Here is a 230,686-nt window from a genome sequence, read left to right on the forward strand (position 1 = left end):
ATTTTCACAAGTTGTGAAACGGTTTGCCCGCCTATGACAGCCAATATGACAAAACTTAAAAACATGTTGAAAGAAGAAGGAATCAAAGATGTAGAATTTGTTTCATTCAGTGTAGACCCTACTGTGGACAAGCCAGAAAAAATGAAAGAGTTTATGAAACGCTATGATACTGATATGTCTAATTGGCACTTTCTAACAAACTATACACAAGAAGAAATCACTACGTTTGCCAAGAATAGCTTTCAAGCATTTGTAGATAAACCAGCAAGTACAACACAAGTCATTCACGGAACAAAACTCTATCTTGTAGATAAAAACGGAACTGTTGTAAAGAGCTACTCAGCTCTTACCGATACACCGTATGAAGAGATTATTCAAGATATTAAAACGATTCGTTAATCGATAATGAAAAATAACTGAAGGAACGGAATATTATATATAGCATATCAAAAAAGGAATCATAACATTGATTCCTTTTTTGATAGTTTTATTGACGTTGATGTGTACGATTATAGTATATCATTAAAAAACGATATACTATAATTTCCCTATTTGATGTAGTATTCATTATTACAAGTTTAGAAATCTATACACTTCATGACTAAGCTATCCTTTTTCTGTATTTGCCTTAGTCATGCTTATGTTTATGTTTGTCTTTTTTATCTTTATCTTGACCTTTGCCTTTTTTCTCTTTATCTCCACCATGACCTGAGTTTTCATTATCATTTCCTTCATTATCATCCTGTTCCGGATTTTGAGCTTCCGGTGAAACAACTGCGGATGGCGCCACGGATGGTGCCGCTGCTGGTGGTGCCGCTGCTGGTGGCGCCGCTGCTGGTGGAACAGCGTCAGGACTAACCCCATTAATGTATAGCTCATTATTCTTTTGATATACGCTGCTCGGCTGCTGAAATCTGGACGTGTCTGTTCCAACTGCTTGAATCATTGCTTTAAAAATAAGCTGCGAGATTTTTGTTGTATCTCCAAGCATATAATTCCCTGGGCCATTCTTCGCATAGCCAGTCCAAACAGCCATCGTGTATTGTGGTGTATAACCGGCAAACCAACTATCATTTGTTGCTTTAGATGGATAGCCGAACTGACTGAGTGTCTTGTCGTCAAAGTTTGTTGTTCCCGTTTTTCCTGCAATATCAAGACCTGGTACATTAGCTGCTGTACCTGTTCCGTTAGAGGCATTCACTACACCACGAAGCATATCGGTAATCATATAAGCCGTATAGTCATGCATAACGCGTTTGCCTTTCGGCTTAAAACTTATTTCTTTACCGTCTGAGAAAACAACTTTTGTAACGAAATGCGGTTTTGTATACACACCATCGTTTGCAAATGCACCATATGCTCCTGCCATTTCAAGAGGAGACACAAGATTACTTCCAATTGCGTAAGACTCATAAACCTGATTACCAGAAAATGTAATTCCAAGTGATTGTGCAAACTCTTTTGCTTTATTCAAACCAACTTTCTGTAATGTCTTCAAAGCGGGAATATTCCGTGACTCTACTAAAGCGTTTCGCATAGACATAGGACCTTTATAATCCGTATAAGCGTTTCGAATGGGTTTTCCATTTGAGTAATGATACTGTTCGTCCACAAGTTGGTGGTACGTTGACCATTTTAAATTTTCAATCGCCGGACCATAATCAAAGATTGGTTTAAACGTCGAACCTGGTTGACGGTTTATATCAATAGCAAAATTATTTCCTCGAAATGTTGCTTTATATTCATTGCGACCACTTCCAATGGCACGCACTTCACCCGTTTTCGAATCCATAAACGTAAAAGCTGCCTGGAAACGGTCGTTCGGATAACTCACAATATCTTGCGTATTCATGATTTTATCGGCATACTGTTGCGCTTTCGGGTCAAGTGTCATATAAATTTGAAGACCATCCGTACCGATATTGACGTCTTTTAACTTGTCTTCAACTTCTTTTGTTGCAGCATCCAAAAACGCTTCATACGGCATACCTTCTTGATTGTTTTTCGGAACAATACCTTTCGTTACCGGAACCTTCATTGCATCCTGCATTTGTTGCTCTGTGATATATCCTTGTCTATGCATAGATTTTAAGACAAGGTTACGGCGCTTTGTCGCTGCTTCTTCGTTTTCCGGTTTAGACGGATCGTAGTTATTCGGACTTTGTGGTAGTCCTGCCAACATAGCAGCCTGCGGAAGGGTCAATTTCTCCAAATCATTCGCTTCAATACCGTAGTAATTTTTGGCTGCGGCAGCAACGCCGTAAGAGCGGTTTCCAAGATTAATTTTGTTCAAGTACATTGTTAAAATATCATGTTTGGAATATTTTTGCTCCAATTTATACGCCAAGTACCATTCCTGTACTTTTCGTTTTAACGTTTTTTCAGGAGACAAAAATGAGTTTTTAATAACTTGCTGTGTAATGGTACTTCCGCCCTGAGATCCGAAGTCCCCAGTCAAGTTTTCAAAAATTGCTTTACCCGTTCGTTTTATGTCTATACCATGGTGTTCATAAAAATGAGAATCTTCTGTAGCAATAAATGCTTGTTCCAACACTTTTGGAACTTGATCATATGTGATTTTTGTTCGTTTTTCCTTTCCATATTCATAGATAAATTTTCCGTCTTTATCATAAAACTTCGTCGATAGTGGGTCCTCCAATTTTGAGGCCTCTATTTTAGGAGCGTCCTTAATCATATAAAAGAAAATAACGACTCCTGCTCCTACTAAACTGATGCCAATCAGCAAGCAAACAAGTAAGATCTTTTTCAAAAATGATCCTTTTGGGGAGGACTTTCCACTTCCTTGTTGTTTTTTCTTTATTTGTTTTCGTTCCTCACGAGAACGATACGTTTCTGACATTATTCTTCTCTCCTACACTTCGTTTACTTATGAAAGTTGCAGACCATATTAAGTAAGCCCTTTTGTTAGCTTACTATCTACTAAATTATGAGTATTATATTTGGCCTAACACTTTCTCATCTATAACGCGTACATAACGTACTAAATAAGAATTTATTATATAAGCCCCTTCATCACTTTTCGCAACAAAAAACTTGTCGTGTTCTATCTTTTCTAAAACTTCTTGTATAACCTCTTCCTTTTTAACATCTAATCCTTTTATTATTTTTTCTCTCTTAATATCATTATCCAAAGTATAGCAAACAGTAAATTCCTTCAAGTTGAATCTCCCTTTCTAATACGGTTTCCAGTATTTTTAGTAGAAATGAATTTCTATTTATACAGACCCGTATATGCGTAAAATTTATATACTACATACGCACGTAGTTGTCGCTCAATTTTGTTTTTTCATAGACTTCACACATAAAATAAGCTTCCACCTATAATTATTTCGCAAGGAACATTATTTTTAAGGGGTCAAAAAAGTTTTTTCAAAAAAACTTTTATAAAGTGAAACTTCCATCAGTGGTTTTTTCCTCCCACACTGCTGATGGTTAGTTGAACCAATCGGGCTTTTACGGACAGTTATCCCCCACCTATCTCCTTCGCTTTTCTCTGAACCTTGAGGTGGGGGTCTTACTGTCCGTTAATGCGGGATAAATTTCCTAGTTAAGTCAGGAGTTCTTATTATAAAAGAATTCACACAATTAGGGGGAATTACATTACTAAAAAGCGAAGAAAATGGTGGAATCGTTGTCACTTTATTATCCGAGGATACTCTGCTTTCCAAAATAAAAAAGTATCCATAGAAAACACATACGATAAAAGTAGAAGGGCAAGAGCAAAAAACAGAACCCCTTCAAGGTGAAAAGTTGTTAGTGAAAATTGTAAAATAACATTGAGTTATTAGGTGAGTTAAAACATAACAAAGAAATTCTGTTGACCTTTAACATAAAAGATGCATCCATCAAGAAACCCATCACTGACCTTGAAACTTATTTAGGTACGATTGGGCAAGTTGTATTTTAAATGTATAGATAAAAAAAGCCCTTAAATTTTACAAATCTAAGGACTTTTAATGCAACAAAATACGTTTGTTTATATTACTACTAGATACATCATCTCCTATTCCTTTGCTAAATGCCACTTAATAATATGCCCAGCATGCGTAAGACCTCCCCCAAATCCATACAGTAAAAGAGTGTCTCCATTTTTCAGCTTTCCTTCGTTCATACCGATGTCCAATGCTAATGGAATGGAGACAGAAGAAGTATTTCCCATATATTCTACACTAGTTAAAGTTTTGTCCAGTGGGAAACCTGATCTTTCACATATAGATTCAATCATTCGTAAATTAGCACTATGTGGAACAAACCAATCCACTTCATCCAGTTGTAACTCTGCTTGATATAATAATTCTTTAATCCCAATTGGCAGCGTCCGTGCTGCCCACTTATATACTTCTCTTCCGTTTTGAACCATCTTCCCATGTGTTCTCAATGGATTTCCAAACATGGTGGTAGATAAATTCGTACGATATACATGCATGCCCCCTTCCCCATTTGTCCCAATATGGGTAGCTATAAAACTAGACAATTCTTCATCCTTCTCTACTAAAACAGCCGCAGCTGCATCTCCAAATAAGATACATGTAGTTCGATCGGTATAATCTGTTACTTTAGATAAGGTTTCTGTCGTTATAACTAAAATTTTGCGATGAAGACCAGATGTAATCAAACCATTCGCCAGATGTAATCCATATGTAAAACCAGCACAAGTTGCATTGAGATCAATAGCACCTGTATGTTGAATATTAAAATATTCTTGTATTTGGCAGGCTACACTAGGAAAAGCGTAGTCAGGCGTAGTTGTTGAAACCAGAATACAATCCACGTCAACAAGATTTTTATGATAACGTTCCACTAAATTTTCAATAGCTTTAAAAGCCAATGTAGAGGCATATTCGTTATCACCAGCAATTCTTCTTTCCTTCATTCCAGTTCTTTGTATAATCCATGCATCATTTGTATCTACTATTTTTTCTAAATCATCATTGGTTAGCTTTTTTCGGGTACATAAGTACCAATAGCTGTAATTCTTGCTTTTGATTGCATACATTTATTCCCCTTTACTATTTTTACACTAAGTATTATAATTAGATAATAGTACTAGGTACTAATTATTGTCAATATTCAAACATGTAATTTTAAGAAATTAACATAACTAAAATATCTAGCTACGGTATAAAGGAGAGAGATTCATGTTCAATACTCAACAAATTAAAGAAATTATTCCACATCGTTTCCCCCTTTTATTAATTGATCGTATTATTGAAATAGAAGAAGGAAAACGCGCAGTTGGAATCAAAAATGTTACAACTAATGAAGGATTTTTTACTGGTCACTTTCCTAACTATTCAGTTATGCCGGGTGTCCTGATTGTGGAAGCTTTAGCACAAGTAAGTGCAGTTATTATGCTTATGAAAGAAGAGAACCATGGAAAGCTCGGTCTTTTTGCTGGTATTGACAATTGTCGCTTCAAAAAACAAGTTCGTCCTGGTGATCAGCTACGTTTAGAAGTGGACATGACGCGTGTTCGTGGTTCAATTGCAAAGGCTCATGCTATTGCTACAGTAGATGGGGAAACCGCTTGTGAGGCAGAAGTTATATTTGCTCTTTACGATAAAAAATAAGAAAACCCTCTTGCAAGTGCAAGTAGGCTTTCTTATTTCGCTTAAAATGATTCACTATTTTTTGTACTCTACTTGTTGATATGACAAGGCAGCGTAGATGTAACTTTTGTTTCATTCGTTTTATTATGATCTATATACAAGCATATACACATTATCAATAAAACACTTACTACTGTATATGAAAAGATTTTCTTTTTCATATTATTCTCCTTACTCTATAAATAATCTAATCTATATTAATATTAGCTAAACCATTTTTTCAAAACCGGAACTCTCTTTATTACTAACCAATCAAGCCCCAGAGCCACAAGCAACGAAATGCCCACTAATGGGAACAAAATCCCTAGTATCAGAATAAGAACTACTACACCTTTCATTAATTTGAAGTTCTTCGGTAAAGAAGGCGCACCTAACGTACCAGACGGCTTACATTTCCACCACATCATGTAACCTGTTACAGTAATTCCGAGTAATGCAAGACAGATTACAAGATCTAATAACTGATTTGTTAATCCAAAGTAACGCCCTTCATGCAGCGCAATCCCGATAGAAATCGCCTTAGCCAATATTCCATAATCCGAAAAACGTAAATCTGCTAATATTTTGCCGCTGTACTGATCGATGTGCAGCGTTGCTTCCCCTTTCGGATTATCAGGCTTAACGGATACTGTATACACACCTTTTTCTCCCTTAGGGAATGTGATTGAATATCCATCCTCTAAATGATTTTTTCTGCTATTTTCATAATGTCTGCCACTGCAAGAGGGGCTGCCTTATTTCCCTTAGACTCCGGAACTGGTAATTTCTCTGCTGCCCAAGGTACATCCGCCACCGCTTTAGATGGAACAATCGACTGCGGCAAATTACCATCCCATAGTCCTGTTGGGTATCCCGTTTCTGTAGTCGTTGCGATTTTATTAATATAATCTCCCCATAATCCGGACCAAGGGAGTCCCGTCATTATGAATATAGAAATGAACAGCGAGAACCAGAAAGCTGGAACAGAGTGTAAATCTCGCAACATCGTCCGCTTTCCTTTAGAGAATCTTGGAATCAATGTACCAAAAATTGATTTTTTATTACGCGGCCACCATAAATATAAGCCAGTAATCAACAAAATCATCGCCCAGCAAGCAGCCATCTCTATAATACGATCCCCCGTCGTTCCAATCATAAGCTCGCCATGCATCCGTTCCACTTCGCTCATCAATTTCTCTTCGTTCTTTAATCCCCCTAAAATCTTACCATCATGTGGATTTACGAATACCGTCATCGGGACTCCCTTATCTATAATTCCTACTTCTGCTGAACGATCTGATGTAAAGGAGGGCTTGTACTTTGTGACGGAAGCATCTGGATACGCTTTTTTGACTATTTCTATTTGTTCTTCAGCAGCCAATTTTTCTTTTTCCGCCTGTACATAGTAATAATCTTTGTATATGATGTTTTCAATTTGTGGTTTAAATAAATAGATGATACCTGTAATTGTCAATAAGATTACAAAAGGTGCAAAGATGATACCGGCATAAAAATGCCAACGCCATACAGCTCGATACAAAGATTGCGCTTTTGAAACTTCCAACTGAGTTGCATACTTTTCTGCAGAATGATTTACCGTTTGTCGTTTTGCAAACATATTCTGTTTTCCCCTAAATGATACTCGCTCTTCCCTTTTCGTATAAACATGTAAGTTTATAATTCCGATTTTTAATATATCGAACATATGTGAACGTTTTGTGAGAATTTTTCAAATTTATTTCTAATTTTTTGTGAAACTTTGAATAGAGCGGGTTACAGGTACTCATCTTCTACCTATCTGCTTTGTTTTCTCTCAATCTTGAGACAAGGCGCTTACTACTGGTTAATTCTGAATAAATTTATATACTGTTCAAAGTAAAAAATAAGACACCTCTCACTATACAGAGAGGTGTCTCTATAATAAATCCATACATGTTACTTACTTTGTTAATCTTTTAAAATCTCTTCATAAGGAATATCGGCTTCACTCAGCATAAAAAAACTCGTAATCCTAACAATTCAAGAAGCCAATATAGAAAATGTAAACCAACTTAGTCGTCCTTAAAAAATACCATATCTTATAAGTTAGATTTCTGTTACTAGTTGCTGAAATTCGCCCATATCCAATAGTGGGAAAATCTTTGTTTCCACCATTCCTGGTAATTTTCCTGCTAAATCAATTTTCTTTACTGCTAATATGTCAGGTGCTTCAAAAGTGATGACCATATCATATTCACCTACAATGGCATAAGCAGTTAAAATACGTCCACCAAATCGTTCATAGTTCTTATGTAAATTTGAAAAACGTTCACTAATATTTTTTATATTTACATTTCCTTCACGATTAAACTTTGCTAGAAGTATATATTTTTTCATAAGAACCTCCTCTTATTTAATTAAGAATAAAAATAGATAATACCCTATATTCATTACTCGATAAAAATATTAAATTATCATTCTTCTTAGGTGAATTCCTTCTACTTTACATACTTCCCATTAAAGGCACTAGATGATGATGCATTTCTTCTTTGTTAATCATTTTAATTAGAAAGGGCATATAAACAAACATCAATCAAATTGACGAATACTCGGAACAGATAAAGCGGCCAGGATCACTACAATAGCCGCAATCGTTAAAATGATGATAGTCAAAATACCACCAATTATATTGGCCAACCATCCAACTAACAAATACCCTAACGGTAATAGCGCAAAGGATCCAAGCATATCGAGACTAACAACTCTACCAAACGCTTCTTCCGGCACAAGTTCTTGCAAACTCGTTTCCCAAATTAAACCGAAAATCATAATGCCAAACCCTTCAATAGCCATTAATCCAATTAATGCTGGTGCCCATGAGACAAAAGGCATTATTAAGAGCGCCAATCCACTAATTAAAACACCACCATAAGCCAATAAACCACGTTTATGCCACTTCTGTTTCCCTCCAAAAATAAGAGCAGCAACAACAGCACCCCCGCCAGAAAATGCCATTCCAAGACCGTAAACTAAAGGTTCAAAGTGATGATGAATATTAAATAACCAAGGAATTAATACGACTACGATACCCGCGTGACAAATATTAATAAACGAAAATGCTAAAATTGTAATCCATAACCACGGATGGCTTTTTAATACTACAATTCCTTCAATGAAATCTTTTTTTAGGTTCACTTTATTATCTGCCCTGTCTTGCGCTTTTTTTGCTGTCAAATCCCTCAAAAGTAGTAAACACATAAAAGAAAGCAAATAAGTCAATGCATCTAAACCAAAACCGATACCTGCTGATGCGATGGAGACAATAAGGCCCCCAAGTGCCGGACCAATTAAACGTACGCCTTGGCTGCTCATCTGGGTTAACGCGTTAGCCGCATTCCGAATTTCCGGCACAAACACTCTTGCTCGAACTGCTGAATAGGCAGGTTGAAATAACCCTTCCATCAAGCCATACAATGCTACCAATACATATAAAATACGAATAGTTAAAGTATCAGTAAACATGAGAATTGCTAACGTTGTCATTAATATCCCTCGAGCAATATCAGTAAATAACATTAATTTAACACGATTAACACGATCTACAATTAGTCCTGAAAATGGTAAAATAAGTACGTTTGGAAGCATATACATCGCCATTGTCATCCCCATAACGACTGTCGAGCCTGTTAATGTATATACAACCACCGGAAGAATAACCATTGTAATAGAACTTCCAAGAACTGAAAAGAGCTGCCCGATCCATAAAAAAGTAAAATGACGTGATTTTGTAATAGGTAATAATAAATTACTTATATAATTTGAATTTTTTTGTTCTTGTATCTCTATCTCTCCTTGCATATGTCCCCTCCTTACCTAAAATAAAACAATACTGCATTCCATTATAACATTTAAATGTAATCATTTTCTAAAAATTCAAATTTCGTTAATTTTTGTATTTTATATCGTATTATTTAGCAATAAAAAAACGATTGCTATTTTCGAGCAATCGTTTTTTCTATTTCATAATCAATCTCTAGAAACTTCACACCAAACATCCACATTTGATGATGTGCTGTTAACGTGATTTTATCCTTCTCTCTTATCACAAACGTTTCAGCTAACGGTAAGCGAATCGTAAAAAAGCGGCTATGTAAATAAATCCCCTCATCCCCTTTTGTACTGTTCCGTAACCGACTTGTAATGATAAGATTTTTCTTATCATTACGCAGTTTCAACATTCCAGTCATATTCGCATATGGTAATGGCAGCGCAATATTCATGTATGTTTCTCCAGTATGTTCATTCTGAGAGTAGAGCGCTACAAAGATTGTTTCATTCTGTTCGTTTTTCCGAATCCATGCTCTGACATCATTTCTACCGTCTTTTTCATCTTTTATAGAAACAATCTCTCCATGCATAACCTCTAACCGATTTCCCATTCCTAAATGAATTTGCTGCACGCGTCGACTTATTTTTTCATAAAGAAAGGCAAATGTTTGAAACCAACGTGACCAATAAATAGTTGCTTTTAATTCATAGTTTTTCGTATTCTCATAAAAATCAATAATGAGCGGTGATACACTTTTTGGATTAAACTGTTTACTATGAAAATCTATCATTTTATTTATAAGACCTGTATATTCGTTCTTCTCTATTAGCTTATTTTCCAATAAAACATTCTCTCCAATTTTCATCTTTCCTTTAATACGACTCATTGTTTTTCCATAATGAATGTATTTCGGATCATTCTTTTCGATCATCCACCCTATACAAGCAGGTAATGCCACGCCAATTCCGTTTACAACCCCATGAATCCAAACCATTTGTACAATCGAAATAGTCATCATTCCTCTGAAATTCCCGTATGAGTATAAAAGAGAGAAAATAATAGTCACCATAAGTGTACTAGACGAAATGATAAGAAGAACTTTCGCACTTATAGATGTAAATTTCGTTTTCCATACAAAAATGCCGTAAACATAGAGCGAAATAAGATAGAGTAGCACCGCAAAAAACTCGAATATTCTCGAATAGGTAATGCCAATGGCAACTGTCATCGGAGAGATGATGATAATAAACATAACAATCGTATATAATTTACTTTTCTTTTGTTGCTTTCTCCCTAGCAAACCCGCAGATAAAGGGAGTAGAAAAGCAGAGTAATGAAAATGAGCTGCTGTGAGTAAGACGATATCTGAACTAAACTGCATAATTGGTATGTTTGCTACAGAAACAAAGAACCAAAAGCCGCCTAAAAATAAATACATAAATCCACTATCAATCGCTGTTTCTTCTAGCGGTTTCCATCCTCTTTCTAATAATCTACATACACCAAATAATGCTACAATACCCGTATATATGAACCAAATTATCGCAAATAGAAAATGATTTGTTACAAAAGCAAGCATCGCACTTATCGCTGCAATTGGATAAACAAATGCTGCAAGTTTGTAACAGAATAATTCTTCTCCATCTCTTTTTCTCTTATCTACAATAGAAAACGCCATCGGAATAAATAGAAGAATTGACAATAATATAATCGATTCAACAGGATGTAACTTTGGCCGCTCTAATATGAGAAAAATGACATAACAGATGAGACCGATTATTATATTTCGCATATATTTACATCCCTTTCTCTAAACGTCCCCTTATAAGAGAAAAGCGGCCCTAATATCGGATTTTGCACTTGTACATAAATCCGATAACAATCTAATTCATCATCATAACTTTCTATAATCTTTGCCTCTCCATATAAAAACCTTGGCAATGGAATTTTCATTCCACATAAGTAGAACCATTGTTTTTTTGATGAAATATAAATCGCTCCTTTTGCATCAACATGAAACGCAAGCGTCGATACGAGCAAATGTGGTTCACCGAAATAATCGACAATTTCATCTTGTTTATCATTCAAATACATAACAGCATTAAAATAACGCTTTTTTCACCAAATAGAAACATCCGATTCCATCTTACAAATACCTCTCCTCTACTATCTTTCTCTGCAGTATTCTGAATGATAAATGGTACTTCTTCCCCTCTTTCTGAAAAGAACATCCGGAATCTTGCTGCTACTTTTAAAAACATTCTTACAGCAACTGAGCCTTCTGTAATTTCATCCATCCTTCCTTCTCCTACAAAACTATATTTTTCTGTAATTGCATAACGTTTCTGTAATTTTGGATGTAACTGATGATAGGATTCTCCTAATAATGTTTCGTAAATGGAAGACAAACTTTCACCCCTTTCTGCTTCTCTTACAATGTTTTGCTTGCGGTAAGTTATCACTATTTACATAACCGATTATTGAGAATCCAATTAGCATGATGTTTAAAGTAATTGGATTAAAAGGTTGTATAAAACTATCAATATTTGTGAATCCTGCTGCAGCTGTCAATGCCAATAGTATAATAATATGAATGAAAAACAATTTCTTCTTTTGGAAAGGTATCAACCATGCGATTCCAAACACGATTTCCAAAAAGCCAATCATTTTAATAATCCATGCAACATTATCAGTTGCACCAATAAGACTAGAAAGCATTCGTACCTCTTCCGGGTGAGTATATAAAACTTTCGGAATAAAGCCTTGATAAATCCACACAAAAGAAAGTAAAAAGCAAACAAGATAATACGTAACAACTCTTTTTAATAATAAACGTGGATGAAATCCTTTTTCTAACCACAATTTTAAAGCATCAAAACTCCATGCAGTTGCCCAACCTAATAACGGACGAAATATGTATGAATCTATAAGCCTTCCTATATTTCCAAACCTTGTTTCATAATCATACTGCGTTTCAAAGCAAATCTTGTTCCCATTCGGTGTATACTTCCAATAGCCTCTTCCTACCGTAATCAACGAAAGCTTACTGTCTGTCCAAAATTTCAGTGAAGAGATTCGTCCCCCATCTTCTTTTTGTAGTTCTCCTATTGATTCTCCTTCTCCAGCAATTTCAAGTCCAAAACCAATTTTTGTTTTATACAAAAAACGCTGCGGTTCGCCTTCTTTTCTATCTAGATACGATATTTCTGTAAACCGCGCATCCCATTCTGTATGTATCTTTGGATCTTGTGTATATTTCCAAAGTTCATTCATTGTTGTTTCTATTTCAGTTTGCACATAAATAGGTTTTTGTTTCCCCATTCACACCGCTCCATCCATATAATCTATATAAAGAATATTTTTGTAAAATATTGCTATAAATTCTTCTTTTAAACATATTTTATATCATTTTCATTTCACTTTCTAATAGATTTAATTTTCTGAATTATTTTATACCACTTGATTTCTCCCAACATTTTGATTACTATGGAACAAATGTTACCAACAACTTCATACAACCAATCACTCTCGCCGAACGACGTGAGATAGAGGTTGCAACTTTTATGAGTATTCTAAAGGAGACACAGAGATTGTCAGTGAGTTTAGAAGAAAGGAAAAGTTGCCGAAATTTATATGTTTCTCTGAACATGTAAATTGGGGCTGTTTTCGAATAGAAACAGAACTGTCATATATACAGCGGTGTATATATGAAGAGCTATCTACAAAAAAGAGAGATCATGTTTCTTTATGATCGTCTTCTTTTTTGGCGGTTTTTTATTAGCTCCGTTTTCTGTTTCCTTTTTCCTGTAACAGCACCATCCTCACCTATTTGAGATGGTGTTTTTTTATTTGCTTTCGGTAACTTACAGGAATGAAAGGGATCTATATTTCCCATCTTATGTTTAACAACATTCTTCCTAATTTATTAACCAATATTAAATTGAAAGTGGGCTCTCATGATGGAAATTATTGTTCAAAAATTTGGAGGTACATCCGTTGGAAGTATCGAACGTATTCAACATGTTGCGGATTTAGTCATTGAAGAATATGAAAGAGGACATGGAATTGTAGCGGTCGTTTCCGCGATGGGACATAATACAGATGAATTAGTATCTTTAGCTGCTGGCATCACAGATCAGCCTAACAAACGAGAAATGGACATGCTACTTACAACAGGTGAACAAATTTCAATTTCTTTATTAACAATGGCTCTGCAAGCGAAAGGTTATGCTGCAATTTCACTAACAGGCTGGCAAGCAGGTATTACAACCGAATCTGTTCACGGCAGCGCAAGAATTACCGATATTGATACAGAGCGTATTCAATCTCATTTACAAAAAGGAACAATTGTCGTTGTAGCCGGTTTCCAAGGATTAAGCGCAGAACAAGAAATTACGACGCTCGGCCGCGGCGGGTCTGATACAACTGCAGTCGCATTAGCTGCAGCATTAAAAGCAAAAAAATGTGATATTTATACGGATGTAACAGGTGTTTACACAACTGATCCACGAGTTGTAAAAGATGCTTACAAATTAGATGAAATTTCCTATGATGAAATGTTAGAACTCGCCAACCTTGGTGCTGGTGTACTGCATCCAAGAGCAGTAGAATTTGCGAAAAATCATAATGTTATTTTAGAAGTTCGCTCAAGTATGAAACAAGAAAACGGAACAATCGTAAAGGGAGAATGTGACATGGAACAACAATCAATCGTAAAAGGCATTGCATTTGAAGACAATATTACGCGCGTAACGATTAAAGGATTACAACAAGGAAAACTTTCTACAATCTTCTCTACATTAGCGAGTGCTCATATTAATGTAGATATTATTATTCAAAGTATTACAAATGAAGGAACTGTACATTTATCCTTCTCTATTCATTCGAATGACTTAAAAGAAACATTAGCCGTACTAGAAGAAAATCGTGAGGTTATGCACTATGAATCTGTAGAATATGAAAATCATTTGGCGAAAGTATCAATTGTTGGATCAGGTATGGTGTCTAATCCAGGTGTAGCTGCTCAAATGTTCTCAACATTACAAGAAGAAAATATTCATATTAAAATGGTAAGTACATCTGAAATTAAAGTCTCTGTAGTTATTGATCGTCTTAACTTAATAAAAGGTGTGGAAGCACTTCATGAATCGTTTATGGCAAAAATCGAGCCTCTCGTATCAGTAAATTAAATAAAACAAGGGATGGAGAAGTTATCAAGACCTAAATCACAAAACTCCCTAAATAAAGGAGAACACATATTAGTCATGTGTTCTCCTTTTTTCTTTTTCTCAAACTCAAGCCTCCTTTAATGAAGAAAGATTAGATGTATGTGCGGTTTTTAGCTGCATTTGTTGCAATGTTTACTTTATTACTTAAAGAAACGTTTTTTCATTAATTGTGAAGTAATAAAGTGAAACTTCCATCAGTGGAGAGTTTTTTCATCTCCCACTCATGGCTAGTTGAACCAATCGGGCTTTTACGGGCAGTTATCCCCTACCTATCTTCCTCGCTTCTCTCTCAATCTTGAGGTAGGGGTCTTACTGCCCGTTAATGCGGGATAAAAAAGGATCAGCCTTGATTTTTAGATAAGGTAAGAAAGCTTGTATAAGTTAATAGATGGCAATAGGTAAGTTTCCACTAATGGATTGATGCGTAGGTTAACTTTACCCATTGTCATTTATATCTTGATATAAATTATTAGACATCCAGGTTATAGCATAATTGGTATAACCATTACTTAGAAGCCACCCATACCCATTCCTGGGAAACCACCCATGCCCATTCCTGGAGGACCACCCATGCCCATTCCTGGGAAGCCACCCATACCCATTCCTGGAGGACCACCCATGCCCATTCCTGGAGGACCACCCATGCCCATTCCTGGGAAACCACCCATACCCATTCCTGGAGGACCACCCATGCCCATTCCTGGAGGACCACCCATGCCCATTCCTGGGAAACCACCCATGCCCATTCCTGGGAAGCCACCCATACCCATTCCTGGGAAGCCACCCATACCCATTCCTGGGAAGCCACCCATACCCATTCCTGGGAAACCACCCATGCCCATTCCTGGGAAGCCACCCATACCCATTCCTGGGAAACCACCCATACCCATTCCTGGGAAGCCACCCATGCCCATTCCTGGGAAGCCACCCATACCCATTCCTGGGAAGGCTATAATACGTTGAGAATCTAATGTCATGTTTCCACCTACTTTTTCATAAATATTTCATAGTCTTTTACATGCTATGCTTAAAAAAAATAAAGGAGCTTATTCTCCTTTAAAGTTAGGCAGACTAACTACCAATAACACGTTTTATGTCAATAAATTTTCACTTCCTGCACCTTGTTACGCCTCCCGCTGTGGCCTACGTCCCCTTCTTAACAAATGACCATTTGTTCCGTTATCGTTATATACATGTTAGACTACAGTTTCAACCTCTAGGTATGTAGTATGAGATGTATGAAAAAAGAGGATATATGCCATCATGTTGGGCATAGTATCCTCTTCTAATTATAGTATATTTATCAATTGCATCCCTTGTTTTCTTTTTAGAACAAGTGAATGTTTTGCTTTTTGCACTCTTCACGCATGTCATCTGGCCATACAGAAGTTTGAACTTCGCCAATATGTGCTTTGCGTAAGAAGTACATACACATTCTTGATTGTCCAATGCCACCGCCAAGTGTAAGTGGAAGTACGTCCTCTAAAATACCTTTATGGAAATCATATTCGCGTTTGAAATCTTCCCCTTTTATTGTTAATTGTTCATCAAGAGATTTGCTGTCAACACGAATGCCCATGGATGATAATTCAAATGAAGACTGGAGTACTGGATTCCAGAATAAGATATCTCCGTTTAATTTCCAATCATCGTAGTCAGATGCACGTCCATCATGTTTTTCACCAGAGCGCAGCGCCCCCCAATTTCGCTAATAAAGACTGCACCGTATTCTTTCGCAATCGCATGCTCACGATCTTTCGGTGTTAATTCTGGATATTTATCTTCAAGCTCTTGAGATGTGATAAATACGATATCTTCCGGTAAGTACTTACCAAGGAACGGGTATTTTTCAAATAAATGACCCTCTAATTCTTTGAATATTCCATAAATTGTTTGTACTGTTTCTTGTAAGTAATCTACTGTACGCCATTCTTTTTGAATAATTTTTTCCCAATCCCATTGATCAACGTAAATGGAATGCGTTGCATCAAGCTCTTCATCGCGGCGAATTGCGTTCATGTTTGTATATAAACCTTCACCAGCTTCATATCCATATTCATGCAGGGCAAATCTTTTCCATTTTGCTAGTGAATGTACAATTTCTAACTCTTCTCCTGAATGCAGCATATCAAATTCAATTGGACGCTCTACACCGTTTAAGTGATCGTTTAACCCTGATTTTTTCGTTACAAATAATGGCGCAGATACACGGAATAATCCAAGACGTTTTGATAATTGCTCTTCAAAAAATGTTTTAACTTCCTTAATTGCGATTTGTGTTTCTCTTACTGTCATTAATGTTTGGTACATGTTGTTTTCCTCCTAAAATGTTTTGATGTAGTGAGGAAAGAAACCAATAAAAAAAGCCCTTCTTTCCCAAAAAACTGGGACGAAAGGCTTTGGTTCCGCGGTACCACCCAAATTAGCAACAGAGGTTGCTCACTTATTCAGTACGGAGACTAGAGATATCTCGATACTGTTCTTCTTGTAACGGCGAAGTTCCCGGCTAAGTCTACTTTCCTAAAAAGGATTTCGGTTAGCGACTCCAGGAGGTTCTTCATAACAGGCTTCGTATCAGGCTCACACCACCCCTGACTCGCTTGGACTACGTCCTATTACTACTCTTCCTTTCACAGTCGTTTTACTGTCACATCTCTGAAACATTTTATTAATGTTTATTCTATACAAAAAAATAAGAAAGTCAACAAAAAGTTTTAAAATATTTTTCAATTCTTTATTTTACGCATTTTCGAATAGTATGTAATAAAAAATATTGGAACTTGGTTCCATAAATACAATGTGTCACACTAGGACTTATCATTACTTTCACGGGAATACTCTTGTTCTTGAAAGAGGATAACATGTATTTTCTCTCTATAAATACAATCATATTTGCAGCAGGAATTTCAATTGTATTACCTTCTATCATTTTTCATATTGGACAAATAAGCGAAGAAAGAAAAGGAGTTGCGATGGCACTTTATACATTTACTTTATTTTTTGGATCTAGTGTAGGTCCGTATATCGGGACAAAGATAATGTTTAAATATGTCGTATTTATTATTTTCTCTATCTTATTCTTATTTATCCTAATGTCATTTTCTTTACGAAAAAAGCAACATTATTTCTACGAAAAGATACAAATTAACCAAAATGATTAGTTTACATACAATACATTTTTTATTACAAATAAGAGTTGCTCTAACAGTCATCTCACAACTTTTAGAGCAACTCTATACTTTTAATGTATAGTAATGTGCTTAAGTTTATCAGGATTCACAACATAAAATATTCGCTCAATCTGATTCGTATTTTGCTTCCAAGCGAAACTGAAAACACCAACCACCTCTTCATCTTTTAATATGAGAGCGCCTAGCTGATTATTTACCATGATAGCTTGTGCTTCTTTTCCTTTGAAAAATTTTGTAGCAATTGCAGATAATAAGCCCAGAACACGTTTTTTACTAATAATTTGATTAATAGCTGTAGCGACATTCCCTCCCCCATCTGCAATAAGTATTACATCGCTAGTAAGAATTTCTGAGATTTCTTGAACATTACCTCGCGATAAGGCCGAAATAAACTTAGTGATTTGGTCTTGTTGAATTTCATATGGTGTATACTCCTCACCGAAAGATACATTCATTTTCTGCTTCGCACGGCTAAACACTTTACGGCAATTTATTTCCGTAATATTTAGTAAGTCAGCAATTTCATTATGTTTTAAATCTAATGCTTCTTTTAAGACATAAACGGCTCTCTCTGTAGCAGAGAGTTTTTCCATAAGAACAACAAATGTATAATATAGTTGGTCATCTTGAATGATTTTCTCTGAAGGGTCCCATTGCATGCCCTGTACAATAGGTTCTGGCAACCAAGTACCAACGTAAGTTTCTCTTTTTTCTGCTCGACTGTAATTCATTTACACAACGATTTACAACCATTTTGCTTACATACGACTTTATGTTTTTAATATCAGTTGGATGAATTTCTTTCATCTGCAGTTTTATAAATATATCATGGACAATATCTTCGGCATCGCTTAGAGATCCCAGCATTTTGTATGCTATAGAAATAAAATAAGATTTGTACAATATGTATAATTCACTTACATCCAAGTTATTTTGTTCCACGGTAGTCCCTCCCCAAAACCCTTTAATCCGTAAATCTATCATAATATAAAAAAAGAAATACCCCAGAAAAAATTTCCTAGGGTATACCTATGCAAATTTCGCTAAAAAAAATCTTACAAAAATGGCCTTCTTATGACAAAAATTATATTAAAAAAATTCTACAAATTATGTTGAAACCCATTAGACCAAGAAGGATGAATGGGTTCCCATCCATATTCCTTTCGAGCTTTTTTATTGGAAGCGCCGCGCTCATTACGATTACTACCAGCTTGACGAAGAGGCTGAGGCGCACCAATTGCAGAAGCATAAACAGGCAGCCAAACATTTCCTGGTGCAGGATGATCATCGACAATGTTAACAGGACCAGATGGCCAATCTAGAGCTAATAATGCAGCTCTTGCTGCATCGTCTACATGAAGAAAAGAAAATACACCATCAGTTGCTACAACTTCTTTCCGGCTTACCTGATCGGCAATCTTTCCATCTATCGCATACCAAGTTCCTGGACCATAAAGCGTTCCGTAACGAAGTATAACAAATTCCGGAATTTGAGAAACTTTTTCTTCTAACACCGTAATGCCTTCTATCGTCGTTTTTCGTGGAAACGGAGCAGCAATGTCCAACATTTCTTCTTCTATAGCAGGCGTGTCTCCAGGTTCATATGCCCATGAAATACTTTGTGCAATTATTCGTCTAACTCCCACCGCTTTTGAAGCATCTACAAGATTTTCTGTTCCCTTAATTCTTATTTTTGCATTATCAACCAAGCTTCCTGCACTTAACGATGTAAGTTGATGAATCACTACATCCGGCTGACTTTTTCCAGTGCTGTAAATACAGCATCTCGATTTAATGCATCTGCCACCACTGGCTTTGCACCCATTTTTGTCACTGCACTTCCATACGAGTCATCACGAATCATCCCAAATACTTCATGACCTTTTTTTACTAACAAAGGAATTAAAGAACGTCCGATTACACCTGTTGCACCAGCAAGAAAAACTCTCATTTCTATACCTCCATAATACATTTTTTAAAATTTAATAATTCGGTACCTTTAGAATGAAAAAATGACTATAAAATGTACTCTTTTTTTACGTTCATATTTAAGACAAATTGATCATGTAATGTGTGACATAACTATAAATATAATCACAAAATTTTTCATATCTCGGACTTTTTTTCTTTTTATGAAACGTAAAACTAAAAGATAACAATTCATATATATTTTTTGAAATATTACCAAAAATCTATTTTCTAAAAAAATATTGTATAATATTAATAAATTCAAGATTAAACACCTTTTACATAACACATTACTATCAACAAAAATTAAAAGAGTCCTAACTGTGAAGGACTCTTTTTTCTACTTTAAAAGATTTCTATTAGCGGGATAAACCTGAGGATTTTGCGCATTACTGTCCATGTTATGATATACTATTATATCCTGCTGTTCATTTTTATGAGCAACTGTCGGAAAGGAAAAAGTCATAAACCCAAATTTTATTTTAAAGATTTATTGACTACTGTGGAAACAGATTTGCTATACAATAATAACGGAGTGATTATATTATATGAGTAAAGCTAAAGGTAAAGGTGGAACAGGTAGAGGAACAGGCAGTAAGGGCTGGAACCGATGGAAAGCCAGTGCCAACAAAAAAAGAGTGCCAAACCTTATACAAGCAAAGGTGTTAAAAAAGCGGGTGGCGCAAAGACAAACAGTAATACAGGTGACAAATCCGAAAGATAGGGACTGCTATTTACGCTTGGTATCTTTCGTGTAAGTGTAAGATAGATGTTGTGTGGGTTTATTTTGCGGAGAAAAGCAAAGATTTAAAACAACAAAACAAGTGGTTACTCATTGTAAAAAGACAACTTTTAAAATTCATTAATACGATAATCTATATTATGAAAAAAGCTATTCTTTTAGTAAGTACTTATACAAAAGAATAGCTTTTTTATGATGTGGATACAATTTTCTATTTACTCGATGACGATATGACAGAACCACTTATAGAAATTTTCAAGTTATATTTAAAGCACAATATCGTAATCCTTTATTTTAATCGTTTCTATATTTCATGTTCATTTCTTTTCCTCTACACGAACTATATCATACAATTCCTATAAGTTTTTATTAATTCTAAGTTTATTTTATTGAATTTTCAGAAATATAAGTTTATACTTATGGACAAATAAACGGGAGGACGAAAAATGCAACCAAAACTAAAACTGTCCATTGTTCTTATTCTTATGCTTTCTATTATTTTATCAGCATGTAACCAAAACAAATCAGAAACAGCCACTACTCAAACGCAAGAAAAAAGAAAACCAGTTTTAAATATTGTAGAATCAGGCGAAATCTCAACTTTAGATTCTTCAATTGCCTCGGATGGCTTATCCTTTGGCGCTCTCAATAACGTCATGGAAGGCTTATACATGCCTGGCCTTGAGGGAAAACCTGTACCTGGAGCTGCAGAATCTCATACAGTGAGTAAAGATGGATTAACCTATACATTTAAATTGCGTGATACGAAATGGTCAAACGGCGATCCTGTAACAGCTCATGATTTTGTGTATGCATGGAAACGTGCAGTAAACCCTGAAACAGCTTCAGAATATGCACAAATTCTATTCGATATTAAAAATGCGAAAAAAATTAATAAAAAAGAACTTCCTTTAAATGAATTAGGTGTAAAAGCACTCGATAACAAAACATTAGAAGTTCAACTTGAACATCCTGTTCCATACTTCCTTGGATTAATGGGATTTGCCACATTTTATCCTTTAAATCAAAAGTTCGTAGAATCACAAGGGAAAAATTTCGGATTAGAAGCTAAAAATGCAATCTATAACGGACCATTCGTACTAAGTGAATGGAAACATGAACAAGAATATAAAATGACGAAAAATCCAAATTACTGGGATAATAAAAATGTAAAATTAGAAGAAATTAATGCTCATATCGTCAAAGATATTTCAACAGCTGTCAATCTATTTGAAGCAAAACAAGTAGATCGAGCAACTATTAACGCTGAATTCGTAGATAAATACAAAGATAGTGATAGCTTAAAAAAATTAGCACGACCAACAACAGTTTTCTTACGTTTCAATCAAAAAAATCAAGTTCTTGCAAATAAAAATGCGCGAAAAGCCATTAGCTTAGCTTTTGATAAAAAAGGCGTTGCTAATACAATTTTAAACAATGGTTCTATTCCAGCCAATGCACTCATTCCACAGGGATTTGTAAAAGGACCTGATAACAAAGATTTTCGCAGTACAAGTAATGTAAAACTAGAGACAAATGTTGCAGAAGCAAAAAAATTATGGGAACTTGCTAAAAAGGAATTAGGTACCCAAACTATAACACTAGAAATTTTAAGCACTGATGATTCGAATGATAAAAAGATTACCGAATTTTTAAAAGGCGAACTAGAAAAAAATTACCAGGATTAAGCATTACATTAACGCAACTTCCTGTTAAAGTATATTTAGAGCGTGAATCTAAAGAGGATTACGAAATTTCCCTTTCTGGATGGGGGGCTGATTATCCAGACCCAATGACATTCTTAGATATGTTTATAACAGGTAGCTCATTTAACCGAATGAACTATTCCAATCCAAAATACGACGAGCTTATCCATAATGCTGGTTCTTCCCTACTAACAGATTTACCTGCTCGCTGGAAGGCATTCCAAGATGCCGAAAAAATTCTCATAGAAGATGATACAGCTATTGCTCCTATTTATCAGGCTGGACTTGTGTATCTGGAACGACCATACGTAAAAGACGTTTGTATTCGACCTTTTGCTGGAGTGTATAGTTATAAATGGGCGTATATTAAACAGTAAGGGAAATTATCATTGTAACTAAATAATAAAGTTGTTTAAAAAATATTATCAAGACCTAATTCGTAAAAAGTCATAAAAAATAAAGGGTGATACATATTAGTCATATATAATATGTATCACCCTTTTACTTCTTGTTCAACAATCGTGCTCTTACATTTAATAACTAATAAGTTTTTTATTAGCTATTAAATGTAAGGGCTTTTTTATTATTTCTAATTTTAATTCAAGTAAAAAGCAGAGCTTCAGCAACTCGTGCCTGACCATTCGAACCTATTGTTCTAATTTAATGTTTTCTCTTGAATAATATTTAACTAGCATACTGAAGGTTCTTTTTTAAAATTCCAGGAAAACGACTAGTAGGCAGCTGGCCTTTTCTCTACAAGGATACTGAAAAGATATAAGACAGACATAGTGATTTTGGCCACTTAATTATCCTGCGTTTCAAATTATTTAATTGAATCCTGCTAATATCATTTTATAAGTATCTTTCTTTTAGCTCGGATTAAGGTACTTTTAGAAATTCCGGGCATTTCCTCTACATGTCTATAAGAGTAGGTTTCTAATAATCCTCCGACACATACTGTGAACCCCGATCAGATATGATCTCTTCACGAGCTGCCTGTCAGCTACGAGGCGACTAGGCCCTTACCTCGACCGGACTATACCAGCTAGTTGTGCCTGACTTGGCTAGACACGCAATAATAAAAAAGAACTAGCAAAAATACCGCTAACTCTCGTATTGATCAATAAATGGCCTAATTACAATCTTTGAATCAACCAATAAAATGCCAGCACAAAAATAAGGCAAGACGTTGAGATCGTCATTTTACGATACCAAGGGAACCTTCGCAGCCATATCAAGAGGGGCAGTACTAGGCATAAGATCAATAGTTGGCCTGTTTCCACACCTAAATTAAACATCAGGAGTGAGCCAATCAGATTTTCTTTTGGAAGTCCTGTTTCAGCTAAAGCCCCGGCGAAGCCCATACCGTGAATCAGGCCAAATATGGCTGTCAATATCCATCTCCATTTCGCCTTTTGAACAAACATATTTTCCACTGCCACATAACAGATCGTCAGGGCAATCAAGGCTTCGACCCAATGCGAACTGACCTGAATACGGTCGGTGGCCACCAAGAATAGTGTTATGCTGTGGGCGATTGTAAAAGCAGTAACAATTTTCAACGCATCCTTGAAGCGAGATGCGATTAATACTAAGGATAACAAAAACAACAAATGATCATAACCTGTCAAAATGTGTTCGATTCCAAGCTTAAAGTATTTCCACAAAACAGCGCCAATCTTAGGCTGGGGAACGTCGCTCAGATTATCACTTTTAGTGCTATCAATATGGGGAAGGTTGATCAGAATATCTCTATTAGTGCTATCAATCATATCCTGCTGAAAATATTCCCCTGCATGGACCATGAGTACACTCGTATGAGCAGGCGCATCGTCAAACACCAGATCGTAATGAAGATTAAATTGTTTGATTTCTTCATCGGCGATAAACTTTAGTTGAAATTCCACGCCTCTTGCGGCACCCTTTTGCGCCATGTTCATCGAAACCAATTCCATCGTTAAGGGCTTCGAATCTGCATCTATGCGAAGACCTTTCTGTAGATAGGATTCGATTTTTTGCGAGGCCAGTTCATCGTTCACCAGATTATCCAAGTCAGTACCGAATTGTGGAAACAAGTCTCTTTGTTCAATAAAAAGATCGTAGAGAATCTCGTTCCCTTCAATGTTTAAATCCGAGTAATTCATATTTATGGAATGCGCAAGTGAAGTTGTGGCAGTCCCAAAAAATAATAAGATCATGATGATGAACATGGACAGAAATGAACGCTGCTTCATAGTGGAACCCCTTTTCATGAAATGTTAGTAATACAACCTGCAATATAGTTTATCCGGTTACGAACGTTCAATCTGCAACTTGAACATGTTGCTCGACTTATTTCAAGCTGTCCAAGAGTGTTTTTACTTGTGGGTTAAGGGTCAATGCGTTCAGAACGATTGTAAGCGCCTCTGCGCGTGTGGAGTTGCCCTTCGGATCAAATAAGCCATTGCCCTTGACGCTGATGATTCCCGCTTTTTCCGCATCCTTGATTTGATTTGCTGCATAAGAGCTTGCGCTTGCTATATCCGCAAAGTTGCCTTTGGAAGCACCTTTGTCCACTTTACTTAAGTCTACAATACGGGATAGAATAATAACCATTTTTTCACGGTTAATCGTTTTGTTCGGCTTGAACGTCCCATCATCATATCCGGTAATCACTCCTGCGCTAGCAAGCTTCTCAATGGCGTCTTTACCCCCAGTGTCTGTCAATATCTTTCACAACAACCGACTGGACAACAATTAGGTCAATTTCTACACCGACGGCGCCAGCGACTGTCACATTACATATGAAATATGAGCCGGTATCCCGTTGCAGAGCGAGGAAATGCAGCTTTAGTACACCTTGGGTACCATTAATCGTCCAAATAATGAGGGGGAGAAAATTGATCTCCCCCGTTTCATTACCGATCCATCCTAAATGTCGCTAATGTGATGACACCTGCGTGAATTCAATACAATAAATTAGAAGCTAATTCTTTACAGTTTCTGTTTCAAGGACGCTAATTTCCGCAGCCGATGCCCAGCCGTTAACACCCGCCGTTGCTTCGAGCTTGATATATGATGCATCTGTCGGATCAAAAGTTGTTACTTTCTCCGCATTGTCGTTTGCCCAAGTTCCGCTTGCAATTTTAGTAAAAGTCACTCCATCTGTACTTACATAAACGTTATATCCTGTAATATTTCCGTTGCTGCCTGATGGCCTTGGTAAATACGCGACCTTATCGATTGGATAAGTTCCTCCAAGATTTAATGTGATTGATTGAGGAAGTACATCAGATTTATCCCACTTTGTATGCCAAAAAGTTTGTGAATTTCCGTCAATCGCCATGGATGCTGAATTATTTTCACCAACCGTTTCCTGACTTGTCGCCGTTGCCGTCATTTGAGACTGAGGAATCTTATTAACCGTTACTTTAATGCTTGTTGTCAAAGGCACGTTATTGGGATTTTTCACCCCAGTTGGCAAAGTTACAGTTCCATTGACAGTGAAGGTCTGTAAAGTCTTTACAGTGGGATCATAGTTTGAAGCATCTACATTCCATGTCACATCGGCATCCACCCTGTTTTCTAGATCGGAAACCAAGGATACTGTCTTTGGCAATCCAAGGGCGTCCGCTGTCTTCGCCGTTCCGATTGCCAACCCTGTTATGTTAGCAGGCGCAGTGATGCTGTTTAAATTAAAACTTTGAGCCTCAATGTCAATATCCTGCGACGAACGGTTATACATGGAATCGTCGGCGAATACCCTGAGTATATATGGAGTAGTCGGCGACAAATCTGTAAACTTATAATGTCTGTATTCATCGAATGGTTTGTCTAGCGGCAACGAAAGGCTGTTAAACGATTTGTCCACTTTCCCCGTGAGCTTGTTGATAAGCTGAATATTATATTCCAAAACGCGCACATTGTCATTTGCTTGCTTAATTGTAAAAGCAAGTTCGTTGTTTTTGTAGGAATCGACCGTAATACCCTCTTCAAACTGCGGAGCTATGAGTTCTCTTATATCGCTCCTGCTATAGGTAAAGGCCTCTTTGCCTTCACCAACGACTTTTACAGAAGGTGTGCCTACATATTCATCTGTACTTAAATTATACTGTTTGATGATAATTTTTGAACCGTAAACCTCTATGAAATTCGCGATGCGAGGTGTGGTTTTGTAATTGATATACGAGCCTTCTATATATCCGCCGTACGGACCGTTATCAATATAGCTGGAATATGAACTCGCACCGCTGTCGAGATACGTAGCCGCACCTTGATAGTGAGAACGTTCGTCGGTCGGGTCGTATTGCGTATGACCTGACATATATACCACCTGCGAAAAATTATTGTCGGCAATATATTTACCTACATTATTACTTGCCGCGCTGCTCCATGCCGATCCCCACACGGTTCCGCTTATAGGGTAGTGAGAAGATACAAATATGGGTTTGGTTGGATCGTAATCCGCTTCTTTTTTAATTTGGTCGAGGAAATTTTTGGTTTTTCCCACCGTATTGTCGTTGTTATAATTTCCGTCAAAACCCACAAAATTATATCCTTTTACCTTTACCCTATAAGCACTATTAAAGAAATTGTTATCGTATGAATTCGTTGAGGCGTTCCACGCGCCCGCCGAACCGACAGGTATAAATTGTTCGGCGCCGCCCATATCATGGTTGCCTCTTACCATATAAAGCTTCGTATTGTCAAACAGACCCTCACCTTTAAGTTTATTGTATATGTCTGTCAGATTTTTCATCCACACATATTCATTGGCGTTGTTACCGCCGGTAACGTCGCCAGGAATAAAGAGTACGTCGGCCTGTGGGAATAGTCTCAGTTCTGTTCTGTAATCTTTTTCAATACGCGCGATTGTTGCGGGATTAGCACTTACTTCCGGGTCGCTGTCCACAATCATATTTAAACCGGCGGGAGTTAATGTTTTATTGCTTTTTTGATAAATGAATATGGCGTTGTTTAGTTCACGTTCGTAATAATTGATGGTTTCCTGTGTATATAATTTTTCTTTTTGCGTTGTTGCAACCGTAGATGTCGTATTCAAGACCTTTTTCAAATGATCAAAATCGGTTTCGCTGAAGCCGTTGCCGAGACCGTCTGCTATTATTTTATTTGCTTCTGATATTTTGTCGTTAAGTGCGTTCATATCTACTTTATTTACAGCGTAACTATTATAATTAGCTTGAACTACATCACTGCTAAATGCACCTTTCCAAACATTCAGATCAGCTATATCGAATGAATTACCGCCATGTTTGCCTAATCCGTCGCTACCTATATTTAATGGGTTCGATGTATCTAGAGTTCCGATTCCCAGCGAAGTTTCAGTCATTTTGTAACCATCAATATACAACGATCCGAGCATTTTATCTCTGTCTACAACAAATGTCACGTAACGCCAATTGGAAGCATTAAACGTGTCGCGCCCAAATTTCACTGATGCGGTCGGGAATCCTAAATTCATATTGATCGAATTAGCTGATGTATAAATCGCCCATCCTTCGTTAGAGCTCTTAGTAAAATCCTTGTTTGATAATATTACCTGATTATTGCTAGTGTCACCCTTATACCAGAAGGATGTGGTAAAACTGTCATTACCAAAATTCAAGCTATGCTTCGTACCGACATAATTGCCGTCTCCGCTTTCTAAGTGCAGAGCTTTGGTCCCGGGTAATACACCGGCTACATAACTATAATTTCCTTTCCCTTCCAAGTTCTCTTGATTTGCATCGTCCTTTAAATTATTGTCGAATTTCATCGATGCAATAAGGGGTTGGCATTTAATACTGCGTTCGTGGGTAATGAAGTTTTTTTGTCACCATTTGATGGTAAACCAACTACAACGCGTAATTTTTTACCAATATCATTTAACGTTACGGTGTAGCTTTTGGATGTACCACCCGATTTGACATTAATATATTTATCGCTTATACGTGATTCCTGTACTTGCCATTGAAATGTGAGATTTTTACCATTTGACCCATGACCCATGATTGCACTGGCGGTGATCGTTTGACCGTAAACTGGCTGCATATTGTCGATTTTGACGAGTTTGTCGTCCGATTCGTTTGCAAGTGCGTCTGCGGTGGTCGATAACATAACGAATATCATCGTGAATACGAGGGAAATGGATAATATTCTTTTCATTACAGAAAACCTCCATATTTTAAGTATTTTAAGAGTCTGTTCAAAAAGCTTGTAAAATTGAGTGAAAAACAAAGCCGTAGTGAAACTTTGATGCGGAACTCATTGATTATATCGATCATGTCGACGACTCCGTTGTGCTGGAGAAGGTCGCTCCGCTTTACAAGGATGGCGGGCATCCTCCCATCGATCGGGATGAGAGGAGATTTTTCGTCACGTCAATCCCCCTTTCGGTTCCAATATTGGAACCTTGATTTTCTCCTTCTCCTACTCCTACTCTCATTAAACTGAAATGGTGCTTTTTGAATAGGCTCTTTTTGAATTGTAATGTAAAAATATTATATTTATATTTTCTCAGAGTTAATTTATTGTAAAGTATGAAAATTTAGATTTATATAAAATAATGGGATTATAGATAAAAGTATCTAGTATATTCAAGGAAAACTTAATAGTTCATCAACCAAATATTTTCTTTAAGGGGTACCGCCACATCGCTATCAAGCTAAGTTTATGCAAAGTCAATTATAGTGGAGGTCGTTTCTTTTTTCTAAAGGCTACGTGTAGGGAATTTAAAGACCCCCCAGGGATCAACGAATTCCTGAGGGGGTACCTGCGTAATATAACATATTTACAATTACGTTGCGTTTGGGTTTAAAATGCGTATCTTTTTCATTTACATTATAACCACTATATTTAAGTTTATAAGAGTTATGCTTTTTAGATAAAATTAATTACTTGTTTTATAAACTCGTAACCAAAATAACCACTAAATCCGAATAGTACTATTGCGGCAGATATAGATACCCATTTAATAAAGGTTGGATTTAGAAAACGTCTAGTAAAATGAACAAAGCCTAATAAGACCATATCATGCATAAAGATACCTAATAAAATACCTACAGCTATTAATATAAATGTAGATGTACTTGCATTACCTAATGAAGAAACTAGAACCGGACCAAAGACCCCTATCCAAAATACAATATTAGCCGGTGATATAGCAATCATAAAACCAGATAAATAAGCTGTTAATAAAGATTTATTAGGATCTTCTCCCTCTATGTTAACTTCTGACTTTGCTTCTTTAATACTTTCTATTCCAATAAACATTAAAAACCCAAAACCTAGTAGCCACATAACTGCCTCTACCCATGGATTGGTTAATACACTAGAGAACCCTAGATAAATCAGGACTATTAAAGATAAATCTACAGTCATTCCTCCTATACCTACAAACCAACCATGTACGAAACCATTTCTCATTCCTTGTTTAGTCATTTGGACAGTCATAGCACCTGCAGGTATTGATAAAGATAAACCTAACAAAATATATGTAAAAAGTGTTACAATCATAAAAATTCTCCTATTTTAGTCAATTACTATTCTTTTCATTAAATTGTGCATGAAAAGGACACTTACCTTTAATCGATTCATTATCATCTGTTATTACATATTGTTTCCATTCTCTTTTATCTGGAGCATCATATCCACCTAAATCAGGGTGGATTGGCATACCCTCAACTTTAGATTTGATTAATTCAATAGCTTTTTTTCCTTGTTTTATTTCATGTGAGATATCAGCAAAAATTCTTCGAGATTGAAAAATTAGAATTAAACATTTGCCCACGTTTCTAGTAATACGTTGTTTATAAAATGGAGCATTAGCAGAAATAAATATAGGCTCTTTATCAAACACAAACCCCCAATTAGATGACCACTCTTTTGGGCCATGTTCGTTAAGGTATTTTAAGATATTCCAAAAATAAGTATTGTAATAATCAAACCCTTCTCCTTTTTCCTCTGGTTCAACAAATAGAACTAGAGCATGGCGATTTTTCACATTACTTCTAGCAAGCTCCAAAAACTCACAAAGTACCCCTTTGTTGAAGATCAATGCCTAAAATCCCATAAGATCCTTTACATGTTTAGCGTTCTTTTTAGATGTTAGCTTTTCAAGTAATAAAAATGCAACATCAAACGCTGTACCTGGATTTGAAGATGTAATAATATTTCCATCTTGAACAATTAAATCATTTTGTACTATTGCACCGAAATTCTTTAACTGCTCTTTTCGTTTACTCGTTGGATGACTGTATGTGGTGGCTTTTTTATCTGTAAGAATTCCACTTTTACCAAGCGCTAATGATGCAACACAGATACTGGCAATAGGCTTCTGCTTGACATAAAAATGTTGAATAACATTTAAGAATTCTCTACTGTATGCATCCCGATAAAAACCAGCTTCTTCAAACCCTCCTGGAATAGCTAGTGCATCAAACTCATCTAATTGAATATCATCAATCGTTTTTTCGGGTATGACAGTAAAATTCCAAGTACAGGTTAATTTATTCCGAAGACCAACTGTTACGACCTCGGTTGATCCATCTCCCTCCCATTTATTCCAACCTAGTACATCTGTAAATACACTAGCTTCTACTGCTTCCAATCCGTCAGCTAATAATAATAAAATCTTTTTCATATCGCAAATCGCCTCCTAATATCCTTATTTTATACAAATATAGAAGGCTGATAAATAAGTTTAATAAGGATATTTGATCGTTTGGCTTTATTATATAAAGAATTTAGGTTATTCTATTTTATAAAAAAAGGTTGGATAATTTATGGATCAAATTGATAAAAAAATCGTGGGATTATTACAGTCAAATGCAAAAATTTCAATGAAGGATTTAGCAGAAGCCGTTCACTTATCTTCTCCGTCAGTAACTGAGCGAGTACGGAAGTTAGAGGAGCAACAAATTATTGAAGGTTACCATGCACATGTTTCTCTAAAAAAATAAACCGTCCAATTTCTGCACTTATATTGTTTAAATCAAAGGATTGTAAATCATTAGCTAACTTTTGCTATAATCATCCAGATGTACTTGAGTGTTACAGAGTAGCAGGGGAAATTAGCTATATTGTCAAATTAGCAACGTATTCTGTAGAAAGTTTAGAACAATTTATTGATGATTCAATGCAATATGGTACGCCATCAACGAATATCGTGTTATCTTCTTATGAAAAAAAATAATTGCTCCCTTTATTAGTGAAGAATAAAAATACTGGCATAATCAATTAACTATCGCTTACTCAATAATCCTTAATCCTTTAAAAATAGCCCTGATTTTTCTGACTTGTATAAAAGAATCAGGGTCTCTAATCATTTTTATCGTTTTGGGGAAGAATGTGTTTCTTAACTTGATAGCGATGTGGCGGGACCCCAGACACAAAAAAACGAATCATTTGATACGGTTAAAATAATCTATTTGGCAAAATAAAAAGTAGTTATCAAAAATGATAACTACTATGAAATCAAATATTATTTTATTGATTTTCTTATAAACCATTTCCTAAATAAATATACTAATCCAATTAAAGCTAAAACAGTAATAATAATTCCTGGAATCCCAAAACTATTTAACATATTGGTCCTCCTTTTTTAATATTAGCTTGGATTTATTGTAAAAGTACCACCTGAATGATTAACAGTAACCGTACACCATGTTGAAGCATAGGCTACAACCGCAGTATACTTCTTAGTTGCAGTTAACGTAGTATTTAGTCCAGAAGTAGAAATTGATCCAGAATATACTTTACCAACACCTCCACTTCCTACTAATCCATAAGCATCATGATAAACTACTGTTTTTACAGAAGATACTTTACTAGCACCTGCTGTTGTACTAGTTTTTAAGTTAGAAGCACCGAAACTTTGATTTATAAGATTTTGAATATCATCCTTAATTGTTCCACTTACTGTTACTGTAACACCATTAGCTGTTTTAGATCCATAAATAGATTTTGAAGCAAATAAAGATATCCCTGATGGAAGAGGTTGTTTAGCATACATTTCAACAAAAGCTTGATCTTTTAATGAAAACGCTTCTCCCATTTTGTATTCATTATGAATTCTTTCAAAATTAGAAACTACTTCTTCCTGAGATAAATTTGATAATTTCTCTTTATACGCTTGTTTTTGATTTTCTACAGTTTGATCATGTGAGAGGTTTGATTCAGCATTAGCCATATTACCAAACGTAAAACCCAAAGTTAAAACAAACGGTACAGTTAGAGCTAAAATTTTTTTAAACAAAACAAATTCCCCCTAAACTAGTAGATTATGTAACTTTCTATCATATTATAACAAATATACATATATTTGTTATAATGATATTATTTAATTTTTTGACAATTATATGTCTTAAAAGGAGGAGAGGAAGCAACCGTGACGTGAAGTGCAAAATTCCCATCTTCTATCAGTTAACAACTATTCATTTGTAATCAGTCCTTTAAAAATGATAGCAGTGCTTCATTAAATTCTTTGGCATGTGTTGCATTTAATCCATGTGGACCACCCTTTATTAAAGCTACCTTAGAATTAGGAATTGCTTCATGTGTTAGCTTCCCACTATATTCAAATGGAACAGTTGCATCTGAATCACCATGAATAACAAGGGTAGGTATATTAAACTTAGCTAAATCTTCTCTGAAGTCCGTTTTGCTGAAAGCAGCGATACAATCTAGCGTTCCTTTAGGCGATGCACCCGCTGCAATATCCCTATTGTAAAGTCGGAATGGTTCACTGACTAAGTCAGTTCGATCTCCAGCAGCAAAAAATCCTCTCGTAAACTCATCAAGAAATGCTAGGCGATCACTTTTTACTCCATTTTCAAATCCTTGAATTGCTGCATCATCTAATACTCCCTCAGGATGATCTGCTGACTTGTAAAGAAATGGTGGTACAGCTCCTGCAAATACAGCCTTCTCTACTCTATTTGTTCCATAGTTTCCAATATAGCGAGCTACTTCTCCACCACCCATTGAAAATCCGACCAGTGTGACATCTTGGAGATCCATATGCTCTAGTAACAGATGTAAATCAGTAGCAAACGTATCATAGTCATAACCGTTCCATGGCTGAGAAGATTTCCCGAACCCTCGACGGTCATAAGTTATGACTCTGTATCCAGCCTCAACGAGAGCAGGAACTTGGTATTCCCAAGACCGACCACTTAATGGCCAACCGTGAATTAATACTACTGGCTTCCCTGTACCATGATCCTCATAATATAGCTCAATGGGTGTTTGATTTTCGGTTCCTACAGTAATTTTTGCCATTCTTCTACCTCCAAAAAATATTCTAATATATATCCTTTTCTTCAATAATCCGGATGAATCTCGTAACCTGTTTATGCACGTTTATGTTGTGGACTCTAAGCATGAAACTCTATTGTTCCGATGAATTCATTTTCTGTTTTTGTAACAATTCCCCATCTAATACCTTTTTCATCATGAAATAATTGCTGAACATTCCTCATATTCAATTCTAATAACAAAAATAGGTGACTATCAATATTGTTCTATCTATAGAATGTATAGGTAAAACCAATCAATTTTATGGTAAAAATAACTATAGTTACCATCTATAGAAATTATAGATAATTTAGAATTGATTAATGAATTGGTTTTCAAATACTATAAATTTGTATAGCGCTTCATGTTCTGTGAATGCTGCTATAACTAATATAACGAAAGGAGGAATTTAAAATATTTCATGCCAATTCTCCATTTGTCATAGCTTGAAAAACTCGAGCCAATAATAAGAAAATTAATGAGAAATCCTTACGTCCTAGGCTTTTTGTAGTAAACACTTCATTAAATAGTCTAAAAATTAGGTATAAAGCTACCTCTCTTAATTTAGTATACTATGGCACAATTGGTTGATTTTATAAAAAAAGGAGGAAATATATGACTAAGACCATAGGCCTTATTTGTGGTAGTTTAAGAAAAAACTCTTATAATCGAATCATTGCTCAATCATTAACAGGGATGGATGATTCCCATCAATTTCGTTGGATCGAGATAAATGATCTACCTTTGTTCAATGAAGACTTAGAAATAAGTGTTCCAGAAACAGTGACATCATTTAAATCTGCTATTCAGGACGTTGACGGTATCATTATTGTAAGTCCAGAGTACAATTCTGGAATTCCAGGCGTATTAAAGAATGCATTGGACTGGGCATCAAGACCTCGGGAATCTGCTGTTCTTAGCAGAAAACCAGTTGGTTTAATTGGTGCAACTCCTGGGGGATTAGGTACTGTTTATGCTCAAATGCAAATCAGAGAAATACTAGAAGCCATGCAAGTTCATGTTCTTCCATTTCAAAAAGTACTGATTTCCCAAGTACATGAAAAGATTGATTCCGATCAGAAAGTACTTACTGACGAACAAACAAAACGTTATCTTCAGCGTTATTTACAACAATTTATAAATTGGATAGATAAAGCTCCTATTTTAGATTAATAAAAGGAGATCAAGCATTTAAAAAAATTAGTCTAACTATTTTTCTGATTTTTAAGAAAATTATTGACGTGTCATAAGCTTATAGATAAATTAATTTTAACGGTCAGTTTAGTTATAAACTAATCGTAAAAAACGAAGAAATTTATGATAATATTCCACTTTTAAAACTTTCTTCGATTACTTAATTTTTAGGAGGAATACATAATGTCTGATCTCTATTCTCGTATTAACAAAGATGATGCTGTCGTTCTTTTAGTAGATCATCAAACTGGTCTTATGTCCGGACTAGTACGTGACTATGGTGTTGATGAATTCAAGAACAATGTTTTAGCTCTTGCTCACACTGCTAAGTTTTTTGATTTACCAGTTATTTTAACAACAAGCTTTGAAAACGGACCTAACGGACCTTTAATGCAAGAATTGGTTGATCTCTTTCCTCACGCACCAAAAATAGCTCGACCTGGACAAATTAACGCATGGGATAATGATGATTTTGTAAAAGCAATCGAAGAAACTGGAAAAAAACAACTTATCATCGCGGGCGTAGTTACGGATGTTTGCGTTGCTTTCCCGGCACTTTCCGCTATAAAAGCTGGATATGAAGTATTTGCTGTTACTGATGCTTCAGGAACTTTCAGTAAACAAGTTGCAGATGCTGCCAATACGCGTATGGCACATAGTGGCGTGCAACTTATGAACTGGTTTAGCGTAGCGTGCGAATTACAACGCGATTGGCGCAACGATGTCGAAGGTTTTGGCAATTTGCTTGCTAGTAATCTTCCAGGTTATCAAAATATAATTGGAAGCTATATGGGAGCTCAGCGAGATCTCAGTAAACAAAATGCATAAATTTATTCCTAAGAAATAGCTATAAATCACTTTTTTAAAAGTGGATAGTATAAATTTAGCGCTGATTTAATCAGCGCTCCCTTTTAAATTAAGAAGTATAGTAAGCTTTTATTTTTACGATTACAGCTGAAATTAACAGAAAATATAATTGTTTCAAAAAACCTCATTTGAAACAATTCAAAAAAGGAGTGTTTTATTATGAGTAATTTAGAATTGTTAACCCCGGAGAACAGTGCATTAATTTTGATCGATTTTCAGCCTCAAATGACTTTTGGGGTTGCAAGCATTGACAGACAAACATTGATTAATAACGTTATGCTGCTTGCTAAATCAGCAAAAGCTTTTAACGTACCTACTATTCTTACTACAGTTGAAACACGCAGCTTTTCTGGTTATTTTTGGCCACAAATTCTTGACATATTACCAAACCATGAAATTATAGAACGTAGTTCAATGAACTCCTGGGAAGATTCAAAATTTGTTGAGGCAGTTAAAGCAACAGGTAGAAAGAAATTGATATTTGCAGCACTTTGGACTGAAGTTTGCCTTGCATTCCCTGTGCTTGAAGCAATTAAAGCTGGCTATGAAGTTTATGCAGTTGATGATGCTTCAGGTGGTACTAGTTTGACAGCACATAATGCTGCTATGCGTCGTGTAGAACAAGCTGGAGCAATTCCAGTGACAGCAATTCAAGTTTTACTTGAATACCAACGTGATTGGGCACGCAAAGACACTTATGATGCTGTTATGGAAATTGTAAAAGAACACACTGGCGCTTATGGTCAAGGCGTGGAATACGCATATACTATGGTACATGGGGCGCTTCCAAGCAGGAAAATATGAAACAAGAAAGAGTAACTGTCGGAGAAACTCATACAGGGAACACGATGGATGCTGGCGGTGCAGTAACAACGATTGTTACATGGGAAATTCAAGAAGGTAGAGAAAAACAGTTTGAAACATGGAGACATGAAATCGAAGCTGCCGCTACTAAATTTCCAGGGCATTTAGGCGTAAATCTAATAGTCCCCAATAACGGATCCAGGGAGTATACTGTTATTTTTCGCTTTGATACGTATGAGCATCTACGTGCTTGGCAAGAATCAGATATTCGTCGAGATTTGTTAAAAAAGGCAGAACAATTTCAAGCTACTAATCCAACTTACAAAACTGAAAGCAGTTTGGCTTATTGGTTTGTTACTCCGAAAACGCCAGTTCCACCGCCAAAATGGAAAATGTCTATTGTTACCCTTCTGGGTGTATGGCCTCTTAGCATGTTGGTTCCTAAAGTGATAGGACCTATTATAAAAAATATGAATCCTATTATGTCAGCTTTTTTTGTTTCTGTATGTATAGTGTCCTTACTATCATGGGTAGTCATGCCGATTCTCGGTAAAACATTTCATCCATGGTTACAGAATAATAGGAAGTAGATGAGGTGTGAACATGAATTTACCGGATATGATCTTATATAACGGAAAAATCACTACCCTTGACCCATCTCAACCTGAGGTATCGGCTATCGCCATAACTGATGGTTTAGTCACTGCAGTAGGTGGAGATGAGCTTCTTGATAGTGCCACAGAAAAAACCAAAAAAATAGACCTTAAAAGAAAGAGAGCTATTCCGGGCTTGAATGACTCTCATATACACGTTATTCGTGGAGGTCTTCATTATAATATGGAATTGCGCTGGGAAGGTGTGCCATCACTTGCTATTGCTCTGGAAATGCTCAGAGAGCAGGCAAGGCGTACACCTGCTCCTCAGTGGGTAAGAGTAGTTGGAGGTTGGTCTGAATTTCAATTTAAAGAGAGACGGATGCCAACTTTGGAAGAGATTAATGCTGTTTCTGAAGACACGCCTGTCTTTGTGCTACATCTTTACGATAGAGCACTTGTAAATCGTGCAGGGCTGCGTGCACTGGGATACACAAAAGATACCCCAGACCCTCCAGGCTGTTTAATTGAGCGGGATAAACGAGGTAATCCAACGGGGCTTTTAATTGCCAATCCTAACGCTTCTATTCTTTATTCAAGTTTGGGTAGAGCTCCAGTACTTAATTTTGACGACCAGATTAACTCAACTCGCCATTTTATGCGCGAATTAAATAGATTAGGTATTACAAGTGCCATTGACGCAGGTGGTGGGTTCCAAAATTATCCTGATGATTACAAAGTTGTTGAACATTTAGCCGAGAAGGAACAATTAACTTTGCGTATTGCGTATAATCTATTTACGCAAAATCCAAATCATGAATATGAAGACTTTGCTTCATGGGCAAAAATTGTTTCTCCGGGTCAAGGAAATGATAAGTATAAAATGAATGGTGCCGGAGAAATGTTAGTATTCTCGGCAGCCGATTTTGAAAAATTTCAAATGCCGCGGCCCGAACTAGCTACGGTGATGGAAGCTGACTTAAAGAAAGTAATTTCTCTATTGGTGGAAAACCGTTGGCCATTCCGTTTACATGCAACTTATGACGAGTCAATAACACGTTTCTTAAATGTTTTTGAGGAAGTCAACAGAGAAATTCCTTTTAATGGTCTACGCTGGTGGTTTGATCATGCAGAAACAATCTCAGATCGTAGTATGGAACGTGTTAAGGCTTTAAATGGCGGTATCGCCATCCAAGACCGCATGGCTTTCCAAGGTGAATACTTTGTTGATTTATACGGAAAAGAAGCTGCAAAGCGTACTCCTCCGATTTATCGTATGCTAGACCTGGGTATACCTGTTGGCGCCGGTAGTGATGCAACCAGGGTTTCCAGCTATAACCCTTGGGTTGCTCTTTACTGGATGGTTGCCGGAAAAACCATTGGTGGTCTTTCGATATACGATGAAAAAAATAAACTTGACAGAAAAGTAGCCCTGGAACTATATTCCAAAGGAAGTGCGTGGTTCTCTGGTGATGAAGGTAAAAAGGGAACCCTTGCAATAGGTCAGTTTGCTGATATTGCTGTATTGTCTGCTGACTACTTTACTGTGCCGGAAGAAGAAATCAAAGACCTTGAATCATTACTCACCATTATGGGTGGGCAGGTTGTTTATGGAAATGATGAATTTAAAAATTTGTCACCTGAATTGCCGCCAGCATCACCTGATTGGGCACCGACGGGAGTTTATGGTTATGGTGGTGCTAACCTAGCCCACAATATACTTTCTCACGATGCCCATGATCACAAGTTACATAGTTGCAGTAACCCTCTCCATCAACACACTCATACCGTAATAGGAAAAGATGGAACTAAATGGGGTATTGGTTGTACTTGCTTTGCTTTCTAAGTCAGAACCACCGGTCTAATGCCGGTGGTTTTCTTTCTACAATAAGGGTTTGGGGCCGAGGACGGACCCAAATAGTAATGGTATTAAGATCATAATGGTAATATGGGTTCTGGTGCAAATAATATGTAGATTCGAAATAGCGGTGTATTCCTAACGGAATCTATTACTATACGGCAAGACCGAAGAGTTGATTGATTAACTTGATTTGTTTTTGGACAGACTTCTCTCCTTGCAAAGTCTGTCCTTTTTATATCCGCTATCTTAATCGCCTATTTTATACCAAGGGATGCAAATAAGAAACCTGAAGGATTTGTTTTCTCTTGTTTTATTAAAATTGGAGTAATATTTAATAAAAAAGACTTACCTATTTGCTATATTATTTCAACAGTGCTCTTTATTTCACTAGTTGGCTATTATACAACCCTAGAACGTTATCTAAGTGGTCCTAATTTTGGATTAACCCACTGGCAAATACTATTGATTCGAGCTCAAATCACTGTCTACCATGACTCCTTTATGACGGACAGATACAGTTCCTTCTATTTTAATATAGATCTCATCCCAAGATTTATAGATTATTTTCAATTTTCCTGAAATTTTCGCACTAGAATCATTATTGTTTCTATTATACTGATACTTTTTCAGGATCATTTAACTTCTGCATAAAGATACGTGCTGCAAAACTTAAAAATTTATCATCAAAGTGAATAAGATTAATATCTTGACTTGGTGTTGGATCAACAATACGAACTATGCTCAAAGAATCATTATTAACAAAATCAACCAGTGAGAGTGGTATTATGGCAACCCCATGTCCATTGCATACAAGACTCAATAGAGAAATAGAAGATTTTGTTTCTATATTTGCTTCAGATAAAGATAACCCTAAATTTTCACAATATATCTTAATTGATTCACGACAACTGCTTGAAGCCATTATTCTACTCAGCCCTACTAATTCTCGAAAAGAAATAAATGATTTTTCATTCAAAGGATGATTTTTTGGAATCACAAGGACGAGCTCTTCGCTATACAAAAGAGTGCTTGTTAATGTGTCTGGAGTTTGAAAACTACGTGTGATCCCTATATCAATATTTTTTTCAACGATTTGATTTACAGCAACTTCTGATTCTATGATTTTTACTAAGATGTTGGGATACTGTTGTTGAAATTGCGTAATATAAGGTGTTAAATAGGTGAGGTCCTCTAATAATCCTCCTATAGTAATCACACCTCTTTTCACACCCTTTAATTCAAAGATCTCATTATGAACCTCATCAAATAGCTGCATGATAAATTTACCTTTATCAAATAGTAACTTACCTGCTTCTGTAATTTTGATACCTCTTCCAACTCGATGAAATAAAGGTGTATCAAGTTCACCTTCTAACACACGTATTTGTTGACTTAAAGTCGGCTGTGAAATACCTAGAACTTCCGCAGCTTTAGTAAAACTACCATTATTACAAACTTGAATAAAATACTCTAAATGACGTAGTTCCATTGTTGACACCCACCCTCAGCTTTTATTAAAGATTCACTCTTAAAAGAACACTTAGCCCCTGCACTATATAAGTAGAGCGGGATTCCTTTATGAATCTTAATTTTTAATTTCCTCACTAGTAAAATGATAATAACCGCAATCAATCCAACAATGTGAATAAGAACGCTGGCTTTATAGTTTCCTATAATTTCTGATAAGATGCCGTTTAATGGGATTATAAGTGCGATGAGAGCACCAATAAGTGCGGAAAGTAATTTATACATACCGCTTCTCCCTTGCATTTTTAAGGTTAATTTATCATGATTGGATTAACGAGTATTATGACATATGTCATAATCCAGAGGGGATTTTTTACTTTTATTTAATTTATATTTAAGTAGGATATTACTAATTCGAGATATATGTTCAAAAATTTATAGTTCTTGCGCATAATATCCTAATTTTTTCAACTGTTCGATTATCACTTTTTTCTCACCAGAGTCCAAACCACCAAATATTTGCCGAATCGACTCTTTATGCTGAGGGAAAATAGTATCCATCAATTCAATACCTTCTGAAGTAATTGACGCATACGTGACACGGCGGTCTTTAGGACATGGTTTTCGTATTAAGAACCTCTTCTTTTCCAACTTATCAACTACATACGTGATACTGCTACTTGCAAGTAATATTTTGTCTCCAATTTTTTGTATAGGCTGATCGCCTTTATTGTATAGTAACTCAAGAACTGCAAATTCAGTTGGATTAAGTCCATAACTTTTTATATCTTCTTCAATACGCTTTGTGATTGACTGTACTGCTCGTGATAATATAACAAATAACTTTAAAGATAAATTCTCATCATTATTAATCACACTCATAATCATCAATCCTTTGTAAAATATTTCTAATTCGAGATTAATTATATGGTCGTCAAAATATTATGTCAATAATTCATTTTAGTTTTATCAAACCACTTATAATTTATTTCTCAACATGAGACGTATGGAATCGTAATAAATCAATTGGTAATATATAGACATCTCAATTGCGTTATTTCTTTTAAAGAGAGCTTGTTTTCTGACACAAGCTCTTTTTTTATCATAGTCTGCATAGAATTCAGACATATTTTACATGGTGAGTTTTGTACCTTTACAGCGATAGAGACAAAAAATCTGGTTCTGGTGCAAAAACCTCAAAACAATTGCAATTAATCTCTAAAGCTTGGACATACCAAAACTTAAGCAGTCAGACGAATCCTGACTGCTTAAGTTTAATTAAAGAACTATTTCTCTGTGGCAAAATAAAGCAGTGCTATGATTGGAAAAGCGATTCCCATCCATAATGCTGCACCCCATCCACCTGAGGCGTATGCCCATCCTCCGATAGAGGATCCAACAGCACCACCCAAAAAGAAAATAGCCATGAATAATCCGTTTAATCGACTACGAATTTCTGGCTCCAAAGAGAAAATCAAACGTTGACTAAGCACAAGGTTTGCGGATACTCCCATGTCCAACAGAATAGCTGCAACTACTAAAACAGCTATTCCAACGGGCGAGCTACTCCGAATCATGAGTGGTAGTAATAAAGAAACGATAACAACAGCGAGAGCTATCCCAGTGGCAATCCGAGTCCATCCGCGATCAGCTAGACGGCCACCTACTGGCGCAGCTATCGCACCCGCAACTCCGACAAGCGCATACAGTGCTATATCTTTCTGAGAAAAATGAAAAGTAGGGCTAGACAATAATAACGGAACAGTAGTCCAGAATAAGCTGAAAGTCCCGAATACACACGCATGATAAATTGCACGACGGCGTAAGATCGGGGTAGTTCGCAGTAGTTTCCACATTGAACCAAGTAAGGCCGTATAGTTTGTGTTTGCCATTGGCCTCCTAGTAGGGAGTACTTTTGATAATATGATCGCTAAGAGAAGAATTACTGCCGCAGACAAGGCAAATATTGCATTCCATCCCCAAATGTCAGCTACTAGGCTTGATATCGGACGCGACAGCATGATACCAAGTAACAGACCACTCATGACATTACCAACAACGCGGCCGCGTGTAGCTTCTGATGCAAGGTATGACGCAAAAGGTACGAGGACTTGTGCTGCGACCGATCCCAATCCGATGAAGAATGAAGCTACTAGGAAAAGAATGCCGTGTTTCACAAATACTGTGGCAGTCAGGGCGACTGTACTTAGAAGTAAAGATATAACTACTAGCTTTCGGTTTTCAACAATATCTCCTAAAGGCACAAGAAATAGTAAGCCGACAACATATCCAATTTGAGTTAGCGTTACAATCAATCCAGCACTACTAGTAGAAAGCCCAATTGCAGAGCTAATTAACCCAACCAAGGGCTGTGCATAATAAAGATTAGCTACAATGATACCACATGCAGTTGCTAGAAGTATGGTTAACCCCGTTGAAATATCTTTATCAATTGTTTGATTTTTTAAATTAGACATAGTTAACTCCTCCTATACCATTATCCCGAAGTTCTTGGATCATCTTGGCAAATGCTGCCGCAGTGTCAGACGTCATTTTACTAAATTGAGTCTGAACTGCATCCAACTCTTCTTTCAAGACTTTCAATTGTGCCATCTCTCTCCTCTCCTTTCCCATGTATTATTGTAATAAGTTCTTGTGGAGTCTTAGGCTTAGTTGCATCAGTTAACATTGTAAGATTTTTTAACTTTTAAATACTAAACGTTTAGTTCATTAATTAAAACAAATAATATACTAAACGTTCAGTTTTGTAAATGGGTTATTTTATTTTTTATTCAAATTAAGTATACTAAACGTATAGTTTATATTTTTGGAAGGAATGATTAATGTGCAAAGTAAAAGAGGTCGGCCGCGTAATGTCGAAACGCATAAGTCTATCCTTTCCGCATCCTATGAGTTATTGTTGGAAACGGGCTTTAAAGCGGTCACGGTCGATAAAATTGCAGATCGTGCTAAGGTTAGCAAGGCCACGATTTATAAATGGTGGCCTAACAAGGCAGCCGTGGTAATGGATGGTTTTCTTTCTGCTACCGCTGCCAAGTTGCCTGTGCCTGATACGGGCTCGGCATTAAATGATATTCTAATTCACGCCACGAGTTTAGCCAGGTTTTTGACAAGTCGGGAAGGGATCATTATTACGGAGTTAGTAGGCGAAGGGCAGTTTGATTCAAAATTGGCTAAGGAATATCGTACCCGATATTTTCAGCCCCGGCGACTCCAAGCAAAGCATCTTCTGGAGAAGGGAATTCAGAGAGGAGAATTGAAAGAAACTCTCGATATTGAATTAAGCATCGATCTCATTTACGGGCCGATTTTCTATCGTTTGCTCGTAACTGGCGAAAAGTTGGATGATTCCTATGTACATCATTTGGTGATGAATGCGTTTGAAGGAATCCGATTGACCTGAATAACATTCGAACAAAAATTTATTTACCACGAAATTGCCGATTCTCCACTCTCTCGATATAAACCGTCATGACCTTTCATCACTTTAATATAGCTGAGCGATATCGACCACCGGAGAATCGAAGAGCACTTTTTGAATCTATACCTGACCGATAAACTGGGTTTCCAACCATATTAATGAATTGGATAGTGTGAATTTAGAGAGTATTGAGGAGCATTATATTATACGGATACAAATTTATCTTAAGTTGACGGGCATGGGGTACCGCCAACATTTCGGAAATTTTGTACGCTAAGCGAATTTTAACCTAAAAAAAGTCGAATTCCTGTACGCTAAGGAACCGACTTTTTTAGATTGGCTTGTTCAACTAAAGCATCCGTTAGTTCAAGAAAAGTGTACCTTTCAGCAAAAAGCCAAAGGGTACACTTTTGTGTGCAGTATTTTTCTTTTCTTAACTGGTAATGCGTAAGCCTGTTATACGATAGTTTGTTTATACTCTATGAATCATTTTTTTGTTCTTTCATTTTAAATTATTTGATTGAGTGTTACCTGCGATCCAAAAAGAGTTCGAATGAACGCAAAGTGAGACAATATCTTAAAGTTTGATTATTATTTTTTCTTATCCAATGACTTGTGTGAGCCGTCACAGTTGGGCTGTTTTTGAGATAGCCCACAAGTACAATCATTTAATCCCTTTCCATCGAGAATTTTCTGGATATATTTTTCAACCCTTGACTCTCGAGTTTTGGATTGTTTGGGTTGAGAAAAATAAAGAATGTATGCTCTTTGCCGTCCCGGTGTCAATGATTCAAAAGCAGTTTTAAAAGGAGGCATTTCATCGAATTTATTTTGAAGTTCTTCAGGAATTATGAATTCTTTATGCTCTTTCATTTTCACTTCTAAACCGGCTTTTTCAACTTCAATGGCTTCATAAATATAGGCTTTCAAGATGGTTTCCATTTCAACTATTTCTTGAACATTGGTGAACCGAATCTGGCGCGCCGCCTGTATATTCTCCGTTTGTTGGATTAGAATCCCATGGGCATCCTGTAACAAGGCACCTTTGTGAAACAGAAGCGCACAATATTCTTTAAATCCATGTATTAAAACTATGTTTTTTTCTCAAACGTGTAACAAGGGTGCATCCATTTAAATTCTTCGGTTAGCTCACAGTCAAGAACGATATTTCTCAACTTCTCATATTCTTCCCTCCACTTTTTGGCTGCATTTAAAAATTCATCAACCTTAGGATTCATTCTACTATTTGTCATCAAGGAACACCCCTCTGCAATTTTACAATCAGCTGACAATCAAGAATGATCATTCTCAATTCCCCCGATTCTTTCTGTAACTTTTTGGCTGCATTTAAAAATTCATCAATCTTGAATCATTTCAGTCATTCAAATTGTGACGATTGGGCAATTACATACCGGAAATTTTCAAAATACGTTTCTTTCAATTGCTCTACTCGTCGTAAATGGTCGTAGAAGCTATGGGAGAATTTAAATACATGACCATAATCCCAATCTTGCTTACTATAGTCCTTTTCCCAAAATTTAATCTCAGTCGGAAGTTCGACCGCTCGTTTTGCTGGCTGCAAAGGCAGGCGGTCGATAGGCGAAACCAACTTGATTGAATCCTCATATTTAACGTTCCTACTACTCCGGAGGACTTTAATCAACTTAAGGACAGGCAGTAATCCTCGCTTGAAAAACGAGGTATGCCCAAGGTCAAACAAAATGTTTAACGCATGTGAAAAAGTTAACATGTGGCCAATCAAATCATGATGCGATTCGGCTCGATAAATGATTGGGAACTGGGCTAATTCTTCCAGAACGAGTAAAGAAAGCTCATTCGGTTTTGATATGGGCGGAAATCCGTCCTTGTCTGTAATGGCCATCCTTTTTACTTGAGAAACAGAAAATCCGATCCATGATCTTCCCGGAATTGTCCTTTCAAACGATTGAATGAGATCGGTTATTCCAGCAATATCCTCAGCACTCCCCCAGCCTTCCAGTTCATTAATGGCCAACAAACTCGCTGCGGTGTATATTACATTATGACCAACCCAATGAAGATGATCGATCGTTTTATCGAGTGCTTCAAGTATAGCCCATACGGAACTTTTCTCATCGCAATAAGAACGGTTTCGTTCGCTGTTCCTCTCAATTACCTTATTAGACATCGCTCCGGCTTGAGTAAAGACAAGCTGAGCAAGTTCCTGACTTAGATTGTGATTATTTTTAACAAAAAAATAACTGCCGATAGATGCCGCGCCATAATGAGCCCGCCAAATGTCACCTGTTTGTTTTTTGCATAACGAGATGATCGCTAACCCATTTTCCAATATGGATGTATTTAACATATTATCCAGCCTTCCCATATCTCGCTTGTTCAATATTAAGAGAAATTGCTGCTACAATCCCTAAATAGCCCCTCCCCATTTAGAAAAATAATTTATCTGTTAAAATACTATAAGATTAATACCAAACATTGTTAAATATGACTATTTCAACAAACATAGGTTGAATTTCTTGTTCAACTATCCTGCTCCGTTAGTTTAAGTACATTCCTTCACAATATCATCCAATATATTAACATAAATATCCAGTTTTCTTTAAAGGTGTCGTTCAATTATATGTCCCGATTGTGGAAAAACAAGAGATTTTTTGTCCCACTAAATAAGATCTGCCTTATCAAACTAGAACTTTTTATAAACCTCTGCGTATGCAATTTTCAATTGCTCACGTAATTTTTTATTTTCTTCCTCTAACTTCTTATCCTTACGTTTAAGCGATTCAATAAGAGCCTCCTTTTATTATACAATAAACGCGAGAACATTCTGATTATTAACATTTATTCTATGTACTTTTAATTTAGTTCGTTTTATAGTTAAGTTAACTTAATTATTAAGCGAGGTGTTTTATATATGAAAAATGATCTTATTCAACAAATTAACAGTTTACAAAATCATTTAAACGTTCAATTAGCAAGTAGATTTGAGCATAAAATTGATAATCAACTTACAGCTAAGCAAGTTTTATTATTAGAGCTAATCCGGATAGGTATCACTTCAACGAAAGATTTAGCTACCCAATTGAATATTTCAACGAGTGCAGTTAGTCAGCTTCTTAATAAATTAGAAACAAAAGAATACATTACCCGCAATATTAATAAAGAAAATCGTCGTGAAATCATATTAAAATTGGCGATAAAAGGCGAGCGATATTTCGAAGAATTGCAAATGCTCGAAGATGAAATCAATCACAATGTTTATGGACAGCTACCCTTAGAAGACTTGAAACATTTGGTCCGTATACTTGAAAAATTAAATACGATTGTAAAAGAGGAATAATCTATGTATGTGATTAAAAGGGGAAAGTACATTTGGTTATTATTGCTTTTCGCTATTTTTTGTAGTAATTATATGCTCTATCACACGCAAATAGGAAATAATCTTCTCCCACCAGAAACAAATATGGTAGTATTAGGGTCATTATTAGACCTAATTATTATGTTGCCTTTATTCTTTATGTTGTATAGCAAGAAGTTTTCTGTAAAAACAGCGATTATTTTATCAGCGACAGGATGTATATTAGCTAGGTTTCTAATTCCAAATCATCTTTTAGAACCATTTGTAGCTATTACTTGGGCTGGAATTGTAGTAGAGGTTGCGTTAATCATCTTTGAAATTATATTAATTGTTACATTTGTTCGTTACATGCCAAAAATCGTGAGAAAGGTGAAAATGAGCAAATTACCGGTAGTTTTTTCTTTCCCACATGCAATTGATGAATATGTAAAGAAAAATTCAATTATCCATGTGATTTGTTCAGAGGTGATGATGTTTTATTATGCTTTCTTCAGTTGGAAAAAGGCGCCACCTACAGGTATAACACTGTATAAAAGTTCAAGTTACATAGCATTTCAAATGATGATGATTCATGCAATTGTTATTGAAACATTAGGTTTCCATTGGTGGCTTCATGATAACTCGATGGTTATTTCGATCATCTTATTAGTTCTTAATATTTATTCTGTGATTTTTTTCTTAGCGGATATTCAAGCTATTCGATTAAATCCAATTTATATAAACAACGAATCTATGTTCTCTCTCTTGGATTATTAAAGCGTACAGAAATTCAATTTGAAAATATTGAGTGTATTATCGAAGATCCAGCGATTCTAGAAAGTAAGTTATCGAAAGATACGATTGACTTTATTGTACGAGATTTTGAAAAAGTTTATCCAGACATGATTTTAAAAATGAAAAAACCTGTAAGAGCAACACTATTTATGGGAATTCAAAAAGAATATTCACAAATAGCTATTCGTTCTGATAACCCAACACAACTTAAAAAAATTGTTTTAAATAAAATGAAAAGTAACTAGTTCATTAAACTATCAATTTCATCTGTGAATCCTTCTTGAAGAAAACCAAAAGAGCCTTGCTACATAAAAAATTGTAGCAAGGCTCTTACTTTTTCAGCTGAAAATCAAACGACTTTATTATCTCTATATTATTATTGTATATACAAAGATGTTTGCTACAAACAAGCAAACATCTTTTTTCTCAGAACAATATTCATTTTAGTCTACTTCGGTCAACCGCTTTGCTTCAAAATATAATACTTGAATAAATTTCTTCGTATTAATTCTCGTATGTCCAGATGGGGCTGGTTCATCTTTTGTCAGTTCTGTCATACGTTTTCGTATAATTGTAAAATCAAAAAATTTCGGAGCATAGCTTTCAAACTTCGGATTTGAAAAATCTGTTAAACCGAGAGAAGCTAAATGATTTAACGATTGATAAATCGCTCGGCGTACTCGTTGTTCAGAAGCTTTTCTTTCTTTATCAATCTCCGCTTCCGAAGCCGTTTCTCCTAATTTTTTAACAGTAATATGGTGAAAAATATCTTTTAATGCTGGGAATCCATACTCAAAGGTTTCTTTCTTTTCTTGCCCAAATAAATGTTCTAACATACTCAGTAAATCTTTACTTCCGTTCTCTCCGGCAATTCCGAGTTCCGATAATAAATATTGACCCGAATCAATAATTTTTTTCTCTTCTAACTGTGGTTCACTTCGTAACCCAGGCTTCTCCCACTGAAATACATTATTCAATGATTTTTGAATATCTTGAATGGATCGTTCTAAACGAATACGTTCTATTACTTTTCGTACAACTGACACAACTTCAATTTTATTAAGAGGTTTTGTAATATAATACTCTACCCCAAGGGAGTAAGCTTCACCAATTAATTGCTTTGATTCTACTTGAGAGATCATAATCACTTTTCCAGCAAATGACGGGGCAATGTTTCGAACAGTTTCAATCCCATCTCGAAGGGGCATTAATAAGTCAATAAATAATATATCTACTTTTTTAAAATTCAACTGATCTCCTTCTATGAAAGCTCCATCTTCTGCTTCTCCTACTATTTCTCCAAGGTCTTCATCTTCAATGATTTGTGATAGCATAGAACGAAATACTTCGTCATCATCTACGATGTAATAAAACATCCCCTCACCCTTCCTTAGTCAGACTAGACTCCGGCAGTCTCACAATAAACTTGCAGCCTCTTTCATTGTCTCCGTCTTGTAGTATAACCTCTCCCCCGAGTTCCGTCACCATCTCTTTTATATAAGACAGTCCAATTCCTGTTGATGGTGTTCCTGTTTGATCATACTTCGAGGTAAAACCAGGCTTAAACACTAGCTCCTTATATTTCACTGGGATTCCCGGACCATTATCCATCACTTCAAATATGACGAACGCATCTCTCTTCTTTACCTGAATTGTAATGGCACCAGCGCTATCAACTGCTTCCACAGCATTGGCAACTAAATTATTTAAAATCGACAAAACAGTGTATACATGATACTGCGTATGCTCCCCTTCTAAACGTTTAGAAAATGATATTTTTTTTCTAATAACTGCGCATACTTCTCGTTAATTCTTATAATCATTTCTATTAGTTCATTTCCATTTATATATTCTGAAAGATTTTTGTCTAAAAGAAGTTTGGATAACCCCGCAAAAATTCTTTGATTATCTTTTTTTATTTCGTGTACTTCCCCTGCAATTTTCAGCGCCTTTTTACTATATGCTTCTATGTCATTTTCAGTATTTCCCACTTTTTTCTGTTGTAAATTCCGATATAATTGATACGCTTCTTGTGTGATCATTTCCGCATTTTGCAGCGTTTTCTTCAAATGAACAGATTCCACATATAAATTAGAAAGATGCACAAACATCTTTTCATTTTCTTTCCGAACCTGAGCCTCTTTCAATTTTGTTTCATATAAATTCATCATATTTAAAAAACCGAGAGCAAAAAAGCTTCGAAAAATAGCAATAATAATAATTTTATTAAATTCTGAAACTGTAATCATCGTACCAAGCACAAAAACGTGATAGAAAGCAAGTTCTGACATACTCGAGATAATTTCAATCGTTATCCCCAAACATCCAATGATAAATGGTTTTTGGTGAAATCTGTTTACTTTACATAGTGAAAAAAGACTTCCATAAACGAAATAGTAAAAAAAGACTGGATAACGCATAGAAAAGGAGTCTGAAAAATGAAAAGAACCTTGTAACATCCAGTCAAGAACAATACGAAATGTTACAACAGCTGCGCCAACAATTATACCTGCTAAAGCAGCTGGAATTTTCCTTAAAAATAATAATAAAAAGAAAAAAGCGGTGTTCCAAAGCTAACACGAAACGTATCATTAAATGGATGAAAATTCAGTTCTCCAGCGATCGGAACAATCAAAATTGCAAGGATTAAAATTGAAATATCTTTCTTCCATAATTGACGCCAGTTCAAATATGCCACTTCCTATTATTTAGTATTCTTATCTTGACTGGTAATATTGAAACATAATAAGGAAAGCCCGCTTATTATATAAACGGGCTTTATTTCTATAGTGTTACCTTTTCAACTGCTTTTATTTGACGATAAACAGGTTGCCACATTGCAGCTTGAACAGCCTTCCTGATATCGTTATCATTTAATTCCTCACGAGCAACACCTTCAGATACTGCCGCTTTTGCCACTGCAATTGCAACTATCTCTGAAATATTACGCAGTTCTTCTACTTCTGGAAGAATCGGTGCACCAGGCTGACTTGTATCTACCATACTCGCTACCGCTTCTGCCGCTGCTGCAAACATACCATCCGTCATCACACGAGCATGAACAACAATTGTACCAAGACCAAGACCCGGGAAGATAAGCGCATTGTTAGATTGTCCAATTACATAAGTAACACCATTATATGTAACTGGCTCAAATGGACTTCCCGTCGCAACAAGTGCTCGTCCTTCTGTCCAAGAAATTAAATCTGCCGGCTTCGCTTCTGCAAGAGGTGTCGGATTAGACATTGGTAAAATAATTGGTCGTTCCACATGAGCTGCCATCTCTTTTACGATTTCTTCTGTAAATGCCCCAGCAACTGTTGATGTACCGATTAAAATAGTCGGTTGTACATGTTTCACAACTTCAGCAAGACCAATCGTTTCAGCTTTCTTCCATTCTTTCACTTCTGATTCTTCACGCGCATACGGACGTTGGAAATCAAGAAGATCCTCCATGTTATCTGTAAGTAAACCATAACGGTCAATACACCAAAAACGGCGATTTGCTTCTTCCTCTGATAAACCTAAGCGAACCATCGCATCACGTACTTGATCTGCAATTCCAATTCCAGCAGTACCCGCACCGAAGACAACAACGCGATGTTCACAAAGCGGAATACCAGAAGATTTCACAGCTGATAACACTCCTGCAAGTGAAACAGCACCTGTTCCTTGTATATCATCATTAAATGTACATACATTATCGCGATATTTATCTAAAATTCTACGTGCATTTCGTGAGCTGAAATCTTCCCAATGTAGTAATGCATTCGGAAACTTGTTACATACAGCCTTTACAAATAAGTCAATAAATGAATCATACGCTTCTCCAGTTACACGCGGATGACGATTTCCAATATAAAACGGATTATTTAATAAATCTTCACGGTTCGTACCAACATCTAAAATAACAGGTAATACACGGCTTGGATCGATACCAACTGCCGCTGTATAAACAGCTAGCTTACCAATGGCAATATTAATACCACCTACGCCCCAGTCACCAATTCCTAAAATACCTTCACCGTCTGTTACAACAACTAAATCGATATTTTCTGCGGTTGCACCCATGTTATCAAATGCTTCTTCAATGCCGCTTGGATCATCAATTGATAAATATACACCACGTGGTTTACGATACTCATGACTATATCTTTGAATCGCCACACCAACAGTTGGCGTGTATACAATTGGAAGCATTTCTCGCAAATGATCTGTAAGCAAACGATAAAATAATACTTCATTACGATCATGCAATGCTGTTAAATATACGTTCTTTAACAAGTCATCAGGCTGTGAACAAAACTGCTCATACGCACGACGTGCTTGTTCGTCTAACGTTAACACAGCTGGTGGTAACAATCCTGTTAATCCTAGTTCTTCTCTTTCCTCTGCTGTGAAAGCGACACCCTTATTTAAAAGTGGTGTTGCTAATACTTCTACTCCTCGTAGTGTTGTTTCTAACGTTCCATCCGAGGAAACCATAAATTTACTCATACAATCCCTGCCTCTATTTATATATACCATTTCTATATTGTAAATAAAAAAAGGGGAAAATCCCCCTCTTTTAATTTTTCTTTAAAAGAGCTGCTCCCGCAATTCCTGGGTGCGTCATTTCATATGGATCTAAAATTAAGTCTAATTCTTCTTGTGATAATACACCGTTTTTCAAGCAAAGTTCTCGAACAGATTGACCAGTTGCAATTGCTTCTTTTGCTAAACGAGCTGCTGCTTCATATCCAATATGTGGATTTACAGCTGTAATAATACCAACGCTTTTCTCAACATACTCTTTTAAGCGTCCTTCATTTGCTTCAATTCCTTTTAGACAGTTATCTGTAAAAGCACGGAATCCATTATTCATAATGCTGATGGATTGAAGTAAGTTAAAGACAAGTACTGGTTCCATTACGTTTAGCTCTAATTGGCCCGCTTCTGAAGCAAGACAAATCGTATGATCATTCCCAATTACTTGGAACGCAATTTGGTTAATAACTTCTGGCATTACAGGATTTACTTTTCCTGGCATAATAGAAGAACCAGGTTGACGAGCTGGAAGCATAATTTCACCTAATCCAACGCGTGGACCTGATGCCATTAAGCGCAAGTCATTCGCAATTTTGGACATATTCATCATACATACTTTCAGTGCAGCTGATACTTCTGTATAAGCATCTGTATTTTGCGTTGCGTCAACTAAATCCTCAGCTCCAACAAGAGGAAGCTCGCTAATAGCAGCTAATTGTTTTACTACAGCCTCAATATACTGTGGATCTGCATTTAATCCTGTACCAACAGCTGTCGCTCCCATGTTTACTTCATATAAGTGTTGACGAGATTGCTCAATACGCTTCATGTCACGTCCAAGTACACGAGCATACGCTTTAAACTCTTGTCCAAGACGAATTGGTACAGCATCTTGCAAATGTGTGCGTCCCATTTTAATCACATGATCAAATTGTTCTGCTTTCAATTCAAAGATATCATGCATATAGCCCATTGTTTTCAATAATTCTTCTAACATATTTAACGTTGCAATATGAATTGCCGTTGGGAATGCATCATTTGTTGATTGTGCCATATTTACATGACTATTTGGGCTAATATAATGATAGTCTCCCTTTTCCATTTCTAATAATTCAAGGGCACGATTGGCAATGACTTCATTTGCGTTCATATTCATAGAAGTCCCTGCTCCTCCTTGAATCGGGTCAACGATGAAATGCTCATGCCATTTTCCTTCTAAAATCTCTTGTGCTGCTTGTGCAATTGCTGAACCTTTCTTTAACTCTAATCGTCCAACTTCTGTATTCGCAAGCGCAGCCGCTTTTTTCACGATTGCTAATGCTTTAATTAATCCTTCATGGATTTTATAACCTGTAATCGGAAAGTTTTCAACAGCACGCATCGTTTGAACACCATAATATGCATGCGTCGGTACTTCTTTCTCACCTAAAAAGTCTTTTTCAATTCGTACATCTTTTGTAGCTTCAGTTATTGTTGCCATGTTTGTTCACTCCTCAATTTATTTTGTCCCTCATTAACAAACAATCATTCCCATACCTCAAAAATTGTGCAAGAAATAAAAAATTGGGCAGGAGATATACTACTCGTAAAGATCCGATTCGTTCAACGAATAATCAGCGAGAGATAAAAATCCCTCACTGATTAAAATTTCGTTTTTTACGCTGCTTCTGTTGTGTTTACAGTTTCTAGATAATTCTTCGCTTTCTCTTGATCGAATTCACCTTCCCATTTCGACATGACAATCGCTGCTAATGCGTTTCCTAACACATTGACAGCCGTACGAATCATATCTAAAATGCGGTCAATACCAGCAATTAAAGCAATTCCTTCTACTGGAAGTCCCATAGAACCTAACGTTGCCAATACAACAACAAAGGAAGCACCAGGAACACCAGCCATTCCTTTAGATGTTAACATTAGAACAAATAACAATGTAATTTGTTCCGTCAATGACATGTGTACATTATACATTTGTGCTACAAATAGTGCTGCCAGCGCTTGATAAATAGCTGATCCAGTTAAGTTAAATGTATAACCAGTTGGTATAACGAAAGAGGCAACAGCCTTCGGACAGCCGAACTCTTCCATTTTCCGCATCAGATTTGGTAAAACCGCTTCTGAACTTGCTGTTGTAAAGGAAAGAATCAGTTCTTCTTTTAAAACTTTCATTAAGGTGAAGATATTTACTCCCACCATTTTTGCATTAATGCCTAATACAACAATAACAAATAAGATAACGGTTACATAAACGGCAAGCACTAATTTTCCTAGCGGAAGCAGTGTACCTACTCCAAATTTCGCAACCGTTACAGCAATAAGTGCAAATACGCCAACCGGAGCAAATTTCATAACTTGGTTTGTCACCCAAAACATCGCTTCTAATACACCTTCAAAGAAACTAAAGACTGGTTTGCCTTTTTCTCCAATTGCAGCAACCCCTAAGCCGAATAAAACTGAGAAGAAAATAATCGGCAATAAATCACCTTTTGCAATCGACTCAAATACGTTTGTTGGCACAATATGAGTAATTGTATCTGCAAAGCCTTTTTTCTCCGTTGCCTCAGCCGATGCTTGGTATGATGAAATATCACTATGCTGCAAATGGCTCATATCAACGCCCGTTCCCGGATGGAACACGTTTGCTGCAATTAAGCCCATTAAAATTGCAATCGTTGTAATAATTTCAAAATAGAGTATTGTCTTTCCGCCTAATTTGCCGAGCTTTTTCATATCTCCTACACCAGCTACTGCTACAACAAGTGCAGAAATAACAATTGGAACAACAATCATCTTAATTAAATGAATAAAGATATCTCCAAGCGGTTGAATATAGGAAATAGCTGTTTTATTACCAGAAAAGATTGCCCCTACTACAACCCCTAAAACAAGTGCTACAAAAATTTGTGTAGCTAATCCGAATTTTTTCATGTATTTTCATCCCCTTCATGCGAACGCTTTCAATTTGAATGTATAAAAGCTTTATTCACATGATATAGATAAACCTACAAAATCAGACAAAAATCTACAAGTTCGTCACAAAACTTTCAAAAATTTTTCTTAAAATGTTCATTGATGCGCATCTTCAGTATACAACCAAAAAATAGTATTGATAAAACATCTAATTATTTTGTATAATCTAAAAAATACGTCTATTTTAAAAATGAAACAAAAAGGAGTGGATGTTATGAAAAAACATACAATGACTTTCATTATATACCTTTCTTTTCTGTTTCATTTTCTCGTAAAGGAGCAAAGGCATTCGCCTTCGCTCCTTTTTTATTGTCATTATTAAAGGGGGAAGTAACAATGAAGCCGTATAAGCGAGTATTAATCAAACTAAGTGGAGGCGCTCTCGCCGATCAAGATGGAAACAGTTTTGGTTCCAAACACTTAGAACATATCGCAACTGAAATTTTATCTATTGTTGATTTAGGTATTGAAGTTTCTATTGTTGTGGGTGGAGGGAACATTTTTAAAGGGAATTTAGCTGAAACATGGGGTATTGATCGCGTAGAAGCAGATAATATAGGTACATTAGGCACAATTATTAATAGCCTAATGTTACGTGGTGTCTTAAAAAGTAAAACAAATAAAGAAGTTCGCGTCATGACATCTTTTCCCGTTACAGCTGTTGCCGAACCCTACATTCATTTACGAGCTGTTCATCATTTAGATAGAGGATATATTGTTATTTTGGGCGGTGGAAATGGCCAACCTTTTGTTACAACTGATTATCCAAGTGTACAACGAGCAATCGAAATGAATAGCGACGCCATTTTAGTCGCAAAACAAGGCGTAGATGGTGTTTTCACAAGTGACCCTAAACAAAATAAGTCAGCAAAAATGTATCGTCATTTAAATTATAATGATGTTGTTCAGAACAATATAAAAGTGATGGATCAATCAGCCTTATTACTTGCTCGTGACTATCATTTACCAGTCCATATCTTTAACTTTGATGAATCAGGAGTAATGAAAAAAATATGTTTAGGAGAACATATCGGCACCTTAATCAGTCATAAGTTAACAAAGCTTGAAGATGAAAACTAGCCTTTTCAAAAAATTCTACTGCCATTATGAAATAAGGTGCGAATTATACCGCACCTTATACTTTCTACAAGAGGGAGCGAGAACATAGAAATATTCAACTCCCATAGTTCATAACCCTACAATCACAAACCATTAAATACAACTACCGGTTCTTCTATATTATTATTAATCAAAACTACATCTGCACATTCCTTTGGCGCATGCTCTTCTATGTACATGTGACAAGCCGCATGATATCGCTGTAAAAACATTTCGCCTGCCTTCTCTTCACTTCCAAAAGCTTGCGCCTCTCGCTTGGAACCACGTTCTCTAGCAATATTAAAATCTGTTTCTACAAATATTCTATAATCAAACAACTGTTTTAGTTCTTGCTTAAATAAAAAGGTTCCATCTACTATAAATATCGTATCTTTTGAAGCCAATATTGGGTCTGAAGGAATATACATATCTGTCTCTAAATCATGTGATTTTATCTCATAACGCATCGTACCATTAGGCCCTAATGGCATTAATAACCGTTCAGAAATTGCTTTATAATCATGAGCATCTTCATAATACCCTTTCGCCGATTCCTTCCCTTGTAAATATCTAATTGCCCTCGGATGATGGAAATGATCTATACTTGTTCGAATTACTTTTCTTCCTTGACTTTGGATTTCTTTTGCCAATTCATTTGCAAATGTTGTTTTCCCTGAAGCTGTAATGCCGCTAACACCTACTCTTACAGGATGATTGAATTCAAGCATACATATATACTCTGCAACCTCACGAATAGCAGTTTGACGTTTCACAATAATTCCTCCTCATGGAATCTCACCACATATTTTCCCGTATTAATGGAAAATAATTGCTCCCTGCCATTTTAGTTTATCATCCCAAATATATGTTGTAAAAATATGTTTTCGTTTCTCGAAGGATTATTATAAAGTGAAGCTTCCATCAGTGGGGGTTTTCTTCCCTCCGACTGATGGTTAGTTGAACCAATCGGGCTTTTACGGGCAGTTATCCCCCACCTATCTTCTTCGCTTCTCTCTCATTCTTGAGGTGGGGGTTATACTGCCCGTTAATGGGGATAAACAAGAAAAATGCCACATTACGCCGCACTTTTTCTTATTTATATTACTACTTCTATAAATAATAATTAAACAACCCTGCTATCTTTTCTTTACACCGATCCCAAAAAGATAAATTATCAAAGAATGATATCGTCATTTCTTTTGAATCTTGAAAATCTTGTGCTAATACCTTATTTAATTGTTGAAGAATAGGACCACCCTTTATATAGAAATTCATCTCGTCATTAATACGAAAACTACGTGAAGTAAAATTTGTTGTTCCTGTAACGATTGTTTCATTATCAAATACCATAGCTTTTCCATGAAACATTCCTTTTTTATATCCGTATACGGAAATGCCATTCTCGATAGCTTGACGAATATAAGGATATGCAGCCTCTTTTATAAGAGGGATATCCGGTTTGAAAGACCAAAGTATTTTAATGGAAACACCACGCTGCCTCGCTTGAATTAAGGCATTCATAAGTTTTTCATCTTTTGGTATAAAATACGGTGTGGCAATAACGATAGATTGCTTTGCCTGCTTTATTAATTCGATGTACTTCTTTATCACATCATGACCATTATAACAAGACAATGTGTGTAATGTTTTTCCTGGGACAATCTGCTTAGAAGTACTTGTTATTCCTTCAGAAGTATCTCGTTTCCAGTCTAATACAAACTGTTCTTCTAAATCTTTCACTCCTTCTCCCTGTATTCGTACATGATAATCTCGCCAATATCCAAAACGCTTGTCTTTTCCTAAGTACTCATCGCCTATATTGAAACCACCGCTATACCCTATTTTCCCATCAATTGTTGTAATACGGCGGTGATTCCGATGATGTAGTGAATAAAAAAAGAATGGAAATTCAGGTTTTCTACTATATGTAAAATGAACACCGCTCGCTTGTAATTCATTTTTCATTTTTCTTTCGAAAGACAAATCATTAATCCAATCTACTGATAAGTATACTTGTACACCTTCTTCTGCTTTTTCTTTTAACAAATTCAAAAAAGAATGACTGCTTTTATCATCTGAAATAATGAAGAAATAAGTGAAGATGGAATGTTTCGCCTCTTTTATATCAGAAAATAACTGCTCATATAAGGATTTCCCCTCAGCATATAATTGGAAATCACTATAGTGCAGCTCATATTCTTTAGATTGATTTTTTTCGCTTCTATTTTTCTCCCTAGTGTTACATCAATATGCATCCAAATAATGAGAAAAGCTAATATGGCAATAATAATAGAAATAATCCGAAATATCTTTTTCACCATTTTGTTTTCCTTCCGCACAAAATAATTGTCTCTACATAGTATTTCAAAAGTTGCTTGCTTTAATGCTTAACGTCATTACGAATAGTATTTTTCTTTTAGAAGGAGACTGTATAGAACTCTATAAAAGCATATCAATATTACATAAGCTGCTTTAGTTAGCCAAGATACAAAAAGGGATGCAGTATCAAACTGCATCCCTTTTGTATATTGAATTAAATAAAATTCCTCGCATCGTTATTACGCCCAAACTTATAAATTGCGATTAGGAAAAAGGCAATGGCAAAGGCAAATAAGATTAAAATGTTTAAATATAAATCTGCGAAATGTGTTCCTTGCTGTAATTTCGTGATTGTGTCTAATAGCCAACGCTGCGGAAGAAATTCAGCAACTTTTTGCACAGATGCTGGCATAATTTCAAATGGAAAGAAGCATCCGGCAAGCAAGCATGTTGGTGTAATAATAATATTTTGCATTGCATTCGCAGAAGTTGAGTTTTTCGCAAAAGATACAATCGCTAACGATAAACCAATTGCGACTAAGCCAAATAGCATCAGTACTCCAATCATAACAATTAAAGGCATATTTATATCAATATGAAACACATTGGTCATAAATAATACTGTTATAACAATTTGCACGATCAAAATAAGCATATTAACAGCAACATTAGATAAAATATATTTCTTCCCATCTATCGGTGTTGATAATAACCTGAAATATGTTCGGTTCTCTTTTTCTTTCAAAATTAATTCTGAGAAATTCACTGCTGAAAAAAGCATAAACATAATGAGATAGCCAACTGTTTGATTCGTCATATCTTTATTTTTCGAAGTATCCTTAAGCGTCTCGGCTGTTAACTTAAATGAATTTTTTTGATAACTTGCATACATCTTCTCAAACTTACTTTGATCATCTTGTGCTACTTTACTAATTGCCGTTATATTATCAATATAATTATACAAATACGATTTTATAAACCCTGTTACTTGAGCACCTTTAATTGAAGAAATTTGAATGTGACTCGGTTTACCATTTCGAACACTTTCTGAAAAACCTGAATCTAACGTAATCACTGCATCAAGTTTTTTCGAGGCAAGCTTCTCTTCGACTTCTGATTCTTTAATTTTACTCACTTTCACATGATTTAATCCTTCTATAAATTTCACGGTATCATTTGCTATATAATGATTTTCATTATTTACAACCCCGATGTTTAATGTCCCTTGCCCTGTATTTCCATACATCAGAAAAGAAATTAGTGCTCCCGCTATCGGTAAGCCGATAATAATAAGTAACCCTTTTTTATTTTTCAAAAGTACCGATAATGTTTTTTGTATGAGCCATAAAATATCTTTCATATTATAGCCCCTCCCGTCTGCGTAATACGATAATCGCAATCAATAAAAACAATGCTGAAATTCCAATATTCAAAGAAATTACCGGAAGTGCTGCCCCTAAATCATTCGCATAAATAATTTTCATAATTGCTGTATTTGCCCATGTTAATGGCGACATATTTGTAAGCACATTTTCTTCGACTACAAAATATGCTCCACCAAAAATAGAAGCCAATTGTACAACAACCATAATCACCGCTTTAGCTGCCTCACCCGTTTTCGTAATATATCCAATCCCTAATCCGAAGCTAATTGCAAGGAATACTTCTGTTAGTAAAATCAGAAAGACTACTCCAAGATGGTCCCCCCAATTTGCGCCATAAACAAATTTACTAAAGACAACGACAAGAAGAAGACAAAGTGCATTTACTACAAGACTACCGAGTATTTTCCCAACGAAGATTTCCGCCTTACTAACAGGCGCGGCAATTAAACGATCTCCCGTTCTTCGTAATCGCTCTCCGCGAATGAGATAACTCGCTCCCATCGCTCCATACAAGGCAATCATCGTCGTCATCACAACCGCATAATAATCCATAGAGCTTGGTTTTTTAGCAGCTTGTAAAGATGTCTCTTTTATATAATCATCATGATTTCCACTTGAAATAACTGTGCTAACTTTCCCTGGATCTACTTTCGCAACTTCTACCGCTACGTTGTACTTATCAACAAATGTAGTAAGCATCCCCTCAACAATACTTCCTTCAATACTATTTCTATCACTCTCATATAACTTCACGCCATCTTGATTCATTTCTACATAGCCAGCATATTTATTTTGTTTCACTTCTTCTTTTCCATCTACATCAGTGGAAGCTTTTTTAAAGTGAATTCCCGATTTACCTGTTTCTTTTATAAATGCTTCAAAGGACTGCGAAAACTGACTATTAGCTTCATCTTTATATAATACCTGTATATTTTCAATAGAAAGACTGTCACTATTAAATGCATTTGTTAAAGCTGTTCCCAAGACTAGCATAAGAACAATTGGGAATGCTAACATAAAAACTAATGTTCTTATATCTCGAAAATCTCTTTTAATTTGCACGATAGCAATATTGAAGATGTTCAAGCGATGAACCTCCTTTTTCTATTTACTATTAATCTTGTTAATCTCGTAATTTTCTCCCCGTTAACGTCAGAAACACTGTTTCTAAGTTGGGTGCCTGTTCTTCTACCGATCGTATTTCTATATCATGACTAATAAAATATTGAATAATTTTATTTAAATTGTTCACTCCTGTATCGGAATTCACTTTAATTACGTTTTCTTCTATTTGAACAGCTTTAACCCCGCTAATTTCTTTTAGTTGATCCATATCCATATCTTCAATTGCTTTTACTTCAATCCAAATATCTTTCGTATCAGTAATGATTGCTTTTAACTGTTCTTTCGTTCCTTCTGCAATAATCTTTCCGTGATCAACAATCGCGATTTTTGTACAGATCTCCTCCACTTCCTCCATATAGTGACTTGTGTAAATGATTGTGCTACCCATTTCGTTTAATTTTCGTACAGACTGGAGGATGTAGTTTCTTGACTGTGGATCAATCCCTACTGTCGGCTCATCCATAATAATTAACTTCGGACGATGTGCAAGCGCACAAGCAATGTTAAGTCTTCGCTTCATTCCACCAGAGAAGTTTTTCGGATAGCTTTTATGTTTATCACTGAGCCCTACAAACTGGAGCGCTTCTTCTACTCTCTCTTTCAATTCAGTTCCTCGCAATCCATATAATCCTGCAAAGAATTTTACATTTTCATAGGCGGTTAACTCCTCGTAAATCGCTATGTCTTGCGGCACAATACCAATGTTCATTTTTGCAAATCGGCTATACTTCTTACTATTTTTTCCTAATATGTTAATCTCACCTTCATTACTTCTTAGCAATCCAGCAATCATATTAATTGTTGTACTTTTACCAGCACCATTTGAACCTAAAAATCCAAATATTTCTCCTTGTGCGATAGATAAAGACATATTATCAACTGCGATGAAATCACCAAACTTTTTCGTTAAGTTTTTTATCTCTAATGCGTTCATCATTTCACCCCTATTTCGGTTTCTCTGCTGTTATTATAAACAAAAAGAATGAACCTGATCAGTGCATAAGTTCATTCTTTTCACATGAGAATATTCACTTTTTTCCCGTGAGATCATTCATCTTATCTATTCCTTTACTGTATCGGCAATAACATTGTTACTGAAAAACCATTTGTACCATCTACAATAATCGTCCCGTTAATAGAAGCAGTACGTTCTTCCATGCCGATAATGCCCAGTCCTTTTTTCACTTGAAGTACACCCTTTCCATTGTCTTTCACTTGCACCTTCACAACAGTGTTAAGCACATGAATATCAATTGAAATAGCCGTTGCCTCCGCATATTTCATAGCATTCGTTAACGCTTCCGTTACATTTTCTCCAATGATTTTCCATTGTATTGGAGAAATAATATCCAAATTCCCTTTGTATAAGAACGAAATTTTCATATCATGTTTAGCCGCAAATTCATCTATGAATAATTTCATACGATGAATACCAATTTGTTCAGTTGGTGGTTTCATATTCTTTAACGTTATTCTAATGCTTTCAATTCCATCTTTAGAAATATAAATGGCATTTTGAAGCAACTCTGCCGCTTTCTCCTTATCGGTATCCATCAATCTTTTTGCTGCTTCCATTTGAATTAACGCACCTGTCATAGAATGACCAATTTTATCATGAATCTCTTGGGATAAGCGATTTCGTTCTTCTAGTTTAAATGTGTATTCAGATTGTCTGATGTATGCTTTATTTTCATTCAGATTTTTTGTGAGCCTTTGCATATCTTTTTCGCATCATGTCATTTTGTGTTTCAAATTTTAATAACCTTTTCCGTATATAGCTTTGCCATTGTGAAAATAACAAAACTAAATGTAGCGATTAAACCGTATGTCATACGTATATTTTCCTCAACAAACACAACCGGGAGAAGCATAATAAAAAACATCAGCCATTTTTCATATATGTAATAAGAAGTAAATTCATATAAGTTCAGAGGTAAAAATAAAAGTAATAACGGATGAATCTGTCCATACGAAACAATTGTCATGACAATCGATACAAATATCATCACTTTCTTCGCTGCATCTTTTTTCAAAATATAAATCGCAACATTTATACAAAGATACAGAAGTAAAACAAATACAATCCATGGTAGATTTGTAACGTTGGAATGGACATAACTAAACACGATATATAGGAAAACTATGAGTTTACTAATAATGAGCCAAAATTCCATATTTCTAATCCACTGTTCCCGTTAAATAGTAAATTGCGATTTGCGTACGATGCTCAAACCCCGTTTTACTAAGAATTGACGTGATATAGTTCGCAATCGTCCCTTCTGATATAAAAAGCTGTTTTGAAATCTCTTTATTTGAAAAACCTTTTGCAATAAGAGCAATAATACTAAGTTCTCTTTCTGTAAAAAGACTCTTATCTATTTTCAGCTCTTCTTCTTTATTTTCTTGTAAGTTTGATTTAATTTTATCGAGGACTACATCTTGCATCACAGTATGTCCGTGATAAACACTTTTTATCGCATCTCGGATTCGCTCTGGATCATTATTTTTTAATAAATAACCTTTTGCTCCATTTTTCACTGCATCTAAAATGTATTCGTCATCATCAAATGTCGTTAAAATGATCGGCTTTGTTTTTGTTTGTTCACAAATTAATTTCGTTGCTTCCACGCCGTTCATATTCGGCATACGTACATCTAAAAGAGCAATATCCACATCATATTTTTTGCAATAATCTAGAGCTTCTTGACCATCATTTACCGTTACTAACACTTCAAATTCCGCGTATGTGCTTAAAATGATCTTCATTCCTTCTCTAATAAAAGAATTATCATCAGCTATTATCACTTTTATTTTCATAGTTGTTAGTATAGGTGTTACCTTACTAACATTCACATCCTTTCAATATACAAATTTCACCATTTCATAAATAACATTTTTCATTTTCTTTCCTACTCTTCAGTTACAGAAAAGGTTTCTTCCTTATCCTATTAAATTCACTTTTGCGGTACCCTTATTACTGAAATATTAATAGGTCATTTAGAATTACACAGTTTTATAAAGTGAAACTTCCATCAATGGGGGTTTTCTTCATCCCACATTGATGGTTAGTTGAACCAATCGGGCTTTTACGGGCGGTTCCCCCTCCTACCTTCTTCGCTTTTCTCTGAATATTGAGATGGGGGTATTACTGCCCGTTAATGCGGGATAAACAAATTAACTGTCCGATCTGATTACATTCTTCTGCAAACCATATTGCTCCATCTGGCCCTAGTACAATCCCATGCGGTTCAGAGTTTTCCGTAGGAATTTGATATTCCGTAATTTCTCCATTCACCGTAATTCGTCCAATCTGATTGCTTGCCCACTCCGTAAACCAAAGTACTCCATCCCTCCCTGCAACAATCGCATGTGGTCGGGCATTTACAGTTGGGATAGGATACTCGCTAATTTTTCCCGCTGTAGTAACTCTTCCTATTTTATTTCCGTTTATTTCTACAAACCATAGCGCTCCATCAGGTCCATTTGTAATGCCTACTGGAGCAGAATTCATTGTAGGTATAGAGTACTCAATAATTTGACCAGATGTAGTAATTTTTCCTATTTTATTACTTTTGTTCTCCGTAAACCAAAGTGCCCCGTCTGGTCCTGATACGATAAATGACGGATAAGATTCCGAATTAGGTAATGTATACTCGGTAATCTCACCTAACAATGAAATTCTTCCTATCTTATTACCTGTTAGTTCCGTAAACCATATTGCTCCATCAGGTCCTTCTGTTATTCCATACGGGGCTGATTTTGTAGTAGGTAGTATATATTCAGTAACCTCACCTTGCGTTGTAATCTTTCCAATCTTATCCGTCTTGTATTCTGTAAACCATAGATCCCCATTCGCCCCAGATACTATACATGAAAGCCCAGCATCTGATGTAGGAACGAAGAATTCCTGTATTTCACCGGTTACAGTCATTCTTCCTATTCTATTTCCCTTATGTTCCGTAAACCAAAGAGCTCTATCAACACCGACTGTAATTCCATATGGACCTGATTCAGCCATAGGAAGACGATATTCATTAAATCTTACTTGCATTGTACTAAAACCTCCTTTTTGTTGATGCATGTACTTATCATATGAAACAAATATTGTAAGTATTTCCGTGACTATAATTCATATACCTTCATTACTTAGAAGAAAAAACTACAAAAAAATTGCACTCAATAAAACATTGAAGGAAAACCAAAAAAACCTTTCACTGCTACATTTAAAGCCGTGCAAGGTTTTAATTTTTATCTTTTATCAGTATGAAGAGGATATATAGATTTTTCCGCATCACTATTCAAGTTGTTTTTCATTATATAACCGCTTTTAAGCTTTCTAGAACCAATCCAATCATAAATCCACAAACGGCACCATTTACACGAATCCACTGCAAATCTTTTCCTACGTTATTTTCAATCATCTCAATAAGTGTTTTATCATCTAATTTATCTAAATTTTCCTGTACAAGTTTTCCGATTTTAGAATGATTGCTTTCAACGACGTTTACAATTTGTTTTTGTAGCCAATCTTCCATACGTTGAACTGTTGCTGCATCTTCTTTTATTTTATTCATTTGTGTTGTCATAAACGGTAGAAGATATTTGTCCGCAAATTCATCTTTTTGAATAAAATCTACAAATTTTTGCTTTGTTTGCTCAAGAAATTCTGTTATCTTCTCAGCTGCCTCCCAATTCACAATCCAATTTTCTTTCCAATTCTCTAGTTCTTTTAATACCGATTCATTTTCCTTCATATGTAGGATTTCGTGGCGAATTTTCATCAATAGAGCTTGTCTCGTGCTATTATCAACGTTTTGCAAACTACTAATATTATTAATAATAAACTTTTGCAGAATGCTACCAACTTTTTCTTCATCGACAATACTCATAAAGGATTTAAGCGTAAACTGTAAGAAACCATCTACTTTTATATTTTCTAGCGCCTTCATACCTAAACTACCAAGTTGATATCGAGCTGCATCTTGTGCTGTCCATTCTTTCGCTTTGACTAATAAACAATCTAACGTCTTTTCATCATATTCTTGTGTAACTATTTGATCAACAAGTACTTGAAGAATATTACCTACGTTAATTGTATGTAAGTACGTTTTTAATTCTTTTTCCAAAACAATAGCTAACCGTTTTGTGTTCATTTGCAGAATCGCCTTTTCAGCAATTGTAACAATCCCTTTCTTTAACGCATCAGAATGCAGCTCTCTTTCCGCAATATGTAATACCGTTGCAGCCAACTTCATTTCTTTTATTTTATCGGTAATACTTTCTTTCGTAAGCCAATCATTTTCCAGCGTGGAAACAAGTCCTTTCGTAACCCGTTTCCGATTTTTGGGCAATAGAGCTGTATGCGGGATCGGTATCCCCATCGGGTGACGAAACAGTGCTGTAACTGCAAACCAATCCGCGAGTCCCCCTACTAAACCAGCTTCAAATCCACCTTGTATAATATTCCCTGCTATCGTTCCTTGAAACGGGATTGTTGCAACAAAACCAACCCCCATTATTCCAAGTGAAATTCCTGCTAAATATTTTGACTGTAATGACATTGCATTTCCACATCCTCTTATTATGTAAAGTAAACCTTTGTAAATTCATTGAATCATTTAGACCTTCGTGTATAGATTCCAAATTTTCTTCAACAAAAGCATATATATATACTATAATAAACCACATTAAAAATAACAAAGAAATTCATACAAAAAAACAAGAGGCTTATACGCCTCTTGTTTTACAATTTCATGATATTGTTAACAATTCGGCAACCCCTTATTGATGAAAGGTTTCCTTCCGGATACTAACGACTATAAATCGCCACTACAAAAGAAAGTGCAATAAACAAACAAAGCGGACTGTATAACCACGTATCATACACTGAAAATTTTGTTCCCTTTACCCTTTTAAAGATCCCAATATACTTCCTATCACCAACTGCACGTAACAAGAAAATTCCAGCTAAAGCCATACATCCCCATTTTGTATAACGACTCGGATTCCAGAAAGACAAGTATCCACTCTGTGCTAATAGAATCACAGCAAAACATAAAATTGCAAGTGCCACTAAAAAAGTCCCTATTTTCCGCGGAACAAAAGCATATTCTTCGCTATCTTTTTTCATCGGAAGAACAACCTTACTTCCCCAAGTTCCACCACATGCCCAATACATATGAATAAGGCTGATGAATGCAAGGATACCAGCGCATACAATGATTAAAAATGATGTCATTATATATTCCCCCTACTTACACCATTCTTTCTCCTCCATAATTTCTCTAGCTTCTAGTAACTTACCTCTTATTTCTTTTGTTCAATGTGTACAAGTGTAAAATTTATCCCGCACCAACGGGCAGTAAGAGCCCGATTGGTGAGAGCTTTCCATCAGTGGGGAATGAAGAAAATCCCCACTGATGGAAGTTTCACTTTATTTTTGCACCCTTTAATCAGTAGCATATGTACCAAAAAAAGGAAACATAACTTTACGTAAATTGAAGGTTTATGTTTCCTTCTTTATTATGAAATGTAATCTTTAAAATTTGTATTTTTATTGGGCGTTTTTGGGTTTAATGCATAGTAGAGATAATAAAGCTCCTACAAATGCTAAAAAAATTGACAGATAAAATATATAATTATCCGGCCCTTTCATTAATACAGCAAATAACGGAGGGCCTGCGGCTACTCCTACAAATCGCATTGAGCTATAAAGAGATGTAATCGACCCTCTCTGTTCCTTCTCGATTCCTTCTGTTATTAGAGCGTCTAAGCTAGGAAGAGCAACACCAATTCCAATTCCACTAATCACAAGACTCATTATAATGATGTAAATATTTTTGAAGAATATTGGAGTTATTAATGTTATTCCTAGTAAGAAAAAACCAATACATATACACCACTTCATCATTGTTTTCTTATCTCCAATCTTTTTTCCTGTTATATAAGAAGTAAGAGAAAGTGAAGCTAATGGAATAGCTAATACAAAGCCTTTCCAAACGCCATCTAAATGATATTTCTTTTCTAAAATGGAAGATAAATAAAAAAGGACACCAAACAGAATGAACATAATAATGCCTCCAAGTATAAAAATTGGAAAAAGCCAACGACCTTTCTCGCATAAAATCAACTTTACATTTTGAAGAAAGGTACGTAATGGAGGAGCTTCTTGTTTTTGTTTAGGCGGCTTCACAAAAAAGAGAATTAAAATGATGGATATTATACACAAAATCGGGATGAACCAAAAAGGAAGAAACCAAACAAACGAAGCTAGTAAAGAACCTAAAATCGGGCTTAAAACCTTACCTAATGTATTCGATGTTTCAACTAGACCTAGGCCACTGCTCACTTGTTTTTCATCTTGAAACATATCACCTACACAAGGAATAACAACAGGCATCGCTCCAGCTGAGCCAATTCCTTGAATCATTCTTCCTATTAAAATCCATGTATAAGGATTTTCAACCTTCCATGATACCCAACCTGTAATAGCTCCCCCTATAGCTGCTATAAATAAACTAGGTATAATTACTTTCTTTCTTCCCCACTTATCAGATAAATAACCCGCTATAGGAATTAAAATAATAGCGACAATAGAATAAACGGTAATGATAAGAGAAACTTGAAAATCATTAATATTTAATTTCTTTTCAATTAATGGAAGGACAGGGATTAACATGGAGTTTCCAAGCGTCATAACTAAAGGAACAGATGAAAGTGCCCATAAGCTCCATTTTTCTTTTTTATCCATATGTGTAATATCTTCACTCCTTAAGAGCTGCATTTCAAAAATATAATCTTACTTTTTAATAATAAAGTTACTATTCCCCATGCCTGTATTTATGTTGCATGAAAACATAAAAATCCCCTCCAGATAAGTAATCTAGAAAGGATCTTTTGTTCACATAATTATTTTTGTATCTTATTTCTATTAGCGCCCATTTGTTTAACAAGAAAAATGATACCAAACCTTTAGCTAATAAGACGCGTAATTCGCTTCTTCTTCCACGACAATCGATAGTATCCATATTGTAGAAGTAAACTCACAATAAATGCAGCTGGATATCCAACCCATATTCCTTTTATCCCAAGGCTCGTATGATACGACAGGTAATAGGCCACTGGAACTTCCACACCCCAAATCGATATAACCGCAAAAATAGTCGGCCACAATACAGTTCCACTCGCACGCATTGTCGCACCAATAATTTGCGCATGACCGAAAATTAAGTAACTCCATAATGTAATCATAATGAGACTATGTGCAATATCAATCGTACTCTGACTCGTTAAAAAGAGCGCTAAAATTTCTTTTGAGAACAAATAAATAAAAGAAATTAATATTCCTCCAATTACATAGTTCATAACAAGTCCGGCTCGGATTACTTTTTGCAGACGATCAAGTTGATTAGCTCCAATGGACTGAGCTGCAAATATAGAAACGGTAATCCCAAGACTCACAGCTGGCATCTGTACATAACTTGCCACTTGGTTCACTACTCCGTATGCCGCAGTTGCATCTGATCCAAAGCGATTTACAAAGGAAATAACGGCAATCTCCGATAATGAAACTAGTATCATATTAATACTTGCTGGGATGCCAAGACGTAATAATAATTTTAACAAATCCCAATCCATGCGAAGATACTTTCGAACTGTTGCATCAAATTGCAACGGATGTTTCGTTTTTCTTAAATAAACTAACAGAGCAATAAATGTAACAATTGTTGATATAACAGAAGCATATGCTGCGCCGTACACACCAAGTTTCGGCAGGCCTAACCAACCAAAAATAAGAATAGGTAATAATGCCATATTTAGTCCTGTACTAACAATTAAAAAATAAAATGGTGTTTTAGAGTCACCTGTACCACGCATAAAAGTCGTATAAGCAAAATATAAAAACAGAATTGGCATAGAAATAAATAAAATTCGTGCATAATGAACACTCATGTTGATTATGTTTTCTGGCGTACCAACAAGACGCATAATATCCATTGCAAACATACTACCCACTACCGCTAAAATCGCTCCAAGTACAAACGTAAATGTCAACGTTGTACCAACAATGGCCTTTAAGCGATCTTCATTACGAGCTCCAAAAGCCTGACCGATTAAAATCGAGCTACCAGAACCTATACCAATTACAAATGAAATAAGTAGAAAAAACAACGGGAAGAAGGCCGAAATAGCAGCTAAGTCATTAATGCCAAGCCAACGTCCCACCACTACCATACCAAACAATTGTCCAAGCGACTGCAATACATTACTTAACAGTAAAGGAATGAGAAACATAGACATAGAACGCCATATCGGTTTATTTTCTGTTCCTTCTTCAATTGTTTTCAAATTTCATAACCCCTTTTATCGAGATGTTTCGCGGTTATATCCACGCTCTCCATATGGCTGTAAATTCTCTAACCATTTCTCTTCTAGTTTCTTCAATTCTTCTTTTGCGTTAAAATATCCAGTATCTTTCTTTTTCAACACTTCTAATATTTCAAACTCAAAAGCATCTGCTCCGTATTCCTTCCAATCATCTTGCAATGCCTTATTCGTATGAGAACCCATATTAAGTAAAAGTCGTCTTCCACTCATCGTTTTTAAATTCCTCGTACTCTCTACATACACTTTTCCGTTTTTCATATTCTTAATACAGTAAATCCCAGATTCTATTTCTGTTTCTTTATACAGTTGTTTTAATTCTTCTCTTCTATTCAATTTCCTTTCTCCTTTCACTTTTTCCATATTCTTCTCTATAATTTCACCCAGTACTGACTTCCATCAGTTGTTCTGTCGAGAAAACCATATTCAATTAAGTATCTTCTTAACGTGACATAATCAGGATATACATTTTCTAAAATCTCATTAACTTCTTTTTCTGTATATTTTTGATTGCTCTCAAACTTTTTCACTAAGTGTTTCAAAATAATTAATTTTCGCTTTTGTTTCTTCGGAAATTTAGAAAGCTGTCCGTCTAATCCTTCTGTAAAATGTAATTTTAAAACTTCTTCATTCTCCGCCTCTGTAATGTTATACCGTTGGTCGACCATCGTAGCTGTACGGTGAATAGGAAGCAATTTAGATTGATTCGTCGCCTTTTCTTCTGACAACTCCATAAGTGCAAGAAACACCTTTGCTTGTTTCATCTTCTCCCTTAATGTAAAACGATGATTCCGAATTGTTGATGTGCTTCCACCGTCCATTTCCTTCACAATTTCTTTATCGTTTAAGCCCATATGAAAGAACTGTATCATCTTCTTCTGCAAGTCCGTTAAACCTGTTAACTTCTTATCTAACCCTAATAAATAGTCGAACATAGAAGTATGTTCATTTGCGATATGAAGCTGTGCAAACTTCTCTGCTTCATAAAAAACGTTTTGCTCTTGATAAATAATACCTTTCATAAATTTTTCTCCGCAAGCTAAACAAACGTATTCTTCAGTGTCCTTCTCAAATACATATCCTTTTTTTAATTCCTCAACCGTGGCATTCCAAAACCATTCTGAAATATCATTCATGCTAAACAATCCCTTAAAAAGTTTATTTTAAAAACAAACAAATTATGATTTGGTTTATTTTTATTTATAATATCACAACAAAAATAAACGTTTCAATATATCGTTTACCCATTTTCAAACAAAAATAAATAATGTTTGCTATTTTATCAAACATCATTATTATCAGTTGCAGAGTAAATTTATTTTTTAAGTATGTAAATACAAGACAAAGAAGTGTAACAGATATGATAATTATTATTCACATCTCTTAGTCCACATACTATAACGTTTGTGATTCATAAACGTTACATGTATTCCCAAATAAAGTGAAACTTCCATCAGTGGAGGTTTTCTTCATCCCCCACCTATCTTCTTCGATTATCTCTCAATCTTGAGGTGGGATCTTACTGCCCGCGAATAGAGGGATAAACGAATGCCAATTTTGCTTACGTATACATACAAAAAAACAACAAATAGGATTCTCAAGTGAGAATCCTATTTGTTATAAAACATTTCATTTATTCCATTGGCTCAATCATTTTCTTTGGATCTACAATTTCATCGAATTGTTCCTCTGTTAATAATCCTGATTGTAATGCCGCTTCCTTTAATGTTAACCCTTCTTTATGTGCATGCTTTGCAATTTTTGCTGCATTTTCATAACCAATATGCGGATTTAAAGCCGTTACGAGCATTAATGAACGATTTACGTTTTGGTTAATGATTTCTTCATTTGCCTCAATACCCGCTGCACAATTATCATTAAATGAAACAGTCGCATCTGCTAATAATCTAGCTGACTGCAAAAAGTTATACGCAATAACCGGCTTAAAGACATTTAATTCGAAGTTTCCTTGACTTGCCGCAAATCCAATTGTTGCATCATTTCCCATTACTTGCGCTGCAACCATCGTTAAAGCTTCACTTTGCGTTGGATTTACTTTCCCTGGCATAATCGAACTTCCTGGCTCGTTTGCTGGAATAATAATTTCGCCAAGACCACTGCGCGGACCACTTGCAAGCCAGCGTACATCGTTTGCAATTTTCATTAAATCAGCAGCTAACGCTTTTAAGGCACCGTGCGTATAGACAACTTCATCATGACTTGTTAGCGCATGAAATTTATTTGGTGCTGATACAAATTGTTTTCCTGTAAAGTTACTAATTTCTTCCGCAACCATGTCACCGAATTTTGGATGGGCATTAATTCCTGTTCCAACCGCAGTACCACCGATTGCGAGTTCTTTCATATATGTACTGCTTTCTATTATCATACGCTCTGTCTTTTCAAGCATACGATGCCAGCCGCTCACTTCTTGTCCTAACGTTAATGGTGTTGCATCCTGCAAATGAGTACGACCAATTTTAATAATATGCGAAAATGCAGTTACTTTTTCTTTTAACGTTTCCTTTAATTTAACTATTGCTGGTAATACTTGTTCTTCTACTGCAATAACACACGCAACATGAAGTGCTGTGGGGAACGTATCATTTGAACTTTGAGACATGTTTACATCGTCGTTTGGATGAATATGTACATCCAGCCCTTTTTCTTTTAAAATTTGATTCCCGCGGTTTGCGATCACTTCATTCACATTCATGTTAGACTGTGTACCACTTCCTGTCTGCCAAACAACAAGCGGAAAATGTTCGTCCCATTTTCCAGATAAAATTTCATCAACCGCCTCTACAATTACAGCTGCTTTTTCGTCTGCTAGTTTTCCTAACTTCTGATTACTAATCGCTGCACTCTTCTTTAAAATCGCAAATGCTCGAACAATTTCAAGCGGCATATGCTCTGTACCAATCGGAAAGTTTTCTTTACTACGCTGCGTTTGTGCTGCCCATAATTTATCAGCTGGAACTTTTATTTCTCCTAATGTATCTCTTTCAATTCTATATTCCATTTTTTCATCCCCTTAAAGTAAAGTACCATATCAAAGATTATCAACAGTTTTTTACCCAACAATTCTTTCTTCCTGCTTTTCTTTTTCTCTGAAAGTAAAGCATACGGCGTACACATATACGTCATGGCAACTGGATCATATACAACGCATGCTTTCACACCAAACACTGTTTCAAACAATCCATCATTTAAAACATCCTTTGGTGCACCTTCCATTACTTTATTCCCCTCTTTAATCGCAACAATGTGATGCGCATATTTGGCCGCGTGATTTAAATCGTGTACAACCATCACAACAGTTCGGTTTTCTTCTTCATTTAATTTTTTCAATAGCTCTAGTATTTCTAACTGATGGGCCATATCTAAATATGTTGTCGGTTCATCTAATAGCAATAACTCTGTATCTTGCGCAAGTGCCATCGCAATCCAAACACGCTGACGGAAGTTTCACTTTATAAGATAAGCGCTTTTTGCAGTACATCATCATAGACATATTCTTTTCGTACAAGTGGAGAAACCATACCGCTTTGCAATGCACTATACGCCGGAACGAATGTCATTTTATCTCCTATGCTATACGGTGTACTATCAGTTATATCAACAATTAAATGGTCACTACTTCCACCAAGAATTTCAACATTCCTATCGGAAGGTCGTAAACCACTAATATCAAGATCCTGCCTGCCTATTGCAACAATCGCTCGTAGTCGCTCCCCTTTATCTTCAAAATACGGAACTTGACCAAATGCATCTTTTCCGATAACGCCTTTTGGCATAGACGGCTTTCTTTTAATTTCAATGATTTCTGCTTCAATTGAAAATACATCTTGGTACATGAAAGAAATATTTTTTCCATACGCTGTTTCTTTCCCAAGAAAAATAGCTTCTCCAATCCGTAAAGAGTTAACACGTCCAATCTGTTTTCTTTGCATGATAAGTGGTAACGAACTTGAGTTACCACCCGAGATAAACCGAAGCTGTTTTCCAATTTCCTTCTCTACTACTTTTGCTAATTGCGTTAATTCTTGTAAAGAATGTTCAGTTGGAATAACACCGCTAAAGCAAGTAAAGTTTGCTCCAATACCATCGAGTATAATTCCAGGTATATTCGATACTCTCTGCGCTGATTCCACTACTTCATATGGCATCATTCCTTCTCGTAGATCACCTAAATCAACCATTAGAATCACACGATGCGTTGTTCCGTATCTTCTCGCTGCTCTTCCTAATGCCTCTATGATACATAGTTCAGAGTTCAAACTAATATTTGCCCAAAGAACCGTTTCTTCTACTTCTGATAAAGCTGGTGCACGAATTAATAAGAGCTCAGCTTCTTTTCCAACAATAGAACGAAGTTTATAAAGATGCTGTAATCTAGAATCAGCAAATTTTGTATACCCTGCCTCTTGAAGCGTTTCAATCACTTCTTCTGCAGCGCCGACCCCTTTTGTTACAGGAAAACATACAATATTTGAACGCTCGCATAATCGTTTCATTATCATGGCATTATACTTCAATTTTGAAAGGTTTACTTTCATGATAGGCAGCATATTCATTCCTCCTATTACATACAAATCGGATTATGAAAACTTGTATATAAATAAGATTTTGCTTGATCTTGTATTCTCATTGAGAACAATGCTTTCGTTTCAATTTGCTTTGCAAATATAGCTGCCTTTTGCTCTTCAGTTGCATCTACCATGTATTCTTCAACAATAGCAGCAACAATTCTCCATAACTCTTTTTCCTGTACGTCATCTATTGAGCGAGCCAACGTAAATAATACATCCCCAAAATGGTTTTGCAGTACCGAATGAATAAACTTGTTATAAACCTCATTCATATCATCTGTAAATACGACTGCTTCTTTAACCTCAGAAATGTCTACTACCTCCGCTAATGTCTTCTTATGAATTCTCACTCCTCCTAAATCACGTACAAAAATACGTTGGACCTCCCCGCCTTTTGTAACAATAATAGAGTTTTGCATATGTCCTTCTAAAGCAATTCCATATTGTAAAACAAGTTGCAGTAAAGGAATCATGACTTTCTCAGTGTAATGAGCAACATAGTGAAACACCTCTTTTTTACCAATTGTTTCTGTTTCAAAATATGTACGCATCATATCTACAATAATAGGCTCTCCTTCTTTTAAAGGATTGCTTGCTGTTAAACTAGCTCCAACCCATAATAATTCTCCCTCTTGCTTATATGCATTTGGGCTTTCACGTAAAATAAATGCTAAATTCCTTCCTAAATGAAAATCATTATGTTTTGTAAAAGTAGCTCCAACTCGTTCACGAACGACAACTACTGACTGTGCTAACTCTTTCTCATTCGCATAAATCGTATCAAACAGCGAAGAAAGAATTGGCCCATTTACTGTTATTTCTGGTGATACCGTTCTAACTGCGCTTGTTGCTTGTGCACGTACGGGAAGCTTCACATGATACGGTAACTTTAATAGATTCATTGTTCGAAATGAAAGCGTCGCTCTGGACGAAAGTTGATATGGGATCGGAATAATACGTCCTTCCTCTAACTCTTCCCCATACTCCTCTGTTAGTACATGCTCATATTGCCATGGATGAACAAGAAATGGATAAAAGTCTTCTATTCTGTCCCCTCTGCTTACTAATATTTGAGAAGCAGTTTCATATAAATCTGGTAAATTTTCATATAATACAGGTTTTTCAAAACTATCTCCTGTAACTGCTGTTACATCTTTATGAACAAGCAATACATATAACGGAACAACTTGCTCAAATTCAGGAGCATAACGTTTTACTTCTTCTTTTGATAAACCAAGTTTTGTTTTTGTTGAAGGATGAAGTGGATGCCCTTCGATTACTAATGACTCTGTATATAATAATTCGTCAAACGATATACATTGTTTTAATTCTTCAAGGAATTGGCATAGATTATTTGGTTTATATTTTGCAAAAAACTTCACGTTCGTTTCAAGCTGTTGCTTTACCCATTCTTGTTTTTGTTCCCATGCTTCATAAGCTAATTCTAAGTTCTCTACACTGTTCTGTAATTCTTTCTGCAAGGAATCTGAAACATGAAGCTGAAAGAATGGTGCTACTTCCTCAAAAAACATTTGTAATGAATCAATCCATCTAACATGCCCTCTTACTTTAAACCGAAGTGGAAAAGCAAATTCGTATCGTTCAAATGCCCCTTCTTGTTGCACTTCTAATAATAATTCTGCTTCATTCATACAATCTATAATTTCAATACCATAATCATGCTTTAGCACCGCACAACTTTCTAATAATTTTTTTCACGAATTAATGCATTACAAAAACGATTTAAAATACGATATTCCGCTTGTACTCGATTTGATTGTTTACTTTGAATGGACAAAATTCTTCACCTTCCCTTTTTGTTGTTTCACTTTTATATACTGAAATGCAAATGGGATTATACATAAAGTACCCATCATTACAAATGTTTCAGAAATACCCACATATTCAATGGCATAACTTACTACAATTGAACCGAGTGGAATCATTCCTCGATCCATTAATACAACACTAAGCATAAGTCCTCGTTCCTCTTCACAGACATTGTTTTGAAAATAAACACGATTACTGGAACGTAACAACTGTCCAAAAAGGCCGATAGAGAATAGTAATATAAAAAATACAAATGTATTACTAATAATAAGGAGCGCTATACTAATGGAAAACAAAACTAAACTAATATAATAAACCCTAATTTCTGAGATGTACTCTAACACTTTAGGAAGAATAATAGTTGCTATAATAGCACCGATTGCCGCCGAAGACATCGCAATGCCAAATACTTCTGCTTTTCCCGTAAATTGATGCGAAACAAGTACAGGTAATACAGACGTATACGAAAAACCAAAAGCCATTGTAATCATTGATGTGATAAAAATGTTTCTTCCCATATGATCATGAGAGAAATATTGAACAATTTGTTCCCAGCTTGCCTTTTTCTTTTCTTTTCGTTTTTTCATCGTTTGATCTTTCATTGGTAAGACAAGAATGAATGCAATCAGTGAACAGACTGCCTGCATTGTAAATGTAAGTTCAATATGTCCCCCTGCAATTAGAAATCCAGCTACAGCCGGCCCTGTCGAGCGACAAACATTCATCACAAACGAATTCATAGATATCAGTTTACTAATTTGATTGTTCGTATCAATATCCGAAAGAAGTGTATTTCGATTTGGTGTTTCTAATGCACTAATTACTCCTCTCACAAATGAGAAAAGAAGGAAAATAAAAAAGGACGGAGTAATAAACACAACATAAATAGCAAGTAACGTTGTAACTACTAGCCCCCCAAATGAATACGACTTCATTAACTTAATACGCGGATGCAGATCACAAAGCTTCCCTGCATATACACTAAACAATGCAATTGGAATGAGCCGTACAAAGTTTATCCATCCTAAATATGTAGCACTATGATACAGATCATAGACGTACCAATTGATTGCAGTCATTCCAAGCCAGTTCCCCATAAATAAGAAAAATGAACTACTAAAGAAGAGTTTGCGAATATGAACCACCTCAAATTTTTTGTTGCATTTTTAAATGCTTCTTTTATAATTGAAATTGATTATCAATATCACTGTAAAAACAATATAAAATATTCCCACTTCTTTGTAAAGACTAAAAAATTGAGAAAGGTGGTTCCTATGAACCTTAATAAAATTCAAACGTTAGCAGTAGAGGAACAAAACTTACTTTCTTTTTTACAACAACATCATGCTCCACTACATGAAACCTATCAACAAATGATTCGAAAGGGACGAACTGGTATACTCGAACGACTACTATCGTCCTTCATACGTGAAAATATATGTAACATGACAACAACTGGAATCATATTTAGAAAACACGAAGGGGTGTTTGTATCATTTTCAGATCATCGTTGCCCAGACTATTTACTAGATTATATAAACACTCATATTCATCAATTTGACGAGTTTTCAATGATACAAGGACTATATTTTAAACAACAAAATACATATCTACTTATACCGATTCAACACATATATGCCTTTGAACGTCCTGTTGTAAAGGGACCGTACATTCTCGTCTCACCGTCTAGTCAAACAGAAATTATACATCCAAATGAAGTATTGTCATTGTTACTACATGAAGATTGGCAAGGACCACTTTCCTATTTTCATATGTTTGAAGAGGATCTCGCAAATAGCGCTGCCAATTTAGCTCTTGCTTATACATTTCATGAACAAACTGAGAATGTTTCAACGCTACAGGCTGCTTCTCGAGCGCAAGATCCATATGCCTTTTTTGAACAGCTCGTTATAGAAGGTCACCCTTGTCACCCCGGTGCCAAAATGAGAAAAGGTTTAAGTCCAGAAGAAACCCTTGCCTATTCAGCTGAGTTTAAACATACAATTCCATTGCGCTTTGTAGCTGTACATCAAGATTATGTAAGCCCTGCTTTTATGGAAGAACAAAATTGGAATGCATTATTGTTTTCTTTTGAACCTGTACTCCAAGTAGAAGCTGAAATAAGACTTGGCGATAAAACAGATGACTACATTTTAATACCGATTCATCCATGGCAAGCTACTCATACGTTACGTGAAATTTACAGTGATGAACTCGAAAAACAAATCATCATTTTATTCGATTATGAAGCGAATTATTTAGCAGGCATGTCATTTCGTACAATCTTTCCTGCACAATATGAAACGATTAGACCGCATTATAAACTGACAACAAATATACATTTAACAGGAGAAGTGCGGACGTTATCCGAACAAACCATTCATAATGGACCACTTATGAGCAATATTTTAAAACAAGTTGTTACGCAAGATACGATGATTGACGAAACTCAATTTGTTCCAATACTGGAACGAGCTGGCGCTCATTTTCTTCATCCAAATGACATAGACGAAGAAACACAAACATTACGAAGTGAAAATCTCGCTTGTGTCATTCGTGACAACATTCATGCTTATGTAAAACATGATGAATGGGCTATTGTCGGTTCTGCCCTTGTTTCTTCTGTGCACGGTGCAAATAAACCAGTCATAGCAGAACTAATTGAGTTGTACAAAGATAGCCATGACTTACCATTACACGATGCAATTGTTATGTTTATCGAAAAATATGTAACAAATGCTCTTACTGGCTTTATTCCACTCATGGTTAAGTATGGCATTGGATTAGAAGGTCACCTGCAAAACACAGTACCTGTATTTAAAAAAGATGGTACACCGGATCGACTACTTGTACGCGACTGGGAAGGTATTCGAGTTCATCGTGGTCGTTTACAAAATGCGGGATTTGATGTAAACGTATTTCATCATAAATCAAGAATTCTAGTAGATGATGAAAAAAGTATGCGTAATAAAGTATTTTACTCTGTTATGCAAAATCATTTTGGCGAATTATTTTTGCATATCAGTCAGTTCTATCGACTAGATGAACAACTGCTGTGGAATGTTGTAAAACAAGTCTTGAAGAATATTTTCATAGATTTGCAAGAAGACCCTAGCTACAAAAAATCTGCAACATCTGACTATGCTGTCTTTTTTGCGGATAAAGTAGATTATAAAGCTTTAACTCTTATGCGTATGATGGGAGAAGCACATGCCTATTTTTATGTGAAGGTTAAAAATCCAGTATGTGATTGAAATAAACTGTGAAGTTAATTGTGAAGAACCTTTACTCTGATATACAAATTAATATGAGCTCAGTTACGGGCTCATCTTTTTGTTTACGGTATTAATTGCTCGTATACATACGGTTGCTTCGGAGCTTCTATTTTTTCTACTTTATTTGCTTTTACAAGTGGAAATAAAGCTCCTCTATAGGTTGTCTCATCTAATGTTCCTGTAATTGTAACCCACTTTTCATTTTGTAATTCGATAATTCCTTCGCCAGAAACAATCATTCCATAAACGGTAGCATCTGCTACGCAACGCGTAATACCATAACGTGCAACTACAACTTTATTTCCTTCCACTTCTTTATCACGGTATACAAACCCAGAAAAGGTAATTTCTTTCCCTTTAAATCCAATAACATCGCGACTAATTATATCCATAGCAGCCATATAGTTTGCATCATTTATTTGTATACTTTTCTTTTCTAACAAGTTCTTTTCTAGATCTTCAGATGGGGCTTGAGAACTTTGTACATTAGCAGTTTGCTGTTCCTCTCCATCTACTAATAACCTCTTCCAATCTTCATTTTCCTTTTGTGGCTTCGTTTGTGTACTTTGATTCATTCCACGCTTGGCGGCAACACTTCCGTCAATTGATACACTTGAAAATAAAAAAGCACTGATAATAGGTATAAGAAATAATCCATAAAAGAAGCAAGTTCCTATTTTCGTTTTTGGGAGAACGTGTTCCTCGCAGCAATGACATGCCTTTGACTTTTCATTTCCACTTCGCCACACTTGTAAACAGCCAAGTAGTAAAGACACAATTGTTGCTACATAAACAAGTTTCACCATACGCGGTGCAATAAAGTTATTAATATGCCCCGTAATAAGCAGTTTGAATAATAGCATCGCAAATCCAATCAATATAATGCCACGAATATAAATATGAAATCCTTTTTTCTCCTGCTCTTCCACCTTCTCCGCCTCCTATTTCATGGTAAGTTGAACGATAACATATACGCTAATCGTCACAATCGCCATAAACAGAAACACAAACTTCTTTTGAAAATATGCAAATAACATAATTGTATTTTTCAAATCTAACATTGGTCCAAACACTAAAAAAGCGAGAAGAGCTTTTGCTGAAAAAATATGACCAAATGATGCTGCAATAAATGCATCTGCTGCAGAACAAAGAGATAAAACATAACCAAGGGCCATCATAACAAGTGGAGAAATAAGATTGCTGCTCGCTAATTCGGCAAGAAAGTGACGATCTAAAAATGTTTGAAATAAGCTAGCTAAAAATGCACCGATTAACAAATATTTTCCGGTACTAAAAAACTCATCTGCTGCATGCGAAGCAACCTCCTGCCAGCTTCTCTTCGAATGTTTATGTTCACTTATCATACTGTTTTCTTTCAATACATTCTTGTCACGATATAAGTAATAAACGATACCTCCAATACATATAGCAACAAGAAAAGCGAGTCCAAAGCGAGCGTATATAATTGTGGGGTTCATCCGAAACGCATAGTATGTTGACAAAAATACAACCGGATTTAATATAGGGGCGGTAACAAGAATCACCATTCCTACATGAAGTGGCAATCCTTTTTGAATCAGTCTTCTTATAATTGGAATAATTACACACTCACACATTGGAAATAATACACCAACAAATGCTGCTGGAAACATGGCAACAATAGGATGTTTAGGCAACACTTTCTTTATCACGTCTTCTGTCACAAATACTTGAATAACCGCTGAAATTAATACACCAATTAATATGAATGGAATTGCTTCAAAAAAGATACTTAAAAAAATTGTATTTACATTCATCCACTTTTTAGGAATCAGTGCTTGCAACGATGATACATTTGTAAAATCAACAAAAAATAATAAAAATAGAAATAGTCCAATTAGCATCATACCAAGAATTTCTCTAGATATCCGTGCAAGTGTCATTCTAATCTCCTCCCTTATATTGTTATCTCATGCTACCTAGCAATATAGTGAAACTTCCATCAGTGGGTGCCTTTTCCCACTGATGGTTAGTTGAACCAATCGGGCTCTTATGGGCAGTTAACTTCCATCTAACTTCTTTGCTTTCTCAGAATCTTGAGATTAAGATTTTACTGCCCGTTAGAGCGGGATAAAATCCTTTCCGATAGTAGCTCCACTCTATTGTAAACATATGCTTGTCCTCTTTTTCTATGACATGTTTCATCAGCAGCATACTTACTATATCTTATTCGCAAATCGTAATCATTATGATTTACTGTTGCAATTTTCTTTTTCATCTTTTAAGATATAACAAGAAACAAAACGTAATGATTACGATTTAAAAAGGAGAGTCTTTATATGAAAAAAATTCCCGTTACAGTATTAAGCGGCTATTTAGGATCTGGAAAAACAACATTACTAAATCATATACTTACAAATCGCGACGGAATGAAAGTAGCTGTCATTGTTAATGACATGAGCGAAATTAACATTGATGCTGCACTTGTCAAACAAGGTGGTTTTTCTAGAACAGAGGAAAAACTCGTCGAAATTCAAAATGGATGTATTTGTTGTACATTACGTGAAGATTTAATTATAGAAGTGAATCGTCTCGTTGAATCTGGAGATATTGATTATATTGTCATCGAATCTTCAGGTATTAGTGAGCCTATTCCAGTTGCACAAACATTTACATATATGGACGAAGAATTAGCAATCAACTTATCAAATACATGTCGTTTAGATACGATGGTTACTGTCGTAGATGCAAATCGCTTCTGGGATGATTATGCTTCCGGTGAAAGTTTATTAGATCGCCAAGAAGCAATTGATGAGACAGATACACGCGAAGTGATTGATTTACTCATTGATCAAATTGAATTTGCAAATGTAATTATTTTAAACAAAACCGATATGCTAGAGCAGAATGATATTACAGAACTTCACAAACTATTACAAAGGTTAAATCCAGAAGCTCGTATTATTGAAGCAGCTTATTCACAAGTACCGTTATACACAATCTTAAATACGAATCTATTTGACTATGAAAAAGCAAGTCAAGCAGCTGGATGGATCAAAGAATTAAATAGCGAACACACACCTGAGACAGACGAGTATAACATTTCATCATTTGTATACCGCCGTAAGCGCCCGTTCCAACCTGAAAGATTTATGAAATGGCTTGAAAACTGGCCACTTGACGTCGTAAGAGCGAAAGGCTTCTTCTGGCTTGCTTCTCGCAACAATATCATTGGACTTCTCTCTCAAGCCGGTTCATCTATTATGATTCAAGGAGCCGGTGAGTGGGTTGCATCTACTTCAAAAGAAGAACAGCAACAAATTATTGCAGAAGACCCAGACATTTTAAACCGTTGGGATGACGTATACGGAGACCGAATTACAGAATTAGTCTTTATCGGTATTGATATGAACAGAGAAGAAATAGAACAATCTTTGGACCACTGCTTATTAACTGAACAAGAAATGTATGAAAACTGGGATACGTTTCATGACCCTATCCCTTCATTTACGACTGCATTCTCTTAATATGTATCCTACTTTTCCTACTAAAAAGCCTAATTTCTCAATTTATTGTAGAGAAATTAGGCTTTTTTCATCACTCCATTAAAGCGCCCTATAGTTTAATGACTTGATTTACTGATTATATCTTCAATCATTCACTTTGAACTATATAGATATAGTTTTTGTTGCAACTGTTTGTTGAAATGCCTTATCATGCTCAACAATAACCATTGTGGGATTAAATTGTTGAATAAGCTCTTCAATCTGCATACGCGAATAAATATCGATAAAATTTAATGGTTCATCCCATATATATAAATGAGCTTTTTCACATAAACTTTTAGCGATAAGCAGCTTTTTCTTTTGTCCACCAGAATAATGAGATATATCTTTCTCAAATTGAATTCGGTCAAAATCCATCTTACGTAGGATGGATTTAAATAACGTCTCATCAATCTCGTGCTCTTCAATAAAGTCCGATAACGATCCCTTCAAATGAGAAGTATCTTGTTGGACATAGGAAATGATGAGTCCTGAACCTAAATTAACTGCGCCTGTATGCTGTATTGGATGTCCTAGAATTAGTTTTAGGATACTACTTTTCCCGCTTCCATTCTTTCCATCAAGTACAATTCGATCCCCTTGTTCAACTATGAAGCGAATTGGTTCATTTACTATTTGGTCATCATACTTAACAGACACATCAGCCAAAACAACCAATTCATTTGACTGAAATTTCAATTGTTCTAATTTTAACGACTCAGTTTTCTCCACATTTTTTAGTAATTTTGACTTTTCTTCAATAGCTTTTTGTTGCCTTGATTCAAGGTTCTTCGCTCTCTTCATCATCTTGGCCGCTTTATGTCCTACAAAACCCTTATCTAACTTAGATCCTGAATTCCTTGTTCCATTTTTGGAAGCTTCCACTTGATGAGACCAATCTGTTGAACGCTTTGAAGACTGTTTTAATCTCCCTATGTCTTTTTGTAGACGCTCATTTGTAGCCTCTTCGTGTTCCTGCTGTCTATCAAAATTTAACTTCCAAGAAGAATAGTTACCACTTTGAACTTCAATATTTGCTCTATTTATAGATAAGATATGGTCAACGCATCCATCTAAAAAGATTCTGTCATGTGAAATCAAAATAAACCCTTTTTTCTTCCTTAGATAATCAGAGACCATCTTTCGTGCATCAGTGTCTAGATGATTTGTTGGCTCATCAATTAATAGAAATTGACCCTCATTCAAAAACAGTGCAGCAAGCAACACCTTTGTTTGTTCTCCATTTGATAATGTTTTAAATGGTCGATACATGGCCTCGGCATCAACATTTAAATAGGATATTTCACGCAGAAATTCCCAATCTTCTGCTTGGGGACAAATTTCTTCAAGGATTTCATGAGTGAACTTGTTCTTATCTGAAACTGGGTAAGGGAAATAATTAAATTCCACCGAAGAAGTGATTTTCCCACTATACTCATAATTACCTAATAATAAATTAAAGAATGTCGTTTTACCTCGTCCGTTTCTACCAATAAACCCTAGTCTCCAATCCGTATCTATTTGAAAGTTTACACCTTCAAAAATATTATCAAAGCTACTTGGGTATGAAAAAGTTAAGTCTTGAACTTTTATCATTGACATAATAATTCCTCCTTTATATATCAACACTTTTCATATAAAGTCGGAATATCCATCAATTTTTTAATTTCTCCATATAAGTTTGATGGATATTAACGACTTATATAGAGCATTACATGTGTAACAATAGTGTCTGAATTACTCATTTTTCTCTCTCCTTTATTTGTTAGGTTACAGTTACGGATTAATAAATAGCAACTTACCTATAAGAGAATAAAAAAATCCTCCCAATTTGTAATCGGAAGGATTAGTATTTCACTTATACTTAGTAAGTTCTTATTAATCATTGGAATCATGACAAATAAAGTATGAACTGATTAATAAAAATGGATAGACTAACCCTATATTTTGTAGTTTGAAGTTATTAATTTCAAATTTAAATATAGATTAGTTAATCATTATTCGTCCATCAGTCCTCTCATAATTCTTATTTTTAGAGTAACATTCTTTTTTATGGAATGCAATATCACAATCATCTTCACCTGAAATTACTGCTAACTACTTCTTTAGAATCAACAATGTATATTCCTTCTTTCTTTATACTTCCCTCCATAAACATCTTAATCCTAAATTGTGTGGCATTAAAACAAAGTTTGATCAAAAAGTGAAAACAAAATTTTATTCAAAATCACAATCCATTTAAAGAAAACTAACTGTACAATAAGCAAAAGAATCCATTCAAAAAGAACATTAATCAAAATGGATTCTTTTCTTTTTGAATGGACAATTCATGTAATAAAAAATCCAAATTCATTTAAAATTCTTCGATCAAAGAGATAAAGCATCGCAACTTTGTTCAAAGCTTCGCGTCATTCTTACAAACATCGTGACTTTATTTCAAACCCACAATGGTAGGCGAGATGTTCAGGATGTTCGGAAAAGACAATACTCTTCAACTCCTTGAATATTTACAAATTGGTTCTTTATAATATACTCAATTAAATATAAGTGAACAGTACTCTTGTCCATGTTTAAGGTAAATAAGGGTTAAAATAGGGGTGCAGTGGAAATAAACTTGCCTAGTCTAGAGGAATAACACAAAAACTTCCTTGGTAATGAGGGAGAATTTTTCCATACAACATTGTGAAGGTTTACACTTAAACTATCGGGTGCTTTTGTTTAATACTAGATAAAAGGAGAACACATATTATATATGACTAATATGTGTTCTCCTTTATTTTTAAAGCTTTTTATAATCTAGGTCTTGATAATACCTACTATGAAAGGGATTTTTATAAAGTGAAACCTCCATCAGTGGAGGGTTTTTTCATCCCCCACTGATGGTTAACCATACCTATCACCTGGAATTCTTCTGAACTTTAAGGTAATAAACTACGCACGTACATCTTCATATTTTAAGATATCATTATATTCTTTTTCTAATTCATCTAGTGATAATTCATATAATTGTTTATTTAATACTTTGTATACACCTACATCAATTAACTTCTCAATCAATTGCTTTTTCCTTTGTTCTACAGCATAACGGAGCCCATAACTCATTCTTTCTTCAAAACTCCTTTCGGCAATTTCCCTATAATAACCTTTACCTGCTTTAAAATAGATTTTTAGGAAGTGAGATTATACTACCGCTTTGTGGCCACATTATACATATATATGCACAAAAAAAGATCTCATGACACTTTTTGAGATCTTTTTTATTGAACATTCTACTTCTTATATCCGGAATGATTACATCAAATATTAACATTCCATCCAACCTTCTAAACTCTTTCTTTAATAGTGCTTCTTTAAAATAAAACATACCGCATAGAAAAATGTATTTCTGTGCGGTATGTTTTACATATTACTTCTATTTTTTATCATATCTGCTTTCATCACCCTCACAGGTCCAATCTATATTTTCTATATCAACGGACCAACCTATAATTGTGACACTTTTTGCTTCTTTCCAAGAATCTACCTTGTCAAGTATTTGTCCAATATGAAGGGCATCTTCCGCATGTAACGATTGATATAATAGATGATCGTCTTCAAATATCCGTTCACCACATTCAACAATCCCATCTGTTGCCATCACAAGGTGATTGGTTCCTTCTTGTAATTCACGAACCCCCGACGTAAAACAAGGTGTTGCTGCTGAAAAAATATTCTTTCTACCAATCCTCTCATAACATTGCCGTTTATTCAAACGCCCCTGGTCACATTGTAATAGTCTTGGATGAAATAAGTAGACAAAACATTCCCCTACTGACAACCAATACACAAACTTTCCTTTCCGAAGACAAATAAGGCATGATGTTTGTCCTTGTATTCGTTCACTTTCTTCAATAAATTTTTCATCCGTAAAGAGCGATAATAAATACATATGCGTATGATGAAAAACTAAATGAGAAGGATAAGTGAAAAGCTGTAATAACTTCTCTTTTCTTTTACAAATTATATCTATAATATGCTTTGCTCTTTCAATAGTACTTTGTGCATCAAAAATCATAACAAATTCCCATGTTCCTTGTGGATCACACCAAGCAAGCACAGCTTCTTCATTTTTGCTTGCACCAGCTTCTGTATTTCCACCATATAATCCGATAGAAAGAGGATCTAGCGTTTCTACATGAATCTCATTTAAATATGCTTTTTCATCACCAGTCCATTTAAAGGTATGTACGGCTTCCATCCTCATCCCTCGTTTCATTGTGATTTTAAGATAAGATTATATTATCTACTAAAAAAAGATACTTTTTCACAGAAAAATTTAATAAATAAAGTGAAACTTCCATCAGTGGGGTTCTCTTCATCCCCCACTGATGGAAAGCTCTCACCAATTGGGCGTATACCAGCGGTTATCCTCCACCTATCTTCTTCGAGTTCCTCACAATCTTGAGGTGGGGGCTTACTGCCCGTTAATGCGGGATAAAAACTTTTATTTCTTTACAAACGATTATATCGTATTATACGATATAAAAAAGGAGTTGTAATCATGCTAACATTAAATAAACATTGGGAAACAATTTATTTTTATCTCCGTCACGAATATGAAGAAAATTTATCTCACCAAGCCATTCGTATTTTACAAATGATCTCTCGAAAAGAAGCACAAACCATTAGTCATATCGCCGCAGAACTACATCTCTCTCATAACACAGCTTCTGAACATATTAAACGGTTAATTCAGAAAGGATTTGTAATAAAAGAGCGCAGTAAACAAGATGAACGAGTTGTAATTGTAATGCTAACAGAAAAAGGTCAACAAGCATTAGCTACACACACACTGCTCGATGAGGCGAAACTAAAACAAATAGGAGAGAAGTTATCTAAAGACGAAAAACAACTAATTCAATCTGCATTTGAATTATTAGCAAAGGAGGCACACGATGGCTTTTCTCGTTAAAGTTATTGTCTCTGCACTTATTATTGGAGGGGTTACAGAGGTTGCCAAGCACTATAGTACACTTGGCGGCTTCATTGCGGCACTTCCATTAATCAGTTTGCTCAGTCTATTTTGGATTTCTGTTGAAGGAGGCTCCCGGGAAGAATTAAGCCGTTTTGCACTAGGAGTTTTGTATGGTTTTCCAGCATCAGCCTTACTATTATTTATTGTATATTTAGGCCTTCGCAACTCATTTTCACTTAGCATTTCTATTCTATTTGGTATAGGAGTATGGAGTATTTTATTAATATGTCAAAGGTTTTTTCAAACTTAAGGAGGCTTTATTTTGATTACACATGTAGATGTCTTCGGGAAAAAGTTGAAATACTGATAACGGGACAAGGAAAGCAAACTGTTGTGATTCAAACGGGTATGTTTTGTTCCCTTTACAATTGGATAGGAATCGCAACTGAACTGTCTGCATACTACAAGGTTGTTTTGTTTCATCGACCTGGTTACGGAACAAGTGAGTTAAATGAGGAAGACCGTACAACCGTACAAACCACATACGAATTAAGAGAATTGCTACATGTTTTACACATTCAAGAACCGATTATTTTAGTTGGACATTCTTATGGCGGTTTATGTGCACAACACTTTACTATCCTCTATCCCGAAAAAGTTTCTGCACTTGTTCTTGTAGATTCAACATCTATGAATTTACACCGCTTAGATGAACTAGACTTACCTACATTAGATGAAACAGATTCAGATAAAAAATGGATAAAGAAATGTTTATGCTATGCCAATATGGACACTGTCCAATTACAACAAGAGGTATCCCCAAACCTAACAGCTATGCAAACTACATTACCTATTGAAATACAAAAACTATTATTAGCTTTTACAATCTCTCCATCTCTTTATAAAGCTGTTGCATCAGAAATCATGCTTTGGAAAGATTGTGCCAAAAAAATGAAAGACTTAAATCAATTCCCTGATATACCATTAATAATTATTAGCAGAGATGCTCATCATTCTATACAACAAGCAATTCAAGATGGTATTCCTTATGAAGAAGCAAAAGCATTAGAAAATGTATGGCAAGAACTCATTCATGAACAAACTACACTTTCAAAACAAAGCTAACTTGTTGTTGCTACTAAATCAGGACACTCCATTGAAATAGATCGGCCCGATATTATAATTGAAGCAATAAAACAAATCAAAAATATACAGAACTTATAGAAAGAGGAAAGCAGTGTCTATACTGCTTTCCCCTTCTTCTTATTCAAAGTCTTCTTCTAACTCTTCTACATCATAAAACAAGTTTCCATTGTTTACATGAATAGGGCCGTTTGCAACATCAACGCGTAACACCCATGCCCATGGCACAGATAAACGCTCATGCAGTGCCCGCCAGAAAGCCATCGATTTTCTCTCATATTCTTCGAACTCTTCTAACATCTCTTTATAGGAGGCACCGTCTAATCGAATATTTGCTTCCATTAAACGTGAAAAAGCGTAATGCTTTAGTTCTAGTTCTGCAGCAATTTCCATTTCCTCAGGTGTTGCCATACCAATAATCGTTCCGTCAGGTGGTAAAATTTCATACACATTGTGAACTTCTACAACTTCTCCTGGCATGGATGAAAATCTATTGTTTTTCTCGAACATATGAACAGCCTCCTTTTATTAAAAAACTTTTTCACTCCAGCCATTGATTTCTATAACTGTTACATAATCTCCTGCCCTTTTCGTCAATCTTCACACATTTTTTACAATGTCTTCTTTCCAAAGTCGATTTACTTGAATAAGCTGATCTTCTGTAAATGTCAGCTTATATATGTCAGGCATATGAAGCCCTTTCCAAAATGAAAAATCATATTTGGAATCGAAATAATTCATAATAAGGACCATAATATTCCCATGTGTTCCTATTACAATATTTTTCCCTCTATATTTCTGCAAGATTTTCATCATGCAAGAAACTCCGCGCTGCTGGGCAATAGTGTTAGATTCTCCACCTTCAAGCTGAAAAGAAGGATTCTCCCATACTCTCGTAATGGATTTCTCGAAATCTTCGACAGGCTCTAAACTTAATAAACGTTCTCTTAAATCTTCCTCTAACTCAATCGATAAGTCGAAATGTTCAGCAATCCCTTCTACTGTTTGAATAGCCCTTTTATATGGACTAGCAATCACAACATCTATCGATTCATTTTGTAATACTTCTATTACACTCTCTGCTGCTTGCCATCCTTTCTCAGACAATGGTCTTTCTCTCTCATCTGGCATATATGTAGAATGTGCGTGACGTACAAAGTAAATATTAGTCATTCCCCTATCCCCTTTGCATTTTTCATAATTATATAATAACTACTACAACTATAGCGGAAGGGATTATCCAAATTTATATAAATTTGGTAATATAGCAATAAAATACATTACATAAAAAAAGGTGATGCTTGTATTTCTAAAATACTCCGCACCACGCTTCCTGTTTACATAATAAAATTATGAATTTTTAATTATTCTAAAAAACATCCCATTAACAGTAGATTTTGTAAAGGTAATGTTTTATCCCAAATTAACGGACAGTAAGACCCCCACCTCAAGATTCTGAGAAAAGAGAAGAAGATAGGTGAATGATAACTGTCCGTAAAAGCCCGATTGGTGAGAGCTTACCATCAGTGGGAAAAGACGCCCACTGATGGAAGTTTCACTTTATCCCGCTCTAACGGGCAGTAAAATCTCAATCTCAAGATTCTGAGAAAGCAAAAAAATTAAATGAAAGTTAACTGCCCATAAGAGCCCGATTGGTGAGAGCTTACCATCAGTGGGAAAAGGCGTCCACTGATGGAAGTTTCACTTTATTTCCCGTGATGTAACATGAAATCACTTGCTTCTTCTTCAATATGATTTAACTTTACAACCCCTTCTTTCCACTTATGAATGTAACGCGTTACACCTACCATAAAAGAAACAAAAATAGAAGAAAGAATAACTCCATATACAACACCAACAGTACTCATAACGACACTTCCTTATCATAGGATAATAATATTAGTATACTCCTTTTTTATCCAAATGCAGGAAGTTCATCTTTTTGTAACAATGACTGCTTATTCTTTAAGATATAGACACTTCCTCCTGCTTTTGTACATTCTTCCATTGCTTCGTGCCCAAAAAAACAACAGCAAACAATCCAAACGTAGATATAAGCATAACAGTAGATGCTGGTATATAGTCCAAAAGTACACCATACAAAAGTGTTCCAAGAGGGACAATTGCTGTTGCAATTGTTTCAATTAATCCGAATACACGCCCTAAATATTCTGGTGCTGTCGTTTTTTGAACAAAGACTTGTAATGGAACATTAATCGTGATGATATTCACCCCAAAAAGGATCATAAGTGTAATGTAATATATGAAAACCATTGTTTTAGATAACGGAAGAAACATTGGTACTACAATGCACAACAATAATCCAGACAGTATGAAAAGGTTCCTACGAATCGTCCGAAACTTATTTGTTGTTTCTGCTCGAACAGATAAAACAATAGAAGCGATTAACATCCCAACAGCAAACATTCCTTCAATTACTCCAAATTGCTGAGAGGAGAGTGATAATTTTTGAACGATAATATATGGAAGTGAGACCGTAACTGCACAAAAAAGAAATTAAGCCAAAGTGAAAGTTTCAGCATCGAAAATATGTCACTTTGCTCTTTCACATATACAAAACCTTCTTTTATGCTCGTTAAAAAATGATCCTTATCTTCTTTTTTGTCTGCTTTATACAAATCAAATACCATAAATACTTCTATTATCGCTGCAAAAGCAAATGTAATACCATTCAGTAAAAAAAGAATTTCATAGAAAATAAACCGTATACAAGACCACCGATAATCGGTCCTAAAATTGTTGCAAGCGATGTAGCTGATTGATTTAATGAATTCGCTTTTTGAATACGTGTAGCATCAACTAAAGATGGAATAGAAGATGTTAAAGTAATAGAGAAAAAACTTGCACATATGGATAACAGTGCTGCGGAGACATAGATGAAGATCAATGAAAGTCCAAATGAAGTTGAAAGTAAAAACATGGTGAACATAATAAGAGCACTTAATATATCTGCTCCAACAGCAAGCAATTTCCGGCTAATTCGATCTGCTGCTGCTCCGGCGATTGGTCCGCAGATCATACGTGGTACAGAACCACAAACAAGTGTAATAGCAAATCCCATGCCAGATCCTGTCGTTTTTAAAACGTACAACCCCATTGCAAACGTGTAAATATTTGCCCCAAGCATTGATGATAATTTCCCAATCATCATCAAAACAATATTTCGCGTCGCAATTTTTAATCGTGCATCATTTTGCTTTTCTAATACACCTTCCACATCATCACTCTCCCTTTAAAAGTTAAATTGTGTTAAACTTATTATATAATTAATTTTCTGAATTTGACAACAAAAAGTTTAATTGTATTTAACTTTTTTGAAAAAAGGAGGAGTTCCATGGCCACTCTCGGAGAAAAAATACGGACATTACGAAAAGAAAAAAACTTACCCAATCTGAACTTGCTGGGACAGAACTAACAAAAAGTATGCTCAGTCAAATTGAAAATGGTAAGGCAACTCCTTCCATGAAAACGTTGCATTATCTTGCTGATAAACTCGGCTGTGATGCAAGCTTTTTATTAGAAGAAGAAGCGAATGAATTTACTACTCTTGTGCAAGAAATGGAGCAACATATACAAGATATGCGTTTTAAAGATGTATACGAAATTCTTCATCCTATTGTGCATGATGCGCTACCATCTACACTAGATGCTGCACGCTTATATAAACAATACGCTAGAGCAGCACTTCATATGAAAGATTATCATGTCCATGAATATATTGAAAAAGCAACATTAATTTTCGAAAAATATGCTTTATATCGCGAAAGTACAGAAACAAAACTTATCTTCTTTCGATTATTGTTTCTCAATAAAAAATACCATGAATGTTTGCAATTAATTAATTCCATTCGTGATGAATATAAAGAAAAACATTTAGAAATGGATTTAATTATGCAAATTGAACTTTTTTAGACGAGGCAATCGTTTTATTAGCAATTGGAGATTATGACGCCTGCAAAGATATTATTTTACAAGCAATTACTTTTTCTAAAAAAATCAAGTGTACTATAAAACAGATGAATTTTATCGTGTTTTGTCCTATCAAGCCACATTTGCTAAAGATACAGAAGGTTACTTATACTATTTAAAGAAAGCAGAGCAATTCGCTCTATTTACAGAAAACGCCGTATCAACAACTCTTCTTCATATATTACAAGCTTATTTTCATAATATGCTAACAAAAAAATATGAAGTTGCACTTATGCACATTGAAGCATACGGGGAACAGTCTATAAAGGTACTAGGTCCAAAAAAAGATGGCTTTTATTATCTTGAAAAAGGCAAAGCCTTATATGGTCTAGAACGTTATCATGAAGCATTACAAGCTCTACAACAAGTAACAATCCCTGATTATACGCATCATCCAATAGACAAAGCGTTACTGGCTACAGCTGGCTCTTTTCGTGCTTTATGCTATATACACCTGCAGGATAAAGAGCAAGCTCTGTATGAAGCAAAGCAAGCACATCATGCCATTCAAGATTATCATGCTCCGATGTTTTCTTCTTTCACTGAAGAAACATTACAAATGATTCAAAAACTTTAAACTCTCTATCAATTGGTATATTATTCCTTACTATGAGCCAAAATAGTAGTACAGCGTAACTTCCATCAGTGGAAGCTCTCTTGATGGTTAACCAATCGGACACAGAGAGGAGTTTAAAAATGAACATTCAAAGAGCAAAAGAAATTTCAAAATCAACGGAACAAACAAATGTAACTTTTCAAGGTATGCCTGTTACGATTCAACATGTCGACGAAAAAAATGAAACAGCACACATATACGAGGCAACAAATCCAAATCGTGAACTCACTGTTCCAGTTAACAGCTTAGAGGAAATATAAGAAATCCCACTTCATTTTATTTTGAAGTGGGATTTCTTATATTTCTCGTACGTACAGGCAGTTCACCCCTTGCGTAGATGTCTTACTGCTTATTTAATGAGACTATTCTTGGTTTTTCATGAATTTTTTCATATTAAATCCAATACGGTAAATGAAATTAAAATACACATTAAATGACACACTATTCAGATTCCATGTTAAACTAAAAAGAAAAAATTTATAGTAAGGAGAAAACAAAATGAACAAAGCACCATACTACGCGGTTATTTTCACTTCTCAACTCTCAACTGAAACAGATGATTACGAAATCGTTGCAGATGAAATGGTAAAATTAGCAGAGCAGCAACCCGGATTTGTCGATGTTGAAAGCGTACGTGATGAAACTGGATTTGGGATTACCATTTCGTACTGGGAATCACTTGAAGCTATTCAGCAATGGAAAGAACATGCAGCTCATACGATTGCTAGAAAAAGAGGCCGAGAACAATGGTATGAACAATTTCATACAAGAATTTGCCTTGTTGAAAGAGAGTACCGTGCTACAAAAGGAGAATAGTAAATGATAAAACCGAAAACTGCTCTTCTACTTCTGCACGAAATATATGGAATCAACCAACATATGAAGCATGTCATTCACACATTTTCCTCTTCGACTATAGATGTTATTTGTCCAAATTTATTACATCGCTCCTCTCCTTTTCATTACAATGAGGAAACAGAGGCATATTCACATTTTCTCAAGAACGTTGGATTTCAACAGGGGATAGAACATATTGAGGATATGCTCGCTGAACTACGAAATAACTATATGCATGTGGGAATTCTCGGGTTTAGCGTCGGTGCAACGCTTGCCTGGTTATGTAGTGAAGATCATAAAATTGATTTTGTTATCGGATGCTATGGCTCACGTATTCGTGATTACACAAACATTGTACCAACATGTCCTACGTTATTATTATTCCCAGCAAACGAACATAGCTTTTCCGTTTCTACTTTAATTAATAGTTTGCAAAGTAAAGGCCATCCACTACTAAACATAAAACAACTTAACGGAGAACATGGATTTCTTGATCCATGTTCTGCAAAATACAACGAGGAAGCTGCGGATCAAGGGTATCAGATGATACATTCTTTTCTTCAAAACATAACAGAGAAGTAGCCCCTACTCCTCTGCTATGTTTATTTTTCGTTTATCCCCGTGTTTTCTCAAGCACATATATCTTCCATTTATAATTCATAAGTGTGTAATATTCTTGAATTACAACATATTCCTTCGTATCTGTTTTGACAATATAAGTATTATCTCCTTTATATGTAACACTCTGTACGTTTTTATCTTCAAATTCTTCTTTTATTCCTTGTTCATGCAAAATTCCTTCTGCATGAACATGTTTCAAATAATTGTAAGGTGAAAAAATAGAGATTCCTAGCACGATAAAAATTGTTATAATAGCAGTAATATTAGCTACCTTCGACTTCTTCATTTCTTTTCCCCTTCAACTAAAATTACTTTTTATCTATCTTTATCCTTACTCTCATCCGCACTTTCTTCCCTATCTTCCTGCTCTTCATGAAACTCTACAGGTGATTGTGCAGTAATTGATTCAAACGGTGTGTAGTAAATTTGAGGCGTCACTTTTTGAACAAACATTGTATATGTTGTTAGCCCAATAATAAAAAATAAAAACATTGTAAACATAACAACACCAATTGTTAAAATAAACATGGCACCACCCCTTTTGTAATCGTTATATTACAAAGTTCGATGCAATATGAGATAATCCTTGTTACAAAAAATGAAACTTTCATCAGTGAGGATTTTCTTTAATCAAGCCCTACCAATCGTTTTCTTAGCCCCCATTAAAATGGGAGAAATAAACGTAATAAAAACATTACAATAACTCCCGTTAGTACTGCACCTAATAAGCTCCGTGTAAAAATTGCAACAAGAAACGTCGGAATAGCCGCTAATAAATAATCCACTTGCACGGTTTCGTTCATAAATAATGTTTGTGCTAACAATGCAGCCAATATTGCAATTGGAATATAATTTAGCCATCTTAACCCCCATTCTGGAATTTCTACTTTACTTAATACAAGCAGTGGCACTACTCTCGGAAGCAATGTGACGATTGCAGATCCAAGTACAACAAGTAATACATCCCATCTTACTTCCATTTTTCAATCACCATCCCAATTGTCGCTGCTGCAAGTGTTGCAACAATAACAGCAACACTATTTGATACAAAGAAATGAGCAAAAAATGCAATCATAATCGATGCAATGGCAACGCAAAGATGAACAAATAACTTTGGACGGCTGCTCACAAGTTGTAAAACAAACAACCCGATAAACATCGCTGGAAGTGCATAATCCATCCCGTATGTATGTGGGTCTGGTATCCAATCTCCCAAAATGCCTCCAATGATATTTGCTATTACCCAATTTACATAACCTGTCACATTTAAACCGAGCATCCATTTTTCACTTACATATTGTTTTCCTGTTACATGCTGGGCTGCAACGCCAAATGTTTCATCAGTAATTTGCGAGCCAATCACTATATTTTTCCAAATTGATACTTTTTTTAAGTATGGAGCTAATGCTGCACTCATTAAAAAATGTCTTAGATTTACAAAGAAAACGGTAAAAATAATAGTAGAAGCTGGTGCACCCGCTACAAACATTCCAGCCATAATAAACTGTGCCGAGCCAGCATAAATCAGTAATGAAATAAGTGCAATTTCTGTTATTGAAAATCCAGCTGTTTTCTCAATAACACCTGATGCAACGCCAATGCTTAAATAACCGAGAACTGTTGGTAAACAATCTTTCACACCCTGCATAAACGTTTCATCTTGAGACTCTAATACCGCTGCTCGTTCCACCCTAACTCCCCCTTCTCCCTCATGTAAGAAAACAGCTTACCTAATAAAGTGAAACTTCCATCAGTGGGGGTTTTTCTTCATCCCCACTGATGGTTAGTTGAACCAATCTGGCTCTTACGGGCAGTTATCTTCCACCTATCTTCTTTGTTTTCTCAGAATCTTGAGGTGGGAGTCTTACTGCCTGTTAGTACGAGATAAACCGATATAAGCGTTGCATTCATATTGAGAAAAACCAAACTTTTACAACTCTTTCACAATATTATTCATTCGCTTTAATGAATCGTAACACTTCTATGAAATCTCCATGTAAATCAATTTTTTCAATTTACAATACAACACGTACGTAAAAACATGTTAACGTTTAAATGATGGGTAGTTGACTGATACCATTTACTTCTGTCACAATCTCATTTCCCTTTAGTAGTTATGATTATACCTACTAATATAAAAAGAAAATTCAATCGAGTCAATAATATTCTGAATTTTAAATTAAAAAAGACAACTTTAAAAGTCGTCTTTTTTAATACTTATCTTACAGACCTTCTTAATCTGCAGCCCTTTTTCATATAAATCTTTCTGATCAAATTGGTATGCAATTTCACAGGCTGTTACGTCGCCGCCCTTTTCATTTGCGACTGCAGTAAATGAACAAGCCCCCGCTGGGCAATCTAATATTTTCTCATTTTGTATGTCCTCATCACGCAATTGGAGCATATCACAATACTCATCAAACTTTGTAAATATAAAGCCATAAATTGACACATTTCATTTTCGTATTAAGATTAACATATATGGAGGAGGATTTATATGGAATATAATATTTTAAAGATCATTGCACTAGCAGAAAAACTCAAATATGAAATGCGGCACAGTTGGCTTTCTAACGGCCGTCAAGAGAGTGTGGCAGAGCATACATGGCGTATGTCACTTATGGCTATCCTCGTTCAGCCTTATTTAGATAAAGAAGTGAACATAGAAAAGTTACTTAAAATGGTGATTATTCACGATTTGGTCGAAGCTGAAGCTGGTGATATTCCTGCGTTTGATACAATGAATAGTGAAGAATTAAAGCGAAAAAAACAAGAAAACGAACAACAAGCAATCCTGAATATTAAACATACACTATCAGGTCCACTTGGAGAAGAATTATATGACCTATGGATGGAGTTTGAAGAAAAAGAAACATATGAAGCAAAAGTAGCGAACGCTCTAGATAAACTAGAAGTAAAAATCCAGCATAATGAGGCAGACATTGATACATGGCTTCCAATTGAACATAAAATGACATTCCAAGTTGCACAGCATACAGATTTTGATTCGTTCTTATCAAAATTACAAAAGATTATTGAACAAGAAGGGGAAAAGAAATTAATTGCTGCTGGGATTGATGTAGAGACTTGTAAACAGTAGAAAGGTTACAAAATACGTTAAAAAAAGCGGCATATGTAGTAGCCGCTTTTTCTACATTATTTTTTATTAAATCCTTTTTTAACTAAAAACTCTTTCATATGCAATCGCTTCTCCTGCGACATGAACGCACTCATTGAACCAGTCCATGTCACATCCTTTTGATTTGTCAATCTTTCCTTATAATACTGGTTTGTCGTATGATCATATTCATCTAATAATTCATTATATTTTTCCTCATCATATACATCTTCATGTAAAATAGCTCCAACTGGTAAACGAGGTTTCACTCCATGAGTTTCATCTGGTACACCAATCGTCATTCCAAATACTGGATATACTTTCTCAGGTAAATGTAACAATTCACTTACTTGCTCTGGGTTATTACGAATTCCGCCAATATAACAAATACCGTATCCAAGGGATTCAGCAGCAAGCGCTAAATTTTGAGCAAAGAGGGAAGCATCTACCGTTGCCACAATAAAATTTTCTGTTGTATCAGATTTAATTTCTGTTCCATGCTTCTCGCATGCGATTTCTAATCGCTTTAAATCTGCGCAGCAAACAAAGAATGCCGCGCAGCTTTTCACGTGACGATTTCCAGATAACTCTGCTAGTTGCTCTTTCAATGCTTCATCTGTTACATATACAACTGAATATGCTTGCACAAAATGTGATGATGCCGCATGCTGTGCTGCTCCAATCATTCTTTCGATTATATTCTTTGGAATTAGCTCTTTCTTATATTTTCGGACTGATACGTGTTGTTCCATTTTATGTATAATTTCATTCATAACATCCCGCCTCCTGTAGTCTGAATACTCAATAATTAACATATTTTTCGCATACAGACAAACGATATGCTTAAATAATACATAAAAAGGATCAATCTTATTTGATTGATCCTTTCATACATAATTAAGCTGCTTTCAACACCTTGACACCTTTGACAATATTCCAAACACAGTAATAAATTCCTACAACCGCAAAGATGACATACGTTACAATCATACCAACACCAATACTTGCAGCTTCTCCCATCCCAATACCAACTGCCCCCGAAAGAGCAAGGCCTCCAAATAAGATAATGAATGGAATTATGTGCGTCCATAGTGCTTTTTTCGCATGATATTTCACGTCACCTTCGGCAATAAAGAAGACGATAATTGGAAATAAGAACGGTGCAAAGAAAATACTAAAATAACATAATGAAGATAAAATATTATTGCTTTTCATACGATTCACCTCTAAAGTTTTGTTGTTTTTGTTACTTTTATTATGCCATTCCAAAACTTTAGAAACTATCGTTTTACCTTTCAGCTAAATTACAGTTTTGTAAGATTTCTCGTTATATTTGATCCATGAGCCAATACTTTGTAATTGCCAAATATTCTCGAACATTAGATTGAATGATAATAGGCTTTGGTGTTCTTGCAGACAATCCCTCTAACTGCAATCCTTGTTTTTCAGCAATCTTTTTTGCACGATACATATGAAAATCGTTCGTTACGATAATTCCTTTTTTCTTATTTGCTGGAATAAGAGATTTTGAGAATTTTATGTTTTCATCTGTATTTGTAGAACGATCTTCCATTATAATTCGTTCTTCTTGAATCCCCTGTTTTATTAATCCTCGTTTCATAGCCAAAGCTTCAGAAATATCCTCTCCTTTTCCTTTACCACCAGATACAATTACAATTGTTTGTTGATGTGTTTTTAAATATTCCGCGGCTTTATCAATACGATATTGCAGAGAATAAGAAGGTTCTGTTCCTTTCACACGCGCACCAAGTACAATCATATAATCTGCATCATTTGGCGCTTCCATATGTCCATGCTTGTAAATTATATATTGTAAAGTACTCATATAACCAACTACAATCATCAAAAGAATCATGCCATACGTTATCCACTTTTTTCTTTTTAGCATTTCTACAAATACTCCCCTCTCTTTATTTTTTCATCTTAATATTCTTCCAACCACTTGTGTAGTCTTTTTTCCAATTCGGCCCAATTCATCCTTTAAAAGTAATATTCCTACTCCAAATAGGAATATAGAATCACGTATACAATACATTTTTTTACATAGAGCATACTGAGATTTCTATTAGTGATGCTTAGAATTTTGAAGTAGAAATTCTGTTTATGAATAACAAAAAATCCCCTTAACACATTAAGGAGATTTCATCATTATACATGTCTCTCTGCCAACACTCGTATAGAAACTGGATGTGAAAAACGATTCATCGCAAATACAGCACACGCTGTTAATAATTCCGCCACAGGCATTACAAGCCATATTCCATTTACACCAAACAATTTCGGCATAATCCACAGAAGAGGTATGATAAGCAGCAACCCACGGCTCAATATAATAAAAACAGATTTTGTTGTTTGTCTTACGGATTGAAAATACTCTCCATATACAATGTTATAACCTAAAAATACGTATTGCGTGAAGAATAAACTGATTCCTATTAGAGTCATATTTAATAATTCTTCAGATTGAACGTCAAATAAACCGATAAGATATTTCCCAAAGAATAAACCGATAATTGTTGCGATAGCACCGAGTACAACAGCTGTTTTTACCGCAAGCTGTAGCCCTTCTTTCAACCTTTCCGATAAATTTGCACCATAATGGAAGCTCGCGATAGATTGTAGTGCTGCCCCAACTCCAAAGAATAAAAGTAACGTTATGGCATGAATACTGTTTACCATAGCAAATGATGCAACGCCCTGCTCTCCAGCGTATTGAATAAAAGTAACGTTAAAACCTATTGTTACAATCGCCGCTGTTATTTCTGTTGTAAAGCTAGGAAAGCCAATCACGAGAATTTCTTTTATTGTTTGCCACTCTAATTTTAGTTTCGTCCATTTTAAAATGCTGTTTTTTCTAAAGAAATGACTCAATAGTACAAGAAAGCCAATTGCTGCAGATAAAATTGTAGCAGATGCTGATCCTGTCACACCCCAGCCAAGAATGAAGATAAAAATATAATTAAATACAATGTTTAATACCGCTGTGATAATTAAACCTGCCATAGCTAAATTCGGATTTCCATCATTTCGTATAAATGTACTCAAAACATTTTCTAAAACATATACCATTCCAAATGTAAATAATACATGGAGATAATCTAATGAATACGGTAAAATTACATCATTTGCTCCAAATAAGTAAGCTATATCTTCTATTTTCCATAAGCAAATAATCATTAACACACCAACAATAGCAACGGCTACCGTCATAGATTGCGTGAAAATAGAACGCGCTCGCTCTACTTTATTTTCTCCTAAAGCGATAGAATACATTGTTGCTCCGCCCATTCCAATCCATAATGAAATCGAGAAAAAGATGGAAAATGCGGGAACGGCAACATTCACTCCTGCCAAACCATTCGCACCCACACCTCGGCTAACCATAACTGCATCTATCATAATATTCACCGACATCAGTACCATTCCAAGTACAGCCGGAACTAAATACGAAATAAATAAACTTTTAATCGGTTTTTCTCTTAAATTCTCAGTTGCTTCCATAACAAAACTCTCCTTTACGACTCTCTGTTCACATTTTAAACCTTCAAGTTACTTAAAGGTCAAGAGAGAAGTAAAACATATATTTTGTTATTCAGGATGCCTTACTTAATTTATCCTGCTATTTGCGGGCAGTTATCCCCCACTAATGGAAGTTTCACTTTATCTTTTTTCATCACAGGGATTTGGATTTCTGTCACTTGCTCCATTGGATTACTTGTTACAGACCAATCAATTAACCCTAATTCAATTGCATCACCGCATATTTCATAATCATCTTTTTCAATAGCTTGTAACAACCTCTTATAGGTCTTACCTGTTTCTTCGTATGGTCCATGATGATACGCACACGCATATATTCCCTCTTCAATTACATTAGAAGTAGCAATTTCAAATGGCATATAATCAAGAAGAATAAATACGCTATTGTATGCTTGAAAATCATGCTTCAATAGTGCCTCTTTTGCTATAGTAACGCCTAGATCCCCTGAAAATAAGCTATCATCTACTTGCTTCATATTTTTTTGAAGTGAATGAATATAATATTCAAACATATCATCCGTTATATTTTTGGTAATAGGAAGAGCCGTAATTTTTCGCGTTGGTAGTTCTGTAAAAAAGACAGTGTGAGCATCTGTTTGTATAGCTTCTTTCATTAAATGAATTTTATGTTTTATTTTTGCTAACGTATATTCAATTTCCCTTTGTTTTTTTAATAACATCTCTTCCTGCTTTTCTAATAAATTCAATGCAAATGATGGTGTTCTTTCATCTATATATCGTTTAATTTCTTTTAGCGGTATGTTTAACTGACGTAAAAACTTAATCGTATCTAGCATTGAAAATTGATCAATTGTATAGTATCGATAATTCGTTTGTGAATCAACAATTGCTGGATGAAAGATACCTTTTTCATCATAATATCGCAAAGTCGATTCAGGGATATTATGCATTTTCGCCATTTCTCCGATTGTAAAACGTTGATTTAATAACATATCTATTTCTCCGTTCATTTCAAATTCATTAACCTAATCACACTTTTTATATTAGCCCTTTCCCCCGTTAATAACAGTTTCACTTTATTCCCACTCTCTATAAAATAGCAAGTATATTATACATGTATGTACTCTTTTCAATAAACAACAAACCGAAAAGCGAGCCTTGTCCTTCTGGCTCGCTTTTCACTCCCGCTATTTGTGGGCAGTAAGCCCCCACCTCAAGATTCAATGAAAAACAAGGAAGATATGTGAGGGATAACTGCCCATAAAAGCCCGATTGGGCGGGCTTTCCATCAGGGGAGCATGAAAAAAACTCCACTGATGGAAGTTTCACTTTATCAAATACGTTCCATCGCCGCCTTCACTGTTTCTACAACAAACGTAATTTCTTCGCTAGAAATTACAAGCGGCGGTGCTAATGCTAAAATATTATTATAACCAGCTGTCGTCATACCGTTGCGACCAATAAGTAATCCTTTTTCTTTACAAGCATTCATCACCGTTGCAATTTTGTCCCCATCAATTGGCTCTTTCGTCGCTTTATCATTTACAAGTTCAATTCCAACGAGTAACCCCTTTCCGCGAATATCTCCTACATATGGATGGTCACCAATCGCTTCTTTTAATTGTTCTAATAGAAGAGTTCCCATCTGAGCAGAACGATCAACCAATCCTTCGTTCTCCATAATTTCTAAATTTTTAAGTGCTAATGCACAAGCTGCTGGATTTCCGCCAAATGTATTAATATGACGGAAAAACTCATATTCTCCCGCCCCTTGAAACGCCTCATAAATTTCTTTTTCACTGCCGTTACGGACAATGGTAAATATCCACTTGTAATTCCTTTTGCCGTCGTAATAATATCTGGCTTTACATCATAATGCATGAATCCAAATGGTTTTCCTGTACGTCCAAAACCACAAATGACCTCATCGCTAATAAGAAGTGCCCCATGCTTTTTGCATGTTTCATGAACAGCCTTCATATAATTTTGCGGCGGCATTAAAATACCTCCGCCTGTGATAATTGGTTCCATAATAAATGCTGCTATCGTTTCACTCAATTCCCATGTCATCACGCGATCAATTTCTTTTACACATTCCACATCATAAATATCCTCTGCATCAATTCCTGGCATGCGGTAACAGTCTGGCGGTGTGACATGTAAGAACCCTGCAGCTAACGGCTCATACTGATATTTCCGCTGTGCTTGTCCTGTTGCTGCCATTGCTGCCATTGTATTTCCATGATAACCGCGGTAGCGTGCCATAACTTTAAAACGATGCGGTTCTCCTTTATACGCATAATATTGACGAGCAATTTTAAATGCTGTCTCATTTGCCTCTGATCCACTATTAGAAAAGAAAATAACGTATTCCCCACCAAGCCACTCATTTAATTTTTCTGCTAATTGAATTGCCGGCTCATGTGATTGTGACATTGGAAAATAGGAAAGCTTTTGTAACTGTTCATACGCAGCATCAGCTAGTTCTTTTCTTCCATAACCACTATTCACACACCAAAGACCGCTCATTCCATCTAGATAGCGTTTTCCTTCACTATCCTCCACCCAGCAGCCCTCTGCCTTTGTTCCAATCATTGTACTGCTTGGACTATACGGACGCATTCCATGCCATACGTATTTTTCATCTTTTGCTAATAATTCTCCAGATTGCTTCGTTTTCACCATACATTCCACCTTCCATTACAACTTTTTATATCTAAAGCTGTTCGGTGCCTCATGATGATTTAAATTTTTCTCTTCCTAAACTTTCATTCCACAAAAATGCTGTAAATCCTACCGGCTAATAAAAAAATTCAAAAGAGAAAATTAGTAAATGTTATTTAGTAAAATAAAAAACAAAAGTGCTTTCCTTTAGCCAGAAAGCACTCTGTTTCTTAATGCGCCGATACGTCACTAATGCCATGTCCTGTATTCGACTTTACTAATATTTCATCAAATTTCGCGGCATCTTCTTTCTTACTAGATAAAATCGTCCCTAAATAGGCAGCTAAAAATCCAAGTGGAATGGAGATTATGCCTGGTGTTGTATATGGAAATAACGGCTCCCCAACAAAAATTGCTTTTCCAGCCACCGGATTCCATACATTCGGACTCAGCGCAACGAGGACAATAGCAGAAGTTAAGCCAACAAGCATACCACAAATTGCACCGGTCGTATTAAAACGCTTCCAATATATCGTGAATAAAATAACTGGTAAATTTGCACTCGCCGCAACAGCAAACGCAAGCGATACAAGGAACGCTACATTTAATGTTTGCGCAAATAACGCTAAAATAATAGAAAATACTGCAACTCCAACTGAAGCATAGCGCGCCATTTTCACTTGTTCTTTTTCCGTCGCTTTTCCGCGGCGTAAAATTTCATTATAGAAATCATGAGCAAACGCTGATGCTGCTGTTAACACGAGCCCCGCTACTACAGCTAAAATTGTCGCAAATGCTACCGCCGAAACGAAAGCAAACAAAAGATTTCCACCCAACGCTTGTGCTAACATTGGCGCTGCCATATTTCCAGCAGCATTCGCTTTTACAATCGCGCTATTCCCAACAAACGCTGCTGCTCCAAAACCTAAGAAGATTGTCATAATGTAAAAGGCTCCGATTAACCACGTTGCATATACAACAGATTGACGAGCTGTTTTGGCATCACGAACCGTAAAGAAACGAACAAGAATATGCGGCAATCCCGCTGTACCAAGAACAAGTCCCAGATTCAAAGAAATGGTATCTAAACCAATTTTATACTTCACACCTGGATTTAAAAATGCTTCTTTCAACGGTGTTGCTGTCTTCATTTGTGCAAACATTTCTGTAATACTAAAATTAAACTTGGCAAACACAATAATAGAAATAATAAATGTACCCGCCATTAATAATACTGCTTTAACAATTTGAACCCAGCTCGTTGCTGTCATTCCGCCAAAAATAACATATACAGTCATCAATATCCCAACAATCAATACAGCTGTTGTGTATTCAATTCCTAATAATAATTTAATAAGTGCTCCCGCTCCGACTAACTGTGCAATCATATAAAAAATCGAAATTGTCACCGTATTAAGCGCTGCTACTCCGCGTACTTTTCTTGCATCAAAACGTGCTGCAATCATATCTGCTAACGTAAATTTCCCAAGATTTCGAAGCGGCTCTGCAACAAGATATAATACAACTAAATAGGCTACAAGAAAACCAATACTATAAAAGAACCCATCAAATCCTGTTAATGCTATGGCTCCAGCAATCCCAAGAAAAGAAGCAGCGGACATGTAATCACCCGCAATCGCCAAACCATTTTGCCACCCTGTTAACCCACCGCCTGCTGTATAAAAATCGCTTGCATTTTTTGTTTTTTTCGATGCGTAGTACGTAATGACGAGCGTTCCAAGAACAATTACTAAAAACAATGTAAAAGCTGTTGTATTCAATATTTATCCCCTCTCTTTATCTACATTTTCAAGAATTTGATTCGATAGCCGATCAAATGATTCCGCTTTTTTGCTATAGATCATACACAATGCCCACGTCATAACGAACTGAGCAAATGCAAACACCCACGCCCATGTAATATCACCAAATACCGGTGTATTGAGCACTTTTGAATACGATGTTAAAATAGGCAGGGCAATAAAAAAACTAAAAAAGAAAATACTCATCGGTACAATAAATTTTTTCTTTGCTTGTAATAAATTTTGAAATTCAGCAGATTGTACTACTTCTGTGTAATTGATTTCACTATTTAATTTACGAGCAGATGATTCTTGTTTCACTTCATATCATCCCCTTTCTTCTCAATACGAATAGTAAAAAATCCCCTCCCTTGAACATCACATTTACTAAATTTTATAAATATTCAGAAACTTATTCTCATTGTAGACAATCTATTTTTATAAGCAAAGATTTTTCGATAGACAAATTACGTCATTTTTTACCATTTTTTAACTTAATATTTATTTCAATAAAAAAAAGCAGTGCTTATTGCACTACTTTCTCACCTTCCAAATTACGAGCTGTTTCACTCGTTTCGACATCTTTTCCTTCTTTATATGTCTTGAACATAAAATCGTAAAACGGATTCGATACCCCAAACCAGTAGTTCTCATTTTTATAATGATGTAGTATATGCTGCTTCTTTAGCCATCTTCCATATGGAGTCATTGGACGAATTGGTCGATGGGCAATGTAATGTTTCCATTCATATACTAAAAGCATGAAGATCATTCCAATTCCAAATGATAATGTCACCGTAATGCTAGAAGTAATACCGTATACAATACATAAATATATCGTAAATCCAGGAAGACTATACCACACGGGTAAAAATAATAACTTTAAATCATTCGGATATACGTGATGATCATAATGAAGACGTTTTAACATTTTTAATAAAAACTGATTCTTTGGCGGCTTTAAATGAAATAAAAAACGATGTGTTACATATTCATTAATTGTATAAAAAATAATGCCTGCAATGACAGCAATAGCTGCAGTTCCTGTAAACAAATTCATTTTCAAAATAACAATAAAACCAATTAAAATTCCAATCATAATGGCAATATCATGCTGAAAGAAAAACTCTTTTATAACTCTCTTCATCCCTATATTCCTCTCCTTAGAAAGCGGCCGTAACGTATTGTTATGGCCGCTTTCTTTATCTCTATTCTATTCCCATTATAAACTTACTTGCTTCTCCATTTTGATAGAAAAAATTACTTGAGCCAAATATATTCTGTTTCGGAATAATATGTTCCACTGCAAAAACTGTTACTTCTCCTCTTTGTACTTCTCCAATAATTAGCCCTAATATTTCATGATTTACAGCAAATGTCGGTTGTTTTGTTTGAAGTAATCGTTCAGCAGTTTGAAGAACAGCCTCGTATAATGGATTTCTGTCTGTTACTTCCTTTCGAATTTTCGGCGCTAATGTAATAATAATTTCTTTTTCATTTACTATGGTTCGATACATAAAAATCTCCCCTTCAATTTATATAAACAATTGTAAAGCTGTATACACAAAATGAATGTAACAAACGACTAATATAATCCTTGCTCCCCTGTAATATACCCGAATGCTTTGTGTAGAAGCAATGTTCTTTCAAAATGAGCAGAAAAAGCATTATTTAATGTATTTCTGAAAGAAATTCTCCTGCCTCTTCCTGTTTATATTCCATATTTTATTGTAAAATTCCTTGTTTTACACTTGAAAATCCAAGATAAAACAATAAGAAGTCCTATATAGCATATGAATGCTTGTATAATATGTGTATATAAACATAAAGATATTCCAAAATTGCAAAGTAACGCTAGATTTAATACAACATTAGAAGAGCTTTCAATTACTGTAAATATCCAAGTTGGTATATCGTCCTTTTCTCATCCCCCACTGATGGTTAACCAATCAGGCTTTTACGGGCAGCAAGACCGATGCATTCTCTCACCTCTTTATGTACAGCCTTTATTTAAAGTTATTAAAATTAGCATTTGTCCTATACATGATTTATAAAGCTAGTGTAAAAAATTATTTAAAAATACAAAAAGATAAAACCGCTTACTTGACTAAAATCTCCCATTTCATGTATATTTAAGTTATTATTTAGCAGAATATTCAAGAATATAACAATTTCAATTTTATGAATTTGTGAATGTTTTCTGTATTATTCACTAAATGAGAAAGTGATCATATTTAGGAGGCATCATAACATGCAAGGTAAAGTAAAATGGTTTAACAGCGAAAAAGGTTTTGGATTTATCGAAGTTGAGGGTGCAGACGATGTATTCGTACACTTCAGTGCAATTCAAGGAGAAGGCTACAAATCTCTAGAAGAAGGTCATGAAGTTTCTTTCGAAATCGTTGAAGGAAACCGCGGACCTCAAGCTGCTAACGTAGTAAAACTTTAATTCAACATATGACAGGAGGTTACCCATCGGTAACCTCCTTTGTTTATTCCTCTGTATATTTCTTTTTCTCAGAGCGAAAACTATGTGAAATGAGAAAATAAAGGAGGAGAAAACAATGGGTTTACCTGTAAACGATTTTGAAGAAGTAAAATTCCGCGTAGAAACTGCTCAAAAAATGGTTGGCTCCGCGACGGTCACAATGGATCCTGAATCATTGCAGCATGCTACAAATGCGGTTGAATCAGCTCGCCTTCAGCTGGAAACAATGAAAGAAGTAGCAACAGATTTAGATACACCATTTTTATTAGATCAAGAAGAAAAATTAGAGAAATGCGAGAATCAATTACAAGAAGCAAAGCATTAAAAAACATCCAGGGGGTTCTCTGGATGTTTTTATTATGTACGTAACGAACTATAAAGTGAAACTTCCATCAGTGTTTTTTCATCCCCCACTTATCTTCCTCGTTTCTCTCTAAATCTTGAGGTGGGGGTCTTACTGCCCCAAAATAGCAGGATAAAAACTACTGTAAGTTTTCTACATATAATCGTATAAAATTCCCTATCTCAACAAAGTAAATAGGGAATCGTTCAAGATAATCGGTTTCCATACTCCTTTAGCTTTGCTCCTATTGTGCATTGCCGAATGCAAAAGGAGTGGGCATAATATTTACTATGTTCTTTTCGAAAATGCTGCTGTAAAAAGCAGCCATCGCAATATGTTTCTAATAAATCATTCACTTCCGTAATGAGCTGCTTACGATCCACTCCTTCACACCCCTACTCTGTTATTTCTTTATGACTATCAATATCCGTTCCTTCAAGTGCTTGCGTTGCCAATTGATGAGCTTCTTTATTCTGTTTTCTAGAAACAGGTTCACATATCAGTTTTATTCTCATCTGTTTTGCTTTTTGTTCGACTTGATCTAAATAATGGATTAAATGTTCCTCATAACATGGCCATTCACCTGCTAATTGCTGGAGCACCACTTGAGAATCACCGCGAAGTATAACGGATTCATACTTAACTCCTAGCTCTTCTAGCACATTCATTCCGTATAATAACGCAGCATATTCCGCTTCATTATTATCATCAATTCCTTCTATGTAAGCATTGCGACGAATTCGATACGTTTTTCCCTGCTTCTTATAATAAATACTCACTCCCACGCCCGCTTCTTTCTTCTCAATATCGTACCCTCCATCGAAATACAATAAGAGATCTTGCGGCTCTTCTTCAACTTGTTTACTCAATTTCTTAACTTCTTTTAACGTCCACTCTGTCCCCATTTCATCATAAAACAACAGTTCTTTCGCTCTCCCTGTTTTTTCAAAGTCTGCTGCAAACTGCATCGTCTCTTCTAAACGAAGGTAATCTGTTTCAAGTTTGGTCTCTAAACCATGCTTTGTTCGATATAGCCAAGTTATTTTATATTTCATTTTGCTCCCCCTTTTACATACAAAATCAATACACTACCAAATATTACATGTTCATTTTATAATATTTTGTCTATGAGCACAGTATTCTATTCCGAATACATCACATCTCCGCACGATAAAGTGAAACTTCCATCAGTGGGTTTTTTCATCCCCCGCTGATGGTTAGTTGAACCAATCGGGCGCATGCCAGCAATTATCCCCCACCTATCTTCTTCGCTTCTCTCTGAGTCTTGAGGTGAGGGTCTTACTGCTCCAAAATAGCGGGATAAAATGAAACTCCTGCAAATATAAATTGAGGAAAAGAAATAAGAGTTGTCACTATTAAGTGAACAACTCTCTTATCCATCTTACACAAACTTTTCAAACTGCACTCGTTTATTAATAAAATACATAACAGGTGCTCCAATAGCCATTACAATAAATTCACCAATTGCACATGTTAGCCATGTAAACAAAAATGGTAAGTCGAATGCAAGATGTAGTTCAATCGCAATAAGGAACATTGTAACCGTAAAGACAACAGTATTAAAAATCATACGCGCCCATATCCCTTTTATAAAGCGCATAGAAACAATTGTACAAAGTAAGGCAATAATAGATTGCCCCACCCCAAATACAAGATCATATGCAATCATTGGTGAGAAAAAGAGGTTTGTTAAAAATACGCCTAACACAATCCCATAAATATATTTTTTATTGAACACAACAAGATGATTGAACATTTCCGAAATACGAAATTGAATATTCGTAAAACCAAAAGGCTGAATAAGCATGGAAACGGCAATATATAAAGCTGCTAAAATCCCGTTACCAACAAGTGTCTTAATTTTCATTGTATGATCTCCTTAGTTTTTTTACGTGGGATGGTTACGAACCACTTGAATATGCAAATGAACAAAATTACATTATATTTATAATTTGAATTCAAGTCAATATGGCAGAAGATGTATCAAATGACCTGAATTACAAAGGGATAGTCATAAAGTGAAACTTTAATCAGTGGGGGTTTTCTTCATCCCCCACTGATTATTAGTTGAACCAATCGGGTTTTTACGGGCAGTTTATCTCCCACCTAACTTCTTTAGAAAAGCGGAAGCGGCTCGTTCAGAATCGCAGGACGTTGGAGCCCCCGACAGAGAGGCGCTTTTTGCCTCGTCCGAGGGGGCGAAACGACCGGAGATTCTAGCCGCTAGAGCTGGACAATGCTTTCACCGAATTTTGAGGTGGGAGTATTACTGCCCGTTAATGCGGGATAAACTATCCTTTTCTTTTTATAGGACGTATAATAAAAAACATGAAAGATTTTGGAGGGATTATTCATGACAGCAACGATTCAAAACGAAAAAGTGATCGTTTCTATTTCTGAAAAAGGTGCAGAATTGCAAAGCATTCGCTTAAAAGAAGATCGTACAGAATATATGTGGCAAGGGGATTCAAAGTATTGGGGACGACGTGCTCCCATTTTATTCCCAATCGTCGGAAGATTAGTAGATAATACATATTATGTTGATGGAAAATCTTATTCGTTAACACAGCATGGATTTGCTCGCGATCTAACATTTACAATAAAAGAACAAAGTGAATCAAAAATTACATACGTAGTAACGAGTAATGAAGAAACATTACAAAACTATCCGTTTGCATTTGAATTACTCGTTTCTTATGAATTACATGAAACATCTGTATACGTAACATATGAAGTAATCAATCCAAACACAAAAGAAATGTATTTTTCAATTGGAGGACACCCTGGTTTTAATTGTCCTTTACTATCAAATGAATCTTTCACAGATTACTACTTATCTTTCAGCACTCTAGAGCACTTAGAAACAAGCGTATTAGAAGGACCGTTTCTTTCTAAAAATAAACTCATAGTAGCAGAAGAAACAACCGAACTTCCACTTACATACGATTTATTTAAAAACGATGCGCTTATTTTTGAAAACATGAACAAAAACGAAATTGCCATCCGCTCTCACAAACATAATAAATTTATTAAAGTAGCATCTGAAGGATTTCCATTTGTGGGTGTGTGGACACCTGGAGACGGCGCACCGTTTCTATGTATTGAACCTTGGTATGGCATTGCTGATGAAGTAGAGCCCGTAAAAGACTTTACAGAAAAAAAGGAATTCAAATGTTAAAAGCGAATGAAACATTTACATGCCGCTATGGCATTACAATCGGTTAATCGGAGGTTTTCAATTTGATTGAAGTGTACATTGATGGTGCATCAAAAGGAAACCCTGGTCCTTCTGGCGCCGGGGTTTTTATCAAAGGTATTCAACCGCCTGTGCAGCTTTCTGTTCCACTTGGAGTTATGAGCAATCATGAAGCTGAGTATCACGCATTACTTGCTGCATTAAAATATTGCACCGAACATAATTATAAAATTGTATCGTTTCGAACAGATTCTCAGCTTGTAGAACAAGCTGTTGAAAAACAATATGCGAAGAATCCCTTATATGCACCACTTTTAGAAGAAGCATTGCAAATGACCCAGCAATTTGATCTCTTTTTTATGAAGTGGATTCCAAGCAGTCAAAATAAAGTAGCAGATGAATTAGCGCGAAAAGCAATTTTAAAAAATGAACGGGGGTAGTGTATTGAAAAAAGAGTGGATTGCTCCTCTCGCATTGTTGTTCGTTGCCTTTATTTGGGGAGCTACGTTTGTTGTGGTTCAAAATGCTATGTCATTTGTCGGTCCATTTTCTTTTAATGCTGTACGTTTCTTATTAGCTGGACTTATTTTACTGGTTATTCAGCTCATTTCTATAAAAAAAATACCTATTAAACGTGCAAGGTATAGTAGCTTCGCTGGTATCATAGTAGGATTCTTTTTATTTATTGGTTACTTGTTACAAACATTCGGCTTATTATATACAACTTCTTCTAAAGCAGGATTTTTAACAGGGCTTAGTATTGTCATGGTACCTGTTTTATCGTTTATCTTTTTAAAGCAAAAAGCGAATATATTTATTGTACTCGGAATTACAGTAGCTACAATTGGATTGTTCTTATTAACAGCTGGAGATTCTTTTCAATTGAATATAGGAGACCTTCTGATCTTAGGTTGCGCTGTAGCATTTGCTGCTCACATACTTGTAAATGGATTCTTTTCAAAAAAGGTGTCTCCGCTATTATTAAGTACAACACAAATATTAGCAGTTGGACTCTTCTCTTCTATTTGTGCGTTTTTGTTTGAAGATTGGGAGAAATTATTTTCGCTATCATTATGGACGAATCGCTCATTTTTGTTTGCATTATTGCTAACATCGCTATTTGCTACTTCTCTTGCATTCTTTATTCAGACAACAGCACAAAAGTACACGTCACCGACCCGCGTTGCCATTATTTTCGCAATGGAGCCAGTCTTTGCTGCAATCACAGGTGTTCTTGTTGCGAATGAACAATTGTCAGTATCAGCTATCATCGGATGCATTTGCATTTTCTTAGGAATGATCTTTGTGGAACTCCCAAATAAACAAAAAAAGAAGCGCAGGCTGCATGAAGTTATGTTTGTAACTTCCGCATAAAAGCCACCGCGCTTTTTTTATCGGTAATTTTCTCTTCATTTAATCGTTCTAACAAAGCAATAAAGTAACTACCATCAAACTGTAATTGATGCTTAATCGTCGCTTCAATCGCCACATTCACAATTCTATCAGATGAACCTGTATATCCTTGACCAAACATAATAAATCCTTGTGCTTCCTCTGATAATTTAAATCCTTTTGTATGTAAGAATGAAAGGTAATCTTGAACTGTTTGCATGATGTCCCCACCTAATTTGAAAAATTCTCCACTCTCTATCATACATGTTTTCGAGCGTTATGAGAATGAATTTTCTTTGAAAACTGCTGTAGAATCTCCTGTTTTTCTGAAAAATAAAGTGAAACTTCTATTAGCGGTTTCCCCCACCAATGGTTAGTTGAACCAATCAAGTAGCTATCTTCTTCTGATCCCTCATAACCTTAAGGCGAGGGTATGACCACCCGCGAATAGCAGGATAAAAAATAAAATTCGTTAATTATTCATTTCATTTAGTTTAATGTTGAACTGTTTAAAAACGAACTAAATACATAGGAAGAAGGATTAGCAATGGCGAATAACGATTTACATACAACCACAAAAATCATGCAATCATTTTTAGAGATTCAAAAAACAATTGTTTCATTCACCCAACAAAATGCTGCTAGCTTAGGATTGACGGTATCTCAAATGGGGATTTTAAACACTATTTATACAAAACCAGACCTTACTTTAAAAGCAGTAGCAGAAATGCTTTCTTTACCTAAAAGTACAGTAAGTGTAAGTGTAGAGGGACTCTTTCAGCTCGGATTGGTAGAAAGAGCACAATCTCAAGAAGATCGAAGAGAACTCAAATTAAACGTCACTTCTGAAGGAAAAGAAATCACAAAAAAATCTATCGAAAATTCATCCTCTTATCGTGCAATGATGATTGCATTAGAAAAAATGCCACAAGAAGATATTCAAACTTTGTTACGTATTCATAGTCGTTTACTCACTCATTTACAAGAAATCGTTTACAAATAAAATTTTTTTAACATTCTTTCCAATAATAAGCTAGATAAACAAAGTCCTTTCAGGTTATCACTGAAAGGACTTTCGAATTAGCGGCACCTTAAGTGGCACTGTTTTAATTAAATGTATATTCAAGATTTATAGATTATCCCCTTATTATGTGGATTTTCCTACTCAAAAACTTTTTTCTCAGTTACTCACCGCTCCATATGATACATGTCGTTTTTCAATTTTTTCTTCAATTTCTCTTATATTCTCCTTATCATTCAATAATAATTGTTTATTTTCTATTAGTAATTGTTTAAAGGATTTTCTTATTTTTTTTCGCATACTTAATTTCCTCCTTGATTGATATGAAAGATTTCATTTATATAAAAGATAATTAATTATCTTTATTGTGTAATAATAAAAGATTTGTGTGAAATCCATTTGAATTTTAAATGAAAACTATGTATATTTTTTCATGAGTCAATATGTGTATAGCTTTGCGATTAAAACATAACTCTTCCAACAGTTTGTTTACTACCTTTACAATCAATCTAAAAAAACTAGATATGGTAGAAACCATATCTAGTTGAAATGTTTTAAATATAAATAATAACGCCCAATCAAATGTATAGTTTGATTGGGCGTTATCTATATTCTAAAATAAATCCTTTTCAAGAATCTCTTTTTATCCCGCATTAACGGGCAGTAAGACCCCCGCTGATGGAAGTTTCACTTTATAACATATTTACAAACATTTCAGGTCTGCCCCAATTCATTTGCTCACAAACGAATCGTATTTTCTCTATATCAATTGTGTGAAGAGCTTCTTCTAATTCACAAGAAATTGGCACTTCACAATGAATTTGTGCAAGTTGTAATGACATATGCAAATTGTCTAAGTCATTTTCAATTTTTGTACGCTGTGTTTTCGTTAATAGTGTAATGTTTTCTAAAACAGCTGTAACTGTTCCGTGCTCTTGAATGAGCTTATATGCTGTCTTTTCACCAATGCCCTTTACTCCTGGATAATTGTCACTTGAATCACCCATAAATGCCTTCGCGTGAACAATCTGCCACGGCTGTACACCTTTTTCTTCGATAATTTTTTCAGGCGTGTAATATTCATAGTTTCCAATTCCTTTGCGAAGGAGCATAACTGTAATATTTGTATCAACAAGCTGCAGCAAATCTGTATCACCCGTTAAAATAAACACTTCTGCTTCATTTTGATACGCTTTTGCTAATGTTCCAAGACAGTCATCAGCTTCATATCCTTTCATACCAATGACTGGAATAGATAAATGCGCAGTCATTTCTTGCACTAAATCGAATTGTGGAATTAATTCTTCTGGCGGTGCCCCGCGATTCGCCTTATAGTTTGAAAACGCTTCTGTTCGAAAAGTTGTACTCCCCATATCCCAGCACGTTACAATATGAGTCGGCTCAATTGTCCCAGACGCTGTTAATAAATGCTTCATATAACCATGAATCCCGTTTGTCGGAGTACCATCTTGTCTTTTCATAAATTGTCCGTAGACACTTGTTGCATAAAAAGCACGAAATAATAGTGCCATACCATCTACTAATAATACTTTTTTCATAATTCCTCTCCTAATGACAAAAATAAAAACCTCACGTCATGACGCAAGGTTGTAAATAATCAATGATGATTGTACTTTTTATTATACAATGATTTACTCCATTTAGCATCTATAAAGATTACTTACAATATTGATTTAATAGTTCCACATACGTATTATTTCCAGTTGAAACAACAACTGCCTTTGCTGTTCCATTAACAATATGGGTGCTTTTGTAGCATAAATTCTCAAGATAAAGTGGATTGTAATCTTTTATGCGTTTTAACGGCATAAATCGCTTTTTTCGATATGATAACAACTTTCATATTTTTCTACAAGCATTTCTTTTCCTGTTAAAGGAGATTCATCTAATAATAAATCTTTCGCGTAAATAATGCGGGCATCAGCTGGCACAGTATCACCTGCGGAAAGACAAATTACATCACCTGGAACCAATTCTTCTACAGGAATATTCATCATTTCAGAATCTGTATCTACTCCATTTGCTTTATCATTTACTAATCTTAAAACAGCAACTGTTTTTGATGTTGTTGCACTCGTTTGATTCGTATCCTTTTCAAACAGACTTACTTTTTCAATCAACTTCATCATGATATAAGCCAGCATGATTTTTTTATTTGCATATCGTTCATTTTTCCCATATTGCGCGATACGTTTTTTTGCTTCTTTCACGGAAAGACCATTTCTTGTTGTTTTAAAATAAGCATATACCGATTTCACATCTCGAATCGCAACTTCCACTAACATTTCATTGTTTTTCTGTAAAATTTCTTTCCCTTTGTGAGTTACGTTGTCTATCATTCCATCTCGTTTATTTACATATAACATCGTCCGTCTCCTCCTTGGCGTACGCAGGAAGAAACTTATTGTTTCTCGACTTATCTATTTACAGATATAGAGGGAGGAACAATTCGCTTCCTACCTACATGACGCATTCTTTTTTGAAATATATGGGTAACGGAACCGAGTCCGAGGCTGACATTGCTCCTCACCTCCTCATAAATTTATTTTTAGTTATGTATATTTGTACAACATACAGCCTTACTAAAAAGACCTTTACCCGGAAACGAGTAAAGGTCTGAACATACACAAATAAGCGAAGTTTAATGAAGCTGCGCTTTATAGCAGCTTATATTAAAAAAATCGCACCTCTCCCTCGCCGAGCTTTAGCACTGTATAGCATAGGTTCTTCACCAGCTACATTAAGAAAGACCTTAATTCGATCATTCCTGTTGACCCATTGGCGTCTCTCGACATTTTTGGGCAGTAGCATCTCTCTATACAGGAGCCTCACCTAACAGAGACATATTTAATTATATAGAAAATGTTACTCTTATTTAAAATAGATGTCAATACTTTGAATTCAAACTTTTCCTTATTATAATAAGTATTTCCTAGAAAGTGATTTAGGCCAGGAACACTCTTATTCTAATACTAATTGTTTAAGATTTTGTATGCTCTTTTTCTCAAGGTGACAAGCCTGAAGAAGATACACTTCAACATCTCCATGCTTTTCTACAACGTGTTTTTCAATATGTTAAACACCCAGCAATCACGATTCCGATGGAAATTGATAAAAACATCAGGAAAAGTCCGACGGCCTGGTTATCTTCTTCAATGCTTTGATTGATATTAAAACGCGGTGTGCACCATTCGGCTAAATAAAATACAACAATCTGCGCTAAAATCCCAATCGCTCCCCATAAAACCATATCCATAAGTGAAATAGAATGGGCAGCAGTCGAATACAAGACGATGGCAAGACCAAGAAATCTCCCTCCAAGTGCATAGCTTGCTGCTCTATTCCCTTTAGCCATTAACGAAAATTCCTTCACTTTTGTTGTCAATTCCATAAGAAAAAGACCAATACATAAAAGGCCGAGTGAAACCACTAAATAAAGTAAAAAGTTCATCATTTATAATCCCCCTTTTTTATCCCTACAGGTAAATAATAAGATTCATTCCCCGTAATTTTTCCACCGGCCCGTATACCAATACTACTTGGTTTTCCAGCAATTAAAAACGATCCAAACACATACGACAGCTCCTCGTTCCCTTTTTCAGTCTCAAGAGAAACAACTGGAAGCTTTATATACTTTTGAAATACAGGAAGTTCTTTTTTATACGTTTGATATGAATTTTGAATCACAATATTCGTGTCTTTGTCACGAATTGTAACCGTGTCACCCTCTCTACCGAACGAAGGTTTTTGAACAAAAGAACTTTTTCCTAAAAATAGATCTGGTTCTAAGTAAGTAGGAAGCATATATTCCTTAATCCATTGTCGTTCCTCATTTGTATAAAAAGCGCCTATCTCAGCTAATCCCCAAATCAGGCATTGAATCGATTTCGGCTGAAGAAGAAAGGATGAAACAGGATTTATAATAAAGAGCTTTCCTTCCTTTACAAGTTGCAATAACTCAATCCCTACAAAATCCCCGGTGTTAGGATCCTGATCCTCAACCAAATCTTCAATAGGATATGTTTGGCGATACAAAATATCAATTGGCACGCCATCTCCGTCGACTAAAGCATCGTCAGTAATTCTGAGTGCTGACATTGACACCATTTTGTTTTTAACCTGACATAGCTGACTCAAATACCTAGTAGTATTCCAATCTTCTATATGTTCATGATGGGCTGTGAAGACAACGTTTGGCATTTCTATTCCTTTAGCAGCCTCCATTACAGCTTTTGTAATACCAGAAGAAAGAAGACGTTCCTGATTCTCGTTTGGGTCATGATAGTCTAATTCTTTGCATACCTTTCCATTCATTTGAAAGCATTCCATAATAAAAGTTGGGGTATCACTATTAAACTCAAGCATTTTGATGCCACCATTCGTCAAAGCAAAATCAAACCGCGAAATAATAGATTCAGGAAATAGAGATTTCATTCTGATAAAAGGCAGACTTGAAGATGGAAAACCAAGTTCAAGAAGCTGATCATCCGACAAGGTCCGAAGAAGGCTAGCAGTCTTAAAAAATACTTTTCCCATTCGTTCTGTTGCTAATTGCAAATCCCTTATAGTTTGTTCTGTTATTTCAAAAACATGAAAAAGGCTGTACTCACTCCCGTATAAGTCAGACCAAAAGTGAGGGAACCTTGAATAAAATTGACTTCGTTCCTTTATGTAAAACGACATGACTTAACCTCCGAATCCGCCCTTTGAACCGCTTCCAATTCCTCCTTTAAAATTAGACGAAGCTTGATAGGACTTAAATTCAGATGAATTTTTGAAAGTTGATTTATTTTGATAATATTTACCACCGTAATAATAATGCCCATGATGACTTGAATGATTGTCATCACATCGCCACACGCCAAGTTCATCATCCCAATCCCAATCGGAACAGCTCTTATCATTTGGCTTTGGAGGAAGATCTTTACAGCCAGATAAAGTGCCCGCCATTAAAGAAGTAAGAATACCTGTTACTAACCATTTGGTTTTTGTCACCTTCCCACGTCCCTTTATATATTATATTTTTATTATAAAAGAATTCATGATAAATTAGAAGAAAAAGGAAGAGGGATTACGATTGCAGTTAGAATATCGACTCAATGATGAAGCTAAACAATATCCTGCCTTATGGAACTATGTGGATATTCCTATCTCTGAAACCATCGCAAGAATGACTTGTGAGTATTTCATTAAAGAAGGGGATACGTATGTCGTAACAGCGACCGCGATGGACCCTGACGGAACAGCAGTATTATATGTCAAAAAAGAAAAGTTCTTCGATGATTCTTCAGAACCCACATATTCCCATATAGGTTTTGAGATTAGAGAACTACAAGGAGCAAATTCGATTTTGATAGAAAGTAAAGATGTATGGAATCATGAGGAAATCTTAACGTATCTCCATTCAGATATTTTGTACGTTCAAAAGGATGGAATATTGATAGAATTCACCTTAGACTCAAGAGAGATTGATGAAGACCGAAAGTGCTATGTTTATTATGGAGAATTTACAGGTGAATGCAGATAACATTGCACTCCCCACCTACCGCTTCGCGCTTGAGGTGGGGGATGAATCGCCAGATATGATAAAGTAAAGCTCTCATCAGTAGGAGTTTCATTTTATTTCTAATATTTTTTATTGTTTCCACACAACGAAACTTAAATGATTTCCAGCGTGCTGACAAAAAGGCTTCTCAAAACAAAAAAACTTACGTATAAAACGTAAGTTTTTTATATAGTCCCACATATGCCGTTCTCTTCTAGATGTCCATAAACCCGCTCTCGCAGGTGGATGCTCTCAAAAATGCTTTCATCTTCCTTCTTAAAAAGATGGCATGATGGCTACATTTAAATATTGAACTTCCGTATTACTCTCATTGGTTTAAGACATACACAAGCTACGTACATCGTAGGCATTTATTATTAATCATAAGGATAAATAGAACCCCCGCACGTGCCGTCCCTCGTAAATGTCCAAAAACCCGCTACTCGCAGGTGGATGTTCTCACAGTTACCGTTCATCTTCCTTCTCAAAGAAAGGCTTGATGTTGGCCTCTAAATATCGAACTTCCGTAAAACTAACATCGGTTTTAGACATAAATAAGTTACGCACACCGCAGGATGTTTTATTTATTTGTCGTTATCTTATCACATTGTTCGCAATGTGTAAAATATATTGTTATTAAAGTATTTCTTGCTTGTGATCCTATTGTAATACAAAACTTTTTGAGGTGCAATAGGCTACTGTTTTTCTTTCGCAATTGGATTTTCAGGATAAGAAATCCAATCACTCCAGCTGCCCGCATATAATTTTACATTTGTAAAACCAGCCATTTTTAACGCTAATACGTTCGGGCATGCCGTTACACCTGATCCGCAATATACAATTGTTTCTTTCTTTTTATCAAGATCGATAAAACGCTCTTCTTGTGCGTCCTGTCCCTTAAAAGCACCAAAATCAGTTACGCCGTCTTTCCAAAAATAATTTTGCGCAGTTGGAATGTGACCGGCCACTTTATCAACCGGTTCTTCTAATCCTGCGTAGCGCTTTGGTTCTCGCGAATCAATAAGTGTTATATTTGCTTGTTTATTAATTTTCTCTTCTAATTCTTCCATTGTTACGACAATATCATGCTGTAGAGTTGGAACAAACGTCTTAGGTGCAAAAACTGGTATATCATTCGTTACTTCGACCTTTTGCTCCTTCCATTCTGGGAAGCCACCATTTAACACATATACTTTGTCATGTCCAAGGTACGTTAAGAGCCACCAGAGACGAGAGGCCATTGCTCCTCCTTGACTATCATATGCCACAACTGTTGTATGTTCATCAATCCCAGCTTGTGAAAGTTTTTGTACAAACGCTTCTATATTTGGAAGCGGGTGACGTCCGCCATGTTGTGTAACCGGACTTGATAAATCTTTATCTAAATCAAAATAGAGTGCACCTGAAATATGTGCCTCATTATATTGCTCTCTTCCCCAATTCGGATTTGCTAAGTCAAAACGACAATCGATAATACGAACATGCTCATCTTGTATATGTTCATGTAACCATTCGACTGTAACGATCATACTTAACGACCTTCTTTCTCTTGTAAACGTTCTACGTACTCCATCACCATTTCTTCTGTCACAATCTTACGTTGCGGTGCAATACCGTTTTTTGCAAGCCCATTAATTTGTTTTGTTACCATATTAATTACATCAACAGAGAAAGGTTTCCCATTTGATGCAAGTGATACTGCTGCTTCAATTGCTGCTTCACGTTGCGCCTCTAATTGTAGAAATGCTTTCACCACTTCATTTTGTTTACGAGAATGTGCTGTAATTGCTGCATGTACTTCCATGTTCGCTTCCCCTAGTATAAGTCCATCGTAAGCCGAATCATATCCCGGTATACAATGCCATTTTCTATAATCTCTTCTTCATAATGCTTCGAAAAGTAATCAAAATCAATAGAAAAAATACGAAATCCACATTTTTGATATAAAGTAAGCTGCGAAACGCTCGAATTACCTGTCCCTATTTCAAGATTCCGCATGCCGTGTTCTTTTGCAGTTGTAATCGCATGCTGTAATAACTGCTTCCCGATGCCTTTATCCTGTTCTTGTTCACAAACTGCAATATTCATAATCTCCATCGTATTAGGGCGTGTTTCCTATAATATGTATGACCCTATCACATGTTCATCACGTTTAGCAACGTAAATCATTCCTCGTTGAAGATATGACTGTAACTGCCTTTCGCTCGGATCAGCAAGTAATAATAATGATATCGGTGCCTTATCTTCAGAAATACGCTCAACAATTAATTGTTCCATAAAAATTCTCTCATCTCCACCTGTTCTAAATACCCCTTGTCTTCCATAAGTAATACAAAGGAGGTCATCACTATGGACAACAATGAAAAGAAGTGCAATATAATCTCCATTGATGAGAAGAAAAAGAAAAATGGCACGTACTCCTATCCAAAGTTAGTGATAGAAGGAAAACCATATGAATTCACTTCTTTCGTCTTATGCGGCGAAACGCCAGATGGAAAACGTCTCGTCTTAACTCATATGGTTTCCTCAGATGAATTTGCAGGATTTGTAAAATCATTAGATGCTGTTCTACAAAAACGCATTGAACGTATCTTTTTCTCTTAATACTTATAGAACTTCTACTTCATGTTTTATTTTCATTAATTGTTTTTCCAATTCTTCTTTTCTCTTTTCGTATGCAGAAACATCAATTGTTTCCAATAACGCAAATAATAAACTTTCATAGTATTGCGCTGCGTCTTGCATCATGACTGTTTTCACAAGTTGCCATCCATGAAGCCATTCTTGTTTATAGTGATTAACAAATAGGTGCTGTTCTTCCATTACGTAATCTGCCACAAATGGTTCTAACGTTTGCTTCATTTCTTCTTGCATCAATGCTTTATCATTTTTTTCAAAGAAGCTTTTCTCACTTTTAAAATGGGATAATGCTTTTTTAAATTGTTTTGCTTCCATATTTGGAAATGGATTTTCATGCATAAGAACGCGATAGTCATATGTTGTATCTGTACGGATGACGAGCTGTTCATTCTTTGTAGCACATTGCACCGTTACTTCTTCTTGCACATGTTTCATCGTTTCATTCATCCATTTTTCAAGACGCAGCGACGTTGCACGCATTTCTTGCAATAAATCATGTTGTAAGAAGGCAATTAACTCCATCATGCACTCTTGTAATTTTTCTTTCACATTCCCTTGTGTTCGTAAAGAAGCTGGATTAATAAATTCTGTAAACACATCATTGTATCGTAAAAATAAGCGCTGTTTTACATAATATAGAAGCTCTTTCACTTCATTTTCCAATGCCATTTCTTCTGTTACAACACTATGCGAAGAGATCATATGAAGCAGTTCTTCACGTTCCGCTTCATATTTTTTTCGTTTTTGTTCTTTTTCTTCATTTCCTTGTGTTGCACTTTCAATCATATTTGTAAGAAGTTTATAACCGTTTTGAAGTGCTCCATTTAAAGAATGAACCGATACAAGCATTAAATCTCTCATGATAAACGAAGTGAACGCTTGTTCAAACGGTGCAAGACCAGAATGTTTTAAAATACCATACGTTTCTTTTGAAATATCTTTTCCTTGTTTTTCTTCTAATGCAAATAAGCTAGAAATCGCAAACAGACGTGGATTCCGAATCCCGTACTGCAACAATTGATCACTAATATACCCTTTTACTGTGTGTAATTCCTCTTCTGACTGTGCTAAATCCGCAGCATTAATTAAGAAGAACATTTTATCAAGTGCAAACGTATCTTTTACACGTCCAAGCTGAATTAAAAATTCTCGATCTGCTCGTGAAAACACGTGATTATAATACGTTACAAATAAAATTGCGTCTGCATTTTTTATATATTGGAATGCTACGTCTGTATGGCGTGCGTTAACAGAGTCTGCTCCCGGCGTATCAACAAGTGCAATGCCTTGTCTCGTTAATTCACAATCATAATAAAGCTCCATATATTCTACAAAGCATGACTTTTCTTCATTGGCCACATAATCAGCAAATTCAGCTAATGTTACGCGAGATTGCTCTCCTAAACGATGCCCTACTTCCGCATACCCATGCTGCACCGCTCGTAAAAAACTAAACGTTGTTTTTTGTCTGCCACTTGGCGCTGGATATTGTAGTACATCATCAATTTGTAAGAGTGCTTCTTCCAAAGATGTAATATCACGGTGAAATAACTTATAAACAGCCTTTAAGTCCTCAAAGAGCGCCGTTTCCGATTTGAACTGTACCACTACCGTACCATGCGGCTTCTCATCTGTTACCGGCAAAATTTGATTAATAGTTGCTGTTGTAGGATTCGGTGATACTGGTAATACTTTTTCTCCTAATAAGGCATTGGCAAAGGACGATTTCCCTGCACTAAATGCTCCAAATAATGCCACTGTAAATTGTTTCGTTTCAATGCGTGTTCTCTTTTCAACAATTTCGTCGTATACGTGCGTCAAAGCCGGAAGCTGTTTTAGAACAAATTCTGTTTCCTTTACATGTTCTAATACGCGCTGAATATTAACATTTCCTGTGCTTGCAACTTGATTTTCCGTATACGTAGATACAGCTTCTTGTTCTTGCAATTGAAATTTAGCATTTGTCACTCGTTGTGTTCGTTGTAAAATATCTTCTATTTCCATCGTTTCAGGCACAGAAACACAATCGTTCCATACATCATGCAAATATGTTTCATACTGATCGTACTGTTCCATATATTGACGTTTCATGTCATTCGCATGTTGCACCGCTTCGTATTGCTTTCGTTCTTTATCAATGCTTAGCAGCTCAGCTTTTCCTCTTTCTTGTAATATCGGTAAAGCTTTCGCAAATATAGATTGTGCCGCATTGTAATATCGTTTCTTTAATTCATTTGCAACATCTGCTGTATAATGTAATAAATAATCTCCTGTAAACCCTGCTCCTTGCTTAATTATTTCCTCTAAAAGCGACGATCCAAAGGAAATATTCAAATCGTATACTGCTTTTCCTAATTCTTCTGTAAATATCTCTTCTTGTTTTGTAAAAGAAACAATATATTCTTTTACATGAAAGTCTAATTGTGCTTCTACCGTCTTTTGCAGGGACTCATAAAACGCTTGTAAACGACGCTGTTTTTCTTGATCAGTTTTCGCCTTTGCAAATAATAAACCAACTTTAAATTTCGTCAATTTTGTTTCTAAGTATTGATTTGCTAAATCACGCATTTCAAATGGCATTAAATATGCATTATCTAATATATTATGCAGTCCTATGATAAATCTATTTTTTACTTCATCTTCTTTTGCATAAAATTCTTTTTCTTTTTCAGCAAGTTCTTCTAAAATCGACGTAACTTCTTCATACGATAATAGCGATGCCAATTCTTCACGAAACGGCTCCAGCTGTTTCTCATACTGTGTTAACAAATAAGAAAGATGTTCTTGTTGTAAATAAGAAACTTCCTTTTCCATTCCACCTTTTACATAAGAACCGCGTTCTTTCATAATAGAAACAAGCAGATCCTCTAGCTTTTCCAATTCATTGTACGAATGTTGTTGCAATCGTAAAGACGTATAAAATATACCATCAACGTCAACATTCCAATTTGCAAATGACTGCATTACACTTTGCTGATACGCAGAAAAAGACAATTCATGTTCTTTATGCTTATCAATCTGGTTCACAACAAGATAAACCGTTTTATTACGTTGCTTTAATTCTTTGACAAACTGTAAATTCACTTCCGATTGCACATGATTATAATCCATCATATAAAAAATAATGTCGGCAAGATGCAGCGTAGATTCAGTCGCAAGTTGATGTGCATCATCAGTTGAATCAATACCAGGCGTATCAACAAGAACAACGCCTTCTGGGAGCGGTGCATCGCTCCGATAAATATGGATTCCAATCACTTCATCGCCATTTTTACAAAGCTGTTTTAATTCTTCTGCTGTATACATACCGTCATACTCGTATTTCTGTCCTGATTTTAATGTAACAACGACGCGAGCATGTCCTTTTTCTATCTTTACCACATTCGCACTCGTTGGAATCGGACTTGTTGGCAACAATTGATCTTTATATAAATAGTTCATCATTGTTGATTTTCCAGCAGAGAAATGTCCACAAAATGCAATCATAAGCTGCTCTTCTTTATATTTCTGTATAACTTCAAGCAACTTTTCACTATGTTCCATATCACCTTTTTTCTGCCACTCTTCATAAAAACAAACAAGCTTTTGTAAACTGTTTGTTTGCACTGTTTTTGTCATCCCCTCATGCCCCTTTGTTCCAAGATGTATCCACCTATTATATTACTAAATTTTCAGCATCTTCACAGTAAAAAAATAAAAAATCCCTTTCATTCTTTTTGAAAACGAAAGGGATTTCTATGTAATATAGTTCATTATTTAGTTGCTCCTACTCGATTTAACACATGTTTTGTTACAACTGCATATAAAACAACTGTTCCTGCTAAAAATGCATATACCATACAATCACACCTAACTTTCTTGATAATGATTATCAATTTTAAACACATTGTACCATTAGAGAGAATGATTATCAATATATATTTTAAAAATAAAAGCTCCTTTTCAAATAAAGGAGCTTTCATACTGCCTGTTCTAAAGGAGTAGTAGGATTGTTGTGCATTTTTATTATAACCCACAGGCGAATTGTTAACAGTTGAAAAATTTTGGAAATATATATACCTTGCAATTCATATTCTGTAATATACTTAAAGAAATATCGATAAGGAGATGAAATATGAACAACATTTCACAAAACGAAAGAATTCATTCTATTGATATTATACGAGGGATTGCCATCTTTGGTATTTTCCTTGTAAATTGGCCTATATTAGCTGGAGTCGACTCTCGAGATTTAACAACTGTTTACGAAGGATTTGATCGTTACATTCGATTATTTTATGATCTGTTTGTTCAAACAAAATTTTACACAATTTTTTCCTTTTTGTTTGGTCTTGGTTTTTATATTTTTATGAAGCGCGCAGAAGAAAAGACACCTCATCCAAAATTATTATTTATACGGAGACTCCTTATTTTATTCTTATTCGGATTTTTACATTATGTACTACTTTGGTATGGTGACATTTTACATAGTTATGCAATAGCTGGCTTCGTACTACTTTTCTTTTATAAAAGAAAACCAAAAACTTTATTAATCTGGTCTCTTATTTTATTAAGTATTTGGGAACTTCTTGTGTTGCTTATGAATTTAGCAATTCTGTTCACTCCCCCTGAGACACTTGACGCTTTTTCTGATCCTGTCATTCCCTTGTTAAATTGGGGCTTTCAAGTTCAAGATCGCTTTACTGCTTTTTACTCAGAAGAAATTAGTGCTTCTCTTATCATGCTACCAGAAACAGTCGGTCTCTTTTTACTCGGTCTATACGCGGGAAAAAAAGAAATGTTTCGCCGCGTAAACGAGATAGATCCAAAGCTAAAGAAATGGCAAATCATTACCTTCTTCGCTACTTTGCCAACATGGGGGATTATTGTTACCTACTTTGCTATGAACGATCTATACGTACCATTTTCAATGATTGCCCTTATTACGCTAAGCGGAAAGACACTATTCATTTTTTATATTTTTACACTTATGCGTCTCTTGCAGCATGCAAAATGGCAAAAAGTATTCCGACCCTTTCAATATGTTGGTCGCATGGCATTAACAAATTATATTTCACAAACTATTGTAACTTTATTGGTATTCGGTTTATTATTTCAAGCAAATATCGTATTCCCACTATGGGGCGGCACACTCTTCTGTATCGGCTTCTACATTATTCAAATTTTTGTTAGCCGCTGGTGGCTATCTCGTTATCAGTATGGACCACTTGAATATATTTGGCGTCTTGGTACCTATGGAAAAAACATGCCGATGAAAAAACAAAGCAGTATCTCATCGTGAGATACTGCTTTGTTTTACGCTTTAGAAACAGCACTTTGCATTGCAACTTGCTCTTCTTTTACTTTCGTTTGTTTTTGCGGAATCATATTAAACACAATATTTAAAAGTACTGCTGATGCACTTCCTAATACAATTCCGTTATCTGTTAAAATACGAACGCTCTCTGGAAGCTGCGAGAATAGTGTTGGCACAACTGTTACACCAAGACCAATTCCAACAGAGCACGCAACAATTAATAAGTTTTCCTGTTTTGCAAAGTTAACAGCGCTTAACATTTTAATACCATATGCCATAACCATTCCGAACATAGCAAGCATTGCACCGCCAAGCACCGGCGTTGGAATAATCGTTGTTAGCGCGGCAATCTTTGGAATAAATCCAAGTACAATTAGCATACCGCCGCATGTGTAAATGACAACACGATTGCGCACACCTGTCAGTTGAACAAGACCTACATTTTGTGAATATGTCGTATACGGAAATGCGTTAAAAATGCCACCTAACATCATTGCAATACCTTCTGCACGATATCCTTTTGCCAATTCTTTTTCACCAATTTTTTTGTTACAAATATCCGATAGTGCAAAATAAACTCCTGTTGCTTCGACAATTCCTACACAAGCAACTAGAATCATTGTAATGATAGGTGTTAATTCGAATGTTGGTGTACCGAAGTAAAATGGCTGTACACCATGAAACCAATCAGCTTCCGATACAGCTTGTAAACTTACCTTCCCCATTAATGCTGCAATTGCTGTACCAAATAATAATCCTAATAAGATAGAAATAGAGCGAATGAAACCATCAAAAAAACGGTACATGATGATGATAAATAACAATACTCCGAATGCTAATGCTAAATTGGGTAAACTACCAAAATCTTTGCTTCCTACACCACCAGCCATGTCATTAATCGCGACTGGAACTAATGTAACTCCAATAACTGTTACAACTGATCCAGTAACAACTGGTGGAAACAGTTTTACAAGCTTTCCAAACACACTAGAAAATAAAACAACAAATAGTCCTGCTGCAATAATAGAACCATACACAGCGGATACTCCATATTGCTTACCAATAGCAATCATCGGTCCAACTGCTGTAAAAGTGCAACCTAACACTACTGGAAGTCCAATACCGAAGAAACGATTCGTTAATGCTTGTAAAATTGTTGCAATACCGCACATTAATAAGTCAATTGACACTAAATACGTAAGTTCACGCTGATTTAATCCAAGTCCGCCTCCAACAATGAGCGGAACGATAACTGCCCCGGCATACATTGCCAACATATGTTGAATACCGAGAGATGCAATCTTAAGAGGGTGTTGCTTCATCTTACTTCACCTCCGCTGCCGCATGTTCGACAAAACGAACTGTACCATTATCAAGCGATGCGATTTCTGCCAACGATTCTACGTGAACGCCGCTCTCACGTAATTTACTTCCTCCATCTTGAAATGCTTTTTCAATCACGATTCCGATACCCGCCACTGTTGCTCCTGCTTGCTGTACTAAGTTCATTAAACCAAGTGCTGCCTGACCGTTCGCTAAAAAGTCATCAATAATAAGGACGCGGTCGTCTTCATGTATATATTGTTTCGATATAGAGATTTCGTTCGTTTCTTGTTTTGTATAGGAATATACTTTTGCAATATACATATTATCTTGTAACGTTAACGATTTACGTTTTCTTGCAAAAACAACTGTTACACCAAATTCTAATGCAGCCATTACAGCTGGAGCGATTCCTGAAGACTCAATCGTCACGATTTTTGTAATTTTCTCGTCTTTAAAACGCTTTGCAAATTCTTTTCCGATTTCTTGCATAAGCACTGGATCAATTTGATGATTTAAAAATGCATCCACTTTTAACACATCATCTGACAATACTTTTCCTTCTCGCATAATTTTCTCTTGTAATAATTTCATGGTTTGTTCCCCCTCTTATGCAAATAAAAAACTCCAAAAGCAGCCTTCACCCAATACAAGTGAGGGACGTGCTTTTGGAGCTTTGCAAAAAAAGAATGCAACTATAGCAATATATTCGTCCTCACTCATAGTCGAAGCATTTACGGTACTTCGGTAGAAACTTGCAGGCCATATCCCTGCGATTATATGAGTGTTGCTAACTTATTTAATTTAATAAAAGGATTATAACGCACTTTTTTTACTTTGAAAAGCTTTTTACGAAAAAACACGTACAAATTTAAAAAATATACAATTTTCGTTCGACTTTTTGAAACCTCTTTCATTTTGAAATCATACCTATTTTTTAAGAACTCCAAAACTACTTAGGTTGCTAGCATTGTGAACGAACCATCTACTTCACATTTTTTTCACAATTCCTCATTACAAAATCTGTAATACATCACGATTTATCAACTTTTCATCATAAGCATAGTTTTAATTGTATCAATGAACACTTTTTGAAAGCACCGCTGACAATGTAGAAATTATCAAAATATTTCGTATGATAAAAATGTAAGATTCACTTTCTCGGGGAGGGAGAAAAATGGGAGAACGTAAACTACAGCCAGTCGAAAACAAACAACAAAAGAAAAGTTCACTAAAAGGAACATTAATTTCTGTTTTTTTGCTCGGCTTCTTTTTAATCTTCACATGGTTTAGTGTATACCAAATTTTTTTAAATCGATTGTAATGTTATTGGTAAACAAAGGGGAGATGGGATATGCACTTGCATAAGTACGAAAAAATTTGGCTCATTTTCGGTATCGGTTCATTATTTGTATTTTTAGCTATAATTGGAGTAAGCGCGTTTTATATGGGAAACCAGCCGCCTAGCTGCTTAACGACAATCGACCCAGAAAAAGTAAATGCGACTGCTCCCTTTGATCATCCTGGTGTAAAACAAGTTGGTAAAGATCATTATCAAGTAACAATTGTCTCACAAGCATTTTCCTTTACACCAAATGTCATTAAGGTACCAAAAGGAGCCAAAGTTGACTTTGTTGTCGCAACGAAAGATGTTGTACATGGCTTTGAAATTGCAGGGACAAATGTGAATATGATGGTTGAGCCCGGCTATGTGAGCACAGCTTCTCAAGTGTTTCAAAAGGCTGGTGAGTATTTAATCGTATGTAATGAATATTGCGGGACAGGCCATCATATGATGAGCGCGAAAGTAGAGGTGACTGACAAATGATACATGTTCAGGATAAAATATACAAAAAAGATGCCAAACTTGCGATGGCTCATATACATGTTGCATTTATCGCTCTATTCTTAGGAGGATTATGTGGGCTACTGCAAGTACTTGTCCGATCCGGAAAATTTAATCTTCCAGCTGGAATTGGTTATTATCAAGTACTAACAACACATGGCGTGTTACTTGGCCTCGTATTAACAACATTTTTTATTATCGGCTTTTTGTTTGCCTGTATGAGCAAAACTGCTGGGACTCTTTCAAAAGGAGTACGAACAACAGGCTGGATTGGTTTTTGGCTTATGACGATTGGAACAACCATCACTGCTATTTTTATACTATTAAATAAAGCTACTGTTCTCTATACATTTTATGCTCCGTTAAAAGCTCACCCTGGATTTTACATCGGTCTTACCCTCGTTGTTGTCGGCAGTTGGTTTAGCGGCTTTGCAATGTTTGCTCATTATCGCACATGGAAAAAGCAAAATAAAGGAAAAGCTGGTCCATTACTTAGCTTCATGGCTGTTATTACAATGCTACTTTGGCTCGTTGCCACTCTTGGCGTCGCTGCAACAGTACTCGTACAATTTATTCCTTGGAGCTTAGGCATCGTTGATAAAATTGATGTTCTTGTTAGCCGAACATTATTTTGGTACTTCGGTCATCCACTCGTATATTTCTGGCTTCTCCCTGCCTACATGGCATGGTATGTCATTATTCCAAAGATTATTGGCGGAAAAATTTTTAGTGATTCTCTCGCTCGTTTATCATTTATTTTATTCTTATTATTTTCCGTGCCGGTTGGATTTCACCATCAATTAACAGAACCAGGTATTGATCCTGGATGGAAATTTTTACAGGTAACCTTAACGTTCATGGTTATCATCCCATCATTAATGACAGCATTCTCTCTATTTGCATCATTTGAGCAATACGGCCGCTCAAAAGGAGCAACTGGACTATTTGGCTGGCTGCGTATGCTTCCATGGGCGGATGCTAGATTCTTTGCACCGTTCGTTGGAATGCTTATGTTCATTCCAGCCGGAGCAGGAGGACTTGTAAATGCAAGCCATCAATTAAATCAAGTTGTCCATAATACAATCTGGATAACAGGACACTTTCACTTAACATTAGCCACATCTGTTGTACTAACATTTTTCGGCATTGGCTATTGGCTTATCCCCCACTTAACAGGACGTGTTATGACAAAAGAAATGAATCGCCTTGCGATGATTCAAACTTGTGTATGGGCACTTGGAATGTTCTTCATGTCTGCTGGGATGCACTTTGCTGGACTATTAGGAGCTCCGCGCCGCTCTTCTTTTTCCACATATGGAAATGCACCGCAAGCTATTGAGTGGATACCGTATCAGATTGCACAAGCAGTCGGAGGAACAATCTTATTTGTCGGCATTATATTAGCAATCATTATCTTTTTAGATCTTGCTTTCTTTGCACCAAAAGGGCACACTGAATTTCCGGTTGGAGAAGTATCTGATGCGTCTGATCAACCACCAATTGTCTTTGAAAATTGGAAACTATGGCTTGGAATTACAGCACTACTTATTTTATTCGCATATACCATTCCATTTATGGATATGATTCAAAATGCGCCGCCAGGTTCGAAAGGTTTTAAATTCTGGTAATATAGCAAGCAGAGGTGCTTTTTTAGCTCCTCTGCTTTTTCATTCAATAATAGTACACGGTGAAGGAATTCTCATTATTTGCTGCGAATGTACTCTATAATATACGTGTTTGGTGGAAGTCCAATGAGAAATAAGTATACAAGTTATTCCAAATTGAAACTTACATATCAATACAAATTTATCGATATCGACCTAGTAAATAAACTATTTATTATAGATATTATTGATGTGAAATTATACTGACACTCTCTATTGATTTAAGCAAAGATACAATTGAAATAGAGGGAAAACTTGAAGATTTCCCTCATAATATCGAGGAAACTATATTTTCTTTAAAATCTACGGCTAACGATTGCTTTAAAAATAATATTTCCAATCCCGATCAACTCTAAAAAGAAAACGAGCTACAATAAATAGCTCGTTTTCTCTCTTATAATTCGTAAATTCCTTTATATTTTCCTTCCAAATAATCCGCTAAATAGTTCGCATTTAATCCTTCACCCGTTACATCTTGCAAAATTTCTAAAGGCTTTTTCATTTTTCCATATTGGTGAATATTATTTGTTAACCATTCACGAATTGGTGCAACATTTCCTTCTTCTAATAGTTCATCAAAATTTGGAATATCTTCTAGCATCTTATGCTTGAACTGAGCTGCGTACATGTAACCAAGCGCATATGATGGGAAGTATCCGAAATCTCCACCAGCCCAGTGTACATCTTGCAGTACACCTTGTGCGTCATTTTCCGGACGGATTCCTAGGTAGTTCTCCATTTTTTCGTTCCAAACAGATGGTAAGTCTTTTACTTCTAATGTTCCATCAAATAATTCTTTTTCAATTTCATAACGAACCATCACATGAAGTGGGTACGTTAATTCATCCGCTTCGATACGAATGAAAGATGGTTTCGATTCATTAATTGCATCGTAAAATTCATCTACAGATAAACTATTAAATTGACCGTCTGTATATTGTTTTAATAGATCATAATTCTTTTTCCAGAACGACTTATTGCGACCAATAAAGTTCTCAAAGAATAAAGATTGTGATTCATGAATACCCATAGATGTGCCATCACAGAGCGGTGTACCTTCTAACTCTTTTGAAATATTTTGCTCATACACTGCATGACCGCATTCATGAACTGTTCCAAATACTGCCATACGGAAATCATTTTCATCATAGCGTGTTGTAATGCGGACATCACCACGATTTAATGTAATTGCAAATGGGTGTACTGTTTCGTCTAAGCGTCCTGCATCAAAATTATAGTCCAATTGCTTTAATAGTTGTAAGCTAAATTGTTTTTGCTGCTCTTTGGAAAAATGTTTACTTAAAGCTTCCGTTTGCAACGTTTTATTTGCGTTAGCAATTTCTCCAACAAGCGGAACAATGCGCTCGCGTAATTGTCCAAATACGCGGTCTAATACTTCTACTGTTACACCAGGTTCGTACATATCTAATAATGTATTATACTTGTATGTTTCATAACCCCAATATGTAATAAACTTCTTTTTAAATTCAACAATTTTTTCTAAGTATGGACGAAACATCTCAAAATCAGATTTTTCGCGTGCTTCTTCCCACACGCTTTCTGCTTTTGCCTGTATTTTTACAAATTCTTCATATTCATTCTTTGGAATTTTCTTATTTCGATCATATTCTTTTCGGCACTCTTCTACAGTTTTTCTTGTCACATCTGAAAGTTTTCCTTCTGCAATTAACTCTTCAAACCCTATTAAATAGGCCTCCATCTCTTTAGAAGTTGACATATCGAACACTTCTGCCGAAAGCATACCAATTACTTCAGAACGTTGATCTACACCGTTTTTGGGCGCACCTGTGCGTAAATCCCAAAATATAAGGTTCAGCGCTTCCTCATAATTCATCATTTTCTTTATAAAAGCTAGAAACTCTTTTTCAATTTCATATGTAACTGACGTCATATTCAAGACCCTCCTTTTCCTACTTCACTTTAATTCAACACAAATACGCAAATTCCTCTTATATATAAATAAGCTTGGCATACGCCAAGCTTATTGTAACATTTCCCCTTCTACTGGGAGAACTCGTTTAACAGCTTCTACTACTTTCTCATTCTCACCTTCTGATAAGAATAACGAAATATATCCTTTATCTTCGCTCGTACGAATTAAACGTCCAATTCCTTGACGAAGACGTAAAATCATATATGGAACGTCAACATCCCAAAACGGATCATTTACATGCTTGCGCTTCGCTTCAAATACAGGATCATTTGGAGGGAATGGAAGCGACCAAATAATAACGTGAGATAACGAAGAACCTGGAATATCTAAACCTTCCCATAAATGAACTGCACATAATACCGTTTCCTCTTCATTTTGGAAACGAGAAACAAGCTGACTAATCTCTTGATCTCCTTCATATAAAAACGGTACTGACATTTGTTCTTTCCCTACATATTCTTTAAATGCTATTAATTCTTGTTTTGTACGGAATAGAATCAATGTACGTCCATTTGTTTTTTGAATTTCTTCTAATGCGTACTGACATTTTCTTTCCCATTCGTTCGCTTTTGCATATGTCGGTAAGTACACTTTCATCTGCTCTTCATATTCAAACGGAGAAGCAACTGAGAATGATAAATAATCTTTTACCCCTAAACTATTTGCAGTAAATGCAAATGAATTGTTTTCTGATAATGTCGCAGATGAGAAGATGTACGGAATTTTTTGGAGAATACTTTTTCTTGCAGCACTTCTTCTACAGCACGCGGCATAATAACAAGCGTAAAGGCACCATCACCTTCTTCTCCCCACGTAATTACATTTTTCTCATGCATAAACAATCGTAATGAATGCTCTAATACATCTAAATGTTCGTCAACAATATTTAAATCATACGTGTTTACTGTGTACATTTCACTTTCAAAAACAAGCGCATCGCCAACTTCAGAAATTTTTGCATATAATCGCTTTGCTTCTGTCGTTACTTTTTCTGTTAATTGAATTTCTAGACGATCAGAACCAGCAATTTCTTTCTTACTTTCTTTTAGCGCTTCAAAGAACTGTTCCGTTTGCCAAATAGTTTCTTCTACTAAATGAGCGAACTCTTCGCGAATATCATTTTGCAGTAATCTTGTTAAAAGTTGCTCCATCATTGTTTGTTTTAAACGATACGTAAGTGCTTTTTGCGCTGCATATTCTACAAGATGCCCTTCATCAAAAACAACGCAGCTACTTTCCGGTAACAACGGCATTTGTCCTTCACGTTTACGTGCATCATACGTCCAAATATGGTCCATATAGAAATCTTGCGAACAAATAATTAAATCTGCTGCTTTACGATAATGTTCACGAGATAATGTTTGTCCACAGCGATGACGAGACTCACACGTGAAACAATCCTGGAAATAGTCCCAAGATATTTTAGACCATTCTTCATCGTTTAATAACGGAAATTCTTTTCGATCGCCGTAATGAGTAAAGTTTTGCATTGTTCCATGATCAAATACGAATTGAGGCAATTCATAATATAAATCTTCAATCACTTCCGGAGCTCGTCCACTCATTACATCTTCAAGCTTACGTAAACATAGGTAATTCTCCATTGATTTTGCCAAACGTACATCGACAGATAGTCCTAATGCTTCTGATAATTTAGCAATGTCCCCTTCTTCTTTCACGAGCTGCTCAATCAACGTTTCATCCGCACAAGCAATAATAGCTGGCTTCCCTGTATAACGTGCATAACAAATCGCATAAAGAAGGTATACAATCGTCTTTCCTGTCCCAACACCCGCTTCAGCAAACATTACTTTCTTCTCTTGAAATGCTCGTTCTAATTGGAACGCCATAAAAATTTGCTCATCACGCTCTTCAAATCCCTTTTCTGGTAAAATGTCGTAAAATACGTCTCCAATCCACTCATTTAACTTGTCGAAAAAATTATCTTGTTTCCCCACTTCAAATGGCAGCTTTTGCTTCGTAAACATCGTATTCCTCCAACTACATAATTTCTATATAAAAGACAGAGCAACCACTCATAAAAAGAGCAGTTGCTGTTTTCTTGTTGCTTACATAACAAACGAGCGAAAAAAGTTTTCCTAATTGCAGGAAAACTTTTCTACTCTATCAATGATTTTAAATACTGTTTATCAATTAATGTTTCATGTGATAAAGCTGATAAATATTCTTCACGTGCTCTTTGTAATTCATGATCCGCTACGCCGTGAAGGTTTACCTCTTTTTCTAATTCATCATACGTTCGATGAATAGCTTTTTGAATCATAGAAAATTGCAAACCATCCATTAGCGCTTCCTCCTTTAGATTATCGCATAATAGCAAGTATATGCGTTCTAAAGAAGTTTTATACTAATCACGCGGCGGGCGTTTGCCAAAATACTGATAGTAATCAGTGCGAATAAATCCATTAAATAATTTTCGTTTCTTTGATGCATCTTTGCCGTACCATTTCTCAAACTCTGGATGGCTTGTTAATATATATAAAGACCAAGTATCCAGCGGTCGGAATGCTTGTCCCATCTCTGCATACATTTTTTCAACAAGAGGCTTTTCACTTAAACGCTCTCCGTATGGAGGATTCGTCACAACATAACCATATTCCTCTTTTGTTGTAAAATCTTTTACTTGCATTTGCTTAAATGTAATAAGATCACCAAGCCCTACTTCATCAGCATTATCCTGGGCAACTTGTACCATGCGATGATCAATATCTGATCCGATAATTTGAAGAGGTTGATCATAATTCGCTAAGTCTTCCACTTCTTGACGAGCTTCATCCCAATTTTGTTTACCAATCCAACCCCATCCATCAGAAGCAAAATCACGGTTAAAGCCTGGAGCAATATTTTGACCAATTAATGCGGCTTCAAGTGGAATCGTTCCAGAACCGCAAAAAGGATCTACAAACGGGCGATCTGGCTTCCAGTTGGTTAACATAATTAATGAAGCTGCCAATGTTTCTTTTAACGGTGCATCCCCTTGTCCAACGCGGTATCCACGCTTATGAAGCCCAACACCACTTGCATCAATTGTCAACGTTGCTACATCTTTTAATAGCGCAACTTCGATACGAAATAGCGGGCCATTCTCTTCAAACCATGTTGTGCGTCTATATGTACTTTTTAATTTTTCAACGACTGCTTTTTTTACGATACTTTGACAATCAGGTACACTAAATAGTGTAGATTTAATCGATTTACCGATAACAGGGAATTCTCCATTTTCCGGAATATAATCCCCCCAATTTAGCGCCTTTGTTTTTTCAAATAATTCATCAAATGTTGTTGCCTTAAATTCACCAACTTTAATTTTCACACGATCCGCTGTACGGAGCCATAAATTACTGCGACAAATAGCTTTTGCGTCCGCTTCAAACGTTACTTTCCCATTATCTACCTGGCATTCATAACCGAGATTGCGAACTTCTCTTGCAACAAGTGCTTCAATTCCCATTGCAGCAGTTGCAATTAAAGTAACTTTTCCCATTTCCATTCTCCTTATATATATAATCCAACACTCATTGGCAGTAACTGTTCTCTGCTAATCAGTTAAAATCATAACATTTTATTTCACTTCAATTGTATTAAATTTGTAAAACTTTCTTTACCATTTTAACTCACATTCCAAAAATTCATACAAATAAAAAGCCCTCCTCTTACAAAGGAGAGCTGAACAAACTCATGATTGGTTCATAACGTTCTGTAAGCCATGTTCTGTACCTTTGTACTGCAAACGGCCCACGCCTCGTACTCCGGTGGCAATCATCTATCTACAGAGCAATTGCATCTGTCTTTTCCCATCGTTCATTTCCTTAGGAAAAGTTCCCCTACCAATATTTGGGTTTCTCGCTCGTGGGGTTTACCTCGTTCCACTCCCATCATTTCTTCTGGGACTTCGTCACTGTGGCACTTTAAAGGTAGTCAAACCATATCCAATGGACTTAGGTTTTTTCCTGCCGTTAATCCAGCTTTACGCCAGAATACCCTAGCTTATGACTTCGCTAGGCACGAACACTACGACCATCTCAGGTCGTGCGAGCATGGACTTTCCTCTACAACAAAGCGTTGCAGCGATTACCCAAACGTTATGACATGAATTAGTATAGTGGAAACATAAATATTTTGCAACGTTTTTTGCATGTAAATTGCTACAAGTTTATTTAGATGCTTCCATTATTCGTACAATTTACTTCCAAACACAGCTTTTTCCAAATTCGACAGACGTTTTAAAATATCTGTATTCGTATTATTGTAAACTGGTTGCGGAGTAGGAACAGGAGCTGGAGTTGGCGCTGGCTGAGATTGTACTTGTTGTGCCATTGCTTTTTGTTGCTCCAATTCTTGCTTTAAACGTGAATTTTGTTGCTGTAATTGTTCAATTTCTTTATGGAATGCTTCATAATCCTTAATAATCATGTCTAAAAATTTATCTACTTCTTCTTGTTGATAGCCTCGCATTCCCGTTTTAAACTCTTTTTCTAAAATATCTTTCGCTGTTAACTTAATTTTATCAGAAATCATTTAGGTCACCTCAAGTCTTTACCAAAACTTTCATTAAGTAAATTTTTTCAGAAACAGTCCGTTTTGTCAATCATATATCCTTATTCCACTGTTCTTCTTCTATTATATCTTGTAAATCAGAAAAAAGTATAAAATAACATTGATAATTTTGGGCTTCTTCCTTTTTTTCGCTGCTTCTACGATGTATTTAGGACTTCCTGGTTTCTCTTCATCATACATAGCAAGTAATGCATCACTTTTTTCAATGAAAAATTGATTTTTTAGCCGGAATTGTTCTGGGCTTTCATATTTCCGCTTCGTTATACTATCAACGTGATCTGCTTGTGAGAGAATACATTCATAATACTCCCGATTGTTTTCCTTCCAATTTTCTTCCTGATCTAAAAAAGGGGTAAATACAGCTAATTTCAAATCTGGATATTCCAATTGCAAATCAAATACAACTTCGGCTGTCCATAGTTCTACCCCTAATTGTCCACTAATTATAACCCATTCTAATCCTTCTTCTAACATAGGAAGCAGCCTTTGATGTATCGCTTTTTTTATGTAAGAAATTCCAGGATGGTCATTTGAAAAAATCCCTAATTCAAATGGCTTATATCCTGTAGCAGCTACAACTTTCATATGAAACGCCCCTTCTCTTTTCAAAAAAAGAACTAGCAATTTGCTAGTTCTAGCATAACACTTACTTTTTAAACATGCCACCAACATTTGGGCTTGGCGGTAACATTGCTGGACTTACACTTGGGCCAACATTTGGGCCTGGCGGTAACATTGCTGGACTTACATTTGGACCAACATTCGGGCCAAGTGGCGATACTTGAGGACCACCTGGGCCAAACCCACCAAATCCACCAACATACACTGGATCAGCAGGGGATATAACATTTGCAGCAGAGTGTGTTTGTGGGAAATAATGCTGAGATTGCACTACCTGATGATGAACGTGTTTTATATGTGTTGGGTGAATATGAGGGACCACCGTTTTTGAGCATGTGTGTGTTACACAACATTTTGTCGGATGCACAATAGGAGGTGTTGTTGTAATTGGTGCAACTGCTCCCCCGAAAGGTGCAACTGCTCCTCCGAAAGGTGCTGCTCCCCCGAAAGGTGCTGCTCCCCCGAAAGGTGCAACTGCTCCCCCGAAAGGTGCTGCTCCCCCGAAAGGTGCAACTGCTCCCCCGAAAGGTGCTGCTCCCCCTAAGCAAGGATGACAATGATACATAGTTTTCTCTCCTCTCACAGTTTGAAAATGAGCTTACACTTTACAATATGAGAAAAGAGTAAAAGCCGTTTGTTACAAATACCTATTTCTATATCGGAAATTTGTCTATAAAAATTGTTTAAAGTTTGTAAAAATAAAAACAATTAATGTAATCATGACAAAAAACAAAAGTAAAATAACCTTGTTCACATTCGTCCTCTCCATACATCATATTTTAACGCTACCGTCATTGTAAAATGGATAGGAGGTCCGAACAACTCTTTTTTATGACATTTCGCATGTAAAATTTGGGTTTTTATTGAGCCACATATATCATCAATACCTTAGAAAATCCTTCTTCAATTCTTTACACATATTGCCCTATATAAAAGATAAAAAAACTACCCTTATGAGCCCGACTCGTTCAACTAACCTTTCATGGGAAAAGCACCCGTGAAAGGTTAGTTTCACTTTATAAAAAAGCCTCCTACTTGTTTGACAATACCAGTAATTTGATTCATTGCATTCATCATTTGACCTGCAGTACCCATCATTTTATTAATGTCATAATTTCCATCGGCTGTTTTAAATTGCGATATTAAACCAGAAAATTGACTTGGCTGTTGCTTTGCATAATTTTGTTTATTCATCATCGGATATGGCGTATGTGGATGAAAAGAAGATTGAATAGGTTGTTTCGGTGGATAAAACATTGGTTGATTCATTGGCTGATTCATTGGTTGATTCATTGGTTGATTCATTGGCGGAAGTTGAAAAGGTTGAAAATAATTTGTTTGATTCATATAGTAAGGCGTAAAAGGATACATATTATAACGTAAGTATGGATCTTGTTCAATCTGATACATGCTGGAATGTTGAAACATACATTCTCCCTCCTCTAACAGTTTTCTATATAGTTAGAATATGAAATCATAAAAAAAATGTGTAATCATCCTATAAGTTGAAAATTCCTGCGTTGACTAACTTTTTCATTGGCCATTACTAGTCGATCCCCATTTTTCCAAATCATTACCATGAAAGGTAAAAGACAACCGATAGTTGATAAAGTAATACAAATTATACCTTGCGCAAAATTTAAATTTTCAAAAAAATAAAAAAGTAAGCGTTTGTATGCTACCATTATATAGAAAAGATTCTTATGGGGGAGGAATCAGCATGGTATTAGGGGATTTAAAACAAGATTTTTTGAAAAAAAGGGATATGAACCTGAGGATTTGAATGAGTTACTTGATTTTGCAAGACATTCTTATCTACAAGGAAAAATTTGCTTATCACAGTATAGAAGTGTAACACGTGAACTAGAAACAATTGGAGCTACAAAACCAGCTTACGAAACAGAAAAGAATATCGTGACAGAAGTATAAAGTGAAACTTCCATCAGTGGGGGTTTTCTTCATCCTCCACTGATGGTTAGTTGAACCAACCGAGCTTTTACGGGCAGTTGTCCCCCCACATATCTTCTTCGTTTCTCTCTGCATCTTGAAGTGGGGCCTTACTGCCCGCAAATAGCGGGATAAAAAATAAGAGGGGATTCTCCCCTCTTATCACTTACATTGTTCTAAAATATTTTGTAATGTATAATGAATCGCCTGATGTGTTTCATAAAAACGCTTCCCATTCATTTTCTGTGCAAAACACTGTAAAGAATTGCTTTGTAAATTTGTACATACTTGTTCAATTTGCTGTACATGTATATATTTAGGCTTTACTCGATACAACCACTCAAGCGCAAGTTGCTTCCATTCTTCTAATCCTTTGTCTACTAAAGACACGAATGGCTTTATATCATGATAAAAGTCAAACTCAAGTTCTTCACTTTCTCTTTTTTTATAATTGTTTCATCGTTATATTCAATTATTTTTTTGGTCATTTCAATCAATGTTACATATTCCACTATTTCCACCTACTTATATACTAACTGCCACTATTTGAAACGTTTGTACCCAACTACCTTTCTCTTCATGCTGCAATAATTTTGCTTCCATATGCTTTATATGCATTTCCATTATCTCTTCTTTATTAACTACAAATTCTCTTTTTTCCTTAAGCGCATGATTAACTCTAAGTGCCATGTTCATTTCAAGCAAATCAAGAGTATTTAACATCTGATCCATTTTTTTCATTACATCCTCTTTCTGAACCATTTTCATCTTTAAAACGCCTCCCTCTTTGCCTTCCGTTTGTCATGTTAATTCGACAGCTCCTTTTCCGCTCCTGCATGCTTGACAAAACTAGTTTTAATTCGGCAAAGAAAGTGATTTTTTGTATGAAGTTTATGAAAGTGGCAACAATACGAAAGGGAGGTGTTGACAATGGCTAAAAGCAAAAATGAAAACAAGAAAAAACAAACTCAAAGCAAACAAAATAAACCAGAAACAGGAAATCCAAAATTGGATGGACCAAATTTCCCTGCTACATAAAGTGAAACTTCCATCAATGGGCGCTTTTCCCATTGATGGTTAGTTGAACCAATCGGGCTCTTACGGTTGGTTTGACTTCCTCCCCGCTCTCACTTCTTACCAACCGTTTGAGCGGGGTAAAGTGAAACTTCTTTTCATGGAAACGATTCTCTTCCATGAAAAGTTAGTTGAATCAATCGGGCTCTTACAGCTTGTTTAACTTTCTTCCCGCTTTTCATGAAGCGGGATTTTTTTATTATATCATGAATAATGACTTCTGTTAAAAAAGGTCATTGAGTGAAGCAAACAAGTGTAATTGCTTCTGTTTGTGTAAAAACCATTCTGTAATATCAATGTCTATTTTCGGTTCTTCAAACAAAAACAATTCCTCTATATTCATTCCTGAATGAAACCAATCTTTCTCCGCATCACGATGATGGGAGATGACAGAAAATACATCGCGAAGCTGAGGAGTATCTTGTTCCTTAAAAGTAGGGAAGTATTGTTCATAATCTAACCTCGCCCCCGTATGAACTGTTTGAGAAGAAAATGTATAAAACGAATCCTTATAAGTTGGATGAAATAATAACCACGCTAATCGTTTCCCTAACTCAATTCTCTTTATCAGTGTTTCAAACTGACGTACGGAGAAACCATATAATTTCCCATTTACTGTTGGAAATATCACTGCACTAAAATGAAACAATTCCTGAAATTTGAATAATAATGTTTGGAATACATGCTTTTGATAAAAAGGATGCTCAATTACCGGCTTTTGGATGATATGTTGTTCATTAATAATGAGAGTCGTCATAAGTCGATCCTCATTTTTTGATTCCAAAAATAATTCCATTCTACTTCCATAAATATCGACACAGAAAATATTTGCAACAAATGAAACAGAGGTTTTTGCATTTGTTTACTATATCCATACAATAGCAGCTGAGGATATGCATCTAAAAAAATAAGCCAATTTGCACGTTCATATGTAAGAAATAACTGTTTACGTATCTCTTTGGATAAAACTTTTGGATAATATTTTCCTTCTAAATCTGTCATATTCCAGCCTGCATTTCGAGATACCATACTGGCTAAAAATGACCAACGAATTTCTTTATTGCGTTCATAATATTCTTTATAAGCATGCGTGCGCGAAATATTATCAACATTAGCAAGGAGAGTTTGTTGTACAATACGATGCACGAGCTCTTGCTCTTCCTTTGTATAGGAAGTAATCTTCCTTTTTTGTCTTATTTTTTCATATTCGCTTTGTGCAAACATAATGTTCTCACCTCTTCTCTGTATTCAAAAAAATCGCCTATTTTTCATTTTTTTTGATATAATCACCTTTGTAAGTGATTCTATGCAAGTTGGAGTGGACAAACCATGACCATTCGTTACCCAAACGGAAGAAAGTATAATGAAACGCAGCAAACTCATACTGTGCCTACAAGTAAACATACTTATAGTAATAGAGGTATGTCACTTGAAGAGGAACTAAACGAAACAAATCAGTACTATTTAACGCACAATATTGCTTGCGTTCATAAAAAGCCCACCCCTCTTCAAATTGTAAAAGTCGATTATCCGAAGCGAAGTGCTGCTGTGATTAAAGAAGCGTACTTTAAGCAACCTTCTACAACCGACTACAACGGTGTATACAAAGGTAAGTACATTGACTTTGAAGCGAAAGAAACTAAAAATAAAACAAGTTTTCCCTTACAAAACTTCCATCTTCACCAAATTAAACATATGAAGCAAGTATTAGCTCATGGTGGTATTGCATTTGTTATTATTAAATTTACGCTTTTCGATGAATTTTATTTACTAGAAGCAAAACAAATCATTACATTTTGGAATCGACAAGAAGCTGGTGGACGTAAATCAATTACAAAACAAGAAGTGGAAGAGCTTGGGTACTTATTACCGTGCGGTTATCACCCCCGCATTGATTATATTCATATACTAGACACACTTTATTTTTCGTGATAGAGTCAACAATAAGGCTCATTTTTCGACTTTTGGGGAGGAAATGAAAGGTAGGAGAAAGTATAATGTCAGAAAATTATCGTTCTCGTGAAGAACGAAAACACGCTAAAAAACAGAAACAAGAACAGCCTAAAAAAGCGAAACCAAAGAAAAAAGGTTCTTTTCTACGTAAATTTCTAATCACTTGCTTAATAGTCGGCATTGTGGCACTAATAGCTGGGGTTTCTGCTTTCTTTATTATAATAAAGGATGCTCCAAAATTAGATAAAGCGAAACTTGAAGTTCCATTATCAACAAAATTTTATGATAAAGACGGAAATTTCGTATATGAATATGGCGCTGAAAAGCGAACAAAGGTCACATATGATCAAATTCCAAAAGTAGTAGAAAATGCCTTCCTAGCTACAGAAGATTCACGTTTTTATGAGCACCATGGAATTGATTTTAGGCGTACGGCAAAAGCGATTTTCTCAAACTTGACTAGTGACTCCGGTACTCAAGGTGGTAGTACAATTACACAGCAAGTTATTAAAAACTATTACCTAACACCGGAACAAACAATAAAACGTAAAGTACAAGAATGGTATTTAGCTTACAAGTTAGAGCAGCAATATTCAAAACATGAAATTCTAGAAATGTACTTAAACAAAATTAACTTAGGTAACCGTTCTTACGGTATTGCAACAGCTGCAAAAAATTATTATGGAAAAGAATTAAAAGATTTAACATTACCTGAGGCAGCGATGCTTGCAGGATTACCACAAGGTCCTAGTATTTATGATCCGACAAAACCAGAAAACGTCAAGGCTGCAACAGAACGACGCGATACAGTCTTATATTTAATGAACAGACATGGCTATATTACGAAGAAAGAAATGGAAGATGCGAAGAAAGTTCCAGTAACGGAAGGTCTTCAGCCATCTCAAGAAGCAACACAAATGCCTTATCAAGGATTCTTAGATGCCGCTGTAAAAGAAATCGAATCGCAAATTAAAGATGTCAACATTGGTTCTGATGGTCTTTCAATTTATACAACATTAGATCCAAAAGCACAGGACTATGCAGATAAAATGATGAACACAGAAGAAATCATTAACTATCCGGATGAAAAATTCCAGGGTGCATTCGTATTCATGGATACGAACTCAGGTGAAGTTCGTGCAATTGGTAGCGGACGCGGTGAAAATAAAGCAACATTTAAAGGACATAACATAGCTATTGACTCAGAACGCCAAGTAGGTTCTACAATGAAGCCAGTTTTTGATTACGGCCCTGCTATTGAATATAAGCAATGGTCAACATATCATCAAGTTGACGATTCGCCGTATAAATATTCAACAGGACAAGAGGTTCGAAATTTTGATAACGGCCACAAAGGTCCAATGTCAATGCGCGATGCATTAGCACAGTCCCGTAACGTGCCTGCTGTGAAAACTGCTAAAGAGGTTGGTATAGGTAAAGCACAAACTTTCGCTGAAGGACTTGGTTTTACATTTGGAGCAGATGGTGCCCAAGAATCAACAGCAATCGGTAGTAATGCCGCTTCTCCTCTTACAGTTGCAGGAGCATATGCATCATTCGGAGACGGTGGTGTATATCATAAACCACACTTTGTAACAAAAGTTGTGTATCCGGATGGTAAAGAAGTGAACTTTACACCAAAAGGAAAACGAGTAATGAAAGATTACACAGCATATATGACTACAGATATGCTTCGTACTGTTGTAGATTCTGGTACTGGTACAAAAGCAAATGTTAGTTCACTAGATGTTGCTGGTAAAACAGGGACAACAAACTATGATTCAAAAGAACTAAGAGCTACTGGTTTCCCTGCTTCTGGAAGTCCTGATAGTTGGTTTGCAGGCTATACACCACAATATACGATGGCTGTATGGACTGGGTATAATAAACGAACTGAAGGCTATGTTGACAAAAATTCATCAGCGATCGCACAACGTATGTTTAAAGCGATGATGAGTGAATTTGGAACTGATACATCTCGTTTTGAAATGCCAAGCAGTGTAGAACGCGTAAATGATGAACTTTATGTGAAAGGTGCTAAAAAAGATAATATTAAAAAGATTGACGTAAGTGCCCCAGGTGGTTTACAGGCTGCATATGATCAATCTTCTAATAGCATCCAACTAAAATGGGCTGGTTCATCTGATACAGATGTATCCTACTCTGTAAGCTACAAAGGCAGTGATGGTTCCAGCGGAAGTCCAGACATAAGTGGTACAAGCGCAACAATTAGCGGCGTACAACCTGGTGCTACCTATACCATTTCTCTCGTTGCGACAAAAGGTAATAGCTCTAGTGCTCCGGTAACAGCGACGGTAGTAGTACCTGGTGATGATGCTAAGAAAAAAGCTGAGGATGATGCTGCTAAGAAAAAGGCTGAAGAAGATGCCGCTAAGAAAGCTGAACAAGATAAGCAAAATCAAAACAACGGAAATACCACACCAGGTGGCGGAAATACCACACCAGGTGGCGGAAATACCACACCGGGTGACGGAAATACCACACCAGGTGGCGGAAATACCACACCGGGTGGTGGAAATACCACACCAGGTGGTGGAAATACCACACCGGGTGACGGAAATACCACACCAGGTGGCGGAAATACCACACCGGGTGACGGAAATCATCCGAATCCACCAGCAGAAGGTGGAAATCCAAATAAACCGACTCAATAATAACGATAACAAGCTACACACTAATAAAAAAGAAGCCATCTTCTCTACCGAGAAGATGGCTTCTTTTGCATAATGAGTACTTTTACATATAACTTTTCCAATTCTTCATATAACTGTGTCAGCTGAATAAAAGAATGATAATGATCTGGCTGTTTCATAATAAATAAAAAACGTTCCATAAAGTTAACTGGTTTTTTTCTAATCTTTCTATTTGTTCATTCATATCCTGTAAACTGACAACAGGTGTTCTATTCATCCAGTGTAAAATAGATAAAAGATGTCCTGCAAATCGTACCATCGGATCTTTTGCTTCTTTTTTGTTTCGATTTCGAAATAATATAGAAATCTCTTCTTTTTGTTCTTTCCATAAGTTTAATACAGTAGAAATACTCATTTCTATCTCATTCCATGGCTTATATCGCTGCTCGATATCAAAGAGAAAGCACGTCTCTTTTAAAAGCTCTCCAAATGATTTTTCTACATTGTATTCAATGACAGTCTCTTCCTCAAAGAAAGGACTACACCGAAAATCATTTGGTATTTCAAGTACTTGCTTCATTTCTTCTCCTTCTCTCTCATGCGTTTCTTACCTTCACGACATAGCTCTAACAGCCTGCATTCTTCGCACTGGGGACGCTGCGCCTTGCAGTGATAACGCCCAAAAAAGATCATACGATGATGTGTTACGCCCCACTCTTCCATCGGTACTTTCTTCATTAATGTCTTTTCTACTTCTAATACAGAATCTTTCCATTTGCAAAAGGCAAGTCGTTTACTAACGCGCTCTACATGCGTATCAACGGCAATGGCCGGAATACCAAATGCAACGGAGACAACAACATTTGCAGTTTTTCGTCCTACACCTGGTAACTTCGTTAACTCGTCTCTATCTTGCGGCACCTCTCCACCATACTCATCAATAAGCATACGGCATAGCTTTTGAATATTTTTCGCCTTATTCCGATACAAACCAATAGAACGAATATCCTGCTGCAATTCTTCTAAAGACACGCTTAAATAATCCTCTGGTGTTTTATATTTTTGAAATAGATTTTTTGTTACTTTATTTACAAGAACATCTGTACACTGCGCAGATAGCGCTACCGCAATAACAAGTTCAAATGCGTTGTCATGATTAAGTTCACAATGCGCTTCTGGGTACATCTCTCCCATTACATCAAGGCAATGTCTAATTTGTGTTTTATTTAGCATTTTTTCCTCCTACCATTATTGCTCTAGCCAATTATAAAACGGCACTTTTCCTGTATACTTCGTTTCTTGTCGTGATACTTGCTGATTTCGTTGCTGATTTTCTCTAAATTTCCGTCCTTGGTTCTGTGCTTGATCAACCGTTTTAATTCCATTCTTCTTCCATTCAAACAATATGCGATCGATATAACGAAAGTTCAATTTTCCACTCATAACAGCTTCGCGAAGAGCAGTTTGGATTAAAAGTGGATCGTGATGATCCTGATCTTGCCACATTGCTAACGTCTCGCACTCAAATGGAGATAATGGCCTTCCAAATTCATGCTCAAACACTGTATATAAATTGATTTGTAATTGTTTTTGTTCTCGCTCTTCCTCTTCAATATTTTCACTCATTAAAAAATGTAATATCTTTTCCCAAAGAGGCTGTAACGAGTAGCTTTCGCAAATCATTGCTGCGGATTTACGTCCTCCTTCTAGCGCTAAAAAGCCTTTTTGAATTAACGCTTGAATAATCTCCATACACTTTGTTTGTGTAATGGTCATCCGCTCTGCAATTTCTCCTGGTGTTGGGAAAGAGTTTCCCGACTCTAAAAATGTATGGACATGCAACAGTACCATGAACTCTACTTCATTTAAACCGAGTTTTTTATAGTGCATCATTAATAATTTTGGAATCACAATGCTGCCTTGTTCAAACCACTCTAACATGATTTTTTCTTCATAATCAAACACCTCACTTTCTAGTATAACATACCTCTTCTCATTTCTTTTTGACATAATTCGTCAAAAAAACCTCCCTATACGAAAGGGAGGTATCATTTGAACTGTCTAAGACAATTGGCAAAGATAGAAATGAAAGAGCTACGCTTAGCCTTTCATTTTGTTTTTCATAAATGTATCAATACGTTCTAACGCTTTCTCTAATTGTTCAAGTGAAGTTGCGTATGATAAACGAACGTTATTTGGTGCTCCGAATCCTGTTCCTGGAATGAGGGCAACTTTCTCTTCTTCTAATAATGCTTTTGCCCATTCATCAACTGATTCATAACCAGCTAATGCTACTGCTTCTTTCACATTCGGGAACAGATAGAACGCTCCTTGCGGTTTAATGCAAGAGAACCCAGGAATTTGAATCAGTTTCTCATAAACGATATTTAAGCGCTCTTCAAATGCGCTGCGCATCATTTCTACAGGTTGTTGATCTCCAGCATAAGCAGCAATCGCTCCGTACTGTGCAATTGAAGTAGGGTTTGATGTACTGTGACTCGCTAAGTTCGTCATCGCTTTAATAAGTTCTTTATTACCTGCTGCATAACCAATGCGCCAGCCTGTCATTGAGTGCGATTTTGACACACCGTTAATAATAAGAGTCTGTTCTTTTAATTCATTAGAAAGCTGAGCAATTGATGTATACTCTGCATCGCCATAAATTAATTTCTCATAAATTTCATCAGAAACAATTAAAATGTTATGCTCTAAGCATACTTGCCCAAGCTGCTGCAACTCTTCTTTGCTATAAATCATCCCTGTTGGGTTGCTAGGTGAGTTAATAATTACGGCTTTCGTTTTCTCTGTAATTACTTGACGCAATTGCTCTGGTGTGATTTTGTAATTATTTTCTTCTAATCCATCTACATATACTGGCTCACCACCTGCAAGTTTTACTTGCTCTGGGTAACTTACCCAATACGGAGTTGGAATAATAACTTCATCACCTTCATCAAGTAATACTTGAAAAAGCGTATATAAAGCATGCTTTGCACCGTTACACACAATAATTTGAGATGGTTCATAAGATATACCTTGGTCACGCTCAAACTTTTTGATAATTTCTTGTTTCAGCGTAGCTAATCCACCTGTTGGTGTATATTTCGTATGACCTTCTAACATTGCTTTATGAGCAGCATCCATAATATGTTCTGGCGTATTAAAGTCAGGCTCTCCTGCTCCTAATGCAATTACATCATGTCCCTCTGCTTTTAATGCTTGTGCCTTTGCTGTAATTTCTAACGTTGTAGATGGTGTTAGAGCAGCTACTCGCTTTGCTAATTTCATCCTGAGTTCCCCCTGCACTTATTTTTCAATGCTATATCGTTTTAAAAACTTACCATCTTCGAATGCAAGATAATAGTAAGTGTAACGATTTTCATCATCAATATATGTAACTTCCCATAATGGAACATTGTTTTCAGCGCCTAATTTCGCTTTCACAAATTGCTTCGGCTTTCGCTCTTTGGCAACAATTTGCAAAGCATCTTTTTCAGAAATACCTTCACTTGCTTTTCGCACCAGAATATCTCCTTTTTTCTCAGGCACCCAAACGATATATTGTTCTCCTTTTTCATTCACACCTTGTACAACTTCATATGGAGCTTGACCGTTATAATAATCGACTTTTGTTACTTTAGTAAGTTTTGCTTTTTCTTTTGCAATCTCAACTGTTTTCGATTCTTTCGGAATTTTTTCTCCATCGTTGTATTATAGATGTGTACCCCATATAAAACAACAGCAACGATTACAATAAAAATTGTCAAAATCCACTTTTTCATTGTATCACTACGTTCTGTAAATCGTAAATATTGCTGTCTCTTTTTCTTTTTCATCTAACGCTAATCCGAACATCAGATCTTTTTCTTTTAATGTTCGATTTAAACTATCAACAATCTTGTATAAATCAGACGTGTATCCAAGACGCGTCGTTGATAGTACTTCAATTTTCTTCTCCATAAAAACTCCTCCGTTACACAAAATTTCTAATTATAGAAGAACGCATTGCGGTTACAATAAGAGTACATTCTTTATAAACCCTGCTTCATCACCCATCTATTATAGCAGGACATGTTCTTCAAAAAAGGTTTGAAGTCGAAAACCATCGTATTTCTATACTTAATGTAAGAAAAAATAAAATTTCCTCCTACCCACAGGTAACGCCTGAAGCAAATTTGCTTTAGGCGTTAATTTTTATCATGCTATTCGCAAGCAGTAAGCCCCCTCAACATTCCAAAAACCAAGAAAAATAGATGAAGAATAACTGCTAATCCATGAGTGAGGGATGGAGAATCCCTTCACTCATAGGGGATTATCCTTATTATTCCATTTTTTCTATTAAATCCTCTAACGGTCCTTCGTACAATGGAATGCTCGGGATAGATTGAACAAATCGTTTCCCATAAAAAGATGAGGTGAGACGACGATCTAACACAAATACTGTTCCTGTATCCGTCGTTGTACGAATAAGGCGTCCAAAACCTTGTTTAAAACGAAGGATTGCTTGTGGCAAAGCAATCTTTGTAAATGCATCTTCTCCTTTTTCTTTTAGCCGTTCCCTTTTCGCTTGCATCATTGGCTGATCTGGTGACGTGAACGGGAGACGAACAATTACAAGACAGCTTAACGCCTCTCCTGGTATGTCAATTCCTTCCCAAAAACTGCTTGTTCCTAATAAAATGGATTTTTCAAACTCCTGAAACTTTCGAATCATTCGGGTGCGGCTACGATTATGAACACTCTGTGTCAATAAAAGAAATTCTTCCAGTACCTCTTCTTTTTTCAATACTTCATATGTCTGCTTTAACATTTCGTATGATGTAAATAAAACAAGCATTCGACCATTTGTAGCTTTAGCAATTTTCATAATATGTTCAGACACTGCTCTTACATACTCTTCTTCACTTACATGTTTAATATGTGGAACATCTGTTGAAACCATTAATTTTACTTGCTCTTCATAATGAAATGGTGATGGAATTGTTAATGTATTCGGTGTAAAATCCGCTAATCCAAGCTCTTCTTCTATATAATCAAACGTATCATTTACGGTTAAAGTGGCTGAAGTAAAAATAACGCTCCGTTTACGTGTTAAAAATTGATCTGCAAATAAATCGCTTATATCAACTGGCTGTGCATATAGGATAGTCGAATGAATTGTTCCTTTCGTTTCTGTTTCCATCCATGTCACATGATTCGTATTTTCTAAAATAAGTTTCCGTAAAGAATGGGTCATCTTAGAAAGTACCTCTATAAGATGTACAAACTCCCCCGTAATCATATTCATTTCCCATTCATTTTGCCTTTGCAACATCTCACCTTGTTTTTCTAATAACGTCAACAATATGCCTAGCTGATGCACAAAACGGTCCGTTAATTCGACAATACTGCGCCAAAGCTTTCCTCTTTCTTTATTTACATCATAACGGTACATAAGCGGCATATTTCCAGGTGCATGTTCTTGCCTTGTTTTTTGGAATATAAATGTACGTAGCATTTGGAACAGCTCGTCTGCGTCAAACTTAATTTCTTTCAACGTACGACTAATCATTTGAAACGTAGAACGAACAGCAATTTGCGACTGCTTCATCATATCGTACACTTTAGCTAACACATCAGATGTTTCTAACGTGCCAAAACGCGATAAAATAAGTTGAAAATACATACAAGAAAATTGCTCTCCTAACGCTCTACTTGCCGTTTCTTCCAGATGATGAGCTTCATCAAAAATAATATGTTCACATGATGCAAGTAATGATTCTTCACTTACGAAATCTTGGAACAATAAAGTATGATTTGTGATTACAACATCAGCAAATAATGATTTATTTTTTGCACGCTGATAAAAACAACGGCTAAACCACGCACTTTTCATGCTATTTGGACTATGAGCATCACTACAAATACGCTCCCATAATAACTTTCCTCCAGCCGGAATGTTTAACTCATCTCGATCTCCTGATTCTGTATCGAGAAGCCATACTAAAATTTTCGCTTTCGTTAATGCATCATCGTAATGATTGTCTACTTCGCCCAATGCATGCTCAAATTTATGTAAACACAAATAATGTTTCCTTCCTTTTAACATCGCTACTTCAAACGGGAACGGAAGTATTTTTTTCAACAATGGAATTTCTTTTGCTAAAATTTGTTGTTGCAACTGCACAGTTTGTGTACTAATGACTACCGGCTGTTCTTTTTCTTTCGCATAAAAAATACTAGGCAGCAAATACGCTAGTGTTTTCCCTGTACCTGTTCCCGCTTCAATTAACGAAAATCGAGAGTCTCTAAGCGCTTCGTAAACTTCATTTATCATCAGCTGCTGCCCGTCTCTTTTTTCAAAAAACGGCATTACTTCAGCTAAACGCTGCATCGCTTCCGTTAAAAAAGAAGAAAAATCAGTAATTTTCTCCTCGCCAATTTGCAATGCATAATTGCGTTTGCAAAGAGCAATATTTCGGTGTATATCATATTTTTCCGCATCGTCTGTTCCATGTATCATCTTATTCAAAATACATGCAGACATAATGTCTCCAATGTTACTTTGGAACATATCGCTTAATTCATATAACGATTGCAATGTAACGAGTGGTAAACTTTCCATTTTAGAAAGCAATTGTAAAAATATCTCTGCTGTCACCATTGCATCACTATCAGCACGATGAGGCTGATCATGGTCAAAGCCATATCTTTTTGCTAAATCACGTAATTTATAACTATCAGCTGTCGGCAATAAAATATGTGCCAGTTCAACTGTATCAATTTTTTGGCATGTTACTTCTAGGAATCCCGCTTGCCGTAATTCTTCTTGTAAAAAATTCCAATCAAAATGAACATTATGTGCAACAAAGTACGCACCTTGTAATAGTTCAATAATCATCGGCGCTATATCTCGGAATAACGGAGCTTTCTTCACAAGTGTTTCATCAATTCCCGTTAATTCTGTAATAAATGGCGGAATGTCCCGTTCAGGGTTTACAAAAGAAGAGAAAATTTCAAGGATTTCTCCATCTTCTACCACAACTGCTGCAATTTGAGTAATTTTATCTTTCCCATCTTTCCAGGCATTCCCTGTCGTTTCTAAATCGACTACGACATAACGCTTACTCATCTATGACACCTCAATTTCTTACCTTTCAAACAACAAAATTTCTATAGTGTTACTATACCACGTTTTTACTCATCTTAATGGAAAGATACGAAAAATGAAATGATTTTACTTTCGCATAAGAAAAGCTATCCCTTTCACAGAGATAGCTTTTCTTATATATTATAAAATTGTGCCTGCTTTTTCCGCTCCAAGCATTTCCACAATTTGATTATTGTCATCTAAAACAGCAATTTTCGGAACATGTGTTAGTACTTTTTCTTCTGAAACTAGTCCGTAGCAAATGATAATAACTTTATCGCCTGGCTGAACGAGTCGAGCAGCTGCACCGTTTAAACAGATTACCCCTGTGCCGCGTTCTCCTTTTATAACATATGTTTCTAAACGAGCACCGTTATTATTGTTTACAATTTGCACTTTCTCATTTTCAACAATACCAACTGCATCCATTAAATCCTCATCAATTGTAATACTTCCTACATAATTTAAATTTGCTTCCGTTACTGTAGCTCGGTGTAACTTCGCTCTCATCATTGTGCGAAACATAGTTGCTCCTCCTTATTCAACCGTAAGTGTAATATTATCAATTAATCGTGCATTTTCAAACTTTACAGCTATTGCAATAATCATACGCCCGCTTATTTTCTCAACCTCAGTTAAATTCGGATACGCATATAGATCAGCATAATCGACAACACCATGTGTGTTCGTTTCAATATATTCTTTAATGAAGCTCGTAATATTTTTTGGATTACGCTCTCCTTTAACAATTCGTTCTTTCGCCATACATAAGCTTTTATATAAATGTGGCGCTTCTTGGCGTTCTCTCTCTGATAAATAAATGTTGCGAGAACTACGTGCTAAGCCATCTTCTTCGCGTACAATCTCAACTGGCACAATTGTAACAGGAATATTATAATCATCCACAAATCCTTCAATAACTGCTACTTGCTGTGCATCTTTCATACCAAAATACGCACGATTTGGCATTGTAATATTGAAAAGCTTCATCAATACTGTTACAACTCCAGCAAAATGACCTGGTCGCTGCTTTCCGCACAAAACATCCGTACGCTTCACAACTTCAACATTCGTCGTCCGATCTGTTGGATACATTTCTTCGACACTTGGATAAAATAAATAATCCACTTCTACTTCACGCGCTAAGCGCTCATCACGCTCAATATCACGCGGATAGCGATCTAAATCTTCATTCGGTCCAAACTGCAATGGATTTACAAATATACTTAACATAACAATATCATTTTCTTTTTTCGCTTGTCTCAGTAACGTTAAATGTCCTTCATGCAAATAGCCCATCGTTGGAACGAACCCAACTTTTTGCCCACTTGCACGAAGCTCCCCCGCGATTTGCTGCATCTCTTGCACTGTCGTAATAATATGCATTACTGTTTCCCTCCGTATAACGCTAAGCATTCTTCTTCTTTCATCGTAAACGAATGTTCTTTCTCTGGAAATTGTCTTACCTTTACTTCATGAACATATTGTCCAATACTTCTTACTATTTCTTCTTGCACAGATGTATACTGCTTCACAAATTTCGGAACACGTTGTACACCATACGTAATAAGATCGTGATAGACAAGAACTTGACCATCCGTTCCATTACCAGCGCCAATACCGATGGTTGGAATGGATAATTGTTTTGTTACAAGTTCCGCTAATTGCATCGGTACACACTCTAATACAAGCGCAATTGCTCCCGCTTCTTCGCATTTTTTAGCGTCTTCTAACAACTTCTTCGCGCTTTCTGCATCTTTTCCTTGCACTTTATAGCCACCTAGCACACCGACAGATTGCGGTGTTAATCCAAGATGGGCTACAACCGGAATGCCTGCATTCGTAAGGAAACGAATGATTGATACAACTTCATCTGCTCCTTCGACTTTTACTGCATGTGCACCGCTTTCTTGTACAATACGGCGTGCGTTATGCATTGTTTCTTGCAGTGAAACGTGATAAGACATAAATGGCATATCTGTTACAACAAATGTATTTTTCGCGCCGCGGCGCACTGCTTTCGTATGATGAATCATATCATCAACTGTTACTGGAATTGTTGAGTCATAGCCAAGCACAACCATGCCAAGCGAGTCACCAACTAAAATCATGTCAACTTCTGCTTCTTCAGCAAACTTTGCTGATGGATAGTCATATGCAGTTACCATCGCAATCGGCTCACTTTGTTCTTTCATCTTCAAAAAATCCGTTACAGTTTTCAAAAACTTCTCCTCCTTTACCTGGAGAGAGGAGATGGCCGGATGAAAAAACATATAAAAAACCCTTCTAACCACAAAAGGCAGAAGGGTAGTATCATTCGGCAAAATTCATCCCTCTGTCCCAGTCCTATTTTGGATCAAGGCAGAATCCACATTTTTATTTTGATTTTCCTAAACAGCGGTGCAGTTCACATTGATACTGCCCATATTCGACCTTATTATAACAAATAGCAAAACATAATTGCTATACTTTTCTAAAAAAGAAAATCATTTTTCACATACAATAGCCCTTCGCTTCTTTTTAAGCAAAGGGCTATATATTGATGCTAATCTAATGAGCAATGATACTTCGTTTTTCATAAGCAGCAAAGAAAAGAAGTGCAAACTAGCTGCTAAACGTTTTACTTTACTTCAATATCAGCGGAATGAATATGATGTACGATTCCTTCATGATCTTCAAGTATAAGGACACCATCAGCCGTAATTCCTTTTGCAATTCCCGTAATTGTATTTGTCATCGTACGCGCTGTAATTTCTTTTCCAATACTCACAGCGTAACTTTCCCACAGAAGCTTAATAACTGAAAAACCACGATCTAAATACTCTTTATATAGCTTTTCCATCTGTAAGAAGATTTGCTGCATAAGTTCAGCTCGTACAATAGTTTTTTCGGCTTCGAGTGCTAAGGAAGTAGCAATATGCTGGATATCTTCCGCAAAATGCTCTTGTTTTTGATTGACATTAATACCAATTCCAATAATAACAGCATTAATTTTATCAGGATCTGCTTGCATTTCTGTTAAAATGCCAACTACTTTCTTCCCATTAATTAAAATATCATTCGGCCATTTAATGCCAACGGAAAGACTTGTGCATTTTTCAATTGCCTGCGCTACGCTAACAGCAGCTAACAATGTTAATTGCGGTGCTTGATGAATCGGAACTGTTGGGCGTAAAATAATGCTCATCCAAATCCCTGTCCCTTTTGGTGAGTACCACTTTCTGCTTAATCGGCCACGACCTGCTGTTTGCTCCTCTGCAACAACAACGGTTCCTTCAGCCGCTCCTTCATAAGCAAGACGAGCTGCAATTTGCTGTGTAGATGTTACCGACTCTTCAAAGTATACCGTTCTGCCTAAAAACTCTGTTTGTAAACCAAGCTGAATTTCATTTGCCGTTACTTTGTCCGGTTTACTTGCAATGCGATAACCTAAGCGTCGTACAGCTTCTAGCTCATATCCTTCTTCCCTAAGGAATTCCATATGTTTCCATACAGCTGTTCTTGAGCATCCAAGCTTCTCGCTAATCGTTTGTCCTGATAGAAATTCACCATTAGCTTCAGAAAAGATTTGCAATAACTGTTTTCTTATAGCAGATTGCATCTATGCAGCCACTCCTTTATACACTCTTTCTCATTTTTTAATCTTCCGTATACGACTTCTTCTTCAATTTTTTGCAATGCCTTAGCAACCCACGGTCCTGCCTGTTCCTTTGACCATGATAATAAATCGTTGCCACTGACTTGCAATTGCTGACGATTATGAATTGGTAAATCTTCATATACCTTTTCTATACTCTCAACATTCAAATTTGAATATGTATTCATGACGGCTTCGTATACACGCTCTGCCATAAGAGCAATATCTTTCCCTGCTTTATATAATAAAAATACATTCCACCCTTGTTTTTCTCGTGCTCTCACATATAATAAAACGGATACAATATCTTTTATTTTTTTATTCGAGAATTTCCATTGTCGTAAAAAAACAGATGGATGTTCTTCTCTAATGCAATATAAAAAGAACGCCCACGCCTCAGTGTCATTTTTGAAAAAGCTCCAATCATACTCTGCCGATTTTGAAATAAAATCTCCGCACATTTGTAAATAAGGTAAATGCTCATATAATTTCGTTTCTACCAACAGCTGAAGTGCTTTTGCGCAATATGTACCGACAAGTAATTTTTCAAATTCGACTGTAATTCTCTCAATTGCTATATGTTCAAGTAAATGTCCATACTTTATAATGGCTTGTTTTGTTCCTGCTTCTAATGTAAATCCAAGTGTACTAACAAAGCGAATACCGCGCATCATACGAAGAGCATCTTCTTGAAAACGATCTGCTGCATTTCCTACAGTTGCAATTTCCTTTTTAGCAATGGCTTGTTGTCCGCCAAATAAATCAACTATTTCTCCGGTCTCCGTCATAGCAATTGCATTCATTGTAAAATCACGACGCTGCAAATCTTCGTCTAACGAACGAACAAATTGAACACTGCTCGGGCGACGAAAATCTTCGTAGTCTCCCTCTGTTCGAAATGTCGTTACTTCATATGGAACATCTTCTTGTACAACAATGACCGTACCGTGTTCAATTCCAACAGGCACGTGGCGCGGGAATAGACGCATTACATCTTTGGGCAAAGCTGATGTTGCAATATCGATATCACCAATTGGTCTTCCAATTATATAATCGCGCACGCTCCCACCTACAAAATACGCTTCAAAGCCATTTTGCGTTAACGTATTAATAATTGGAACCGCTCGTTTAAATCGTTTCATGTTTGTCATCCCTTAATATGTCATAATAAATTGCCTCATATTGTGAAACAACCTTTTCTGAGCCAAATTGTTCATACGCCACTTGCATGGAACGTTTGGCCATTTTAGCATGTAATGTATCATCTTGAAGAAGCTGTATTGCTTGCTGCGCAGCGCCCTCTACATCTCCTAATTCACATATATATCCCGTTTCTCCATGTTGAATGACTTCAGGAATACCACCAACACGCGTACCGATACAAGGGACACCGCACGCCATTGCTTCAAGCAATACAAGTCCAAAGCTTTCTTTCTCTGATAGCAGCAGCATTACATCACTCATCGCCAGAAGCTCAGCTACATTATCTTGTTTTCCTAAAAATAGGACACGATCTTCAATTCCTAAATTTTTCACGAGCTGCACAATCGTACAAAATTCAGGACCATCACCAACAAGCAATAGTTTTACTTTTGCTTGTTTTACAATGAGAGCGAATGATTGTACCACATCCTGAACACGCTTTACTTTTCGAAAATTCGAAATATGAATTAATACTTTTTCTTCTTTTTGTATGCCATATTCTTTTCTTAACTGGGACATATCTCTTTGAAAGTACACGCGTTCATCAATAAAATTATAAACCGTTTTAATTTCTTTTTGCGTGTTTACTAATTCATATGTTTCTTCAATAAGTGAATGGGATACAGCCGTCACAACATCTGATTGTTCAATTCCAAACCGAATTAGATTATTTAAGGAAGGATCCGACCCTAATACAGTAATGTCTGTTCCATGTAATGTTGTTACAATTTTAATGTTTTCTCCAATCATTTGCTTTGCCAAATATGCGCAAATCGCATGTGGAATTGCATAATGTACATGCAATACATCTAACTTTTCTCTATGCGCTACTTCTGCCATTTTACTTGCTAATGCCAAGTCATACGGCGGGTATTGAAAAACAGAGTATTGATTAACTGTTACTTCATGAAAATAAATATTTGGATATACTTTATTTAAACGAAATGGCAATCCTGATGTAATAAAATGAATTTCATGTCCGCGCTCTGCTAACAACTTTCCTAATTCCGTTCCAACCACTCCAGAACCACCAACAGAAGGATAACAAGTAATCCCTATTTTTAATTTCATTTTACTCCTCCTATTAAATCTTCATCTAATAGAAGTGGCCTTTTGCTCATAAATCCTTCTGCATATGTCACGCCAACTTCTTTTCCAAACATTTTTTCACGCGCTACAACCGTTTCTACATACCCTTCTGTCAACGAGGTTTTTACACCGTTTGTTCCTTTTGTAAATTGACTTTCATATGCTTCTAGCGCAGCAATCTTATCAGAAATATATGAGCTAATATCAATACAAAAATCCGGTTTATGAAAGCCATTAATCATGTAAAAATAGAGTGATTGAACGCGATGCGGCGGAAAATCCGGCATATATTTACGAATTCCCGCTGAAAAGATCGCTTCTTCTACAAGTTTTGCACAGTTTGCATGATCTGGATGACGATCTTCATAAAATGGTACGAAGACAAGCTTCGGTTTATATGTACGGATAATTTTCACAATCTCTTGAATATACTCTTCTTTCATATACAGACCGCGGTCTGGCATCGCTAGATTCATACGCTTCTGTACACCAAGTTTGCTAGCTGCTTCTAACGCTTCCTGTTTTCTCAGTTCTACCGTTCCATTAGAAGAAAGATCCGCCTCTGTTAAATCACAAATTCCAACTTCATACCCTTGTTTTGTATATTTCACGATCGTACCCGCCATGCCGATTTCAACGTCATCGGCATGGGCACCAAAAGCTAATATATGTAATCCGTTCATGTCGTTCCCCTCATTTTCGTAGCTTTCGATAATCTAAATCGCCCCGCTCTACTGCATGCATTAAAAGCTCTGCACTTGCCATATTGGTTGCAAGTGGAATTGAGTATACATCACATAAGCGAAGAAGCGCATTCACATCCGGTTCATGTGGCTGCGATGTCAATGGATCACGGAAGAAGATCACCATATCCAAGTCATTTTTTGCAATCATTGCACCAATTTCTTGATCGCCCCCAAGCGGACCAGATTGATATCTTGTCACAGACATACCTGTCGCCTCCATAATTCGAAGACCTGTTGTACCTGTTGCAAATAACATATGTTTTTCTAAAATAGGTTGGTATGCATACGCAAACGAGACCATATCATTTTTCTTTTTATCATGGGCAATTAAGGCAATCTTCATCTTCATTTTCCCCTTTAGTCAATAATATTTTCTAAACCATATACGAGATGGTCTAATTGCATTACTGTTTCAATAGAAAGTTTTACTCCTGACATAAATGATGCACGGTTAAAGGAGTCGTGACGAATCGTTAACATTTGTCCATCCCCGCCAAATAGTACTTCCTGGTGTGCAATCAATCCTGGTAACCGTACGCTATGAATATGAATACCATCAACATTTGCCCCGCGTGCACCTTCTAGTTGCTCTGTTTCATTTGGATGCCCTTGTTGTTTCGGTTCACGATTTTGGCGAATTAAATCTACTGTTTTCACAGCTGTACCAGACGGAGCATCTAATTTTTGATCATGATGCAATTCAATGATTTCAACATCTTGGAAATATTTCGCTGCCATTTGAGAGAACTTCATCATTAAAACAGCTCCAACTGCAAAGTTTGGCGCAATAATTGTACCAACTTGTTTCTCTTTTGTTGTTTCTATCAATTTTTGCAGCTCTTCTTCTGTAAAACCTGTTGTTCCGATAACAGAACGGATACCTCGCTCTACCGCAAGTGTTACGTGTTTCTTTCCGATTTCTGGTGTTGTTAAATCAAGCAAAACATCTGCTTCCACTTCATCTAAACAAGTATGTAAATCCGCATAAATCGGAGCATCTATATTAGGTAATCCAGCAATGTCAGAAATTTTCTTGCCACCGTGTTTGTAATCAATAGCAGCAACTAAATTGAAATGTGGTGTTCTCTCCATAAGAAGTACTGCTTCTTGCCCCATACGTCCTCGTGGCCCTGCAATAATTACTTTAATCTCATTCATTCCATCTTCTCTCCCTCTTCAATACGTGTCCAGCGATCTTTATCACGTGTATTAAATTTTTCCATAACTATATTATGAGCTGTTTCTAAATCAATGTTTAAGCTATTTGCCATACAGATTATAACAAATAACACATCGCCAAGCTCTTCTTCAATTGTGCGTTCTTTTTCTGTGCTTTTCTTTGGCTTTTCACCATAATAATGATTAACTTCCCTCGCAAGCTCTCCCATCTCTTCTGTTAAACGAGCTAGCATAGCAAGTGGACTAAAATATCCTTCTTTAAATTGACTAATATATGCATCTACTTCCTTTTGCATATCTTTCATTGTTTTTTGTTCCATGTTATTCACCTCTAATCCTTCATTTATCATGTTAGCCAATTCATAACGATTTGACAAATATTATCGCATGTTATCACTTATTTGCTACGTTTTTGAGGATACACTATGAAAACTCCCGTTCCCCTTTGGATCTTGAAGCAGGAGTTTCCTATGTGTCACCTTTAATAGATGGTTAACATGAGTGGAGTTTTCTTGCCAACTTTTCAATAAATTACGTATACTATCCATAAGAACAAGATAAGGTGATGACTACATACTAGGGGGATTTGCATGAAATTAAACTTAAAAATTCAAAACATTCTTTTCATTCTAATTGGTTCTGCTATTTTCTCATTTGGCATCGTTAATATTAATATTGAAAATCATTTAGCAGAAGGTGGTTTTACCGGAATTACACTACTTCTTTATTTCCTATTTTCACTAGACCCGTCTTATACAAACTTAATCTTAAATATACCTATCTTTATTATAGGTTGGAAAATGCTCGGTCGTACGACATTTTTATATACATTAATAGGGACATTTAGTGTTTCGTTATTTCTCTGGATTTTTCAGCGTTATGATATATTTAATTTACATTTAAACTTACAAAATGATATGATGTTAGCCGCTTTGTTTGCTGGCCTATTTATTGGTGTTGGGTTAGGAATTATTTTCAAGTATGGCGGCACAACAGGTGGAGTCGATATTATTGCACGGCTAGCTCATAAATATATCGGCTGGAGCATGGGGAAAACTATGTTTATGTTTGATGCCGTTGTCATTATCTTATCAATCCTTACATATTTATCATACCAACAAGGAATGTATACATTAGTTGCCGTTTTTATCGGAGCAAAGGTTATTGATTTTATGCAAGAAGGTGCATACGCTGCCAAAGGAGCAACAATTATATCTGAGAAAAATGATGAAATTGCCGCACAAATTTTATCAGAAATGGATCGCGGGGCAACTTTCTTAAAAGGAATTGGTACATACACAAAAATGGAACGAAATGTTTTATATTGCGTTGTTGCTAAAAATGAAATTGTAAAACTTAAAAGTATTATTACATCTGTTGATCCACACGCTTTCGTTGCTGTAAGTGATGTGCATGATGTTGTTGGCGAAGGGTTTACGCTTGATGAAAATAAGAATCCGTTACACAATTAACTATACATGTTCTTAAAAACAACTTAAAAACCCCTTTCTTTTTAGGGGAGGACGAGAGTCTCTGGCCGTGCATAGAAGCGGTCAGGGCTTTTTTCTGCCACATACGAGGTTTTAAAACAAAGAGAGAAAGCGAGTGCAGGTCCTGTTGTATTCTGCATAGCAGCGACTTAGATGTCGAAACATTAAACTAAATATACTCCCTCAACTTTTCTAAATCCTCATGAATCAAATCCAATAAACTGCGATTATAAAAAATTGAAGCAGGATGAAATGTCGGAAAAATTGTATAGACTTGCTCTGTCCAAGTATACGTTGCGTCATTAAAATCTGCTAGTCGCCGAACAGGTTGCGTAAACACTTGACCGTGTATCTCTGACACTTTTTTGTCTGAACCAACTAAACGTTTGAGCGCAATATTTCCTAGTGTAACAATAATAGGTGCATGAATATGCTCAATTTCATAATCCAAAATTGGAGCGTGGGCAAGTATTTCCTGTTGATTCGGCGTACGATTATATTTACGTTTCACTATTTCTCCGCTTCGCTCTCGTTTCTCCCCCATTTATATGGACGGCTACGTACTGCACTAGTAATGTATACTTCTTCTCTTGTCACACCAACCCTCTTTAGAAAATCCATGAGCTGATTACCAGCTCTTCCGCTAAAAGGTATCCCATTATGAATTTCTGTTTCGCCCGGTGCTTCTCCTACAAGCATCATCTTGGGATTTTGTGGTCCTTGTCCATATACAAAACCTTCAACAGGATAGGGGGCCATTCTCTCTTTCGCTTGCTTCACCAATAACTCTGGAAATTCCATGTTTATCACCTCTGCTTGTTACACTTTTATCCGATTATTCTTGGAATAAACAGCTAACTCTTCATTTATTCTTACACAAACTTCTCAAATTACATACGGTTATTAATAAAAGACATAACAGGAAATTCGATAATTATGACAACAAAAAAGACTATCAAAACTGATAGTCTTTAATCATCGTTACGCTGCATACCTGTATAAATTAATAAAAGACGAAGCAGTTCAAACACTGCAACTGCCGCTGCTGCGACATACGTAAGAGCTGCTGCATTTAATACTTTACGAGCTTGGCCATATTCGTCCGTTGATACAATGCTAAGCGCTTCAATTTGCTTCATTGCACGTTTTGATGCATCAAATTCAACTGGCAATGTAATAAGTTGGAATAACACACCCGCTGCCATTAGGATAATTCCTAATAATAGTAAATTTGACATACGTGCAAACATACCGATCATAATGAAAATCCACGACATATTTGAACCAAAATTTGCAACAGGAACAAGCGAATGACGGAAACGCATAAAGCTATAATCTTTTGCATCTTGAATCGCATGCCCAACTTCGTGTGCAGCTACCGCTGTCCCAGCAACAGAATGTCCATAATAATTGTCTGTTGATAAACGAACTGTTTTCGATCTTGGATCGTAGTGGTCAGATAAATGCCCTGGCGTTTCTTCTACCGCTACATTGTACAAACCATTCTCATCTAAAATTCTACGAGCCACTTCCGCACCTGTCATACCAGAAGTTGAATACACTTGTGAGTATTTACTATATGCGTTGCGTACTCGAGACTGTGCATACAACGGTATGATCATGATGATAGCAAAGTAAATTAAGTAAAAACCCATCATGAACCTCCAATAAAGTTATGTCATATAGTAATACCCATTCTATTTTCTTCCCGTAACATTGTCAACAAAGAAACCTTACAACAGAGGTTCAATATTTCACTTTGTTTGAAAAACAATCTTATCTATTCTTCGAATGCATTGCACTTTTTTGTTTTTCTTTTTCCCCTTTATATTTTCTCCAACCAACATACGTTAATGTAAAAATGATAATACCTCCTGTTACAGTCATAAACCATATAAGCGAAGAATCTACCTCGTCCTTTTTCGCCATGCGAAAAATTTTATTTAAATCATCTTTTATAATTCCCACTTGTGTTTGACCACTCTTATTTTGGATCATCATATAACGAAATTCATCTAAATATGACAAATGAGAATTCACACGTTGCAATTGTTTTTCCGGCAAGGCAATCATTAGACTTGGATAAATAATATCAAATTCATGCAAAAATACATTTAACGATTGTTGAAAACGATCATGTTCTCCTTTTGCATTGCGTTTTCGATTTGTCCAAATGCACTCATTACATTTTCTTCCCGCTCCATCCAAAGCGGCTGATATTTCGATACTTCTGCATCTAACACGAGACGAAGTGCTAGCACATTATCTATCTTTATTTGTTTACTTATTTCTTGTCCTTCTAAAGATTTCAATGCTTTCTCATAAGCAAGCGAAATAACACGAATATGCTCAGGTTCTATTTTCTTTGTTTGATTGACCGTTAAAAACTGCTGTGAAAAATGTGTCAATATTTGCGTGGCTTTGTCGTATTCCTCTTGTTTTACAAACTGCAACGAGTCATCTAATAATCCATTTAGCTCATTCCAATTAGCTGCATATATACGAACAGGAAACAATATAAACATAAACGCTATGATTCCAGCTAATACTCTTTTCATTCTTGTCCCCCCTATAGCTTCTAATACAAAATATGTAGAATGGGACAAGAATAGAACAGAGAGATTCATTTACTACAGTGAAAACTGAAGACGACGCTCCCGCATGCAAAGGTAGTATGTAATTCCTAAAGCTATTATACTGAGCCAAAATGTGAAATAACCAATTGGTTGATAGTACTTATCTAACACACCATACTGCGGCATTTGTCTAAATACATAATCAATGATGTCATTATGCAGCGTCCAAATAGCTGCAACCACAAAATGCCAACGCTTTATGCGGTAAAACGGAGCATACAGTAAACCTTGGATAGCCATTGCACCATGAGACACAATCAGCATATATCCTGACCACCCAATATCTCCTTGTACAATAAGCAACAATATGTTCATTCCAACAGCCCATACACCGTATTTAAATAAAGTTACAATTGCCAGAGCCTCCATCAATCCCCAGTTTTTCCTTTGAAGAAAAGCGATTAATACAAATACAAAAACAAACTAGCTGTTGGACTATCTGGAACAAATGGCAAAAATATAAGAGGCGTTTCAATTAACTGATATTGATACCATATGTATCCATATATCGTTCCAAAAATGTTTACAATGAGTAAAAGCCATAAAAAGGTGCGTTCTCTCAATATCGAATATAAAAATGTCACGTTTTGATCCCTCAACTTTCTTAACATACAGTTATATTATAGCAAATTTCTCTATATACAGTGCAATTTCTATAGGTGGATATCTTACAGCCTGTGAATAGCAGGATACATCAGTGGCATCCCTCACTGATGGTTAGTTTAACCAATCGGGCTTTTACGGACAGTTATCCCCCTCCTATCTTCCTCGCTTCTCTCTCAATCTTGAGGTGGGGGTCTTACTTCACGTTAATGCGGGATAAACTAGAAAAACTGACTGCAAAATTGCAGTCAGCATCCGTTTACTTTTTATTATATTTCTCGATAAATTCTGTTACTTTCTTCAACTCTTCATCTGTGCCTTTAAAGACACCTTTTGGCATTGCACCTTTTCCCTCTTTTGCGATTTTCGCAATTTCATCCGGCTTTAATGTCAAGTTTTGCAGTGCAGGTGCAGCTGCTCCCCCTTGTAAGTTATCACCGTGACATGTTAAACATGTATTTTTTTGCATAATTTTATAACCGTCATCATTTTTATCAACTTGTACCGTTTTTACAATCGCACCTTGTCTTTTCGCAGCTGCCCAGTCATGTGTTGCAACAGATTGCCACGTTAAGAAAACGATGGATGCTAATGCTAAAAGCATAAAACCTGTTGCGGCCGGGCGTTTAAATGGACCGCGTTCCGGTCCTCGATCAAGAAACGGAGCAAGTAATAACGCGCCAAATGCGATACCTGGCATAATAAATGCTCCAATGACAGTATATGGACCAGATGCATAAGAATACTTTAACAATTGATACAGAAATAAGAAGTACCAGTCTGGAAGTGGGATATACCCTGTATCTGTAGGATCTGCAATTCTTTCAAGTGGTGATGGATGTGCCACTGTCAAACAAAGATAGCCAATTAAAAAGACTGCACCAACCATCCACTCTTTTAATAAAAAGTTTGGCCAAAATGCTTCTGTTTTCCCTGGATATTCGGAGTAATCTTTCGGAATATTCGGTTTTCTAACAGCAGGTACTCGCGAATCTCCGACAAACTTCATCCCTTTGCCACGATGCATAATCTCCCTCCTTTAATTATGTTCTTCCCTTATAATCTAGTAACATCTTATAGCGGACCGGAAATACCTTGTTTGCGAATCATGATGAAGTGAACTGCCATTAATCCGAGAAGTGCGGCTGGCAAGAAGAATACGTGAATAGCAAAGAAGCGAGTTAGTGTTTGGGCACCGACAATTTCGGAGTGGCCGGCAAGCAACGTTTTTAAATAAGATCCAATAAGCGGTGTTTGCTCCGCGATTTGAAGCCCTACTTTTGTTGCAAATAATGCTTTCATATCCCATGGTAATAAATATCCTGTAAAACCTAATCCTAGCATAACAAAGAAAATAAGTACTCCAACAATCCAGTTTAATTCACGAGGCTTTTTATAAGCACCTTGGAAGAAAACTCGAAGTGTATGTAAAAACATCATAACGATAACAAGACTTGCACCCCAGTGATGCATACCGCGAACAATTTGTCCATATGCCACTTCATTTTGTAAGTAATAGACAGATTCCCACGCATTTTTAATATCTGGTACATAGTACATTGTTAAAAACATACCTGACAAAATTTGAATAACTGTAACAAAAAACGTAAGTCCTCCAAAACAGTACACGAAAGCTGAAAAGTGATGCGCTGGATTTACATGTTCCGGTACTTCATGATCGGCAATATCGCGCCATAAAGGGGTAATATCTAACCGTTCATCTACCCAATCGTAAATTTTATTTAACATCTATTTCGCACCCCCTCTTGGCTTCGCTTTACCTAAATAAAGCGTTCCATCTTTCACCTGTGATTGAAACACATCAAGCGGAGCAAGAGGCGGTGTTCCTTTTACATTTATACCATCTTTTGTATAACGTCCTCCATGGCACGGACAATAGAATTGATTTGGATGTGACTTGTCCGAATTCCAGTTCACCGTACACCCTAAATGTTTACAAATTGGAGAGAATGCTACAATTTCTCCGCTTTCATCTTTGTGAACCCACGCTGACTTTGGTTCTTCTGATTTATACCAGCCGTCAACTTGTTTTACTTTAAAGTCGAAACGCTTCGGTTCAGTCGTAATATCCTTTACCTGTGCGACTGCAACCATCTCTCCCCCTGCTTCTTTCCTTAAAACTGGATCAAGCGCAAAACGCGTCATTGGCATTAGAATACCAGCTGCCATAAATCCCCCTACACCTGTAAGAGTGTAGTTTAAAAACTGTCTTCTTGACACCTTGTGTTCTTTCTCACTCACGAAAATTTCCCCCTCTATCAGAAATTGTCCCCCGTGAAAAACTAATATAAAAGATAAAAAACTAGGACACTATCATGATATAATACCCTACTACATTGGTCAATATCATACTAATCACAATTTTCAAAACTATCAATTTATTATTTATTTTCCCACTTTTCAGTTAATTTTTCCATAATATTTTTTATTTGCGCTTGAATTATTTCTCTTTTCGCTTGATCACTAAGCTGTTCTAGCGGTAGTGCTGGTAAACAAAATAGTTTTTCTGTCAATTCATGTTCAATTTCTTTCCAAGAAAAATCACTTGTGATCAACGCAATATGCTGCAAACCTTGTTCTTTCAAATAGTTCGTCCATTCTTGTAGACGATGCTTCTCACTTACATATGCCCCTTCTACATATGTAAATGCGGGTAATAAAAATACTCTACCTTTATACTCCCTCTCTAACTCTCTTGTTAAAGCAGAAATAAATTCTCCTTCTACAGCAGCCTCCTTCATCCCCTTTTCAAGCGAAATTGAAAGAAGTGGTATAATTCCTGTATCAATATATTCTCTAGCTTGTTCGTATTGCAATACATCTGCTACAGCCCATTTCACACTTAATAGCCCCCTTTTCCCCTTATTCCCACTCTAATGGACAGTATGACCTCCCCCTATACTACTTACCCATAAGAGTTTAATTAATTTAAATTATTTCTGAAAGAAGTCTCCATCTTCAAGCGCGTCAAGGGCAATAGCCCAGCGGTAAGATGAGGATGAAATTCGGTTAGGCACAGCCTAAAGTAATTCTTGGCAAATACACGCATGTTTTGCCCATCCATATAAGGATGTAGTTTCCCTTCGCCAATGTTTGTAGGTGTTGGCAGCTTCTTATGAAAGAGGGCTTGTAGTTGACCGTACCTTCCCAATCAGAACTGTTACAGAGCCACCATAGAGCCAAGAACTAGGGAATCATTCTTGGGTATGCAGCCTATGAACGGAGTCCACATAGGACTAAGGCTAGACAACCAAAGCTTTTTACAATCCCTCACTTCAAAACGTATTAACATTTAAGTAGTCGGTAGTTGACCAAATCATAAAGAAAGTTTCACTCTATTTCTATTAAACCATACAGATAAAGGTAAAAAAAGAAAAACCATCTATAAAAGATGGTTTTTCTTCGTAATAGTCTAAAAATTTTCATAATTACTTTTCACAGATAAGTTTATAAGCATTTTAACTCGTCTGTTAACTTGCGGAACGTTTCTTCATCATGAGTATCAAGCGCTTCGTCAATTAATTTCAAAAGTCGTTCTTTTCGAAACGAATATACGCTTTCTTCTAAAAATCGCTCTGCTAATAAACGATCTTTTTCATTTACTTCGATATTCTTCGGTAAATATGGATTTTCTTCTAGCACTGCCACATAATTCGCATTTTGGAAAGATGATTTAAAATTGAGCTGAATATAAATATCTTCATCTCTGTTTAAGCGAATATCATGAAATGATTTTTCCGCATCAGTCGTCATTACATTTTGTTTATAAAAATGAAACGGTAAATCTTTCACGCAATTCGCTGACATTACCAACCCACGCGGACAATATTTCGCATGCTCTACAAAATGCACCTTATCCATTAATTGATCATGACTCATTAAATAATTTAAAATCCAAACACATTCTCGCTGTTTCAGTTGATAATTATTTAAAAACCATTTTACAAAATCTTTCTTTTCATTCACAGAAACAGGGGTATTCATAGCGCTTGATCCCTCCTCTGTCCTTCTTTTTTCTTTTTACATTCAAGAAGCAGTATTCAGTTTCCTTCCAACTTATGAAAAATCCTCTAAATTATATAATAATTCTTCAATATGAGTTTGTGTCGGATCTAGCTGTAATAAACGTGTAAATACTTCTTTCGCCTCTTTTCGCAATCCCTCTTCTAACAAGAAGTAACCGTACTCCTCCAAGAAATCTGGATGATTCTTAAAAGAAGTATATGCGCTTTGGTAATGTTTTAATGCTTCCGAATACAATTCTAATTGTTTTTTCGCATGTGCAATATCCCAAAGTAATTGCGTGTCCGTTTCCCCATTATCAATGGCTTTTTCTACAACAGCAATCACCTCTTCATACCGTTCTTCTTCCTTTAAGATGTATGAATACTTTAAGGTAGCCCCTAAATGCGACGGATCAAGCTCTAATGCTTTCTTAAGCGAATCTTCTGCTTCATTTCTTTCCCCTAGCTTCGCTGCAACATTAGCAAGCTCTACATAAAATGGTATCGATAGTTCGTCAATTTTTATTCCTTCTTGAAGCGTTTCATAACTTTCTTGAAGCATACCTTCTTTTTCGTAGCATTTCGCCAAATACATATATAAAGATGCATATTCTGGATCTAACTCTTTTAATTCTTCCCATACACTGATTGCTCTTTGGTACTGTTCTCCTTGATACAACGTAAACGCAAATCCAAATAAAGAATGAATATCCTTCTGCTCCTCTAAACCTTCCTCATAATAAGAAATTGCTTCAGTCCATTGCCCAAGTGCGCTTAAATTTTCAGCCAATCGAAGCGGAACAACAACACCGCCCATCACTTTATGTTCTGGAAGTAATGATTCATAATATGGAATTGCTTTACTATCTTCTCCTTTACTGCTATACAATTCCCCAAGTCCGAAAGCAATTACCGGCTCATCTGGCATCATCGCTTTCGCTTTTAATAATTTTTGCTCTGCTACTTCATCAAACCCTTGCATTTGATATAAATCAGACGCAAGGAGAAGAGATTGAACGTATAATTCATCATCCTCTTGAATATCGTGAAGTACTTCAATTGCTTCATCTTCTTTGTCTACATCAATATATAACTCTGCTAAAAATAACGTGAATTCACTTTCTTCTGGGTATAGCAACCGTAAATCTTCTACTATTTCTAGCGCTTGATCTACAAACCCTAGTGTATAATAATAACGAGCAATTTCATACTTTTCTTCATCCGTACCTTGTTTTACTTGCTCTGCTAATAGTTGTAATCCTTTCTCTGTTTCTCCGCTTTCAATATATGTAACAGCTTGTTCAAACTTTTGCATAACTAGCTCCTTTATATAAATACTTATGTAAATTCCATAATAAACAACTGTTTCCGTGTAAGCAACAGTGTGAAGAAGAAAAGAACCTTCTCAAAAGGAAAAGATTCTTTTAGTTTTGCAGCATATGTAACTGTTCAAAGAAGTTCGGATATGACACAGCTACTGCCTCGCTATTTTCAATCGTAACTTCTCCATCTGCTATACACGATGCAATACCTAGCATCATACCGATACGATGATCACCGTGGCTATTTACCACGTTTCCATGTAATTGCGTTTTACCATGCACAATCATACCATCTTCTGTTGCTTCAATATGTGCTCCTAACTTTTTTAACTCATTTACAACTGTATCAATACGATTCGTTTCTTTTACTTTTAATTCTTCCGCATCTTTAATCACAGTTGTCCCTTCTGCTTGGGTTGCTAGCAGCGCTAAAATTGGAATTTCATCAATTAATTTAGGAATAAGCGCACCGCTAACTTCTATTCCTCTTAATTGTGAGGTTTCAATTGTAATATCACCGCATGGTTCAAACTCTTCATTACGAATATTATCTATTGACAAATTCGCCCCCATTTGTGATAACACATCAAGAATTCCAGTTCTTGTCGGATTCAACCCAACGTTTTTTAATACCACTTTACTATTTGGTACAATTGCACCTGCAACTAAGAAAAAGGCAGCTGAAGAGATATCTCCTGGCACCTCAATATTCGCCGCAGAAAGCTTTTGTCCACCTTCTAATGAGACAGTTAATCCATCAACAGTAACACAGCCCCCAAATGCACGTAACATACGCTCTGTATGATCACGAGACTGTAATGGTTCTGTCACAGTTGTCACGCCTTCTCCTTGTAGCCCTGCAAGTAAAACAGCTGATTTCACCTGTGCACTTGCCACGGGAGAACGATAATGTATGCCTTTTATATTTCCCCCTCGAATAGAAAGAGGCGTATATTGTCCATCTTCTCTTCCATCAATTTTAGCACCCATTTGACGAAGAGGTTCTGTAACACGTTTCATCGGACGCTTTCCAATTGAAGAATCTCCGATAACTGTACAATGAAACGATGCATTTGCTAGTATACCAAGCATTAACCGAATTGTCGTTCCTGAGTTTCCAACATCTAATACTTCCGTCGGTTCTACTAGTCTTTGTAATCCTTTTCCATATACAGTGACATCGTTACCCTTTTGCTCAATCTTAATTCCTAACTTTTGAAAACAAGCAATCGTACTTAAACAATCTTCACCCTGAAGAAAATTTGTAATCTTCGTTGTTCCTTCTGCAATTGCCCCAAACATAACTGCGCGGTGCGAAATAGACTTATCTCCAGGAACAAAAATCGTTCCGTTTAATCCATTCTTAAGCTTTGTTAATCGGTTCACCTCTATCACCTCTATTAATGTTCACGTATGTATTCTTTCTTTATCTCGCTATTTTTGGACAGTAAGAGCCTGATTGGTAAAATTCCCCCATTAGTGAGAGTTGAAAAAATTCAATGACGGTAGTTTCACTTTATTGTACTTCTTTCCTTCTTCTTTACGCAAATAGGATGAAAAGAAACGACTCCTAATAATGGAGCCGTTTCTTTTCTTATAAATATGTCTCTTCTTTTTTCAAATTCTCTTCTACAAGTTCAGTAAGCACCGCAATAATCTCCGCGTTCTCTTCTTTCGTTCCAACCGTAATCCGAATACCGTTCGGTAAACCAAGTGGACCACCGGAACGAACGATGTATCCTTTTTGTAGTAGCCTTTCAAATACTTCATCTCCTGGAAGACCAAGCTCTAAAAAGATAAAATTCGCCTGTGATGGATAATAAAACACTTGATACTTCTCACAAAAATCATAATATTGCTGTAATCCTTTATTATTCACTTTCACACACTCTTGTAAAAACGCTTGATCTTCTACCGCGGCTTGCGCAACTACTTGTGCAATTGATGATGTATTAAATGGTAATCTTGCTACCTCTAACGAACACATTAAGCTTTCATTTCCTACCGCATAACCAATACGAAATGATGCTAATCCGTATGCTTTTGAAAATGTACGTAATACCATAAGATTTTCATACTTCTCTAGAAGTGGTAATGTTTGCGGATAATCTTTAGCCCCAGCATACTCATAATATGCTTCATCCATAATAACAAGTGTTGTTTTCGGAACTGCCTCTAAGAATGAAAGTAACCGCTCCATTGAAACGTACGTTCCTGTTGGATTATTAGGGTTACAAATCCATACGATACGTGTATGCTCATCAACTTGTGCAAGCATTGCCTCTAAATCATGTGTACCCTCTTTTAAAGGTACTTCACGTACTTCTGCTTTTTCAATTACTGCATGATGACGATATTGTGAAAATGTCGGCTTTGCCATGACAACATTTGTTCCTTCTTGTAACAGAGAACGGCTAATCATTTGAATCACTTCATCTAAGCCGCTACCAAATAAAATTTGTTCCTTTTTTACATGAAGGTGATCTGCTAATTTTTCACGAAGAGCATACGCTGCACCGTCTGGATAGAGCGCATATTGCCCATCTAACGATGCCAAAGCTTCAGCTACACGTTTTGAACATCCAAATGGATTTTCATTTGATGCTAGCTTTACAATTTTAGATAACCCATATTGTCTCTTTACTTCTTCAATATTTCTACCTGGCACATACGCTTTTAACGACAATAATTGCTCTTTTACTTTCACTGGAATTCCCCCTATTATTTTTGTAAATCGAGCCTTAGCTGCACCGCTTTTTCTAAATAGATATGATGAATTTCATGCTGTAGTTTATTGGTCATAACCGTCATCATAACGCGAATACATTTCTCAAGAGCATTTGGCACTTCTATTTCTTGCATGCACATGACCGGTACATAAGACCAACCCTCAATACGCCTTAATGCAGCTGCCGGAAAACATGCATTTATATCTGCTGTTGTGGAAATTAATACAGATACAATATCAACAGGAGAAACGCTATTATTGCTTGCCATTTCTTTCACTAAACGCTCTGTTGCAGTCAATATTTCCTCTATTTCATTACAATTGACTGTAGTTGCGCCGCGAATCGCGCGAATCAAATAGACTCCTCCTCTCTTTGAAATGCTTCTAAAGCCGTTCGGACGGTCTCATCTGAAATAGATACGACATCCACTACCCCAATCTCCTGCATAACGACCATACGAATTGTTCCACCATTCGCTTTTTTATCTTGTTTCATCACTTGAACGAGACGATTTACATCAAGTTTACTTGGCATGCTCGGATAGCCATATGCAGTAAACCACCGTTTAATCTCCTTATATTGAAGGTCTTTTTCATATATTTGTTCACTTAAAAAGATGGCAAATAACATGCCGATTGCAACACCATCACCATGTGTTATGTTTCCATATCCCATCTCTTTTTCCAGAGCATGTCCAAGTGTATGCCCAAAATTTAAGTAAGCACGAACACCTTTTTCGGTTTCATCCTCTGCAACAATTTTTGCTTTTACTGGAATCGCGCACTGCAGTGTATAAATTAACTTATCATCTCTTAAATCAGTCAATGTTTTCACTTCTTCACGCAGCCAATGATATAATTTTACATCCCCAATAAACGAATGTTTAATTACTTCTGCAAAACCAGAGCGCCATTCTTTTTCTGGAAGAGAATTTAAAAACGGAGTATGATAAATCACTGCCTCTGGCTGATGAAATGCACCAATCATATTTTTCCCAAGTGGATGATTGATTGCAACCTTACCTCCAACTGCACTATCATGGGCAAGTAACGTTGTTGGTACCTGTACAAATCGAATACCTCTCATAAACGTCGCTGCAACAAATCCCGCTAAATCTCCAATCATTCCACCGCCAAGTGCAATAATAAGTGAGTGACGATCTAAGCCTTTTTCAAGCGCAAACGTTTGAACCGCATAATAATTTTCAAACGATTTTTCCTTTTCACCACTCGGAATCACAAATGAAAATACATCTTTTTCTAATTGCAAAGTATCTTTCACTTCATCTAGATGAAATGAAGCTACCGTTTCATCAGAAATCAGTAGAATACTTGAAACGGCTGGTTTCATATTTTCTATAATCTTTGATAATTGTAACAATGCCTGGGCTCCAACATACACATTATATTGTTTGGAACCTGTTTGAATTTGTATTGTCCTCATCAAAATTCCCTCGCATATTCGTTATATTTCTCAATATTTTCACGAATTAAATCAATGCGATCCGTCCCAAATTGTTCAATCACGGCTGTAGCCAGTTCCCAAGCTACAACAGCTTCCGCTACAACACTTGCTGCTGGTACAGCACAGCTATCAGAACGCTCAATACTTGCTTGAAACGCTTCTTTCGTATCAATATCAATACTTTGCAGCGGTTTATATAAAGTTGGAATTGGTTTCATGACTCCGCGAACAACAACTGGCATACCTGTCGTCATACCGCCCTCTAATCCACCTGCATTGTTTGTACGTCTCGTATATCCATTATCTTTATCCCATAAAATCTCGTCATGAACAAGACTTCCTGGCTTACGAGCTGCCTCAAAACCAATCCCAATTTCCACACCTTTAAATGCATTAATACTCATAATTGCAGCTGCAAGTTTTGCGTCTAATTTACGATCATAATGCACATAACTTCCAACACCAACTGGCATACCCTCTACAACAACTTCGACGATCCCTCCGATAGAATCTCCGTTTGTTTTTGCATCATCAATTGCTTGCATCATTTTCTGCGCTGCTTCTTCATCTAAACAACGAACAGGAGATGCCTCTGTAATCGTTTGTAACTCTTCAATAGAGTTATACGACTGCTTCTCCGCTTTCACTCCTCCAATTTCAATTACATGCCCTGCTACTTTTATACCCAGTTCTTCTAAAATGCGCTTTGCAACAGCTCCAGCAGCTACACGAACCGTTGTTTCTCTAGCTGAAGAACGCTCTAATACATTGCGCATATCGCGATGACCATATTTAATCGCACCATTTAAATCTGCATGTCCTGGACGAGGTCGTGTAATTTGTCGTTTCATCTCTTTTGATTCTTCCTCTGTTAACGGCTCTGCTCCCATAATTTTTGTCCAATGTGTAAAATCACGATTTTCGACAACGAGCGTAATTGGTGCACCAATTGTATATCCATGACGCACACCACTTAAAATTTGAACTTGATCTTTTTCAATTTGCATGCGGCGTCCACGGCCATGCCCTTTTTGTCTTCTTGCTAATTCTGTATTAATATCATCCGCTACTAAAGGTAAACCTGCCGGAATCCCCTCTAATATTGTCGTTAGTTGTGGTCCGTGAGATTCACCAGCTGTTATATATCGCATCGGTTACTCCCCTTTACTTCAGTATTTATGTAACACTATATCATAACCTCTATTGATTCGTAACTAATATGAAACAAAAAAGCGCAAGAAGGAATTCAGACATCCTTTCTTGCGCTTTTTCACTATAATCATTATTTTTAAAGCGTTTACAAATTATTTCGAAATAATTAGTAAATCCACTCATTCATTGATCTAGAATACTCAACTAGCTCTTCTTTGTTAAAGAAAATACCAATTTCACGTTCTGCACTTTCAAGAGAATCTGAACCGTGAATAATGTTTTTTGCAACAGTTAGTCCGAAGTCACCGCGAATTGTACCAAGTGCAGCTTCATTTGGTCTTGTTTTCCCCATCATGTTACGAGCTGTCTCAACAACACCTTCACCTTGCCATACCATTGCAAAAACAGGTCCAGATGTAATGAAATCTACTAATTCACCGAAGAAAGGTCTCTCTTTATGTTCAGCATAATGCTGTCCAGCAATCTCTGGTGTTACTTGCATAAGCTTAGCACCAACTAATTGAAAACCCTTTCTTTCAAATCTAGCAACAATCTCCCCAATGACTGCACGCTGTACACCATCTGGTTTTACCATTAAAAACGTTTTTTCCATAATAAATCTCTCCACTTCATATTATGTATGTAATTGTGTATCCCCAAACACATAGTATCACCGTTATCAAAATTGTGCAACAGTTTTGAAATGGAGAGATTATTATTTTCCTCGAAAAACATTTAAAATTTACGTTTCCCTATATATTTTGCAACATTTTGCAACGCCAGTTTCGCCTGTCCACGAGGCAACGGCTTAATAACTTCTAATGCTTTATGTAAATATCTTTCACTAAATGCAAAGGCTTGATCAATTGCATTACTATTTTTGACCGCTTCAATAATTTCTTTCATTTCATTTGAAGGCGTATTTTCATTAACTTGAACAATTCTCTCGCGAAGTTTAGGATCTTCCATCGCATATAAAGCAGGAAGTGTAATATTACCTTGTAATAAATCTCCGCCCGCAGGTTTTCCAAGCTTTTCTTCTGTTGACACAAAATCTAAAATATCATCAATAATTTGATATGACATACCAACAAAGTAACCATACCAAAACAAACGATTGACTGTATCACGACATGCACCAGATGCAATTGCCCCTAATTGACAACTCGCAGCAATTAAAAGTGCTGTTTTTCGTTTAATACGGCGTAAATATGTTCGTAAATTTTGTCCAAAATCATACTTATCTTTAATTTGTTCAATTTCTCCTTTGCACACTTCAAGAATTGTATATGATAATGCTTTATGCACTTCTGGACTTTCTAAATTTGTAATGCATTCTAGAGACTTTGCAAATAAATAATCACCTGTATACATTGCAATACGATCACCCCAGTTTGCATTTACAGTCGCACTCCCTCTTCTCAAAAGAGCAGCATCAATTACATCATCATGCACAAGAGAAGCCATATGAATAAGCTCTAATGCAACGGCAACATGTTTAATTACATCGAGCTTATAATCTCCAAATTTCCCCGCAAGCAGAACGAAAACAGGTCGGATTCGTTTTCCACCGGCCTCAATCAGTTGCAACGCAGCTTCTTCAAGCAATTGTTGCTCAGAAGCAACAACTACTTTTAGTTGTTTCTCAATTTTATCAATATCCGATCGTAAAAAAGAATACATAAGTTGTAACTTCATATCGTTCACCTTAACCTAAAACTTCTTTTCTATTTTTATCCCGCTTTAACGGGAAGTAAGACTCCTACCTCAAGATTATGAGGAAACAAAAAATAGAGATAGGCAGGAGAGAACCGCCTGTTAGAGCCCGATTGGCGATACCTTTCCATTAACAGTTCCTACTAATGATAATTTCACTTTATTCCGGCTTATAACCTAAGTGCATTGCTGCTACTCCAAAAGTAAACGGCTTTACTCTTACTTGTTCTAGTCCAGCTTTTTCAAACATACGAGCCAATTCTTTCATTCCTGGAAATGTGCTTGCTGATTCTTGTAACCACGAATATTCTTTAAAACTTTTAGCAAATAGCTTTCCGAATAAAGGCATAATGTATTTAAAATATAAAAGATAACCTTGTCGAATTCCAAACATTGTCGGCTGCGATGTTTCTAAGCAAATAACCTTCCCACCCGGTTTTACAACACGAGTCATCTCTTTTAACACCTGCATATAATCCGGAACATTTCGGAGTCCAAATCCAATTGTGACATAATCAAACGTATTATCCTCAAAAGGTAGTTCCATGGCATTACCATGAATTAATTCTACTTGATCCAATTGTAAAGCTTCCACTTTCTCTTTTCCAACCGAAAGCATATTTTTACTAAAATCTAATCCATATACTTTTCCATTTGAACCGACCGCATCAGCAAGCGCAATTGTCCAGTCAGCCGTTCCACAACATACATCAAGCGCTGTGCTGTTAGGTTGAACATCCATAATTTGCATCGTTTCTTTGCGCCATGCTTTATGTCTTTGAAAGCTAATAACTGAATTCATTACATCGTATTTATTGTATATCTTCTCAAATACGTCATGTACTCTTTCTTCTTTTGATTGTTGCATGCCTTTACCCTTCTTCCAACTGTAAAATTCAAAATACTCAAGTCGCCTCTTTTAATGTGGAAAAAAATGTTTCAATCCCTGTATCATCTTGCATCAAAGTATCAATTTGACTTCGTATCTTTTTTATCGATTCGTTGTATACGTTTTCCACTTTCGTTTTATCATCAGAAGATAAAATCTTTTGAAATGCCGTAAATACTGGCGACGATTCTTTCTTCAAGAATATTTGATACTCAGTTTGCAAACGAGCTATTGCAAATATATTGTTAATTGTTGACTTTACATGTTTCACTTGAAAATGATCACACGTTTTTTGTAAAAGAGCCGATTCAATTATTCCTACACTGCTTAACATTTCTTCTATCGTTTCATATGTTTGCTGATATAACATAATTTTGTGTTCATTAATCTCTTTAATACCTTCTGCCAACGCACGAATCAATACGATATCATGATTCATTGAAAGTAAATAATAATATAGCCCACTATAATAATCCCCTGCTAATACTGTTAGTTGGCGCCGCTTATGAGACCCATCCGTCTCCTCTTTATTTGATACTTTCTCATGTGTATCTAAAGCAATTTGTACAAGCATAATGGTTACTACGTAATGTTCAATTTGCTCTCTATGTAAGTTTGCACTTTTTAAAATGGAATATAAGAACGCTAATTTTTTTCATCAACAACTGGTTCTTCAATGTATTTTATAAAATAAGGATGGCGTAGTTTTTTATATAGCTGCTCCTTTATATCCGTAAACCCTCCGTAGATGTTACCCACAAAAATCACCCTTGTTTTCTAATTCATAAAACTTATTATAACACATTCATTCATTTTTCTATAAAGAAAACTTGACGAAACGAAACAAAGTAAGAATTGATCTTTATTTACCCTTATCCTGGCCGTTAGATTGGCATAAAGTGAAACTTCCATCAGTAGTTTTTTTCATCCCCAACTGATGGTTAGTTGAACCAATCGGGCACATGCCAGCAGTTATCCTCCACCTATCTTCCTCGCTTCTCTCTGAATCTTGAGATGAGGAGTCTTACTGCCCACGAATAGCAGGATAAAAAAAGAAAAGCAGTTTCCTGCTTTCCTACTAATTCGTCTTAATAAAAGATAGAATCTCCGCACGTGCTGGTGCGTCTGTTTCTAACACACCACGCACTGCAGTTGTTACAGTTTTTGCACCAGGTTTTTTCACACCGCGCATTGTCATGCACATATGCTCTGCTTCTACAACAACCATTACACCATGCGGCTCCAACACTTCCATAATAGAATCTGCTACTGTTGATGTAATTCGTTCTTGTAATTGTGGTCGACGCGCAACTGTATCTACTGTACGTGCCAATTTACTTAACCCTGTTACTTTTCCACCTCGTGGAATATATGCAACATGAGCAACGCCATAAAACGGAACGAGATGATGCTCACACATAGAAAAGAACGGAATATCTTTTACCAATACAAGTTCTTCATGATCTTCACCAAACACTTTATGTAAATGTTCTTTTGGATCTTCATGCATACCAGAAAATACTTCTGCATACATCTTCGCAACACGTTTTGGTGTATCTAATACTCCCTCACGATTTGGATCGTCCCCAATTGCTTCTAAAATAAGACGTACTGCATGTTCGATCTGTTCTAAGTTTACATTTGCCATCCGCTTGCCCTCCCGAATAAAACCTAAAAATACTACGAACACATTCTAGCATATATATGTTTTTAAAAGCAAAAAGAAGAGTTTCCGATAAGGAAACTCTTCTTCCCCGTAATATGTAAGGATTATTTAACCGCATCTTTTAGCGCTTTACCAGGTTTGAATGCAGGTACTTTGCTTGCCGCGATTTCAATTTCCTCACCAGTTTGTGGGTTGCGTCCTTTACGAGCCGCACGCTCACGAACTTCGAAGTTACCAAATCCGATAAGTTGTACTTTATCACCTTGCTTTAAAGCTTCTAAGATGGAATCAAAAACAGCGTCAACTGCTTTTGTTGCGTCCTTTTTAGAAAGGGAACTTGCTTCTGCAACAGCATTGATTAAATCTGTCTTGTTCATGCCATTCACCTCCTCCCAAAGATACGACTGTATAATGATCATAAAATGAGTCTTACCTTCATTTGTAGGCAATTTTCACAAATTCTATACTACAAAGATGTAGATAAAATCATTATCAAGGCCTATATTATACGATTCTCCTTTATAATTCAATATTTTTAAAGAAAATGTTGCCACGAAAATGTGAAAAACTGATGAAACTTGACAATCAACTATAAAGTATTAGATAATGACATTTTGTTTTTCTATGAAAAACAAAAAAAGACTCCCCAATAAGGAGTCTTTCAATTATAAAATAATTGCTATTAAGCCGCCAGATCCTTCATTTATAATTCGTTCTAGCGTTTCTTTTAATTTATAACGAGCATTTTCTGGCATTAATGATAATTTTGCCTGAATCCCTTCTCGAACGATAGAGCTAAGTGATCGCCCAAAAATGTCCGAATTCCAAATTGAAAGTGGGTCATCTTCAAAATCTTGCATTAAATAACGAACAAGCTCTTCACTTTGCTTTTCTGTTCCAATAATTGGTTCAAATGTTGATTCCACATCAACCTTAATCATATGAATAGATGGGGCAACAGCTTTTAATTTCACACCAAAGCGCGATCCATGTCGAATAATTTCCGGCTCATCTAAGCTCATATCTGCTAGTGCCGGTGCTGCAACACCGTATCCTGTTTGTTTTACCATTTTTAGTGCATCTGCAACTTGATCATATTCCGTTTTCGCATGAGCAAAATCAAGCATTAACTTTAATAAATGATCTCTACCACGAATTTCAACGCCTACCACTTCTTTTAAAATTTGATCGTACAATTCATCTGGTGCATATAAGTCTATCTCAGCAACACCTTGCCCCATATCAATTCCTGCAAGACTTGCACGATCAATAAATTCATATTGACTAAATTGCCATACAACGCGGTCAACATCACGAAGACGCTTAATATCTTTTACTGTTTCTTGGACAGCCTCTTGATAGCTTTGACGAAGCCAGTGGTTGTCATTTAACACCATTACCCAACTCGGAAGATTTACATTCACTTCTAAAACCGGGAACTCGTATAGTGCCTCGCGCAGTACATTATATACATCCCCTTCTCTTAACCCTTCTACGCTCATTGCTAACACTGGAATATCATATTCTTCTACTAAACTTTGACGAAGTTGTTCTGTATCAGGATGATATGGCTGTACTGTATTAATAATCATAATGAAAGGTTTTCCTACTTCTTTTAATTCATTTACGACCCGGCCTTCCGCTTCAATGTAATCACGGCGGGGATTTCTCCAATTGTTCCATCGGTTGTAATAACTACACCGATTGTAGAATGTTCTTGAATTACTTTCCGTGTCCCAATTTCCGCTGCTTCATGAAATGGAATCGGTTCTTCATACCATGGTGTATTAATCATACGTGGTCCATTTTCGTCTTCATATCCTTTCGCTCCTGGGACAGTATAACCTACACAATCTACTAAGCGGATATTCACATCGAGTCCATCATCAACATGGATAGAAACCGCTTGGTTTGGAACAAATTTGGGCTCTGTTGTCATTATTGTACGTCCTGCTGCACTTTGCGGCAATTCGTCTTGTGCGCGCTGACGATCCGAATCGTTTTCAATATTAGGAATAACGACTAGCTCCATAAACTTCTTAATAAAAGTAGATTTTCCCGTTCGAACAGCTCCTACAACCCCTAGATAAATATCACCGCCTGTACGCTCAGCGATATCTTTAAAAATATCAACCTTTTCCAAGTGATTCCCTCCCTCAACATTTTTGGGAATAAATCATGATTATTCTTGTAGTTTGGACTGTACAGCATATGATTTTGTCCCAATTTCATATGACTATTTAAAAAGAACTTTTTGTATACGATGCAAATGTTTCAAGAAGTAAAAAAACCTTCTTCTAGAACTTATTCGTTAGAAGAAAGGTTCATGACTTATCACTTAAAAAAATTGGTTCTTTGTTCTTTACTGTATACGGTAAGGAATACACCGGTACAAATGGAGTATGTTTCACAAGCAACTGGCGAATATCTTCTCCTTCTTTCACTTCATCACCATATTTTTGTAGCATGTCGTATAAGTCAACGCGATAATCAATATATACTTCACCTTTCTCATCAATAACAAAAGGTAGGTTTTTACCAGAATATGGACTTTCCACTTGAGGAATTTCTTTATATCCCATTTTTTTATAATCAAGCTCATACACACCATCTGTAATTATTTTTTTAAACGGTGGATATTTATGCTCATCACGATAGATTTGTAGTTTCAACTTTAAATTTTGAATCTGTTCAGCCGTTCGAACATCAATTAATTTCACAGTTGGATTTGTTTCTACATCAACTAATACATACTGATAAATGCCTCCGCTTTCAAAAGCATTTCCAGGTGGTTCTTGCATAAGCCCAGGCGTAATCTTTTGAAAATCAATTGGATATTTTTGATAGATTGGTGTATTCATATCGCGTGTTTTAATAGGCAATATATTACCATTTTGTTCTCTATATGTATTAACTGCTGTTTGCACCGCTTGTAATTGATCTTCATATGGTACTACATTTTGTTGTACCTTTTCTTTCGGATATAGACACCCAGATAGCATGCTGGTGCAACACAATACGAAAATTATTAGTGTTTTCTTCATCAGAACTCCGTCCTTTAGTTTCTATTGTTCAATTGGCCCACTAAATACAACAAGAAAAATAATAAGTCCAGATACAATCATACATGCATATGCAAACAAAGCTGTAAACCCTTTCAAAAACGTATTCTTTATTTTATGGCGACTTAACAAAATGAAAATAACAGCAATAAACATGAGAGCCATCGCTCCCAAAGAAAACCACATCTTTATAAGTCCAACAGACATATATACACCCCTTTATTTTAGTATATTTTCCTACTATTTTAACAAATTATAACTTTTAAACAAATAGAAACAATCTATTTATTCCATTCAAACTGAAAATAAGACGAAACTTCACTACTGAAGGACTAACGGTATACATTCACATATAATGAAACCAATAAAAAACCGAAGCGAACGAGACTTCTTCGCTTCGGTTGACCAAATACTCCCACAAACAGCTCATATTCATTCCTTCATCATATCGTATGCAATATATATAACAATGGTTTCTCGTACTTTATTTTTTAAACATTTTACTTAATGAGCTAAAATCGGTTGGCATGTTATTATTAATAATCGCATTTACAATTTGATCTTCTTTCTCTTTTGATACATCTCTTCCTGCCATCGTTGCAACTTGATGAATTAACTGACGTAACACTTGCTCATCTCGCAAATTTGCATTTTGGACAGAAGAAGCTAATTTAAAAATATCATCTTTATTTACTTTCGATTGCTTTTCAATATTGTTGAATAAATTATTATCCACCTTGTTCACCCTCTCTTGTAATCTACACTTCATCGTATGCAGAAAAAAAGAATGGTGAAAAGACCCAAAATAAGAAAAAGCTGTACAAATGTATCTTTACACTTGTACAGCTTTTCTTACAACAAATCTGGAATTTCTTCTACTTCGTGTTTACGCACACGCCCCATCAGCGTTCCTACAGCATCTTTTACATTTTTCTCATTAAATAATACATCATATAAGACAGCTGTAATTGGCATTTCTACATTCATTTTTTTTGCCATCTCATGTGCAGCTTTTGTTGTCCGCACACCTTCAACAACCATCCCCATATTATCTAACACTTCGTTTAACGAGCAACCTTTACCAAGCAAGTTACCAGCACGCCAATTTCGGCTATGGACACTCGTACACGTTACAATTAAATCTCCCATACCTGTCAAGCCAGCAAACGTTAAGGGATTACCACCCATTTTACGACCCAAACGAGCAATTTCTGTTAAACCACGCGTCATAAGTGCCGCCTTTGCATTATCACCTAAACCAAGTCCATCAGTAATACCAGCAGCAAGGGCAATAATATTTTTTAACGCTCCGCCAAGTTCAACTCCAACAATATCTGGGTTTGTATATACACGAAAATAACTATTCATAAATAAGTCCTGAACTTCTTCTGCTGCTTCCATACGCTTTGCAGCTGTTGTAACTGTTGTAGCTTGACGCAATCCAACTTCTTCTGCATGACTCGGTCCCGATAAGACAACAACATCTCGAATGAGATGTGCCGGAATTTCTTCTTCAATCACTTCCGAAATACGCTTTGAAGTTCCTGGTTCAATTCCTTTACTCGCATGAATCCATGTAATTGGCTGCGAAACAAGTTCTTTCATATTTTGCAATACTTCTCTGTATGCTTTTGTAGGTACAACGAGAAGTACTGTATCTACCCCTGCTAATGCTTCTTCTAAGGAAGAATAGGCAACGATACTGGCTGGCAATGTAATCCCCGGTAGATAACGACTATTTTCATGTTTTTCATTAATTTCATTCATGAGTTCTACTCGGTTTCCCCAAAGACGTACATCATGGCCGTTGTCAGCTAATACCATTGCTAACGCCGTTCCCCAGCTACCTGCTCCTACTACTGTGATTTTTTTCATAAAATCACACCCTCTCCATTAGTCTCGTGCTCTTGCAATAACTTTAATCGGCGTTCCTACGAAACCAAACGCATCACGCAGACGATTTTTCAAGAAACGCTCATATGAGAAGTGCAGTAACTCTGGATCATTTACGAATACAACAAATGTCGGTGGTTTCACCGCGACTTGTGTTGCGTAGAAGATTTTCAAACGTTGTCCATTATGTGTTGGTGTTGGATTCATTGCAACAGCATCCATAATTACGTCGTTTAATACGTTTGTTTGTACACGAATACTATGACTTGCATTTACCTCATTAATAACAGGAAGCAATGTATGTGTACGTTTTCTCGTTTTTGCAGATAAAAATACGATTGGTGCATAATCTAAAAATTGGAAGTGAGCACGAATATTCTCTTCGAATTCCTTCATCGTTTTCTCATCTTTTTCAACCGCATCCCATTTATTTACAACGATAATAACAGCACGACCTGAATCATGCGCATATCCAGCGATTTTTTTATCTTGTTCAATAATTCCTTCTTCACCATCTAAAACAACTAAAACAACGTCAGAGCGTTCAATTGCTCGAAGCGCGCGAAGTACACTATATTTTTCAGTACTTTCATATACTTTTCCTTTTTTACGCATTCCTGCAGTATCAATGATAACGTAATCTTGTCCATCTTTACTGTACGGAGTATCAACTGCATCACGAGTTGTACCTGCTACATTACTAACGATTACACGCTCTTGACCAAGCAATGCATTTACCATTGATGATTTCCCAACATTCGGACGACCAATTAAACAGAATTTAATTGTTTCATCATCGTATGCTTCTTCTTCAATTTTCGGGAAATGTTTTGCGGCTTCATCTAATAAGTCCCCTAGCCCTAAACCATGTGTACCAGAAATCGGAAATGGCTCTCCAAATCCTAACGCATAAAAATCATAAATATCGCTGCGCATCTCTGGGTTATCTATTTTGTTGACCGCTAATACAACCGGCTTTTTAGAACGATATAAAATCTTTGCAACCTCTTCATCCGCAGCTGTTACACCGTCGCGACCATTCGTCATAAAAATAATAACATCAGCTTCATCAATCGCAACTTCTGCTTGTTGACGAATTTGTGTCAAAAATGGCTCGTCTCCAATATCAATTCCACCTGTATCAATAACGTTAAACTCATGATTTAACCATTCTCCTGCACTATAAATACGATCTCGTGTTACACCAGGAATATCTTCTACAATCGACACTCTTTCCCCAACAATTCTATTGAAAATAGTAGATTTTCCAACGTTTGGGCGTCCTACTATTGCCACTACCGGTTTTGGCATATACTTTCATCCTTTCTATTTGCTTCTGTTATTATGTAAAAAACCCTTCTTTGTGCAAGAAGGGATTTGCATTCCAGAATATTTCTCTTTATATCAAAACATCTCATATTATAGCACATTTCAAGAATGTTTCACAATAATATATAGGTTCTCTTGTAAGCGGTGTGCAATTCCATCTAAAATCGCCTCTAAATTATTAGCAACAAATTCCATTTCTTCCACTGTCTCACATACAAATAATGGAGCACCGCCAGCGAATTTTTCTGGAATTGTTGTAATGACAGCAAGAATACATTTTTCTAATATCACCCTTTATCTCCCCTTCCGTTAGGAGCCTCAGAAGCCATATGAACAGCACTTTCTAACGTCGGAACATTTCCAATGACTTGAATAGCTTTCTTCACATCTTGATCTTGCGGCAAAACAAACACGCCTATTCTTCCATCATTTAAATCTCGTTTTGCAAGCGGTACAAGTGCTGGTGTTCCAGAATCTCGATAAACACCAAGCGAAACAGACACTTCATGTAAAATGGCTTGTCTTTGACCTAAATTCGCTAATGTTATTCGTGCATCAATAGACTTCGGTTTCAAAATAAACCCCATGCCATACTTCATAATTTCTTTTTGTCTCGCTGGTAAACCAATATTCATAATATAAATATTATCTATATAAAGACCAGCGCCTTCAAAATGTGGTGGCACATGTTCAATTTCAACAAGATCACGCAGTCGTTTACCGGACATTAACATTTTCGAAACAAAGAAACTTATTATTCCAGCAAAAATACCGGCATACCAAGATTTAAACCCTAAATACGCAAAGCTGGTTACAAAAGATGTTAACATCGCTAAATAGTTACGGCTCTCAAACACAAGTGCAATTCCTTCAATATATGTATTCCCCCGCGGGACAAGCTCATATCCGTCTAATTGCTGCAATGTATTACGCTCCATATTACGCACATCACGAAACTGCGATGCCGCTAATGTGAGAAATGTAATAGCGGAAAAATCTTTCTTCAAAATTGATGGAATCGCAACCGCCCCAAGAGCAGACGCAGTAATTCCCATTGCAATATGAATAATCTTGCCATGCAAGCGAGTTGGATACTGCCTTGTATCAGTTTGAAGCATTAAAATTCGTGTAACTGTCCCAACAATTACTCCAAGTAAAATGGCCGATGTATATGAGTTCATAAACTACCCTTGCCCCTCCTTCACTTGTTTTTGCTTAAATTGCCCTGTGTATGTCATTATTTTCCCAACGCTATATAGAAGACTAAAGAACATTGTGGACACAGCAATCATATTAAAAAACTGCAAGCTTCCCAGTTGATACGGAAAATTGAAGCTCTTTAAGACAAAAGCTACAAACAACTCACCTTGCAAAGCCCCTACATATAATCCCCATATACGTAATAGACGGTCTCGATGCAATAAAATAGATGTATAAACGAGAATACCACTCAGCATCCATGTACGATTTATGACAATCCAAATCGGATCGTATAATTCTATTAAAGAAAAACTTGTATATAGCATTGCGATTATAAGCGCACAAAGTAAAGTATAGATTTTTTTCCATACTGCATATACTGCAATTCCAACAAATGAAATTCCACCCAGCAAAAGAGCATTTACTGAGATTGTGAGAGAAGAAATTGAAATCACTGTTTGCGAACAACTAATAAATAATAAAATGGCAGCACTAATACAAAGTCTAAACATATCTTTTTTCAAAAAAAATGTTGCAACAATCCATCCCATCCACGCTAAAAAATAAAAATAACTTCCTTCCACGTTATCACCTCCTATTATTTCCATTATGGGGATTTTTCATGAAAAATAATCCTGTTCTACAGCTGCATATTTTTAAAAATAACAGCAACACTTTGTACTAAGGAGGTGGGGACACTATGGGTAAAGATCGTCAAGAAAAAAATTGAAACAATCGCGACGTGTGGAATCTGATCGCAGTCAGTCACTACAATATCCAGGCGCAACAGGATTCGATACACCGGAGCAAGCGCGAAAACAAAATCAACATTAAAACAAAAAACAGCCAACGTATCGTTGGCTGTTCCTTTGTTACTCGGTATTAATGAGCAGTAAGATTTCTGCCTCGAAATTCCAAGATGTATCTTATTAAACAAAAAAACAACCAAACGGTTGATTTTTTCCTTGCTCTATCAAACAATAAAGTGAAACTCCCATCAGTGGAGGTTTTCTTCATCCCCCACTGTTGGAAAGCCCGCTCAATCGGGCTTTTATGGACAGTAAGACCCCCACGCCTCAAAGATAGGTGGGGGTCTTACTATCCGTTAATGCAGGATAAAAAACCAATTAACAGAGCTGACTACCAGTGCAGAATGCAAAAAATACAGCGTTAAGGATTCACTTTATTTTTACTTCGCCAAAAACCCCTAGATAGAGTTCGTTCAGCGCTTGCTATATATTGTTGTATCAATCCCACGCTGGATAAGCCAATGGTATGTATCACCATTAATAACAATCGGCACTCGTTGAAGCTCAGCGATTGTTCGCGCCCCCAGCGCTGTCATTATAAACTGCAAATCTCTATGTAGTAATTCTATTTCTTCCATTAATTTCTCAATACCTTCATTTATCAGTATTCGTAAAAAATGGCCAGCAAACGCCGCAGCCGATGCTCCTAATGCTAATGCTTTCGCTACATCAAGTGCTGTTTGAATACCACCCGATGCAATAATAGAGAGGTTTTTTTGTATAGAGGATGCTTCAATTAAAGACGAAACAGTCGGAATGCCCCACTCATTGAAATAAGGAAGCACTCTCTGCCTTCTTTCATTTTCAACCGCAGCAAAGTTTGTGCCGCCATAACCGCCAATATCTATAATAGAAACACCAACATTGGCTAAATTCTCTACCGTTTCTTTACTCATACCAAAACCAACTTCTTTTACTATAACAGGAACAGAAGAATATTTTACAATTTGTTCAATTCTCTCTAGTGTACCTGTAAAATCTCTATCGCCTTCTGGCATTGTCAACTCTTGAATGACGTTCAAATGAATTTGCAATGCGTTTGCTTCAAGCATATCAACAGCTCGCTGTGCTTGTTCTACTGTTGCTTCACTTCCTAAGTTTGCAATAACAATTCCATTCGGATTCGTTTTTCTCACAATTTTATAAGATGCAGCTTCTTGAGGATCTTTTAACGCTGCCATTTGCGAACCGACAGCCATCGCAAGCTGATGCTGATGCGCTGCCCAGGCTAGTTGTTCGTTAATATGTAGTGTGTGCTCTCCGCCCCCACCAGTCATCGCATTGATAAAAATCGGCGAACTTAAAGAAAGTTCGCCGATTCCTGTTTGAAATGATATACTTTCATAACTTATATTTGGTAAGCTTTGATGAACAAAGACAATGTCACGAAAGCCATGTGTACGAGACTGTCCGGTAGAAAGAGCATACTCAATATGTTCTAATTTACGCTTTGCTCTTACCACACATATCCCTCATTATTTCTTTAATTTTTTTAGCTGTTCTCCAATAATATCACTTAATTGGAATGTTGCAGAATCAGAAGATGGTTCATATTTACTGTAATCTTCTGTTACATTATTTTCTTCAAGCGCTTCTTTTATACTTAAGGAAATACGTTTTTCTTCTGAATGAACTTCTAACACCTTTACTTTTACGTCTTGTCCGATTTCTAATACTTCATTCGGATTTTTCACATGACGATTTGCAATTTGCGAAACATGTACAAGCCCTTCTACACCAGGAAGAATCTCAACGAACGCTCCAAAAGTAACAAGGCGTTTTACTTTCCCATCTAATATATCGCCCGCTTTTACTTGATTTGCAACATTTCCCCAAGGTCCTGGCTGTGCTGCTTTAATAGATAAAGATATACGCTGTGTATCAGCATCAACAGATAAAACTTTTACTTTTACAGTTTCTCCCTGTGATAATACATCAGATGGTTGTTCTACACGATCGTGAGAGATTTGTGAAATATGAACTAAACCATCCACACCACCAACATTTACAAATGCTCCAAAATCAGTTAAACGCTGTACTGTTCCTTCTACAATATCACCTTCTTTTAAAGAAGAAACAGCTGCTTTTTTCTTCGTTTCCAACTCTTGTTCTACAACTGCCTTATGAGAAAGAATAACACGATTTTTCTCACGGTCTAATTCTACAATTTTTACTGCTAATGTTTTCCCTTTATAATCAGTAAAATCTTCGACGTAATGCACTTCTACAAGTGAAGCAGGAATAAAACCACGCACACCAAGGTCAACAACTAGACCTCCGTTAACGATATCTTTGATTGTTACATCAAATACTTCACCTGATGTAAATTTCCCTTGTAATACTTCCCATGCTTTTTCTGCATCTACAGCACGTTTAGATAACACTAGATCATCATCTTCTAATTTAATTACTTTTAATTCAAGAGTTTGTTCTACTTCTACAACATCGCCCGCTTTTTCAATATGGACATTCGCCAATTCACTAATTGGAATGACACCATCAGTTTTGTACCCAACATTCACAAATACTTGCTTTTCTTCGACTTTTGTTACTGTACCTGTAACAATGTCACCTACTTGTAATGCCTTTGTGTCGACAACTTCTTCATTCATTTTTTCTACCATGGAAATACCTCCCTACTGAAATGGCAAAGCATCTTTATGTATATACGAAATGGAAACAATAGCTTCCATTTGCATGTATGTAAAATATTTAGAAAATACCCTCTTTTACTAACTTCTAACAAATCGACGGATTTGTCAAGGAAATTGTCTCATTAATTAACAGAAAGAATTGTATGTTTCAAGAAACAAAAATAAGGAAAGAGGTTAACCTCTTTCCTTATTTTGCGAACGTTACCGATACAATATCCATAATCTTTTGAACTACTTCTTCAATAGAAAAAGATGTTGTATCTAATTCAATTGCATCCTCGGCTTTCTTTAACGGAGACACTTCACGTTCGGAATCTAATTTATCACGGCGCGCAATTTCTTCTTTTAGTTGTTCTAAATTAGAAGAAAATCCTTTTTGTGTATTTTCTAAATGTCTTCTTTCTGCTCGTTCCTCAACAGAAGCTAACATAAAAATTTTCACTTCCGCATTCGGCAATACATGCGTTCCAATATCGCGGCCATCCATAACAACGCCGCCTTTTTCTGCTAACACTTGCTGACGACGAACCATTTCTTCGCGAACAAGGCGATGTCTTGCCACAATTGATACACGATTTGTTACTTCAGGTGTACGAATCAAATCTGACACATCTTGTCCATTTAAAAAGACAAGTTGTACATTTTCTCTATGTTGAAATTGAATATCTATATTTTTTATGACTTCCATTAACTTTTCTTCATTTTCAATATCGACACCTTGCTGCAGCGCCGCATGCGTTACTGCGCGATACATTGCACCCGTATCAATATAAACATAAGAAAGTTTTTTAGCAACAATTTTGGCAACCGTACTTTTTCCTGCAGCTGCAGGGCCATCAATTGCAATCGAAATTCGTTTATCCATTGTAACACCCCATTTTTCACTTATAAAAACAGAAGGAAAAGCAGGTACGTCCCCCTGCTTCTCTCATGATTGTTTCACTTTGCATTAACAGGCAGTAAGAGCCTGATTAATTAAATTACGATCGACGTGGAGAAAAATTCTCCTACTAATAATCGTTTCACTTTATTCCGTTTCAAGTCCTCAACTATTGTAGCATAATCCTTCTTAGAAGCAAATGAAAAAGCTATTGATTAACCTCTAAAATATTCGTCATAACCCCTTTTGTTACTCCTTCATAATATACAACTTTTGATACATATTTCGCTATATGCTCTTGGGTTAAAAGTAATTGGACAATACATAGACAAAGACATTGTCCAATAAGTAAACGAATTAAAATCTTCTCTATTTTCTTCAAACTCCACATCTCCTTTTACTTATTACCTCGCTACTTTTTGTCAGTAAAACTCCCGCTTCAAGATTCTGAGGAAACAAAGCAGATAGATTGTAAATAACTGCTGACATACGTCCGATTGGTTCAACTAACCAACAGTGAGGATGAAACCCCCACTGTTGGAAGTTTCACTTTATTTTCATTGTGATAATCTCTTATAAGTTTTATACTTTTCCATTGTCGAATCCAGTCAAATCATGTTATGTTCTTAATGTATTTTCATTGATTGGAGAGGGGTAAAGGCATTGAAAAAAATTCTTGTTTTACACACAGGTGGAACAATTGCGATGGAAGAAGATAAAGAAACTGGGGTTGTTCAACCTGGCGCGCAAAATCCACTTTTAAAATTCATTCCAAATTTAGAAGAAGATATCGATTTAATTGTTGAAGATGTCTTTCATCTTCCATCTCCTCACATGACACCAAATGAAATGCTGCAATTGCAAGTCATGATTGATGAGAAGGTTAAGAACGATAACGTGCAAGGAATTGTTATTACACACGGAACAGACACGTTGGAAGAAACAGCTTATTTCCTTGACTTAACTGTACAAGCTGATGTACCAATTGTTGTGACAGGAGCAATGCGCTCAAGTAATGAGTTAGGTGCTGATGGTTTATATAACTTTTTGTCAGCTGTTAAAGTTGCTAGTAGTGAAGAAGCAAAAGGAAAAGGTGTCCTTGTCGTATTAAATGATGAAATTCACTGTGCAACGAATGTAACAAAAACACATACAAGTAACGTAGCAACATTCCAAAGTCCGCAATATGGTCCAGTTGGAATGGTAACGAAGCGCGGCGTTGTCTTTCACCAAGCATTAGTGCATCACGAAAAATATGCCGTTACACAAATTACAAAAAATGTTGTCGTATTAAAGGCATATGCAGGTATGGACGATACATTATTAGCTGCAATTGAACAGCTACCGGTTGATGGAATTATCATCGAAGCACTTGGACAAGGCAACTTACCGCCACGCACACTTCCTGCACTGCAACGTTTAATAGATAAAGATATTCCAGTTGTTCTTGTTTCTCGCTGCTTCAACGGTATTGTCCAAGATGTATATTCTTATGAGGGCGGCGGCAAACAATTGAAAAACATGGGCGTTATCTTCACATATGGTTTAAATGCTCAAAAAGCACGTATTAAGCTGCTTGTTGGGCTAGAAGTAACAAAAGAACAAATAGAGATTCAAGCTATGTTTAAACATTAATATACGATTGTAACAAAAAAACACCTCCTTAATTCGCATTCCTAAAGCTACGAATTAGACGGAGGTGTTTTTCATTTGTCACCATTCATTAATAAATTTTTACTGTTCTCGCTCTGCAATGATTTTCGCAATCGCGTCTCCATGAAATCTACCATTTTCTATAAAAATTTCATTCGCATTATTACCAGCAGCAATTACACCAGCAATAAAAATTCCTTCCACATTCGTTTCCATCGTGTCCTCTTTATACAGTGGTCTTCCTGTTTCAGAATCAATTTCTACGCCCATTTTCGTTAAAAAACCATGATCTGGATGATAGCCTGTCATGGCAAAGACATAATCATTTGAAATTGTATACTCTTCGTTTCCTACTGTATACGTGGCTGTATTTTCTGTAATTTCTTTTACATGTGCACCAAATTCCATTTTTATCGTACCTTGACGAACTAACGCTTCAAATTCTGGCAAAATCCATGGTTTAATACTTGGAGAATATACTTGTCCTCGATATAAAACCGTCACACGCGCTCCGCATTTTACAAGTTCTAATGCCGCATCTACACTTGAGTTCTTTCCTCCGATTACCACAACATCACGATCAAAATACGGATGCCCTTCTTTGAAATAATGCGCAACCTTTTCTAACTCTTCTCCCGGAACATTCATATAATTAGGGTTATCATAATACCCAGTTGCAATAATAACGTATTTTGCTTTATATTTCTCTTGTTTGCCGTCATTCTTTACTGTTTGAACAAGAAAAAAATCCTCTTCTTTCTGTACTTTTTCCACTCGTTCAAAAGCGTTTACACGTACATGCTTCCGTTTCACTACTTCTCGATAATATGCTAATGCTTGATTCCGAACAGGCTTACGGTTTTCTGTAATAAAAGCAACTCCACCAATCTCTAGTTTTTCACTAGAAGAAAAAAATGTTTGGTGTGTTGGATAATTATAAATTGCATTAACAATATTTCCTTTTTCAATGACAAGTGGATTAATCCCGACATTTTGCATTGCAATCGCTGCTGCTAATCCGCATGGTCCGCCTCCGATAATAATCGCTGTTTCTTTTTGCATGTAAAACTCATCTCCTAGTCTTCTGCTCTCTATTCAAATAAAAAAATTACAAAACAAGAAAAAACCTACTTTCAGCAGTAGGCACCTATCTTTATTGTATTCATTTTTCATATATTTGTCATCTATACGATACGTACATGCGATAGACGTCCGCTAAAAATTGTCGAAAAGGTATACCTTGATTATTTAATACATGTTCCGGATCAATTTTACGAGCAGGATCAAGCTTTTTATGCGAGACAATAGCTTTCTTTGGATTTAAACCAAAATTGTGACACAAATACGCATGATACCAAGTAAAACGTGTATATGCATCCCAAAAATTTATATTCCCACCGTAGCAAAGTTCAACACCGATCGCTGCGCTATTAGCATTGTAACCAAATATTTCATTATCTGTCGGAACGTTGTACCGAACATGGTAGGCTACCTCATTGATTGGAATAATCTCTAATATAGTTTTATCATCAATAAATGTATGAGCTGAAGCTTTTGGTTGCACTTCATTAAAATAATCTCGATTCCCAACCGCATTGCTGCCGGGATTTCCAGTATCATGACTGACAATAAAACGAACTTTTGAAAGTCGAATTCCAGATCGAGAGCCTCCGTGTTTAATATAATTTCGCTGTATAGGAAACTTCGCCATTCACATCATCTCCGCTCTTATAAAATTACCTTCCTAATCTTATATGTATTCAGATGATGTGTCTCTAACGCAAACATTATTATGAAAGCAGAAAATCCATCATATTCGAAGCAAATATCATAAACAATAGCACACTTACTGCCACCGTATAAAAACCATAAAACCAAATTTCATCTTGCTTCGTTTCTAACCCAAAAAAACAATTCACTGTATGTAGGAAGGAAGAGCGTTTCACATGCTTTTTGCGTAAATTTTCAACTCGTTCCATTACATGTGTTGGCATCATAAAACGTTGTTCTGCAGTCGTTTTCATTAGAATCTCTCCTTTATAATTAGTGAATACTTTCCATCAGTGAGTACTGAACAAACTCCTTATCAATGGAATTTTCACTTTATTTCCGTTTTTCTATCTAAGGAGAGTATAGCACAAATGTTCTGTTAGAACAAGTGTTCTTTTTGTTTTTTACTAATTCATATAACTCATAAGCCATACAACTAATGCCCATGCAACTGCAATAACCGACCCAACAATATTATTACAACAAAAAAACCGCAACTCCCTTTACAGGAAATTGCGGTTTGCATAATCAATAAGCGGTTTATACCCAACCTCTGAAGCGGCTTGCTTCTGCCATTTTACGAACACCAACCATATAAGCTGCTAAACGCATATTCACTTTGCGAACTTGCGCCGTTTCGTAAATAGAATTAAATGAGCTTACCATTACTTTTTCTAAACGAGCTTCTACTTCTTCTTCTGTCCAATAGTAACCTTGGTTATTTTGTACCCATTCAAAGTAAGAAACTGTTACGCCACCAGCACTCGCTAATACGTCTGGAACAAGTAAAATACCACGTTCTGTTAAAATTTTTGTTGCTTCTAATGTTGTAGGGCCATTCGCTGCCTCTACAACAATTTTCGCTTTAATATCCGCTGCATTTTCTTCTGTAATTTGATTTTCAATTGCAGCTGGTACTAGAATATCACATTCTAGTTCTAATAATTCTTTATTTGAAATTGTATTATTAAACAATTTCGTTACTGTACCAAAGCTATCGCGACGGTCTAATAAGTAATCAATATCTAAGCCGTTTGGATCATGAAGTGCACCGTAAGCATCGGAAATCGCAATTACTTTTGCTCCCGCATCGTGCATAAACTTCGCTAAGAAACTACCTGCATTTCCGAAGCCTTGTACAACAACTCGTGCACCTTTAATGTCAATACCACGTTTTTTCGCCGCTTCACCAATACAGATTGTTACGCCTTTTGCAGTTGCTGTCTCACGGCCATGAGACCCACCTAATACAAGCGGCTTACCTGTAATAAATCCAGGTGAGTTAAATTCGTCAATACGGCTATATTCATCCATCATCCATGCCATAATTTGTGAATTTGTAAATACATCTGGAGCTGGAATATCTTTCGTTGGACCTACGATTTGGCTAATTGCTCTTACATAGCCACGGCTTAATCTTTCTAGCTCACGGAAAGACATTTCACGTGGGTCACAAATGATACCACCTTTACCTCCACCATACGGCAGATCAACAATACCACATTTTAAACTCATCCAAATCGAAAGTGCCTTTACTTCGTTTTCCGTTACATTTGGATGGAAGCGGATACCGCCTTTTGTTGGACCAACAGCATCATTATGCTGAGCACGATATCCTGTAAATATTTTAACAGTTCCATCATCCATACGAACTGGAATCTTTACTGTCATCATACGAATCGGTTCTTTAAGTAACTCATATACCTCGTTTGGATAACCCAATTTCTCTAGGGCTTCTTTAATAACAATTTGTGTCGAATTCAACAGTTCGAAGTGTTGTTCTCTTTGTTGTGTTTGTGTTTGTGTTTGAGCTCCCTTTTCGGCTACCATAGTAAGTAAACCCCCTGTAATTTCACTTGTTTAGTAAACCTTCATTGCCTAGTATACACTCTTAAAATAGGAATGCAAGAGAAAACGCTAACAAATATATACAAACCTTTTTATTTTTTGCAAACGTTTTCAATATCATTATAGTCTTTTTATTCTTTTTAGAAAAGCGAAATACGTTAAAAACTAATATTTTTTTATATAATGATTAAATATTTCACATAAAGAAAAACCTCAACTGTATCACTTAGCTGAGGTTTTCTTTTGTGATAAAATACTTATATATTTGCTCAATTGCTTCATTCGCCATAAGTTCTTTTCCATATTCCATCATTCGATAAATTGTAATTGTAGAAGAGTTTCCAAACTCTGCTAAAATGGCAATCATATCTTCTTTCAATAACATAGTAGAATCTTCTTCTAACCATAGATAAAAACGATTTTGCCACGCATAAAGCTTTCCACCGGTTACTCCAAGATTATATAAACGACCCGCTAATGCAATTACATCCTCCAATGAAGCAAATTCGTATAGTATATGTTCGCTCTCATCAAGAGTAACTTGCATTTCAATATATTCATCTTGAAATTCTTCTTCCGTATCTGACTCTTGATTTTCTTTCGTAACAATAACAACCATACCTTGTGCTTGCAACGAAAACACCTCTACCGCAATTGGACCATCCGCTTCAAAGCCGAGCTCTTTATTCGCTTCTTGCATCATATCTCGAAACAGTTGTTGTACTTTCGGCGCATTTTTCCATAAATCTTCCTTTGTAAGTCCACGTTCTGACAAATCGTCGAACGTCAGAAAGATTTTAATTTTATTGTAATTTAAACGTTCCAACCTCATCCCGTAACCTCCTTACGCAACCGTTGCATCTAATTTTTATTATATGAAACAGAAAATAGATGGTTCTTTCCGAACAACTATTCTGACATTTTTAACCATTCATCCCATTCTTCTTTCGTATCCCCAACAAACCAGTTACGAGTCTCTTCGTTTTCTTCATCAGAAGTAAACTCAAAGGCAAAACCGCTAAGCCCAACACAAAGGTTTGCATATTGTTCATGTAATCTCTTTGCAAGTTGAACACTTGTCATTACATTTTCTTTTATTGTACAAGAAATAAACAAGATTTTAGGATTTACTTGTTTGATTACATCATCAATATCAGCTTCTTCTATGCCTGTCCCAATATAGATTACTGGATAACCTTTTCGACGCAAATATGTTGTAAAAATAAATAATCCAAGTTCACATAATTCCCCTGGAGCGCATATAGAAAGCACCTTTGGTAGTCCTGTATTAATGTGCATACTATGATGCATCATTCCGATACGCGAGCGTAAAAACGAAGTCGCATACCGGTCTTCTGCACTTGTTATTTTTTCATTCAAGCGCATATCTTTTAACCTTACAAGCAATTTTATTAACACATCTGCAATTACTTTATCTATAGAAAAAATACTAAAAGCTTCATCCAGTAACTCGAGAGCTTGCATTTCATCAAATTTTAACAAAGAATAAAGGATATCGTCTACTAAAAGTTCTACTTTATTATATTCTATTTCTGATAAATTGTGATTTTGTAATTGATTATTTTCTAATAAACTAACCGCTTGTCCAATGGTAAACCCTTGATTCACTTTGTTAATTAGCCACTTTAATATTTGAACATGTTCTTCTGTATATAATCTGTGTCCAGCATTATTACGCTTCGGTGCAATGATTTGATACCGTCTTTCCCAAGCTCGCAATGTTCCTGGATGTATGCCGAGCATATTTGACACCACTTTAATATTATATTTACCTATTGAACTTGGCATATCTCTTCCCACCTTAAAAAAACAACGTCAATCTTTTCTTTGTAATGTAATCAAATGTGTTTGTGCAGGAGCACGAAATCGCAATGGTACAAGTGTTGTTCCATAACCATTACTTACAAACAAAGTCGTATGTGGATATTCATAAATTCCACCTTTCAAAAAACGTGTAAAATGAAATAACCGAATTTGTCCACCATGCGTGTGACCACTTAATACACAGGAGATATTTTCCGTTCCATTTAATTTATATACGATATCAGGATTATGACTCACAAGGATACGAAATCCCTCTTCTTCACAATCTGCTAATGCTAAATCTAAACGATCACGTTTCAAACTTACATCGTCAACACCTAGTAACCATATCTTTTCTCCAAACTCTGATTCAAATAAGATCCCTGTATTGTCTAAAATTTTCACTCCATTTTGAAGAAGCAACGCGTCTAATTCGTGAAAATCAATTTCATAGTCATTATTCCCCCAAACAAAATACACTTGTCCCATTTCATTTAACCGTTTAATATTATCAACTACTCGTGTTAGCGGTACCCCTTGTTCAGCTAAATCTCCACCTATAATAACGAGATCTACTTTCCCTTTCACTTGCTGTATTAAAGTTTGAGAAATCGTTCTTCTGTGAATATCCGAAATAAAAAAATTCGTACTTCTCCAAAACTAATTGGAAACTCCGCAAACGATACGGTGTGTTCTAACAATGTATCACGCATCGCTTCTCTATACATCATAACAAAGCAAACAATCACAACGCATAATATGAAACAACCTAGTAATCCCCATGTCATACACTTTCCTCATCTTTCCTCTTACCAAAATCTAACCACATAATAACACATCACCCCAGCAAGTGAAGAAAAACCCTCTACTTCTGTAGAAGGTTTTTCTTCATCTCGTCATTCGCGGGCAGTAAGGTCTCCCGCTGACGGAAGGTTCACTTTATTTTTTCGGTTCTGGTTCTGACTTCTTCGGAATTTTTAACACTTGCCCTGGTTCTAAGTCTTCTGCTACTTCATTATATTTCTTTATAATCGCTATCCCATCTTCATTCGGAAAATATTTCTTTGCAATATCTTCGAGCGTTTCTCCCTCTTGCACTGTATGAAACTGAAATGTCTCTGATGGTGATGACTTTGATTCATTATCGGTTTTCTTTTTTGAATCAAAAAAATAACTTCAAATGCACTTTTTTCAGAATTGGCACTCGATTCCGCCGCTTGCTTCCCCTCCATGTAACGCTCTGTATACCATAAAATACTTATTGGAAGAAGAATAAATAATAATGTTAAAATCCGAACAAAAAAGTGCTTTATTTTAAATTTTGATTTTTTCTTGTCTTTATGGACTTCACTACGAGGCGGTAAACCCTCTCCTTCTTTTTCCGTTGACTCTTTCATGTTCTCTTCAAACTCTGTTGTCTGCTTCGCCATATCGGTCACCACCATCTTCCGTTTGCTTTCTTAATTGCAATCCCATTATGAAATCGACTAAAAAATGCGCAAAAATCGTGATCAGTAAATTACCAGTCCATTGAAATACAAAACCAAATACACTACTAATCATCAATACAAAACAAAATAAAAACGGCTTAGTAATATAACGAATATGTAAAACTGCAAATACAACACTCGCAAAAATTAAGCCAAAATACGTTTGTATCACGCCACGAAATAAAAACTCTTCTGCTATTCCAATTAAAAGGGTAACAGCGAACACGCGGAAAACAGACATTCCTTGAAACATACGATCATTAATCCCGCCATCATCAAACCACGATTCAGGAAAAAAATGCATCGCAATATAATCAAATAAAACAATCACACAAGCTACTCCGCCACCTATTAGAAAAATAGATGAAAAATCCCATTTCCACAAAGCTAGAAATGCGTCCATACTCGGAAATAATATATACGCTAACAAGATTCCAATACATATAATGATCGCTTGCGTAATATATAAATTAAGTCGGATTTCTTTTAGACTCATGTCTTCAATACTTGTCCTGCGTATATCCATCATTCCTCCATTCTGAATCCGAAGAGCAATTGTAACTCTGTTTCCCAATTATAGTCGAAAACAGGTTGCCTTGCTTGTCTTTTTTTATAATCTTCTATATGAATCCCGCAATAGTCACAGCAATTTTCCGGCTGCGTTTCCTTTACATATCCAAACTGGGAAAGAATTGCTTCTCTTTTACAATCCGTTCGTCGCATCCATTCTTTCATCGTTTCTAGTTGACCGTATTTATTATAAAGCCGAGTTTTCACTTCTGCAATTAACTTCCGCTCCGCTTCATCTGACAAGGATTCAATCATCAATTCTCTACGTTGTATGATTTTCATCTTTTCAAAATGATACCGAATAAATCGCCAATGTTGTTCACTCAATCCTGCTGTATTGTAGCAAATTTCTTCTACACCTTCTAACGGTAATACTTGGGCTTGAAACATTGTTTCTCGTAATAAAGAAAATAAAAAGCGTATTTGTTGTTCATTTGGTAATTCTTCTTCAATAATGGAGATTGGCAACTCATGATCAAGGGGACTACATAACAAAATGGCAATGCTTGGCTCTCCATCTCTACCTGCCCGTCCAATCTCTTGCAAATAAGACTCTATATTTGTCGGATAATGAAAATGAATAATATAGCGTGTGTTTTGCTTATTTACTCCCATACCAAATGCACTTGTACACACAACGAGCTGGAGTTGATCATTCATAAATTGTTGCTGAATTAACATCCGTTCTTCATGTTCCATTCCACCATGATAATGCGCAACATCTTCAATCCCTTCACTTCTTAAATACGCTGCAAGACGTTCAGTCCAAGCTCTACTCGAACAATAAATAATGCCAGGACTTTGTAAATATTTCACATGAGATAACAGCACTTCTTTTTCTCTTGAATGGTTTGTACAAATTCTACTTTCATAGCAATATTAGGGCGATCAATTGAATATAAATGCTGCCTCACATCTTTCAAATTTAAACTTTCAATAATATCTTGTAATACTTCTTTCGTAGCAGTAGCTGTTAAAGCAAGAACCTTAGGATAGCCCATCGATGCAATAACTTGATCTAGCTTTTTATAATCTGTTCGAAAATCATATCCCCATTGAGAAATACAATGTGCTTCGTCCACAACAAATAAAGAGATATGAATTTTCCTTAATTCTTTTAGCAACACATCTGATTGCAGCATTTCAGGAGACACGAATACAAATTTATAGGAATGCAACCGCCGCATAGCTTCTTTTTTCTCTGCCATTGTTCGAAAGCTGTTAAAAGCAATAACTTGATTTTTCACAATGTATTTTAACTGTGTAACTTGATCTTCCATTAATGACAATAGCGGTGAAACAATGAGTACCGTTCCATCTTGTATAAATCCTGGAAGCTGATAACAGAGCGATTTCCCCCTCCAGTTGGCAGCATCGCTACAACAGAATTTCCATTTAATAAGTCTGCAATAACTTCCTTTTGTCCTGGCCGAAATGTCCGGTACCCAAACCACTGATATAAAATATCTTCAAGCTTCATGTAATCCCCCTACTCGCGCTAATACAAGACGAATTTCAAAATAGGAAACATGCTCTCCAGCAGCTTGTTTCAAGACTCGCAGCTTCCGCGTTTGTAACTTCTCAATCATTTTCTGTATTTGTTTCATTTTTTCTTTTTCTACAAATTGCTCCACCTGAAATTCTTTTTCACGCAATGCAATTTCTACAATATGGTCCTCAATTGTCGCCACTTTTAATTTTCTTATCCTAGCAATTTCCTCCATAGTTCGTCCTTGCTTCCATAGTTGATATGTTTTTTGTGTTGATATACTAAATAAATCTGCTTTTTCATTCGGATACGCAATAATTTGTGCCAATAACGGAAAATTCTGCTGATGACTTTGTACATGTTGAATGATGAAATGAGTCGTTCCCCAAAATAAAAGATATACTCGAAACGCATCTTGTTTCATCATATTTCCAAGTTGATCTGTTGTATAACCAATACGATGGTATCCTGTTAGACGATATACGAAAATGGTTGCTTCTAGAGAGGTAACATACATTAATATTGAATTTATTTCTTTATATAACTGTTCCGCTAATTGTCCTCTTGAAACAGGAGAGTTCATAATAAATTGTTTTACCCACATCGTGATTTCTGTATCTTGCTGAATTGGAAGGAATTTCACATATTTTTGTTTCAAATTAGATACAGTTTGCACACTTAAGGATAACCTTTTCCAAAAGCGCTCTCCAAGTTCGCCGTATTGCAAACCGTGTAAATATTTCGGGAAAGAAAAGAATTTTTCCCATTCGTTTACTTGTTTCTCTCCCATTTCCGATAAAATGTAAGTATTTTCATGCACACATGTAATAAGTTGCTTGTTTAATAATGCTTCAATCTGTTTATCATAATCATGACGTCTTAAAGATTTATATACACTAAACAAAAAGGAAAGATGAAACATATTCCCATCTTGCAATGTTTGTGAAGAACGTTTCCCTTTTAAAAGGTGATAAATAGAAGAAACCGTTCGTTCACCTTTTAATTGTTTCAAACAGTATAGTACGGTATATTGTAGCTGCAACGCTTCTTCCACCCTTTCAGTCTACTTCTACTTTCATTGTAACAAAATGCATCTTATTTAGATATTTTTAAAATTTTATGTACAACTATAGAAATTAGTTGACACACTCAATTGATAAGAATTATCATTATAATTTTATATTGAAAAGTTTCACAAACCGTTTTACAATAAGGTTATAATTTTTCATCAGTGTTCTTATATACATATACATATTATTTAGGGGGTATACAAAAATGGCAAAATATACAATCGTTGACAAAGATACTTGCATTGCATGCGGAGCTTGCGGAGCAGCTGCACCGGATATTTATGATTACGATGATGAAGGCATTGCATTCGTAACACTTGACGATAACCAAGGTATCGTTGAAATTCCAGATGTATTAATCGATGATATGATGGATGCATTCGAAGGTTGCCCAACTGACTCTATTAAAGTGGCAGATGAAGCATTCGATGGTGACGCATTAAAATTTGAATAGTCTTATTGTTGACTTCAAAAAATACCCCTCAAATAATGAGGGGTATTTTTTTTGCACTTTATTTTCTTCTATGAAGCACAACTTTCACTAGTCACTCATCCTAAATTTAGTGGTCAGCCCCATCAAACAGACTCTTACTACTCCTTACGCGAGATAAAGTGAAACTTCCATCAGTGGTTTTTTCATCCCCCCACCTATCTCCTTCGAGTTCCTCACAATCTTGAAGCGGAGGGCTTACTGCCCGTTAATGCGGGATAAAAAAACATCAGTAGAAAAACTTCCACTGATGCAAAACCTTCTATATTATGCATTTTTCATTTTCGCAAATACCCATACTTTTAATCGAGAAAATAAAGGAACAAAAATAATTGTTACTATAATTCCTTTAATTATATTAAAAGGTAAAATTCCCGCTACAATTATTTGACGCATTGCATCGTTAGACATAGCAGGTTGACCTAAGAACCAAGTGTAAGCTGGAAAAATGATGAAATAATTTAATACACTCATAATTACTGTCATCATAATTGTTCCGAACATTAATCCTGTTGTTAAACTTTTTACTGTGCGATGTTTACGGAATAAAAGAGATGCCGGAAGAATAAAGAGACATCCAGCAACAAAATTCGCCACTTCTCCTACAGGTACGCCCGTTAAATCGCCTTGAATACCATAATACAGGACGTTTTTTATCCCTTCTACAATTACACCTGAAATTGGCCCAAAAGTAATGGCTGCAATTAATGCTGGGACATCACTAAAATCAATTTGCAAAAACGGCGGCAGCCCTGGAAGTGGAAAATCCAGCATCATTAATAAATACGCAATGCTGCTTAGCATCGCAACGCTCATCATTTGTACTACACTCTTCTGTTGTTTCATGTTTCTCTCTCCTTTTCCATCGATCATCTCATGGAAAGTGGAAAGGCTCTGCTATGCCTAAATATATTCCTGCATGAAAAAACCCTTCGCGTCCGAAACGCAAAGGGAGAAATTTTAGGCACATCAAACAAACGTTCAAACATTTATCTTTTTTGAACGCTCGAACCTCCATCTTCTCCCATCCAGACTGTACTGTCGGCTTTGGAATCGCACCAAATCCTGCCTTAACGGCTCGCGGGCTTAGAACAAAAATACACGTTCATCACCGCCGGTCGGGATTTTCACCCTGCCCCGAAGATAGACCGATATTCTATTTTCCTCATCATTATACAACAATTTTAAAACAATGTGAATGAAAATGCTTCTTTTTCACTCACATTGCGCAACACCTTCTTATACTTAGCAGTCCCCCACCTCAAGATGCAGAGAAAAGCGAAGAAGATAGGCCGGGGATAAAGAAAACTTCCACTGAGGGAAATTTTCTTTATCCAGTCACATCCTCATAATTGCATGCTATTCTAACAATAAGTAAATAATACGACAAAAAGGAACAAATTTTCGTGTTTGTTCTTTTTTGTCCACAATTCTCTAGCCATTTATACGTGAAAGTGATAAGATATGATATTGTTAAGAAAAACAGCATTTTCTTACAATGGAGGAAATGTCATGAGTAAAGAAAAGAAACAGCCTATTCGAGAAATTATGAAAAAAAATCTTCGCAAAGAATACTTTTATTTAAAAAAGGAATTGCTGTTCTATTGTCCTCTTGACTCAGGTAACTTTTCAAGAGATACATATTATGCTGCTTTTGATGAAGATGGCATTAGTGTATATCAATATGATAAAAATTCAGACAGTAAACTAAAACTTTGCGAACGACATCCATGGAAAAGCTGGAGAAAAGTCAAAATTGATCATTATTTAACAAAAACTCATTTTGTCTTTCAAGGAGAACGAAATTGGATTCTTTCTCTTTTTCATCAAGGAAAAAAGGCAGAAAAAATCATTCAAACTTATACATCCTTAGAAACAGAAATTGTTTCCAGATCATTTTTAAAAAAACTGCCTGGTTATCGATCTAATACAACATTGAATATGTATATTGGGAGTATTTGCTATACTGTACTTATTGCATTTTTATTAAAATTGATTCTCCCATCTCAAATTCAAATTGCTTTGTATTCGCTGTCTCTCGGCTGTATGCTGCTCGGTCTTCTTTGTTTCGCTATCGGTCTTATTGAACCTACTCTTGTCTTATTTAGAACAACAGAAAAAACACGAGCTAAAGTGTTTTATTATTATAGCTATTTAATAATCGCTGGATTTGCATGTATCTTTATTTTTTGGTAACAAACGAAAGAGCTAGTCTTCCTAGCTCTTTTTCAATTAATATGTAATTTTTGCGACGGATAAATAGTGTCTTTTTGCAAATAATTTTTCACTTTTAATTCTTCAACAGTTGTACCGAACTTCCTAGCAATACTGATCAATGTATCACCTTTTTGCACGACATATACAGAAGCGGATGCTACCGTATTAGGCTTTTCTTGAATCATTCGCAGCGGATTCACTGCATTTGTTTTCGCTATCGTCCAAGCCCCTTTATGAACTTCTAAATGTAAGTGAGCACCATTCGATTGTCCTGTATTCCCTACTTGACCAATTTTTTGCCCTTGTAAAACTACATCTCCTTCTTTCACAAGTCGTTTATTCATATGGGCATATACAGCTTCATAATCTTCATGTTTAATAAACACAACATGCCCGTAGCTATCAGAAAAATAAGATCTTGTTACAACACCATCTTGCATAGCTGCTATTGAAGTGCCGATCGGTGCAGCAATATCAATCCCAAAATGTTTTCCATTTCTCGTTCCAAAATAATCACTAATTCTCCCCTCTACCGGCCATGCCCACCGCTTTTCTTCAGCAGCACCTTCTGTTTGTGCTATAAAAAAGACACAAAAGAAAAGCAAAATGATTTTTAAAGCTTTCATTATAAATCCTCCGTTTTCTAAATAACAATCACACTTTCTCTATTTTGGTTGATTATAGCAAAAAGTATACAAAAAAAGAAAGAGCCTATTTCTCTTTCTTCTCCTCCTTATCTCGAAATACAATCGCGCTTCTTTCATATTCTATATCTTTCACATTCGAACGAGCATTCACAACTCTTGCAACTGCAAATAAATAATCCGATAAGCGATTTACATATTGCAAAACATATTCATTAATCTCATCTTGTTTCTTTAAAGCAACAATACAACGTTCTGCTCTTCGTGTAATAGTACGAGCAATGTGAATAATAGCCGCCCCTTGACTTCCTCCTGGTAAAATAAAGCGCTCAAGCGGCGGTGCTTCTTGTATATATACATCAATCCTTTCCTCTAGAAAAGTAATGATGTCTTCTGTTACTTTATACGGAATTTTCCTCTTCACAATCGCTAAATCCCCGCCACAATCAAACAACTCATGCTGAATTTTTTCAAGTTCTTGATAAATATCTTGAAACAATTCCCCCTCTAGCAATGTCATCGCATGTCCAATAAACGAATTCGCCTCATCAATTGTTCCATATGCCTCTACACGCAAATTGTCTTTATCTACGCGTCCTCCAATAAGACTTGTTTCTCCCTTATCTCCTGTTTTTGTATATAGCTTCATGTTTTCCCTCCTTATTTCTCTTTTTCATTCTTCTCTTATACTAACATTCCTTTTCTTTTTCAAAAAAAAGCTTATCAAAAAGATAAGCTTAAAAATTCGCATATAATTTCATCATACTTATGTTGGCAAATATACAGAGAATGTCGTCCCCTTATCTACTACACTCGACACTGTAATCTTACCATCATGTCCTCGCACAATATTTTTTGCAATCGCAAGTCCTAACCCTGTACCACCTGTTTTCCCGCGTGTACGAGCCTTATCCGCTTTATAAAAACGTTCAAATAAGAATGGAATATCATCTTCTGGAATACCAATCCCAGAATCTTCAACTTCGAATACAATTCCATTATTTTTCTCATCGATAATAAGTGATACTTTACCACCCGCATTTGTATGTCTTAAAGCATTATCAATTAAATTTGTTAACACTTGTTCCATACGATCCGGATCAAAAGAATGCTGCTCTATGGAAGTGCGAAAATCAACTGCTAGCTGCACTTCTTTTTCCTTTGCTATCCCTTGGAATTTTCGTGCAATCTTTTCAACAAATGGAACAATATCTACTTCTGATATATGTAATTCTACGTGACCGCTCTCCATTCGAGCTAAATCTAACAATTCATTCACAAGACGACCTAAGCGTACAGATTCATCATAGATAATTTGCACAAATTCATGCACTTCTTCTTTCGTTTGAACAATGTCATCTAAAATTGCTTCACTATATCCTTGCAGCATAACCATTGGTGTACGTAATTCATGCGATACGTTTGCAATAAAATCTTTACGCATTTTTTCAAGACGGCGTTCTTCCGTCATATCACGAAGTACCGCAACAGCACCGCGAATCTTCGTCTGATTGTACAGCGGTGTCATCAGTACAACATAATTACCTTTTTCTAAATTAACTTCTATAACTTGTTGCTGTTCACTTTCTACAACGAGATGAAACAGTTCAACAAGCTCCGATAGCAAACTCACACTTAACTCTATCTCTTTTTCTTCATACCATACTTGTAAGAAACGTTCTGCTGGCGGATTAATTACAACAACTTCTCCTTCTTGATTTAACGTAATAACACCATCAGCCATACTACTTAAAATACTAGAAAGCTGTTCTTTCTCTTGTTGCAGCGCATTAATATTAAACTTCAATTGTTTTCCCATTTGATTTAAAGCTGTTGCAAGTTCACCAATCTCATCTTGCGAAACCGCTGGTACCTTCGCATCAAATTTCCCGCGTGCTACTTCAAAAGCTACTTCGCGCATTTTACGAAGTGGGGCTGTAATTCGAGTTGATAAGAAAAAGGCAAAGAACGTTGTTAAAATAATCGCAATCCCCGCAGATAAAAAGATAAAATCCGTCGATTTTTCTATTCCTTGTTTTGGTACTTGTAACGATTGATATACAAAGACCGCACCATCTTTTGACGACTTTAACGGAACACCGACAATCATAATATCATTGTCAGGATTTTTCTTATTGTTTTCATCTGGGACGGTCTTAATTTTTTGTACCTTTTTACGTTCTGTAAATACCGCTTGTAACTCTTTGTCATTTTTCAAATCAGTTAGTGTTAGCGTTGCCAATCCTTGTTGTGCCGGAGAAGCAGATATTTCATTATTATCTTTCACAATAATAATACGCGAAAGGGGTCAGCGAATTTATATGCGATATGTTCTATCGTCTGCTCATCCGTCCCCTCTTCTATTAATTCAGAAACACTCGTTGCAACATTCGTAAGCCTTGTTTCTCCCATTGTTACATAATAATTATCAAAAAACTGCGAAAGTAAAATGGCAACAAAACCAAGCACGAAGGAAACAAGGAGCAGAATCGTCATCCATAATTTCCCTACTACACTTTTCCAAAGCATTAATCGTTCACAACCTCAAACTTGTAACCAACACCCCATACAGTTACAATCATTTTCGCTGCATCTGCTGACTTTTTACTTAACTTCTCACGCAGGCGCTTTACATGTGTATCAACTGTGCGTAAATCACCGAAAAATTCATACTGCCATACTTCTTTTAATAACTGCTCTCGGTCAAATACTTTATCAGGTGCCTTCGCTAAAAATAGTAATAATTCATATTCTTTTGGTGTTAAATTCACTTCTTCTCCATCAGCTGTAACACGATGTGCGTCATTATCAATTGTGAGATGAGGAAATACAATAACATCTTTTGTTGTCGTATCTTGCGTAAAGAATGTCGTTGTAACTGAGCGACGTAAAACAGCTTTTACACGTAGCACAACCTCGCGTGGGCTAAACGGTTTTACAATATAATCATCTGTACCAACTTCAAATCCTTGTACGCGATTCACTTCTTCTCCCTTTGCCGTTAGCATAATAATCGGTGTGGCTTTTTTCTCACGAATACCTTTACACACTTCAATGCCATCTTTTCCAGGCATCATAATATCTAAAAGAATTAGATCATAATCATTTTGCAACGCTTTTTCTAACGCCGTCTCACCGTTGTCAGCCTCATCAATAATGTACTGCTCTCTCTCTAAATACATTTTTAACAAACGACGAATACGATCTTCATCATCTACAATTAAAATCTTTAATTCATTTTCCATCGCAACCCGCTGTACATGTAAATGTCACAACGGTTCACACCTACCTTTCTCCAATAAAGTGAAACTTTCCTCAAATTTGGTTTCCACTGAGGGTTCGTTGAACTAATCAAGTGCATATTAGTAGTTATCTCCCACTTGCCTTCTATTCCTCTGAATCTAGTGAGGGGGATATCCTAATTACTAATTAGAACAGAATAGAGCCCTAAACTTACCCTTATCTCATTTTCATAGACAAAACCTTTCATGATTGAAAGTTCACCTTTGCATTATGTTTCACAAAAATAATAAAATTTGTTCATAGTTTTTCCAAAAATATGTATGTTTCCTAAACAATATAATTTGTCCTCGACATCATTTTACAAAATTCTCTTATACTTTGTCATGTTTTTCTCAAAAAAGAAAAGAAATTGACAAAAATAAAATAGGAAAGTGACGGTTACCTTCCTATTTTATCCCGCATTAACGGGCAGTAAGCCCTCCACCTCAAGATTGTGAAGAATCCGAAGAAGATAGGTGGGGGATAACTGCCCGTAAAAGCCCGATTGGTGAGAGCTTTCCATCAGTGGGAGATGAAAAAACTCTCCACTGATGGAAGTTTCACTTTATCCTGCAATAATGAATCGTACGACTTGACTCGTTGAACTTCAATTATTGTTATGCATATGAATGCAGGCCTGCAATTACTAAGTTTACCACAACAAAGTTAAACATAATAATTGCAAATCCGATTACTGCAAGCCATGCTGATTTTTCACCGTGCCACCCTTTAGACAAGCGTAAATGTAAAAAGGCTGCATAAAAGAGCCAGGTAATGAGTGCCCAAACCTCTTTTGGATCCCATCCCCAAAAACGTGTCCATGCAATTTGCGCCCAAATCATCGCAAAGATTAATGCGCCTAACGTAAAGACTGGGAATCCAATTGCAACAGAGCGATATCCAATTTCATCAAGTAAATCACTATCCACTTTTTGTACTACTGGTTGAATCGCCGCTGCTACTCGCTTACGTAAAATCAATCTTAATAGGATGTACAATCCGCTTCCTATAAATATCGACCAAATCACTGTGTTTAATTTTTTCGCATTAATAATAGCAGGTGTTTCTATTGCAGGCTCAAGTTTGTCGGTTGTGACTAACTTTCCTTCATGAGGTCCTACTAAAGCAGGTAGATTGTACACCATTTCTGCTTGCTGCTCATTTTTATCAATCCATTGGAATTTCGCTTCGTATTTTATACTTGAAAAAGCAGTTGTCACTGCTATAAATCCAATTACACAAACAAGTGAAAAAATAACTGCTTCCAGCCAAAATGTTTGCTTGCTTTTTTTGACTGATCCACATTTTTCAGTAAATATATAACCCCCGCAATAAAACTAATTGCTAAAATAGCTTGGCCAGCAGCTGCTGTTGTTACATGAATCTGTAGCCAGTAACTTTTTAATGAAGGGATAAGCGGTGTAATTTCCCTCGGAAACATACTTGCATAGGCAATGAGTAAAATAGCAACTGGAAGTGCAAATAAACCAAGGATGCTTGTCTTATATATAAAATACATAATAATAAATGCACCAACCATCATCATGCCGAAAAATGTCCCAAATTCAAAAAAATTACTAACTGGTGCATGTCCTGATGCAATCCATCTCGTAACAAAGTATACCGATTGCGCAGCAAAACCTAGAATAGTAATACTTATCCCAATGTTTGCCCACTTCCGCCCTTTTTCTTTAATCGCACCTCCAAAAAACAACGTTGCAATTAAATACAATACGAAAGCAGCAAATAAGAAATTACTACTTATTTCTACCATACTCTCTCCCCACCTTAACTAATTTTCTTCTCATTGACTTTATCATTTGGCTGTGGAATGCTTGTCCCTTCTAAGACTTTTTCTATCTCTTTTCGCAAACCATACCAATTTTTATTTGTATGCCCAGCAATCCACCATTCATTGTTAACACGTTGTATCCAAATACGTCGATGATTCCAATACATACCTTGAATAACACCGACCATGAAAATAAAGCCTCCCAGAGCTATAATCCAAAGTGTCAAATCTTTTCGTACAGTAAGCGCTGTAACGTTACGCGTTTCTACACCTGCAAAAGACATTTTGTATAAATTGTTTCCTTCTGGCTCTATATTTTGTCGAATTCCAACAAAGCTCACTTCTCCATTTGGTGTTTCGGGTGTAAACATTTTAAAAACAAACGCTGGATTATTAGGTAGCTTCGTTTTTGTATTCGGTTTTCCACTTTCATCAAAGTAAAAATCCGGAAAATAACTTAACAACTGCAGAGAGTATCCATTTCCTAAATCGTATGTTTCTTTTGGATTTGCTAGATCAACTGTAATTGGGCCCCATTTTTGGCCACTTTCTTTCTTTTGTAAAGCAAAAGACATTTTACTAAATTCGCCCTCTTTAAAATCTACTTGATAAAGAGCATAATGATCAAATTTAAGAGGTTCATTCACTCGAATGCTATACTCTTTCACTTTCTCAAGCTTTGGCTTTTGACCAGCAATATTTTTTCCAACTGCTTTATATAATACGGCATTTGTTTGATAGTTTTTCGGAATTATCTTATTCCCAACTCGATCAATCGCATTATCAAAGACCTCATTTTCTTTTCCTTTATCATAGACTTCTTTAATGAATTTTTCATTCTTCAAATAATACTTTCCGTCTGTTCCTGGGATTTCTTTCGTTTCACCTTCACGAAGCCAAAGCGATTCATCTACATACATACCAGGGACAAAACGCAGCATCGTTCCAAATAAGAAAATAATAAGACCAATATGATTTACATATGGACCCCAACGAGAAAAACGTCCTTTTTCTGCTAGAATGTTATCATTTTCCACTCGTACATTGTATTTTTCTTTTTCAAGTTTTCCTTAACACATTCAATTTCTTCTTTTGTTGCTAGTGCTACTCCGTATAACCGCTGCCTCTTTAAAAAACTCGGATGCCTTGTTACGCCTTGTTTTTTCAACGCTTTATACAAAGGAACAACTCGGTCTAAACTACATATAACGAGAGAAATCCCGATAGATGCAATTAACATCATATACCACCAAGAGCTATATAGATTGTCAAATCCTAATTGGTAATACAATTTTCCAAGAAAACCATACTGCTGTTCATAGTATTCCCCCGGCGTGACATTTGGTGGGAGATACATTTCTTGTGGAAAAATCGTCCCCACTCCAGATGCAATAAGTGTAATAACAATGAGCCATACTCCAACTTTTACGGAAGAGAAAAAACTCCAAATTTTATCCACAACTGTTTTTGTATGTGTAATAGACCGCCGTGCACTTCCTTCATATCGCATATCTAATAATTTTGTATCTTTCTCATCTTCAAAAGGCTTTCCGCAAGCTTCGCAAAAGATTGTACCAATTGGGTTTACATGACCGCAAACACACTTTATTTGTTCCAAATCCCTCACCGCCGTTTCTTTTCTCTATGTATCTATGTTTCATAACACTTTCACTGAATAATCAGAATTTTATTGTTAGGTACTGAAATTACAAACAGCACCTCAATTGACCAATACTACCTGTACAAATATATTTTCTATACATTTCTCATTTATGGAGTAATTTTCTTTAAATATTCTTCCATTTGTTCTTTAGATTGTGTACCTGTAATTTTTTCGACAATCTTTCCGTCCTTATCAATTAAAAACGTTGTTGGTAACGGTCCTACATCATATGTATTTAAAATTTCTTGTCCTTTATCAATCGCTACTGGAAATTTCAGTCCATATTGATTCACAAAGTTTTTCACAGCAAGTTCTGTTTCATCTGCATCTAATGCTACTATTTCGACACCTTTTTCTTTATATTTCGGATATAATTCATTCATATATGGCATTTCTTTCTCACAAGGTCCACACCATGTTCCCCAGAAATTTAAGAAAACACCTTTTCCTTTTAAATCTTTTAACGTAATTTTGTTACCTTCTAAATCAGTAGCAACAAAGTTTGGCGCTTCCTTTCCAACTTGCGCTTTCTCCTTATCAACAAAAAAGTTTTGATATAACGTAAACCCTACTGCCCCTCCTAATATGAGCAAAATGATTACACGAAATAACAGCCTATTTTTCTTCACGGTGTCTCTCCTCTCTTAACGAAATAAATAAGTTTAGCACATACTAAACTTTTCTATGTATTCACTTCTATCAGTAAAGATTTCTTTACTGATAGAAGCTTTTATTCCTGTTACTAAATACTATCTTGGTTTCGTTGAAGCAAGAGCACGAAGTTGTTTTACTTCATGAGGAGATAATTCTCTTGCATCTCCTGGGCGTAAATTACCTAACTCTAAAAAGGCATACCGCTCACGCTTTAATTTCATCACTTTACATCCAACTGCTTCAAACATTCTACGCACTTGGCGATTTCTTCCTTCATGAATTGTCAATTGTACAATTGCAACCTCTTTACGTTTATCCCAAGAAAGGATTTTCACATGCGCAGGCGCTGTTTTCCCTTCTTCAAGCATAACACCTTTTTCTAACATGCGGATTTTTTCACCAGTTAACGGACCTTTTACCTTTGCCACATATGTTTTTTCAACCTTATACTTTGGATGCATTAAAATGTTCGCAAAGTCTCCGTCATTTGTCATCAATATTAAACCAGATGTATCATAATCTAAGCGACCAATTGGAAAAAGGCGCTGTGGAATTTCTGGAAAGAAATCTGTGACCACTTTTCTTCCTTTATCATCTGTTACACTCGAAATAACACCAGTTGGTTTATATAATAAAAAGTAAGCAGGTGTTTCTTTTTCAAGAGGAATGTTGTTTACTTCAACTTTATCTTGCGCACTCACTTTCGTTCCTAGTTCGGTCACGACTTTTCCGTTAACCTTAACTTTCCCTTGTTGAATAAGTTCCTCTGCTTTTCTTCTTGATGCGATACCTGCTTGTGCTATTACCTTTTGTAATCGTTCCATTTCGTTTCTTCACCTCAAATTCATCTTACCTTCATTAGAAGGACTTGGCAACTGTCTAACCTAGTAGACAATGCCCATTACTTACCATAAACAACATTGCCAACTTTGTAAGCTAATAAAGGAATGCGGTATGATTCTCTTCTTTATTATGGTCCACATCCTTCCATTTGCTTACGGCAAATGTTCACGTTTTTGTCAAAAACAATCCATAAAAAAGCCACTATTAAGCGCATTCTTAATAGTGGCTGTATTCGTATTATAGTCCAATTTGAATGAAAAATGAATCATTATTACTGAAACATAAGTGAAACAAATACAATTGAACACACGATACCAATTAAATCAGCAAATAAACCAACTTTTAATGCATCACCCATTTTCCGAATCCCAACCGCCCCAAAATAAACTGTTAAAATATAAAAAGTCGTATCTGTACTTCCCTGCATTGTGGAAGCAAGTCTCCCAATAAACGAATCCGGCCCATATGTGGCAATTAAATCCGTTGTAATGCTTAGTCCTGCTGATCCAGAAATCGGACGAATAAGTGCAAGCGGAACAATTTCTGCTGGCACATGAATCATATCTAGCATTGGTTTCATTACATGAATCATTGCATCTAGCGCTCCTGAAGCTCGAAAAATGGCAATAGAAACGAGCATACCAACCATAAATGGTAAAATGGATACAGCAATTTGAATCCCTTCTTTTCCCCCTTCTACAAACGACTCATATGTCGGTACTTTTTTACCGTCCCATATAATAGAATAAATCCAATCACGCATGGAATCACCCATAGAGAAATCATATTGACAATACTCATTTTTTCTTCCCCTTTCTACTTCTTCTTCGGTAAAAATAACGATCAATCCAAATGGCACCAATCATAGATAGCACTTGAGCGATAAAGGTTACCCCTACAATTTCAGTAGGGTTTGCAGAATGATATGTCATCCGAATTGAAATAACCGTAGTGGGAATAAGCGTGATAGCCGATGTATTTAAGGCAAGAAATGTTATCATAGAACGACTCGCAAAGTCTTTTCCCCCATTTAACTCTTTTAAATGTTCCATTGCTTTAATCCCAAGTGGTGTAGCTGCATTTCCTAAACCGAAAAAGTTTGCCCACATATTGGATAAAATAAAACCCATCGCTGGATGATCCTTCGGAACTTCTGGAAACAATTTTTTTACAAGAGGCATACACAATGCAACAAGCTTCTTTAATAGTCCCGCTTCTTCTGCAATTTTCATTAAACCAAGCCAAAAAACAAGAACACTAATCAGTCCAATACAAATAGTTACAGCACTTTTTGAACCTTCAAAAACCGCTTTATTCACTTCTTCCATCGTTCCATTAAACATTGCATACACAATACCAATTAACGCCATCGCAGCCCAGACAAGATTAACCATCTGTTTTCACACCTAACATTTGTGAAAATACTTCTTTAAAATCGCTCCAAAACAAACCTGTTGTCGCAATAAGCTTTCGTTTACTATAAAATAAATTACGCTCCCCAATTTCTTCTCCATTTAGATAAGCAATAGCGCGACCTACTTTCTCTTCATCTGTTACCTTGGCTGTTTTATCAAATTCAATTTGTAATGTGACCTTTTTTAACTCCTCTTTTGTTAGCGGCACTAACAAATCATTTTTCGTATATACATGATTTTTATACTTTTTGTCTTGAATTTCAGAAAGTACTCCCTTTTTTAGTACTGTAGTTGATATATACTGTTTAAAACCTTCATTAAATAAATACATATGATCGTCCCAATCACTCGAAGCCTGCAATGTTACAACAATCAAATCTAGCCCATCTTTTGATGCAGTTGTTACAAGTGTTCGTCCTGCCTTTTTCGTAAAGCCAGTTTTTCCTCCTGTTGCATACTCGTACATAGATGTAACAAGCTTATGTTTATTTTTCCATGGATAATCCCACGCTTGCGACTGATACGTTTTCGTTCCAAAAATTTCACGAAATGTCTCATTGTTCATGGCGTACCGTGTTAACTGTGCCATATCATATGCTGAAGAATAATGTGTCCCATCCCCATCTAAACCGTGCGGGTTAGAAAAATGTGTATCCTTCATTCCAATTTGTGCGGCCTTTTCATTCATTAAATAGACAAACCCATCCGTACTTCCACCAATATATTCTGCAATTGCCTGAGCTGCATCATTTCCAGAACGTAACATTAAACCGTATACTAAATCCTCTAACGTTACTTTCTGCCCTGGCTTTAAATAAATAGCCGATCCTTCCACACGAACAGCCGTATTGCTAATTGATACCTTTTCTTTCATTTTCCCTGATTCAACTGCCAAAAGCGCGGTCATAATTTTTGTAATACTTGCAATTTTTTCGGATTCATGCTCTAACTTTCCATATAGTACACGCCCCGAATGCTGCTCCATCAACACGGCATTACGAGCACTAACATTATTCATTTGTGCATATGTATCATTGGGTAACATACTTACACATATCATAATAAGTGCTATCACAATCCATCTTCCTCGCATATATTCACGTCCTTTTCGGCACTTTTTGTACAAGTGTATGCTTGGACCTTTAAAATATGAATGGAAGTTGAGGTAGAGGACTTACTGCCAGCAAATAGCGGGATAAAGTGAAGCCTCCATCAGTGGGATTTTTTTATCCCCCACTTATCTTCCTCGCTTCTCTCTAAATCTTGAGGTGGGGGTTTTACTACCCACAAAAAAGACGCATCACGATGCGTCTAATATGGTATCCACTGAAGTTCTTTTACACTTTCAAATCTTTTCTCTACATCACCCCAGTTGACAATATTCCACCAATTCTTAATATATTCTTCCTTTCGGTTTTGATATTGTAAATAGTATGCATGCTCCCATACATCAAGTACTAATAGAGGGATCGTATCCCATTGCGTAAATAATTGATGAAGTGTACTTTGTAAAATTTCTAATCGCCCGGAACGAGGTGCCCAAACGAGAATCGCCCATCCAGAACCTTCCACCTTTGCTCCTGCTTCTGTAAAATGTTTTTGAAAACGTAAAAAGCTCCCGAAATCTTTTTCAATTTGCCTCGACAAGTCTCCATGTGGGCTACCACCACCATCTTTTTTCATATTGTTCCAAAAAATAGTGTGTAAGTAATGTCCGGAACCATGGAAAGCAGCTTCTCTCTCCCAATGCTTTATTAAATCAAATTGATTTGTTTTTCGTGCTTCTGCCATCATTTTCTCTGCTTTATTCAATCCTTCTACATAACTACGATGATGCTTATCATGATGAAGCATCATAATTTCCCTTGAAATATACGGTTCAAGTGCATTATACGGATATGGAAGTGGCGGAAGAGTATGTCCCCCAATCGGTACAGCAGTTTCTACATAATTTCTTTCGTATAATACATATTGTTCTGAATCAGACATTAACGCCTCTTGTAAGTAGTGTTGAATATGTTCAACATCATCACTAATTTCATAAACAAACTCCGCATCATAATCATATTCATTTTCTTTAATACGATCTAATAACATTTGAATTTTATATGCAAGCATATGGACATCATACACTTCCGTTGCCCGGTTATCTAATACGTGGAGAACACTTTCGCACCAACTTTCAACTTCATGAAAGTAATCGGTAAACACTTCTTGCTGACTCATATGTCACCTCCATCAATGCTATCCTTTTTAAATGTATTCGAAAGTATGAGCGTATATGACGTTTCAAAAAGCAAAAGAAGCTAGGCATCACCTAGCTTCTTACAGAGTTAATATTTTTGTATCATTTTCGTTTGATAGTCTGTCTCATAATATTCTAATTCTTCGCGCAACATTTGAAATTTCCCTTCTAACTCTTGCATCATTCGTTCAATAGAAAAAGGAGGTTGTTTTTGAAAGGCAATTGAATTCTTCCCTGTATAAGCTGATCGGCTATTTTCATACCAATAATCATTTTTCGGTGAAAAAAACTCTGCAATCACTTGATGATAGATTTTATATAACGTTCTTTGCGCTGCATTTTTTCGAAACGGCTCATTATTCATTACTACGCAGCAAGCATCTAACCCTTCTTCACAAAATACAAGTAAACGTCGAATTGAAGCTAACAATCCAGCAAAATACTGTTCATCGCCTTCAGGTGTTTCTTCTAATAATAAAGGTAATGTGTGATTATTTACATATTTTGTGATCACTTCAATTACTTCTTCCAAAAAAACAGTTACTTGCCGCGTTTGATTTTCAACCATTAAATTCGACATGCTAGTTTCTCCCCTCACCATTTTAACGGATTTTCGAAAATTGCTTCTGCTGCTATTATTGTTTCTTCATCAAAATATACGCGATATTCTTCTATCGTATTAATATGAAAACGCTCTAGCTGTTTCTATTTTTATCACATAAGCTAGCGCAACATATATGTTTTGATTTTCGATTTTAAAAAGCAGATTTCCTTCAAAAGGAGTAAATTCTTGCAAAATTTCTTCAAAATAAAGTGAAACTTCCATCAGTGGGGGTCTTACTGCCCGTTAATGCGGGATAAAACATGAAGCGCCTTTTCTGTTCTATCTTATATATTAATGCTTAAATGTATAAAAATTTTGTAATATGCTAAATTACATTTTTTAGTTTATAGCTTTTGTAACTGAATTTTCCTTTTTATTTTCACTGAAGTTTGTCATAATAAAAATATTGCCTCAGTTTTCTTATATAAGGAGAGTTGTCTTTATGTCGTTTTCATGGAAACGTATGCTACAAATCGGAAAATTTATTTTCCCCTTTGTCATACTAACAATTGTGTTTTTTCAAGCACGAAAAGAACTATCAGGTATCTCATTTCGAGAAGCAGTTGAAACGATTAAAAACATTCCATCTGGTGGTTTTTCTTAGCCGTTACACTTGGCGCATTGGCTATTGCTACAATGTTCTTTTATGACTTTGTAATGCTGCGGCATTTGCAAGCTGATATACCAGTTAAAAAGATTTTCCGCATTTCTTGGATTGCTAATACATTAAATGGATTTATAGGATTTGGTGGTCTTATGGGGGCAGGTATACGTACAATGTTATATCGTCCTTATGTACAGGAGAACGGTAAACTTCTTAAAAGTATCGCTTGGATGACAACGGCTTTTATTAATGGGTTAGCATTACTATCCTTTCTTGGCCTCATCGGCGTATTAGATACAAGATTTATTTTACAAGAAAAACCTTGGCTATGGCCAGTTCTCATCTTTTTTGCCCTTTTTGTCCCATTATACATAGGTGTTTCAAAAATAAAAAATCGCAAGCGAAAAACAGAAGAAACAGAACAAGTAGAACAAAATCCAACTGTCCTCTATTCACTTGTTTCATTAATAGAATGGGTATCGGCAAGTATTGTTATGTATGTCATCTTACTTCTATTTGGGATTGAAGTAGATTTCCGTCAATTTCTCGGTGTATATGTCATTGCAGCCCTGGCTGGCGTTGTTAGCCTTGTACCAGGAGGACTTGGCTCCTTTGACCTTGTTTTCTTAACAGGACTAGAACAGTATGGATTTGATACAAGCGTATTGCTTCCTGCTATGTTATTATATCGCTTTGTATATTATATTTTACCATTTGGACTCGGATTGGTTTTTGCAGCGATTGAAATGACAGGAGCTGCTCTAAAGAAATTTGAAGATAAACCATTTATTGCACCTGCCCTCGAAACAACTGGAGTCCTTTGGACGTTACAACGTGATTTTCTAAGAAAGCTCGGTTCTTGGGCATCTGCTGCGTTAACAAGCTTTGCAGGAATCATGGTGATTTTCTCCACTATCTTTCCAACAAGTATTGAACGCGCCCATGTACTTCATATTTTAGTCCCTAAATACCTAGTACAGATTTCTTTTAGTTTATCGCTAACATTTGGTATTTTGCTCGTTATTTTATCAAGCGGCATTTATCATGGAACGAAGCGATCCTACTATATGACGATTGCAACCCTAATCGGAGCCGCGATTTTTAATACATTAAAAGGAATTGATTTAGAAGAAACCTTTATCTTACTCATTGTACTCGCTGTACTATATATGATTCGTAAACGATTTATACGTGAAAAAGTGGAGGTTTTATTCTCAGATGTAGTAAAAGTATTCCTTTTTTTACTTATTACATTGTATCTATACAAAAACTTAGGGGTACTATTTGCGGAAGCAAAGGAAGTGTTTAAACCTGATTTTGTTGTTCGTAATATTAAACAAGTACAACGAAGTGCATTTGCCGCAGCCTTTTTTGTACCAAGCTTTTTACTAATTGGTTCCATTATCGCAAATCGCTATCGAAGTAAATTTCCCGGGCAACCTTTCAATCCGAAACGGCTGCAACTTTTTTAGATGAACATGGTGGGAACGTGTTAAGCCATCTTGGCTTTTTAGGAGATAAGCAGTTCTTTTTCAGTAGCGATGGCAAAGCGATGATTCAGTTTTCTCCTACAGGTAAACGTCTTATTGTACTCGGGGATCCAATCGGACAGCAATCTTCTTTTCGTAAAGTATTAGAAGAATTTCTAACAGAAGCGGATCGTTTCGGATATATTTGCGTATTTTATCAAATTGAAAGTAAATGGATGAGTTTATATCATGATTTCGGTTACAACTTCTTCAAACTGGGTGAAGAAGCGGTTGTCGATTTAAACACTTTTACAATATCCGGAAAAAAGAGCTGGATTGCGTGCAACTTTTAATCGTTTCGAACGAGACGGTTATACCTTTGCGATTCACGAACCACCATTTGCAGATGAATTGTATGATGAACTCAAAAAAGTATCGGATGCATGGCTTGGTGGAAAAAAGGAAAAAGGCTTCTCTCTTGGCTATTTAGATCGTGATTATGTGAACCGTGCGCCGGTTGCAACACTTTCTGATGCTGATGGTCAAATCATTGCCTTCACAACATTGATGCCTGTATATCAAGATGGTGAGTTATCTGTTGATTTAATGCGTTATTACCCTAATGCACCAGGTGGAATTATGGATGCTATTTTCATTCATTTATTCCAATGGGCAAAAGAAAATGGCTATCACTGCTTTAATATCGGAATGGCTCCCCTTTCTAACGTTGGGTTATCGGCACAATCATTTTGGTCAGAGCGCGTCGCAGCAGCCATTTTCAACAATGTTCGCTATACATATAGCTTTAGCGGCCTGAGACATTTCAAAGAGAAATATAAACCCGCATGGAGCGGGAAGTATTTAGCATTTCGGAAAAATCATTCATTGCCAATTACGATGCTCGCTGTAACAAAATTAATCGGAAAACGAAAAGACAGCTAAACTTCTTAGCTGTCTTTTCGTTTCTGAACTTGTAATACAAACTGCTCCTCATATTTCTCTCCGTTTATATAAAAAGTACCCCATATTTTATAAATCCCTTCACTCGGAAACGTAACGCGAAATTGCAATTGTCCTTCATCATTAACAGGAACAACGTACAAGAAATGTTGTTTTTTTCATCTACTATGCACAGTGCAGCACGTTCTCCTGTATTTGAGCGAAATTTTAGTTTTTGCCCTTTTTCTATTTGAAATTGAAACGTTAATGTTTCCTCTTCATTCGGATGTAACGTACGAAATAAAAGCGATGCTTTGTAAGTACCAATATTTTTTGTTAATACACTATCTACAGCAATTGGCTTTTGTTTTTTTCTTCTTTATTGCCTACTATAATATTTTTTTCAGCAAACTGTTTTGTTGTCTCTCCTATTTCTTCATATAAGAAAATTGTATATTCCCCTGCTTTTTTAAATTGATACGCGGCTTTATATGAACCATTACCAGCAAACGTTGGTCTCACCTGATACGACTGCGCTAACTGCTTGTCCACAATAAATAACCGAATGTGGTCGTTTACACCATGAATCTCATTCCCTTTTTTATCTTGTAATTGAAATGTAATATGTGCAGTTTTATTTACATCGATATCATCAAGTTGCCACTTCACTTGTTGTACTTGTCCCGTTGTTTCTTCGCTGCTTTTGTATTTTTTCATATAAAATCCGCCAAGAACAATAAGAAGCAAAGCGATAATTCCTATTATAAGATTTTTCACGAAATCACCTATCTACTTTTTGGTAAATTGTAACATAATTCAGACTATTTTATATATAAAAACATCTAATCTATATTCTTTTTTGTGCAATTATTTTATCTTACACTCTCTCCACCTACCTTCCTTGTCTTTTCATAATCTTGTGGTGGGGTTTTACCGCTCATAAATAGCAATATTAATAGAAATACACGTTTGAAAACACACTATTGAAAACGCTCTACTTCGTGTATACTACAAAGAGAAAACTGCTTAATCGATATTATAATCACTATATAATATCGATTGCTACATAACGAGGAGGATATATATGAGCGTTCATATCGGAGCCAAAGAAGGCGAAATTGCTGAATCTATTTTATTACCCGGAGACCCTTTACGTGCAAAGTATATTGCAGAAAATTTTTAGAAGATGTAACATGCTACAACAATGTACGAGGTATGCTAGGATTTACAGGAACATATAAAGGCAAACGTGTCTCTGTTCAAGGAACAGGTATGGGCGTTCCTTCTATTTCTATTTATGTAAACGAATTGATTCAAAGTTATGGTGTAAAAAACTTGATTCGTGTGGGAACATGCGGTGCGATTCAAAAAGACGTAAAAGTACGTGATGTTATTATTGCAATGACTGCTTGTACCGATTCTAACATAAATCGTTTAACATTCCCTGGATTTGATTTTGCGCCGTGTGCAGACTTTGAGTTATTAAAGAAAGCATATGATGCTGGTGTAGAAAAAGGTTTACATATTCGCGTTGGTAACATACTAACAGCTGATGTATTTTACCGTGAAAGTATGGACATGGTGAAAAAACTTGGCGATTACGGTGTTTTAGCTATTGAAATGGAAACAACTGCACTGTATACATTAGCAGCAAAATACGGTGTAAATGCATTATCTGTTTTAACAGTAAGTGACCATATCTTTACCGGTGAAGAAACTACAGCTGAAGAGCGTCAAACGACATTTAATGAGATGATTGAAATTGCATTAGATGCAGCAATTCAATCGTAATTTTCACAAGAACTTGTCATACGTCTGGCGAGTTCTTTTTTATCCCGCATTAACGGGCAGTAATACTCACACCTTAAAATTCGGTGAAAGCAAAGAAGTTAGGCAGGAGATAAACTGCCCGTTAATGCTCGATTGGTTCAACTAACTATCAGTAGGGGATGAAAAAATCCCCACTGATGGAAGTTTCACTTTATATGACTTTTTGAAAAAAACTATCTCAACAAGCGACAGATTTCCTCTCCTACTCTCTTTATTCGTTTGTTATAATAAGAAGACTACTATGGAATTTACAATTTATGAGGTGAAGATGTGAAAAAAGAAGCATTGTATTTAAGCTTTTTCTATTAACATCAGCATTGTTTACTGCTACATTTTTACTCTTTTTCCTTGGACAATCACTGTTTTTAGAAAAGTTTTATATAAAGAAAAAAATTCAGACGGTCCAAACATCTTTCGAAAAATTTGTAAGTAAATATGAAAAAAGTGATCAGTCAGTTGAAGAACTTTCAAAGTTAAAACAAGAGTTTTATGAAAAAACAAATGCTGAACTCGTCTTACTAGATCGTAATGGCATTATTCAGGATGACAAAAATTATCACATTGAACTTGTTGATACGTCTAATAAAACATTTTTTATTCCACTCAATAACATTTTCACAAACGATGAATATTCTTCGTTTATAAAATTAGGATTAAACATTAATGATCCAATCCGTGTACAAGGGATCTTAAAACAAGATATGATTATTCCTATTACAATTACTACTGCCGACAACAGGATATGGCAAAATGATAATATCATTTCAGACTTGAAGCAATTTGGTATACAACTTCAAGACGTGAAAAAACTTTATATACAAAGGATTTCGGTGTTGGTGTTAGCACATTTGACGGTACTATTTCAAAACTGCACATTCCTTCCTCAAGTGATATTCGTCTTGCAAATAAAGATACATTAATCCAGGGTATTCAGCACTGGGAGCTTTCTGTCGCATTAGGAAAAACAAATACAAATGAAATGACGACGTATACAATGGGCGGAGAAAATGAAGTGAAATATCAGATTTTTGTTAAACCCGTTGTTAAAAATGGTGAAATAAAAGAATTTGCATTTGCAATGACATCACTGCAGCCCGTTGATGAAGCTATGCTTGTTTTGAAAGATTATTATGTTTATGCATTAATTATCGTCTTTATTGTCATTATTTTATTGTCATTCTATTACTCAAAAATCATTGCAAAGCCGCTTATTAAAATGAACCGTGTTACAAAGAAAATGGCGAACTTTGATTTTTCTGAAAAACTCCCAATATCAACAGACGATGAAATTGGAAGCTTATCAGGTAGTATTAACAGCCTTTCTGTAAATTTAAAAGATCGAATTGACAAATTGCATGTAGCAAATACAAAACTACAGCAAGATATTGAAAAAGAGAGACAGCTAGAGAAAACAAGAAAAGAATTTATCTCTGGCGTATCCCATGAATTAAAAACACCGCTAAGTGTAATCCGTAGTTTCGCTGAAGGCATTAAAGATGGTGTAAGTAAAGATACTACGTATTATACCGACGTTATTTTAGAAGAAACTGATAATATGAACCGCCTTATTGTCGAAATGCTAGAACTTGCAAAACTTGAATCTGGCACATATAAATTAGAAATTAAAGCTTTTTCAATTGGAGAATTAATCCAACAAGTTTATACAAAGCTATTATTTAGTATCGAAGAAAAAATTTACACGTAGAGCTTGCATTAGATCCAACTATTTATGTACAAGCAAATCGCAATCGCATTGAACAAGTTGTCGTCAATCTATTAAGTAATGCAATTCGTTACACACCAAATGGGAAACAAGTAAAGCTATCTGTCATTGAGTATGAAGAAACGGTAAAAGTAGAAATTGAAAATAACGGTACGCCGATTCCTGAAGAAAGCTTAGATAAAATATGGGACCGTTTCTATCGATTAGACGCATCCCGTAGCCGTCATACAGGCGGAACAGGTCTAGGCTTATCCATTGTAAAAAATATTTTAGAACTTCATCATGCCGATTACGGTGTGTATAATAAAGAAAATGGTGTTGCCTTTTATTTCGACTTACAAAAAGCAAAAGAAGTCAAATAATTTGTTCTAATTTCACGAGGAGTTCACATGAAATTCACATACTCCCTTTATAGTAATAACTAGTTAATCCTTTCCTTTACACATATAAAAGAGGAGAGTGCGTGAAATGAAACAAGTAGGACAACCAATTCAAAATGAAAAACAATTAGAAAAAATCAAAGATATACTATTACACTCATCGAAGCGTGATGCTTTATTATTCGTGTTAGCTGTGAATTCAGGATTAAAAGTAAGCGAGATTTTACAATTAAAAGTTGGCGATGTTATTGATGAAAATGAACATGTTCGTCATTCTATTTTGTTCTATAATGACAAAATGAAAAAACATAAATGGTTCGCTGTAAATGAAGAATTGCAACATACTATCGAACAATACATGAAAGAGCGAAAAGTATGGAAACGAAATGAACCATTATTAAAATCTCAAAAGGGAACAAAGTCTATTACAAGACAACACGCTTGGTACATTTTAAATAAAGCGGCAAAAGAAGTTGGTTTAGAAGGGATTAGCTCACATACACTTCGCAAGACATGGGGATATTGTGCTTACAAATCTGGTGTAGATATTGCATTTTTACAACACTTTTTTGATCATAACACCCCATCCAAAACTTTAAAATACATCGGTATTGCTTAGTCATAATTACTGTAAATAGATTTTAAAAAAGGTAACTATTTTGTAAATAGTTACCTTTTTTAATCCAATAAACTCTATTACTTTCTTTACCATCTTAATATATCTTTCTCTTTTCTTGTTTCTCCTATCTTCTAGTGATACTCTAGTAGTAGGGGGAGAAATATGAACACATTAACAATTGAATTACCTAAAGAAACATTGGAAAAACTGCAATTATTACAACAAGCTCACAAACAGAAAACAGGTGCTGTCGTTACCGAAAGCACACTCATTCAATCTCTTATATCAAGAGAATTTATTC

Annotated in this window: 191 protein-coding genes, 3 other RNA genes, 47 pseudogenes, 5 riboswitches and 1 other annotated feature (2 of these 247 cut by a window edge); of the genes and pseudogenes, 51 read left to right on the forward strand and 190 right to left on the reverse strand. The window is 36.0% G+C overall.

Annotated features, from left to right (window positions below):
- Positions 1-399: the 3' portion of an SCO family protein gene (locus ACEWFJ_RS16165; protein ID WP_473689226.1), read on the forward strand. Its footprint begins 186 nt before the window's first position; the window shows 399 of its 585 coding nt (coding positions 187-585); the start codon falls outside the window, past its left edge; the stop codon is at positions 397-399.
- 229 nt (positions 400-628) lie between these two features.
- On the opposite strand, the gene ACEWFJ_RS16170 is transcribed toward ACEWFJ_RS16165, so the two are convergent.
- From ACEWFJ_RS16170 to ACEWFJ_RS16180, 3 genes and pseudogenes are all read right to left on the reverse strand, one after another.
- Positions 629-2,860, reverse strand: a complete 2,232-nt coding sequence (locus ACEWFJ_RS16170) for a transglycosylase domain-containing protein (protein ID WP_473689227.1) — start codon at positions 2,858-2,860, stop codon at positions 629-631.
- A gap of 94 nt (positions 2,861-2,954) precedes the next feature.
- Positions 2,955-3,179, reverse strand: coding sequence for a hypothetical protein (locus ACEWFJ_RS16175; protein ID WP_098310539.1), 225 nt, complete (start codon positions 3,177-3,179; stop codon positions 2,955-2,957).
- Between the two features lie 845 nt (positions 3,180-4,024).
- A pseudogene (locus tag ACEWFJ_RS16180) lies at positions 4,025-5,013 on the reverse strand (beta-ketoacyl-ACP synthase 3).
- A gap of 146 nt (positions 5,014-5,159) precedes the next feature.
- Between ACEWFJ_RS16180 and fabZ the strand changes: the two are divergent.
- Positions 5,160-5,591, forward strand: coding sequence for a 3-hydroxyacyl-ACP dehydratase FabZ (fabZ, locus tag ACEWFJ_RS16185; RefSeq protein WP_473689228.1), 432 nt, complete (start codon positions 5,160-5,162; stop codon positions 5,589-5,591).
- A gap of 242 nt (positions 5,592-5,833) precedes the next feature.
- On the opposite strand, the gene ACEWFJ_RS16190 is transcribed toward fabZ, so the two are convergent.
- The 7 genes and pseudogenes from ACEWFJ_RS16190 to ACEWFJ_RS16220 form a co-directional block, all read right to left on the reverse strand.
- Positions 5,834-6,268 (reverse strand): PepSY domain-containing protein, encoded by a 435-nt coding sequence (locus ACEWFJ_RS16190; RefSeq protein ID WP_473689229.1) that lies wholly within the window; start codon positions 6,266-6,268, stop codon positions 5,834-5,836.
- A 41-nt stretch (positions 6,269-6,309) separates the two neighbouring features.
- Entirely contained in the window at positions 6,310-7,227 is a 918-nt protein-coding gene (locus ACEWFJ_RS16195) for a PepSY-associated TM helix domain-containing protein (protein ID WP_473689230.1), read from the reverse strand.
- A gap of 467 nt (positions 7,228-7,694) precedes the next feature.
- Positions 7,695-7,985 (reverse strand): GYD domain-containing protein, encoded by a 291-nt coding sequence (locus ACEWFJ_RS16200; protein WP_473689231.1) that lies wholly within the window; start codon positions 7,983-7,985, stop codon positions 7,695-7,697.
- Between the two features lie 192 nt (positions 7,986-8,177).
- Positions 8,178-9,446 (reverse strand): MFS transporter, encoded by a 1,269-nt coding sequence (locus ACEWFJ_RS16205; RefSeq protein ID WP_473689232.1) that lies wholly within the window; start codon positions 9,444-9,446, stop codon positions 8,178-8,180.
- Positions 9,447-9,580: 134 nt separating this feature from the next.
- Positions 9,581-11,209 carry a YndJ family protein gene (locus tag ACEWFJ_RS16210; protein ID WP_473689233.1) on the reverse strand — a complete coding sequence of 543 codons (1,629 nt, stop codon included), beginning with the start codon at positions 11,207-11,209 and terminating at the stop codon, positions 9,581-9,583.
- A pseudogene (locus ACEWFJ_RS16215) lies at positions 11,197-11,825 on the reverse strand (DUF4166 domain-containing protein). Before ACEWFJ_RS16215 ends, ACEWFJ_RS16210 begins: the two are co-directional and overlap by 13 nt.
- Before the next feature lie 4 nt (positions 11,826-11,829).
- On the reverse strand, positions 11,830-12,738 hold the full coding sequence (locus tag ACEWFJ_RS16220; protein ID WP_473689234.1) for a DoxX-like family protein: 909 nt from the start codon (positions 12,736-12,738) through the stop codon (positions 11,830-11,832).
- A gap of 217 nt (positions 12,739-12,955) precedes the next feature.
- A riboswitch (Lysine riboswitch) is annotated at positions 12,956-13,143 on the forward strand.
- 233 nt (positions 13,144-13,376) lie between these two features.
- Between ACEWFJ_RS16220 and ACEWFJ_RS16225 the strand changes: the two genes are divergently transcribed.
- Positions 13,377-14,606, forward strand: a complete 1,230-nt coding sequence (locus ACEWFJ_RS16225) for an aspartate kinase (protein WP_473692555.1) — start codon at positions 13,377-13,379, stop codon at positions 14,604-14,606.
- A gap of 548 nt (positions 14,607-15,154) precedes the next feature.
- Here the strand turns inward: ACEWFJ_RS16225 and ACEWFJ_RS16230 are convergent.
- Both ACEWFJ_RS16230 and asnA read right to left on the reverse strand, forming a co-directional pair.
- Entirely contained in the window at positions 15,155-15,622 is a 468-nt protein-coding gene (locus ACEWFJ_RS16230; protein ID WP_473689235.1) for a hypothetical protein, read from the reverse strand.
- A 350-nt stretch (positions 15,623-15,972) separates the two neighbouring features.
- Positions 15,973-16,955: pseudogene (gene asnA, locus ACEWFJ_RS16235) on the reverse strand (aspartate--ammonia ligase).
- Positions 16,956-17,027: 72 nt separating this feature from the next.
- Positions 17,028-17,288 (reverse strand) — a binding site (T-box leader).
- Positions 17,289-17,461: 173 nt separating this feature from the next.
- On the opposite strand from asnA, the gene ACEWFJ_RS16240 reads away from it, so the two are divergent.
- Positions 17,462-17,806 (forward strand): hypothetical protein, encoded by a 345-nt coding sequence (locus tag ACEWFJ_RS16240; RefSeq protein WP_473692557.1) that lies wholly within the window; start codon positions 17,462-17,464, stop codon positions 17,804-17,806.
- Between the two features lie 80 nt (positions 17,807-17,886).
- Here the strand turns inward: ACEWFJ_RS16240 and ACEWFJ_RS16245 are convergent, their stop codons facing one another.
- The 3 genes and pseudogenes from ACEWFJ_RS16245 to ACEWFJ_RS16255 form a co-directional block, all read right to left on the reverse strand.
- Positions 17,887-18,567 (reverse strand): sigma factor-like helix-turn-helix DNA-binding protein, encoded by a 681-nt coding sequence (locus ACEWFJ_RS16245; RefSeq protein WP_473689236.1) that lies wholly within the window; start codon positions 18,565-18,567, stop codon positions 17,887-17,889.
- Entirely contained in the window at positions 18,458-18,820 is a 363-nt protein-coding gene (locus ACEWFJ_RS16250) for a sigma factor (RefSeq protein ID WP_473689237.1), read from the reverse strand. The genes ACEWFJ_RS16245 and ACEWFJ_RS16250 overlap by 110 nt, the downstream gene beginning before the upstream one ends.
- Positions 18,821-18,936: 116 nt before the next feature.
- Positions 18,937-19,787, reverse strand: a pseudogene (locus ACEWFJ_RS16255) (NAD-dependent epimerase/dehydratase family protein).
- A gap of 565 nt (positions 19,788-20,352) precedes the next feature.
- Here ACEWFJ_RS16255 and ACEWFJ_RS16260 point away from each other — a divergent pair.
- Positions 20,353-20,528, forward strand: a pseudogene (locus ACEWFJ_RS16260) (DUF3934 family protein).
- Positions 20,529-20,992: 464 nt separating this feature from the next.
- Positions 20,993-22,629, forward strand: a pseudogene (locus ACEWFJ_RS16265) (peptide ABC transporter substrate-binding protein).
- A gap of 470 nt (positions 22,630-23,099) precedes the next feature.
- Here ACEWFJ_RS16265 and ACEWFJ_RS16270 read toward each other — a convergent pair.
- The 8 genes and pseudogenes from ACEWFJ_RS16270 to ACEWFJ_RS16305 form a co-directional block, all read right to left on the reverse strand.
- Positions 23,100-23,195, reverse strand: a pseudogene (locus tag ACEWFJ_RS16270) (recombinase family protein); the annotation flags it as partial.
- 193 nt (positions 23,196-23,388) lie between these two features.
- Positions 23,389-24,486 (reverse strand): HupE/UreJ family protein, encoded by a 1,098-nt coding sequence (locus ACEWFJ_RS16275; RefSeq protein WP_473689238.1) that lies wholly within the window; start codon positions 24,484-24,486, stop codon positions 23,389-23,391.
- Positions 24,487-24,583: 97 nt separating this feature from the next.
- Positions 24,584-24,958, reverse strand: a complete 375-nt coding sequence (locus ACEWFJ_RS16280) for an S-layer homology domain-containing protein (RefSeq protein ID WP_473689239.1) — start codon at positions 24,956-24,958, stop codon at positions 24,584-24,586.
- A 259-nt stretch (positions 24,959-25,217) separates the two neighbouring features.
- Positions 25,218-28,007, reverse strand: coding sequence for a discoidin domain-containing protein (locus ACEWFJ_RS16285; RefSeq protein ID WP_473689240.1), 2,790 nt, complete (start codon positions 28,005-28,007; stop codon positions 25,218-25,220).
- Positions 28,004-28,396, reverse strand: a complete 393-nt coding sequence (locus ACEWFJ_RS16290) for a hypothetical protein (protein ID WP_473689241.1) — start codon at positions 28,394-28,396, stop codon at positions 28,004-28,006. Before ACEWFJ_RS16290 ends, ACEWFJ_RS16285 begins: the two co-directional genes overlap by 4 nt.
- Before the next feature lie 714 nt (positions 28,397-29,110).
- Positions 29,111-29,746: a LysE family translocator gene (locus ACEWFJ_RS16295; protein ID WP_473689242.1), complete on the reverse strand. Its 636-nt coding sequence runs from the start codon at positions 29,744-29,746 to the stop codon at positions 29,111-29,113.
- Positions 29,747-29,765: 19 nt separating this feature from the next.
- Positions 29,766-30,254 (reverse strand): YqcI/YcgG family protein, encoded by a 489-nt coding sequence (locus tag ACEWFJ_RS16300; RefSeq protein ID WP_473689243.1) that lies wholly within the window; start codon positions 30,252-30,254, stop codon positions 29,766-29,768.
- 36 nt (positions 30,255-30,290) lie between these two features.
- Positions 30,291-30,872 (reverse strand): DJ-1/PfpI family protein, encoded by a 582-nt coding sequence (locus ACEWFJ_RS16305; RefSeq protein ID WP_473689244.1) that lies wholly within the window; start codon positions 30,870-30,872, stop codon positions 30,291-30,293.
- 142 nt (positions 30,873-31,014) lie between these two features.
- On the opposite strand from ACEWFJ_RS16305, the pseudogene ACEWFJ_RS16310 reads away from it, so the two are divergent.
- Positions 31,015-31,450, forward strand: a pseudogene (locus ACEWFJ_RS16310) (Lrp/AsnC family transcriptional regulator).
- Between the two features lie 388 nt (positions 31,451-31,838).
- Here the strand turns inward: ACEWFJ_RS16310 and ACEWFJ_RS16315 are convergent.
- Positions 31,839-32,486 carry a hypothetical protein gene (locus ACEWFJ_RS16315; RefSeq protein WP_473689245.1) on the reverse strand — a complete coding sequence of 216 codons (648 nt, stop codon included), beginning with the start codon at positions 32,484-32,486 and terminating at the stop codon, positions 31,839-31,841.
- 188 nt (positions 32,487-32,674) lie between these two features.
- A complete protein-coding gene (locus ACEWFJ_RS16320) occupies positions 32,675-33,511 on the reverse strand; it encodes an alpha/beta fold hydrolase (RefSeq protein ID WP_473689246.1) in 837 nt (278 codons plus the stop codon).
- Between the two features lie 630 nt (positions 33,512-34,141).
- On the opposite strand from ACEWFJ_RS16320, the gene ACEWFJ_RS16325 reads away from it, so the two are divergent.
- The 5 genes from ACEWFJ_RS16325 (at position 34,142) to ACEWFJ_RS16345 (ending at position 38,830) form a co-directional block, all read left to right on the forward strand.
- Positions 34,142-34,699, forward strand: coding sequence for an NADPH-dependent FMN reductase (locus ACEWFJ_RS16325; RefSeq protein ID WP_440603106.1), 558 nt, complete (start codon positions 34,142-34,144; stop codon positions 34,697-34,699).
- Positions 34,700-34,903: 204 nt separating this feature from the next.
- Positions 34,904-35,548 carry an isochorismate family cysteine hydrolase YcaC gene (gene ycaC, locus ACEWFJ_RS16330; protein ID WP_098308570.1) on the forward strand — a complete coding sequence of 215 codons (645 nt, stop codon included), beginning with the start codon at positions 34,904-34,906 and terminating at the stop codon, positions 35,546-35,548.
- Between the two features lie 198 nt (positions 35,549-35,746).
- The gene (locus ACEWFJ_RS16335; RefSeq protein WP_098308568.1) at positions 35,747-36,391 is read left to right on the forward strand and encodes a hydrolase; all 645 of its coding nucleotides are present in this window, start codon (positions 35,747-35,749) and stop codon (positions 36,389-36,391) included.
- Positions 36,388-36,981, forward strand: a complete 594-nt coding sequence (locus ACEWFJ_RS16340; RefSeq protein WP_098308566.1) for an antibiotic biosynthesis monooxygenase — start codon at positions 36,388-36,390, stop codon at positions 36,979-36,981. The genes ACEWFJ_RS16335 and ACEWFJ_RS16340 overlap by 4 nt, the downstream gene beginning before the upstream one ends.
- 13 nt (positions 36,982-36,994) lie before the next feature.
- Positions 36,995-38,830: an amidohydrolase gene (locus ACEWFJ_RS16345; RefSeq protein ID WP_336474709.1), complete on the forward strand. Its 1,836-nt coding sequence runs from the start codon at positions 36,995-36,997 to the stop codon at positions 38,828-38,830.
- A gap of 166 nt (positions 38,831-38,996) precedes the next feature.
- Here the strand turns inward: ACEWFJ_RS16345 and ACEWFJ_RS16350 are convergent.
- The 6 genes and pseudogenes from ACEWFJ_RS16350 to ACEWFJ_RS16375 all read right to left on the reverse strand — a co-directional run.
- Positions 38,997-39,077: pseudogene (locus ACEWFJ_RS16350) on the reverse strand (IS6 family transposase); the annotation flags it as partial.
- Between the two features lie 378 nt (positions 39,078-39,455).
- Positions 39,456-40,334 (reverse strand): LysR family transcriptional regulator, encoded by an 879-nt coding sequence (locus ACEWFJ_RS16355; protein WP_473689247.1) that lies wholly within the window; start codon positions 40,332-40,334, stop codon positions 39,456-39,458.
- 53 nt (positions 40,335-40,387) lie between these two features.
- Positions 40,388-40,597, reverse strand: a pseudogene (locus tag ACEWFJ_RS16360) (DMT family transporter); the annotation flags it as partial.
- Positions 40,598-40,747: 150 nt separating this feature from the next.
- Positions 40,748-41,194 (reverse strand): MarR family winged helix-turn-helix transcriptional regulator, encoded by a 447-nt coding sequence (locus ACEWFJ_RS16365; protein WP_429719081.1) that lies wholly within the window; start codon positions 41,192-41,194, stop codon positions 40,748-40,750.
- Between the two features lie 404 nt (positions 41,195-41,598).
- A complete protein-coding gene (locus ACEWFJ_RS16370) occupies positions 41,599-42,789 on the reverse strand; it encodes an MFS transporter (protein ID WP_473689248.1) in 1,191 nt (396 codons plus the stop codon).
- Complete coding sequence (locus ACEWFJ_RS16375) at positions 42,782-42,925, reverse strand: hypothetical protein (protein WP_429719083.1); 144 nt, start codon at positions 42,923-42,925, stop codon at positions 42,782-42,784. Before ACEWFJ_RS16375 ends, ACEWFJ_RS16370 begins: the two co-directional genes overlap by 8 nt.
- Positions 42,926-43,157: 232 nt before the next feature.
- On the opposite strand from ACEWFJ_RS16375, the gene ACEWFJ_RS16380 reads away from it, so the two are divergent.
- A complete protein-coding gene (locus ACEWFJ_RS16380; protein ID WP_473692559.1) occupies positions 43,158-43,736 on the forward strand; it encodes a TetR/AcrR family transcriptional regulator in 579 nt (192 codons plus the stop codon).
- A gap of 609 nt (positions 43,737-44,345) precedes the next feature.
- Here ACEWFJ_RS16380 and ACEWFJ_RS16385 read toward each other — a convergent pair.
- The 3 genes and pseudogenes from ACEWFJ_RS16385 to ACEWFJ_RS16395 form a co-directional block, all read right to left on the reverse strand.
- Positions 44,346-45,007, reverse strand: a pseudogene (locus tag ACEWFJ_RS16385) (YdeI/OmpD-associated family protein).
- A gap of 125 nt (positions 45,008-45,132) precedes the next feature.
- Positions 45,133-46,101 (reverse strand): hypothetical protein, encoded by a 969-nt coding sequence (locus tag ACEWFJ_RS16390; RefSeq protein ID WP_473689249.1) that lies wholly within the window; start codon positions 46,099-46,101, stop codon positions 45,133-45,135.
- 336 nt (positions 46,102-46,437) lie between these two features.
- Positions 46,438-46,551: pseudogene (locus ACEWFJ_RS16395) on the reverse strand (DUF6262 family protein); the annotation flags it as partial.
- A gap of 114 nt (positions 46,552-46,665) precedes the next feature.
- Here ACEWFJ_RS16395 and ACEWFJ_RS16400 point away from each other — a divergent pair.
- Both ACEWFJ_RS16400 and ACEWFJ_RS16405 read left to right on the forward strand, forming a co-directional pair.
- The gene (locus ACEWFJ_RS16400) at positions 46,666-47,091 is read left to right on the forward strand and encodes a MarR family winged helix-turn-helix transcriptional regulator (protein ID WP_473689250.1); all 426 of its coding nucleotides are present in this window, start codon (positions 46,666-46,668) and stop codon (positions 47,089-47,091) included.
- Positions 47,092-47,094: 3 nt separating this feature from the next.
- Positions 47,095-47,865, forward strand: coding sequence for a beta-carotene 15,15'-monooxygenase (locus ACEWFJ_RS16405; protein ID WP_473689251.1), 771 nt, complete (start codon positions 47,095-47,097; stop codon positions 47,863-47,865).
- A 461-nt stretch (positions 47,866-48,326) separates the two neighbouring features.
- Here the strand turns inward: ACEWFJ_RS16405 and ACEWFJ_RS16410 are convergent, their stop codons facing one another.
- The 5 genes and pseudogenes from ACEWFJ_RS16410 to ACEWFJ_RS16430 form a co-directional block, all read right to left on the reverse strand.
- Positions 48,327-49,259: a response regulator gene (locus ACEWFJ_RS16410; RefSeq protein WP_473689252.1), complete on the reverse strand. Its 933-nt coding sequence runs from the start codon at positions 49,257-49,259 to the stop codon at positions 48,327-48,329.
- 4 nt (positions 49,260-49,263) lie between these two features.
- Positions 49,264-50,572 (reverse strand): annotated as a pseudogene (locus tag ACEWFJ_RS16415) (ATP-binding protein).
- A gap of 95 nt (positions 50,573-50,667) precedes the next feature.
- The gene (gene malS / locus ACEWFJ_RS16420; protein WP_473692561.1) at positions 50,668-52,401 is read right to left on the reverse strand and encodes an oxaloacetate-decarboxylating malate dehydrogenase; all 1,734 of its coding nucleotides are present in this window, start codon (positions 52,399-52,401) and stop codon (positions 50,668-50,670) included.
- Between the two features lie 49 nt (positions 52,402-52,450).
- Positions 52,451-53,890, reverse strand: a complete 1,440-nt coding sequence (gene aspA / locus ACEWFJ_RS16425; RefSeq protein ID WP_473689253.1) for an aspartate ammonia-lyase — start codon at positions 53,888-53,890, stop codon at positions 52,451-52,453.
- Positions 53,891-54,066: 176 nt separating this feature from the next.
- Entirely contained in the window at positions 54,067-55,338 is a 1,272-nt protein-coding gene (locus tag ACEWFJ_RS16430; protein WP_473689254.1) for a cation:dicarboxylate symporter family transporter, read from the reverse strand.
- A 378-nt stretch (positions 55,339-55,716) separates the two neighbouring features.
- On the opposite strand from ACEWFJ_RS16430, the gene pyrH reads away from it, so the two are divergent.
- Positions 55,717-56,460: a UMP kinase gene (gene pyrH / locus ACEWFJ_RS16435; protein WP_098308542.1), complete on the forward strand. Its 744-nt coding sequence runs from the start codon at positions 55,717-55,719 to the stop codon at positions 56,458-56,460.
- A gap of 122 nt (positions 56,461-56,582) precedes the next feature.
- Here the strand turns inward: pyrH and ACEWFJ_RS16440 are convergent, their stop codons facing one another.
- The 19 genes and pseudogenes from ACEWFJ_RS16440 to ACEWFJ_RS16530 form a co-directional block, all read right to left on the reverse strand.
- Entirely contained in the window at positions 56,583-57,251 is a 669-nt protein-coding gene (locus ACEWFJ_RS16440) for a hypothetical protein (protein ID WP_473689255.1), read from the reverse strand.
- A 337-nt stretch (positions 57,252-57,588) separates the two neighbouring features.
- Positions 57,589-58,799: pseudogene (locus ACEWFJ_RS16445) on the reverse strand (phospholipase D-like domain-containing protein).
- A 212-nt stretch (positions 58,800-59,011) separates the two neighbouring features.
- Entirely contained in the window at positions 59,012-60,157 is a 1,146-nt protein-coding gene (locus ACEWFJ_RS16450) for an ABC transporter permease (protein ID WP_473689256.1), read from the reverse strand.
- Between the two features lies 1 nt (position 60,158).
- On the reverse strand, positions 60,159-61,268 hold the full coding sequence (locus ACEWFJ_RS16455; RefSeq protein WP_473689257.1) for an ABC transporter permease: 1,110 nt from the start codon (positions 61,266-61,268) through the stop codon (positions 60,159-60,161).
- A gap of 37 nt (positions 61,269-61,305) precedes the next feature.
- Positions 61,306-62,241 carry an ABC transporter ATP-binding protein gene (locus tag ACEWFJ_RS16460; RefSeq protein ID WP_473689258.1) on the reverse strand — a complete coding sequence of 312 codons (936 nt, stop codon included), beginning with the start codon at positions 62,239-62,241 and terminating at the stop codon, positions 61,306-61,308.
- A gap of 134 nt (positions 62,242-62,375) precedes the next feature.
- Positions 62,376-63,481, reverse strand: a pseudogene (locus ACEWFJ_RS16465) (sensor histidine kinase).
- Positions 63,482-63,485: 4 nt separating this feature from the next.
- Complete coding sequence (locus ACEWFJ_RS16470) at positions 63,486-64,124, reverse strand: response regulator (protein ID WP_473692563.1); 639 nt, start codon at positions 64,122-64,124, stop codon at positions 63,486-63,488.
- A gap of 328 nt (positions 64,125-64,452) precedes the next feature.
- Positions 64,453-65,358, reverse strand: a complete 906-nt coding sequence (locus ACEWFJ_RS16475; RefSeq protein WP_473689259.1) for a Vgb family protein — start codon at positions 65,356-65,358, stop codon at positions 64,453-64,455.
- A gap of 262 nt (positions 65,359-65,620) precedes the next feature.
- Positions 65,621-66,868, reverse strand: a complete 1,248-nt coding sequence (locus ACEWFJ_RS16480; RefSeq protein ID WP_473689260.1) for a DUF445 domain-containing protein — start codon at positions 66,866-66,868, stop codon at positions 65,621-65,623.
- A 248-nt stretch (positions 66,869-67,116) separates the two neighbouring features.
- Complete coding sequence (locus ACEWFJ_RS16485; protein ID WP_473689261.1) at positions 67,117-67,545, reverse strand: DUF3995 domain-containing protein; 429 nt, start codon at positions 67,543-67,545, stop codon at positions 67,117-67,119.
- A 315-nt stretch (positions 67,546-67,860) separates the two neighbouring features.
- The gene (locus ACEWFJ_RS16490; RefSeq protein ID WP_473689262.1) at positions 67,861-69,057 is read right to left on the reverse strand and encodes an MFS transporter; all 1,197 of its coding nucleotides are present in this window, start codon (positions 69,055-69,057) and stop codon (positions 67,861-67,863) included.
- A 221-nt stretch (positions 69,058-69,278) separates the two neighbouring features.
- The gene (locus ACEWFJ_RS16495) at positions 69,279-70,607 is read right to left on the reverse strand and encodes an MATE family efflux transporter (RefSeq protein ID WP_473692565.1); all 1,329 of its coding nucleotides are present in this window, start codon (positions 70,605-70,607) and stop codon (positions 69,279-69,281) included.
- Between the two features lie 63 nt (positions 70,608-70,670).
- A complete protein-coding gene (locus ACEWFJ_RS16500) occupies positions 70,671-71,027 on the reverse strand; it encodes a GIY-YIG nuclease family protein (protein WP_429719243.1) in 357 nt (118 codons plus the stop codon).
- 35 nt (positions 71,028-71,062) lie between these two features.
- Positions 71,063-71,827, reverse strand: a complete 765-nt coding sequence (locus ACEWFJ_RS16505) for a DUF2087 domain-containing protein (RefSeq protein ID WP_473689263.1) — start codon at positions 71,825-71,827, stop codon at positions 71,063-71,065.
- A gap of 497 nt (positions 71,828-72,324) precedes the next feature.
- Positions 72,325-73,713 (reverse strand): class II fumarate hydratase, encoded by a 1,389-nt coding sequence (fumC, locus tag ACEWFJ_RS16510; protein WP_473689264.1) that lies wholly within the window; start codon positions 73,711-73,713, stop codon positions 72,325-72,327.
- Positions 73,683-74,153 (reverse strand): annotated as a pseudogene (locus ACEWFJ_RS16515) (ABC transporter ATP-binding protein); the annotation flags it as partial. The pseudogene ACEWFJ_RS16515 and the gene fumC, both read right to left, overlap by 31 nt.
- Before the next feature lie 11 nt (positions 74,154-74,164).
- Complete coding sequence (locus tag ACEWFJ_RS16520) at positions 74,165-75,262, reverse strand: alanine/ornithine racemase family PLP-dependent enzyme (protein WP_473689265.1); 1,098 nt, start codon at positions 75,260-75,262, stop codon at positions 74,165-74,167.
- Between the two features lie 14 nt (positions 75,263-75,276).
- A complete protein-coding gene (locus ACEWFJ_RS16525; protein ID WP_473689266.1) occupies positions 75,277-76,974 on the reverse strand; it encodes an IucA/IucC family protein in 1,698 nt (565 codons plus the stop codon).
- A 90-nt stretch (positions 76,975-77,064) separates the two neighbouring features.
- Positions 77,065-78,258, reverse strand: a complete 1,194-nt coding sequence (locus ACEWFJ_RS16530) for an MFS transporter (protein WP_473689267.1) — start codon at positions 78,256-78,258, stop codon at positions 77,065-77,067.
- A gap of 129 nt (positions 78,259-78,387) precedes the next feature.
- Here ACEWFJ_RS16530 and ACEWFJ_RS16535 point away from each other — a divergent pair, with 129 nt between their 5' ends.
- Positions 78,388-80,367, forward strand: coding sequence for an IucA/IucC family protein (locus tag ACEWFJ_RS16535; protein WP_473689268.1), 1,980 nt, complete (start codon positions 78,388-78,390; stop codon positions 80,365-80,367).
- An 83-nt stretch (positions 80,368-80,450) separates the two neighbouring features.
- On the opposite strand, the gene ACEWFJ_RS16540 is transcribed toward ACEWFJ_RS16535, so the two are convergent.
- Together ACEWFJ_RS16540 and ACEWFJ_RS16545 are read right to left on the reverse strand one after the other, a co-directional pair.
- The gene (locus tag ACEWFJ_RS16540) at positions 80,451-81,317 is read right to left on the reverse strand and encodes a TIGR03943 family putative permease subunit (protein WP_473689269.1); all 867 of its coding nucleotides are present in this window, start codon (positions 81,315-81,317) and stop codon (positions 80,451-80,453) included.
- A gap of 12 nt (positions 81,318-81,329) precedes the next feature.
- Positions 81,330-82,310: a permease gene (locus ACEWFJ_RS16545; RefSeq protein ID WP_473689270.1), complete on the reverse strand. Its 981-nt coding sequence runs from the start codon at positions 82,308-82,310 to the stop codon at positions 81,330-81,332.
- Between the two features lie 396 nt (positions 82,311-82,706).
- On the opposite strand from ACEWFJ_RS16545, the gene ACEWFJ_RS16550 reads away from it, so the two are divergent.
- Complete coding sequence (locus tag ACEWFJ_RS16550; RefSeq protein WP_473689271.1) at positions 82,707-83,894, forward strand: GTP-binding protein; 1,188 nt, start codon at positions 82,707-82,709, stop codon at positions 83,892-83,894.
- A 141-nt stretch (positions 83,895-84,035) separates the two neighbouring features.
- On the opposite strand, the gene ACEWFJ_RS16555 is transcribed toward ACEWFJ_RS16550, so the two are convergent.
- From ACEWFJ_RS16555 to ACEWFJ_RS16565, 3 genes are all read right to left on the reverse strand, one after another.
- Positions 84,036-85,514 carry an Lsa family ABC-F type ribosomal protection protein gene (locus ACEWFJ_RS16555; RefSeq protein ID WP_473689272.1) on the reverse strand — a complete coding sequence of 493 codons (1,479 nt, stop codon included), beginning with the start codon at positions 85,512-85,514 and terminating at the stop codon, positions 84,036-84,038.
- Between the two features lie 1,329 nt (positions 85,515-86,843).
- The gene (locus ACEWFJ_RS16560) at positions 86,844-87,014 is read right to left on the reverse strand and encodes a Fur-regulated basic protein FbpA (protein WP_098310360.1); all 171 of its coding nucleotides are present in this window, start codon (positions 87,012-87,014) and stop codon (positions 86,844-86,846) included.
- A gap of 310 nt (positions 87,015-87,324) precedes the next feature.
- Positions 87,325-88,149 (reverse strand): protein phosphatase 2C domain-containing protein, encoded by an 825-nt coding sequence (locus ACEWFJ_RS16565; protein WP_473689273.1) that lies wholly within the window; start codon positions 88,147-88,149, stop codon positions 87,325-87,327.
- Between the two features lie 303 nt (positions 88,150-88,452).
- Between ACEWFJ_RS16565 and ACEWFJ_RS16570 the strand changes: the two genes are divergently transcribed.
- The 3 genes and pseudogenes from ACEWFJ_RS16570 to ACEWFJ_RS16580 all read left to right on the forward strand — a co-directional run bounded on the left by ACEWFJ_RS16570 (position 88,453) and on the right by ACEWFJ_RS16580 (position 90,090).
- Positions 88,453-88,863 carry a MarR family winged helix-turn-helix transcriptional regulator gene (locus ACEWFJ_RS16570; RefSeq protein WP_473689274.1) on the forward strand — a complete coding sequence of 137 codons (411 nt, stop codon included), beginning with the start codon at positions 88,453-88,455 and terminating at the stop codon, positions 88,861-88,863.
- Entirely contained in the window at positions 88,847-89,176 is a 330-nt protein-coding gene (locus tag ACEWFJ_RS16575; protein WP_473689275.1) for a DUF3147 family protein, read from the forward strand. Before ACEWFJ_RS16570 ends, ACEWFJ_RS16575 begins: the two co-directional genes overlap by 17 nt.
- Positions 89,134-90,090, forward strand: a pseudogene (locus ACEWFJ_RS16580) (alpha/beta fold hydrolase). The gene ACEWFJ_RS16575 and the pseudogene ACEWFJ_RS16580 overlap by 43 nt, the downstream one beginning before the upstream one ends.
- 39 nt (positions 90,091-90,129) lie before the next feature.
- Here ACEWFJ_RS16580 and ACEWFJ_RS16585 read toward each other — a convergent pair.
- From ACEWFJ_RS16585 to ACEWFJ_RS16600, 4 genes and pseudogenes are all read right to left on the reverse strand, one after another.
- The gene (locus ACEWFJ_RS16585; RefSeq protein WP_473689276.1) at positions 90,130-90,519 is read right to left on the reverse strand and encodes a hypothetical protein; all 390 of its coding nucleotides are present in this window, start codon (positions 90,517-90,519) and stop codon (positions 90,130-90,132) included.
- A gap of 90 nt (positions 90,520-90,609) precedes the next feature.
- On the reverse strand, positions 90,610-91,182 hold the full coding sequence (locus tag ACEWFJ_RS16590; protein WP_473689277.1) for a histidine phosphatase family protein: 573 nt from the start codon (positions 91,180-91,182) through the stop codon (positions 90,610-90,612).
- Between the two features lie 533 nt (positions 91,183-91,715).
- Entirely contained in the window at positions 91,716-91,877 is a 162-nt protein-coding gene (locus ACEWFJ_RS16595; protein ID WP_473689278.1) for a peptidase, read from the reverse strand.
- Between the two features lie 97 nt (positions 91,878-91,974).
- Positions 91,975-93,181, reverse strand: a pseudogene (locus ACEWFJ_RS16600) (MFS transporter).
- A 183-nt stretch (positions 93,182-93,364) separates the two neighbouring features.
- Between ACEWFJ_RS16600 and ACEWFJ_RS16605 the strand changes: the two are divergent.
- The 4 genes and pseudogenes from ACEWFJ_RS16605 (at position 93,365) to ACEWFJ_RS16620 (ending at position 96,034) form a co-directional block, all read left to right on the forward strand.
- A pseudogene (locus tag ACEWFJ_RS16605) lies at positions 93,365-94,576 on the forward strand (helix-turn-helix domain-containing protein).
- Between the two features lie 119 nt (positions 94,577-94,695).
- Positions 94,696-94,875 carry an H-type small acid-soluble spore protein gene (locus tag ACEWFJ_RS16610; RefSeq protein WP_098310369.1) on the forward strand — a complete coding sequence of 60 codons (180 nt, stop codon included), beginning with the start codon at positions 94,696-94,698 and terminating at the stop codon, positions 94,873-94,875.
- A 238-nt stretch (positions 94,876-95,113) separates the two neighbouring features.
- A complete protein-coding gene (locus ACEWFJ_RS16615) occupies positions 95,114-95,431 on the forward strand; it encodes an antibiotic biosynthesis monooxygenase family protein (RefSeq protein WP_473689279.1) in 318 nt (105 codons plus the stop codon).
- A 6-nt stretch (positions 95,432-95,437) separates the two neighbouring features.
- Complete coding sequence (locus ACEWFJ_RS16620) at positions 95,438-96,034, forward strand: dienelactone hydrolase family protein (protein ID WP_473692567.1); 597 nt, start codon at positions 95,438-95,440, stop codon at positions 96,032-96,034.
- Between the two features lie 31 nt (positions 96,035-96,065).
- On the opposite strand, the gene ACEWFJ_RS16625 is transcribed toward ACEWFJ_RS16620, so the two are convergent.
- From ACEWFJ_RS16625 to ACEWFJ_RS16645, 5 genes are all read right to left on the reverse strand, one after another.
- A complete protein-coding gene (locus ACEWFJ_RS16625; RefSeq protein ID WP_098310371.1) occupies positions 96,066-96,359 on the reverse strand; it encodes a hypothetical protein in 294 nt (97 codons plus the stop codon).
- A 29-nt stretch (positions 96,360-96,388) separates the two neighbouring features.
- Positions 96,389-96,601: a DUF3951 domain-containing protein gene (locus tag ACEWFJ_RS16630; RefSeq protein ID WP_429719311.1), complete on the reverse strand. Its 213-nt coding sequence runs from the start codon at positions 96,599-96,601 to the stop codon at positions 96,389-96,391.
- Positions 96,602-96,735: 134 nt separating this feature from the next.
- Positions 96,736-97,053: an AzlD domain-containing protein gene (locus ACEWFJ_RS16635; RefSeq protein WP_098310373.1), complete on the reverse strand. Its 318-nt coding sequence runs from the start codon at positions 97,051-97,053 to the stop codon at positions 96,736-96,738.
- The gene (locus tag ACEWFJ_RS16640; protein WP_473692569.1) at positions 97,044-97,721 is read right to left on the reverse strand and encodes an AzlC family ABC transporter permease; all 678 of its coding nucleotides are present in this window, start codon (positions 97,719-97,721) and stop codon (positions 97,044-97,046) included. The genes ACEWFJ_RS16635 and ACEWFJ_RS16640 overlap by 10 nt, the downstream gene beginning before the upstream one ends.
- Positions 97,722-98,267: 546 nt before the next feature.
- Positions 98,268-98,477, reverse strand: a complete 210-nt coding sequence (locus tag ACEWFJ_RS16645) for a hypothetical protein (protein ID WP_473689280.1) — start codon at positions 98,475-98,477, stop codon at positions 98,268-98,270.
- Between the two features lie 93 nt (positions 98,478-98,570).
- Between ACEWFJ_RS16645 and ACEWFJ_RS16650 the strand changes: the two genes are divergently transcribed.
- Entirely contained in the window at positions 98,571-99,173 is a 603-nt protein-coding gene (locus ACEWFJ_RS16650; RefSeq protein ID WP_473689281.1) for an HD domain-containing protein, read from the forward strand.
- Positions 99,174-99,229: 56 nt separating this feature from the next.
- Here ACEWFJ_RS16650 and nfsA read toward each other — a convergent pair whose 3' ends face one another.
- The 10 genes and pseudogenes from nfsA to ACEWFJ_RS16700 form a co-directional block, all read right to left on the reverse strand.
- Positions 99,230-99,964 carry an oxygen-insensitive NADPH nitroreductase gene (nfsA, locus tag ACEWFJ_RS16655; RefSeq protein ID WP_429719662.1) on the reverse strand — a complete coding sequence of 245 codons (735 nt, stop codon included), beginning with the start codon at positions 99,962-99,964 and terminating at the stop codon, positions 99,230-99,232.
- A 124-nt stretch (positions 99,965-100,088) separates the two neighbouring features.
- Complete coding sequence (locus ACEWFJ_RS16660; protein WP_253629154.1) at positions 100,089-100,406, reverse strand: magnetosome magnetite crystal formation protein family; 318 nt, start codon at positions 100,404-100,406, stop codon at positions 100,089-100,091.
- 112 nt (positions 100,407-100,518) lie between these two features.
- A complete protein-coding gene (locus tag ACEWFJ_RS16665; RefSeq protein WP_429719324.1) occupies positions 100,519-101,100 on the reverse strand; it encodes a YdcF family protein in 582 nt (193 codons plus the stop codon).
- Positions 101,101-101,360: 260 nt separating this feature from the next.
- Positions 101,361-102,713 (reverse strand): MATE family efflux transporter, encoded by a 1,353-nt coding sequence (locus tag ACEWFJ_RS16670; RefSeq protein ID WP_473689282.1) that lies wholly within the window; start codon positions 102,711-102,713, stop codon positions 101,361-101,363.
- 110 nt (positions 102,714-102,823) lie between these two features.
- Positions 102,824-103,705: a MerR family transcriptional regulator gene (locus tag ACEWFJ_RS16675; RefSeq protein ID WP_473689283.1), complete on the reverse strand. Its 882-nt coding sequence runs from the start codon at positions 103,703-103,705 to the stop codon at positions 102,824-102,826.
- A 341-nt stretch (positions 103,706-104,046) separates the two neighbouring features.
- Positions 104,047-105,398 (reverse strand): annotated as a pseudogene (locus ACEWFJ_RS16680) (aminotransferase).
- A 209-nt stretch (positions 105,399-105,607) separates the two neighbouring features.
- Entirely contained in the window at positions 105,608-107,158 is a 1,551-nt protein-coding gene (locus tag ACEWFJ_RS16685) for a solute symporter family protein (protein ID WP_429719320.1), read from the reverse strand.
- Between the two features lie 3 nt (positions 107,159-107,161).
- A complete protein-coding gene (locus ACEWFJ_RS16690; protein ID WP_429719319.1) occupies positions 107,162-107,500 on the reverse strand; it encodes a DUF485 domain-containing protein in 339 nt (112 codons plus the stop codon).
- Between the two features lie 205 nt (positions 107,501-107,705).
- Complete coding sequence (locus ACEWFJ_RS16695; RefSeq protein ID WP_429719318.1) at positions 107,706-108,326, reverse strand: sterol desaturase family protein; 621 nt, start codon at positions 108,324-108,326, stop codon at positions 107,706-107,708.
- A gap of 61 nt (positions 108,327-108,387) precedes the next feature.
- Positions 108,388-108,696, reverse strand: coding sequence for a cytoplasmic protein (locus ACEWFJ_RS16700; protein WP_429719317.1), 309 nt, complete (start codon positions 108,694-108,696; stop codon positions 108,388-108,390).
- 734 nt (positions 108,697-109,430) lie between these two features.
- Between ACEWFJ_RS16700 and cspD the strand changes: the two genes are divergently transcribed.
- Positions 109,431-109,628 carry a cold-shock protein CspD gene (gene cspD, locus ACEWFJ_RS16705; protein WP_098310386.1) on the forward strand — a complete coding sequence of 66 codons (198 nt, stop codon included), beginning with the start codon at positions 109,431-109,433 and terminating at the stop codon, positions 109,626-109,628.
- Positions 109,629-109,743: 115 nt separating this feature from the next.
- Positions 109,744-109,992 (forward strand): DUF2564 family protein, encoded by a 249-nt coding sequence (locus ACEWFJ_RS16710; RefSeq protein ID WP_473689284.1) that lies wholly within the window; start codon positions 109,744-109,746, stop codon positions 109,990-109,992.
- A 224-nt stretch (positions 109,993-110,216) separates the two neighbouring features.
- On the opposite strand, the gene ACEWFJ_RS16715 is transcribed toward ACEWFJ_RS16710, so the two are convergent.
- From ACEWFJ_RS16715 to ACEWFJ_RS16725, 3 genes are all read right to left on the reverse strand, one after another.
- Positions 110,217-110,393 (reverse strand): zinc-finger domain-containing protein, encoded by a 177-nt coding sequence (locus tag ACEWFJ_RS16715; RefSeq protein ID WP_098310388.1) that lies wholly within the window; start codon positions 110,391-110,393, stop codon positions 110,217-110,219.
- 12 nt (positions 110,394-110,405) lie between these two features.
- The gene (locus ACEWFJ_RS16720; RefSeq protein WP_429709379.1) at positions 110,406-111,065 is read right to left on the reverse strand and encodes a ribonuclease H family protein; all 660 of its coding nucleotides are present in this window, start codon (positions 111,063-111,065) and stop codon (positions 110,406-110,408) included.
- Positions 111,066-111,412: 347 nt separating this feature from the next.
- Entirely contained in the window at positions 111,413-111,898 is a 486-nt protein-coding gene (locus ACEWFJ_RS16725) for a QueT transporter family protein (RefSeq protein WP_429709378.1), read from the reverse strand.
- Positions 111,899-111,904: 6 nt separating this feature from the next.
- A riboswitch (PreQ1 riboswitch) is annotated at positions 111,905-111,949 on the reverse strand.
- Positions 111,950-112,384: 435 nt separating this feature from the next.
- Here ACEWFJ_RS16725 and ACEWFJ_RS16730 point away from each other — a divergent pair.
- The 3 genes and pseudogenes from ACEWFJ_RS16730 (at position 112,385) to ACEWFJ_RS16740 (ending at position 114,601) form a co-directional block, all read left to right on the forward strand.
- A pseudogene (locus ACEWFJ_RS16730) lies at positions 112,385-113,256 on the forward strand (aldose 1-epimerase family protein).
- 15 nt (positions 113,257-113,271) lie between these two features.
- Complete coding sequence (locus ACEWFJ_RS16735; protein WP_098309337.1) at positions 113,272-113,667, forward strand: reverse transcriptase-like protein; 396 nt, start codon at positions 113,272-113,274, stop codon at positions 113,665-113,667.
- Positions 113,668-113,671: 4 nt separating this feature from the next.
- Positions 113,672-114,601, forward strand: coding sequence for a DMT family transporter (locus ACEWFJ_RS16740; RefSeq protein ID WP_473689285.1), 930 nt, complete (start codon positions 113,672-113,674; stop codon positions 114,599-114,601).
- On the opposite strand, the gene ACEWFJ_RS16745 is transcribed toward ACEWFJ_RS16740, so the two are convergent.
- Positions 114,579-114,839 (reverse strand): DUF6123 family protein, encoded by a 261-nt coding sequence (locus ACEWFJ_RS16745; RefSeq protein ID WP_098309339.1) that lies wholly within the window; start codon positions 114,837-114,839, stop codon positions 114,579-114,581. The genes ACEWFJ_RS16740 and ACEWFJ_RS16745 overlap by 23 nt on opposite strands.
- A gap of 327 nt (positions 114,840-115,166) precedes the next feature.
- Between ACEWFJ_RS16745 and ACEWFJ_RS16750 the strand changes: the two genes are divergently transcribed.
- The gene (locus tag ACEWFJ_RS16750; protein WP_473689286.1) at positions 115,167-115,622 is read left to right on the forward strand and encodes a MarR family winged helix-turn-helix transcriptional regulator; all 456 of its coding nucleotides are present in this window, start codon (positions 115,167-115,169) and stop codon (positions 115,620-115,622) included.
- 177 nt (positions 115,623-115,799) lie between these two features.
- Here the strand turns inward: ACEWFJ_RS16750 and ACEWFJ_RS16755 are convergent, their stop codons facing one another.
- From ACEWFJ_RS16755 to ACEWFJ_RS16780, 6 genes and pseudogenes are all read right to left on the reverse strand, one after another.
- Positions 115,800-115,940, reverse strand: coding sequence for an FbpB family small basic protein (locus ACEWFJ_RS16755; protein ID WP_098309341.1), 141 nt, complete (start codon positions 115,938-115,940; stop codon positions 115,800-115,802).
- Between the two features lie 392 nt (positions 115,941-116,332).
- Positions 116,333-117,199: a 5'-3' exonuclease gene (locus tag ACEWFJ_RS16760; protein WP_473689287.1), complete on the reverse strand. Its 867-nt coding sequence runs from the start codon at positions 117,197-117,199 to the stop codon at positions 116,333-116,335.
- Positions 117,200-117,317: 118 nt separating this feature from the next.
- A pseudogene (locus ACEWFJ_RS16765) lies at positions 117,318-118,027 on the reverse strand (P-type ATPase actuator domain-containing protein).
- 315 nt (positions 118,028-118,342) lie between these two features.
- Positions 118,343-118,508: riboswitch (M-box (ykoK) riboswitch) on the reverse strand.
- Positions 118,509-118,728: 220 nt separating this feature from the next.
- The gene (locus tag ACEWFJ_RS16770) at positions 118,729-119,115 is read right to left on the reverse strand and encodes a DUF350 domain-containing protein (RefSeq protein ID WP_473689288.1); all 387 of its coding nucleotides are present in this window, start codon (positions 119,113-119,115) and stop codon (positions 118,729-118,731) included.
- A complete protein-coding gene (locus tag ACEWFJ_RS16775) occupies positions 119,112-120,344 on the reverse strand; it encodes a glutathionylspermidine synthase family protein (RefSeq protein WP_473689289.1) in 1,233 nt (410 codons plus the stop codon). The genes ACEWFJ_RS16770 and ACEWFJ_RS16775 overlap by 4 nt, the downstream gene beginning before the upstream one ends.
- A gap of 3 nt (positions 120,345-120,347) precedes the next feature.
- A complete protein-coding gene (locus ACEWFJ_RS16780; RefSeq protein ID WP_473689290.1) occupies positions 120,348-120,656 on the reverse strand; it encodes a hypothetical protein in 309 nt (102 codons plus the stop codon).
- A gap of 82 nt (positions 120,657-120,738) precedes the next feature.
- Between ACEWFJ_RS16780 and ACEWFJ_RS16785 the strand changes: the two genes are divergently transcribed.
- On the forward strand, positions 120,739-121,188 hold the full coding sequence (locus tag ACEWFJ_RS16785; RefSeq protein ID WP_473689291.1) for a hypothetical protein: 450 nt from the start codon (positions 120,739-120,741) through the stop codon (positions 121,186-121,188).
- A gap of 206 nt (positions 121,189-121,394) precedes the next feature.
- On the opposite strand, the gene ssrS (ACEWFJ_RS16790) is transcribed toward ACEWFJ_RS16785, so the two are convergent.
- From ssrS (ACEWFJ_RS16790) to ACEWFJ_RS16810, 5 genes and pseudogenes are all read right to left on the reverse strand, one after another.
- Positions 121,395-121,579, reverse strand: a non-coding RNA gene (gene ssrS / locus ACEWFJ_RS16790) — 6S RNA.
- A gap of 22 nt (positions 121,580-121,601) precedes the next feature.
- Positions 121,602-121,786, reverse strand: a non-coding RNA gene (gene ssrS / locus ACEWFJ_RS16795) — 6S RNA.
- 115 nt (positions 121,787-121,901) lie between these two features.
- Positions 121,902-122,735, reverse strand: coding sequence for a sulfurtransferase (locus tag ACEWFJ_RS16800; RefSeq protein ID WP_473689292.1), 834 nt, complete (start codon positions 122,733-122,735; stop codon positions 121,902-121,904).
- Between the two features lie 2 nt (positions 122,736-122,737).
- The gene (locus tag ACEWFJ_RS16805; RefSeq protein WP_098309349.1) at positions 122,738-123,010 is read right to left on the reverse strand and encodes a YpbS family protein; all 273 of its coding nucleotides are present in this window, start codon (positions 123,008-123,010) and stop codon (positions 122,738-122,740) included.
- An 11-nt stretch (positions 123,011-123,021) separates the two neighbouring features.
- Positions 123,022-123,483, reverse strand: a pseudogene (locus ACEWFJ_RS16810) (GNAT family N-acetyltransferase).
- A 72-nt stretch (positions 123,484-123,555) separates the two neighbouring features.
- Between ACEWFJ_RS16810 and ACEWFJ_RS16815 the strand changes: the two are divergent.
- On the forward strand, positions 123,556-123,810 hold the full coding sequence (locus tag ACEWFJ_RS16815; protein WP_098309351.1) for a DUF3931 domain-containing protein: 255 nt from the start codon (positions 123,556-123,558) through the stop codon (positions 123,808-123,810).
- Between the two features lie 3 nt (positions 123,811-123,813).
- On the opposite strand, the gene ACEWFJ_RS16820 is transcribed toward ACEWFJ_RS16815, so the two are convergent.
- Positions 123,814-127,464 carry a dynamin family protein gene (locus tag ACEWFJ_RS16820; protein WP_473689293.1) on the reverse strand — a complete coding sequence of 1,217 codons (3,651 nt, stop codon included), beginning with the start codon at positions 127,462-127,464 and terminating at the stop codon, positions 123,814-123,816.
- A 134-nt stretch (positions 127,465-127,598) separates the two neighbouring features.
- Positions 127,599-127,721, reverse strand: a complete 123-nt coding sequence (locus tag ACEWFJ_RS16825; RefSeq protein ID WP_301287880.1) for a hypothetical protein — start codon at positions 127,719-127,721, stop codon at positions 127,599-127,601.
- Between the two features lie 239 nt (positions 127,722-127,960).
- On the opposite strand from ACEWFJ_RS16825, the gene ACEWFJ_RS16830 reads away from it, so the two are divergent.
- Positions 127,961-129,127: a DUF418 domain-containing protein gene (locus tag ACEWFJ_RS16830; RefSeq protein ID WP_473689294.1), complete on the forward strand. Its 1,167-nt coding sequence runs from the start codon at positions 127,961-127,963 to the stop codon at positions 129,125-129,127.
- A 14-nt stretch (positions 129,128-129,141) separates the two neighbouring features.
- Here the strand turns inward: ACEWFJ_RS16830 and pbuX are convergent, their stop codons facing one another.
- Together pbuX and ACEWFJ_RS16840 are read right to left on the reverse strand one after the other, a co-directional pair.
- On the reverse strand, positions 129,142-130,464 hold the full coding sequence (gene pbuX, locus ACEWFJ_RS16835) for a xanthine permease PbuX (protein WP_473689295.1): 1,323 nt from the start codon (positions 130,462-130,464) through the stop codon (positions 129,142-129,144).
- Position 130,465: 1 nt separating this feature from the next.
- The gene (locus ACEWFJ_RS16840) at positions 130,466-131,059 is read right to left on the reverse strand and encodes a xanthine phosphoribosyltransferase (protein WP_473689296.1); all 594 of its coding nucleotides are present in this window, start codon (positions 131,057-131,059) and stop codon (positions 130,466-130,468) included.
- 108 nt (positions 131,060-131,167) lie between these two features.
- A riboswitch (purine riboswitch) is annotated at positions 131,168-131,269 on the reverse strand.
- Between the two features lie 373 nt (positions 131,270-131,642).
- On the opposite strand from ACEWFJ_RS16840, the gene ACEWFJ_RS16845 reads away from it, so the two are divergent.
- Genes ACEWFJ_RS16845 through ACEWFJ_RS16855 form a run of 3 tightly spaced genes read left to right on the forward strand, consistent with a single transcriptional unit; the run spans position 131,643 to position 133,939 of the window.
- On the forward strand, positions 131,643-131,789 hold the full coding sequence (locus ACEWFJ_RS16845) for a cytochrome c oxidase subunit 2A (protein ID WP_098309357.1): 147 nt from the start codon (positions 131,643-131,645) through the stop codon (positions 131,787-131,789).
- A 30-nt stretch (positions 131,790-131,819) separates the two neighbouring features.
- On the forward strand, positions 131,820-132,293 hold the full coding sequence (locus tag ACEWFJ_RS16850; RefSeq protein ID WP_098309358.1) for a cytochrome c oxidase subunit II: 474 nt from the start codon (positions 131,820-131,822) through the stop codon (positions 132,291-132,293).
- Positions 132,290-133,939 carry a b(o/a)3-type cytochrome-c oxidase subunit 1 gene (locus tag ACEWFJ_RS16855; RefSeq protein WP_473689297.1) on the forward strand — a complete coding sequence of 550 codons (1,650 nt, stop codon included), beginning with the start codon at positions 132,290-132,292 and terminating at the stop codon, positions 133,937-133,939. Before ACEWFJ_RS16850 ends, ACEWFJ_RS16855 begins: the two co-directional genes overlap by 4 nt.
- 430 nt (positions 133,940-134,369) lie before the next feature.
- Here the strand turns inward: ACEWFJ_RS16855 and ACEWFJ_RS16860 are convergent, their stop codons facing one another.
- The 9 genes and pseudogenes from ACEWFJ_RS16860 to ACEWFJ_RS16900 all read right to left on the reverse strand — a co-directional run bounded on the left by ACEWFJ_RS16860 (position 134,370) and on the right by ACEWFJ_RS16900 (position 142,556).
- The gene (locus tag ACEWFJ_RS16860; RefSeq protein WP_473689298.1) at positions 134,370-135,887 is read right to left on the reverse strand and encodes a carboxypeptidase M32; all 1,518 of its coding nucleotides are present in this window, start codon (positions 135,885-135,887) and stop codon (positions 134,370-134,372) included.
- Positions 135,888-135,977: 90 nt separating this feature from the next.
- Positions 135,978-137,917: pseudogene (locus ACEWFJ_RS16865) on the reverse strand (ATP-dependent DNA helicase).
- A 131-nt stretch (positions 137,918-138,048) separates the two neighbouring features.
- Positions 138,049-138,234, reverse strand: a complete 186-nt coding sequence (locus ACEWFJ_RS16870; protein WP_098309363.1) for a DUF3921 family protein — start codon at positions 138,232-138,234, stop codon at positions 138,049-138,051.
- 63 nt (positions 138,235-138,297) lie between these two features.
- A complete protein-coding gene (locus ACEWFJ_RS16875) occupies positions 138,298-139,434 on the reverse strand; it encodes a THUMP domain-containing class I SAM-dependent RNA methyltransferase (protein ID WP_473689299.1) in 1,137 nt (378 codons plus the stop codon).
- Positions 139,435-139,645: 211 nt separating this feature from the next.
- An RNA gene (gene rnpB, locus ACEWFJ_RS16880) (RNase P RNA component class B) lies at positions 139,646-140,033 on the reverse strand.
- Between the two features lie 87 nt (positions 140,034-140,120).
- Complete coding sequence (gene gpsB, locus ACEWFJ_RS16885; protein WP_098309365.1) at positions 140,121-140,468, reverse strand: cell division regulator GpsB; 348 nt, start codon at positions 140,466-140,468, stop codon at positions 140,121-140,123.
- A 70-nt stretch (positions 140,469-140,538) separates the two neighbouring features.
- Positions 140,539-141,092: pseudogene (locus ACEWFJ_RS16890) on the reverse strand (SLOG family protein).
- Between the two features lie 61 nt (positions 141,093-141,153).
- Positions 141,154-141,516 carry a CotD family spore coat protein gene (locus ACEWFJ_RS16895; protein ID WP_473692571.1) on the reverse strand — a complete coding sequence of 121 codons (363 nt, stop codon included), beginning with the start codon at positions 141,514-141,516 and terminating at the stop codon, positions 141,154-141,156.
- Between the two features lie 623 nt (positions 141,517-142,139).
- Positions 142,140-142,556 carry a YppG family protein gene (locus ACEWFJ_RS16900; protein ID WP_473689300.1) on the reverse strand — a complete coding sequence of 139 codons (417 nt, stop codon included), beginning with the start codon at positions 142,554-142,556 and terminating at the stop codon, positions 142,140-142,142.
- Between the two features lie 292 nt (positions 142,557-142,848).
- On the opposite strand from ACEWFJ_RS16900, the pseudogene ACEWFJ_RS16905 reads away from it, so the two are divergent.
- Positions 142,849-143,057 (forward strand): annotated as a pseudogene (locus tag ACEWFJ_RS16905) (YppF family protein).
- A gap of 180 nt (positions 143,058-143,237) precedes the next feature.
- On the opposite strand, the pseudogene ACEWFJ_RS16910 reads toward ACEWFJ_RS16905, so the two are convergent.
- From ACEWFJ_RS16910 to ACEWFJ_RS16920, 3 genes and pseudogenes are all read right to left on the reverse strand, one after another.
- Positions 143,238-143,587, reverse strand: a pseudogene (locus tag ACEWFJ_RS16910) (YppE family protein).
- Between the two features lie 13 nt (positions 143,588-143,600).
- Positions 143,601-143,843, reverse strand: a complete 243-nt coding sequence (locus ACEWFJ_RS16915; RefSeq protein WP_473689301.1) for a hypothetical protein — start codon at positions 143,841-143,843, stop codon at positions 143,601-143,603.
- 529 nt (positions 143,844-144,372) lie between these two features.
- Positions 144,373-145,373 (reverse strand): annotated as a pseudogene (locus ACEWFJ_RS16920) (DUF2515 domain-containing protein).
- A gap of 105 nt (positions 145,374-145,478) precedes the next feature.
- On the opposite strand from ACEWFJ_RS16920, the gene recU reads away from it, so the two are divergent.
- Positions 145,479-146,081, forward strand: a complete 603-nt coding sequence (gene recU, locus ACEWFJ_RS16925; protein ID WP_473689302.1) for a Holliday junction resolvase RecU — start codon at positions 145,479-145,481, stop codon at positions 146,079-146,081.
- A gap of 65 nt (positions 146,082-146,146) precedes the next feature.
- A complete protein-coding gene (locus ACEWFJ_RS16930) occupies positions 146,147-148,777 on the forward strand; it encodes a PBP1A family penicillin-binding protein (protein ID WP_473689303.1) in 2,631 nt (876 codons plus the stop codon).
- Between the two features lie 44 nt (positions 148,778-148,821).
- Here the strand turns inward: ACEWFJ_RS16930 and ACEWFJ_RS16935 are convergent.
- The 17 genes and pseudogenes from ACEWFJ_RS16935 to ACEWFJ_RS17015 all read right to left on the reverse strand — a co-directional run bounded on the left by ACEWFJ_RS16935 (position 148,822) and on the right by ACEWFJ_RS17015 (position 164,059).
- A pseudogene (locus ACEWFJ_RS16935) lies at positions 148,822-149,336 on the reverse strand (YpoC family protein).
- Positions 149,333-149,989, reverse strand: a complete 657-nt coding sequence (gene nth / locus ACEWFJ_RS16940; RefSeq protein ID WP_098309376.1) for an endonuclease III — start codon at positions 149,987-149,989, stop codon at positions 149,333-149,335. Before nth ends, ACEWFJ_RS16935 begins: the two are co-directional and overlap by 4 nt.
- 15 nt (positions 149,990-150,004) lie before the next feature.
- On the reverse strand, positions 150,005-150,766 hold the full coding sequence (dnaD, locus tag ACEWFJ_RS16945; protein ID WP_473689304.1) for a DNA replication protein DnaD: 762 nt from the start codon (positions 150,764-150,766) through the stop codon (positions 150,005-150,007).
- A gap of 90 nt (positions 150,767-150,856) precedes the next feature.
- The gene (locus ACEWFJ_RS16950; protein WP_473689305.1) at positions 150,857-152,044 is read right to left on the reverse strand and encodes a pyridoxal phosphate-dependent aminotransferase; all 1,188 of its coding nucleotides are present in this window, start codon (positions 152,042-152,044) and stop codon (positions 150,857-150,859) included.
- An 18-nt stretch (positions 152,045-152,062) separates the two neighbouring features.
- Positions 152,063-152,538 (reverse strand): annotated as a pseudogene (locus ACEWFJ_RS16955) (cell wall elongation regulator TseB-like domain-containing protein).
- Between the two features lie 7 nt (positions 152,539-152,545).
- Positions 152,546-152,716: a YpmA family protein gene (locus ACEWFJ_RS16960; RefSeq protein ID WP_098309380.1), complete on the reverse strand. Its 171-nt coding sequence runs from the start codon at positions 152,714-152,716 to the stop codon at positions 152,546-152,548.
- A 361-nt stretch (positions 152,717-153,077) separates the two neighbouring features.
- Complete coding sequence (gene dinG / locus ACEWFJ_RS16965; protein WP_473689306.1) at positions 153,078-155,867, reverse strand: ATP-dependent DNA helicase DinG; 2,790 nt, start codon at positions 155,865-155,867, stop codon at positions 153,078-153,080.
- 159 nt (positions 155,868-156,026) lie between these two features.
- Entirely contained in the window at positions 156,027-156,410 is a 384-nt protein-coding gene (gene panD, locus ACEWFJ_RS16970) for an aspartate 1-decarboxylase (protein ID WP_154709022.1), read from the reverse strand.
- 12 nt (positions 156,411-156,422) lie between these two features.
- Positions 156,423-157,271, reverse strand: coding sequence for a pantoate--beta-alanine ligase (gene panC / locus ACEWFJ_RS16975; RefSeq protein ID WP_473689307.1), 849 nt, complete (start codon positions 157,269-157,271; stop codon positions 156,423-156,425).
- Positions 157,271-158,107, reverse strand: coding sequence for a 3-methyl-2-oxobutanoate hydroxymethyltransferase (gene panB / locus ACEWFJ_RS16980; RefSeq protein ID WP_473689308.1), 837 nt, complete (start codon positions 158,105-158,107; stop codon positions 157,271-157,273). The genes panC and panB overlap by 1 nt, the downstream gene beginning before the upstream one ends.
- A 398-nt stretch (positions 158,108-158,505) precedes the next feature.
- Positions 158,506-159,486, reverse strand: coding sequence for a biotin--[acetyl-CoA-carboxylase] ligase (locus tag ACEWFJ_RS16985; protein WP_473689309.1), 981 nt, complete (start codon positions 159,484-159,486; stop codon positions 158,506-158,508).
- Complete coding sequence (locus ACEWFJ_RS16990; protein WP_473689310.1) at positions 159,471-160,664, reverse strand: CCA tRNA nucleotidyltransferase; 1,194 nt, start codon at positions 160,662-160,664, stop codon at positions 159,471-159,473. Before ACEWFJ_RS16990 ends, ACEWFJ_RS16985 begins: the two co-directional genes overlap by 16 nt.
- The gene (gene bshA, locus ACEWFJ_RS16995) at positions 160,651-161,796 is read right to left on the reverse strand and encodes an N-acetyl-alpha-D-glucosaminyl L-malate synthase BshA (RefSeq protein WP_429720792.1); all 1,146 of its coding nucleotides are present in this window, start codon (positions 161,794-161,796) and stop codon (positions 160,651-160,653) included. The genes ACEWFJ_RS16990 and bshA overlap by 14 nt, the downstream gene beginning before the upstream one ends.
- The gene (bshB1, locus tag ACEWFJ_RS17000; RefSeq protein ID WP_473689311.1) at positions 161,793-162,497 is read right to left on the reverse strand and encodes a bacillithiol biosynthesis deacetylase BshB1; all 705 of its coding nucleotides are present in this window, start codon (positions 162,495-162,497) and stop codon (positions 161,793-161,795) included. The genes bshA and bshB1 overlap by 4 nt, the downstream gene beginning before the upstream one ends.
- A gap of 10 nt (positions 162,498-162,507) precedes the next feature.
- The gene (mgsA, locus tag ACEWFJ_RS17005; RefSeq protein ID WP_098309390.1) at positions 162,508-162,903 is read right to left on the reverse strand and encodes a methylglyoxal synthase; all 396 of its coding nucleotides are present in this window, start codon (positions 162,901-162,903) and stop codon (positions 162,508-162,510) included.
- A gap of 14 nt (positions 162,904-162,917) precedes the next feature.
- A complete protein-coding gene (gene dapB, locus ACEWFJ_RS17010; RefSeq protein ID WP_230574033.1) occupies positions 162,918-163,718 on the reverse strand; it encodes a 4-hydroxy-tetrahydrodipicolinate reductase in 801 nt (266 codons plus the stop codon).
- Positions 163,715-164,059 carry a nucleotide pyrophosphohydrolase gene (locus tag ACEWFJ_RS17015; protein ID WP_473689312.1) on the reverse strand — a complete coding sequence of 115 codons (345 nt, stop codon included), beginning with the start codon at positions 164,057-164,059 and terminating at the stop codon, positions 163,715-163,717. The genes dapB and ACEWFJ_RS17015 overlap by 4 nt, the downstream gene beginning before the upstream one ends.
- Before the next feature lie 270 nt (positions 164,060-164,329).
- Between ACEWFJ_RS17015 and ACEWFJ_RS17020 the strand changes: the two genes are divergently transcribed.
- On the forward strand, positions 164,330-165,211 hold the full coding sequence (locus tag ACEWFJ_RS17020) for a YitT family protein (protein ID WP_473689313.1): 882 nt from the start codon (positions 164,330-164,332) through the stop codon (positions 165,209-165,211).
- Between the two features lie 187 nt (positions 165,212-165,398).
- Here ACEWFJ_RS17020 and ACEWFJ_RS17025 read toward each other — a convergent pair.
- The 30 genes and pseudogenes from ACEWFJ_RS17025 to ACEWFJ_RS17170 form a co-directional block, all read right to left on the reverse strand.
- A pseudogene (locus ACEWFJ_RS17025) lies at positions 165,399-166,030 on the reverse strand (uracil-DNA glycosylase).
- Positions 166,031-166,200: 170 nt separating this feature from the next.
- Positions 166,201-166,884, reverse strand: coding sequence for a zinc metallopeptidase (locus tag ACEWFJ_RS17030; RefSeq protein ID WP_429709339.1), 684 nt, complete (start codon positions 166,882-166,884; stop codon positions 166,201-166,203).
- 121 nt (positions 166,885-167,005) lie between these two features.
- Positions 167,006-167,787, reverse strand: a pseudogene (gene ypjB, locus ACEWFJ_RS17035) (sporulation protein YpjB).
- Between the two features lie 72 nt (positions 167,788-167,859).
- Positions 167,860-168,476, reverse strand: a pseudogene (gene lhaT, locus ACEWFJ_RS17040) (lipoprotein heptaprenylglyceryl N-acetyltransferase LhaT).
- 251 nt (positions 168,477-168,727) lie between these two features.
- Positions 168,728-169,495 carry a c-type cytochrome gene (locus ACEWFJ_RS17045; RefSeq protein ID WP_473689314.1) on the reverse strand — a complete coding sequence of 256 codons (768 nt, stop codon included), beginning with the start codon at positions 169,493-169,495 and terminating at the stop codon, positions 168,728-168,730.
- 47 nt (positions 169,496-169,542) lie between these two features.
- Positions 169,543-170,217 (reverse strand): menaquinol-cytochrome c reductase cytochrome b subunit, encoded by a 675-nt coding sequence (gene qcrB / locus ACEWFJ_RS17050; RefSeq protein WP_098309399.1) that lies wholly within the window; start codon positions 170,215-170,217, stop codon positions 169,543-169,545.
- The gene (locus tag ACEWFJ_RS17055; RefSeq protein ID WP_473689315.1) at positions 170,218-170,730 is read right to left on the reverse strand and encodes a QcrA and Rieske domain-containing protein; all 513 of its coding nucleotides are present in this window, start codon (positions 170,728-170,730) and stop codon (positions 170,218-170,220) included.
- A 140-nt stretch (positions 170,731-170,870) separates the two neighbouring features.
- The gene (locus ACEWFJ_RS17060; RefSeq protein ID WP_230574025.1) at positions 170,871-171,329 is read right to left on the reverse strand and encodes a YpiF family protein; all 459 of its coding nucleotides are present in this window, start codon (positions 171,327-171,329) and stop codon (positions 170,871-170,873) included.
- Between the two features lie 607 nt (positions 171,330-171,936).
- Positions 171,937-172,473, reverse strand: a complete 537-nt coding sequence (locus tag ACEWFJ_RS17065; RefSeq protein WP_098309402.1) for a ReoY family proteolytic degradation factor — start codon at positions 172,471-172,473, stop codon at positions 171,937-171,939.
- A gap of 72 nt (positions 172,474-172,545) precedes the next feature.
- Entirely contained in the window at positions 172,546-173,808 is a 1,263-nt protein-coding gene (locus tag ACEWFJ_RS17070) for a tetratricopeptide repeat protein (protein WP_473689316.1), read from the reverse strand.
- Positions 173,809-173,917: 109 nt separating this feature from the next.
- Positions 173,918-175,201, reverse strand: a complete 1,284-nt coding sequence (gene aroA / locus ACEWFJ_RS17075) for a 3-phosphoshikimate 1-carboxyvinyltransferase (RefSeq protein ID WP_473689317.1) — start codon at positions 175,199-175,201, stop codon at positions 173,918-173,920.
- Between the two features lie 208 nt (positions 175,202-175,409).
- Positions 175,410-176,522 (reverse strand): histidinol-phosphate transaminase, encoded by a 1,113-nt coding sequence (gene hisC / locus ACEWFJ_RS17080; RefSeq protein WP_473689318.1) that lies wholly within the window; start codon positions 176,520-176,522, stop codon positions 175,410-175,412.
- Between the two features lie 14 nt (positions 176,523-176,536).
- Complete coding sequence (aroH, locus tag ACEWFJ_RS17085) at positions 176,537-176,899, reverse strand: chorismate mutase (protein WP_473689319.1); 363 nt, start codon at positions 176,897-176,899, stop codon at positions 176,537-176,539.
- Positions 176,896-177,987, reverse strand: a complete 1,092-nt coding sequence (aroB, locus tag ACEWFJ_RS17090; RefSeq protein ID WP_473689320.1) for a 3-dehydroquinate synthase — start codon at positions 177,985-177,987, stop codon at positions 176,896-176,898. The genes aroH and aroB overlap by 4 nt, the downstream gene beginning before the upstream one ends.
- Positions 177,987-179,159, reverse strand: coding sequence for a chorismate synthase (aroC, locus tag ACEWFJ_RS17095; RefSeq protein ID WP_429709331.1), 1,173 nt, complete (start codon positions 179,157-179,159; stop codon positions 177,987-177,989). Before aroC ends, aroB begins: the two co-directional genes overlap by 1 nt.
- A 167-nt stretch (positions 179,160-179,326) precedes the next feature.
- Positions 179,327-179,773, reverse strand: coding sequence for a nucleoside-diphosphate kinase (ndk, locus tag ACEWFJ_RS17100; protein WP_154709044.1), 447 nt, complete (start codon positions 179,771-179,773; stop codon positions 179,327-179,329).
- Positions 179,774-179,895: 122 nt separating this feature from the next.
- Entirely contained in the window at positions 179,896-180,858 is a 963-nt protein-coding gene (hepT, locus tag ACEWFJ_RS17105; RefSeq protein WP_098309410.1) for a heptaprenyl diphosphate synthase component II, read from the reverse strand.
- 178 nt (positions 180,859-181,036) lie between these two features.
- On the reverse strand, positions 181,037-181,744 hold the full coding sequence (locus ACEWFJ_RS17110) for a demethylmenaquinone methyltransferase (protein ID WP_473689321.1): 708 nt from the start codon (positions 181,742-181,744) through the stop codon (positions 181,037-181,039).
- A gap of 37 nt (positions 181,745-181,781) precedes the next feature.
- Positions 181,782-182,524: pseudogene (locus ACEWFJ_RS17115) on the reverse strand (heptaprenyl diphosphate synthase component 1).
- 319 nt (positions 182,525-182,843) lie between these two features.
- A complete protein-coding gene (gene folE, locus ACEWFJ_RS17120) occupies positions 182,844-183,413 on the reverse strand; it encodes a GTP cyclohydrolase I FolE (protein WP_098309413.1) in 570 nt (189 codons plus the stop codon).
- A 122-nt stretch (positions 183,414-183,535) separates the two neighbouring features.
- Complete coding sequence (locus tag ACEWFJ_RS17125) at positions 183,536-183,808, reverse strand: HU family DNA-binding protein (protein WP_001043860.1); 273 nt, start codon at positions 183,806-183,808, stop codon at positions 183,536-183,538.
- Between the two features lie 288 nt (positions 183,809-184,096).
- Positions 184,097-185,574: pseudogene (spoIVA, locus tag ACEWFJ_RS17130) on the reverse strand (stage IV sporulation protein A).
- A gap of 181 nt (positions 185,575-185,755) precedes the next feature.
- A complete protein-coding gene (locus ACEWFJ_RS17135; RefSeq protein WP_473689323.1) occupies positions 185,756-186,475 on the reverse strand; it encodes a hypothetical protein in 720 nt (239 codons plus the stop codon).
- Positions 186,476-186,496: 21 nt separating this feature from the next.
- The gene (locus ACEWFJ_RS17140) at positions 186,497-186,700 is read right to left on the reverse strand and encodes a DUF2768 domain-containing protein (protein ID WP_098309416.1); all 204 of its coding nucleotides are present in this window, start codon (positions 186,698-186,700) and stop codon (positions 186,497-186,499) included.
- Between the two features lie 277 nt (positions 186,701-186,977).
- The gene (locus ACEWFJ_RS17145) at positions 186,978-187,229 is read right to left on the reverse strand and encodes a stage VI sporulation protein F (RefSeq protein WP_230574012.1); all 252 of its coding nucleotides are present in this window, start codon (positions 187,227-187,229) and stop codon (positions 186,978-186,980) included.
- Positions 187,230-187,345: 116 nt separating this feature from the next.
- A complete protein-coding gene (locus ACEWFJ_RS17150; RefSeq protein WP_473689324.1) occupies positions 187,346-188,368 on the reverse strand; it encodes an NAD(P)H-dependent glycerol-3-phosphate dehydrogenase in 1,023 nt (340 codons plus the stop codon).
- A gap of 18 nt (positions 188,369-188,386) precedes the next feature.
- Positions 188,387-189,697, reverse strand: coding sequence for a ribosome biogenesis GTPase Der (gene der / locus ACEWFJ_RS17155; RefSeq protein WP_230574010.1), 1,311 nt, complete (start codon positions 189,695-189,697; stop codon positions 188,387-188,389).
- A gap of 120 nt (positions 189,698-189,817) precedes the next feature.
- Complete coding sequence (locus ACEWFJ_RS17160; protein WP_098309420.1) at positions 189,818-190,006, reverse strand: capping complex subunit for YIEGIA; 189 nt, start codon at positions 190,004-190,006, stop codon at positions 189,818-189,820.
- Positions 190,003-190,896 (reverse strand): YIEGIA family protein, encoded by an 894-nt coding sequence (locus ACEWFJ_RS17165; protein WP_473689325.1) that lies wholly within the window; start codon positions 190,894-190,896, stop codon positions 190,003-190,005. Before ACEWFJ_RS17165 ends, ACEWFJ_RS17160 begins: the two co-directional genes overlap by 4 nt.
- 3 nt (positions 190,897-190,899) lie before the next feature.
- A complete protein-coding gene (locus ACEWFJ_RS17170; protein WP_473689327.1) occupies positions 190,900-191,499 on the reverse strand; it encodes a YphA family membrane protein in 600 nt (199 codons plus the stop codon).
- 116 nt (positions 191,500-191,615) lie between these two features.
- On the opposite strand from ACEWFJ_RS17170, the pseudogene ACEWFJ_RS17175 reads away from it, so the two are divergent.
- A pseudogene (locus tag ACEWFJ_RS17175) lies at positions 191,616-191,749 on the forward strand (YpzI family protein).
- Between the two features lie 388 nt (positions 191,750-192,137).
- On the opposite strand, the gene fni reads toward ACEWFJ_RS17175, so the two are convergent.
- The 4 genes from fni to ACEWFJ_RS17195 all read right to left on the reverse strand — a co-directional run bounded on the left by fni (position 192,138) and on the right by ACEWFJ_RS17195 (position 195,640).
- The gene (gene fni, locus ACEWFJ_RS17180; protein WP_473689328.1) at positions 192,138-193,187 is read right to left on the reverse strand and encodes a type 2 isopentenyl-diphosphate Delta-isomerase; all 1,050 of its coding nucleotides are present in this window, start codon (positions 193,185-193,187) and stop codon (positions 192,138-192,140) included.
- 12 nt (positions 193,188-193,199) lie between these two features.
- Entirely contained in the window at positions 193,200-194,348 is a 1,149-nt protein-coding gene (rpsA, locus tag ACEWFJ_RS17185; RefSeq protein WP_473689329.1) for a 30S ribosomal protein S1, read from the reverse strand.
- 217 nt (positions 194,349-194,565) lie between these two features.
- Positions 194,566-195,243 (reverse strand): (d)CMP kinase, encoded by a 678-nt coding sequence (gene cmk / locus ACEWFJ_RS17190; RefSeq protein WP_473689330.1) that lies wholly within the window; start codon positions 195,241-195,243, stop codon positions 194,566-194,568.
- Between the two features lie 223 nt (positions 195,244-195,466).
- Complete coding sequence (locus tag ACEWFJ_RS17195) at positions 195,467-195,640, reverse strand: DUF5359 family protein (RefSeq protein ID WP_098309426.1); 174 nt, start codon at positions 195,638-195,640, stop codon at positions 195,467-195,469.
- A gap of 281 nt (positions 195,641-195,921) precedes the next feature.
- On the opposite strand from ACEWFJ_RS17195, the gene ACEWFJ_RS17200 reads away from it, so the two are divergent.
- Positions 195,922-196,893 (forward strand): asparaginase, encoded by a 972-nt coding sequence (locus ACEWFJ_RS17200; protein ID WP_098309427.1) that lies wholly within the window; start codon positions 195,922-195,924, stop codon positions 196,891-196,893.
- A gap of 99 nt (positions 196,894-196,992) precedes the next feature.
- Here ACEWFJ_RS17200 and ACEWFJ_RS17205 read toward each other — a convergent pair whose 3' ends face one another.
- The 11 genes and pseudogenes from ACEWFJ_RS17205 to ACEWFJ_RS17255 all read right to left on the reverse strand — a co-directional run bounded on the left by ACEWFJ_RS17205 (position 196,993) and on the right by ACEWFJ_RS17255 (position 206,944).
- A complete protein-coding gene (locus ACEWFJ_RS17205) occupies positions 196,993-197,973 on the reverse strand; it encodes a YpdA family putative bacillithiol disulfide reductase (protein WP_473689331.1) in 981 nt (326 codons plus the stop codon).
- A 118-nt stretch (positions 197,974-198,091) separates the two neighbouring features.
- Positions 198,092-198,622: a peptidoglycan recognition protein family protein gene (locus ACEWFJ_RS17210; protein ID WP_473689332.1), complete on the reverse strand. Its 531-nt coding sequence runs from the start codon at positions 198,620-198,622 to the stop codon at positions 198,092-198,094.
- Positions 198,623-198,701: 79 nt separating this feature from the next.
- Positions 198,702-198,935 (reverse strand): DUF3961 domain-containing protein, encoded by a 234-nt coding sequence (locus ACEWFJ_RS17215; protein WP_098309430.1) that lies wholly within the window; start codon positions 198,933-198,935, stop codon positions 198,702-198,704.
- Between the two features lie 286 nt (positions 198,936-199,221).
- Positions 199,222-200,511 (reverse strand): NAD-specific glutamate dehydrogenase, encoded by a 1,290-nt coding sequence (gene gudB / locus ACEWFJ_RS17220; RefSeq protein ID WP_098309431.1) that lies wholly within the window; start codon positions 200,509-200,511, stop codon positions 199,222-199,224.
- Positions 200,512-200,755: 244 nt separating this feature from the next.
- Complete coding sequence (locus tag ACEWFJ_RS17225) at positions 200,756-201,361, reverse strand: genetic competence negative regulator (RefSeq protein WP_098309432.1); 606 nt, start codon at positions 201,359-201,361, stop codon at positions 200,756-200,758.
- 77 nt (positions 201,362-201,438) lie between these two features.
- A complete protein-coding gene (locus ACEWFJ_RS17230; protein ID WP_473689333.1) occupies positions 201,439-202,338 on the reverse strand; it encodes a MerR family transcriptional regulator in 900 nt (299 codons plus the stop codon).
- A gap of 27 nt (positions 202,339-202,365) precedes the next feature.
- Positions 202,366-203,141, reverse strand: a pseudogene (locus ACEWFJ_RS17235) (metallophosphoesterase).
- A gap of 151 nt (positions 203,142-203,292) precedes the next feature.
- A pseudogene (locus tag ACEWFJ_RS17240) lies at positions 203,293-203,783 on the reverse strand (LysM peptidoglycan-binding domain-containing protein).
- Positions 203,758-204,369 carry a lysostaphin resistance A-like protein gene (locus ACEWFJ_RS17245; RefSeq protein ID WP_473689334.1) on the reverse strand — a complete coding sequence of 204 codons (612 nt, stop codon included), beginning with the start codon at positions 204,367-204,369 and terminating at the stop codon, positions 203,758-203,760. Before ACEWFJ_RS17245 ends, ACEWFJ_RS17240 begins: the two are co-directional and overlap by 26 nt.
- Positions 204,369-205,893, reverse strand: a pseudogene (locus tag ACEWFJ_RS17250) (RecQ family ATP-dependent DNA helicase). Before ACEWFJ_RS17250 ends, ACEWFJ_RS17245 begins: the two are co-directional and overlap by 1 nt.
- Positions 205,883-206,944, reverse strand: a complete 1,062-nt coding sequence (locus ACEWFJ_RS17255; protein ID WP_473689335.1) for a YpbB family protein — start codon at positions 206,942-206,944, stop codon at positions 205,883-205,885. Before ACEWFJ_RS17255 ends, ACEWFJ_RS17250 begins: the two are co-directional and overlap by 11 nt.
- A gap of 233 nt (positions 206,945-207,177) precedes the next feature.
- Between ACEWFJ_RS17255 and ACEWFJ_RS17260 the strand changes: the two genes are divergently transcribed.
- On the forward strand, positions 207,178-207,426 hold the full coding sequence (locus ACEWFJ_RS17260) for a ferredoxin (protein WP_017152544.1): 249 nt from the start codon (positions 207,178-207,180) through the stop codon (positions 207,424-207,426).
- Between the two features lie 303 nt (positions 207,427-207,729).
- Here ACEWFJ_RS17260 and ACEWFJ_RS17265 read toward each other — a convergent pair whose 3' ends face one another.
- Positions 207,730-208,308: an ECF transporter S component gene (locus ACEWFJ_RS17265; RefSeq protein ID WP_253629105.1), complete on the reverse strand. Its 579-nt coding sequence runs from the start codon at positions 208,306-208,308 to the stop codon at positions 207,730-207,732.
- A 166-nt stretch (positions 208,309-208,474) separates the two neighbouring features.
- Positions 208,475-208,611: riboswitch (FMN riboswitch) on the reverse strand.
- Positions 208,612-208,974: 363 nt separating this feature from the next.
- Between ACEWFJ_RS17265 and ACEWFJ_RS17270 the strand changes: the two genes are divergently transcribed.
- Positions 208,975-209,658, forward strand: coding sequence for a hypothetical protein (locus ACEWFJ_RS17270; protein WP_429709308.1), 684 nt, complete (start codon positions 208,975-208,977; stop codon positions 209,656-209,658).
- A gap of 32 nt (positions 209,659-209,690) precedes the next feature.
- Here ACEWFJ_RS17270 and ACEWFJ_RS17275 read toward each other — a convergent pair whose 3' ends face one another.
- The 13 genes and pseudogenes from ACEWFJ_RS17275 to ACEWFJ_RS17335 all read right to left on the reverse strand — a co-directional run bounded on the left by ACEWFJ_RS17275 (position 209,691) and on the right by ACEWFJ_RS17335 (position 222,797).
- Positions 209,691-210,305: a peptidoglycan DD-metalloendopeptidase family protein gene (locus ACEWFJ_RS17275; RefSeq protein WP_473689336.1), complete on the reverse strand. Its 615-nt coding sequence runs from the start codon at positions 210,303-210,305 to the stop codon at positions 209,691-209,693.
- A gap of 85 nt (positions 210,306-210,390) precedes the next feature.
- Positions 210,391-210,972: a cob(I)yrinic acid a,c-diamide adenosyltransferase gene (locus tag ACEWFJ_RS17280; protein ID WP_473689337.1), complete on the reverse strand. Its 582-nt coding sequence runs from the start codon at positions 210,970-210,972 to the stop codon at positions 210,391-210,393.
- A 117-nt stretch (positions 210,973-211,089) separates the two neighbouring features.
- Positions 211,090-212,819: pseudogene (locus tag ACEWFJ_RS17285) on the reverse strand (ATP-binding protein).
- Positions 212,820-212,851: 32 nt separating this feature from the next.
- Positions 212,852-213,568: a DNA-binding response regulator ResD gene (gene resD, locus ACEWFJ_RS17290; RefSeq protein ID WP_253629103.1), complete on the reverse strand. Its 717-nt coding sequence runs from the start codon at positions 213,566-213,568 to the stop codon at positions 212,852-212,854.
- Between the two features lie 654 nt (positions 213,569-214,222).
- Positions 214,223-215,379 (reverse strand): annotated as a pseudogene (gene ccsB / locus ACEWFJ_RS17295) (c-type cytochrome biogenesis protein CcsB).
- A gap of 14 nt (positions 215,380-215,393) precedes the next feature.
- A pseudogene (gene resB / locus ACEWFJ_RS17300) lies at positions 215,394-217,015 on the reverse strand (cytochrome c biogenesis protein ResB).
- Between the two features lie 152 nt (positions 217,016-217,167).
- Entirely contained in the window at positions 217,168-217,689 is a 522-nt protein-coding gene (resA, locus tag ACEWFJ_RS17305; protein ID WP_098309446.1) for a thiol-disulfide oxidoreductase ResA, read from the reverse strand.
- Between the two features lie 120 nt (positions 217,690-217,809).
- On the reverse strand, positions 217,810-218,538 hold the full coding sequence (rluB, locus tag ACEWFJ_RS17310; RefSeq protein WP_473689338.1) for a 23S rRNA pseudouridine(2605) synthase RluB: 729 nt from the start codon (positions 218,536-218,538) through the stop codon (positions 217,810-217,812).
- A 290-nt stretch (positions 218,539-218,828) separates the two neighbouring features.
- Positions 218,829-219,358 (reverse strand): annotated as a pseudogene (spmB, locus tag ACEWFJ_RS17315) (spore maturation protein SpmB).
- Entirely contained in the window at positions 219,355-219,951 is a 597-nt protein-coding gene (locus ACEWFJ_RS17320) for a nucleoside recognition domain-containing protein (RefSeq protein ID WP_440603197.1), read from the reverse strand. Before ACEWFJ_RS17320 ends, spmB begins: the two are co-directional and overlap by 4 nt.
- Entirely contained in the window at positions 219,944-221,065 is a 1,122-nt protein-coding gene (locus tag ACEWFJ_RS17325; protein ID WP_473689339.1) for a D-alanyl-D-alanine carboxypeptidase family protein, read from the reverse strand. The genes ACEWFJ_RS17320 and ACEWFJ_RS17325 overlap by 8 nt, the downstream gene beginning before the upstream one ends.
- A 218-nt stretch (positions 221,066-221,283) precedes the next feature.
- Positions 221,284-222,198, reverse strand: coding sequence for a superoxide dismutase (locus tag ACEWFJ_RS17330; protein ID WP_473689340.1), 915 nt, complete (start codon positions 222,196-222,198; stop codon positions 221,284-221,286).
- A 107-nt stretch (positions 222,199-222,305) separates the two neighbouring features.
- The gene (locus ACEWFJ_RS17335; RefSeq protein ID WP_098309452.1) at positions 222,306-222,797 is read right to left on the reverse strand and encodes a DUF3907 family protein; all 492 of its coding nucleotides are present in this window, start codon (positions 222,795-222,797) and stop codon (positions 222,306-222,308) included.
- Between the two features lie 466 nt (positions 222,798-223,263).
- On the opposite strand from ACEWFJ_RS17335, the pseudogene mprF reads away from it, so the two are divergent.
- Positions 223,264-225,836 (forward strand): annotated as a pseudogene (mprF, locus tag ACEWFJ_RS17340) (bifunctional lysylphosphatidylglycerol flippase/synthetase MprF).
- A gap of 5 nt (positions 225,837-225,841) precedes the next feature.
- Here mprF and ACEWFJ_RS17345 read toward each other — a convergent pair.
- Positions 225,842-226,610, reverse strand: a pseudogene (locus ACEWFJ_RS17345) (hypothetical protein).
- Positions 226,611-226,917: 307 nt separating this feature from the next.
- Between ACEWFJ_RS17345 and deoD the strand changes: the two are divergent.
- The 4 genes and pseudogenes from deoD to ACEWFJ_RS17365 all read left to right on the forward strand — a co-directional run.
- Positions 226,918-227,624 (forward strand): annotated as a pseudogene (gene deoD / locus ACEWFJ_RS17350) (purine-nucleoside phosphorylase).
- 323 nt (positions 227,625-227,947) lie between these two features.
- Positions 227,948-229,748: pseudogene (locus ACEWFJ_RS17355) on the forward strand (HAMP domain-containing sensor histidine kinase).
- Between the two features lie 106 nt (positions 229,749-229,854).
- Positions 229,855-230,385, forward strand: coding sequence for a tyrosine-type recombinase/integrase (locus ACEWFJ_RS17360; protein WP_473689341.1), 531 nt, complete (start codon positions 229,855-229,857; stop codon positions 230,383-230,385).
- Positions 230,386-230,547: 162 nt separating this feature from the next.
- Positions 230,548-230,686: the 5' portion of a DUF3924 family protein gene (locus ACEWFJ_RS17365; RefSeq protein ID WP_098309458.1), read on the forward strand. It continues 56 nt past the right edge of the window; only the first 139 of its 195 coding nucleotides appear in the window; the start codon lies at positions 230,548-230,550; its stop codon lies beyond the right edge, outside the window.

The sequence above is a fragment of the Bacillus sp. EA-CB0995 genome (assembly GCF_055814245.1).

What these genes read in the sequence shown, in the direction of transcription:
- ACEWFJ_RS16170 (WP_473689227.1), bottom strand. Translation starts at nt 2,860, where the DNA reads ATGTCAGAAACGTATCGTTCTCGTGAGGAACGAAAACAAATAAAGAAA.
- fabZ (WP_473689228.1), top strand. Translation starts at nt 5,160, where the DNA reads ATGTTCAATACTCAACAAATTAAAGAAATTATTCCACATCGTTTCCCC.
- ACEWFJ_RS16195 (WP_473689230.1), bottom strand. Translation starts at nt 7,227, where the DNA reads ATGTTTGCAAAACGACAAACGGTAAATCATTCTGCAGAAAAGTATGCA.
- ACEWFJ_RS16200 (WP_473689231.1), bottom strand. Translation starts at nt 7,985, where the DNA reads ATGAAAAAATATATACTTCTAGCAAAGTTTAATCGTGAAGGAAATGTA.
- ACEWFJ_RS16205 (WP_473689232.1), bottom strand. Translation starts at nt 9,446, where the DNA reads ATGCAAGGAGAGATAGAGATACAAGAACAAAAAAATTCAAATTATATA.
- ACEWFJ_RS16210 (WP_473689233.1), bottom strand. Translation starts at nt 11,209, where the DNA reads ATGCGAAATATAATAATCGGTCTCATCTGTTATGTCATTTTTCTCATA.
- ACEWFJ_RS16220 (WP_473689234.1), bottom strand. Translation starts at nt 12,738, where the DNA reads ATGGGGAAACAAAAACCTATTTATGTGCAAACTGAAATAGAAACAACA.
- ACEWFJ_RS16225 (WP_473692555.1), top strand. Translation starts at nt 13,377, where the DNA reads ATGGAAATTATTGTTCAAAAATTTGGAGGTACATCCGTTGGAAGTATC.
- ACEWFJ_RS16230 (WP_473689235.1), bottom strand. Translation starts at nt 15,622, where the DNA reads ATGACATTAGATTCTCAACGTATTATAGCCTTCCCAGGAATGGGTATG.
- ACEWFJ_RS16245 (WP_473689236.1), bottom strand. Translation starts at nt 18,567, where the DNA reads ATGAATTACAGTCGAGCAGAAAAAAGAGAAACTTACGTTGGTACTTGG.
- ACEWFJ_RS16250 (WP_473689237.1), bottom strand. Translation starts at nt 18,820, where the DNA reads ATGATAGATTTACGGATTAAAGGGTTTTGGGGAGGGACTACCGTGGAA.
- ACEWFJ_RS16275 (WP_473689238.1), bottom strand. Translation starts at nt 24,486, where the DNA reads ATGAAGCAGCGTTCATTTCTGTCCATGTTCATCATCATGATCTTATTA.
- ACEWFJ_RS16285 (WP_473689240.1), bottom strand. Translation starts at nt 28,007, where the DNA reads ATGAAATTCGACAATAATTTAAAGGACGATGCAAATCAAGAGAACTTG.
- ACEWFJ_RS16290 (WP_473689241.1), bottom strand. Translation starts at nt 28,396, where the DNA reads ATGAAAAGAATATTATCCATTTCCCTCGTATTCACGATGATATTCGTT.
- ACEWFJ_RS16295 (WP_473689242.1), bottom strand. Translation starts at nt 29,746, where the DNA reads ATGATTGTAACACTTTTTACATATATTTTGTTAGGTTTATCTTTATCA.
- ACEWFJ_RS16305 (WP_473689244.1), bottom strand. Translation starts at nt 30,872, where the DNA reads ATGAAAAAGATTTTATTATTATTAGCTGACGGATTGGAAGCAGTAGAA.
- ACEWFJ_RS16320 (WP_473689246.1), bottom strand. Translation starts at nt 33,511, where the DNA reads ATGGCAAAAATTACTGTAGGAACCGAAAATCAAACACCCATTGAGCTA.
- ACEWFJ_RS16325 (WP_440603106.1), top strand. Translation starts at nt 34,142, where the DNA reads ATGACTAAGACCATAGGCCTTATTTGTGGTAGTTTAAGAAAAAACTCT.
- ycaC (WP_098308570.1), top strand. Translation starts at nt 34,904, where the DNA reads ATGTCTGATCTCTATTCTCGTATTAACAAAGATGATGCTGTCGTTCTT.
- ACEWFJ_RS16335 (WP_098308568.1), top strand. Translation starts at nt 35,747, where the DNA reads ATGAGTAATTTAGAATTGTTAACCCCGGAGAACAGTGCATTAATTTTG.
- ACEWFJ_RS16340 (WP_098308566.1), top strand. Translation starts at nt 36,388, where the DNA reads ATGAAACAAGAAAGAGTAACTGTCGGAGAAACTCATACAGGGAACACG.
- ACEWFJ_RS16345 (WP_336474709.1), top strand. Translation starts at nt 36,995, where the DNA reads ATGAATTTACCGGATATGATCTTATATAACGGAAAAATCACTACCCTT.
- ACEWFJ_RS16355 (WP_473689247.1), bottom strand. Translation starts at nt 40,334, where the DNA reads ATGGAACTACGTCATTTAGAGTATTTTATTCAAGTTTGTAATAATGGT.
- ACEWFJ_RS16365 (WP_429719081.1), bottom strand. Translation starts at nt 41,194, where the DNA reads ATGAGTGTGATTAATAATGATGAGAATTTATCTTTAAAGTTATTTGTT.
- ACEWFJ_RS16370 (WP_473689248.1), bottom strand. Translation starts at nt 42,789, where the DNA reads ATGTCTAATTTAAAAAATCAAACAATTGATAAAGATATTTCAACGGGG.
- ACEWFJ_RS16375 (WP_429719083.1), bottom strand. Translation starts at nt 42,925, where the DNA reads ATGGCACAATTGAAAGTCTTGAAAGAAGAGTTGGATGCAGTTCAGACT.
- ACEWFJ_RS16390 (WP_473689249.1), bottom strand. Translation starts at nt 46,101, where the DNA reads ATGTTAAATACATCCATATTGGAAAATGGGTTAGCGATCATCTCGTTA.
- ACEWFJ_RS16400 (WP_473689250.1), top strand. Translation starts at nt 46,666, where the DNA reads ATGAAAAATGATCTTATTCAACAAATTAACAGTTTACAAAATCATTTA.
- ACEWFJ_RS16405 (WP_473689251.1), top strand. Translation starts at nt 47,095, where the DNA reads ATGTATGTGATTAAAAGGGGAAAGTACATTTGGTTATTATTGCTTTTC.
- ACEWFJ_RS16410 (WP_473689252.1), bottom strand. Translation starts at nt 49,259, where the DNA reads ATGTTTTATTACATCGTAGATGATGACGAAGTATTTCGTTCTATGCTA.
- aspA (WP_473689253.1), bottom strand. Translation starts at nt 53,890, where the DNA reads ATGGCAACAATAACTGAAGCTACAAAAGATGTACGAATTGAAAAAGAC.
- ACEWFJ_RS16430 (WP_473689254.1), bottom strand. Translation starts at nt 55,338, where the DNA reads ATGAAAAAATTCGGATTAGCTACACAAATTTTTGTAGCACTTGTTTTA.
- pyrH (WP_098308542.1), top strand. Translation starts at nt 55,717, where the DNA reads ATGAAGCCGTATAAGCGAGTATTAATCAAACTAAGTGGAGGCGCTCTC.
- ACEWFJ_RS16450 (WP_473689256.1), bottom strand. Translation starts at nt 60,157, where the DNA reads ATGAAAGATATTTTATGGCTCATACAAAAAACATTATCGGTACTTTTG.
- ACEWFJ_RS16460 (WP_473689258.1), bottom strand. Translation starts at nt 62,241, where the DNA reads ATGAACGCATTAGAGATAAAAAACTTAACGAAAAAGTTTGGTGATTTC.
- ACEWFJ_RS16470 (WP_473692563.1), bottom strand. Translation starts at nt 64,124, where the DNA reads ATGAAAATAAAAGTGATAATAGCTGATGATAATTCTTTTATTAGAGAA.
- ACEWFJ_RS16475 (WP_473689259.1), bottom strand. Translation starts at nt 65,358, where the DNA reads ATGCAAGTAAGATTTAATGAATATCGTCTTCCTATGGCTGAATCAGGT.
- ACEWFJ_RS16480 (WP_473689260.1), bottom strand. Translation starts at nt 66,868, where the DNA reads ATGTCATTACAGTCAAAATATTTAGCAGGAATTTCACTTGGAATAATG.
- ACEWFJ_RS16485 (WP_473689261.1), bottom strand. Translation starts at nt 67,545, where the DNA reads ATGACATCATTTTTAATCATTGTATGCGCTGGTATCCTTGCATTCATC.
- ACEWFJ_RS16490 (WP_473689262.1), bottom strand. Translation starts at nt 69,057, where the DNA reads ATGGATAAAAAAGAAAAATGGAGCTTATGGGCACTTTCATCTGTTCCT.
- ACEWFJ_RS16495 (WP_473692565.1), bottom strand. Translation starts at nt 70,607, where the DNA reads ATGTCTATGTTTCTCATTCCTTTACTGTTAAGTAATGTATTGCAGTCG.
- ACEWFJ_RS16505 (WP_473689263.1), bottom strand. Translation starts at nt 71,827, where the DNA reads ATGAATGATATTTCAGAATGGTTTTGGAATGCCACGGTTGAGGAATTA.
- fumC (WP_473689264.1), bottom strand. Translation starts at nt 73,713, where the DNA reads ATGGAATATAGAATTGAAAGAGATACATTAGGAGAAATAAAAGTTCCA.
- ACEWFJ_RS16520 (WP_473689265.1), bottom strand. Translation starts at nt 75,262, where the DNA reads ATGCTGCCTATCATGAAAGTAAACCTTTCAAAATTGAAGTATAATGCC.
- ACEWFJ_RS16535 (WP_473689268.1), top strand. Translation starts at nt 78,388, where the DNA reads ATGAACCTTAATAAAATTCAAACGTTAGCAGTAGAGGAACAAAACTTA.
- ACEWFJ_RS16545 (WP_473689270.1), bottom strand. Translation starts at nt 82,310, where the DNA reads ATGACACTTGCACGGATATCTAGAGAAATTCTTGGTATGATGCTAATT.
- ACEWFJ_RS16550 (WP_473689271.1), top strand. Translation starts at nt 82,707, where the DNA reads ATGAAAAAAATTCCCGTTACAGTATTAAGCGGCTATTTAGGATCTGGA.
- ACEWFJ_RS16555 (WP_473689272.1), bottom strand. Translation starts at nt 85,514, where the DNA reads ATGTCAATGATAAAAGTTCAAGACTTAACTTTTTCATACCCAAGTAGC.
- ACEWFJ_RS16560 (WP_098310360.1), bottom strand. Translation starts at nt 87,014, where the DNA reads ATGAGTTATGGGCTCCGTTATGCTGTAGAACAAAGGAAAAAGCAATTG.
- ACEWFJ_RS16565 (WP_473689273.1), bottom strand. Translation starts at nt 88,149, where the DNA reads ATGGAAGCCGTACATACCTTTAAATGGACTGGTGATGAAAAAGCATAT.
- ACEWFJ_RS16570 (WP_473689274.1), top strand. Translation starts at nt 88,453, where the DNA reads ATGCTAACATTAAATAAACATTGGGAAACAATTTATTTTTATCTCCGT.
- ACEWFJ_RS16575 (WP_473689275.1), top strand. Translation starts at nt 88,847, where the DNA reads ATGGCTTTTCTCGTTAAAGTTATTGTCTCTGCACTTATTATTGGAGGG.
- ACEWFJ_RS16585 (WP_473689276.1), bottom strand. Translation starts at nt 90,519, where the DNA reads ATGTTCGAGAAAAACAATAGATTTTCATCCATGCCAGGAGAAGTTGTA.
- ACEWFJ_RS16590 (WP_473689277.1), bottom strand. Translation starts at nt 91,182, where the DNA reads ATGACTAATATTTACTTTGTACGTCACGCACATTCTACATATATGCCA.
- ACEWFJ_RS16595 (WP_473689278.1), bottom strand. Translation starts at nt 91,877, where the DNA reads ATGAGTACTGTTGGTGTTGTATATGGAGTTATTCTTTCTTCTATTTTT.
- ACEWFJ_RS16610 (WP_098310369.1), top strand. Translation starts at nt 94,696, where the DNA reads ATGAACATTCAAAGAGCAAAAGAAATTTCAAAATCAACGGAACAAACA.
- ACEWFJ_RS16615 (WP_473689279.1), top strand. Translation starts at nt 95,114, where the DNA reads ATGAACAAAGCACCATACTACGCGGTTATTTTCACTTCTCAACTCTCA.
- ACEWFJ_RS16625 (WP_098310371.1), bottom strand. Translation starts at nt 96,359, where the DNA reads ATGAAGAAGTCGAAGGTAGCTAATATTACTGCTATTATAACAATTTTT.
- ACEWFJ_RS16630 (WP_429719311.1), bottom strand. Translation starts at nt 96,601, where the DNA reads ATGTTTATTTTAACAATTGGTGTTGTTATGTTTACAATGTTTTTATTT.
- ACEWFJ_RS16635 (WP_098310373.1), bottom strand. Translation starts at nt 97,053, where the DNA reads ATGGAAGTAAGATGGGATGTATTACTTGTTGTACTTGGATCTGCAATC.
- ACEWFJ_RS16640 (WP_473692569.1), bottom strand. Translation starts at nt 97,721, where the DNA reads ATGCAGGGTGTGAAAGATTGTTTACCAACAGTTCTCGGTTATTTAAGC.
- ACEWFJ_RS16645 (WP_473689280.1), bottom strand. Translation starts at nt 98,477, where the DNA reads ATGCTCCAATTGCGTGATGAGGACATACAAAATGAGAAAATATTAGAT.
- ACEWFJ_RS16650 (WP_473689281.1), top strand. Translation starts at nt 98,571, where the DNA reads ATGGAATATAATATTTTAAAGATCATTGCACTAGCAGAAAAACTCAAA.
- nfsA (WP_429719662.1), bottom strand. Translation starts at nt 99,964, where the DNA reads ATGAATGAAATTATACATAAAATGGAACAACACGTATCAGTCCGAAAA.
- ACEWFJ_RS16660 (WP_253629154.1), bottom strand. Translation starts at nt 100,406, where the DNA reads ATGAAAAGCAATAATATTTTATCTTCATTATGTTATTTTAGTATTTTC.
- ACEWFJ_RS16665 (WP_429719324.1), bottom strand. Translation starts at nt 101,100, where the DNA reads ATGCTAAAAAGAAAAAAGTGGATAACGTATGGCATGATTCTTTTGATG.
- ACEWFJ_RS16670 (WP_473689282.1), bottom strand. Translation starts at nt 102,713, where the DNA reads ATGGAAGCAACTGAGAATTTAAGAGAAAAACCGATTAAAAGTTTATTT.
- ACEWFJ_RS16675 (WP_473689283.1), bottom strand. Translation starts at nt 103,705, where the DNA reads ATGTTATTAAATCAACGTTTTACAATCGGAGAAATGGCGAAAATGCAT.
- ACEWFJ_RS16695 (WP_429719318.1), bottom strand. Translation starts at nt 108,326, where the DNA reads ATGAAGAGAGTTATAAAAGAGTTTTTCTTTCAGCATGATATTGCCATT.
- ACEWFJ_RS16700 (WP_429719317.1), bottom strand. Translation starts at nt 108,696, where the DNA reads ATGTATCGAACCATAGTAAATGAAAAAGAAATTATTATTACATTAGCG.
- cspD (WP_098310386.1), top strand. Translation starts at nt 109,431, where the DNA reads ATGCAAGGTAAAGTAAAATGGTTTAACAGCGAAAAAGGTTTTGGATTT.
- ACEWFJ_RS16710 (WP_473689284.1), top strand. Translation starts at nt 109,744, where the DNA reads ATGGGTTTACCTGTAAACGATTTTGAAGAAGTAAAATTCCGCGTAGAA.
- ACEWFJ_RS16720 (WP_429709379.1), bottom strand. Translation starts at nt 111,065, where the DNA reads ATGAAATATAAAATAACTTGGCTATATCGAACAAAGCATGGTTTAGAG.
- ACEWFJ_RS16725 (WP_429709378.1), bottom strand. Translation starts at nt 111,898, where the DNA reads ATGAAAATTAAGACACTTGTTGGTAACGGGATTTTAGCAGCTTTATAT.
- ACEWFJ_RS16745 (WP_098309339.1), bottom strand. Translation starts at nt 114,839, where the DNA reads ATGCAAACAGTTCAAGATTACCTTTCATTCTTACATACAAAAGGATTT.
- ACEWFJ_RS16750 (WP_473689286.1), top strand. Translation starts at nt 115,167, where the DNA reads ATGGCGAATAACGATTTACATACAACCACAAAAATCATGCAATCATTT.
- ACEWFJ_RS16755 (WP_098309341.1), bottom strand. Translation starts at nt 115,940, where the DNA reads ATGCGAAAAAAAATAAGAAAATCCTTTAAACAATTACTAATAGAAAAT.
- ACEWFJ_RS16760 (WP_473689287.1), bottom strand. Translation starts at nt 117,199, where the DNA reads ATGAAAAAAGTATTATTAGTAGATGGTATGGCACTATTATTTCGTGCT.
- ACEWFJ_RS16770 (WP_473689288.1), bottom strand. Translation starts at nt 119,115, where the DNA reads ATGATGAACTTTTTACTTTATTTAGTGGTTTCACTCGGCCTTTTATGT.
- ACEWFJ_RS16775 (WP_473689289.1), bottom strand. Translation starts at nt 120,344, where the DNA reads ATGTCGTTTTACATAAAGGAACGAAGTCAATTTTATTCAAGGTTCCCT.
- ACEWFJ_RS16800 (WP_473689292.1), bottom strand. Translation starts at nt 122,735, where the DNA reads ATGATCGTTACAGTCGAATGGTTACATGAACATATACAAGATGAGCAT.
- ACEWFJ_RS16805 (WP_098309349.1), bottom strand. Translation starts at nt 123,010, where the DNA reads ATGGAAGTACATGCAGCAATTACAGCACATTCTCGTAAACAAAATGAA.
- ACEWFJ_RS16815 (WP_098309351.1), top strand. Translation starts at nt 123,556, where the DNA reads ATGGACAACAATGAAAAGAAGTGCAATATAATCTCCATTGATGAGAAG.
- ACEWFJ_RS16820 (WP_473689293.1), bottom strand. Translation starts at nt 127,464, where the DNA reads ATGACAAAAACAGTGCAAACAAACAGTTTACAAAAGCTTGTTTGTTTT.
- ACEWFJ_RS16830 (WP_473689294.1), top strand. Translation starts at nt 127,961, where the DNA reads ATGAACAACATTTCACAAAACGAAAGAATTCATTCTATTGATATTATA.
- pbuX (WP_473689295.1), bottom strand. Translation starts at nt 130,464, where the DNA reads ATGAAGCAACACCCTCTTAAGATTGCATCTCTCGGTATTCAACATATG.
- ACEWFJ_RS16840 (WP_473689296.1), bottom strand. Translation starts at nt 131,059, where the DNA reads ATGAAATTATTACAAGAGAAAATTATGCGAGAAGGAAAAGTATTGTCA.
- ACEWFJ_RS16845 (WP_098309357.1), top strand. Translation starts at nt 131,643, where the DNA reads ATGGGAGAACGTAAACTACAGCCAGTCGAAAACAAACAACAAAAGAAA.
- ACEWFJ_RS16850 (WP_098309358.1), top strand. Translation starts at nt 131,820, where the DNA reads ATGCACTTGCATAAGTACGAAAAAATTTGGCTCATTTTCGGTATCGGT.
- ACEWFJ_RS16855 (WP_473689297.1), top strand. Translation starts at nt 132,290, where the DNA reads ATGATACATGTTCAGGATAAAATATACAAAAAAGATGCCAAACTTGCG.
- ACEWFJ_RS16860 (WP_473689298.1), bottom strand. Translation starts at nt 135,887, where the DNA reads ATGACGTCAGTTACATATGAAATTGAAAAAGAGTTTCTAGCTTTTATA.
- ACEWFJ_RS16870 (WP_098309363.1), bottom strand. Translation starts at nt 138,234, where the DNA reads ATGGATGGTTTGCAATTTTCTATGATTCAAAAAGCTATTCATCGAACG.
- ACEWFJ_RS16875 (WP_473689299.1), bottom strand. Translation starts at nt 139,434, where the DNA reads ATGGGAAAAGTTACTTTAATTGCAACTGCTGCAATGGGAATTGAAGCA.
- gpsB (WP_098309365.1), bottom strand. Translation starts at nt 140,468, where the DNA reads ATGATTTCTGATAAAATTAAGTTAACAGCGAAAGATATTTTAGAAAAA.
- ACEWFJ_RS16900 (WP_473689300.1), bottom strand. Translation starts at nt 142,556, where the DNA reads ATGTTTCAACATTCCAGCATGTATCAGATTGAACAAGATCCATACTTA.
- ACEWFJ_RS16915 (WP_473689301.1), bottom strand. Translation starts at nt 143,843, where the DNA reads ATGAAAATGGTTCAGAAAGAGGATGTAATGAAAAAAATGGATCAGATG.
- recU (WP_473689302.1), top strand. Translation starts at nt 145,479, where the DNA reads ATGACCATTCGTTACCCAAACGGAAGAAAGTATAATGAAACGCAGCAA.
- ACEWFJ_RS16930 (WP_473689303.1), top strand. Translation starts at nt 146,147, where the DNA reads ATGTCAGAAAATTATCGTTCTCGTGAAGAACGAAAACACGCTAAAAAA.
- nth (WP_098309376.1), bottom strand. Translation starts at nt 149,989, where the DNA reads ATGCTAAATAAAACACAAATTAGACATTGCCTTGATGTAATGGGAGAG.
- dnaD (WP_473689304.1), bottom strand. Translation starts at nt 150,766, where the DNA reads ATGTCAAAAAGAAATGAGAAGAGGTATGTTATACTAGAAAGTGAGGTG.
- ACEWFJ_RS16950 (WP_473689305.1), bottom strand. Translation starts at nt 152,044, where the DNA reads ATGAAATTAGCAAAGCGAGTAGCTGCTCTAACACCATCTACAACGTTA.
- ACEWFJ_RS16960 (WP_098309380.1), bottom strand. Translation starts at nt 152,716, where the DNA reads ATGGAGAAGAAAATTGAAGTACTATCAACGACGCGTCTTGGATACACG.
- dinG (WP_473689306.1), bottom strand. Translation starts at nt 155,867, where the DNA reads ATGAGTAAGCGTTATGTCGTAGTCGATTTAGAAACGACAGGGAATGCC.
- panD (WP_154709022.1), bottom strand. Translation starts at nt 156,410, where the DNA reads ATGTTTCGCACAATGATGAGAGCGAAGTTACACCGAGCTACAGTAACG.
- panC (WP_473689307.1), bottom strand. Translation starts at nt 157,271, where the DNA reads ATGCATATTATTACGACAGTGCAAGAGATGCAGCAAATCGCGGGGGAG.
- ACEWFJ_RS16985 (WP_473689309.1), bottom strand. Translation starts at nt 159,486, where the DNA reads ATGCAATCTGCTATAAGAAAACAGTTATTGCAAATCTTTTCTGAAGCT.
- ACEWFJ_RS16990 (WP_473689310.1), bottom strand. Translation starts at nt 160,664, where the DNA reads ATGAAACGATTTAAACGAGCGGTTCCAATTATTAATACGTTAACGCAA.
- bshA (WP_429720792.1), bottom strand. Translation starts at nt 161,796, where the DNA reads ATGAAATTAAAAATAGGGATTACTTGTTATCCTTCTGTTGGTGGTTCT.
- bshB1 (WP_473689311.1), bottom strand. Translation starts at nt 162,497, where the DNA reads ATGAACGGATTACATATATTAGCTTTTGGTGCCCATGCCGATGACGTT.
- mgsA (WP_098309390.1), bottom strand. Translation starts at nt 162,903, where the DNA reads ATGAAGATTGCCTTAATTGCCCATGATAAAAAGAAAAATGATATGGTC.
- dapB (WP_230574033.1), bottom strand. Translation starts at nt 163,718, where the DNA reads ATGAATGAGATTAAAGTAATTATTGCAGGGCCACGAGGACGTATGGGG.
- ACEWFJ_RS17015 (WP_473689312.1), bottom strand. Translation starts at nt 164,059, where the DNA reads ATGGAACAAAAAACAATGAAAGATATGCAAAAGGAAGTAGATGCATAT.
- ACEWFJ_RS17020 (WP_473689313.1), top strand. Translation starts at nt 164,330, where the DNA reads ATGAAATTAAACTTAAAAATTCAAAACATTCTTTTCATTCTAATTGGT.
- ACEWFJ_RS17030 (WP_429709339.1), bottom strand. Translation starts at nt 166,884, where the DNA reads ATGGGTTTTTACTTAATTTACTTTGCTATCATCATGATCATACCGTTG.
- ACEWFJ_RS17045 (WP_473689314.1), bottom strand. Translation starts at nt 169,495, where the DNA reads ATGCATCGTGGCAAAGGGATGAAGTTTGTCGGAGATTCGCGAGTACCT.
- qcrB (WP_098309399.1), bottom strand. Translation starts at nt 170,217, where the DNA reads ATGTTAAATAAAATTTACGATTGGGTAGATGAACGGTTAGATATTACC.
- ACEWFJ_RS17065 (WP_098309402.1), bottom strand. Translation starts at nt 172,473, where the DNA reads ATGAATACCCCTGTTTCTGTGAATGAAAAGAAAGATTTTGTAAAATGG.
- ACEWFJ_RS17070 (WP_473689316.1), bottom strand. Translation starts at nt 173,808, where the DNA reads ATGCAAAAGTTTGAACAAGCTGTTACATATATTGAAAGCGGAGAAACA.
- aroB (WP_473689320.1), bottom strand. Translation starts at nt 177,987, where the DNA reads ATGAGGACAATACAAATTCAAACAGGTTCCAAACAATATAATGTGTAT.
- aroC (WP_429709331.1), bottom strand. Translation starts at nt 179,159, where the DNA reads ATGCGATATATAACAGCTGGTGAATCTCACGGACCACAACTAACGACA.
- ndk (WP_154709044.1), bottom strand. Translation starts at nt 179,773, where the DNA reads ATGGAAAAAACGTTTTTAATGGTAAAACCAGATGGTGTACAGCGTGCA.
- hepT (WP_098309410.1), bottom strand. Translation starts at nt 180,858, where the DNA reads ATGAAGTTACAACTTATGTATTCTTTTTTACGATCGGATATTGATAAA.
- ACEWFJ_RS17110 (WP_473689321.1), bottom strand. Translation starts at nt 181,744, where the DNA reads ATGCAACAATCAAAAGAAGAAAGAGTACATGACGTATTTGAGAAGATA.
- folE (WP_098309413.1), bottom strand. Translation starts at nt 183,413, where the DNA reads ATGGCAAATGTAAACTTAGAACAGATCGAACATGCAGTACGTCTTATT.
- ACEWFJ_RS17125 (WP_001043860.1), bottom strand. Translation starts at nt 183,808, where the DNA reads ATGAACAAGACAGATTTAATCAATGCTGTTGCAGAAGCAAGTTCCCTT.
- ACEWFJ_RS17135 (WP_473689323.1), bottom strand. Translation starts at nt 186,475, where the DNA reads ATGAAGAAAACACTAATAATTTTCGTATTGTGTTGCACCAGCATGCTA.
- ACEWFJ_RS17140 (WP_098309416.1), bottom strand. Translation starts at nt 186,700, where the DNA reads ATGTCTGTTGGACTTATAAAGATGTGGTTTTCTTTGGGAGCGATGGCT.
- ACEWFJ_RS17150 (WP_473689324.1), bottom strand. Translation starts at nt 188,368, where the DNA reads ATGAAAAAAATCACAGTAGTAGGAGCAGGTAGCTGGGGAACGGCGTTA.
- der (WP_230574010.1), bottom strand. Translation starts at nt 189,697, where the DNA reads ATGCCAAAACCGGTAGTGGCAATAGTAGGACGCCCAAACGTTGGAAAA.
- ACEWFJ_RS17165 (WP_473689325.1), bottom strand. Translation starts at nt 190,896, where the DNA reads ATGAACTCATATACATCGGCCATTTTACTTGGAGTAATTGTTGGGACA.
- rpsA (WP_473689329.1), bottom strand. Translation starts at nt 194,348, where the DNA reads ATGGTAGAAAAAATGAATGAAGAAGTTGTCGACACAAAGGCATTACAA.
- cmk (WP_473689330.1), bottom strand. Translation starts at nt 195,243, where the DNA reads ATGGATAAACGAATTTCGATTGCAATTGATGGCCCTGCAGCTGCAGGA.
- ACEWFJ_RS17205 (WP_473689331.1), bottom strand. Translation starts at nt 197,973, where the DNA reads ATGCAAAAAGAAACAGCGATTATTATCGGAGGCGGACCATGCGGATTA.
- ACEWFJ_RS17210 (WP_473689332.1), bottom strand. Translation starts at nt 198,622, where the DNA reads ATGGCGAAGTTTCCTATACAGCGAAATTATATTAAACACGGAGGCTCT.
- ACEWFJ_RS17215 (WP_098309430.1), bottom strand. Translation starts at nt 198,935, where the DNA reads ATGAAAACGACTGCAGAACAACGTTTTATGATGCCAACACATGTAATG.
- gudB (WP_098309431.1), bottom strand. Translation starts at nt 200,511, where the DNA reads ATGGTAGCCGAAAAGGGAGCTCAAACACAAACACAAACACAACAAAGA.
- ACEWFJ_RS17225 (WP_098309432.1), bottom strand. Translation starts at nt 201,361, where the DNA reads ATGAGGTTGGAACGTTTAAATTACAATAAAATTAAAATCTTTCTGACG.
- ACEWFJ_RS17230 (WP_473689333.1), bottom strand. Translation starts at nt 202,338, where the DNA reads ATGCCAAGTTCAATAGGTAAATATAATATTAAAGTGGTGTCAAATATG.
- ACEWFJ_RS17245 (WP_473689334.1), bottom strand. Translation starts at nt 204,369, where the DNA reads ATGGATATACGCAGGACAAGTATTGAAGACATGAGTCTAAAAGAAATC.
- ACEWFJ_RS17260 (WP_017152544.1), top strand. Translation starts at nt 207,178, where the DNA reads ATGGCAAAATATACAATCGTTGACAAAGATACTTGCATTGCATGCGGA.
- ACEWFJ_RS17265 (WP_253629105.1), bottom strand. Translation starts at nt 208,308, where the DNA reads ATGAAACAACAGAAGAGTGTAGTACAAATGATGAGCGTTGCGATGCTA.
- ACEWFJ_RS17270 (WP_429709308.1), top strand. Translation starts at nt 208,975, where the DNA reads ATGAGTAAAGAAAAGAAACAGCCTATTCGAGAAATTATGAAAAAAAAT.
- ACEWFJ_RS17275 (WP_473689336.1), bottom strand. Translation starts at nt 210,305, where the DNA reads ATGAAAGCTTTAAAAATCATTTTGCTTTTCTTTTGTGTCTTTTTTATA.
- ACEWFJ_RS17280 (WP_473689337.1), bottom strand. Translation starts at nt 210,972, where the DNA reads ATGAAGCTATATACAAAAACAGGAGATAAGGGAGAAACAAGTCTTATT.
- resD (WP_253629103.1), bottom strand. Translation starts at nt 213,568, where the DNA reads ATGGAAAATGAATTAAAGATTTTAATTGTAGATGATGAAGATCGTATT.
- rluB (WP_473689338.1), bottom strand. Translation starts at nt 218,538, where the DNA reads ATGGAACGATTACAAAAGGTAATAGCACAAGCAGGTATCGCATCAAGA.
- ACEWFJ_RS17320 (WP_440603197.1), bottom strand. Translation starts at nt 219,951, where the DNA reads ATGGTTAATCTTGTCTGGGCTGCGATGGCGTTAATTGGTATTGTGTAT.
- ACEWFJ_RS17325 (WP_473689339.1), bottom strand. Translation starts at nt 221,065, where the DNA reads ATGCGAGGAAGATGGATTGTGATAGCACTTATTATGATATGTGTAAGT.
- ACEWFJ_RS17330 (WP_473689340.1), bottom strand. Translation starts at nt 222,198, where the DNA reads ATGAGTCAGCAAGAAGTGTTTACCGATTACTTTCATGAAGTTGAAAGT.
- ACEWFJ_RS17335 (WP_098309452.1), bottom strand. Translation starts at nt 222,797, where the DNA reads ATGTCGAATTTAATGGTTGAAAATCAAACGCGGCAAGTAACTGTTTTT.
- ACEWFJ_RS17360 (WP_473689341.1), top strand. Translation starts at nt 229,855, where the DNA reads ATGAAACAAGTAGGACAACCAATTCAAAATGAAAAACAATTAGAAAAA.